Origin of the sequence: Paenibacillus sp. FSL H8-0332, from assembly GCF_037963835.1 — a bacterium.
GTDB lineage: Bacteria > Bacillota > Bacilli > Paenibacillales > Paenibacillaceae > Paenibacillus_AQ > Paenibacillus_AQ rhizoplanae.
In genome coordinates, this window is record NZ_CP150145.1 from 2,420,184 (window position 1) to 2,650,869 (window position 230,686).

Here is a 230,686-nt window from a genome sequence, read left to right on the forward strand (position 1 = left end):
AGCATTATTATTTCATGATGAGTCCCTATATGATCATCTTCTTCCTGTTCACGGTGATCCCGGTGGTCGTCTCCTTCGGGCTGAGCTTCTTCTATTTCAATATGCTGGAGACGCCGAGATTCATAGGCTGGGAGAACTATTCCAGGCTGCTGCTGGGCGATGATGTGTTCATGATCGCGCTGAAGAACACCTTTCTGTTCGCGGTCATCACAGGCCCGCTGAGCTATATTGCCTGCTTCCTGTTCGCCTGGCTGATCAATGAGCTGTCGCCCTTTGTCCGGTCGCTGATGACACTGGTCTTCTATGCCCCTTCCATCTCGGGCAATGTGTTCTTCATCTGGCTGATCGTCTTCTCGGGGGACAGCTATGGTTATCTCAACGGCTTCCTGATGAAGATCGGGGTGCTGCTGGAGCCGATTCAATGGCTGCAGAATGAGAAGTACATTCTCGCCATTGTCATTATTGTACAGCTCTGGCTGAGTCTCGGCACAAGCTTCCTGGCGTTCATCGCCGGACTTCAGACCGTGGACCAGACGCTGTTCGAAGCAGGAGCGATGGACGGGATCAGGAACCGCTGGCAGGAGCTGTGGTTCATTACGTTGCCGTCCATGCGTCCGCAGCTGATGTTCGGCGCGGTCATGCAGATTACCGCCTCCTTCGCGGTTGCCGAGGTCTCTATTGCGCTTGCGGGCTTCCCGAGCGTCAACTATGCGGGACATACGGTGGTCACGCATCTGATGGATTACGGGACACTGCGCTTTGAGATGGGCTATGCCTCTGCCATTGCAACCATTCTCTTCGCGATTATGCTCGGAACCAATATGATGACTCAGAAGCTGCTCCGAAAGGTGGGTGAATGACCCTGTATTCAAGAGTGATAGGGGCCTTTCGCCCTCAAAAAAGACTGAACCGTTCCTTTGCTGTCAGCTTTATGCTCTTCGGCCTGCTGCTGGGCTTCGGCGCGTTCATGGTTCTTCCGCTGATCTACACGGTGAACAATGCCTTCAAGCCGCTGGATGAGCTGTTCATCTTCCCGCCGAGATTTCTGGTGCGGAACCCGACGCTGGAGAACTTCACCGATCTGATGGTGATCATGGGCAATTCCTGGGTGCCGTTCACCAGATACATTGCGAACACACTGCTGATCACACTGGTAGGAACCGCAGGACATATCCTGCTGGCGTCGGCAGCGGCGTATCCGCTGGCCAAGTTCAAATTCCCGGGCTCAAGCGTTCTGTTCAAGATTGTAGTGCTGTCCCTGATGTTCTCGCCGCATGTTACGGCAATACCGAACTATCTGGTCATGTCACAGCTGGGGTGGATCAATACCCAAGCGGCGATTATCGTGCCGTCACTGGCCTTCTCGCTAGGCTTGTTCCTGATGAAGCAGTTCATGGAGCAGATCCCGGACGCGCTGATTGAGGCGGCCAAAATCGACGGTGCGAATGAGTACCGCGTGTTCTGGCAAATCGTAATGCCGAATGTGAAGCCGGCCTGGCTGACGCTGATGATTCTGCAATTTCCGGCACTGTGGGGCACAGATGGAGGAAGCTTCATCTACAGTGAGAACCTGAAGACGCTTCACTACGCGCTCAGCCAGGTCATCCAGGGAGGAATTGCGCGTGCCGGGGTCGGAGCGGCAGTCGCTCTGCTGCTGATGACCGTGCCGATTCTGTTGTTCATTATTTCACAGAGCAGTGTCATCCAGACGATGGCCACATCCGGTATGAAAGAGTAGAGAGGAGGAACGGTGACAATGGTCGCAAGGATAAAGAAACTGAGAACCGGTCTGCTGGCCTTGTGCTGCCTGGTCAGTCTGGGGCTTGGCGGAGAGCTGGCCCTGGCAGAGAGCGCAGCCCCTTCCTACAATTATTCATACTGGGAGAATGCGGTGGCGGCTCCGTCCGCCTACGAGGCTACTACGCTAATCACGGGTGCCAGCTCCGGTGCGGGCCCATTCAACAATCCGCAGGATATTCAGGTTACGGCGGATAAGCAGATCTATGTTCTGGATAGCGGCAATAACCGGTTTGTAATACTGGATCAGGACTACAAATCCGTCAAGACGGTAGACGCGTTCCAGTTCATGGGGAAGGCGGAGAAGTTCAACAATCCGCAGGGCATCTATGTGACGCAGCAGAAGGAAGTGTATGTCGCAGACACGGGCAATAAGCGTATCGTCCATCTCGATAGCAGCTTCAAGGCTGTGGGGATCATTGAAGCCCCGAAGTCCGAGTTATTGCAGGCGAATTTTGAATTTCAGCCTGTCCGTGTTGCTGTAGACAAGGCGGACCGCATCTATGTGATGTCGGCCGGCGTCTTCGACGGATTCATGGAATTCGGGGCGGATGGTGTGTTCAAATCGTTCATTGGCGCGAACCGGGTGCATGTCGATGCGGTGGAGTATTTCTGGAAATCAATCTCCACTAAGGCGCAGCGCGAGCAGATGGTCATGTATACGCCAACCGAGTTCACGAATCTGGACATTAATGACGAAGGCTTTCTGTACGCTACCAACGGTGACGATTACGGGGACCCGATTAAGAAGCTGAACGCGCAGGGAGCAGATATTCTGCGGAGAGAGGGCTATTACAAGCCCAGCGGTGATCTGCTCTACTCCACGCGCTCGGGCGGTGCCCCGCGGCTCGTGGATATTGATGTGAGCGACAGTGAAATATACGCGGTGCTGGATGCCAGCCGGGGCCGGGTGTTCACGTACAACGGGGACGGCTATCTGCTGTACATTTTCGGCGGAATCGGTAACCGTCTGGGCGAATTCAACACTCCGGTTGCCATTGAGCACAGCGGTGACGATATTCTGGTGCTGGATCAGGCACTGGGTGAAATCACGGTATTCCAGACCACAGAGTACGGAAGAACGCTGAACAGTGCTGTGCGCAGCTACTATAACGGTGATGAGGAGCTGGCCTCCCAGGAGTTCAGCAAGGTCGTCAACTTGAATGCGAATATGGAGTACGCCTATGCGGGCATTGGCAAGGCTTATCTGCGGCAAGGCGAGTACAAGGAGTCGGCGGAGTATTTCGAGCGCAGCATGGACCGGACCAACTACTCCAAAGCGTTCCTGCTCTACCGTAAGGAAGTGCTTCGCGAACATTTCTCCACTATTATGACGGGTCTGATCGTACTGTTAGCTCTATGGCTGGGCCTGAGGATGTACCGGAAAATGAAGGCCAGAAAGAAGGTGGAGCTCCATTGAACAGAGAAGCGCTGCAACATCCGCTGTATGTGATGGTTCATCCGTTCAACGGATACTGGGACCTCAAATATGAACGCAGTCAAAAAACCAGTCTGATCATCTCCTTCGGCATTCTGTTTATGCTGATTCTGACGAATGTTCTGGGCGATCAATACAGCGGGTTCCTGGTAAATATGAATAATCCGAGGTATCTCAACAGCCTGCTGGAAGCGGTCTATGTGCTGGTTCCTGTTCTGTTCTGGTGTGTGGCGAACTGGTCGCTGACCACGCTGATGGACGGGGAGGGGAAGTTCGTGGAGATTTTTATTACCACCTGCTTTGCACTGCTTCCGATAGTGCTGATTAATTTCCCCTGGATCTGGATCAGCAATTTCATCTCGGCCCAGGAGAGCTCTTTTTATTACTTTTTCAAAAACTTTGCCATCCTCTGGTCGGGACTGCTGCTGTATGTGGGCATTATGACCGTTCATCAGTTCTCCCCGTCCAAAACGATCGGGACGATTCTGCTGACGCTGCTCGCTATGGCCTTCATGGCTTTCCTGACCCTGCTGTTCTTCAGTCTGATTCAGCAGATGATTGCATTCGTCTCAACCATATACCAAGAAATTGTCTTGAGGAGATAGGAGGAGGACCGGGAATGAGGAAGCCGTTAATCATGCTGCTCTCGATTCTCTTCAGTATGAGTGTGCTGGCCGGCTGCTCGGCGTCAAGCTCAGGCAGCCAGGCCAGCGGGCATGAACCGAATCTTGAAGTGTCCTTTACGGCAGGGAGCGCGCTGAAATCTGCCTTCACCGATACTGGGGTGAGCGGTATGACAGGTGTGCTCGAGAACGCGCAGCTCCGGCTGTTCATGGATGAAGCTACCGGAGGGATCGCTGTCAAGAATCTGTCGGACGGGACGCTCTGGTACAGCAACCCGCTGGACCGTGAAGCGGATGCCAAGGCCAGCGGGGATAATAAAGACCTGCTGTCCGCGCAGCTCAAGCTGGATTTCTATAACAACCTGGGTCAAGTCAGCTCTGTCAATTCGTATACGGACAGCGTGGCCCATAAGCAAATGAAGATGGAACTGACGCCGGAGGGCGTCAAGGTCTTCTACCAGTTCGGCACGGCCGCTGCAACAGCGGAGGATCTGCCGATGAAGATGGGCAAGGAGCGGTTCGAGGAGAAGATCATGAGCAAGATGGATAAGACCGGGCAGCGGACGATGAAAATTGCCTACAATTTCGATGAGGAGAACGGAGTATATACACGAAACGATGAAGCGCTGAAGGGGCTTCAGCTGGAGCGGACCCTGAAGGGCTTCGAGAAGGCAGGGTACACAGAGGAGGATCTGCAGCAGGATATCGCTGAGAACAACCTCAGCCAGACCAAGCCTGCGCCGCGTATTTTCCAGCTCGCCATTGAATATGCCCTGGACGGGGACCAGCTGGTCGTCAAGGTTCCGGTAGCGGATATCCGTTATCCTGCGGATTATCCGGTGAATGACATCTCCCTGCTGAGCTTCCTGGGTGCCGGAGGGAGCAAGGACTCCGGGTCCATCCTGGTGCCGGACGGCTCAGGAGCGCTGATTCATTTCAATAACGGCAAGACCCGTTATCCCGCATACAAGCAGGCAGTGTATGGTGTGGACGGGACGATGGAGACCACGGATGCCTACGCACAGCAGCAGGAGGTCAAGCTGCCGGTGTTCGGCCTGATCCGGGAGGAAGGCGCCATGCTGGGCATTATTGAACAGGGCGCATCCTTGGCCACCATCAACGCGGATACCAGCGGCAGATTGAACGGCTACAACTATGTGTATCCGAGCTTCACCCTGATTGCCAAGGGGGATCTTACCCTGACGTCAAGCGATCAGAACCGCACCCTGCCGAAATTCCAGCAGGAGCCGCCTAAGACAGATTATATCGTCCGTTACGCGTTCCTGAGCGGAGCGGAAGCGTCCTATCCAGGCATGGCGCGTTATTACCAGAGCTATCTGGCGGAGCATGGCGGACTGCCTGAGGCGCAGCCGGCAGCTTCCGCAGAAGCCCCTGTGAATACGCCGTTCTATCTGGAGCTGGTGGGCGGAATCACGAAGACCAAGCATGTCCTGGGTATTCCGTATCAATCGCTGGAGGCACTGACCACCTTCGAGCAAGCTGAGAGCATTCTGGAGCAAATGAAGCAGCGCGGCATTGATAATATCAAGCTGAAATATGCCGGCTGGTTCAACCGGGGCCTGGATCATAAGGTGCCGGACCGGCTGTCGGTGGATAAGGCAATCGGCGGCAGTAACGGGCTGAACCGGCTGGCTGCATACGCTAAGGAGCAAGACATTCAGCTCTTCCCTGACGTAGCTCTGCTGCGGGCGAACCAGACCTCCGGCTTCCGGATTAACCAGAAGGCTTCCCGGATGCTCAGTGAGATTCCGGCAGCTGTCTATCCGTACAATATGGCCTTGAACCGGCGGGACCGTTCCTTCACCCCTGCCTACATTATTTCGCCAAGCAGGGTCGGCGGATATGTCGATGCCACGCTGAAGGAGATTGCGCCGTTTCAGACCGGCGGCATCTCGCTGCGGGATATGGCCGATCAATTGAACAGTGATTTCCGCAAGAACCAGGAGATCGACCGGTCTGCGTCCGAGCAGATATCGGTCCAGTCACTGGAGAAGATCACCGGACAGTCCTTGCGCATTCTCGCAGACGGCGGGAATGCCTACGCCCTCCCGTATCTCTCTGACATTACGGATGCTCCGGTGTCCAGCAGCCGGTTCAAGCTGGAGGATGAGGAGATTCCGTTCTATCCGATGGTGGTGCGGGGATATGTGAATTACACCGGTAAGCCTTTTAACCTGTCCACGTTCACGAATCCAAGGCAATATATCCTGAAGAGCCTGGAGTATGGCTCCGGCCTCTATTATGAATGGATGTATGCGCCTAATTACAAGGTGAAGGATACCGACTTCGATAACCTGTATGCGGTCCATTATGAGCAGTGGATCAACCAGGCGGCTGAGATGTACACCGAAGTGAACGGAGTGATGAAGAACGTTCAGCATCAACGGCTGACCGGTCATGAGAAGCTGGCAGACGGTGTGTATAAAAGCACTTACGGTAACGGGATGTCTGTCATCGTCAACTACAATAAGACCGCAGTCGTTGCCGGGGGCCGGACGGTTGAAGCCGAAAGCTATATTACGGGTGGTGAGCAATCTTGAAATCCATACTTAGACTGGACCGCAGATCCTACAAAGAGCAAAAGGCATTCATGGGCTTCTTCTATGTGCTGCCCTGGCTGCTCGGCTTCATCTTCTTCTTCCTGATTCCGTTGTTGTCTTCGCTGCGCTACAGCTTAAGCTCGGTGCAGGCCAATTCCGACGGACTGATTGTTCATTTCAGCGGCTTCCAGAATTATGTTGAAGCACTGACGGTCAATACCGAATTCAACCGCTCGCTGGCTGATGCCATGATGAATATGGTCATCAATGTGCCGCTGATCGTTATCTTCAGCCTGTTTCTGGCGGTGCTGCTGAATCAGAAATTCATCGGCCGATCGCTGGCCCGCTCGATCTTCTTCCTGCCTGTCATTCTGGCCTCCGGGGTCATTCTGAGCCTGGAGAGCAGCAGCCTGATACAGGCGGTCAACGATCAGAACGCCGGTGCGGGGGCGATTCAGGGACTGGGCACCTTCGAGCTGGAGGGGCTGATGCTGGACGCGGGCTTAAGCGAATGGGTAGTGAACTATCTGACCAGCGCCGTGAGCCGTATCTATAGTATTGTGAGCCAGTCCGGCGTACAGATTCTGATTTTCCTGGCCGGCATCCAGACCATCTCGCCGCAGCTGTATGAGGCGTCCAAGATGGAAGGGGCAACCGGCTATGAGGCCTTTTGGAAAATCACTTTTCCCATGGTCAGCCCGCTCATTCTGGTGAATTCCATCTATACGATTATCGATTCCTTCTCGAATAACGCCATGACTGACCTGATCCGGGAGACTGGCTTCACCCAGTTCAACTTCGGTCTAAGCTCTGCGATGGCCTGGCTGTATTTCGCCGCAGTAGCCTTAATTCTGGCCGTCAGCAGCTATCTGATCTCGAAGAAGGTCTTCTACTATGATTAAAGGGAGGATGGGACTATTGCATGCGACCCGCTTACTGTCGCTCGAACGCTGGAAGAAATGGATATGGTCCTTCGTGCGGCTGACGCTCATTGCAGGCCTGTCGTTCGTGATCCTCTATCCGGTGCTCCAGAAGATATCCACGGCCTTCAAGGCCAAGAGCGATCTGTATTCACCGATTGTCGTCTGGCTTCCCGAGAATTATACGCTCGACAACTTCGTCAAAGCGATTGGAATTATGGATTACTGGCAGGCCTTGCTGAATACCTTCACCCTGTCGGCGCTGACTACAATCTTGACCGCCATCTCCTGCGCGCTTGCAGGGTATGGCTTCGCCCGGCTGAAGTTCAAGGGAAGCCAGCTGTTATTCGCCGGGGTCATATTGACGATTCTGGTCCCGCCGATCACGATTCTGATTCCGGTCTACCTGAATTTGAAGGATTTCAGCCTGATGGGGCTGATTCCGCTCTTAACCGGCGGCAAATCATTGAATCTGCTCAACACCTACTGGCCGTTTATTCTAACCTCTGCTACGGCGAACTCGCTGAAGGCGGGGCTGTACATTTTCATCTTCCGGCAGTTCTTCCGGGGGATTCCCAAAGAGGTGGAGGAAGCAGCTTACATTGACGGGGCCGGGGTAGGCAAGACCTTCTACCGGATTATGCTGCCTAACGCGATACCCTCGATTGTTACGGTGCTGCTCTTCTCGTTTGTGTGGCAATGGAACGACAGCTTCTTCACCACAACCTATCTGACCTCCAGCAAGGTGATGGCGACCCAGCTCGGCTCGCTGCCGTATAATCTGGCGATTCTGCTGGAGGACGGGGCCAATTCCAAGGCTGATCCGTTCTACCTCAGCATGGTCCAGGATACAGGGATTCTGCTGGCGATTCTGCCGCTGATTATCATCTACCTGTTCGTGCAGCGGTATTTCGTGGAGAGTATCGAGCGTACCGGGATTGTGGGTTAACCGTAGAAGGAGGATGACTATGCGCCAAAATAACAGAACAAGCACTCCGGCCGGACTGGCCCGGAGTATAGTCTTCGCAGCCGCGCTTCTAGGGTTATCCGGCTGCTCCGCTCCGGGCGGGGATGCGGCTCCGGCTGCACCCTCGCCGGGGCCGCAGGAGAGCGCAGCGTCATCCCCGGCAGCCTCACCCGCCGGGACTCCGGCCGCGGCCGCTACAGCTTCGCCTGAAGCTGCGGCGGAAGCTCCGGTGCAGCAGGAGGCCGCGCCGCTGGCGGCAGCCTATGCGGATTACTTCCCCATAGGCGCTGCAGTGGAGCCGGACCAGACCGAAGGGGCCACGGCAGAACTGCTGAAGCGGCATGTGAACTGGCTCGTGGCCGAGAATGCCATGAAGCCGGATGCGATTGCACCCGCTGAAGGCACCTTCACCTGGGAAAGGGCCGACCGGATCGTCGCCTTCGCCAAGGCGAACGGTATAGGGCTGCGCTTCCACACCCTGGTGTGGCACAGCCAGACCCCGGAGTGGTTCTTCCGCGATGAAGCCGGTCAGGCGATGGCGGATGAGACCGATGCAGCAGGGCGCGAAGCGAACAAGAAGCTGCTGCTGAAGCGGCTCGACAGCTACATCACCGCTGTTGTCAGCCGTTACAAGGACGACATCTCCTCCTGGGATGTAGTGAATGAGGTGATTGAGCCGAATGACCCGGACGGCATGCGGGCCAGCGACTGGTACAAGCTTACCGGTACCGGATTCATCGAGACAGCCTTCCGGGCGGCCCGCAAGGCTGGAGGACCGGAGCTTAAGCTGTACATCAATGATTACGGCACAGACAACCCGGAGAAGCGGGACCGGCTCTACGAGCTGGTGAAGGACATGCTGGCGAAGGGAGTGCCGATTGACGGGGTTGGCCACCAGACCCATATTAATCTGGAGTATCCTTCGGTGGAGAGCATAATCGAGTCCATGGAGAAGTTCCATGCCCTGGGCCTGGATAATCAGATCACCGAGCTGGATATGAGCCTGTATGTCTATAATGATCTCAGCGATGTCGGTCCTGTGGTTCCCGAAGACATCCTGCAGCGGCAGGCCGCGCGGTACGGCGAGCTATTCGCTGCTTTAAGAGACCGGAAGGAGCTGTTAAGCGGGGTCATGTTCTGGGGCATTGCGGATGATCATACTTGGCTGAGCACATTCCCGGTCGAGCGGACCGAAGCGCCGATGCTGTTCGACAGGCAGCATCAGCCCAAACCGGCCTTCCAGACGGTCACAGATTTTTAAATGGTAAAGAACGGGTAAGCCAAACAAGAATTGCACCTTACAATTCCTTTATTTTTGCCGGGATAATATAATATTCTGGTAGTAATAATCTTGCAAAGTGAGGTTGCAACTGGTGCCCAAAACAATCAAGAATACAATGGCCTGGACTGTCGCTGCATGCATGGCCGTACAACTGTTGACCGCTTGTGAGAAGAGTGATAGCCTTGCGGAGCGTTCTCCGGTCCCAGAAGGACAGCCGGGGAGCGCTCCGCTCTATGAGGAGCCGGGTCTAAGCAAATATGATCCGCCGATTCAGCTGTCGTTCGTACGTGAGAACAACGATGCACTGGAAGAAATACTGAAGGAATTGCCGGGGGAAACGCTGGAGCATAACCGCTGGACCGAGCTGTATGAAGAGGTGCTCGGGATTAAGATTACCTATGATTGGACGGAGTGGAGCTCCATCTACTCCCGTAAGCTGGGGGTATCTCTGGCCTCCGGGGATATCCCCGATATTGTGCGGGTGAATGCTTCGCAGCTCAGGGTGCTGAGCAATGCAGGGCTGATCCAGGACCTGAGCGAAGTCTATGACCAGTATGCAACCCCGTTAACCCGCAAGGTGCTGAGCGAGGAAGGGACCGGTCCGTTCGAGACGGTTACCCTTGACGGCAAGCTTATGGCCATCCCGGAGACCAATTCGTCCATTGAGGGCGCAATGTTCCTGTGGATTCGGACGGACTGGCTGGAGCGGCTCGGCTTGCAGCCGCCGCAGACAATGGCAGAAGTGCTGGCTATTTCGAAAGCGTTTACGCAGCAAGATCCTGACGCTAACGGCAAGCATGATACTTACGGTCTTGCGGCAACCAAATACCTGTGGGACCCGGTCATGGGACTTACCGGCTTCATGGCCGGTTATGGTGCGTATCCCGGAATCTGGATGAAGGACAAGACCGGTAAGCTGGTCTATGGAGGTATCCAGCCGGAGGTCAAGCATGCTCTGCAGGTGCTTCAGGACTTGTACCGGACGGGACAGATTGACAGGGAATTCGCCTTCAAGGACGGGGTCAAGGCCAGCGGCTGGATTGAGCATGAGCAGGTCGGCATGATGTATGGGGAGCAGTGGGGCTCCTTCCTCGTACAGCTCAGCCGTGAGCATAATCCGCAGGCCGAGTGGCAAGCCTTCCCGCTGGTCTCGGAGTCCGGGGCACCGCCGAAGGTGCCGCTTCCGTTCAGCACGAACCAGTTCCTGGCGGTCAAGCAAGGTGTTCAGCATCCTGAAGCACTGATCAAGCTGATTAACCTGCATCTGGAGAAGAACTGGGGGACTACGAGTGAGGTGGAGCGGTATTATAACGCTCCGCAGGCGGTGTGGAAGCTGTCGCCGGTGACGCCGTTTCCGGTGCAGAAGAACCTGGAGGCCTTCCGGGAGCTGGAGACCTTCCGGCGCACCGGCGATGCCTCCGTGCTTCAGGATGAAGCGAAGACGATCCAGAAGCGGATTGCCGCTTACGAGGCGGGAGGTGCGGACAGCGAGACAGGCTGGGGCTGGGAGCGGACGTATGGGCCTTCGGGTGCTTTTTCCATCCTGGACGGGTATGAACGTAAATCTCAGCTGCTCTATGAGAGCTTCGTCGGCGCACCTACAGAGACTATGATCGAGAAGCAGAATATTCTAAATAATCTTCAGATTGATGCCTTCCTTGATATCATTCAGGGCAGACCAATCAGCCAGTTCGATAATTTCGTGGCCCAGTGGAACAAGCTGGGCGGCGAGCAGATTACGGCTGAGGTCAATGACTGGTATGCAGAGAAGGGCGGGAGCGGCAAATGATCGGGCCTGAGCAGAGCAATGGAGGCGGTACACATGCTTAAGTTTCCTGCGGTGTCGATGCGCCACACTATTTTTATCCGGATGGTTGTCACTTATCTCGCTATTATTCTGCCGATTCTGCTGCTTGGACTCTACCTCTACAACTGGAGCTACAGGAATGCAAGCCAGGACCTGTCCAGAGCGACCCTGTCGCAATTAACCTATTATCTGGAGGACCTGAACCGCGAGGTGGAGTGGATGGAGATCCAGCAGTATGATCTTGCCCAGGATACCGAGCTGAACAAGATTGCCGTTACCTGGAACTATATGGACGATGTTCAAAAGCGGGAGAGCCTGAACTACATCACGCAGCGGCTCACCTCCCTGAAGAACAGCAGCGCCTACATCGGCGATGTGTTCGTTCATATCCGTACCATTAACAAAACGCTGTCCGCGATGAACGGCATTGATCATTTTGACAGCAGCAAGTTCAATTTCTTCCGGTCGGTCGATCTGAGAAAAGAAGGCCGGCTGATCAACTGGAACAACTTCCTGGAGTTAAGCGTTACCCAATCCAGCGGCAGGAGGAATGAGCCACCGCTGTTCATCGTTCAGATTGAGCTGGATAACGAGAAGCTGAAGGATTCGCTCCGGGCGATCAACGCGTACGAGGAGAGCGGCTCGCTGCTGGTCTCGCGGCTGACGGACTTTGCACTCGGTACAGAGAACAGCTCCCCGGAGATGATTGAGAGCTATCACCAGGCGATCGATGAGGGGAATCTGTACAACTGGGAGCTGGATGGAATACGGTATCATATTGACAGCTTCACCTCGGACAAGCTGGGGATGGCTGTGGCTACCTACTTGCCGGAGAAGGCGGTCAAGCGCCCGCTGACCAAGTTCGTGGTCTGGGCCTGGCTGTTCGCGGCGGCGTCCTTCCTGGCGGTGCTGATCTATTCCTACGCCACCTATAAGTTCGTCCAGAAGCCGCTGCTTGTGCTGATCCGCAGCTTCAAACGGATGGAGAGCGGCTCACTTGATATTCAGATTGACCATGGCCGCAAGGATGAATTCGGCTATCTGTATCTCCGGTTCAACCAGATGCTCAGCCGGCTGCGGATGCTGATTGACCAGGATTACACCCAGAAGCTGATGATGCAGCGGGCGGAGCTGAAGCAGCTCCAGTCGCAGATCAACCCGCATTTCCTCTATAACAGCTTCTTCATTCTCAGCGCTCTGGCGAAGCAGGGGGACAGCTCCCGGATTGAGGAATTCGCTGGCATGCTGGGCGAATATTTCCGGTTCATCACCCGTAACGGGGAGGATAATGTCCGGCTTGCGGAGGAGACGCGCCATTCCCGGATGTATACGGAAATCCAGAAGATGCGCTTCTCCAGGCGCATTCAGGTTCAGTTCGACGAGCTGCCGGAAGCCATGAAGGAGCTGCGGGTTCCGCGCCTGATTCTCCAGCCGATTATCGAGAATGCCTATGAGCATTGTCTGGAGAAGCAGGCGGAGGATGGGGAGCTGCGGGTTTCTTTTGAACAGGAGGAACGGGAGATCCGCATTATTGTCGAGGATAACGGAAGCGGGCTGACCGATGAACGGATCGAGACCTTGAGAAGGCGGCTGAATCAGAACGGCGGAACACATGAAGTTACCGGTATGAGCAATATTCACCGGCGCATCCAATTAATCTACGGGGAAGGCAGCGGCCTGTTCCTGGACAGAAGCACATTAAGCGGCCTCCGGGTAGAGATCCGGATCAGGCTGACAGGAGGTGAAGGTCTTGTACAGACTATTGATCGTTGATGATGAAGAGATAATAACAGACGGCTTATACGAGGCGTTCAATCAACTGCTACCGGACAAGCTTGATGTCTACAAGGTCTATTCGGCAAAAGCGGCCCTGGAGTGGCTCGCACGCACACGAATCGATATTGTGCTGACGGATATCCGCATGCCCGGCATGAGCGGGCTGGAGATGTCTGAGCAGATCCGGGAGTTTTGGCCGCGGTCGAGGATTGTTTTTCTGACCGGCTACAGCGAATTCGATTACGCCTATAGTGCGCTGCAGATTCCCGGGGCCCGTTATTTGCTGAAGACGGAGGGCTTCGACAAGATTATTGAGACGGTGCAGGAGGTGCTGCAGGAGATTGAGCAGGGCAATATGCTGAGCGAGCTGCTGGAGCAGTCCAGGGAGCAGCGCGATTCCATGGAGACGGCGGCGCAGGGTGATTATCTCCGCCATCTGCTTCAGGACAGCCAGGTCTTGTGTGCGGATACGGATGCTTTAAGCGCAGATTTCAGCAAGCTGGGTATCAGTTTGGAAGCCCAATTCCCGGTCATGCTCGTGCTTGGACGGCTTACATACCCGGAGGGCATCTCTTACATGGACCGGCGTGAGCTTCTGACCTCTTCCCGGCTGATCTGGAATTCCCATCTGGTGGAGATGACCCGGCATGCCTGGGTGCTCGACAGGCACGGGGATCTCCTGTGGCTGCTGCAGCCTCTGCATAATGCCGAGGCTGTCTTCGGCGGGAATTTCGCGCGGTATCTGGAGGGGACGCTGGAGATGATCCAGGAATCCTGCCGGCAGACGCTGGGCCTGCCGGTTGCTTTTACGGTCAGCGGCTCGGCCTGTGCCTGGACAGAGACCGGCCGCCATTACGAGCGGCTTCACCGGCTGCAGCAGATGAAGATCGGGGACGGCATCTCTATGGTGCAGATTGACCGCAGCGGTCCGCCCGAGCCTGACGTAATCCGTGAGACGGGGGTCCGGCTTCACCAGCGGGTGGAGAATCTTGCAGCCCATCTGGATGCCGGACGGCGGGAGCGGTTCGCCGAGACGCTGGAGGAGATCCGGGAAGGCATTCATTCGGGCGTCTCCGTGGAAGAGGCGGCCGAGCTGTATTATACGGTTGCGCTTGTGCTGCTGTCCCATATGAACCGCTCGGAGCTCTACAGCCTAGTTAATGAATATGGCAAGCTGATGCGGCTGGACGAGCATTCGTCCCTGGGGGAGGGCATCTCTTATCTGGAGAGGCTGGCCGCAGATCTCTTCGAGCGGAGAAGCACAGCCGAGAAGGAGCGCTCCTCAGAGGTTATTGAACGGATCTGCGAATATATCCACAGCCATTTGGGCGAGGACCTGTCTCTGGTGCGGCTGGCCGAGCTGCATTATTTCAATCCGTCGTACCTGTCCCGCTTCTTCAAGCAGGAGCAGGGCATTAACCTGTCAGAGTACATCGATCAGTGCCGGGCGGTCAAGGCGAAGGAGCTGCTGGTAAGTGAAGCGCTCAAAATCCGCGATGTAGCAATGTATGTCGGTTATGAGGCCCACCATTCCTTCACCCGGTTCTTCAAAAAAATGACGGGAATGACCCCCCAGGAATACAGGGAGTCTATGCATGCAAATCTATAATATGTCAGTCTATCAACTATAATCTGTAAGTCTATCAACTATAATCACACAGGTTTCCGCCCGTCTCCGTGCAGAGTACAATTCAGATGTATTCGCTTTCATGAAGACGGCATCCGCCGATTCCACGAAATGAGAAGGAGATGGGTATCTGTGAGAAAAAGGAAGTTAAGCTGGTCCATGAAGCTGCTGGTGATGCTGGCCCTGCTGCTTACGCCGATGCAGTCCGGCGGTGGCACGGCAAACGCTTGGGAGGGTTCGCCTGTTCCCAAGCTGCATGTAAGCGGCAATCAGCTGGTGAACAGCAGCGGACAGCCTGTGCTGCTAAGCGGCTGGCATCAGCCTACCGGGGCTTACTGGACGTATCAGAACAGCAATTATTATCTGAACCGCAACGGCGGGAACCGGCATAAGGCCACTCTGGAGTACCTGAAGGAGATCACGGATACCTTCACCAGCACCTCCGGCAAATACGGCAATAGCCACGGCTGGTACTCGAATCAGGTCCGCCTGTTCATCGACCGGGAGGATATGGGCGATGTCGCAGCAGGAACGTATAACTTCGCGGGCCTTCAGGCAGCTACCCAGAATCTGATCATTCCTTATGTGGAGTATGCGAAGACGAAGGGGCTGTATGTCACGCTGGGGCTGGACTTCACCCTGCTGGACAACAAAGCGACCACCCAGGCCAATCTGGACAAGTTCAATCAGATCTGGGGTTATCTGGCCTCTCAGCCGGGACTCAAGAGCGCGGATAATGTTATGTTCGAGCTGGTGAACGAGCCTGTGCTGAGCGATGTGAACGGACAATGGGGCGGCAATCCCTCCCAGCCGAACTTCGCGGCGTTCTGGAATTCGCTGAAGAACTTCCAGAACTCGATGATCTCGACCATCCGCAGCAAGGGCGCGGACAATGTGATCTGGGCTTCCGGGCTCGGCTGGGATCAGCATTACCAGCTGACGGCATCCAGTCCGCTGACCGACCCGCTGAACAATTACGGCTATGCCGTACACTGGTATCCGGGCTACGGCGCTTATGACAATTTCAACTCGCTTCAGCAGATCTGGGATAGCAGCATCAAGCCTGCTGCCGATGCTTACCCGATCAATATTACTGAAACTACCTGGTTCAAGAACCAGCCGGGAGACTCCTCGTATTGGGATCTGTTCAACGGTACGAACGCAGGCTTCGGCAAGAATACCAAAGCGATCTTCACCGCCGCCGGCAATGTCAGCATTGCCGTCCATATGAACGGCTTCCTGCTCGATCCCGGTCCCAAAAGCTCCTTCGCCGATCCGGACGGCGGATTGCTCTATGACGGCAACGCCACCCGGGACGGCATGGCGCGCTTTATCTTCGAATGGTATTATGAGCGGGCACAGTTCAACCCTTGGAACGGGGTGTGGAACGGAGTCACCAACAATGCGAAGTATAAGCTGATCAACCGGGCGTCAGGCAAGGCGATTGATGTTCCGAACGGGCAGAATACGAACGCCCTTCAGCTCCAGCAGTGGCCGGAGAACACCGCGCTGGCTCAGCAATGGACGGTTACGGATATGGGTACGTACAATAATATTTACCGGCTGCGCAGCGTGAATTCTTCCGACAATAAGGTGATGGATGTGCGCAACGGGTCGAAAAATAACGGCGAAGCCATCCAGCTGATGCAGGATCTGAATAACACCGCCCAGCAGTTCCGGCTCATCAAGCTGAGCAACGGCTACTGGAGCATTCTTAATGTGAACAGTAACAAGGCAGTCGAAGTCACAGGAGCCTCCACCGCAGACGGCGCGAAGCTCCAGCAGAACCTCTACCGCGGCGATCTCCACCAGCAGTGGAAGCTGGTTCAGGTGAACTAGAGCTTTATGGTAAGAGCCCCCTTCTCGATCTGCAGGGCGGTCCGGGACAGTACCGGATTGCCGCGCGGGGTGAAGGGGGCTTTTTTGAGCGTGCGGGAGGTGCGAGTGCCGAATGTAATCGCAAAACCGATTACATCGGGCGTGTGTGGAGGGAAACAATTGCCTTTTATACACTTGCTGATGAACGGAAGGCTTCTCCTACAGCAACGGTTGGATAAACAACACTTAATTTTGCGCATTTGCTCTAAAGTGACGAAATTAAACAAATTAGATGCTCCTTTTCCACCTACTCCCGCCCAATCCTGAGAATCCAGCAAATTAAGATACCTTTGTCCACCTATTTCCGAGAGAGAAGATGACACAAGTAGTTTTGCTTGCGGCAGGGCCAGAGAAGGTGTGATTTTTCAACCCGCCTACCCGCCCACTCCCGTCGAAGTTGCTGCATATGCGCCCACAAGCATCACAATCCGCATAAAACAAACCAAGCTCTTTACACCTGCGACTCTCTCACTCCTTATATAAGAAAAGCAACATCCATCCATATAAAAGCAACGTTAAGCTATAGCTTGCAAGGTCCTGTTGTGATTAAATACATAAAGAATACAGTATTTATGCTGATGACTACTAGCTGGCAACTAATCATGGAATGATGGACTCGAAAGGATGAATACGAATCATGGACAAACAGCAACAGCTCGGCTTAACGCCGCCGATGGGATGGAATTCGTGGAACACTTTTACTTGGGATATCAACGAGCAATTGATCCGGGAAGCGGCCGATACGCTGGTGGCGGACGGTTATAAGGATGCGGGTTATGATTACATTGTGATCGACGACTGCTGGAGCCTGAAGGACCGGGACAAGGATGGCAAGCTGGTGGCTGATCCGGTCAAATTCCCGAACGGAATGAAGGCGGTTGCAGATTATATTCACTCCAAGGGACTGAAGTTCGGGATGTACTCTTGTGTGGGAACGCATACCTGCGCCGGGTATCCGGGCAGCTTCGAGCATGAATTCCAGGATGCGGAGTCGCTGGCGGAGTGGGGCGTAGATTTTCTTAAATATGACTACTGTTTCAAGCCCAGACATATGTCGGGGGAGCTGCTGTACAAACGGATGAGTCTTGCCCTCAAAAACTGCGGAAGGGACATCCTCTTCTCCGCATGTAACTGGGGTGAGGATAACGTCTACCAGTGGATTCGTGAATCCGGCGCACATATGTACCGGTCCACCGGCGACATTCAGGACAGCTGGGAATCGATCAAGACCCTCGCGCTGTCGCAGCTCGACAAAGCCGCCTACACCGGAGCCTACTGCCATAATGATCTGGATATGCTGGTAGTCGGCATGTACGGGGGCAGCAACAGTGACTTCATCGGCAGTCAGATCGGCGGCTGCACGGATGTGGAGTACAAGACCCACTTCTCGCTGTGGAGCCTGCTGGGCTCTCCGCTAATGATCGGCAGTGATATCCGCAAGGCGAATGAAGCTACCAAGAAGATTCTGCTGAACCCGGATCTGATTGCGATCAACCAGGATATCGAGGGCCGCGGAGCTTACCGCATTAAGCCTGAGCCGCAGTGGTTCCATACCAATGAAGTGTTCATGCTGGTAAAAGTATTAGCAGACGGTGACCTCGCCATCGGGTTCTTCAATCTGAGTGATGGTCAAAGAGAGATGTCGCTGCAATTCTGGGATTTCGGGCTTCCGTATGCCTCCGGCAAATCGCTGTCGCTGTATGACTGCTGGGAGCACAAGGAGCTTGGGGTGTTCAGAGAACGGTTCGCTCCGGTTGTGCCAGCTCATGATTGTCTGGTTGTACGGGCGAAACTGGTGTAAAGAAAGAAGAGAAGCGTATGAGCATGAACAGAACCTGCAGACAATGCGGCGTCCCCTTAATGACGGATGATGTGGCGATTTACCTGAAGCTGGTCACGCGCAATGCCCAGGATTTCCTGTGCATCGACTGCCTCGGCGTCCAGTTGAAATGCGGACGAGAGCCCATTGAGCGGCTGATCCAGTATTTCAGAGAATCGGGAAAATGCGTGCTGTTCCGTTAACGTTACTGACAAGCCAGAGCAGCGGTCTCCAAGGATGGAGAACCGCTGCTCTGTATATGTTTTGGGGTCCCCGCAAAGTACCTGAGTCATCATCGAAGCTAGAGCCCCACTTTGTGGGGTTATTTTGTGGGGACAGTGTTATCAAGACAGGGGGTATTACGTATATATACGGTTAACATTCGGGCTATATCTTCGGGCGGCATGGCACGGTCGCTCATAAACCAGTGATGGATAAGCCCAAATTGGGCGTTACCCAAATAAGCTATGGCATATTCAGTAAACAGGCGGCTTTCGTGATCCATCTCCGGTTGATGTTGTATAAGATTATCATATAAGCGTGTACCCGTCAGATACCGCAGGCGTTCTTGGATCTCTGCCGGAGCATCCGGATGGAATAATGCCTTGAAAAAACTGGCATGCTGCTGCATATATTCAAAGGCCTTAGTGATAGGTGGGAAAGCTCCTTGCGGATCAGGGTAGTCGATTAACTCCTTCATATGGATGGGCTCAAATACCTCTAATAACCCTTGAATAAATGATGTTTCCTCAATCAGATGAAAAATATCTTTATAGTGCAAATAGAAGGTACCCCGGTTAATCCCTGCTTTTTCACATAGATTCTTGACCTTCAGCCCTTTAATTCCTTCCTGCTCCAAAATAGAAAATAAGGCATTCTCCATTAGGGTACGGCTGCGGACGACTCTCATGTCTGTACTCTGTTCAATCATGGGCTGATCTCCTTTTTACTGATAACCATTAATTAATCAACACTATTGACATTGTATCTATTAATATACACTTTGCCTGTAATGTTCATTGATCTCCTTGGTATGCCTGATTATAATAGGTCCTAGCGCTGGAATCAACATGTGTTCATTATCTTCGCCATGGCAGGAACTTAACTAGGAGGTTTAACATGGAATATCGTTTTCTTGGAAAGACCGGTACTAAGGTCAGCAGCTTTGCGCTTGGCGGGTCTGGTTTTGGAACCAGGACAAGTGAAGCAGAGAGCCGGCTAATCATAGATAAGGCTTTGGATTACGGGATTAATCTAGTGGATACCTCTAATATTTACGGACAGGGAGAATCAGAACGTGTGATAGGCCAAGCTATTAAGCACAGACGGGAGAACGTATTGCTGGCTACTAAATTTGGTGCGGAGTCCCCTGAGAAAATTAATCAGAGCGGCGGGTCACGCCGCTCGATCAGGACGGCTGTCGAGCAAAGTCTGTTACGTCTGCAAACCGACTATATAGACATTTATCAGCTTCATCTTCCGCTGGAATGGATGGGCTATGAAGAAATTCTGCTCACGTTAAACGATTTGGTGAGGGAGGGGAAAATTCATCATATCGGCACCTCCAATCACCTCGGCGGACAGCTTGTACAAGCACAGGCGATTAGCGACCGTTATCATATTCAGCGTTTTGTAAGTGAACAGACACCCTATTCGTTGATTAACCGGCGCATGGAATTTGAACTTGCGGGAATCGCCAAGCAGTACAATTTGTCTCTATTTGTGTATAGTCCCCTATCCGGGGGCTTGCTGACTGGAAAATATAAACCGGGCCAGCCCGCACAAAGCGGCACACGCGCTTCCGATTTAAAAGGATATATGGATAATCTCGACCCGGAACTTGCCGAAAATGAATACAAGTTCAAGCTCATTGCCCAATTGCAGCAGTTGGCCAATGAATCGGGGATTTCGCTGGCGGATATGGCCACCGCTTTTACACAAAGCCATCCGGCTGTTACCTCTATAATATGGGGACCACGGACCTTGGAGCAATTGGGTGCCTATATCTCCGGTGCGGAGACCAGGCTCAGTACAGATGTGCTGGATGCGATTGATGTTATTGTTCCGCCAGGTAAACGGGTAGATGACAAAGAGCAAACCTGGACCCCGGAGTGGATGAAGCCGGAACAGCGCAGACGGCATATGTAGCTGCACGAACCGGGAATTTAAGTATAATAACAAAAGCGGCAGAACAAGACTGATAACAGTCCCGTTCTGCCGCTGTGTCATTTATTTCAATTCACGAAGCCCGCCTGCTCCAGCAATCTAAGAATCACTGTCGCCGCCTCTGCACGGGTGGCGGATTGCCCTGGATGGAATTGTCCGTCAGGCGTTCCGGTGATCAGGCCGGCCTGAACTGCCTTGGCTACATCCTGCTGCGCCCAGCCCGCAATCTTGCCTGCATCCTTGAAGGCTGCCGGCTGAAGCTCTGAAGCTGGGAGCGGCGAGCCTGCAAGGGCCATCGCTTTAACCAGAATAACGGTCATCTCCTGGCGGGTAATGATGTCGTTCGGCCGGAAATTATTGTCCGTTCCGCCCCGCACCAGACCCAGCTCAGCAGCTGTCCCGACGCTTCCGGTGTACCACGCGCCGGTGGGGATATCCTTAAACGCAACATCTGCCGAACTAGAGGAGGAGTAGCCCAGCGCACGAACCATCATCGCAGCGAATTCCGCGCGGGTAGTGGTAGCATTCGGTGCGAACCTGCTGTCTGTTAAGCCGGTGAGGATGTACTTGGAGGCCAGCTTTTCGACGGATGCCTGTGCCCAGTGCCCCTTGATATCCTCGAATGTCTTATTGCTTGAAATCACTGCAAACGTGCCGTTGCTCGGACTATAGAAGGTTACACCGGTGCCGTTGAAGACCGCCGGAACGAAGGTGAAGCTTCCGTCCTTCTCGATCCGCACCACGGTCGTATTACGGCTGTCTGCCGGACTGTCGAGCTGCAGGGTGCCCCGGGAATAGCTGCCCTTGAACCCTGGAATCTCCACTGTGCGTCCATTGGCTTCAGCCGTTACCGTGTATTCAATGGCAGGGCTGATTAATTTGCCCTGGGCTGCCAGGACAGCCTGAAGGATCTCTTGCTGCCGCTGTTCCGGCAGGACCGTCATACTGACCTTAAGCTTCCAGTCCCCGGTTCCCAATTGCTGTCCCCAAGCTGCGGTATCAACCGCTTTTACAGGGAAGTGGAAGGTGCCGAGCGTAGACGAGACGGTGATCTGGTCTGCCGCTTTTACTTTCTGGGCATCCAATATGGCTGTTGCAGTAGTTCCTGTAACCTCTGCTTCGACGGTCAAATGGCCGCTGCCGCTTGGTGCTTCTGGCTGAACAGGGGTGACCGAACCAACGGTAGTGCCACCGCCGTTGCCACTCCCGCCGTTGTTGCCGCCGCCAGTTTCGCCGCCGCCGTTGTTGCTACCGCCGGGATCGCCGCCGCCGTTGTTGCCGCCGCCAGGATCACCGCCGCCGTTATTGCCGCCGCCAGGATCACCGCCGCCGTTGTTACCGCCGCCGGGATCACCGCCGCCGTCAGTCACAAGCGTATGCCGCGGATAAATATCGAACCGGTCGAACGCAGGTGCGTATTGGTGCGGGACCGCTGTGTAAGGAGTGAAGCCTTGCGCCCCTGTTCCTCCATAAGGGTTGGAGCCGCCGTCATACGTATTATTATTGGAGAAGCGGATACTGTTGGGGCCTGCCTTCAGCTCAACATCAAAGGTCTGTGTGGCGAACTGCTGCCATGAGATGGTGTTCTTGAAAAAGACGGTCTGCGGCTCGCCGCCGTTGACGCTTACTTGCGCATACCGTTCAACAACGTCATTGTTGTAAGCATGTGTCCCCGCACTTTCACCGTTCGCGTAGGTAACGACCAGTTTATAAGTGCCTGCTTTGGACACTGTGATGTCCTTCAGCTCCAGATACCGCTCCGCTCCGTCGTAGGAGGTAATGCCGTTCACATATTTGCCGCCTGAAGCATATTTGGCAAAGGCATCCTCACGGATGAGCGGCAGCTCGGAGCCGGCCGGAGTACCTACGACCGTTGCCGCCTCTGCCTCAACGGAATATACAGAAGTCTGGCTGACGAAGGCTGCGTTAATATAATCCAGGCTAAGCGCAGCGCTGGAACGCACATCAACGAGGTTGATGCCTGTGCGTAAGAAGGTTGGTACTGTAGCAGTCTGCCATTGTCCGCCGGTATTGGTAACAGGCAGATCTACGAGCGGCTTGCGGTCATGTTGAATTTGCAATTTGCCCGCGCCAGATGTGGCATAGCGGATCTGCAGATCATACATGCCGTCTTGCAGCACACTTACCACAAAGCGGGTATTGGCATCCTGGCTGCTGCCGTAGCCGGTCACATATCCGGCACCCTCGAAGCCTTCCAGGCTGCTCTCTCTCGATAACCCCAGCGCAGGATCGTAGTCGGCGAATTCCGCCTGTACACGGTAATTGGGGTGTGCGCCTGGTAAGCCGCTATAAGTTAATTCCATCGCGTCAAGGGTGGATTCACCCTGGCCCGCTTCTCCCGTATCCGGGTTGTATTTGCTGATGCCGATGGAATGTGTCCCTTGCGTCAGATCGGCAAAGATCGTATTGCCTCCCAGCAGCTGCATGTTGTAATCCGCACGCAGAACCAGCTTCGTTGCCGGCTGATCATCAATCTTGATGAACCATTCGGAATTGATGCGCTGATTCGCATCTCCGGTATTGGATTGATTGCGCAGGGTGGAGGTTGCGCTGCTGCCGCCAATCAGATCCAGCCGGTAGCTCCCGTCTGCCGGAACCGTAACCTCCGTCCATTTCACCAGGCTGTCCGCAGCCTTGATGCCTTGGACGTACTGGCCGTTCGAGGCAGAGCGTCCGGTGCTCTTGCGCGGATAGTGATCCGTCAGGGTCACATTGGTCCGCACCTCGGCATTCTCAGCCTCGAAGCGCTGATAGAAAGTCTCCTTCGGGGCATGATCAACAGCCGGAGTAATGACTGCATAATACGCCGAGGTGTAATCGTTCAGGTTGACATCCAGGGTGACCGAGCCGTTCTTGACGGGATAATCACGGTCCAGAATCTGGGTAGGCTCTACGAGAAATCCGGTCAAGCCCGTATATCCAGCATGCCATACGGTGATATGCACGGCTTCTGCTTCTGTGAGGAAGGAGGGGCTGTTTCCATTGCCGGTCACGTTGTTGAACACGATCTGGCCGTCTCCCTGTGTGCCTCCGAACGCGATACTAACCTGCTTTTTGTTGTCCTGAATGGAGCTTAGCCCGTACAAGCCGGGGCCGAAGGCGTCATTCTCATGTCTGGCGTTGATGACCTCAATCTTGGCCATGTCGCCGCCCATCATATCGGCATACCATTTGTAGAGCCACCATGCCCCGTTAGGCTCGTTCTGCCCGGCGAGCAGCGACCCGTAGGAGTTGGCCGTGTTCCAATACGGCAGCATGCTGTTCATTTTCAGCTCATCATAACGTGCGATGTAATGAATCAGCGAGCCGCCTACGGCAATCTCCGAGGTTGCGGCATACTCATTGATGTCCACTTTGATCGGGAAGGGAACCGTCCGGTCCGGGTACAGCTCTTTATAGCGCTGCAAGGACCCTGCTTCCACCGTCCGGAAGGTGGCTACGTTCGAGGGAGCCTGGTTGAAGGCTTTGTCCCACAGCATATGCCAGCTGATAATGTCCGGCAGACAGTCATTTTCTACGCAGTAGGGAATGAAATCCTCGAATACTTTGGCTCCATATTGGGTTAGATTCACTCCCGAAATGACTGCGCCGGGGTCAATCTCTTTGATCTTTTTCGTTACCGCCAGCCAGTCGCTGTTGAATACGGCTCTTGAATTCTTGCCTGTCTGGTTATCCGCCAGCAGCTGGGGATAACGGGTATTGTTCTGCTCAGGCTCATTGAACGGGATATAGATGAATCTGGCATCCGCATCCCGCCCCGGATTCGCGGCCTCCCATTGCTGCTTATAGGCCTTGACAGCTGTTGTAATCGGAATGACGGCCTCCTGGATATATTCGTTAGCCGTTCTGGACGGATAGTACCAATGCTGATAATAATCCTGCATAACGATATTTACAGCTTCCCCGCCAGCCTCGAAGAAATAGTCCGACACCCGGAGCGCGTCACCAGTCGGGTGCTGGATGCCGTTCGGCGGCTTTTGGGAGATATGCGAGGGCTTGATCGGAATCAGTGTATTGATATCCGGCACATTCGGCTCGCTGATCGCATACAGTGCGCCGGAAGAGCCATGGAATACAGGTCCGAGCGAGCGGTCTGCCAGATCGACCGAGATTTTGGCCGGCTTGGCGGAGGTGTTCTCCTCATGCTTCGTCTCTGCATAGAGTGCGCTGACCTGATTGGCATTTAACTGGACATTGTAAATCCGCAGATCGTCGAATTTCCCCTTGATATCTCCATCCGAGGTATAGAGCGATCTGCCGAAATCATTGAATTTGAGGGCGTTCAGATAATCACGCGAGAAGAAATGCTCCAGAACGGAGGGCATGGTTGCTCCGGATGAGCTTTTGCCCTGATCCAGACCTTTGATGCCAACGGGAACACCGTCCAGGTATACCTCGTAGGCCCCGCTGCTGGTCATAGTGACGGTCACCTGCTGCCACTTGCCCTTGGCCGGGTTACGGTTCCAGACGATATCGCCTTTGTAGCTGGCAATCTGGCTTGGATTCGTGCCGGTATAGATCCGGTTGCTGAACGTGCCATCCCCGGCGATGATAATGAACTCGGAGTCCTGCCAGCCGCTTACTCCGGCATTCGTCAGCCCCTTCTCAGCAATCGTGGAGGACAGCAGACGGTTATATGCGTTAGCCGATGAGTCAATGTTGGCCCAAAAGGAGATGGACAGTTCATCCTTGATCCCGCTGTAGAGCTGATCGGGCAGCTTCAGCCAGGCAGTACCGTTCCCTCCGCCGGGTAAAGAGAGGACATCTCCGCGCTGGTCGTCATAGACAATGGCAGCGACTCCCTTAAGCTCGGCGCGTTCAGCGGCTGCATCGGGGTAGACGCTGTTCACCACCGAGGTGCGGTCAAGCACCTGTCCGGGGCGGAAGCTCCATTGGAACAGCGGGGCCGCTTCAGCGGCGGTCTTCATCTGGACTTGCTCAGGGGAAGTCTCCTGAACAGGAGCAGCCTCCGGCAGTGCAGCAGCGTCTGCCACCGCAGCAGCATCCGGCTCCGCCGGGGAAGCAGGGGCTTCATCGGAGTCAGGTGCCGTAACCGGACCGGTCACTAACTCCGAATCAGTCACCCATACAGAATCTGCCACAGGAACCGGGTCTGCGGTCGGAGCTGTGGAAGCGCTTGCCAAACTGGAGGGCAGGAGAGTCAGAATTGCCAGTATAGATATCAGTGAACGCTTAAGATATAGCCTCAATAGATACTCACCTCTTTTGTTTTTTGGGGATACCTGTCCTAATAGAACGGTCTGCGCACTTGAAACAATTCTCTATTCACTAACAATTATCTCCGCTATCTCCGCATAGGCACCGCAACCTCCCTGTCATTGCTGCTTCGCTTCACCGAGAATGTTAAGTGAATGACCCTTACTATAAAATCAAGCTTTTTTACTGTTTTTGTTCCTTTCTTTACGTCTCTGGGTTACAGCCTGGAGCGGGCAGACAGGGAAGCAGAAGCGGGAGCGGCAGAATCCTGCCAGCCCTTTCCCCGTAATCCCCCTACATGTAAAAAAGGGAACGAAAAGAGTAAAAAAAAGACATGCAGAGCAGGGTGGCGGGAAAGCAGCCGGGAGTCTATCATTAAAGGTATTCTACAAAGGTATTCCACAAAACTCTGCCGCCGGAGGTTATGACTTGAAAGCTCCCTTCACCTTGAAGCCCAGTCGCCGTTTTGTGAGCGTGAAGAACAAGATGCTGTTCTTTTTTCTGCTGGCCATTCTGATTCCGGTTGTGATTCTGTTCGTTAACTCCTACATCTCCTCCCAGCAGATGCTTGAACGTAAATATACGGACCTGCTGGCCGATGTGACGAGGCAGTCGAATATCCGCATCGAGGAATTCCTGGAGGACACGAAGCAGATTTCGCTCATCGCCAGCTACGGGATTAACAGCTACATCTCAGCCGTCTCGCAGGAGAACTACCCGGTACAGAACTATCTGCACGACAGCTCTGTGACGAACGAACTTCAGGCCACGCAATTGCTGATGAATTACATCACTATGAAGGACCGTGCCATCTCTATCTATGTCTACAATCTGGTGAATGGGAGCGATCTCTATGTGGCCCCGAACAAGCCTGTCGACTATACGTATAACCCCCGTGAGGAGGACTGGTTCACCGAATTCCTGCGTTCTGACGATATTACGCGCGATCTGCCGACCCGGCTGGACCTGCAGACCAAGGCGGACAGCAATTGGACGATTTACAATCTGCGTAAAATCTTCGATATGGAGAACGGCAAGCTGCTCGGCGTAATGGCGGTAAGTGTAGACATTGACTTCATCAACCGGCTGAACAAGCGGATGGAGGCAGGCAACCGCTCGGCCTTCACCGTTACCGATGACAGCGGCATGATTATATTCAACAACAATTATAACCTGATCGGCAAGCCGTTCAGGACACTTTTTCCGGTCCGTGAGGAAGAACTTGCCGCAGGTTCAGGCAGGCAGATTGTCCACGTAGCCGGGAAGGACTATATTCTGATCCAGTCGCCATTTGAGGAACATAACTGGAAGACTTATATGTACATGCCCGTGGAAGAGCTGGCGGTCGAAGGCTACATCCTGAAGCGGAATCTGTGGACGATTGCCGTCGTGCTGCTCTTGTTCGCCCTGGCCAGCTCGGTGTACATGTCGAATCTGATCACACGGCCGATCAAGCAGCTGATCCGCAATATGACGCTGGTGGAGCAAGGGAAATTCGATAATCTGCCGGCGGTCCGCTCGAATGACGAGATCGGTGTCATGGCCAGCCGGTTCGAGCAGATGTCCGCTGAACTCAAGCAGCTGGTGGAGCGGATCTACGTGGAGCAGGAGCAGAAGGTTGAGGCCGAGATCCGGGCCTTGCAGGCGCAGATCAGCCCCCATTTCCTGTACAATACGCTGAATTCGGTCAAGTGGATCGCCACCATGCAGCAGTCGGACAAAATTGTAGAGATGACCGGGGCGCTGATCTCCATGCTCCGCTATACCGCCAAGACGGACAACCGGCTGGTGCCGATCCGCGAGGAGCTGGAGCACATCGGGCATTATATCGTCATTCAAAAGGTGCGTTATTTCAACCGGATCGAATTCCATTCGGAAGTGGAGGAGACGCTTGCGGAGCAGGAGATTCCGAAGCTGAGCATCCAGCCGCTGGTCGAGAATGCGATCTTCCACGGAATTGCCGACCAGGAGGACGGGCTGCTGTTTATCGAGGTCCGGCGGGCCGGGAATGCTGAACTCACCATTACGGTCAGAGACAACGGTGCGGGCATAAGCGCTGAGGCGGCAGCGAAGCTGCGCAGCAGACTGGGCGGTGCAGAGGACAGCGGCGGCATCGGCGTTACCAATGTGCATCAGCGGGTACGCCGGTTATACGGTGAGCCGTATGGGGTATCGTTCGAGAGCAGTCCGGGGCAGGGTGCGGTATTCGTGATCACAATTCCCATTCGGGACAGGAAGGGGGGCTATTGAGTATGCTGGGTGTGATTATCGTGGATGACGAGCTGCTGATGCGTATCGGTCTGAAGTCGATCATTCAATGGGAAGATGAGGGCTTCACGATTCTGGGGGAGGCCGCCAACGGGCGCGAGGCGCTGGAGCTGGCCGGGACGCACCGGCCGGATCTGATTATTACGGATATCAAAATGCCGGTGATGGACGGTCTGGAGCTGATCCGGGAGGCCCGGCGGCTGGACATCGGCGGGCAATTCGTCATTCTTAGCTGTCTGGAGGAATTCCAGTATGCCCAGGAGGCGCTCCGGCTCGGGGCGGCGGACTATCTGATCAAGAGCGACATGAAGCCGCAGCAGCTGGTGCATGTGCTGGAGACGGTCAAGAAGCGGGCCGTCCGCCTCTCCGCAGGCAGTTCCGCCGGAATGCCGCCCGGCTCCTACAAGGAGAGCATCGAGCATTTGAAGGAGACGCTGTTCAAGGAAGTGCTGAGCGGCTTCAAGGGAGCCGAAGAGGTGCTCGCCCGTCGTGAAGCGCTGCACATCCGCTTGTCGGACGGGCCGATGGTGCTGATGAAGCTGCGGATCAACCGGTTCGACCAGCTCCGGCGCAAGTACGTGGAGCAGGACGAGAAGCTGCTGCGCTATTCGGTGGCGAATATTCTGGAAGAGATCCTGCCCCGCAAGCGGGCGAAGGAGATCATTGTCATGAATTCTGCTGAATATGTGCTGCTGCTCGATCTCGGGGAGGAAGGGCGGATTGTCCGCACGGAGATCGAGCGCGCCGCCGCCAAGATCCAGGCGGCGATGAAGGATTTCCTGAAGCTGACCCTGTCGATCGGCGTCAGCGCTCCGGCTCCCGGCTTTGGCGCCCTGAAGCGGGCCTATCAGGAGGCGGACATGGCGCTTGACGAGCTGTTCTTCGCCAGCGGGAGCGGCCTGTCCTTCTATGATAAGGCCAGGAGCCGTCAGAGAAGGGGGGAGCGGCTGTTCATCGACAAGCCTTGCATGCGGAAGTTCAGGCAGGATACCGAGAGCGGGAGCGAAGGGGCGCTTGCCTTCCTGAACAGCCTGAAGGATACTATGCTGCTGGAGGGCTGCACGAAACAGGCGGCGCGTTCGACCTACATACGGATGCTTGGCGCGATTCTGTCCTGCTTCCCGGCGCTTCCCGAGCCGAATGAAGCCGGGCTTACGGTGTACGAGAGCATTCTCCATGAAGAGAGTCTGGAGGGGCTGCACCAGACCGTCGCCGGTTATCTGGAGCAGTGCAGAGCGCAGATGTCGGAGGGACAATCCTCCCGGAGTTATGCAGAGCAGGCGAGTGAGCTGATGATGCAGCTCTACGCAGAGGATATCTCGCTGCAGTCGGTGGCGGAGCAGATTAACGTGAACGCCTCCTATCTCAGCAGGGTATTCAAGCAGGAGACCGGCGAGAATTTCGTCAGCTTCCTGACCCGGCTTCGTATGGAGAAGGCCAAGAGCCTGCTCAGGGACAGGAACATCAAGGTCTATGAGGTTGCTGAGCGTGTGGGTTATCCGAACACCGCGTATTTCAGCAAGCTGTTCAAGAAGCTGAACAGTATGAGTCCCGAGGAATACCGGGGCTAGAAAAGTGTCAGATTTAATTCAGTAAATAGGGTTAAATCCCGGAGGTTCCGAAAAACGGAACTACACTGGCCGGATGAGTTTGCTCCTAACGGACCTGATAGACCCTATTCCCAGCAAAACGCCACCTTTTGCGGATTAACGGACTAAGGAGCCCTTATCGTCTCTCTACGAGAGGTTTAGGAGTGGAGATTCCAAGAATAAGCTCCATGAGGTCCGTTACTTGCCCAAGTGGTGACGTTAAACCAGAATAAGCGCGCCTTAGTCCGTTACGCCGGGCTATACGCCTTTAATGAACAACGCCGTCTTCATCTGGGAATGGCAATTGTCAAAAAAAGAACAGAGTCTGTAAAAGAAGTGCATCCGCTGCGGGTGCACTTTTTGCCGCTTCCGGGGATTGGTCAAAAAAGGGAATGTTTCCGTAAAAAACAGCCATTTCGATACCGTCCGCCTTCACCTACTATTGGAGATGCAGCAGATGCAGCATATCCTAAATGGAAGTTGGGGGTAATTCTAGTGAAGAAAAAAAGCTTAGCGACCGTATTGTCCATCCTGCTTACAGCGGCCACCTTGACCGCATGCGGCAATGGTAGCAGCAACAGCAATAACGAGGCGGCTGCACCATCGGCAAGCGCGTCCGCAGAGGCAGCGGCTACACAGCAAGCAAGCGGAGAGAAGGTCCAACTGACCTACGCGATCTGGGATTCCAATCAGGAGAAGGGGCTGCGGACTATTGCCGATGAATTCGAGAGCAAGAACCCGGACATCAAGGTCGATATTGAGGTGACCGGCTGGTCCGATTATTGGACGATGCTGGAAGCGGGAGCGACCGGCGGCTCGCTGCCGGATGTCTTCTGGATGCATTCCAATGAGATCTACCGCTATGCGAACAACGGCATGCTGCTTGATCTGACAGACCGCATCGGTAAGAGCGAAGACGTCAAGCTGGAGAATTACCCGGAAGGCCTGAACCAGATCTATAATCTGGGGGGCAAGCAATATGCGGTTCCGAAGGATTTCGATACCATCGGGCTATGGTACAACAAGACGCTGTTTGACCAGGCGGGTGTGAAATACCCGGATGAGAACTGGACCTGGGATGATCTGCACAGCGCAGCGAAAGCGCTCACCAAGGACGGGGTATACGGCTTCCTCGCGCCGATGCACAACCAGGAGGGGTATTACAACTTCGTCTATCAAAATGGCGGCACCATTATTACAGCGGATAAGAAGTCAGGCTATGACGATCCGAAGACGATCGAAGCGCTGGATTTCTATGTAAGCTTTGTACGTGACGGGCTGTCGCCAGAGGTGTACGGGGATGCCGAGCGCGCCGATCTGCTGAAGAACGGTAAGGCGGCAATGGGCCTGTTCGGTTCATGGAACCTGAGCGGGTTCACAGAGAATGAGTTCATGGCGAAGAATTTCGATGTGGCCGTCCTGCCCAAGAAGGCTGCGCAGGCTTCCATCTATAACGGCCTCGGCAATGCGGTTGATGCCAAGACGAAGCATCCGGAGGAAGCGTGGAAGTTCGTGGAATACTTAAGCTCCAAGACAGGCCAGGAGCGCCAGGCGGAGCTGGGCGTTGCCATCTCGGCGTACAAAGGCGCGGCTGACAAGTGGGTGGATTCGAACAAGACCTTCAACATCAAGGCATTCGTTGACATGGTCAGCTATGGCGTAATCCGTCCATATTCCAATACTACGGCTGTCTGGGAAGACAAGGCTTATGAAGCGCTGAAGCCGGCATTCTCCGGCAAGGTGTCTGTAGAGGAAGCAGCCCGTAATGCAGCCAAAGTGATGAATGAGAGTCTGGCGGAAGAGAAATAAGCATGAGCCATATGCCTGCGGCAGCCTCAGGGCTGCCGCAAGTTTGATAGGAGAGGGAAGCAGATGAATCATACCGTCAAGAGAAAAATTGGAGCCAAAACCTGGAATGAATGGTCCTGGGGCTGGTTCCTGATCGCGCCAACGATGATCGGCCTTATCGTCCTCAACTTCATTCCAATAGTGCAGACCGCTTACCTTAGCTTCTTCAAGAGCGGAGATTTCGGCAGAGGCAATATCTACATCGGATGGGAGAACTACCGCAAGCTGATTCAGGACCCCCAGGTATGGCACGCTGTCGGCAATACCCTGCTCTATGCCTTGCTGGTCGTGCCTGCCAGCATTGCCATCGCCATGCTGGTGGCCGTCCTGTTGAACGGTAAGCTCGCGGGCCGCTCGCTGTACCGCACGATCTATTTCATCCCAATGGTCGCCGCTCCTGCGGCAGTTACCATGGTCTGGCGCTGGATGTATAACCAGCACTACGGCCTAATTAATTACGGGCTATCCAAGCTGGGCCTTCCGGCCGTCAACTGGACGACGGACCCGAGGGTAGCGATCTTATCCATCGCGGTGATCGGAATCTGGAGTGTCATCGGCTATAATATGGTGCTGCTGCTCGCCGGTCTGCAGGAGATTCCGAAGGACTTCTATGAAGCCTCGGATATCGACGGGGCCAGCCGGGTACGCCAATTTTTCGTGATCACCCTGCCGCTTGTAACGCCAACCCTGTTCTTTGTTGTGGTGACCACGATTATCCAGGCCATGCAAGTGTTCGATGTCATCTATATGATGATCGATGTGAGTAACCCGGCCTATGACCATACAGTATCGCTTGTGTATCTCTTCTATAATAACTCGTTCAAGTACTCGAATAAGGGCTATGGCTCAGCAGTTGTAATGGTATTGCTCGCGCTGATCATGATCATCACCTTCTTCCAGATGCGGGCGCAAAAAAAATGGGTCAACTACATGTAGGAGGCGGCACGATGGCCAAACATAAACAACTTAACCGTATCTTAGCCCACCTTGTGCTTCTCCTGGGAGCAGCCGCGATGATTCTGCCGTTCGTCTGGATGGTGCTGACCTCGTTCAAGTCGGTTACGGAGTCCACCTCGATGAATCCGTTTATCTTTTTCCCCAAGACCTGGCGGGTGGAGAATTATCTGGAGGTGTGGCGGCAGAATGATTTTTTGATCCTGTACTGGAACACCTTTGCGATGATGGCGCTTCGGGTGCTGTGCGCGGTGATGTTCAGCGCGATGGCGGCGTATGCTTTTGCCAGACTAAGATTTCCGGGACGTGACTTCTGCTTCAGTCTGGTGCTGTTCCAGATGATGGTGCCGACCCAGATTTTCATCATCCCGCAATATCTGATGGTCGATGCGCTGGGGATGCGCAATACGATCTTTGCGTTGCTGTTTCCAGGGCTGGTCAGTGCCTTCGGCACCTTCTTATTGAGACAATTCTTCATGGGCCTGCCTAAGGAGCTGGAGGAGGCGGCGAAGATCGACGGCTGCAATATCGGCCAGACCTTCGCCAGAATCATGCTCCCGCTGGTCCGCTCCGGTCTGGTGGCCCTCGGGATATTCACGGCCCTCTTCTCCTTCAAGGACCTGATGTGGCCGATGATCGTCAACACCAGCTCGGACGCGGCGACCCTCTCCTCGGCCCTGGCTAAGATTCAAAGCGCCTTCGCGGTGGACTACCCGGAGCTGATGGCGGCTTCCGTGCTGGCCATCTGGCCGATGCTGCTCATCTACATCCTGTTCCAGCGGCAATTTATCGAAGGGATTGCAACTTCGGGGGGCAAGCTCTGATTGTCCGTTGACTGCAATCTATTGGATCGTTCAGAATATAACGATAGGGCAAGAACGTTACAGAAGCGAACGGAGAATAGATTAAGGAAGGGGAAGCGTCATGAAGAAGTGGAGACCTGGTATCGGGGGCAGCATTGTTCTGCTGCTGTTCACGATTGGCGGCTGTGATACCCGGAGCAGTACAGACGCTTCCCTGCTGTCCGGCGGAGGAGGAGCGGCAGACACCCGCGAACCTCTCACCCTCCGCTATTCCAGCTATCTGCTGGATACGGCCCAGGCGGGCAAGGTGTATTTCGATGCGATTGCCGAATTCGAACGGCTGCATCCCGGTATTCAGATTGAGGCCGACTTTATCCAGAACAATAATTACACGGCAGGAATCAAGATTAGGCTGCTGGGCGGCGAGCCGATGGATGTATTCGATACGTGGTCGCCCAGCCTGTTCGAGGAATTCCGCGCTCTGCGGAGCGATATGTACCTGGACCTGACCGGAGCCGATTTCCTCAAGGAATTCTACCCCAATTCCCTGCTGCCGGTTACGGTTGGCGGCCGCGTGTATGGCGCTCCCGAGGTGATGCACAGTGACGGGCTGCTCTACAACAAAACCTTGTTCGACTCTCTAGGGCTGGAGGTTCCGCGCACCTGGGACGAGTTCCTTGCGCTCTGCGTGAAGCTGAAGCAGGAGGGGCTTATTCCGGTGGCAATGGATGCGGAGTGGTCCACGGCCCAGTTCTTCTGGGGGTCCATCATGTCGGATAACGGGGCGGATGCCGCCTGGACGAAGAAGCTGGAGAGCGGGGAGATCCGAACCTATGATCCGGTGTTCGTGGATGCCATCCAGAAGCACCGGGAGATTATCGACCGGGGGTTCGTGCCGCCGAACTGGAAGAGCCTGAAGCATGAGCAGGCCAAGGATTTGGTCGGCACAGGCCAGACGGCCATGATTATTACCGGAACCTGGGACATCCCCAGCATCAAGGAGCGGAATCCGGCTCAGGATATCCGCTTCATGATGGTGCCGGGCAGTGTGCGGACGGTGCCGAATATCAATGTCGGCACGTACCGGGTGATCAGCTCGCGGACGGAGCATCCCGAAGAGGCCAAGCAGTTCGTGGCGTTCATGAACGGCAGGGCTACGCAGGAGAAGCTGGCCGCAGGCGCTTTGGCAGTGCCTTCGGTCATCTCGGCCCCGACGGACCGGAGTGATTCGGTCTCGTCCATTGCCGCTGCGGTAACGCGTGAGGACGCCACGCTCTATTGGCCGCATACGGTCTCGACCGAGTCGCTCCAGGTGAAGATTCTGGAGGGCGTCAACCAGTATCTTGCCGGACAGCCCTTGGAGACTGCGCTGGCCAATATCCAGCAGGCGATTGATGAGGCTGCGGCTAAGCGGCGGAAATCAGAGTGACCTGAGCAGGAGATGGGAGATGCCTCTAGAATATAGTCAGGGAGGCAGTTGAATATATAGACTGAAAGGGTAGGACACAATGGTTAAATACAGAACGGCAGCTCCGCACGAACGCGAGGAATACATAGATTTGGCCAACCTTGCCTTCCGCTTTGATTTTGAGGTCCTGATGCCCAAGGCCTATGACACAAGTGTAGATTCTTCCGCCATGCATAAGGTTGCTGTGGACGAGCAGGGCAGGCTGCGTGCGCTGGTGGCTGTTTTTCCAGAGTCACTGACGGTATGTGATCATACGCTGCGCACCGGCTATCTGGGTACGGTATCTGTTCATCCGCGTGCGCGAGGCGAAGGACATATGAGAGCGCTTATGAACCTGTGGCTTGAAGAGCTGCGGGGTACCTGTGATATGGTTGTATTATATGGACAGCGCCAGCGTTACGAATATTTCGGCTTCACGCTTGGCGGTGTCAAGCTCAAGTATACCGTGACAGAGGCCAATGTGCGCCATGGCTTAAGAGGGGTGAATGACACCGGAATATCCTTCAGTCCGCTGTTTGAGATTGAAGGCGGTGCAGAATTTGCGCACAGCATGAACACCTCGCGGCTGGCTTATGTTGAACGCAGCTTAGAGCAATTGCCGCTAATTTTCGGCACCCTCTGTCAAAAGGCACTCGGCGTTCTGGATCAGGGCAAGCTGATCGGGTATCTGGTTGTCAACGAAGCGGGCGATGCAATAGCTGAATTCGCAGTGGAGAATCCGGACGATATTCTGCGGACGCTCAAGGCTTACATGGCGTACAGCAGAGCCGGGCGAATAACGATGCACGCGCCGGAATATGACATCGCGCTGAATACGGCTCTTGGCAGCATTGCCGAAGACTTCGTAATCGAGAATTCCGATATGTATCATATTCTGGATTTCGCCAATGTCCTGAAGGCTTACCTTACGCTGAAGTTCAAGACCACAGGAATTGTCCCGGGAGAATTCTCCGCAGTAATGGACGGACAGCCGGTGACGGCGCGGGTGGACGCGGAGGGGGTTACGGTTGAGCGGTCAGCCCGGCCGGATGCCGTGGTTCTTGACCGGCAGCAGGCCCAAGCCCTGCTGCTTACGCAGCACAGCCGTTATATGGCAGTGGATGCGCCTATAGGCTGGTTCCCGCTGCCCCTGTTCTGGTACAAGATTGATAAATACTGAGCCATCCGTTGCGCGATAATCCCTACCCGACGCGGGCAACGGACAAGCCGGAGACGGGCGCTTATGCGCCTGCCTCCGGCTTGTTGTTGTATACAAAACTAGTACAGCATCAGATTTAAACTGGTGGATGGGGCGCTATAATGCCTGAAGGACTACAGGAGTGGAGCCAACCCCTTCAGGTGCCATTCCCAGGCAAAGATGGTTGTCCCTTAGTGGCGTTTGGCCCGGCATAACGGACTGAGGCGCGCTTATTCTGGATGAAAGTCACCACTTGGGCAAAGTAACGGACCCCATAGACCTTATTCTTGGAATTTCTACTCTAAACATCTTGTAGAGAGACGATAAGGGCAACTCAGTCCGTTAACCCGCAAAAAGTGGCGTTTTCCTGGGAATAGGGTCTCTCAGGTCCGTTAGGAGCAAACTCGACCGGCCGGCGGCAGTTTCGTTTTACGTAACCTCCGGGATCTGACCTATTCACAGAATTAAATCTGATGCTGTACTAGAAGGACTTCCGGAATTCCGCCGGAGTTATGCCGGAGAAGTTACGGAACAGCTTGATGAAGTAGCTGACGTTGTCATAACCCAGCTGCTCGGCGATCTCCACGATGGTCAGGTTCGTCTGATTCAGGAGATCGCGGGCCTGTTCCATTTTCATTCTGGTCACATACTCAATGAAGGTCAGCCCGGTCTCCAGACGGAATAACCGGCTGAAATGGGTGGGGTTCAGGCCCAGACGCTTCGCCATCTCCTCCATGCCAACCTTCTCGCCTATATGATTCATCACATAACGTTTGGCTTCGGCTATTTCTTTACGGACATTCTGCTTCCACATGGAGCTTAGCATGAGTATTTTATCCTTCAGGAATTCCTCCAGCCATTCCATGAGCTGCTCCAGCGTTTCGAATTCCTGGATTGAGCGCTGGAGCCGCTCACTGTTGAAGTTGTTGACGAAGTTTTGCATGACGACATATTTCAATTCCAGCTCCATCACCATTTTGAGCAGCCAGCTCTTTACACTCTCCACCGGATATTTCTGGTCCCCGACATACTGCTTGATCTCCCTGACCTTGGCCGCAAGCTGCGAGCTGTCCTCCTGCTGAATGCAGTCCCTTAGCTGCTGGAGGATCTCCGAATAATGCACGAACAGGTCCTCGCCGCTGGTCTGGACAGGCGCATACTTCATAATCGCTCCCTCGGCGGTATAGAAGCGCAGGGCATGGGAATCCAGCAGCGCCTGAATCTGCTTCTTAATGTCGATCAGACTTGGAGTATCCTCCCCGTAAAAGAAGGAAATCCCCATCCGCAGATGCAGCTTCGCCATTCTCTGAACATGCCGGAATTTATTACGGAACTCCTCATAAAGATTGCGGACGAGGATATGCGGCAAAGGAATGAACAGGATGAACTGCCGTTCCGTCAGCGCGAACTGGATAATGCCGTCTATCTCCAGGAATTCCTGCAGCATATTATCCATCACGAACTGCAGGTTCACCACTCCGCCGAACCGCCTCTCCAGCTCATAGGAGCGCTCCGGGACCGCCAGTACAGGCAGATACGGGGTGCCTTTGTGCAGGCTGATGCCCATCGCTTCGGCTTGTCCGAACCACTCGGCTTCATCCCAGACCGGCTGCTCCACGAACATGCGGATGAACCTGGTCCGGATGGCGGCATGGTTCTGGCTGACCAGCTTCTCCATCTGGAGATAATGGTTACGGGATTTCAATTTCACCTCCAGCCGGGCCACCGCCTCCGTCAATACGGCAATCACCTGATCGATCTGCAGACTCTCCTTCAATATATATTCGGCCACATTCAGTTTCACAGCCTTCTGGGCATATTCGAATTCCCCGTGGCAGGACAGGATAATCGTCTGAAGCTGAGGGTTCACCTCCCGCGCCTTCTGGATTAGCTCCAGTCCATTCATCGCCGGCATGCCGATATCCGTAAGCAGAATATCCGGCTGATGCAGCTGGCAGGCTTCCCAGGCCTGTCTGCCGTCCGAGCAGCAAGCCGATAGTTCAAGGCCGAGGGTGTCCCAGGGAATCGAAGTGCTTAAATACTCCAACACCGGATAATGATCGTCTGCTAGTACTACTTTATAGGTCATGATTATCTGCTCCTATCCGCTTCACGGGCATGGTTAACTGTACGGTGGTGCGCCCCCCGTGAATGCTCTCAATGTTCATCTCGAAGAGCTCCCCGTAGATTAGCTTGAGCCGCTGGTAGACGTTGATTAATCCGATGCCGTGAGCGGACTCTGCCACTGGCGTCCCGTCAGCACTCAGGGCGCCTATCTCCGCATCCTTCTGCCTGATGTGCTGAAGCAGAGCTGCGAGCGTATGCTCCTCCATTCCCGTGCCGTTATCCTCGATGGTAATGGTTAGCCTGGACTGAACGAGTCCGATGGTGATGACGACCCGCCCTCCGCCCTGCAAGAACCCGTGCTTGTAAGCATTCTCAATAATGGGCTGCAGGATGAACCGCGGCACCGTCTCCAGGAGCAGCTCTTTGTCTACATGCACTGCATATTCCGTAGGATATCTCATCGTGAACCGCATTAACTCCATATACTGCTTCGTGAAATCAAGCTCACTGGCAATCGAGACGAATTCCTCCCGGCTGGAAAAGCTGGCCCGCAGCATAGCGGAGAGGGAGCCGACAATCGCAGCATTCTCCTCATCCTGCTTCATGAGCAGCTTCAGCCGGATCGAACTAAGCACATTGAATAGAAAATGCGGGTTAATCTGGGCCTGCAGCATCGCAATCTCCGCCTGGCGCTTCAATTCCTGCTCCGTCTCCACCTGCCTGAGCATTAGCTGCACCCGGTCCAGCATGTTATCGAAGGAGTGCCCCAGGCTGCCGATCTCATCGGTTCCCCGGATGCCCGAGCGCACCATGAGATCCCCGTCCTCCACCCGGCGGGCCGCCTTACCCAGGACAAGCACAGGCTTGGTGAATCTCCGCAGCAGAACCGTCAGCGCGAACAAGAAGCTGACCGCAAATATCGTCTGAATAATCAGGCCGGTCCGGTTAATCCCGTTCAACCTTTCCGTTAGCTGCTCATAGGGAGCGACACTGATGAGTCTCCATCTGGCAAACTTCAGCGGCAGCGAGAGGAGGAGCTGATTCTCCCCCTTGAACTTGACGATGTCAGGGAAGACCAGCTCATCTACAGGCAACAGATGGTCAAAGCTTGTGCCTACCAGCTCCTGGTTCCGGTTCGACAGAATGATCTCCTCTTCGTCCAGCAGATACACATCCTCTTCCAGTGAAGCAAACCGCTCACGGATCGAAGCCTCGCTGCGGCTGACAATCAGGTAAGCGTAGGGGGCGGCAGTCGTTTCTTCTCTTAAGGCACGCGCTGTCATGAAGATATACGGCTGCTCAGCCTGCAGGGAGGTCAGGTAATTGTCTTCTGCTCCCATAAACAAGGTGTCATACGGCGGGAGCTGCTCCAGAGTGGAGAACCAGCGCCGTTTCAGAAATTGCCGGGGATCATAATCATAGAAGGAATAATCGGAATAGGCATGTCCTTCCTTATCCAGCAGAGTGATCCGCAGATCGATGGTGTCTCCGGCCACCTGCTCCAGGCGGCTGGTCAGGGTCCGCGCAGCTACGGGATTGGTCTTGGCATCCTCCAGCAGGGTCTTGATCTCCGGATCGAAATGGACGAAGTTCGACACCGACACCATCTCTTCGAAGATGACATCAATTTGCGACTGGACAATTCTCAGGGACTGCGTGGATTTCTCCAAGGAATGCTCCCGGATAATCAGCTTGGAATAGACATTGGTAATATAGAGCATCCCCAGTGCCGGAATCACGAGGCAGGCGATGGAGGTAAGGATTAGCTTTTGCCGGAAGGAGAGCTGACTGAGCCTGTGCTTTTCTTTCATTAATATCCCTCCAGTAGTAGACCTTCACAGACTTATGGTACTTGATTCTGCGGTTCGGCTCATCCAATAATTTTTTCAATTTAGAAAAAATAATGCTATACAAAGTTTTCGCCACAGATAAATTCGTTGCATGTGCTATAAAATTTGCCCTTCTATAATAAAGCTACAAACATAAAAAGAGGTGGATAAAGTGGAGGTTATTACTGAAGAGGGGACGGCAAAACGGTCCGGCAGCCCCGGGATCAGCAAGATGCGCAAGCAATCCTTTTACGACAATATTGCAGGGTATTTATTCATTGCCCCCATGCTCATTCTGACCGTAACACTGGTAATTATTCCGATTCTCCTATCCGGTGTGATCAGCTTCTCGAACTGGAACTTTGTATCCGGTCTGGACGGGTTCGGGTTTGTCGGTCTGGATAACTACACCCGGCTGGTGCAGGACGAGTCCTTTCACCGCTCGCTCTACAACAACCTGATCATGATCGGCGTCGTTCCGGTAGCGATGTTCCTGGCGCTGGTGCTGGCGGTGTTGATCAACAAGGCAACGTATTTCAAAACCTTTTTCAAAGTGATCTACTTCATGCCCTTCATCTCGAGCTTCGTGGCGATTGCCTTGCTCTGGAGAGTGCTCTATCACCCGAACAACGGTCCGATCAACGGCTTCCTCAGATCTATCGGATTCGAGCATCCGCCCATGTGGCTGGCTGATCCCAAGTTCGCACTAGTCTCGGTCATGATTATTATGGTCTGGACTTCACTCGGCTTCAACATGGTCATCTATCTGGCGGGCCTTCAGAATATCTCACGGGATTTGTATGAAGCCGCCGATGTGGACGGGGCCTCACCCCTCAGACAATTCTTCAGAATTACACTGCCGCTGCTGTCGCCTACGTCCTTCTTCCTGCTCATCACAGGAGTTGTCGGGTCCTTCAAGGTCTTCGATCTGATTATGGTGTTAACCGGCGGCGGCCCGGCAGGCTCAACCTCCGTCATTGTCTACTATCTGTATGAGGTGGCGTTCGTGAATCTGGAGTCGGGTTATGCTTCGGCGATGGGCATTATTCTGCTGATACTCATCCTGCTGGTGACCTTGTTTCAATGGGTCGGACAAAAGAAATGGGTCAACTACTAGGAGGTTTACACATGCGATCGATCAAGCTTAACCGTGTTATTGTCACCATCTTCATGGGGGTTGCTGGAATCCTGTTCATTATGCCGTTCTTATGGATGCTCTCTGCCTCCTTCAAGCCCGAGCTGGATGTCATGAAATATCCGATAGAATGGATTCCGTCGAAATGGAATATGGTGGAGAACTACAAGCAGGTATGGGCGGGAGCCGTGCCGTTCACACTCTATTACTGGAACACCACGAAGGTGACCCTGATGTCTACAGCGCTGTCGCTGATTATTTCTGCGATGGCGGCTTACGGCTTCTCCAAAATCATTTTCAAAGGGCGGGATATTCTCTTCCTGGTTGTCCTGGCCACCTTCATGATTCCGACGCAGGCCATTCTGGTTCCGCAGTTCATCATGTACCGCTGGCTTGGACTGTTCGACAGCCATTTCGGGCTGGTGCTGCTTGCCGCCTCCGGCGTGCTTGGAACCTTCCTGCTGAGACAGTTCTTCCTGGGAATCCATGATGAAATTATTGAATCGGCGCGGATTGATGCAGCGGGCCACTGGACGATCTTCATGCGGATTGCCATGCCACTGGTGCAGCCAGCCCTTGCTACCTATATGATTCTCCGCTTTATCTGGACCTGGAATGATTACCAGAATCCGCTGATCTTCCTTCGTTCCGATTCATTGTTTACCCTGCAGCTGGGCATCCGGAAATTCGCTGATTTCAGCGGCGAGTTCTACTCCTTGATGATGGCAGGCGCTGTATCGGCCATTCTGCCGTTGTTAATTATTTTCATGATCGGCCAGAAGCAGGTGATTGAGGGAGTTGCGATGGGCAGTGTCAAAGGCTAGACTAATTACATTACAGGGGGCCAAATCATGTCAAAAGTAAAACGTAATCTATTCATCGCCTTACCGCTGTTATCCCTGCTGGTATCCGGTTGCGGAGGCGCTGGCAATGCAGAGAAGGAGCCGGCGGCAACGGGTGCCGGGAAGGATGGCAATACACCGGTAACGATCAAGCTGAGCAACTGGTATGCCAAAAAAATGGACAACTGGGATGTCGTAATTGCCGAGTTCGAGAAGCAGCATCCGAACATTAAGGTGGAATTCGCCTCTGCGGAGGACAATAACTCCAACGAGTATTATAAGAAGCTCGACCTGGCGGTGGCCGGCGGCGATGATCTGGATATTATCATGTTCAGTAACATGACCTTCCTGTCCCAGCGGGCAGGCCTGGGGATGATTGAGCCGCTGGATGATTATCTGGCCAAGGACAGCATTAATTTCAAGGACGAATATACATCCGATACCAGTATTGACGGCAAGGTCTATGGACTGCCCGGCAAGTCCTCCCAGGGTCTGGTTATTATCAATGAGAATCATCTGAAGGAGGCCGGACTTGAGCTGCCCAAGGACTGGACCTGGGATCAGTATATGGAATACGCCAAGGCGATGACGAAGAAAACGGGCGATAAAACCCGGTACGGCACCTACTTCCACAGCTGGATTCAATATGGCTATGTGGTGCAGAACTTCGGCCAGCCGGTGAATGCCAATCTGACTACCGATGACGGCAAGACCGCCAATATCGACAATCCGTTCATGCGCAAGTCCCTTGAAATGCGTCTTCAGGGCGAAGCGGAAGGCTCCGCAACCCCTTACTCTGAGGTGGTCAGCCAGAAGCTGAACTACAGACCGCAATATTTCAACCAGGACACCAGTATGCTTGTTACGGGGACCTTCCTGATCCCGGAGACTGGGGGAACGGATACCATTCCGGCTACCTTCAAGACCGTGTTCGCTCCGCTGCCGAAGATGAAGATGGAAGATCCGATGTCCTCGAATGTGAGCGGGGATGTTCTGAGCGTCTACAGCAAGTCCAAGCATAAAGACGAGGCCTACACCTTCATCCGCTGGTTCTCCACCGAAGGGATCGTGCTGCAAGGCAAGAATATCCCGTCCTGGAAAAAAGCGAATCTGAACGATGTGGTCGACCGGATCATTGCAGGCAGCAAAACCCCGGAGATGATCGATAAAGCTTCCCTGCTCTATGTTCTGGAGAATACCAAATCCACTACTGCGGCTACGGCAGTGCCTTATCACGCTGAGCTGGAGAAGGTGCTGCTGGAGGAGTTCGATAAAATGATGCTGTCCGGTCAAAGTATTGATGATACGATTCAGCATGCACAAACCAAGATTCAGAAGATTATTGATTCCAAATCCTGAATAAAAGAGAATAGAAAGTAGATAGGAGTGTTGTTCATGCTGTATCCAATGATGACGGAAACCCGGAGTCTGTATGATCTGGGCGGGGTATGGAATTTCAAGCTGGACGATGGCTCCGGCTGGGACGAGAGCTGGCAGGCATCGAAGCTCACAGATACGATTCCTATGGCGGTGCCCTCAGCTTACAATGATCTTGGCGTAAGCCCGGAGATTCGTAATCATGTCGGCTGGGTCTGGTATGAGCGGGAGCTGTCCCTTCCGCGTAACGTCATGAATGAGCGGCTTGTCCTGAGGTTCGGTTCGGCGACCCATAAGGCGAAGGTATTTATCAATGGAAGCTTGGTGATGGAGCATGCCGGCGGCTTCCTTCCCTTCGAGGGAGTGATTAATGACTATATCCGGCCTGGAACGAACCGGCTGACGGTAGCTGTTCATAACGTCGTGGATTACACCACATTGCCTGTTGGCCTGTACACGGAGAGCGAAGGACCGGACGGGAAGCTGAAGGTGAAGAACCAGCCGAACTTTGATTTCTTCAACTTTGCCGGATTGCAGCGGCCGGTGCGGATCTATTCCACGCCGCTCACCTTCGTTCAAGACGTCACTGTAGTGACCGATTACAAGGAGGAGCAGGGGGAGGAGAGGCAGGGGATAGTCCGCTATAGCGTGGACATTAGCGGAGAAGCTGAGGTCCGGGTTACGGTATTGGATGAAGAGGGGAACATGGTCTGCTCAGGCACGGAGCCGTCCGGTGTACTGGATATTCCATCTGTCAGACTATGGCAGCCGTTGAATGCCTATCTGTATACCCTAAAGATTGAGCTTCTGCAAGCGGAGCAGTTGGTTGATGTCTACGAGCTGCCATTCGGTGTGCGGAAGGTTGAAGTCAGGGACGGACAGTTCCTGATCAACAACCAGCCCTTCTACTTCAAGGGGTACGGCAGACATGAGGATACTCCGTTCCATGGACGGGGCCTGGATGAAGCCGCGAACATTATGGATTTCAATCTGATGAAATGGTCCGGGGCCAACTCCTTCCGCACGGCGCATTATCCGTATGCCGAGGAAGTGATGCGGCTGGCCGACCGTGAAGGCTTCGTCGTGATTAATGAGACTCCGGCGGTAGGCCTGGATCTTAATTTCCTGGTGATGTTCTCAGGAGGTTCGAAGAAGGATACCTGGGCAGAGGTCCAGACCTTCGAGCATCACCGGCAGGTGATCCGGGAGCTGATTAACCGGGATAAGAACCATGCCTGTGTAGTGATGTGGAATGTAGCGAACGAACCGGCCTCCTATGAGGATGGGGCATACGAATACTTCAAGCCGCTGATCGAGCAGCTGCGGGAAGAAGACCCGCAGCATCGTCCGGTGACCCTGGTGACGCATATTGAGGCATCCCCGGCGAACGACAGAATCTCTGAGCTGATCGATGTGCTGGCCTTCAACCGGTATTACGGCTGGTATGTGGACGGGGGCGACCTGGAGTCTGCGAAGGTCAAGCTGCGGCAGGAGCTGGAAGCGTGGAGCCAGCGGTGCCCCGGCAAGCCGATGATGATGACCGAATATGGAACCGATACTGTGGCCGGACTACATGATGTGGAGCCAATCATGTTCACGGAAGAATATCAGGTGGCGTTCTACAAGGCTAACCACGAGGTCTTCGACGAGTTTGCCGGTTTTGTGGGCGAACAGGTATGGAATTTCGCCGACTTTGCTACCAGCCAGGGTATTATCCGTGTGCAGGGGAACAAGAAGGGCATCTTCACCCGTGACCGCAAGCCCAAGGCGGCAGCCCACGAGCTGCGCCGGAGATGGACGGAGATCCCGGATTTTGGATATAAGAAGTAGATTGAGTTTAAGTTGCAACGTAAGTTTGCAAGCCTTCAAACCTGCAAGCCTCCCGTTTTGGGAGGCTTGTTTTTTTGGATGGCGTGCCCAGAGGCACGCATTATCTAGTTGGTGCAAGTCCAACCAAGAGAGGGGCCAAGCCACTCTTGTAGCTAGGATGCTTGCGCATGGCGAAATCTGTGTGTAAAAGCGCATCGACAAAAGTACCGGTCAGAGACTGGGCGAGCAACAACCCAGGCCGTAACATCAAGTGAATCCTGCCGCGTCGTCAAAAAGGCCCTGCGAAGGGGAAGAGAGGAAGCCGAGTCCCGCTTTCATGGACGAAGGCCAAGGAAGCTGTACAGAACTTGGAACAACAGTGAAGAATCCTCCGGGGTATAGGGATCGGCATGGGTTGAAAGATAATGCAGTGAACTGGGGAGACCCTCCCCCACACGGGGGTTTTTTTTTTTTTAGAAACCCGTAAATAGGCGCTCTATAAGTCCAAAAGACGAAATGAACCGTCTGTGGGAAGGGAGTCCGAGGGGCTCGTAGTACCGAAGAACCTAAGGACAACATAACCTTAGGGAGGGAAGGAGCCCTGCTTTGTTTACGCTTTTGGAGGAGGTACGAGTGAGTGAATGCCAACCGGCTAACGACACCCAAAGAAAAAGTTCAAGAACTCCAAGAAAAGCTAGGTCATGCGGCCAAGGAGAACAACAAGCGTAAATTCCATGCGCTGTACGACAAAGTCTATCGCTGGGATGTGCTGAGTGAAGCCTGGAGACGAGTTAAGGCAAACAAGGGAGCGGCTGGAGTAGATGCCGTGACGCTCGCAGATATTGAAGCACAAGGAGAAATACGGTTCCTGAAGGACTGTGAGCGAGAACTGAAAGAAGGCAGCTACCATCCGCAGCCCGTACGGCGGCACTATATCCCGAAGAAAGACGGGAAGCCAAGACCACTAGGCATCCCTACGGTACGAGACCGAGTCCTACAGATGGCAACCAAACTGGTGATTGAACCCATCTTTGAAGCCGATTTTAAAGAAGTCTCCTTCGGATTTCGCCCGAAGCGAGGTGCAAAAGGAGCACTGGAACGAATCCGGAAAGCCTGCAACCGCAAAGGAAATTGGGTAGTCGACGTCGATATCCAAGGTTACTTCGACAATATAAATCAAGAGAAACTCATGAAATTGGTACAGATGCGTATCAATGACAGACGGATTTTGAAGCTTATACGGAAGTGGCTTCATGCGGGAGTGATGGAAGAAGGAAAGGTACGGCGTTCCGATCTAGGGACACCCCAAGGTGGTGTCATCTCGCCACTGCTGGCGAATATCTATTTGAACTACTTTGACCGGTTATGGGAGAAACACGGAAGTGGGCTGGGAGAACTGACGAGGTATGCAGACGACTTCGTTGTGGTCTGTAAAACCAAAAAGGATGCAGAACATGCATATGAACTCATCCGCACCATTATGGAACGTCTAGAACTCACGCTGCATCCGACCAAAACCCGCATTGTAGGTCTGTGGACAGGAGACGAAGGCTTCGACTTCTTAGGAATGCACCACCGAAAAACGAAAGCAGAAACCTCTCAAGGGAAGGTGTACTATACCACTCAGCAGTGGCTAACGAAGAAGGCAGAGGAACGCATCCGAGGCGTGGTCAAAGACAGATTAGCACCGCCTGGCATGCGCTGGAAATCGTTTGAGGAACACGTGGAATGGCTCAACCCAAAGATTCAGGGATGGAGAAATTACTATTACACGAACTACAGCCAAAAGAGGTTAGCGAAGCTGGATTGGTATATTCTGCAGCGATTTACCCGGTGGTATGCAAAGAAGAGACAACGGAGGAGATGGATGAGCTCATTCCCGGAGGTCAAGTATATGGCCAATAAGTGTGGACTAAAAACGCTATTGTGATCTGCATGCTCATGAATGACAAACATCGGAAAGCCGTATGAGGGAAAACCTCACGTACGGTTTGATGAGGAGGGGCTGGTTAATCCAGCCCTTTACTCTAGAAAGCCTACCCAAGGAGGGGCCTGTATGAAATTTGTAATATCATTAGGCGAACATCAGAAGCATTTACTATACTATTTCTTGCTGATGATGGAATCATAATATTTTACTGAATTATGTTGAATATCGACAATATTTTTGGTTTGCTATATGGAAAAAATATCAAATAATTGGTATGATATAACCAAGTGATGAGCTCACACAAAAAAGCCAATTTCCTTGATCAAGAAATTGGTATAGTCATTCTCAATAATAACTATATACGTTTGCCCTAATTTCTAGAACAAGGAGTTGAATTTATTATGCGTAAGCCTAAAAAATTAGTATTTTCATTTCTCTTATCTCTTATATTAATTCTCGCAACGGGTTCATCTGTTTTTGCTCAAGTATCAACCTTTGGACCTTTCTATGTGCGTCCTACAAGTGCTGGACAGTTTGATGGTTTTACAGTAGATCTGGATTCTGGGCAAACGACTTTTGTGTTAAAAGATTATAAAGTCTACGGAGTACATTCTGGACAGAAGGCATCAATCAGATGGACTGTCACGGATGTTGATACTGGTGTTCCTGTTTTATCCTGGGTTGAAGGCGATGTTACCGTTGCTAAAGACATCGGAGTTACAAATCTTTCTCCTGGGAAAGTGTACAGTGTTTCATGGGTATCATTGAATAGTAATAGTGTTGTTGGTGGGACGTATGTTTCAGTTTATGGGTACGCTTATCAATAATATAAGTTTATATGTAGCGCTTCTCAATTTCCCTTTAGGAAATTGAGAAGCGCTTTTTTTGTATTGATACAAAATTTCAAATAGCCAATTACTTGCCAAACAGTCAGATGCATTTAGAGAATAAATTTAAATTTTTCTGGATATAATACACTTTATCAAATTCAAAGAAAGAGGTATTGTGAGATGTTGAAAACCTTATGTTTAAATCTCAGTTTTCTGATTGCTGCATCTTTTGGTACATCAATACAAGATAATTCGACAATTAAAAATTTAGGAAGCAAATTGAATTTTAATATTTATGCTCCATCAAATGTTGAATCGGCTACAAATTATGAAATCAAAGAACCCTCAGATCTTAATCAAACGAATATTCCTATCGTTCTGATTAACTACTTTAATGATAAAGGTTCATATGTATTTGGTGTCAGACAAATAAAGAACGGGGCAGATATAATTCAAGAAAATACTGAGTTTGATGTTAAAAATAAAACCCGTAAATCAGAGGTAGTCAAAAAGAAATTCTCTTTTGTACCGCGAGGAGAGCTTGTCTCAATTAATGGGACTAAGGCATGGTATGAAGGATATATTGGAAAAAATGCAACTGGTGGTACGCTCAAATGGCTAGAATCGGATACTTACGTTGAATTAGACACATCGGAACTTTCTAAGTCTTCACTGATAAATATTGCCAAATCAATGAAAAAAATTGATTGATTCTAAGTAGTAAAATAAAATTCAAAAAGCTGCCGGTTGTGCAGCTTTTTTTGTGTTTTTCGTTCATCTTTACCGCCAAGATGTGCAATTTCCACTTGAATAAGTCTCCCGCGCTCTCAACTGTATGCAACACTCCTCGCAATCTGTAAATCCCCAGCCCTAATGATCCAGTCCCGCCTTCCGCATACACCGCTCCTGCCCGCTCCACTTCCCGCGAGACATTCTACAGTTCCTGCCTGGCGTACCTTCCAGGGGATACTCCGGCCACCTTGGTGAAGCTGCGGATGAAGTTGGCGTAATCGCTGAAGCCGGATTGATAACAGGCCTCGGTAAGGCTAAGCCCTTCGCGGAGACAAGCCTTGGCTAACGAAATCCGGCGATCCAGTATGTAGGAACGTAGCGTCAGGCCTGTGTGCTGTTTGAACTGGCGGCTGATATAGGTGCTGTTCAAATGAAAGGTGCTGCTAAGCTGCTCAAGCGTGAGGGTCTGGCCCAGATGGGCATCAATATACTCCATGGTCCTGCGGACCAGCTCCGGCATGATATCCGCAGGAACGATGCTTGTTCTATGAAACACGCTGTTGGTCAGCACCAATAATTGAGCAAGCATGCTGTTGGCGAGGATATCTGCCCCATACGCATCCGATGAGAGGACCTCCTCCAGATCGCCGGTCAACCTGAGAACCTGCTGAAGCTCGGCTTCCTCCAGATGAACGATGTTGCCCTTACCCTTCGGGCGGTAGTCGAAGCACCAGGATAGAGGGGTAGCCGGAGTAGACAGGCGGTGCAGATAAGATTTTTGGAGATTGATCGTAATCCGTTCATATTCCGATTCATCCTGGCTGAAGGAACGATGCATTTCTTCCGGGTTCAGCACAAGCAGATCTCCTCGTTCCAGGTGGTAGCAGCTGTTCTCAATATAGAAGTTGACGTTGCCACGCAGAAATAAGTACAGCTCATAGGCTTCATGACGATGATAGAAGGTTCCCATATTATAGGTGGTTGTCCTGTGCAGGTAGAGGTAATCTTTATGGATAGGGTCATAGCGAAGCTCAAATGGCTCGTTCATGGGTAACCTCCGGATCATTTCGCGCAATAATAACAGCGGAACCTGCAATGATTCTTCTCTGGAACTACTTTAAAATGACATTATCCTAGCATGCAGGGATATGATTTGCAAGCGTTTTATTGTATACACCAGACTGGGGGACAGGATAGTGGAACTGATCGTAACAGCAAGAAGCAAGACTCAGGAAGATCCTGAATATACCGGACTTAACGGGCATGGACTACATGCATCCGTTGAGATAGCAGGCGGGACAGGCAGTGCACAGCATCCCTTTCAGACTCATGTACGGATCACGAATCTGAACAGCACGCCGTGGTCGGGTGTCATTCATGTAGAGTTGCCGTTTGCCAAGACTGATCCGCGCTTTTTTCTTCCCGCCTTTATGTATGGCCGCAACCGGGGAGAAGCTCCGCAGAATGTCCCGAACGAATTTCCGAGATTAAGGGAGGGCCAGCCCTCGCGTCCTTCCTCTCCCTGGTGGATGGTGCGCAGCGACCGGCTGTCACACCCCGCAGCACTTGTATATGACACTGGCAAAGTGTACGGATTATGCGCCAGCCCTTATTTTATATACAGGGAGGGAGAGAAGATCCAGTGGAAGCCAGGGCTAGAGGGGGAGTTCTTGCAGTATGGCGGCTTCACCTGCTCGCTTGCCAAGGGAACGGTCGGGTATACGCTGGGGTATGAGAATGCTCCGCTTCTGTTCATCAAATCCCGTCTTGTCAAGGAACGGGCACCTCTGGAGGAGAACTGCTTTGAACTGGGGGCCTCTGAGTCAGTAGCGTTCATGCTGGATTTGTATGACTACAAGGCTGAGTCTGAGCTGGGCATTAATGCTGCGCTGGAAGAGATCTATTCCCGCTTTCATCAGCCTCCAAGACCTGGCAGTGATCTACGGACCGCTGCGGCCGATCTGTCGAAGGCCATCTATCAATATGCGTGGCTGCCTGAGGACCGGAGCTACACAACTTTTGTCTATGAGGACAAGCAGACGGGCGGGTACCGGTACAACAAAATCATCTCCATCAGCTGGACAAATGGCCTGACTGTAGCCACTCCTATGCTGATGGCTGCGCTGCGGCTGGGAGATGAGCCTATGCGCGGGCAGGCACTCTCCTGCATTGAGAATATCATCGGGAACTCCCTGAACCCGGCTTCCGGTCTCCCTTACGAGGCCTATCAGGACGGGGAATGGAGCATTCACGGCTGGTGGTTTGACGGGATGCGCACGCCGGGACATTCCGCTTATCTGTGCGGACAGGCCTTGTTCTATATTATGAAGGCCTATGAATATGAGAAAAGGCTCAACCATGTCATCCACGAGGACTGGATGGACTTCGTGCGTAAGATTCTCCCTGTACTGGAGAGAAGCCGGAATTCGGACGGTGAATACCCTACGATTCTCTCTGAACGAACTGGTGCCGGGCTTGAATATGATTCCTTCAGCGGGACCTGGATCATGGCTGCCATAGCCTACTATAGCTGGCTAACCGGAAACCGGTCGCATCTGGACAGCCTGAAGCGCAGTGAGCGGCATTATTATGAGACCTATGTGAAACGAATGGAATGTTATGGAGCTCCGCTTGATGCAGATAAGGCGGTAGATTCTGAAGGGATTCTGGCGTATATCCGGGCGGTCAGATATCTGCACGCCCTTACAGGGGATGAGCTGTATCTGGATCATATGAGAGATGCGCTTGCTTACGAGTTCACCTTCAAATTCGCCTATAATTCACCGGTTAAGGTGCCGCCGCTCAGTACGGTGGGCTGGTCCAGCTCCGGGGGGAGCGTGACCTCAGTCGCCAATCCGCATATTCATCCCATGTCGAGCAGCGTGGTCGATGAGCTGTATTATTATGTGAAGCAGCGTGAAGATCCGTATGTGAAGCAGCGGATGCTGGATACCGTCGGCTGGGGCTGTCAGACCTACAACAGATATGACCGGGAATTCGATCACGGCCTGACGGGCTGGATGTCCGAGCGCTTCTGTCATTCCGAAGGGCTGGTAACAGAGACCTACAATGACGGCTCACCGGCCAGCACCTGGTTCTGCCTGATGCCTTGGGCCAGCGCCAGTATTATTGAAGGCCTGGTGGGTGATTACTGGGAGGCAGACAGCGAGTAGCGCCAGTACGGACGGAAGACATACACGAAGAGGATAACGATTCCCGGTTCAGCGGGAGGTTATCCTCTTTCTTTGTTTCAAAAGAATGCCCGGGCACTCAGGACAGCTTACTGGCCCGGTATCTGCCGGGGGACATGCCGGCCACCTTGGTGAAGCTGCGGATGAAGTTCGCATAATCGCTGAAGCCGGACAGCTCGCAGGCGGCCGCGACACTCTTGCCGGAGGTAAGGTGGCTCATGGCCAAAGAGACACGCTTGTTAACGATATAGGAGCGGACGGTAAGTCCCGTGTGCTCTTTAAATTGCTGGCTTATATATTTGCCGCTGTAATGAAATTTCTGCTCCAGCTGGGCAGAGTAGATCGGTTCGAGCAGATGCTCCTCGATGTAAGCCATCGTCTGGCGGACCAGCTCGGGCATAAGATTATGCGGCAGGGAGGCGGAAGACTGCTGCAGAGTGTTGATGAATACAAGCAACCGGGTGGCATAGGAATCGGCCAGCAGATCCTGGCCATACTCCTCGGAGTGAAGGCTATGGATTAATTGGTCCGCCAGTCTGGTATAGAAGGCGCACTGGTCGCGGGAGAGCCGGATCAGCGTGTTCAGCCCCGAGGGAAAGGCGTTGAAGCAGGCCAGCAGGTTCGTACGGCTGCTAGACAGCCGCCGCAGGGCGGATCTTCTCAGGTTCAGTCCGATCCGTTCATAGGTCTGGTTGTCGGCACAGACACACCGGTGCATCTCTCCGGGACGGATCAGGAGCAGATCGCCGGGGGAAAGCTTGTAGCAGGACTGCTCCACATACATATAGGTATTGCCTCTCAGGAACAGGTAAATTTCGTAGGCATCGTGCCGGTGGTAAGGCTGAGCCGGGTTGAGCTGCTCCGTGGTGGTTGATTTGTGGAAGCAGATCATTTCTTCGGGGATCGGGGTGAACACATACTGGGCAAGCTGCTCCATGGCATCCATTCCTTTAATTGGATATATAAGGATTATCAGTATCCGCGCAATATAGTATCGCTGATATGCAACGACGATATAACAACTATTTAATATAATACAGGAATAGGAAGCGCTTGCAAGTGTTGCAAGAGAAAAGGACAAGCCTGTACAGGGTACAGCTGCGGCTTCGATTAGACAGGAGGTGCGACCAGAGGCAGGATTCGGCAGGAATGTTGTGCAGAAATCATATAATAAGGAGATGAAGCAATGAGATCAACGTTTAAAAAATCACTATGTACTGTATTGGCATCTGTAACCCTACTATCGGCAATGTTGGTACCCGCACCGCCCAAAGTTGCAGCTGCCAGCGATGTGACTGTTAATCTGTCCGCCCAGAAGCAGGTCATTCGCGGGTTCGGAGGTATCAACCACCCGGTCTGGATCGGCGATCTGACGGCTGCGCAGCGGGAGACCGCCTTCGGCAACGGAGCGAACCAGCTGGGCTTATCCATTCTGAGAATCTCTGTGGACGATAACAAGAATAACTGGTCTAAGGAGCTGGACACGGCCAAGGCGGCCGTTGCCAAAGGAGCCATCGTCTTCGCATCACCCTGGAATCCTCCTGCAAGTATGACGGAGACCTTCAACCACAATGGGAATACCTCAGCCAAGCGGCTCAGATATGACAAGTACGGCGCGTACGCCCAGCATCTGAATGATTTCGTGACTTACATGAAGAATAATGGGGTTAACCTGTATGCGATCTCGATACAGAATGAACCGGACTATGCCGAGACCTGGACCTGGTGGACACCTGCCGAAGTCCTGAACTTTATGAAGAATTATGCCGGTTCCATTAACTGCCGGGTTATTGCTCCCGAGTCCTTTCAATATCTGAAAAATATGTCCGACCCGATTCTGAATGATTCCCAGGCGCTGGCCAATATGGATATTCTGGGGGCGCATTTGTATGGAACACAGGTGAACAACTTTGCCTATCCGCTATTCAAGCAGAAGGGCGCAGGCAAAGAGCTGTGGATGACCGAGGTCTATTACCCGAACAGCAATAACAACTCGGCCAACCTGTGGCCCGAAGCGCTGGAAGTAGCCTACCATATGCACAACGCGCTGGTGGAAGGGGATTTCCAGGCTTATGTATGGTGGTATATCCGCCGTCAATACAGCCCGATGAATGAAGACGGCAGTATCAGCAAGCGCGGGGACAGCATGGCCCAGTTCTCCAAGTTCGTCCGCCCGGGTTATGTAAGAGTAGACGCAACGAAGAACCCGAATACCAATGTCTATGTCTCGGCTTATAAGGGCAATAACAAGGCAGTCATTGTGGCTATTAATAAAAGCACTTCGGCTGTAAGCCAGAAGTTTGTCCTGCAGAATGGCGCAGCTTCAAGCGTGTCCACCTGGATCACGGACGCCAGCCGCAAGGTAGCCGCCGGATCATCCATTAATGTGTCGAATGGTGCCTTTACGGCCCAGCTCCCAGCTCTTAGTGTAACTACTTTCGTAGCGACACTTGGAAGCAGCAGAAGCTCGGTAACGGATGCAATCTATGACATTGAAGTAGATCCTGCCTTGGCTGAGGAAGTTCTTGCCCAGTAGATTACAGTCGCAGCATTTATGACTTAACCGCAGATAGACTCAGCATCCCGGCCTGTAAATCGTAGCTTGTATAGTGCGTTTACAGGCCGGGATTTTTGGTGTTAAGGGTTATCGTTTAAATTTGAAAGAGAATAGTGTTATTTTAAAATGAATCGTGCATCCTTCTTCTACAAATGTACAATCTGATTTGTTAGGATATTACCAGGCAAAACAATGTAAGCGCATACAAGAGGAGGAATCTCTAGGATGAGTAAAAAGATCAGGAGAAAGGCACTCTCAGTTTCAATGGCTGGTGTGCTGCTGCTATCCGTCATTACCCCTATGCCATTCTCTAACCCCCTTCAAGCTGCTCCGGCTGCTGCCATGCAGGCTGCTATTGCTCCGGCACAGGTAACCGCCGATTGGTACAAGAGCTATCAGACAATGGATGGTGTAGGAGCCGCCTATGCGTATACGGATTCCGTCCATATGCTGCAACTCGCTTCGGCCGGCCATCAGGATACGGTCCGGCATCTGCTGGATCTGACCTTCAGTGAACAGAAGGGTACAGGCCACGACATTGTCCGGGTGATCATCGGTGACAACGGCGGCCTGACGACTTCCGGGGCTACTGCGGCCAGCCCGGGGTTCAACCCGCTCACCAGCCTCCTGGCCGATGTGAATAATCCCGGCTTCGACATTGAGGGGAACGCTATTCCTCTGCGTGGAACAGCAGGCCAATACGGCTACAAGATCGAAGCGGAGAACCGCTATTACGACGGCAATACCGACAGCATCTGGCCGGTTGAACCGGAGCATGCTCCTGGAACGCTTGTACCTGTGCAAGACTTTGTATGGGATTATCCCTCCTGGAATCAGCCGATCGGCAATGACGACGGCGGACCGACCAATCTCCTCAGTAAGCCCGGTGAACAGCCTGTAGTCATCAAGAATTCCCCGCGTACACGCAAAGAGCTGTTCGATATCGATCAGGTCTGGACCATGCGCCAGGCGATGCAATATGGCGTCAAGCAATTCTACGCCTGCACCTGGACCGTACCCTACTGGATGAGCCAATCCAACACCAATTCTCCCAGCAAAATTGTCCGTGGCGACATCGCCACCATTGGCGGAAAACCGGTAAAAATATACTATCAGGCCTATGCAGATTATCTTGTCAATTATATCCGCGGCATGTGGGAGCAGTATGGGATTCCGGTTACCCACATCAATCCCTTCAACGAAGTCGATCTGGCGGGCGGCTCAGCTGCTTACGTTACGGAACTGATTAACGGTTACATCGGACCTGCCTTGAAAAAATCGATGCAGCCTGGCGGCGACCTCTATGATATTAAGAACCCCGAAGGCAAGCTGATTGACTTCATTCCCCAGCTTGCCGCAGTGGACGGCACCAATCTGGGCGCTTCCTTAAGCAGAGGCGGCGAGGTGTTCTCGCAGACGGACCCGGATAATGCGCTCGACAAGAATCCCTATCTCGATGTATTCACTACCCATCTCTACGGTACAGTTGGCATCGGCACGGATGAGAACAAGCTGTACCACACCGGGGATTTCTCCAAGAGTCCTCTGGATTACACCAAGGATGGAAGCAAGTATCCCGAATATCTGACTAAGTATAAGCTCTGGCAGGCAGAATTCATGAACCAGGACACCGGTGACGGATCGGCTGGTGCCTATACTCAGCGGCACGGCAATCAGAACATCAATGACGCCGTGCGCTGGTCCAATCTGCTGACCAATATGTTCAGCAGCAACCCCGGCTTTAACGGCTTTGTCTGGTGGAGTATGTGGGACAGCAACGGCGCGGACGGTTCCGACCTGATCCGCTTCGTTACGACCAACTCCCAGCAGGAGCCGGGACGGATCAGCACGCTGACGGGCGAATACCGGTTGTTCAAGCGCTTTTACGGCTATGGGCATTTCTCCCGGTTTATGAATCCGGGCGATGTCCGGTTTGATGTTACACGCGTACCCGCGCCCGATCTGAACGTGGTCGGCTTCAAGAATCCGGCTACGGGTGATTTCTCGATGACGGTATCGAATGCGAGCAATGATGACAGCGTTCAGCCGCTGGAATTCAATCTGAAGGACTTCCCGGCAGGAACAGATAGTGTGACGGTGTTCCGCACCTCGGGAAGCGAGAACCAGAAGAAGCTGGGTACGATTCCGGTATCGGGCGGCAAGTTCGTCATTGATATTCCGTCGGCCAGCGTTGTGACGGTTGTTCCGTCCAAGGGCACTTTTGCCACCTATCAGGGGCTGGACGGGGAACGCGACATCTTCTCCACGCTGGAAGCAGAGGGGAATGATAACCTTGTGCCCGGCGACAGTGCAGGCCAAGCAGGCCGTGCCAATGAGGCAGTGACGCTGGGGGCAGGCGGCTACCTTGCTTACAACAATGTAAACTTTGCAGACGGCTCGGCGAACGGCGGCGTTGTGCGCAGACACTTATTGTACCTGACCGCCCAGAGTAAATCAGCCCAAGGAGGCAAGCTTGCCGCTTATGTGCTTCCGGTGGGAAGCGCTGTGGGCAGCAGCGACGATATCCTGTCCCAAGGCACGCGTGTAGCAGAAATTCCGGTACCGGCCAATGACGTATACGGCAAATTCCAGGACATGGTCGATACAGGTGATCTTAGCGCTTACGGCCATAAGGATCTGTATATTGTGGCTGAGCCGAACGGAACTGCGGGTACCATCACCGTTGACCGCTTCCTGTTCGGAGCAGGCGATTCCGACTGGAGTGCTGCTGCGAATAATTCTACAGTATCCATTCCGGGGAACCTGCTGCTCAATGGAGATTTTGATACGGCGAACGCTTCCAATACAGACAACTGGTCTACGGGCCGTTACAACAAGGGAACCTTTGAGCCTGTTGCCTCAGGACCCGTGTTAACGGCGGATACCATACAGAGCTATTCGGGTCTGTCACGTTACCTGAAGAACAGCTCCACCTCGAAGGTAGCCGGTTCCGGCAAGCTTGCCGGCCGCATCGACGCTGCGGAGCAGTATGACGGGATGTGGCAGGATGTTACCGGTAAGCTGAGCAAGGGAGAGAGCTATAACTTCAAGGGTTATTTCCTCTCCATGATGAGCCGGCCGGAGAGCTATGATCTCGCTGCGGAGCATCCGGGGGATGTGGAAGCGGCGCTGGTGTACTACGACCAGAACGGGACCCAGCTCGGCATGACCCCAATCAATGGCCGAGATATGCCGGAACCTTATGCAGCCCGGGAGGCGGGTGATCCTGCATACTGGACCGGCGGCAAATTTTTCGGACGTATTCTGGAGGGCGGACCGCTCAGTTTAAGCTCCTTCCAGCCCGTGGATGTGAAGGTGGCGGACTGGCATGAGACGCCTAATGCTCCGTTTACCTATGATGAACCGGCAGGTACGGCCAAGGTGGTGGTGGCGGTGTATGCGAAGGATGCCAACATCCTGTATGCCGACCAGCTGTCACTGACGCCGGAGGCCGTGGCTTCGCGCAATATTTTCGTGGATGGCGTTCAGCCGTCTAACTTCGATGCCTCCACTTACGAGTATAAGTATACGGTTTCGGGGAACGCCATACCGAAGGTAACGGCGGTAACGAGTGACCCGGCTGAAATCGTAAGCATCTCGCAAGCGGACAGTGCGCAAGGAACGGCAGTGGTCCGGTTCGTCAAAGGCGAACAGAGCAGGACTTATAAAATCTTTTTCAGTACGAACGAAATTATCGACTTTGCGGCTGGCCTTCCGGCGGGCTGGGAGGTTGTGAATCCGGCTGATCCGCAGACCGCACTTAGCTATAGTGCTGAGGGTGCGGCCATCCAGACCTTGAAGAGCGGCACGGAATATCCGGGCAGCCATAATATGCTGCAGATGCCGGGTTCGGCCGAAGGCAACTGGACGCTTACAGCGAAGCTTACGGTAGACAAACCGCTGAATGATTCGACTATGGGTGAGAATTCCCAAGCAGGACTTGGCATCAGCCGCACTTCAAGCGGGGAGTTCTACAGAATCAATGCCAGGAAGGTAAGCAACAATATCAAAGTGAATAATTCAGGGTTGATAGGTACTCAGCCCTTCTCAAACAATACCAATCAGACTAATCTGAGCGGTACCAACTATTATCTGCGGATTGTAAAGGAAGGCAATGTGGTTCAAGGATATTTCTCAACGAATAGCGGCTCTTCCTGGCTGGCGATGGGGAATCCGTCAACGTATACCCCGGAATTCTTCAAGGATGCCAAGGTGCAGTTGTACGGGACCAATACCAGCGCAGTAACGGACTTCAAAGTCACCTTCTCGGGGGTTACCCTGGTGAAGACCCTGGGAGAGACTGGGGAAATTACTGCAGATCAGCAGGCGGTAGAGGAAGCTGCGGCCTTGATTGGCAACCGAATTACCGTTCCTAATGCAGTAGAGGGTGAAGACAACACTAAGCTGATGGCCAAAGCACAGGCTATTCTGGATGGCAATGAAGCGCTGAAGCAACTGGGAGTGAAGACCGCTATTACTCTCCAGGGAGGCGGATTCACGCTGACTGTAACTAAGGGAAGTGTCAGTGTAAAGGTCAGCCCGTTCACTATTGCAGCGGGGATGAAGGCGGTAAGAGATTTCGAGGATCAGACAGTTCAGGGCTTCCAGCCGAAGGGAAGCGCAGGCGTAACGGTTGCACCTACCCAGGAAGCCAATCATACCCCGGGCGGAGCTTATGCCCTGAAGGTTACAGGCAGAGCAGCCAATTCGGACGGACCGTCCGTGAATGTGAAGGACCTTGTCACGATTGGCAATGAGTACAAAACAACAGTATGGGTGAAGCTGATCAGTCCGGCAAGCGCACAGCTCAAGCTGACGGCACAGGTCAATGCAACTACGCCGTACTATGTCAGTCTGGCTACACAGACGGTCAGTGCAGGCGGAGATTGGGTGAAGCTGGAGGGGACGTACCGTTATCTGCATGATGATGTCACTTTATATGTAGAGAGCCCTAACAGTGCTGTTGCAGCCTACTATATTGACGACTTCAGCTTCGAGGATACGGGGCTCCAGACGATTGCTTCGCTTAAGGATGTCTATAAGAACGACTTCCTGCTGGGCAATGTGCCGGGCAATAATGACATTAACCCGGGCAACGGACAGAATGCGTTCTTCAATTATCATTTCAACAGCGTGACCTTCGAAAATGAGATGAAGCCGGATGCACTGCAGAAGACCAAGGGGACCTACACGTTCACGAGGTCTGACGACATGATTACCAAATCCCTGGCGATGGGAATGGAAGTGCACGGTCATGTACTGGTATGGCATAGCCAGACCCCGGCGTGGTTCACCCAGCAAGTAGATGCTTCGGGCAATGCACTGAAGGATCAGGCGGGGAATCCGCTCTATCTCAGCCGCAGTGAGGCGCTTGCGAATATGCGGACCCACATCAAGACCGTAATGGAACACTACGGGAATAAGGTGATCTCCTGGGATGTGGTCAATGAGGCGATGCAGGACGGACCTCCGGCAGTATCCGACTGGAAGGATGCACTGCGGAAGTCGCCTTGGTATTATTCCGTAGGTCCAGACTTCGTGGAGCAGGCCTTCCTGGCCGCACGGGAAGTGGTAGACAACAACCAGAATTTGAAAGGGATCAAGCTGTATTACAATGATTTCAATGATGAATTCCCGGAGAAGCGGGACGCTATCCACGACATGGTCAAAGAGATGAATGACCGTTATGCCGATGCCCATCCGGGCAAGCTGCTGGTTGACGGCATTGGGCTGCAGTCCCACTATGATATGAGAACCAAGCCGGCCAATGTGGAAGCGGCGATTGAGAAGTATGCTTCTCTGGGCGTGGAAATCTCTATCAGTGAACTGGATGTGCTGGCGGGAATGAATTCTTCCCTCTCCCCGGAGTGGGCGGAGAAGCAGGCTAGCCTGTATGCCCAATTGTTCCAGATCTATAAGAAGCATGCCGATAAAATCGCGCGTGTCACCCTCTGGGGTTACACGGACAGCTCAAGCTGGAGATCCAGCCAGAATCCGCTGCCATTCCTTAGTTCTCTGGTACCGAAGCCTGCCTATTACGCAATTATCGACCCGGAGAAGTATCTGGCAGAGCATCCGCTCTATATTACGCCCGAAACCAAGAGCTCTACGGCGCTCTACGGGACACCGGATATTGACGGAAGCATGGATGACATCTGGAAGAATGCGCCTGAAATTCAAATCGACAACCATCTGATGGCCACAGCAGAAACGGCCGGCATAGCCCGGACGCTGTGGGACGAGGAGAATCTGTATGTGCTGTTCCAGGTGAAGGATAAGCAGCTAAGCAAAAACAATACAGATAAGACAAAGCAGGATTCAGTAGAAGCCTACGTGGATGAAGACCGCGTCAACGCCTGGCCGTACCGTGAGGATGATGGACAATACCGGGTCAACTATGCCGGAGAGCAGTCCTTCAAGTTCCTCAGTAATTCGACTCCGGCGACCTTCCCGGGCTTCGAATCAGCAGCGGTAACGGCCGGAACGGATTATATGGTGGAAATGAAGATTCCGTTCCGCACCATCACACCGGAGAACGGGACACAGATCCGGTTCGATGCGCAGGTGAATAACGCAAACGGAGCCAATCTGATCGGCGTAGCCACCTGGAATGATCTGATCGGCAGAGCGTCGAAATCGACAGAGGTATTCGGCAGCCTGACCCTCAGCGGCAAGGGAGATCAGACTCCGCCAACCTGGGCGGAGGGAAGCAAGCTTGAAGCCACGGATATCACCAGCACCGGAGTTACCTTATCGTGGCCGGCGGCAGCGGATAATCTAGCTGTCACCAGCTACCGGATCTACAACGGAGTGGATGCTGAACCGGTGATCATCACCGGCAGTGAACCGGAAGAGAACGTAAGTGGAGCGGTATATCGCCATCAGGTGACCGGACTTATGCCGAATACGCAGTATACCTTCAAGGTGGAAGCCGGAGATGCTGCCGGGAACTGGAGCAAGGACGGACCTTCAGTACCGGTAACTACACTACCGACTTCAGATACTACACCACCGGTATGGGCAGAAGGAAGTATGCTTGAAGCCTCTGGCATTACAAGCAAGGGATTGACTCTGACATGGTCGGCTACGGCCACAGATGACAGCGGCATCTACGGGTACCGGATTACGAACGGAACCGGAGATAAGCCGATTACGGTTACAGATGCCGTGTATACGGAGACAGTAACCGGGGCTGTGTACAGTCATCAAGTTACAGGATTAAAGCCGGGTACACAGTATACGTTCAAAGTAGAAGCGGGAGACACGGGCGGCAATTGGAGCGAGGGTGGGCCTTCTGTGTCAGCAACCACGCTGCCTGCTACTGACACCACACCTCCGGTCTGGATGGAGGGAAGCAAGCTTGAAGCTTCACGGATCACAGCATCCGGTCTGACACTAACGTGGACGCGGTCTGCTGACGATAAGGGAGTGACCGGCTACAAAGTCTATAGGGGAGCAGAGGAAATCGCTGCGTTGTCTGGAACAGAGCTGCGGTACGAGGTAACCGGGCTCGTTGCGGGAACAGAGTATCATTTCTCGGTGCAGGCCGGGGATGAAGCCGGGAACTGGAGCAAGAATGGTCCTGCCCTCTCTGTAACTACGCTAAAAGACAGCGGCGGTCCGTCTGAGCCGACGCCAACACCAACAACAAGACCAACACCAGTACCGACGTCTGTACCAACGACAGTACCAACATCAACAGCTACGCCAACACCGACACCAACATCGACGCCGGCTGCAACAGGTACACCGGCTGCGTCACAGACACCAGCACCTACGCAGACACCAGTGCCAAGCAGCCCGTTCACAGATGTAGGTGCCAAATACAGCTGGGCTTCGGAGGCGATTGACACGCTGTACAGTCTGGGCATCATCCAAGGAACCTCCGCGGCCACCTTCAGCCCGGAGAAGAACATTACGAGAGCGGACTTTGTGCTGCTGGTAGTGAGAGCATTGGGTCTCGAAGCGGAATCCGGTTCCAGCTTTGCAGACGTAAGCCAGGGAGCCTACTATTATGAAGCGCTCAGTATTGCGAAGCAGCTGGGGATTATCAATGGAATGGACGGCAACCACTTCAATCCGAAGGGCGAAATTACGCGGCAGGATATGATGGTGATTGCAGCCAGAGCCTTGAAGGCGGTGAACAAATTATCTGCCGGCGGCAGTGCCGGAGACCTGGTCGGCTACACAGATAGAATGAAGGTGGCGAAGTATGCCATTGATAGTGTAGCGGCACTGGTCCAAGAGGGAATTGTCCGGGGAGACGGGAAATCCCTTCATCCCACCGGAACAGCCACGCGGGCGGAAGCTGCTGTCATGATCTTCCGGATATTGCAGAAGTAACACTCCATAGTTAGATACGTAGAAGCACAACCCTTATGGCAGTCAACGTCTACACCCACGAAAGAATGGGATAGACGTTGGCTGGCCGGAGGGTTTTTTGAGTAGTATGAACTTCCCGCATACCTCCACAGGGCGCCAACTCCCCGTCCTGCATATTCCGTCACACGCACATTCCGCGCATACTTCACATCCATCACAGACAGTAACCCCGATTTACACCGCACACAACCCGCACATCACTGACCAGTGTCATATTTCAGGGTACCTTCCCACCGAACGAACCCAGATACTAATGATTCCGGATGATCCCGGAAACAGGAGGCTAACAAGAACGGAATTAGTTGGATAATGTACACTTGCTGATGAACCAATAGACTCTATTAAGTTAGCAGTTGGAAAAAATACACTTAATTTATAAGATACACTTTTCCATTTGTTTACTGCTTGAATTACTCAACTATTAATCCTCTCTAATACATAGCATCGGGCATTCCGCCTATTCTGGGTCTTCCCGCCCAGCCCTGCCGCTACGCGTTTACCTTGCCGGTATACCGGAAGCACTAATATTTCCTCTTAATCTTCTTTTTTACAAATAATTAGTTTATTATTGCTTCATTCCAAAGATTAGGAGGATTTACTATGCATGGAGTAATAAAACATATAAGCCGATTGTCTGTAGGGCTTATGCTGCTGGGTGCTGTATCTTATGCGGGAGGGGAGCAGGTACTGGCTTCGCCTGTCCAGAGTGAACAGTTTATCGGGACAGAGGCTGCAGCTCCGGCTGCTGTGGACGTCAGTTCTTCCATGACGGTGCTGGGCAGCCCGTTCAAGAAAGCGCCTTACGCGCGTAATGTCTGGGACATGCAGCTTTTTGGCGGCAAAATCTATCTGGGCCACGGCAACAGCAGCAACAATGCGCCTTCGCCCAATGCGGGGCCGGTTCCAATCTATTACTGGGATCTTGCCCAGAATAAATTCTCTGTCCAGGACGTTACGTATACCAACCCGGCGACAGGTAAGGTGACCACCAATGTGTATGTTATGGATGAACAGATCGACACTTTCAAGGTGCTGAACGGGGAGCTGTATATTCCCGGGCATGACTCCAGGGTACCAGGGTGGGCCTATGGGAATTTTTATCGGCTGAACGGGGATCACTGGGACCAATACATGAACATTCCCGGAGGTATCCATGTGTACGATTTGGCCTACTACAAAGGCAAGCTATACGCAGCACTGGGCGCTAACGAAGGGCCTTTGATTTACGTGTCTTCGAACAGGGGAGCGACCTGGACCCGCTTCGGCTCTGTCTCCCAGTACGGTATTATGCGTGCGTACAATCTGTTCGAGCTGGGCGACACACTGTATGCTTCCTCGGCCACGGCAGGGAAGACCCAGGGAATTGCAAATGACAAGGGGTATATGACTTCCATCAAGCAGAACAGCAGCGGGGGGATTCAGACGTCCAAGTTGACTTTTACCAGTACCCAGTTGTTCCCGGGGCTCAGCTTCGTTATCAAAGCGGGTGAAGTGAATGTTCCCGGTGTCAGCGGCCAGCCTTGGCTGAAGCTCCTGCGTACGACTCCGGTGAACGACCGGCTGCTCTATATTGCAGGGGTGATCTATAACGATCATCAAGCTATCCCGCAGGGACTGTTCTCGGCCGGAGCTAACTTCCAGAATGTGCGCAAGGAGTTGTTGCCTGACTCTGCTGTAGTGCCTATGGATATTCTGGAGCGCGGGGAGACGGTATATGTGCTCGGTTACGTGAAGGAAGCCTCAGGACAATATACGAATGTTGTTTACCGCAAAAATACTGCCAGCTTCGCAGCCGGCGGGGAAGGCTGGAGCGAAGTCTTCCGCTTCAGCCGGGATACGTTCGCCCGTTCCTTCGAGGAACAGAACGGCGATTTCTATTTCGGACTTGGGAGCTATGCCGACGTCCTTCCGGCTTCCACCGGCACGATTCTGAAGCTGAGCGCCGGGGATTATTAAAGGCTACTCCCCAATAATCGCAATATCCGTGTTGATCCATTTGGCTGTGTCTACCCCCTTGGCCTGCAGAAGCAGCGTGTTGATGATATCCTCGCCCCAGTTCTGCTCGTTCTGTGAGATTACGCGGGTAATCTGGCCGTTATCCAGCGCCTGCTGCAAGGCAGGGGTGAGGCCGAGGGCGAGATTATAACGCTTCAGCCCCTTGGCCTTCCAGACCAGGACAGAGCTGGTACTGGAGACAAAATCCAGATTGACCAGCGCGCTGAAATGGGGATGGTCCGAGATCATCTGCTCCAGCTGCCCGGCAGCCCGCTCCTCACTGCCGTCATTGTGGCGGATCTCCAGTACATCAATGTCCGTATGCTGAGTCAGGTAGGCCTCAAGTCCAAGCAGGCGTTCCCGGGTGCTCTGCATCCGGGACATCCCGGACTCGACCAGAATCATTCCTTTGCCGCTTAGCAGACGTTCCACCGTCTGGCCCATCACTGCGCCGGTTGCCCGGTTATCCGCCCCGATATAGGCTGCTCTCCGGCTGGCAGGCGAATCCGATTCGAAGCAGACCACGGGTATCCCTTGGGCGGCCGCCTTGTTAATCATCGCGGTGAGCGCCTGCGAATCCACCGGAGCAATTGCAATGCCGTCTACCCCCCGCTTAATCATCATCTCCATGATGCGGATCTGCTGCTCCAGATTGGCTTCATCGGGAGCTTGCACCAGCAGCTCCACGTTATGCTTCCGGGCTACCGCTTCCGCTTTTCCGGTGATCATCTCATAAGTGGCATTCACCATAGGGTAGATAATGCCGAAGGTCAGCGGAGGTTCTTCGCTCGTGCTTGACGGGGAATCTCCCGCGCCCATCGGAGGATTATCCGCTGCTCCGGCAGCCTTAAGGCAGCCGCCAAGCAGGAAGCCTGCCGTCAGCAGCAGGAGAAGCACGGACCATCCCCGAACCCTGTATACGCTCACGCATTTCCCGCCCCTCTGCGGATCGCGTGCAGCGGCTCCTCAGTATTTCCCTGCTTGCGGAATTCCATGGGCGTCATCCCCGTTACTTTTTTGAACAGGTTGGAGAAATAATGCTGATCGTTGTAGCCGACCAGATAGGCGATTTCAAAGGTTTTGTGCCCCGTAGATTTCAGCAGCTCCTTGGCCCGGTCCATACGTGTAGCCGTCAGGAATTCGGTGATGGTCTGCCCGGTCGCCTGACTGAAGGTTTTGCTCAGATGGCTGGGACTGACCCTGACCACTTTGGAAATATCATTCAGGGAGAGCTGCTCCTTGTCATATTGCTCACGGATATACTGCTTCACCCGGTCGATCAGCTCACGGTGCTTGTCTGCTCCTTCGGACCGCCATTCCCATAGCCGCTCGTATAACTGCTTGAGATACTGAAGGCCGTCAACACTACTGGAGATTTGCTTCAGCGGTGTCTGCAATTCCTGGAGTATGCCGGCGTGGCCCGCGGCTGCGCGGAACCCGTTCTTCGCCGTCTGCACCAGCTCCAGAGTGATATCGTTCATCAGGTAACAGGCATATCCTGAGTTCCAGTTCATCTGCTCAAGCTCCTTGGACAGCTCCAGCAGGAAGCCGGGCATCTGCCTGTGGTCGCCTGACTTCAGGAACTGGACCAGCCGGCTTCTGTCGAGCAGAACCCCATGGGCGCTAGGGTCATAATACGCCTCAAGCATGGCGGCGGAATGCATTCTGGACATCTGCTTGAACATCCGGTCATTCTCGGCTTCCAGATAGGAGAGATGGATGCCCTGCAGACGTTCGCAGACCTTGCCCCGGCTGACGGACAGCTCCGGCCCGCAGCCTTCCCTCAGCCGCTGCTTCGCAGCCGCGCACAGCTCATCCAGGGTATGGCTCATCTGGACCGGATCACTGCCTTTATAGATGAGGACCATCTCCGTGCGGCTGCGCTTGTAAATGAAGCTGTCGGCCGCCTCCTTGAGCAGGCCTCCTAACAGCGCCTCTGCATCCGGTGCAGCGGGGGAAGGCTCCGGAGACTCCTCCATATTCTGCGGTTGCAGAGTGAATATAGCGGCGGCGTAGTAAGGAGCTGTTAACTGCAGCTCCAGCTGGGCCGCTGCTTCGTAGGCGGCAGCGGTGCTGATCAAGCCTCCACACAGATCCGCGAACAGATTCTCGGGGGTGTAGGCATATTTGTGCCTGATCCGTAATTCCTCATCAATCCGTGCGCTGACGCTGCGAAGGAGCTGCAGCAGGTCGGCAGCGCTGAACGGCTTCAGGCAGTAGTCCTCCACCCCCAGGCGCAGCGCCTTCTGGGCATACTGGAAGTCATCGTGGCCGCTGAGAATGATGATTTTGATCTGCGGGAATTTCTGGCGGACGACAGAGGTAAGCTCCAGGCCGTTCATGAACGGCATTTTGATATCAGTAATCAGAATGTCGGGCAGCTGCGCTTCAATAATAGGGAGCGCCAGCTCACCGTCGGGAGCGTCACCGCAATAGAGGAAGCCCTCCTTCTCCCAATCGATGCATTCCCGGATATTCTCGCGGATCAGGATCTCGTCATCCACCAGCATAATCTTCTTCATCACTAGACCCCCCTGTTCTTGGGTATGCGAACCGTAATCTGTGTGCCATAGCCTTCCGAGCTGTCCAGACGGATACCATATTCGGGTCCAAAATACAGCCGCAGCCGCTGATGCACATTTTGCAGTCCGAAGCCGCCCTGGCCGGTGTCCTCGGGTTCCTCCGACTGGATGGGATGCTCGACCGATTCCCGCAGCGTCTCCAGCCGCCCGGCGGGAATGCCGATGCCATTGTCTGAGACCGTAAGCATAATGGAGCCTCCGTCGGTGTACGCGCCGATGCGGATCAGTCCCATGCCCCGCTTATTCTTGATTCCGTGATACAGGGCGTTCTCGACCAGCGGCTGCAGGGTCATATTCAGAATCGGATACTCCTGCAGCTCCTCCGCCACTTCCAGCTTGAACTCCAGAATGTCGTGGTAGCGCATCTGCTGGATAATCAGATAACTCTGCACATGGGCCAGCTCGGAGCGGATCTGTATCCAGTCGCGTCCGTTGTTGAGGCTAAGCCGGAAGAACGCGGATAACGCCTTCACCAGCCGGATCACGCCATCGTGATTCCCCGCTTCCGCCATCCAGACAATAGAATCCAGCGTGTTATATAGAAAATGAGGGTTAATCTGCGCCTGAAGCGTCCGCAGCTCTGCCTTTTGGAGCTGCTGCTGCTTACGGATGCTTTGGGCCAGCAGCTCTTTGATCTGCTCCACCATAATGTTGAAGCTCTGCCCGAGATCGGCGATCTCATCGGTACCGTCCGGCTTGACTTTGGCTTCCAGATAGCCACTTGCGGTCAGGCGCATCTTGTGCTGGAGCAGCTGGATGGGCCGGGTTAGCCGCCGGGTCAGCAAATAATGGAGCGTGATCGCAAAAATAATGCTTAAGCCCACGCTGATAATAATCAGCTGCCTGATCCGGTTCGCCTCGGCCACGATCTCCTGCAGCGGGGCTATGCCGATAATCGTCCAGCCAGTCGCAAGCGACGAGGTATGGACGATGAACCGGGGCGGGCCGCCCGTCTGAAGCACGAAGCTGCCGCTTCTGCCCCGTTCCCCTGATGGGATCAGGTTGTCCTGAATAACGGCCAGCTCTCCTGCCCGTACAGGAGGAACATAGAGGGGATTGTTCTGCTCGTCCAGCAGGTAGAAGAATCCGGTAGTGCCGATCGTCACCTTGTCGCAGAACTCTTTAATGAAGGAATCGCTCAGATCCACAATGATATAACCGATGACCTCATGTGTAATCCGCTGTTTGACCGCCGTCATAATCGAGATCACACCCTCATCCCCGTAGGTGAAGCCGTCTACCCGGTCATAGCCGGTAATCAGCGGCGGGGGCACCCGGAGAATAAGCTCCGGCTGCTGGGATAACGCCTGAAAATGCGGATTACGCAGCGGGTTGCTGGCCGACTGGAAGATTCCCCGGCGCTCGCTGATGCCTTTGCCGTACAGATTAATCAGGCTAATGTTGAGCACATTCTCATACTTGTAGGTGTCCCGGTAGAGGATGAAGGTCTGCAGAATGTCCTTGGCCTCCTGATAGGTCTCCGACTGCGAGAACAGAAAGTGGATGACCTGAGGATTATTGCTAAGCTCCAGCAGACGCTCGGTATCCTTGAACAGGTTGTCCATATTCGTTCCCAGCATTTCGGCCTGAAGCATGCTTGAAGCCTTGCTGTGACTGGAGATGGATTGGTAGGATTTCTGGTAGGAAATGAGGCCGACGGCAATCAGCGGTATGGTGGACAGCACTATGAACAAAGCCAGCAGTTTGGCTCTAAGACTGGAGGAGATCCAGCGTGTAATCCGCATTATCGGGAATTCCCTTTCACAAGTGGAGTAGATGCCGTTCCTAACTCTATTTTATAACAAATATTGGAATACCGAAACAAAAAAGAAAGCGCAAACAAAATATCCACCTTTTGAATAAAAAAGTACACCAAAATACCTATTCGGAGGGAATAAACCCAAAATTAGAAAGTAAACGCCAAAGGCTGCCCGTATAATGCTCTTCTGTAAGCGTTCTATAATGGGCACAACACCGGAACAAGGTGAACGTCAAGGGGGAGGAATAACGAGATATGAAAAAGCTTGGAAAAGTGGGGGCTGCGCTTGCCCTGACCCTGTCCATGACCCTGTTAGGGGCATGCAGCAGCAATAACGGCGGGAACACGGCGGCGGATGCGGGCAAGACAGACAGTGCAGCAACGAAGGCGCCGGCGGCAAATGCCACCAAAGAGGCCAAGGACATCACGCTCGGCTTCTCGCAGGTCGGGGCGGAGAGCGGCTGGCGCAGCGCGAATACGAAGTCCATTCAGGATTCAGCCAAGGAAGCGGGCTACACGCTGAAATTCTCGGATGCCCAGCAGAAGCAGGAGAATCAGATCAAGGCGCTGCGTTCTTTTATCCAGCAAAAGGTCGATGTCATCTCCTTCTCTCCGGTAGTGGAATCCGGCTGGGATACAGTACTGAAGGAGGCGAAGGCGGCGGGCATCCCGGTCGTTCTGACAGACCGTGCGGTAGATTCCAAGGATACCTCGCTGTATGTTACCTTCCTGGGCTCCGATTTCGTGGAAGAAGGCCGCAAGGCAGGGAAGTGGCTGACCGAGCAGTATAAAGACGCTTCCGAGGACGTTAACATTGTAGAGCTGCAGGGAACTACAGGCTCTGCTCCGGCCAATGACCGGATGGCAGGCTTCGCCGAGACCATTAAGGACAATCCGCACCTCAAGGTCATTGCTTCACAGACCGGCGACTTCACCCGCGCCAAGGGCAAGGAGGTCATGCAGGCCTTCCTGAAGGCCAATAAGAAAATTGATGTACTGTATGCCCATAATGACGATATGGCGCTGGGGGCGATTCAAGCGATTGAAGCAGCAGGCCTGAAGCCGGGCCAGGATATCAAGATTATCTCTGTCGATGCCGTGAAGGACGGAATGCAGGCCGCCAGTGAAGGTAAAATCAACTTCATCGTCGAGTGCAACCCGCTGCTTGGACCTCAGCTGATGCAGGTAGTTAAAGATGTGGTCGACGGCAAGCCGGTAGAGGCCCGGATCGTGACCGAGGAATCGACATTCACTTCCGACCAGGCCAAGGAAGCTTTGCCTAGCCGCCAGTATTAATCAGCAAGTCGGGTAGGACCTTTGCTCCGGCGGTCCTTGAACCGCCGGAGTGGTTGTCTATGGAGAAGAAGGAGTGGATATAGCCTTGAGCACACAGCAGCCCATACTGCAAATGACCCGGATACATAAACGGTTTCCGGGGGTGAAAGCCCTGACAGATGTGAGTCTGCGCCTGTTCCCCGGCGAGGTGCATGCCTTGATGGGCGAGAACGGCGCCGGTAAATCCACCTTGATCAAGGTGTTGACCGGCGTCTATTCGATTGATGAAGGACTTGTGGAGATGGAGGGCACAGCCATCTCTATGCGCAGCCCGCAGGAATCACAGGCCGCTGGCATCAGCACCGTGTATCAGGAGGTGAATCTGTGCCCTAACCTGACCGTGGCCGAGAATATCTTCATCGGCCGGGAGCCGCGGCGGTTCGGCTGCATCCAGTGGAAGCAGATGAACCTGCGGGCAGCGGAGCTGCTCCGGGAACGGATGAATCTGCACATCGACGTCACCCTTCCCCTGCAGAGCTACTCTGTTGCGGTTCAGCAATTGGTTGCCATAGCCAGAGCGCTGAATATCTCGGCGAAGGTGCTGATTCTGGATGAGCCGACCTCAAGCCTCGATCAGAACGAAGTGGATCAGCTGTTCCGTATTATGAGGAAGCTTCAGCAGGAGGGGTTGTCGATCCTGTTTGTAACGCATTTTCTGGACCAGATGTATGAAATCTCCGACCGGGTTACCATTCTGCGCGGCGGTGAGCTGGTCGGTGAATACATGGCTAAGGAGCTAAGCCGCCTGGATCTCGTACTCAAAATGATTGGCAAGGAGCTTGATCTGCTGGATGAGCTCCCAACGCTTGCGGCACAGGACAAGAACAGCCTGGGCGATGAGCTGCTGAGGGCGGAAGGGCTGGGCCGCCGGGGCGGAATCGAGCCGTTCGACCTGACGATCCGCAAGGGAGAGGTCGTCGGACTGGCCGGGCTGCTGGGTTCCGGGCGGACGGAGGCGGCACGGCTGTTGTTCGGTGCCGATAAGCCGGACTTCGGACAAGTGATCCTGCCGTCAACTGGCGGCGGGGTGCACTCCCCCCGGGAAGCTATAGGGCGGCGGATCGCCTTTTGCTCGGAGAACCGCAAGACCGAGGGGATCATCGGCGATCTGACGGTAAGAGAGAACATTATTCTGGCGCTCCAGGCCAAGGACGGGATGTTCAAGACGATCCCGCGCAAGCGGCAGGAGGAGCTGGCCGGAGAATACATCCGCATGCTGAATATCAACCCTCCCAGCCCGGACCAGCTGATCAAGAACCTCAGCGGCGGCAATCAGCAGAAGGTGCTGCTGGCCCGCTGGCTGCTGACGGAGCCGGAGCTGTTCATCCTCGATGAGCCGACGCGGGGCATCGATATCGGAGCCAAGGCAGAGATTCAGAAGCTGGTGCTGACGCTCTCCCGGCAGGGGATGTCGTTCCTGTTCATCTCCTCGGAGCTGGAGGAGGTGCTGCGGGTCAGCGACCGGATCGCCATTCTGCGCGACCGCCGCAAGGTGAAGGAAATTTCAGAGAAGGACATGAGCCAGCAGCAGATTATGCAGGCGATTGCGGGAGGCTGAATCGATCATGAGCTCAATAATGAAGCATCATTTATTCTGGCCGCTGTGCGTTCTGGCTGCGCTGCTGCTGTTCAACCTGTGTTATTCGCCGGATTTCTTCTCCATCACTGTCCATGACGGGCATTTATACGGCAGCTTGATCGACATACTGAACTTCGGTGCCCCGCTGATCCTCGTAGCTATCGGAATGACGCTGGTAGTGGCTACCAAGGGGATCGACCTGTCAGTCGGTTCCATAGTAGCCATCTCGGGCGCTATCGCCTGCCTGAGTATCAGCAGAGGAGCGGATCAGAACAGTATGGGGCTGATCCTGACCTCGGTGCTGCTGGCCGCAGGCTTGTCCCTGATGCTGGGGGCCTGGAACGGACTGCTGGTCTCCGGGGCCGGGATTCAGCCGATTATTGCCACGCTGATTCTGATGGTTGCGGGAAGGGGCATCGCCCAGCTCATTACCGGCGGACAGATTATTACGGTAACCAGCACCAAGTATGCGTATATCGGGTCCGGTTCACTGGCTGCGCTGCCCTTTTCTATTTTTGTCGTAGCGCTGGTTCTGGTGATCGCTCTGCTGCTTACCCGGCGGACGGCCCTCGGCCTGTTCATCGAATCGGTGGGCTGTAATCCGTCCGCCAGCAAGATGTCCGGCATCCGTGCCCACTTAGTTATTCTGGCTGTCTATGTGTTCTGCGGCCTATGCGCCGGCATCGCAGGCCTGCTGCTCAGCTCGAATGTCTCCAGCGCTGACGGCAACAATGCCGGTCTCTGGTATGAGCTGGACGCTATTTTGGCCGTGGTCATCGGCGGGACGTCGCTGAACGGCGGCCGCTTCTATCTGACCGGCACCGTGATCGGAGCGCTGATTATCCAGACGCTGACCACCACCATCTATATGATTGGCGTGCCGCCGGAGATTACGCTGGTTGTTAAGGCCTGTGTCGTCCTGGCCGTCTGCCTGATCCAGTCGGACACCTTCCGCGCCGCGATTGCCGCCCGCTGGAAGTCGCGGCATTACCCTGCTGAGAAGGAGATGAGCCGTCATGCCTCTTAACCGCAAGTATATTCCGATCGTAGTCACCATTCTGCTGTTCATCGTCATGTTTACCGCCGGTTCCTTCCGGTACACTGGCTTCTTCTCCCTACAGGTGCTGATGAATCTGCTGGTGGACAATGCCTTTCTGCTAATCACGGCAGTGGGCATGTCATTTGTTATTCTGTCCGGCGGCATCGATCTGTCGGTCGGCTCGGTGATTGCGTTATCCACAATGGTCTCGGCGAGCCTTGTACAGCAGCAGGGCTGGCCGCCCGCCGTGGTCATCCCGCTTGTACTCCTGATGGGTGCCGTATTCGGTACGGTCATGGGAGCGATTATTCATTATTTCTCCATCCAGCCGTTCATCGTCACACTGGCCGGAATGTTCCTGGCCCGGGGCTTATGCTATGTCATCAGCATCGATACTATTACCATCGATAACACCTTCTACACCGCCATGGCCCAGACGCGAATTCCGCTGCCGGGCGGCAGCTTCCTCTCCATCAGCGCGGTTATCGCCATACTTGTCGTAGCCGCCGCTATCTTCACGGCCCACTATACCCGGTTCGGGCGCAATGTGTATGCACTTGGGGGCAACGAGCAATCGGCGCTGCTGATGGGGCTGCCCGTAGCGAGAACCAAGGTGCTGGTCTATACGCTTAGCGGACTATGCTCGGCGCTGGCAGGTGTGGTGTTCACCTTTTACATGCTGTCGGGGTACGGGCTGCATGCCGTCGGCTTCGAGCTGGACACGATTGCGGCTGTCGTTATTGGCGGCACGCTGCTGACCGGAGGGGTCGGATATGTGCTGGGCACCTTCTTCGGGGTACTGATTCAGGGCGTGATTCAGACGATTATCAGCTTCGAGGGTACACTCAGCTCCTGGTGGACCAAGATCGTCATCGGCCTGCTGCTGTTCGTCTTCATCCTGCTGCAGCGGGTGCTAAGCTCCAGGCGGCTGACCTTAAAAGAATAAGCACGGCGCATGGAGAGACAAATTACACTTGTCTCTCCATTTTTTTGGAATATAAGAATGTATATGTTTCACACTATAAATTATCCTTCTATTTCTCGCCGAAACGAATGCCGTCCTTTAAAAGGATGGCAAAGCCGTTTCCACTTGCTATATAATTGTAATCGCTATCATACGGAAGGGGGGATCTGCTTGCGATCGGTAAAAGAGTGCCTGGTGCTGCTGTTCTTCGTCCTAACACTTATGCTGCTGGGAGGCTGCACGGGTGGCGGGAATAACAGCGGGCCACAAGCGCTGCTTAAGCAGGGGCCTTCTCCTGCGGCCCTTACAGGCCTGCTGCCACCCGCAGCAGAGATTGCCGCAGACAAGCCGGCCCGGCTGGGCTTCTCCCAGCTCGGGTCGGAGAGCACCTGGCGGGAAGCGAACACCGCATCGATCCGCGAAGCCGCCGGGGAGGCGGGGATTACGCTGCTGCTGAAGAACGCTGAGCAGGATCAGCAGCAGCAGTTCGAGGCCATCCGCTCTTTTATCCGCAGCGGGGTCGATGTGATCGCCATTGCGCCTGTGGTGCAGACCGGCTGGGAGCCAATTCTGCTGGAGATTAAGCAGGCCGGAATTCCGGTGATTATCCTGGACCGTTCAGTGAATGTACCGGACAGCTCGCTCTATGTCACGTTCATCGGCTCTGACTTCTACGAAGAAGGGGTGAAGGCGGCCAAGTATGTGAGGGACAAGATGCGCCATCACAGCGAAGAGATCCGCATTGCCGAATTGCAGGGAACCGTAGGCTCAACGCCGTCCATCGACCGCGGGCGCGGGTTCCGCAAGCTGATCGCGGATCAGCCGAACCTGCGGATTACCCTGAGCGCCCCGGCGGATTTCACGCGCAGCGGTGGTCATGAGGTGATGAAGGCCTTCCTGCAGCAGCCGAAGGAGAAGTGGCCCCGCGTACTCTATTCCCACAATGACGATATGGCGATCGGCGCGGTAGAGGCCATTAAGGAGGCCGGGCTTGTGCCGGGGGAGGATATAATCATTGTGTCGGTGGACGGGACGCGGCGGGCATTCGAGCAGATGGTGGCGGGAAGCATCAACGCGGTGGTCGAATGTAATCCGCTGCTCGGGCCTCTGCTCATGCAGGCCGTGAAGGAGATTATGGCCGGCCGGACCCTGCCGAAGCGGATGGTGACCCCGGAGGATATATACACCCAGGAGCTGGCTGTAATAGAGATCAACAACCGCAAATATTAAGACAAAAAAACCAAAAAATTTCAACTTTTCAAACAAAAATCTACATTGTTCATTGGGCAGAAGTATATTAAGATGATCTCGAATAACAAATATTAGTAGATTCATTCAAGTAATTCAATAGGAGGGGAGGATTGTGAGCTTCCGGCATAAGTAACGCATCCGATTGAAAGGGTTTACAAAAAATTGTAATGGAGGAGAATGCCGATGTTCAAAAAGCTCTCGGTGCTTGCGATCACCTTTGTTCTGCTGCTGGGCTGTCTGCCTATGCTGTCTGCTCAGGCGGCAGGGAATGCCACAGCCAAACAGCCGGGAAATTCCAATCCGCTGATGGACCACAAGCTGGGTGCCGATCCCTTCGCATTGACGTATAACGGAAGAGTCTATATCTATATGTCGAGTGATGCCTATGTCTATAACAGCAACGGAACCGTGAAGGATAATGATTTCAGCGCACTGAACAAAATTAATGTCATCTCTTCGGCAGATATGGTGAACTGGACAGACCATGGCGCCATCCCGGTTGCCGGAGCCAATAATGTCAATGGTTCTGCGGGTATTGCCAAATGGGCCTCGCTCTCCTGGGCACCTTCAGCAGCCGTGAAGAAAATCAACGGACAGGACAAGTTCTTCCTGTACTTCGCCAACGGGGCGTCAGGCATCGGGGTACTGACAGCCAACTCTCCGATTGGCCCATGGTCCGATCCGCTCGGTAAAGCGCTGGTGACAGGAAGTACACCGGGAATGTCCGGGGTGACCTGGCTGTTTGACCCGGCGGTGCTGGTCGATGACGACGGTAGCGGCTACCTGTATGCAGGCGGGGGCATCCCCAACACTTCGGACCCGGCATCCATCGCGAGTCCCAAGACAGCCCGCGTGCTGAGACTGGGTGCGGATATGACCAGCATTGTTGGAAGCGCCTCCACTATTGATGCTCCTTATATGTTTGAGGATTCGGGCATCCACAAGTACGGCGGCAAATATTATTACTCGTATTGCTTCAACTTCTCCGGCACGCACCCGGCTGCCTATCCGGCAGGCGAAATCGGGTATATGGTCAGCAACAGTCCGATGGGACCTTTTACGTACACCGGACATTTCCTGAAGAATCCTTACACCTTCTTCGGGGTAGGCGGCAACAACCACCATGCGGTATTTAACTTCAACAACCAATGGTACGTAGTCTATCACGCCCAGACTGTGGCGAAGGCTGTCCTTGGTGACGGCAAAGGCTACCGTTCTCCGCATATCAACAAGCTGGTCCATAATTCGAACGGAACCATCCAGGAGGTTCAGGGAGACATGGCGGGCATTGCCCAGATTGCCAATCTCAATCCGTACACCCGGGTGGAAGCCGAGACGATCGGCTGGAATGCAGGCATTACAACGGAACGTACGCAGGCTGCGGGTGGTCCTGTCAGCAATATGAATGTGACCAATATTAACAATGGAGACTGGGTTGCTGTGGGCAATGCCGATTTCGGCTCCTCCGGCGCTTCCAGCTTCAAGGCGAATGTGGCTTCCGCCACAGGCGGCGGTAAAATCGAAATCCGGCTCGATAGTGCAACCGGCCCGCTGGTCGGCACGCTGAATGTTCCTTCTACAGGAGGAGCGCAGTCCTGGCAGGAAGTACAGACTACGGTCAGCAATGCGACAGGGGTACACAGACTCTATCTGGTCTTCACCGGATCAGGCTCCGGCAATCTGTTCAACTTCGATTACTGGCAGTTCTCTACGGGCGGCGATGGCGGCACGACACCTCCTCCGGTAAGCAAGGTGGAAGCGGAGGACATGACGCTCAGCGGGACCTATGCCGGCAAGATCACTTCCCCTTTCAGCGGAGTGGCGCTGTACGGGAATGATGACGCTGCTGCATTCAATCAATATTATGCCTACGGTACGCATAACTTCTCGGTCCGGGGTGCTTCTAACAATTCCTCTACGGCGCGGGTGGATCTGCTGATCGGCGGTGTGAACGTTGGCTCCTTCAATTTCAGCGGCACAACGCCCTCGGTACAGACGTTGACCAACGTGGCCCACGCCACCGGCAATCAGGAGGTCAAGCTGGTCGTAACCACGGACAATGGAAGCTGGGATGCCTATGTGGATTATATTGAATGGACTCAATGATCGGACAAGCAGGCGGGAGGAGAGATGCTATGGCAAGTAGAAACGGCTTTGGCGTCCTTTTTAAGGAGGGTACCGTTTCAGCGAGAAATAGAAGGATAGGTTATCGTGTGCAACATATAAATTCTTCTATTTTTAAAAAAACAGGGTTGTACCTGCTGGCAATATCGCTCATGCTCGGTATCCTGTTCAATCCTTCTACGGTTGCTGCTGCGACCTTTACCAATCCGTTTATTTATGCCGATGCCCCGGACAATGATGTCATCAGGGTAGGCAATGTGTATTACATGACCAGCACCACCATGCATATGACCCCCGGAGTCCCTATCATGAAGTCCTATGATCTGGTGAACTGGGAGATCGTGAATTATGTCTACGATACGTATGCGAACGGCGATGCACAGAATCTGAACAACGGACAGAATGAGTATGGCAAGGGCTCCTGGGCAAGCAGCATCCGGTACAATAACGGGATCTACTATGTGTCCTTCGGGTCCAACTCAACCGGCCGGACTTATATCTATCAGACGACGAATATTGAAAATGGCCCCTGGACCTCATCGGTCCTGGGCAGCTACTATCACGATGCTTCACTGCTGTTCGACAATGGCCGAGTCTTCCTGGTGTACGGAGTGGATAATATCAGCCTGATTGAGCTGACGGCAGATGCCAAGGCTATCAAGTCCGGCGGGATCAGTCAGGTCATCATCCCGAATTCCAGCAATATCGCCGGTTCGAACTTCATCGTGAAGGCCGAAGGCGCGCATATCCAGAAGATCAACGGCTACTATTATGTGTTCCTGATCTGCTGGCCTTCGGGAAGCGGACGCACCCAATTGACCTACCGCTCTACCAGTTTAACCGGAGGTTATACGGGGCAGGTGTCGCTTAACGACTCGGGCATTGCCCAGGGCGGCATCGTGGACACGCCATCCGGCTCCTGGTATGCGATGCTCTTCAGGGACAGCGGGGCGGTCGGCCGGATGCCGTATCTGGTGCCGGTAACCTGGTCCGGCAACTGGCCGGTTTTTGGAAGCGGGGGCAAGGCGCCGCGGACCCTGAACCTGCCTGCCGAAGGGTATCCGGTGAAGAAGGTATACGCTTCAGACGAGTTCACGGCGCCTTCGAGTGGAAACGGATTAGCCAAAGTCTGGCAGTGGAACCACAACCCCGATAACTCGAAGTGGTCCCTGACCCAGCGCCAAGGCTTCATGCGGCTGACCACCGGCAAGGTAAGCACAAGCCTGCTGGATGCCCGGAACACGCTGACCCAGCGGACGTTCGGACCGAAGAGCACAGGCGTCACGGCCCTGGAGACAGGCGGGATGAAGGACGGGGATGTTGCCGGGCTGGCTGCTTTTCAGGCTAAATACGGCTTCGTCGGCGTGAAAATGTCCGGCAATTCCAAGTCTATTGTGATGGTCAATGCCAGCTCCGGGTCCATGACTCAAGTGGCCAATGTGCCGCTCAGCCAGAACAGAGTCTATCTGAAGGTGGTCTGCGATTTCACTAATCAGACGGATAAGGCGTACTTCTCCTATAGTCTGGACGGCAACAACTGGACATCCATAGGGAATACGCTGCAGATGTCTTATACGCTGCCTCACTTTATGGGCTACCGGTTTGCACTGTTCAATTATGCGACGAAGTCAGCGGGCGGCTATGCTGATTTTGATTATCTGCGTTTGGAATAGCTTGTTTGAATTTCAATCCAATTAGAAGAAGGAGATGTATTCACTTGAAAAATAGAATTAAGAAGGTCGTGGGCGGGCTCGCCTTAGCGAGTGTCCTGCTCACCTCTGTGATGGCAGGCAATGCCAGCGCAGCAATTACCAATGGATCGAAGTTCCTGGGGAATATCATTGCAGGCAGTGCTCCGGGCAACTTCACTACCTACTGGAATCAGGTAACGCCTGAGAACGGCACCAAATGGGGCTCCATCGAAGGCAACCGCAACCAGATGAACTGGAGCAATGCGGACATGATCTATAACTATGCAATTAGCAAAAACATCCCGTTCAAGTTCCATACCCTGGTCTGGGGAAGTCAGGAGCCTAACTGGGTCGCCGGCTTACCGGCATCGGAGCAGAAAGCGGAGATCAGCTCATTCATTGCTCAGGCAGGCCAGCGTTATTCGGCGAAGACTGCTTTCGTGGATGTCGTCAATGAACCGCTTCATGCCAAGCCGTCCTACCGCAATGCCATCGGCGGCGACGGAAGCACCGGCTGGGATTGGGTCATCTGGTCCTTTCAGCAGGCCAGAGCCGCCTTCCCTAACGCCAAGCTGCACATTAATGAATATGGCATTATCGGTGACCCCAGTGCGGCCGACAAGTACGTGAACATTATCAATATCCTGAAATCCAGAGGACTGATCGACGGCATCGGCATTCAGTGCCATCACTTCAATATGGATAACGTCAGCGTCTCTACTATGAATACCGTGCTGAATAAGCTTGCTGCTACAGGCCTGCCTATCTATGTCTCCGAGCTGGATATTACCGGTGATGACAACACCCAGCTTGCCAGATACCAAACGAAATTCCCTGTGCTCTGGAACCATCCTTCCGTTAAGGGCGTAACCCTCTGGGGCTACATCCAGAATCAGACTTGGGCAGCCAATACCCATCTGGTGAATTCTAACGGCACAGAGCGCCCTGCCCTGAAGTGGCTGAAACAATACCTGGGCGGTTCATCAGCCCTGATGGAAACCACCGACGCCCAGGACATCACCGACAGTGTGATCCAGCCTGACAGTGTGGTCGAGCCAGAGCTTCAACTGGATCTCCAGCCGGTGCTGGAAACCGTTCCAGCTGAGTAAGCTGAAGCAGGCCTTCAGCTTAAGGGCTGTTGCCAAAGTGTGAACAAGGCTGTTACTGATACGTGAATATGGCTGCTCCCCATGCGCAGTAAGACGCGCCGGGAGCAGCCTTTTTTTGGTGGGATGCAGTGCGGAAGTGCGTGGGCTGAATGTAGTCGAAAAACCGAACACATTGGGCAGTGCGGAGGCGTGAGGGCCAAATGTGTGTGAAAAACAGAACACACATTGAGCAGGCGCGAGGCGTCCTGGCGGAATGTAAGCGAAAACCGAACAGCAATGAGCAGTGCGGAGGCGCGTGGGCCGAATGTAGACGAAAAACCGAACACATTGGGCAGTGCGGGGTAGCGTCAAGAAGTTTGTGTAAGAGAGTAGAAGTGCCTCCCCCGGGTTACGGGTTGGGATGTAGTGTTTCTGGGGGGAGGGGGAACCCCGACCCCCAGAAACTGGATTCCTCTGCTACGCCTCTTCCGGTGTGGGCAAAGAGGGGTAGCGTGTTTCGAATAGCTCTTTTAGCTTCTTTTTAACGGCATCCATGCCAAAGCCTTGGGCGACCCGCCCTGCATGACGTTCATTGTATTCAAGCATCTCCAGGTACACGATTTTCTCTGCTGCATCCATGTTCGTCAGACTGTTCATCGGTTTCAGGCGCTTGCGGATTTCCTTGTTCATCCGCTCGATGGGGTTCGACGTGTAGATCGCTTTGCGGATCGACTCCGGATACTTGTAGAACGTCAGTAGTGTGGATAACTGTTCCTCCCAGGACCTCATTTCCTTCGGATACAGCTTGTTCCACTTGGCTTTGACCGTATCAAAGTTAGCCCGGGCTACCACTTCATCCGGTGCTGTATATACGGTTTTCAACGCTTCAATGACATCGGTTTTGTGCTCCATCCGGATTTTAGGGAACGTGGCCCGCACTTTATGCACTACGCAATGCTGTACATCCGCCTGAGGATAGGTCTCTTTAAAAGCCGCATCCAGCCCCGGTAGTCCATCAAACACACCCAGCAGTACTTCCTGCGCTCCGCGGTTGTACAGGTCTTTGAGCACTTCTCGCCAGCCATTTGAACTCTCTTGGCCACCCACGTAGAACCCGAGAATTTGACGCTGTCCCTCCTCGTCAATCCCCATCGCAAAGTAGACCACTTCGCCACGAACCGTGCCCCGTTTCAGCTTCACGTAGAGCCCATCCAAGTAGATCACGGAGTACCGTTTGCTCAGTGGCCGTTTCTGCCACTGGTGGATATCGTCAAGCACCGTAGCTGTAATATTGCTGACCGTGGTGGGGGAGTAGTGGCTGCCAAACATACTTTCAATGAACCGGGCCACATCCCGCGTGCCCATGCCCGATTTGTACATTTGGATGACGGCTTCTTCTAACCATCCGTCCCGCCGCTGGTACGGCTCAAACATCTGCGTCTGGAAAAGGCTTTGGCGGTCCCGGGGCACCTGGAGGTCCTCGATATGGCCGTATTTCGTGTGTAAGTCTCGCGTATAGTAGCCGTTGCGACTATTGCTGGCACCTGCTTCTTCACTGTCCATAAACCCCTGGATCTCGGCGCGCAACAAGAGTTCCATGTTGTCTTTCACAAAATCTTTAACAAGTTTTTCAAATAGATTATTCAGAGAACTTTCGGGTAAAATATTCATTGGTAGGGTTCCTCCTTGGTGGTTTCGCAATCCCGAGGATACCCTACTTTTTTGGTGCTTGACTAGGCTCCAAATCTTGGTACACAACTTACTTTACGCCATCCAGTGCGGAGGCGCGTGGACCAAATGTAGGCGAAAAACCGAACACATTGGGCAGTGCGGAGGCGTGAGGGCCAAATGTGTGTGAAAAACAGAACACATTGAGCAGGCGCGAGGTGTGCGGGCGGAATGTAAGCGAAAAACCGAACACATTGGGTAGTGCGGAGGCGTGAGGGCCAATGTAGGCGAAAAACCGAACACATTGGGCAGGCGCGGGTAGCGTGGACCAAATGTAAGCGAAAAACCGCACACATTGGGCAGTGCGGAGGGGGAGGGCCAAATGTGTGTGAAAAACCGAACACAATGTGCGTGTGCAGTCGGACCGGAAGGCTCCTTGTGATCTTTATCTTGCGTTCGCTGACCAAAAGTGGCACACTAGTGATAGATACATCAAACGTGGCAAAGAATGCCCCGCTCCCTTCTCTTGTAGAAGGAGGCGGGGTTTTGTGCGTTTAGAGATTAATCTCATTGCAGAGCGGGGGAATTAGAGTGGGATTTACAGAAGAACATGACCAGTGGTTAAGCAAGCATTTGAAACGAAGAAAGGGGGAGCGGCTTGATGCACTTAAGCGGGGGCATAGCTACGGTAACCGCTTATTCGTTAAATGTGTGTGGTGGCCACTTATCGGACATTTTCACGGACTCCATCCGGAATATGAAGTTAAGGACTGGCGCGGTAGATCCTATTTTATCGATTTACTGTGGAAGGTTGGTTCCTCGCGTATTGCATTTGAGATTATGGATTACGGATCGCATGGTACAGACCGGAGCAAATACCGGATGGACTTGAATCGCGGTCTCTTCCTGCAATCACAGGATTACATGGTTCTCTATATCTCGTTGGATGAGATGAAAGAGAATCCGTCTTTTGTTCTCTCCACACTGCGGAACGTTCTGTCTCCTTATTTGTTGGCAGGAACTGCTAACAGAAGCACAGAGAAATCCTATTCCAGAATTGAACGGGATTTGATGAGGTTAGCTATCCGTAACTATCGTGTCCTTCGTCCCGTTGATGCTGCGAGAGAGCTTGAATTACATAAAACGACAGTTATTAAATACAGCCATATGCTGGTGGATAAAGGTAAATTCCGCCCAGTAGCGAGAGGGAAATCTCCAAGAGTTACATACTACGAATATATAGGTACCATTCAAAGCCCAGATTTGGTCTGAAGAATCATACGACCTAGAGTGTATACGAAAAACCGAATACAATGAGCTGGCGGCGAGCGTGCGTGTACCCAATGTAGTCGAAAAACCGAACACATTGGGCTCTGCGAGGGCGTCCGGTCCAAATGTAAGCGAAAAACCGAACACATTGGTTAGTGCGGAGGCGCGTGGATCAAATGTAGTCGAAAAACCGAACATATTGAGCAGGCGCGAGGCGCGTGGATCAAATGTAGTCGAAAAACCGAACACATTGGGCAGACGCGAGTTGTGCAATTGGCCAATTGTATACCAAATAACGAACGCCAGCACCAGGACCAGCATGGCTCACTCGCCCAGGCAAATTATCCGCGCGCCGCCCAGGCGTCCTCATGTCTCCCACCTCACCCCCCACCCTCACCCGCCGAAGGAAGAGACAGCGTCCCCTCCCTATACACCTTCCTGTACTGTGACGGCGTGTAAGAAGTAACCTTCTTGAAAATCTTCGAGAAGTACAGCGGGTCATGATAACCCACCGAGTAGGATAAGGACTTAATGGATAAGCGGGATTCCGCCAGCAGCTCGCAGGCCCGCCGGATGCGCACGGTGGTCAGGTAGCCGGAGATGGAGGTGCCTGTCTTTTTTTTGAACAGCCGGAACAGGTAACTGCGCTCAATAGTCACATATTCCACCACATCCAGCACCGACAAGGAAGACTTCCAATAGTTACTCTCAATATAGGCCTTCGCTGACCCTACATAGTCCTTCTTGAGACTGGCCTGCTCGCTCGGATAATACTCCATATAGTAGGACAGCAGCAGATGAAGCACCGCATCCGACCGCTCCCGTGCATACGGCTCCAGCTGATTACTCTTGACCTGATCGAACATAGCCCTGAAATCCTGCGGGGCGGCCGTTACAACGGGCTGGTCCGGTGAGATATGAATCATGGTAAGTAAGCGCAAGGCCTCCGCCCCGCTGAACTCAATCCAGCAATACGCCCACGGGTCCTGCGGATCAGGATAGTAATACACCTCCGTCTGCGGAAAAATCATAAAGCTCTCGCCCGTCTCCACAGGGTGCACCGTCTGGCCGGTCTTCAAGTAACCTCTGCCGCTTACGATATAATGCAGCGCATATACATCCCGGACGCCGGGTCCCCATCTATGCAGATTGGGGGGCTTGTACCCGTTCCCTTTTACCATTGGACCCTCGCCAAGTCCGTATTCCTTAGAGTTCATAGTTGGCACCTATATCCTTCATCTTAGAACTTCTGTTATAAGAAGCACTAATGAAATTAACGAAAAGCAAAAAGAAGCGTAGGGGAAATTTGGAACTGTAGGAGCGTTAGCGATCGCCTTTGTATTTGGATTTCTACCACTAGGAGAGGTTATAATCGGGAAATCCTAATACAACAGCGGCCGGAAGTCCAAATGTTCACCGCAGTGACGGCCAAGCTTCGAGTTCAAATCTTAAGTCTGTCTTCTATACTATATGACGAATACAACAAATAAACAAAGGAAGCGTATTCAAAAATGACAACGCTTTCTTAAGAATGTTGGCTTACGCCATCCCCGGGCTTGCAGGTAAACTAAAGGTACGAGGGAGGAGCGCATATGGAATTGGAAACACAGCCAAAAAGTCCCGGAACCGGCGGCGGCCGGCGGTCATTTTTATGGAAGCGGTTTAAAAAACAGAAAGTACTGCATTTGTTCGTCGGGCTAGGCATGATCTATCTGCTGATCTTCGCGTATACTCCGATGTTCGGCATTCTGATGGCGTTCAAGGATTACAGCATCTCCGGCGGCATCAAAGGGATCTTCACTAGCGATTGGGTCGGGCTAAGGTATTTCGATGAATTTGTCCATGACTATCAATTCGGCAAGCTGGTCCGCAACACGCTGGTCCTTAGTCTGCTGAAGGTCATCTTCGCCTTCCCGGCGCCGATTCTGCTGGCGATTATGCTGAATGAAGTGAAGCATATGGCCTTCAAGCGGTTTGTACAGACGATCAGCTATCTGCCGCATTTTATCTCCTGGGTGGTCGTGGTTGGCGTATCCTATGCCTTCCTGTCCGCCGATGTCGGTGTGGTCAATAAGGCGCTGATGGCGATGGGCTTCACGGATGAGCCGCTGGCCTTCCTGACCAGTCCGAATTACTTTTGGGGGCTGGCGGTAGGGAGTGCGGTGTGGAAGGAGATGGGCTGGTGGACGATTATTTTTCTGGCGGCGATATCGGGAATCAGTCCTTCCCTCTATGAGGCTGCTGAGATTGACGGTGCCGGAAGGCTGGCGCGTATCCGTTATATCACCCTGCCGGGGATGAAGGGAACCATCGTTGTTGTACTGGTGCTGACCATCGGAAGTATTCTCGGCGGCGGCCTGGTAGGCTCCAACTTCGAGCAGGCTTACCTGCTCGGCAACAGTATCAATAATCCAACCTCTGAGATTGTCCAGACCTACGCATTCAGGGTGGGATTAAGCGACGGGCGGTTCTCCTATGCAGCGGCGATAGATTTAATACAATCGGTGATTTCGGTAGCGCTGATATTCTCTAGTAACTTTATTGCCAAACGGGTGTCAGGCTCAAGTCTATTTTAGAGAGAGGAGGAAAGGCTGTGCTGAAGAGTCAGCGGCAGAAGGATTTTGTTTTTGACAGCGTGATCTATGTGGTATTGTTCATTATTATGCTCACGATGCTGTATCCGTTCTATTATGTGTTAATTGCTTCCTTCAATAAAGGCTCGGACTCGCTGCTGGGCGGTGTGTATCTGTGGCCCCGGAACTTTACCCTGGAGAATTACCGGGTGTTCATGGATGATCCCAAGTGGGTGAAGGCGTTCCTGATCTCCGTACTGCGGACGGTTTCCGGCACCCTACTTGGACTGCTGCTCACCAGCATCGTCGCTTACGGCCTGTCCCATCGTGATCTGTTATTCAGCAAGGTCTATTTCACAGTGATCGTATTCGCTATGTACTTCTCCGGCGGACTGATCCCTTATTATGTAGTCCTGCGTTCACTAGGCTTGTTAAATTCCTTTGCGGTGTACATCATCCCGTCCATGCTCAGCACGTTCTTCCTGCTCATTGCGATCTCATTCTTCCGTGAAATTCCCGCTGAGCTAAAAGAATCTGCGCATATAGACGGGGCCGGTGAGCTTACGATATTCTTCCGCATCATCCTGCCGGTCTCAACGCCGGTGCTGGCAACTATGGCCTTGTTCATGGGGGTCGGGCAATGGAATTCCTGGCTGGATTCGGCTTATTTCGTCCAGTCCGAGGAACTGCGTACGCTGGCCTTCCGCATGATGGAGGTCATCAACAAGAGCAACTCTCCAATGGATTCGCTGGCGGTAGCCAACAGTGCCTCGGCGGGTGTGACCAGCTTCTCCTTACAGGTCACTTCGATGGTCGTTTCTATTGTTCCCATTATCTGTGTGTACCCGTTCCTGCAGAAGTATTTCGTACATGGCATCATGCTGGGTTCGGTAAAAGGCTAGGCCAGTGCTTCAGTGTTCAAATGTTCCATTGCTCATACAGCTCATTAATTCAATCATGGAGGGATTAGCTTGAACAAAAGCAGAAGCTTCAAAATGGTTGCAGCCGCACTCTCAATGGCCGTAGTGTTATCCGCCTGCGGCAGCGGAGGAAATTCCGCCCAGGTCACTCCGTCCGCCAGTCCGGACGCCGCAGCAGGCGGGAATTCTCCGGCCAAACCTGCGGAAGTGAAGGAGTTAAGCCTCTTCATTGATGCGTCGTGGTACCCGGTTACGGAATGGAAGGGCCCGGTCGCCGACATGATTACCGAGAAGACAGGGGTGAAGCTGAAGGTTACGGTCGCTACCGATGATAAGCAGCTTCCGCTGATGATTGCCTCCGGTGACCTGCCGGACCTGGTATTCACCTCTTCCAACATAGACCGGTTATCCGACTCGAAGCTGTCCTATTCCTGGAATGAGCTGATTGAGAAATATGCGCCGGATTTCAAGATTGACAAGACCCGGATTGCCATCCATACCATGGATGACGGCAAGTTCTATACCGTGCGGAATTCCTTTGCGACCCAGGAGGAGATGAAGAATAGTAAATATTCGTTAGGCAGCGACGGCAACCCGGGCATCGCGGTACGGGAGGATATTCTGAAGGAGCTGGGGAATCCGCCGATCAAGACCCTGGATGATTTCGTCAAGGTGCTGGGCATGGTCAAGGAGAAATATCCCGAGATGGTCCCGCTGATCATGGACAAGGACTGGATCGAACAGTATTTCCTGGCCCAGTTCGGTACCGAGACCCTGCTCGACGGCTGGTATGAGCAGGACGGCAAGGTGGAATATGCAATCAGGCAGCCCAAGATGCTGGACTTCTTCAAGTTCATGAATAGCCTGTACCGTAACGGCTATATCCTGGCTGAGAATTTCGCACTGGCCAATGACCAGATTGATGATCAATATGCTACAGGCGGCAAAGCCTTCGCCCATAGCCACACCGTATCTACCGCAGATACCGATAACATCAAGATCAAGAGCAATCAGGGGAACTTCTCCTTCAAGATGCTGCCAAGCGTATTGTCGAAGGATGCCAAGGTAGTCAGCTCCGGACTCGGCTTCTCCGGAACCTTCATCACCAAGAAGAATAAGGACCCGGAGGCCTCCATCAAATTCATGCAGTATCTGGCCAGCGACGAGGGCAAGAAGCTGACGATGTTCGGGGTAGAGGGCGTGCACTGGACCTGGAATGAAGAAGGCCACCCCGATTTCAAATACAATCCGTCCGATGCCGATTTCGTGAACAGCAACGGGATTAAGTGGTGGTATCTCTATAACGATGGAGTTACGGAAGGCATGCTGTCCTATGTTCCTGAGCTGCAGAAAACTCAGGCGCTGATGGATCTGAAGTCGATCCGCATCTACAAGCCGGAGATCGGCCTGATCCAGACTCAGCCGGATTCACAGGAGAAGACCATTAAGACCAAGATCGATGAGATGGTCAAGAATGAGAAGGTCAAAATCTATCTGGCTGAATCGGAGGAAGCCGCAGTAGCAGCCTATGAGAATATGCTGAAGAACGCAGAGAACATCGGCCTGCAGAAGCTGACCGACTGGGCGAATATGACCTATCAGAAGAAAAAGGATTTATTTAAGTAAGCGGCTTCCTACCGGTAGAGACCTGTCTCTACCGGGTTTTACACATTCATGGTAGGATAAGAAAAAAAGAAATCGGGCACCGGGGGGACAGGCTGCCGTGAGCATTGTACGCAAAATGATATTAGGATATATCCTGCTGATTTTTATACCGGTCGTTACCTTCGGCTATTATTATTACAGCAAGCTCTATGACAGTGTAAGCAGACAGTTTGTGGAGAGCCGTCAGAAGATACTGGAGCAGGCCTATTCCAATATGAAGGCGGATCTGGCCCGGATCGATTCCACCCAGCGGATGCTCCAGTACAACCCGTATGTCACTGACTATCTGGACGGCAGCTATGAGACGGACTCAGAGAGCATATATGCCTATAACCGTTATATCAATCCGGTGATTCTGCAATCGCTTAATATCAGTCCGGAGATCGACACGTTCAGAATCTATATCACCAAGCAGGGCGTGCTGCCCATTACTGACCGGCTGCTCGAACTATCGGCGCTGGATGAACAGGGTGCCGAGGCTACCCGTATACTGCGGCCGGGACAGGGCAAGTGGATCATTCCCGATCCTGAGGTGGAAGCGCCCCCGCTGGTATTCTACCAGAAAATATATAACAATGACTTTACCGAGATTGTGGGACTGCTGGAGCTGCGGGTCGGCAGTGAGCTGATCCGCAAGTTCTACCGGGCGACAGGCGGAGGGGATTGGGCCGCGCTGCTTCTGCCGGCGGAGGGCAAGCCGCTGAAGCGGGAAGGCATTCCCGCAGCAGTGGACGATGCCACCTGGAGCAGACTGGCTTCAGGAGAAGCACAGACCTATTTTATCAACCGTGAGGTCATTGTTAATCAGCTATATATGAAGGAACTGGGTGTACGTGTCGCCGTGATCGGCAAGGTATCTGAGGTGTTCCGTTCGATCCGAAGCCAGGAGATCGTGATGATTACCACCTTCGCCGTTCTGCTGGCGTTACTGTCGTTTGCGTATTACACCCTGGCTTCGACGATTACCAAGCGCGTCCTCCGGCTGGCCCGGCATATGCGTAACTTGAATGATGATAACCTGAAGCAGTCCATCAGCAAGGAAGATAAGCCGGGCCGCAGGGATGAGATCAGCTTTCTGACCGAGACCTATAATTCGATGCTCCTGCGCATGGATGAGCTGATCAACAATGTCCACCGGGCCGAGCTGCGCAATAAGGAAGCTGCTTACAAAGTGCTCCAGGCCCAGATCAAGCCGCATTTTCTCTATAATACGCTGGAGACCATCCGGATGCTGGCGGAATCCAACAATGACAAGGAAGTGGCTGAAATCTCGTACTGGTTCGGCAAGCTGATGCGCTACAGCCTGTCCGCCCAGGAGGATCATACCGTTCTCTCCCAAGAGCTTGAGACCGTGGTTTTCTATCTCAATATTCACAAAATGCGGCTGCAAAAACGACTTACCTATGAGGTCGATATCGCTGTGGCTGCCGAGTCCCTGATCTGTCCAAGATTCATCCTCCAGCCACTGGTCGAGAATAGTATTATTCACGGAGCTGCCGTGACGCTGCGGCCGGTCCATATTCTGATTCAGGCGAAGAAGACGGCGGACGAGATCCGAATCAGCGTGTCGGACAGCGGCCTTGGCATTCCTGAAGAACAGGTGCAGCAGCTTCGTGCCCGGTTATCCCGCGGGGAAGAGGTGAGAACTCAGGAAGAGGCGGAGGGAGGCGTGGGGCTGTATAATGTCAGCGAGCGGATTAAATCATTCTATGGCGGGACTTCACGGCTGGAGCTTGAGAGTGAAGTGGGCAAGGGGACCTGCCTGACCATCATCCTATCGAAAGGGGCGGCAGAGCAAGCATGAGAATTCTGATCGTAGACGATGAGCCGATTATCCTTGGAGGGCTGGTGAAGGTGATTGGCGGAGCCGCGCCTGTCGGAGCTGAGATCCGCGAGGCTGGCGACGCCTTCGAGGCGCTTCAGATTATGAAGGAATATATGCCGGATGTGACAGTAACCGATCTGCATATGCCGGAGAAGAACGGGTTCGAGATGATGGAGGAGGCGAAGGAGAACGGTTTATGTGAGCGCTTCATTATTCTTACCGGACATGATGACTTCGAATATGCCCGCCGGGCGCTCCGCTGCGGGGTAGTGGACTACCTGCTGAAGCCGGTGGATAAGGAAGAGGTAGCCCGGCTGCTGATTCAGGTGAACCGGAATCTTCCCTCCCTGGACAGCACGGACTGTCCGCCTCATGCCAAACGGATTCTTGCCTATACCCGGCTGAATTATATGAATGACCTGTCCCTGGATCATCTGGCTGAGCTGATGCATCTTCATCCGAATTACATCAGCAGCCTGTTCAAGAAGGTCACCGGCGATACGTTCGTCAATTACCTGAATACCACCCGGATCAAGGAAGCGCAGAAGCTGCTGAGCCTCCACCGGGATCTGCCGGTAGGTGAGATCGGACGCCGGGTCGGGTATGAGAACAAACATTACTTCAACAAGGTGTTCAAAAAATATACCGGCAGCACCCCGGGGGCTTACCGGGAAGACCACTAAGGCTTGCGCTGGGCCGGGAGGCCGGGCGCAAGGATGGGGCATGCTGTACCTACACGCCTCTCTTGGCCTTCCGGCACTTCAGATTGTACGTACGCCCGTAGGCTTTGCCGTATCTTACGATCCGGTCCAGCATCCGGGTATCCTTCAGCTTGGTGAACGGGCAGGGATCGGGGGCGGTGTTCACTTCCAGAATCCAGGGAGTCAGCCGCCGGTCCAAGGCCAAATCCAGGCCAATTTCCTTAAGTCCGGGATAGGCAGAGCTTAACTGGATGGCGCACTTCACACCAAGTCTGTACATTTGGGCAAGCAGAGACTTGTGCTTCCCGGAACGGGTGTAAGCCTTCAGCAGCGTCTCCACCGGATAGATGGTTCCGCCCTGGCTGCCATTCGTAACCACCTTCTGCGGATGCGCCACGCGTCCCGCCGCTCCTGTAGCCTCCCACTCCCCCTGAGGATTACGCTGCACCATCACGCGGATATCAAAAGGCCGTCCGCCGTAAGTCAGCAGCCGGATGCCCTTTTGCACCAGATAGGATCGGCCCCGGGTCTCTGCCAGGAGGGCCTGATAGGCCTCGTTATAATTACCGAATGTGCTTATCCTTGTCCCTGCCTGATAGCGGTAGGACCGCCTGGTCCCCGAAGCAGCCTCGCTTCCGCCAGCGCCGCTACTGCTCCGCAGTATCTGCTGTTCAACTCTTATGACCCCTTCGCCTAACGAACCGCAGCAGGGCTTAATGTAGACCATCTGATGATTTTGCAGCATCGCCTGGAGTACTTTCCGGCTTAATTTTCGGGTCTCCGGTATATGTCTCTTTAATTCAATCTTCTTCGCCAGTACCCTTGTCTTCGTTAATTTATTGGATATTCTGCTGATTTGCTCCTTCATGCTACTCCCCCGTTCATAGACTCTAATAGGCTATAGTACGGTACAGAGCCGGATTTGGCTTGGGCGCATGCCCCGGGACTGAACACACAGGCAGATGATTACATAGATTATTGAAGGTATTCATCCGGGGGCTGCGTTCAGGCAACCGGAGCGGGAGGCGTCGAAGGGAATGGCGGAGCAGTGGCGGGATAAAGTAAACGAAGTAGTCAGGTACTTCCCCTGGTACAAGGATCTTATTGGCAATGAGCACATGAATTACAGTCTGGAGCATCTTCCCCTGATGACTTCGGATCTGCTGGATACTCATTATTATAACAACGAACCCGATGCTTCTCTTGCCGTCTACCGGACCTCGGGCACCAGCACAGGACGGCGTAAATCAATCGTCTATTCGGAAGAGGATGAACAGCATTATATCGATATCAAAACCAGGCTGTTCGGGGAAGTGCTACAGGGAAGCGGATGTGCCAGGGCGCTGGCGGATATGGGAACCGGACATGCTGCGAATACGGCGCTGGCTATTTTTGCACGGCTGGGACTGGTTAACAGCTCCATTCCCTTCGAGTTGCCGGTAGAACAGCATATTGAGCGTATTCAGGCATTCAAGCCCGACCTGCTATACACAATGCCCTCTATCTTGGATCATATCGTATATGCTGCAGACGACCCCCGGGCGCTTGGAATCCGCAAAATCATTCTGGTCGGCGAGATCGCTACACAGGAGTGGCAGCAGAATATGGCCCGCCTGTTCGGCCTGAAGCCGCAGGATATTACCGATACGTACGGGTCGATTGAAATCGGCACGATTGCTTATTATTCGCATGAGCTGGGCCGGTATCTGCTGGCTGAAGGCATCGTTGCCGAAGCCGTGGGGACGGAGATCGTAGGGGAAGGACTCGACCCGCTGGGTAACGGCGAAGGCATTCTGGTGTTGACTTCAACCGTACGTAAGCTGCTGCCAGCCCTCCGGTTTGTCACCTATGATGTGGTGAGGGATTTCAGGACTGTGCAGGTAGACGGGGCGGAGCGGCAGAGCTTCCAGTCCATCGTCAAACGGGTGGGCCGTGAGCTGAAGCATGGGGAGAAAATCAGCATCTACGATATTGAACAGGTGGTCTACCGTCATCTTCAGCAGGCCAGGGTCCGGGTCGGGGTCAGCCATAATGCATTATCTGTGTATATCCAGAGCAGGTCAGCGGCTCCATCCTGCGTTCCGGTCATCAGGGAAGAGATCAGGGCATGCATCCCGGAGATTGGTCTGATGATCGCAAGTCATCTGCTGGACGATATTGAGGTCATTCTGATGGAAGAGGACGAGGAGCTGGCGGGCGGGCAGGTGAAGAACAAGAAGCTGTATTACCGGAAAGATCAAACGGAGCAGCGGGTAGTGAAGCAGCAGGCAGTGGAACAGACGGCGGAGCCGCAGCTTACCAGGGGTATATTATCAGCTATCGGACATACACCGCTCCTGAAGCTGGATAATCTGTTTCCTACCAGCGGGTTCAGCGTTTACGCCAAGATGGAGCTGATGAACCCGGGAGGAAGCGCAAAGGACCGCCCAGCCTTGCGGATGATCCGGGAAGCATGGAAGGAAGGCCTTATCGGGCCGGGGACCGTTGTTATTGAATCCAGCTCCGGGAATATGGCCATCAGCCTAGCTATGATATGCAAGCAGCTCGGGATGACCTTCATCAGTGTGGTGGATGCCAGAACCACCGGGATGAATCTTCAGCTGCTGAAGGCACTGGGTGCGGCCATTGATTTCATTGACCGCCCTGATCCCGAAACCGGGGAATTCCTGCCGGCCCGGCTGAAGCGTGTGCAGCAGCTGCTCGCGGAGATACCGGGCAGCTATTGGCCGAATCAGTATGCCAATCCCAATAACTATCTATCCCATTATGATACGACCATGCCTGAGATCGTGAAGGAGCTGGGGCAGGTCGATTATCTGTTCTGTAGCGTCAGTACCTGCGGAACGATAAACGGGCTGGCAGAATACGTGAAGGACAAGGGGTTGCGAACAAGGATTGTGGCGGTGGATGCAGAGGGCAGCGTTATTTTTGGCGGCCATCCGAAGAAGAGGCGTTTCCCTGGACTGGGCGCAGGTATCGTGCCCTCGCTGCGCAGACCGGATCTGATCGACCGGATTGTGCATGTGACCGACGCTGATATGGTGAAGGGCTGCCGGGCGCTGGCCCGCAGGGAATCCATTCTGGCCGGAGCCTCCTCCGGGGCAGTGCTTGCTGCGATACAGCAACTGAAGCAGGAAATTCCTCCCGGCGCGGTCTGCGCCGCCATCCTGCATGATAAAGGAGAACGGTATCTCGATACGGTGTACTCGGACACCTGGGTGCAGAGCCAATTCGGAGCGGAGCTGCTGTCAGCTGCGGAGGAGTTCCTGGTGTGACCACCTTACCTGAGCTTGGCTTGATCGGCTAGGAGCCGTCGGGTCAAGCTCATAGTCGGATGGGGCGGCGTTCTTTGGCGGCCTGTACGAGCGGATTCAGATATAGTCATCACCTGGGAAGAAGGCCTATGGTATGATGGACATAATCGTAATAGCAGATCCGCCCGTGATTTTACACCCCATTAACATCCTTCATATGTTGGCGTGATATAACTGAAACAATCGGTTATAAGAGGAGAAGATGAGATGAAGCTAAGCAAAGAGGAGAGATCGTGGATTCTGTACGACTGCGGAAATTCCGCCTATTCCATGGCAGTAACTACGGCGCTGCTGCCGATTATCTTCGGGATGTTCGATAATGTGGGCAGCAGCATGGACCTGGGGTATTTCAATTCGATCGCCAGTATTCTGGTTGCGGTCCTCAGCCCGATTCTCGGTACGATTGCGGATTATAAGGACCGGAAGAAGCGGTTTTTTATTTTTTTCGCTGCGCTCGGTATCCTTGCCACCGCCTCCCTGGCCTTCGTGTCCCCGGACAGCGGGCAATGGCAGCTGCTCATCGCCTTTTACATTCTGTCAGCGGTCGGCTTCGCCGGGTCCAACATCTTCTACGATTCCTTCCTGGTGGATATTACGGAGGATGAACGGATGGACAAGGTGTCTACCCGAGGGTTCGCCTACGGCTACATCTTCAGTTGTATTCCGTTCGGCATCAGCCTGCTGCTGATCTTCCTGCTGGGGATGGACAAGGCTATCGGCTACCAGATCGGGTTCATCATTACGGCGCTCTGGTGGGGGCTGCTTACGGTGCCGATGATCCGCGATGTGAAGCAGAGATATTATATCGAGCCTGAGCCGAAGCCTGTGGCCCGGAGCTTCCAGCGCATCGCTGCCACCTTCAGAAATATCCGCCAGCACCGCATCGTCTTTGTGTTCCTGCTCGCGTATTTCTTCTATATTGACGGAGTAGATACGATTATCAAAATGGTCGTACCCTACGCCACCTCCGTCCTCGGCACAGATGCCCTGGATACCTTCACGCTGCTGGGAATTCTGCTCATCATCCAGATTATTGCCTTTCCCTGCGCGATTCTCTATGGCAATCTGGCCAAAACCTACTCCGCCCGGAATCTGATTATTGCGGGGATTTTCACCTACGTTATTTCTTGTATCGCAGCGTTCTTCATTACTTCGGTGTGGCATATCTTCCTGCTGGGTGCGCTGATCGGCTCGGCACAGGGCGGCATTCAAGCGCTTAGCCGGTCCTATTTCGCCAAAATCATCCCGAAGGAGAATTCCAACGAATTCTTCGGGTTCTATAATATTTTCGGCAAGTTCGCGGCGATTCTCGGCCCTGCATTAATGTCTCTAACCACCACATTGGTGGGGGATGCCCGCTATAGTATTTTGTCGATTATTCCGCTCTTTTTGATCGGCTTCTTCATCTTCATCACATTGCCAAAGGGGACATAGTATGGAATCTACTGGACTGAAACCGCAACCACCCTCTGCAGCCAAGCATCTGATCGTCATCTCCTATGATGCCTTTTCTGAAGATCACTGGGAGATGGCCAGCCGCTTGCCTAATCTGTCTAAGCTGATCACCAGCGGTGCCTACAGCAACCGTCTCAGAAGTGTCTATCCCACGCTCACTTATGTGGTGCATACGACCATCGCTACCGGCGTCTACCCGGATAAGCACGGCGTCTATCACAACAATCCGCTGCAGCCGTTCGTGCCGGAGGAGGAGCAGCGCTGGTTCTGGTTCCGCGAGGCGGTCCGGGTGCCAACGATCTATGATGCCGCGCGTAAGGCAGGGCTGAGTACGGCGGGACTGCTCTGGCCGGTAAGCGGCAAGTCCTCGATTCAGTATAATATTCCAGAGATCCGGGCGCTAAAAGGGGAGAATCAGGCGCTCAAGGTACTGCGAAGCGGCAGTCCCCTGTACTGCGCCCGGCTGGAGCTGAAATACGGACGGATCAGGCAGGGCATCGCCCAGCCGCAGCTCGATAACTTCACCACGAAATGTGCTGCCGATACGATTAAGCGGCATAAGCCGAACCTGCTGATGATGCATCTGATCGACCTGGATGACACCAAGCATATGTGCGGCACGGACAGCGGGGAAGTAGATGATGTCATCCTGCGGATGGACAACCGGCTGGGGGAGATCATGCAAGCGGTAGAGGATGCCGGAATCCGGGAGGAGACGGTGATTATGGTACTGGGCGACCATGGCCAGTTCAACGTGCGCTACAAGGTGCATTTGAACAATATTTTGCAGGCTAAGGGGCTGATCTATGAGAAGGACGGCGTGATGCAGTGGCGGGCCTACTTCCAGAGCGGCGGCGGTTCAGCTTATCTGCATGTGCAGCCCGGAGATGAGGAAGCGCAGCGGCTGGCCTTGGCGGCTGTGGATGAATATAGGCGTGACGGTGCACCAGGAATTGAGAGTGTATATACGGAAGAGACATTGAAGCAGTTCCACGCCAGCCCGGTGGCAAAAGTCATGCTTGAAGCCCAGCGGGGCTACAGCTTCGATGAGGCGCTGGCGGACACGCTGATCACCGATCTGCAGGCTGAAGGCATACGCTATGCTACGCATGGCTACTCCCCCGATGCAAGCGGGTACCGCTGCAATCTCGTCATCGCAGGTGCGGGGATCAAGCAGAGCTACCCCATCGGTGACTTGGAGATGGTCGACATCGCCCCGACGATGGGACGGATTCTGGGGATGGAGTTCGGGCCGGGGGACGGGCGGGTGCTGGAGGAGATTTTTGAGGCATAGCGGAATAGTAGAAGGATAGTATGACGGATAGTATAAATGACGGATAGTATGAATGATGAATAGTATACAACTATTTACAGGGGTCTGATCAGGATGTCCGCGCAAGCGGTCGCCGGGTTAGGCTTTTTTATTGTTTATTGCAGAGGCCAATATGATGATATCTAGCTTATGTGGAGTTGCGGTGCGGGTGAACGCAAGCTGGATGTAGGCGAAAAAGCGAACACAATTTACTTGTTGGTGGGTGTCAGGACCGAATGTATGAGGAAAACCGAACACAATTTACTTGCGGTAGGTGTGAGGGCTGAATGTGTGCGGAAAACCGAACACAATTTCCTTGGTGATAAGTGCTAGGCCGAATGTATGCGAAAAAGCGAACACAATTTACTTGTTGGTGGGTGCAAGGGCAGAATGAATGCGGAAAAGCGAACACAATGTGCGCGCCGAGGTAGAGTGGCGTTTACCTCAGGAATTAGGTGGATTTCCTCCACTTGCTGATGAACGAATGAGCGCTTCCCGGACAACAGTTGTATAAACAACACTTAATTTCAGCCCATTCAGCCGCAGAAGCCCAAACAAACTATTTTAGTTGCACTATTTCCACTTGTTTCCATGCACTTGCCTGAAGTGGGCTAATTAAGATACGTTTTTCCACCTGTTAGCCGCCAAGAGGGAGACGCCCTGCCCGTGGACATGCCTCCGGACCCTGGACATCCCCGTTGTCCGTAAACTCTTAGGCATCCACTAGAAATTCCCGTATCCAAGTACCTTCTTGTGACCCTGAGCATGCCCGCGCTCCCTCCAATCCCCGTAGTCCCTCGATATTCTGGGAGCCCCTGAACGTCCTCCGCCTTCCCTTAACCTATTCCTGTGCCCCTGAACTTTGCCCCAGCACTCCACGCCTACAAATTAAAATTTAAATTACCGTTGACAATTTGCCTATGATCAAATATATTATCCATAAGAATAAAAGTTTCCTCAGGGAAACATATGTGTATAAGAGAAACAATAGACACATTAATAGGCTATATAGTTTGAACTGAATAATTCAAGTTGCGGGAAAAGTGGCGGAGGGGAATTTTGGAACTGGAGGAGCGGTAGCGACCGCCTCCCTCCTTATGATTCAGTTTTCTTACGCTAGCTCGCTAATTCGCAGGATTTCATTCGTTATGAATACAAATGCAGTAACGAAGCAGAGCGGGTGGGGGTTAAGGTGGCGGTACGGGCATAACCAAATAAGGGGACACAAGACAATTCCCATTAAATCCCTTTATTTGCATGCTCCATCTTTAACCTTGTGGTTTACCCTCCCATGTCTCAACGGGTCGATGCCCTTACATTCCTTCGTTACACCTATCAAGGAGATGGAGTCCGTCAGTGCTTTGTCCACGGGTCTGAGCCCTTTAGGCGGTCGTAACGGTACTCATGCTTCATGATGAATCCTGCGAATGAGCCAGTTGGCAAGTGAATACTTTCGGTCTTAGGCTGCAGAGTTTACCTTGCACACATCATAGTCGGAACCCTTCTTGGACATCGCTACAAGCATGCGTGCGAGCTTCCCGCACAGCTTCATGATGGACTTCATGCCAGTCATGTGTTTCACTCGTTTGTTATGCTGATGAAGTGCCCGAAATTCCGGATTGACGGAGACCATCTGAAATACGGCGATAAAGAGAATTTTTCGCAGTCCAGGTCGCCCTCGCTTCGTAATTTTCACTTGGCCTTTGTAGATGCCTGAGCTGTTCTCCGACAGATGTAAACCAGCTAAACGAAGTAATTGGTTGCCGTGGGCAAAGCGGCTGAAGTCACCTGCTTCACTGTATAACGCCGCCAAGGTAATGTCATGGATCCCTTTAATCGATCGCAAGCTCTTCGTCGCGGGAATGGTTTGAAGGATGTGATGAATCTTCTCCTTCAGTAGCTCCATTTGGTCGTGAAATAACTGTAGTTGCTGTAAAAGCATCGATAGACTCAATTTAGCTTCTTCGACGGACTCTGGGCTGCCTACCGTTCGTTGTGCCGCGTGGAGGAGAGCGACGGCGACTTTGTGGCTACCGGCACGTTTTAAACGCTTCTTCCACCCTACAATGACCTCTTGAACCGACAAGGTGCAAAGATCGGAAGGGTGAGCAAATTCGGCTAACGTTGCCAGAGCGGTCTTCGAAGTGATGTCTTTAAAGACCTGCTGGAACTCAGGGAAGTAGATGTCAGTCCAGCGGTAGATTTGGTTGACTATACTGGAAGCTTGTTTGGAAATGTAGTCTCTGGTGTTGACCAGTTGCCGAAGCGCCTGAAACGGTCCCGTGTGCAGGTATAGGTCGCTGTAGTAGCCATTCTTGACCATGTCGGCAATCACTAAGGCATCCTTGACGTCATTTTTCGTTGGGGAGTTGTCCCGGTTTTCTTTATTGCGTTTCACCTGAAAAGGGTTGACGAGAACGAGTTCGAGCTGCTTCTCTTGAAGCCAGAGCGCCAGATTGAACCAGTAGTGACCGGTGGGCTCCACACCGAAAATGACATCGGTTTTGTGAAATTGGATCTGGAGCGCCTGCATCCACTGAAACAGCTTTTCAAACCCCTCCTGATCATTGGAAAAGGAAAGATAGGCTCCACGTTCGATGCCTCGGTAGTCGGTGGCACGAGCGACATGAGTGAATTTGGCGATGTCGATCCCCACAATAAGATGATGAGGGGTAATACGTTCAATGCGTTGATTTTGTTGGGCCGATTGTTTAAACTTCATAGTAAGAGCACCTTCCTTATAGATGATTGGCTGTCGTCGTGGACACCATTTATCATAAGGAGGTGCTCGTTAAATTTCAAAGCCCAAATTTAAGGGGATACAGGAATGCTTTGTATTTGGATTTCTACCGCGAAGAGCGGTTCTAATCAGGAAATCCAAATTGGGCAGCGGCCGGAAGTCCAAAACTTCTCTGGAGTCACGGCCAATCCCAAAACCTAAAAAGACTAGATAGACCAAACAAGAGACGGGGTGTTCATATGATTCAGATTAAAGGTTTAAACGTTGATTATTTCGGCAATTCGGCGCTGGAAGGTGTAACGCTGGATATCCCCTTCGGGCATTCCGTAGGCATTATCGGGCCCAATGGCGCCGGGAAGTCCACGTTCATTAAGGCGCTGCTGGATGTGATCAAGAAGAGAAGCGGAACGGTTAAGGCAGAGGGGAAGGACATCGCCCTGTATAGACGAAATATCGCCTACGTGCCGCAGAAGAACGATATTGACCTGACTTTTCCCATTACAGTTAAGGATACGGTGCTGACCGGAACTTATCCGAACCTGAAGCTGTTCCGGCGTCCGGGCAAGAAGGAGCGGGCGATTGCGGAGCGCAGCATGGCGATGGTGGAGATCGGTGACCTCGCGGATAAGCAGATTAGTAATTTGTCCGGCGGGCAGCTGCAGCGGGTGTTTATCGCACGGGCGCTGGCCCAGGAGGCCAGTGTGTTTTTCCTGGATGAGCCGTTTGTCGGCATTGATATGGTCAGTGAGCGCATCATCGTGAACCTGTTCAAGCAGCTCCGCGGGGAAGGCAAGACCATCCTGGTGGTGCACCATGATCTGCATGAGGTCGAAGAATATTTTGACAAAATCATTCTGCTCAACAAGCAGCTAATCGCCTTCGGAGATGTGCAGGATACCTTCACCACGGAGAATATCCGCAGAGCCTACGGTACGTCCTTGGGCAATGTGATCATCCAGGGAGCAGGAGGTGCCGCTCATGGTTGAGGCCCTGTCAGATCTGCTGAATATTCCGGTATACGCTCTGAACGCCGGGTTATCTGCGATGATCCTCGGGATTGTCTCAGGGGCGCTGGGCAGCTTCATCGTTCTGCGCAAAATGTCGCTGATGGGCGACGCCTTATCTCACGCGGTGCTTCCGGGCGTCGCCCTGTCTTATATTTTGGGCATCAACATCCTGCTGGGCGCTTCGTTGTTCGGCCTGTTAGCCGCTATTCTCATTCAATTCATCACCAGCCGCAGCAATATCAAGAGCGATACCTCCATCGGCATCATTCTTAGTTCCTTCTTTGCACTCGGTATTGTCCTGATTACGTTCGCCCGCAGCGGGCTGGATCTCACCCATATTCTGTTCGGCAACATTCTGGCCGTTCCGCAATCCGAGCTGCTGCAATCTTTTATCATCATGCTGGCTGTGCTTGCCATTATTACACTGCTGTACAAGGAACTGCTGATCAGCTCATTCGACCCGGTGGTAGCGAAGGCTTACGGGCTGAAGACCGGCTTTTATCATTATCTGCTGATGATGCTGCTCTCCGTAGTGACCGTCTCTTCCCTGTCCCAGGTTGGGATTGTGCTGGTCATCGCCATGCTGGTCATCCCGGCAGCCACCTCGTATCTGTGGTCTAATTCCTTACTGCATATGATCGTATTGGCCTCCGCAGTAGGGGCAGCCTCTGGGATCATCGGCGTATACGTGAGCTTCCGCTACAATCTGCCGACAAGTGCAACCATCGTGCTGGTGGGCGTCACCCTGTTCAGCATTTCATTCATCATATCGCCCAAGAATAATTTTCTGCGGAAAGGACTGAAGCAAGCATGAGACTGTTCAAAATACTATCGGCATCCGTACTCATTCTACTACTCGCAGCATGCTCCAACACCAGTAAGGGGGGAGCGGATGACGGCAAACTGCAGATCGTGGCCACGTATTCGATTATTGCAGACATGACCCGGAATATTACCGGAGATAAGGCGGAGGTATACAGTATGGTGCCTATTGGCACAGACCCGCATATGTATGACCCGCTGCCCGCAGATACAGGCAAGGTGTCGAGTGCGGACCTTATTTTCTATAACGGCTTGAATCTGGAGACCGGGAAGGGCTGGTTCCAGGATCTGCTCAAGGTGACGAAAAAGGAAGCTGCCGCGTTTGCCGTCTCCGAAGAGGTCACGCCGATGTACCTAACCGAGAAGGGAAAAGAATCCCAGGTTGACCCTCATGCCTGGCTGGATATACAGAACGCGGTCAAGTATGTGGATATCATTACCGCACGTGTGATCGAACGGGACCCGGACAACAAGCAGTATTATCTGGATAACCAGACTGCTTATGTGAAGGAGCTGACAGAGCTGGATCAGTATGCCAAGGAAGCTGTGAGCAAGGTCCCGCAGGAGAAGCGCGTCCTTGTGACCAGTGAGGGGGCCTTCAAATACTTTTCCAAGGCTTATGGCTTCGAATCCGCCTTCATCTGGGAGATTAACACCGACAGCCAGGGAACACCGGAGCAGATGAACCGGATCATCGGGGTCATCAAGGAGAAGCAGATTCCGGCGTTGTTCCTGGAGACGAGCGTCAACCCTAAGACGATGGAGACGATTTCCCGCGAGACCGGGGTGCCGGTCCACTCCAAGATTTTCACAGACTCTCTGGCTAAGGAAGGCGAAGACGGGGACACCTACCTGAAGATGATTAAGTGGAATATCGATCAGGTGATTGAGGGCTTATCGAAGGAATAGGCGGACGCCTGTGAGCGAAAAAGAGCCCGCAACAACAAATAACCCGCAGAGCCGGATAAGCATCGCTATCCTTCCCTGCGGGTTATTCGTTAAAAGCTATATGTTTTGTGCCCCCGCAAAGGACCTGAGTCATCACCTACGCTAAAGCCCCACTTTGTGGGGTTATTTTATGCGGTGACAATGCCGAGCACGAAGCCGTCATAGCCCTTGCTGCCGACCGTCTGTATTGCAGTAGCATCTATACGCGGCTCTGCGGAGAGCAGCTCCATGAACTGCCGGATGCCTTGAACCCGCTCATCCGCACTGCCCGGGTCAATAACCTCGCCGTCACGCACCACGTTATCGGCCACAATGACCGCGCCCGGCCGGGCCAGCTTCAGCGCCCACTTCAGGTAATGCGGATTATTAGGCTTGTCGGCATCAATGAAGATGAAGTCAAACGGCTCATAGCCCCGGGCTTCCAGCAGCGCCAGCGAATCCAGCGCCGGGCCTTCAATTACCTCTGTCTTGTCTGCCAGCCCCGCCATTCTCAGGTTATCCTCAGCTACTACAACATGCTTGTGCTCGAATTCCAGCGAGACCAGCCTGCCCGTCTCCGGCAATGCCCGAGCCAGCCAGATGGTACTATAACCGCCCAGGGTGCCGATCTCCAGAATGTTACACGCTCCCTTCATTTTGGCGAGCAGATACAGCAGCTTCCCCTGATTCGGAGCGACATCAATCGCCGGTAAGCCGGCCCCGGCATTCGCATCCAGCACAGCCTCCAGAACCGGATCTGCCGCCAGCAGCCTGTCACCGAAATAGGTATCGACCTTACTCCATTTGCTCTGTTCTTCCATGGGATTCCCTCCATTTGTATAAGTGATGTATTGGAACTGCTTTAAATATAAGGGATTATAATTCATAATACTAATATATGTTAATGGCATAATCATAATTTTTGGTTATGAATACAACCTATGAATAGGAGCGTATTTATGAACATTCATGCACTGAGGCTTTTTTATTATGTAGCCGAGACGGGAAGCGTCACGAAGACGGCTGCCCGGCTGAGGATCAGCCAGCCGGCGGTGACCAGCCAGATCAAGAGGCTGAAGAACGGATTGAGGAGTTCGTAGAGGATTACCGCCAGGGACGGAAGGGGAAGCTGCGCATTGCCGCTACCTATCTTCCGGCGAATTTCCTGGTCCCGGGCTGGGCCGCCCGGTTCAAGGCGGGGCAGCCTGAGATAGAGATTGAGATTACCACAACCAATTCCACGCAGGCCTTTGAACAATTGCAGCGTTATGAAGCAGATGTCGCCTTTTACGGGGGCGGAGCCAAGGAGAAGCCGGAGGATGTAGACTGGCTGGAGCTGTTTGAGGATGAACTGTGGTTCGTAGTGGCCCCTTCCCATCCTTTTGCCAATGGTACGGTATCGCTGCCGGAGATGATGCAGGAGCCGTTCGTGATGCGTGAGGAAGGCAGCTCCACCCGGGAACGTCTGGTCTCGCTCTGTACAACCTACGGCCTGAAGCCGCCGCGTGTGACCCTGCAATTCAGCGGGTTGGGCGAAGTCATTCGTTCGGTCATGGCAGGGTATGGCGCCAACTTCATCTCCTCACTGGCTGTGCGGGACTATGTGGAGTGGAAGCAGTTATGCCGTGTACAGGTGGAAGGCATTCAGCTTAGCAACCATATTGCTGTCTGTACACGCAAGAACGAGACCCTGTCAGCCGGGCTACAGCGGTTTATTGACATCTGCCGTCAATGATGAACAATAATAATATATTCCTTTTCAATTAAAATATATTGATAAACGATAAATCTTATGCTAAATTATACTCACCCTAACAAGTGAGGTGTTTGTGTAATGAACCGTAAGCCAGGCTCAACCACGTTTCTGAAGGCGGTACTTATTGTGTTTGCACTGGCTGCGCTGGCCTTGTGTATCTTCGCGGTCCCGGCCATCGCTGACTTCGCAGCGGAGCTGTATCCGGATTTTGGCTACATACAGGCTCTTCTCATGATTGATTTATACGGGGCTGCGGTGCCATTTTACATTGCGCTCTACCAGGCCTTCAAGCTGCTTAGCCACATCGACCGTAATCAAGCGTTCTCGGAGCATTCCGTACAGATCCTGAGGAACATCAAATATTGTGCAGTCGCCATCAGCGGAATGTTCACCTTAGGACTGCCGCTGTTCTATCTGCTGGCGGAGCGGGATGATGCCCCGGGCATTATTGTGATCGGGCTGATTCTTATTTTTGCATCCATGGTGATTGCAGTATTCGCGGCGGTACTCCAGAAGCTCCTGAATGAAGCGATTGAATTGAAATCTGAGAATGATCTGACAGTCTGAGGTGGCGACCATGGCGATTATCGTTAATATTGATGTGATGCTGGCTAAGCGGAAAATGAGTGTAACAGAGCTTACGGAGCGGGTGGGAATTACGATGGCGAACCTGTCCATTCTTAAGAACGGCAAGGCCAAGGCGATCCGCTTCTCAACGCTTGAGGCGATATGTAAGGCGCTGGACTGCCAGCCGGGAGATATTCTGGAATATACACCGGATGCTACAGAATAATGGGCGCCGGGAGCGGGGAGGGGACGTTATTGAGAGGCATGATACGGCTGCTGCACTTCGGGTATCATCAGGCGATGAGCTGTATCTTTCCTGTAGCGATCTTTGGAACGTTAATCCTGACACGGACAGCAGAGCTGCCGTTCATCCACCGCTATGATCTGATTCTGCTGATCCTCCTTACTGTGCAGTACCTGATGTACCGGAGCGGGCTGGAGACACTGGATGAGCTTAAGGTCATCTGTGTGTTTCATGTGATTGGGTTGGTGCTGGAGATGTATAAAATAAGAATGGGCTCCTGGGCCTACCCGGAACCCGGTTATGCGAAGCTGCTCGGTGTGCCGCTGTACAGCGGATTCATGTATGCCAGTGTGGCAAGCTACATGTGCCAGATCTGGCGCAGACTGAAGATGGAGTTGACCGGCTGGCCGGGTCTTGCCGCTGCGGGACTGCTGGGCGGAGCGATCTACCTGAACTTCTTCACCCACCACTATATTCCAGATTTCCGCTGGTGGCTGACAGCCCTGGTAGTAGTGGTATTCTGGAGAACCTGGATCATCTACCGGGTGCAGGGCAAGACGTACCGGATGCCGCTTGTGCTTACTTTTGCCATTGTGGGGTTCTTCATCTGGCTGGCCGAGAATATTGCGACCTTCCTGGGGGCGTGGCAATACCCGGACCAGCACGAGAGCTGGCAGCTGGTCGGCTTCGGCAAGATCAGCTCATGGTTCCTGCTGGTGATTATCAGCGTGATTATTGTCGCCCAGCTTAAGCATGTGAAGGCCGGTCGGAGCGGGTCCAGATAGCCAGTCCGTCCAGCGGATAACGGAAGGAGGGCCCGGTTCCGCCGGAAGCGGACGGAATTAGCGAACATTGTTCCCCGTTGGAATCAAGGGAGAATAGCTGCTCAATATGATAGACACCGGGAGACGGAGCTGACTCATAGAGTCTCAAGGCGACTCCGGCCGCCGCTTGAGCTGTGATGGATGCTTCATGCACGCCTGTAATTCCGTATTCTCTGGAGGCGGGTCTGCCGTCCTTCGTACCGTAGGCATCGACTTTGACAGCGTAGCGCTCCGAGCCGAAGCGGAAGCGGGTGAACACCTGGACCGCGAGGTTGCGGAGCCTCCGGTTACGCAGCAGACGGGACAGTCCGGTGCGGCGCAGCAGCGCTGCGGCTGAGGTCATGCTCCGTGAATCGAAGCAGAGCCGGGTCGAGACGGAAGGGACAGCAAGGGTCTGTGGCAGAGTCATCTGATCCGAAAAAGGAAAGCGGTAGGCTCTATGCGTCCGCAGAGCAAACCCGAAATCCGCCGCCTTAGCCTCCGTGAAGCTTGAGGCGGTGCGCGGGCTGCCGTGTTCGGTAATCTCGAAGTCGGCTCCGAGGTTGTCCACCGTCCACTCCATAGCCGCCTGTCCATGGCTGTCACCCAGTCCCAGCATGATCGAGATGTCGATCCGCTCCGTGTGGTCCAGCTCCTGGACGGCCCGTGCCGCAAGCAGGTTTGTCAGCCCCGGCGCGAGACCCACACTTAGCACTGCCGCTGCCTTGAGCTTATGCTTCACAGGGTCGAGTCTTTGCAGCATGGTCAGGAAGTCTCCGTTTGCCGAGACATCTACATATTGGGTGCCGCTCTGGAGGCAGGCTTCAGCCAGCCGGGTGTCCTGCTGATCCAGACACATGACGACCAGCTTGACCTTCTCCAGCAGCTCTGGAGGAAGCGGCATCTCTGCCGACAGGCGCAGCGGCTTCACGTATCCGCCGGTACTGCGGGAGAATTCCTCGGCCCGGTGCAGATTTCTTCCTGCCGCGTAGACCTTGCCGGGGTGCTGTGCCCCGAGCAGCCGGCATATCTGTGACCCGACATGCCCGTAACCGCCGATTACTACTATATCTGTTTTCATGAGTATTCCCGTCCTTCGTGGTGGATTGCAGGATCTGCGGTATAATTAACGTTACGTATCATTATCCTGCTTGGGCGGGCAGCAGACTATCCCACATTTGTGGGATTTCGGGGAGGACAGAAGATGAACAAGGGAATACATAGCCTATTACAGCTTGACCCTGCCCGGGGTGGTCCGGTGCTGGATTCACAGCAGTACCGCGAAGCGGTGATTGCCAGGCTCCGCCTGCTGGTTCCGTTCGCTGCTGCCTGCTGTACGACAGTAGACCCGCACACGCTTTTAACGACAGGGGCGGTCACGGAGCAGGGACTTGAAGAGGTTCATTCGGTATTATTCGAATATGAATATCTGCATGAGGATTATATGAAGTATGAGCAGTTAGCCGTGGCGGATATTCCGGCAGTCTGCTTAAGCGGAGTGACCGGGGGAAGCCTGGAGAAAAGCGCGCGTTACCGCAAGGTGCTGCAGCCCGCCGGATTCGGGGATGAGCTGCGCGTGGCGCTGCGTACAGGCGGGGTCTGCTGGGGATTCCTGACCCTATTCCGTCCGCTGGGCCAGCCGACGTTTCAGGAGCAGGAATGCACCTTGTTGGCTTCGGTAGCTCCGCTGATCGCTGAACGTCTGCGTGCGTATGCCTCTGTCCTGCCGGTATCCGGAGCGGACCGGACAGTGCCGGAGGATAACGGTATTCTGGTGCTGAGTGAGCGGCTGGTCCCGGTCAGTGCGAATGCAGCGGCCCGTTATTGGCTGAAGCAGATCTGGAACCTGGAGCAACTGGAAGAAGGACAGCTTCCCGGCCCGGTGCGTGCCGTCTGCCTGCGGGTGCTCGGCGCGAAGAAGCCCGCCGGAACCGGGATTTCTCAGGCAAGAATAAGTCTCCCGGCCGGAGACGGAGCGTATCTGACGGTTACCGCAAGCCTGCTTGGCGGCCCGCAGACACAGCTCGCCGTTTCCTTGGTGAGTGCCCGCTCCGGGGATGTCTTCCGGCTGCTGGCCGAAGCTTTCGCTCTGACCGCGCGGGAGAAGGAGCTGGCAGAGCTGCTGGCGCTGGGGTTATCGACTAAGGAGCTGGCAGAATCGCTGCATATCTCCGCCTACACCGTACAGGATCATTTGAAATCCATCTTCGCCAAGACAGGCGTGTCCAGCCGCAGAGAGCTGATCAGCCGGCTGCTTCCGCGATAAGGACCCGAGAACTACTAAGAACAAATAAGGGGAATCTCCACAGCCGCCTGGCTGGAGATTCCCCTTGCTTCATGTTCGGACTTTTACAGATCTGGAACTGCCAGAATGAACTCTTACTGGCGCAGTGTCTTCAGCGCGCCGCTCCAGGCCAGAACCTGATCAAGCATAGCATTAACGTTGGCAGCATGCAGGTCAGCAGGCTTGAACACCGAGCCGTTCTCGAAATCGGTGAACAGCGAGAGGAGCGGGTGGACACGAACATCGGCAACGGACAATTCGCCGAGAATTCCGCGCAGATGCTCAGCGGCACGGACACCGCCGCCTGAACCATAACTTACTATACCGGCTGCTTTGTTATGCCATTCATCGCGTGCGGAGTCCAGAGCGTTCTTAAGTACTCCAGTTAGACTGTGATTGTATTCTTGGACGATGAACACGAATCCGTCTAGTGTCGCCAGCTTGGCAGCCCAAGCCTGGGCTTCGGCGTAGCTGTCACTCTCTCCGAAGAACGGCAGTTTGTAGTCGGCAATATCTACGATTTCGTAATTAGCATCGCCGCGGGCATCAGCAATCCCTTTTACCCATTCGCCTACCTGCGGGCTAACGCGGCCCTGGCGTGTGCTTCCAAGAATAATTCCGATATTAAGTGTTGTCATTGTAATTCCTCCTCGAATTTGGTTTACAGTATTTTGCAAGTGGTGAGCATATTTTTATTATAGTTCATAACTTTAATAAAGCAAGTGAATTTTTGAAACTATTTTAACGGATGGTCTATTAAGGATAAAAGGATAAGTATGTTATTCTAATATGTTATATTGCATAACATTTAAATGTGTATTTTAGGCGGAGTCACAAATAAATTAGATTGAATATTGATTTCAAAGCTGTCATCAGCTTAAAATACACTCAACAAGTCAGTTATTCTGACATATAATTAAGCAATCTTATATATCTTTAATATAGGGAGAGGTGGGGCAGCCATGATAGAGGAAAAGAAACGGCAGGCAGAGCTTGAACTCCCGCGTGATTGCACCTTCTCGCCTGAAGACTGGCGTATTCTGGCCCAGTACTGGTATCCGGTGGCCACCGCAGCAGAGGTACAGGATCAGCCGGTGGCCGTGAAGCTGCTGGATATGAAGCTGGTATGCTACCGCAGCGGAGGCAAGGTGGTTATTGCCCGGGATCTGTGTTTTCACCGGGGAGCCCCGCTGAGTAAGGGATGGGTGGAGAACGGGGAGATTGTCTGCCCGTATCACGGGTTCCGCTATAATTGTGAGGGGAAATGTACTGCGGTACCGGCACATCCAAGCGCCAAAATCTCGCCCAAATTGAAATTGATCGTCTATCCGGCCATCGAACGCTACGGTCTGATCTGGACCTGCCTGGCAGATGCGCCGGAGCAGATTCCCGCCTTCCCGGCCTGGGATGATCCCGACTATCTTAATATTCTGATCCCGAGCTTCGATATTGCCGGCTCCTCCGGGCGGCAGATGGAGGGCTTCCTCGATGTGTCCCATTTCGCCTACGTGCATACGGCAACCTTCGGTGACCGCAATAATACAGAGGTCCCCCAGTACAAGGTGTGGCGTGAAGGAGAGACGGAGCTGGTGGCCGAATACTGGAGCACGGTCAGCAACTATGGCAAAGGGCAAGAGAATCCTGCGCCGGAAGGCTTCCAGTGGCTGCGGGAGTTCCGTGTATTCGCACCGTTCGCCGCTTCGTTGACGGTCTATTTTCCGGATGAGGGCAGGCTGAAGATTCTGAATTGTGCTTCTCCGGTGTCGGCCCGTTATACCCGGCTGTTCTGCCCGATCTCACGTAACTTTGACAAGAATGCCCCCTTGGAGGACACGGTGAAGTTCAATCTGCAGGTGTTCAAGGAGGACGCGGAGATGGTGGAATCGCAGACGCCGGAGGATCTGCCGCTGGATCTGCAGGCCGAAGCCCATATTCCGGCAGACCGGACCTCTATTGCCTATAGACAGCTGCTAAGCAGCCTGGGGCTGGGACAGAATTATACGTCCTGAGCATTATTAACAGCACACGCCCGGCAGCAGAGAGCAGAATCTCGGCAGCCGGGCGTGTGCTGTTGTGTTGATTGGGTGGAGGCTGCCTGCGAAACGCAAAGCTAGCGGCAGCAGCTACACCGTATAATTTTCCAGCGAAAGGCTCCATCTTCCGTCCACAAGCTCGATTCTGTGCAGGCTGGCATAGGAAGCAGGGAATTTACTGCCCCGGTTATTCCAGTCGATCCCTTTGATTATATGGTAAATGATATTTATGACACCGCCGTGTGTAACGATAATCAGGTTATCATCGGGGCCGCTGTCCGCACACTCTTCGCAGAACCGGGTGACGGTCTCCTGAATCCGTGTGAAGAATTCGAGCGGACTCTCTCCATCAGGGTAACGCTCGTCCATCCGCAGTCCTGAGAAGTATAGACCTGGATACCGTTCATTCACGATTTCGTTCGGCATACCGGCGATCACGCCATTGTTCATCTCCCGCCAATCCATACTGTGCTCTAAGGGTAACTCCAGCTCTCTTGCCAGCTCACCTGCTGTATCCAGCGCGCGTTGCAGATCGCTGCTGACTATACGCTTTATGTTGAATAAGGAATGCTTCTCTTTCAGGTAGCGGCCAAGTTTCTCGGCTTGTCTGTAACCCTGGGTATTCAGCCCCCGCTGGCTCCATCCGCCGCGATATCCTTCGTCGTCCTTGCCGTGTCTTACCAGATATATTGCCAACTGCTCCTCGGCCCCCTGTTCTATGATGCGTAAGTATGATTCCTTAAAAGGTTCCTACAAGAAGGATATCCTGCTAAGTCTATCACTTACTTTCCAGAATGTTCAAGAACAGAAGTTACAATCGGAGCAACGCAGCTTGACAATACCCGGACATAGCTTGCTTAGAGGGTTCGGGAATTACTTATTTTAAAATATAAGAATGTATAGTTTCACGCATTGCATTATCCTTCTATTTCTCGCTGAAACGTTACCGTCCTTTAAAAGGACGGCAAATCCGTTTCTGCTTGCGGCACGAAGACAATACGCTGCTGACTATCGGCTGAAGTCTTCCATACTTGTTCAATTTGCGATAGCGGATAAACGATGGGGTTCGCTGTAAGCTGCCCCTCTGCAATCGCTTGGATCAACGCCGGGAATTCCGCCAGATATCCGGCTGGAGTGACGGACCCCTGGCCGCTGCCGATGATCTGGAAGTTGGCAGAGCGGAGTGCAGCGGAAGGGATCGCGGCGTCTGCGCCGGCCATGGAACCGATCTGAATCCAGGTTAACAGCCGGCTGCGGTCGGACCGGCGGGTTAATATCGGGAGCATGGAGAGTGCAGCAGGCTCACCCCACAGATAATCGAGAACGATATCAACTTCGGCTGAGGCTTCACCAAGGCTCCGGGCCGCTGTCATGGGATCTCCGGCAAGCGATAAGACAACATCCGCCCCATGCTGTGTAAGCGAACGGAGACGTTCCGGGTTCCGCCCGGCCGCGATGATCTGACTGGCTCCCATAAGCTTGGCGATCTGCACGGCCATTTGTCCGGAGTTGCCGGTAGCGCCCAGAATAAGCACCTTGAACCCGGGCTTAGCCTGAATCCGGCGGCGGAGAGTTACCCAGGAGGACATGGCCGGATTCATCGCGGCGGCGATGAGCACGGGATCAGCATCTGCAGGTAGCGGGACAGCGCGGCGAAGATCGATGAGGGTCTGGTCTGCGAATGATCCCTGGGCATTATCGGTGGCTACAAAATAGACCAGGTTGCCGCCCGGGAGCCGTCCAACGCCGTCAATACCGGGGATTAGCGGCAGCTCGTCCGTACTTGTGTAGTGAGAACCATTGGCTTGTGCCCGGACCCGGAGATGTAATCCGGCAGCCAGCACATCCACCAGAGCTTCGTGTTCTCCTGAAGGTGCCGGAGCTGCAATCTTTTCGTATTTCGGACCTGAATCGAATGATCTTACAACAGCAGCGTACATAAATAGGCCTCCATTTACCCGGATATTTACCCGGGTGAGTGATTTTGGTTTGTGAAACAAACTAAAAAGTTTGTAATACAAACAATATAGTTTGTATTACGTACAAAGTCAACGGCTCCTGTGGTACAATAGGAGCAAACAGGTCTAAAATATATAAAAGTGCGGAGTGAAATTAATGAGCAGTTACGATAATTCTTTTGATAAGCTGGATGATCTGTCGATGGTAGACAGCCTTGTCCAGCTCTCCTTCCTGGTGCAGAATATCCTTGCCCGAATAGGAACGGAGCATGATCTGTCGATCATTCAGATCCGTCTGCTGGGGATACTGCGCGACCGGGAGCCGGGTATGTTGCAGTTAGCCAAGCATCTGGGACTCGACAAATCCAGTATTACAGGGCTTGTTGACCGGGCGCAGCGCCGCGGGCTGGTAGAGCGTACCGTATCACAGAGTGACCGGCGGGCATTCAATGTGAGGGCTACTCCGGCAGGCTGGAAGATCATTCACGAGGTCGGGGAGCAGATCGAACGTCAGATTACGGCGGTAACCGATGGTCTTACCGGGGAGGAGCGGGCACAGATGATTGCCCTGGCCAGCAAGATTCTGGTCACTGCTCCAGGGGTGAGCCGCTGAAAAACGATAGGGTTCGTGACGATGAAGCACATAGGAGGGATTTCCATGGATCAGGCACTTATGAATGAACTGGCTTCTCAATTCAAGAATTCGCTGAAGGTACTGAATGCGGTTGGTGCCGAGACCCGGCAAGCCATCCTGATGGCCTTGCTGCAAGGGCCGCAAGATCCCGGCATGCGTGTAGGCGAGATAAGAGGGATCACCCACTTTTCCCGTCCGGCCGTGTCCCATCATCTGAGAATACTGATAGAAGCGGAGATCGTTAGCGTCCGAAAAGAAGGCACCCGCAACTATTACCGGCTGGACTCCGGAAGCAAGCTGATGGTGCTAAAAAGCTTGGTGAACGGGCTGGAAAAGGTGCTGGCACAATGCGAGCGTGAAGCAGGGATTCTCTGATCATGGAGAATCCCTGCTTCACGGTATGCGAAAAATTTAAGCTACCTTGTTCCATTCAAGCATGCTATGCTATAATTACTTACCGACAGACAGTCGGTCGGTATGAAAGTAGTTAGAACCATCCCAGCTTCACCACAAGGAGACCTGACCATGAGAGTTGTAAAAGAAGCGGAAACCCGCAGAAATGAGATTCTGGATGCAGCCGAGGAGCTGTTCGGACAGAAGGGCTTCGACGGTACCAGCACGGGCGATATTCTGGGCAGGGTCGGCATTGCGCGCGGGACGCTGTATTATCACTTCAAGTCGAAGGAGGATATTATGGACGCGCTGATTGAGCGGACGAATGCCACTATCCTTCATGCCGCGCAGCAGATTGCTGAAGATAAGAGCATACCCGTCATTGAGCGGATTCTGCGTGCGGTCATGGCGCTGAACATCAGCAGCGGAGACGGCAGCAGCACGGAGATTATGGAGCATATCCACAAGCCGCAGAATGCGCTGATGCATCAGAAAATTCAGAAGGCGGTTATCCGCAGCGTTCCGCCGATTCTAGCCCCCATCATCAGCGAGGGGATCGAGCAGGGGATATTCAATACTCCTTATCCGTATGAATGCATGGAGATAGTCGTTGTCTATGCCACCACCATTTTTGATAATGACATGGTTGAAATGACGGAGGAGGAGCGGATGTCACGCATTCTGGCCTTCATCGCCAATGTGGAACGGCTGCTTGGTGCTGCGGGCGGAAGTCTAATGAGTGTGATGCAGATGTTCGGCAGCAGTAGTGGAGCGAAGGAAAACCATGGTGATGAGTAGATCCGGCACAGGGTTTGGCAGATTCCTGTTTCTCTGGTCAGGACAACTGATTTCAGCCATCGGCAGCGGGCTCACCGCATTCGGACTGGGGATTTATACCTTGCAGCAGACCGGGCAGGCATCGGCTATGGCGCTGGTGACCCTGCTGGCATTCATGCCATCGCTGCTGCTCAGTCCAGTCGCAGGCGTGCTTGCGGACCGCTATGACCGCAGGCTGCTGATGGTACTGGGGGATACGCTCTCTGCCTTAGGTCTGATTTATATTCTGGTCTGCCTGCTGAATGGAGACGCGCAGCTGTGGCAGATCTGCTTAGGGGTGACCGTCAGCTCGGTGTTCTCCTCCTTGCTTGATCCCGCTTATAAGGCTACGATAACGGATCTGCTTACCGAGGAGCAGTATACGAAGGCCAGCGGATTTGTGCAGATTGCCGGTTCCGCGAAATATCTGATTTCGCCGCTCATTGCCGGCCTGCTGCTTACGGTCTCTGATGTGAAGCTGCTGCTGATTATCGACATCTGTACATTTTTTCTAACCGTGCCTACTACGCTTGCGGTCCGCAGCGGGCTTACCTCCAAGAAGACGGAGCAGGCACCGGCCTTCCTCCGGGAGTTTCAAGAAGGCTGGCGGGCGGTCTCGGGGAACCGGGGGGTGCTGGTGCTGGTGATTATGACCTCGGTCATGACCTTCTTCATCGGGTTCATCGAGACCTTGTCCATGCCGATGATTCTGGCGTTCTCTAATAGTGCTGTCTTGGGAACGCTTGAGACGGTCATGGCATCGGGGATGCTGGTGTCGAGTGTCATTATAGGGATGCTGCATATACAAAAAAATTTCGTACGCATGCTGGCAGTGTCGCTTTTTTGCTCAGGAATCAGTATCGCCGTCTTCGGACTGCGTGAAAATATTGTGCTGATTGGCGCTGCCGGTTTTATGTTTTTTGCCATGTTGCCTTTTACGAACACTGCACTGGATTATCTGGTCCGCACCAACATCGACAATTCCGTTCAGGGGAGAGCCTGGTCATTGATCGGACTGCTCTCACAGCTCGGATTCGTGGTGGCCTATATGCTGGCAGGTGTGCTGGCAGACTATGTATTTACTCCCTTGCTGGTAAGCGGCGGAGTTCTGGCGGATAGTGTGGGGCGGATCATCGGCACCGGCAGCGGGCGGGGGATGGGACTTCTCATCATCATTGCCGGCCTGCTGTTAAGCGCCGCTTCGGTTATGATCTATCGGCTCAAATCCATTACAAGTCTTGAGAGCAGGGGGTAACTTATGTTTTACCGAATCATCCGCAGAGATATCCGCACAAGTAAGGGAATTACGCTCACGACTATGCTGTTCGTAGCAGCTGCAGCCATGCTCGTCTCTCTGTCAGCCATTCTGGTCGTCAATCTGAGCGGGGCCATCGATCATTTGATGACACAGGCGAAGACGCCGCATTTCCTGCAGATGCATTCCGGCGAGCTGAATCAAGCCCGGCTCGCGGCCTTTGCAGAGCAGAACAATAAGGTTGAAGAACACCAGGTGCTTGATTTCCTCAATGTTGAAGGCGCGAAGATTGTCATGGACGGCCATACGCTTGCGGACAGTGTTCAGGATAACGGCTTCAGCACACAGAGCGGGAAGTTTGATTATCTGCTTGATCTGGACGGGAAAGTGATTGATGTACGGGATGGCGAGGTGTATGTCCCGATCAGTTATATGAAGGATGGCTCCGTCAAGGCCGGAGGGACGGTTACCGTGGGAGCCACAAGCCTCACCGTAGCGGGGTTCCTGCGGGATTCACAGATGAACTCACTGCTCGCTTCGTCGAAGCGGTTCCTCGTCAGCCCGGCGGATTATGCGGAGCTGGCGCAGTACGGAACCACGGAATATCTGATTGAGTTCAGGCTGAAGGACCTGTCCATGCTAGGGGCCTTCGAGACAGACTATACCGCAGCAGGACTTGAGGGGAACGGCCCGGTGATTACATATCCCCTGTTCAGAGTGCTTAATGCGATCTCTGACGGGCTGATGATTGCGCTGATCCTGCTGGCGAGCGTGCTGGTCGTTATTATTGCTTTTCTATGTATACGGTTCACCCTCATGGCTACCATCGAGAGCGATTACCGGGAGATTGGTGTCATGAAGGCCATCGGTTTGCGTGTCTCGGATCTGAAAAGAATCTATCTAGCCAAATATGCAGCGATAGCGGCTCTCGGCAGTATCCTCGGCTTGGCATTATCGTTCAGCTTCAGAGGTCTGCTGCTTGAGAATATCAGGCTGTATATGGGCGAAAGTGCGCATCCGGCACTTGCTCTGGCCTGCGGCATCCTTGGCGTACTGCTCGTATTCCTCATTATTGTTGCCTATGTGAACAGGGTGCTGAAGCGTTTCCGGAAGATTTCAACTGTCGAAGCCATCCGGTTCGGTACATCCCAGCAGACCCGGACGGGCTCCAGACGCTTTACCTTGAGCGGCAACCGGCTGCTGAACACGAATGTTTATCTTGGAGTTAAGGATGTCTTGTCCAGAAAAAGTCTATACGCAACCATGCTTGCGGTGCTCGTCATCTCTTCCTTCCTTATGATTGTGCCCCAGAACCTCTATCATACGATCTCCTCTCCAAGCTTCATTACATACATGGGCATCGGTGACAGTGATCTGCGCATGGATATCCAGCAGACGGACCATATTGCAGAGAAGGCCGCAGATATTGCGCGGGTGATGGAGCAGGATGTGATGATCTTCCGTTTTGCCGTGCTGACCACTCAGGCGCTGAACGTGAAGCTGGACAATGGTGTCGTTGAGCGGATAAAGGTTGAGCTGGGCGACCATTCCATTTTTCCGGTTGCCTATGGTGAAGGACATGGCCCGGTTGCAGCGAATGAGATTGCCCTCTCCGCCGCGAATGCCAAGGAGCTGGGCAAGCAAGCCGGTGATTCCCTGACCCTGCTCGTAGACGGAGAAGCGAAGGAGCTTACGGTGTCCGGGATTTATTCGGATGTGACTAACGGCGGGAAAACAGCCAAGGCCACCTTCACCGCGACTTCTGATCAGGCCATGTGGGCCGTGATTTATGCGGAGCTTGCAGATTCCATGCTAATCAGCAGCAAGGTGAGCGAATATGCAGAGCGGTTCAGTTATGCGAAGGTGTCCGATATCGGGGAATATGTGACGCAGACCTTCGGCTCTACCATTAGCTCAGTCGGTAAGGCTGCATGGGCTGCTCTAGCCGTGATGCTGGTTCTGAATGTACTGATTACACTCTTGTTCATGCGGATGCTGGTAGCCAAGGACCGTTACTCTATTGCCGTCATGAAATCGATGGGCTTCCGGAATTCCGATCTGACTGTACAGTATTATGCGCGTTCTATATTTGTACTGGTGACCGGGATGGTTCTGGGCACCCTGCTGGCGAACACTCTGGGGCAGATTCTTGCCGGGGCTGTGATCTCCTCCTTCGGGGCTTCGTCGTTCAAGTTCGTTGTCAATCCGCTCTCGGCGTATCTGCTGTGTCCGCTAATCATGACCGGTTCTGTACTCATCGGGGCGGTTATCGGCACATCGGGCATCGGCCGAATTCAAATATCCGGCAATATTAAGGAGTAGATCAAGCAGATGAAGAAGATTATTTCGGGTGAAAATATAACCAAACAATACGGCACCGGCGAGGAGCGCCGCAAGGTGCTGGACGAAGTATCTGTCGATATTCACGAAGGTGAATTCGTCTCGGTGATGGGACCTTCAGGCTCAGGGAAATCCACGCTCCTGTTTGCGCTGAGCGGAATGGACCGGATCGACGGGGGCCTGGTTACTTTTGAGGGCAGGGATCTGGGGATACTTGAAGAGGATGAGCTTGCGGATCTCCGCAGAACGGAAATGGGCTTCGTGTTCCAGCAGCCGACGCTAATGAAGAATCTGAACATTCTGGATAATATCATTCTGCCGTCGATGCGCGGCAACCGGAGGAAGGTTGCGGCGATTACGGATACGGCGCAGCAGCTTATGCAGAAGGTGGGCATCGCGGAGCTGGCGAAGCGAGATATCACGGAGGCTTCGGGCGGACAGCTGCAGCGGGCCGGCATCTGCCGGGCGCTGATGGGCAATCCGCGCATTATTTTCGGGGATGAGCCGACCGGCGCGCTGAATCTGAAGGCTGCCGAGGAGATCATGGACCTGCTGTCCGGGATCAATGAGGAAGGGACGGCAATCATGCTGGTCACCCATGATGCCACTGTGGCGGCCAGGACGCAGCGGATTATGTTCATGTGCGACGGCCGGATTGTCGATGAGATACGTCTGCCGAGATACAGCGGAGGGACGCTTGAGCCCCGCATGAACTTAATCACGGCGAAAATGCGGGAGATTGGGATTTAATATTGAAATGAACCATTAGCCCGGGCTGTTCGTATTATAGTTATTTGCTAACACCAAGGAAGAGGTGAGAGGAAATGCTGACGATTAGACATTTTACGAAGAGCTATAAGGGCGGCAAAAAAGCAGTAGATGATCTCAGTCTGGTAGTCGAACGGGGCGACATCTATGGCTTCATCGGGCATAACGGCGCTGGCAAGACCACGACTATCCGCGCTGTGGTGGGCGTGCTTGATTTTGAACAAGGGGAGATTGAGATTGACGGCATTTCAATTAAAAAAGATCCGTTAGCCTGTAAGGCGAAAATTGCCTACATCCCGGATAACCCGGACCTGTACGATCACCTGACGGGGATTCAGTACCTGAACTTCATCGGTGACCTCTTTAACGTATCCAAGTCCAGCCGGGAGCGGCTGATCGGGCAGTACGGCGATGCCTTCCAGCTCACAGCGAGTCTGGGCGATCTGATCTCCTCGTATTCCCACGGCATGAAGCAGAAGCTGGCCATTATCTCGGCGCTGATTCATGAGCCGAAGCTGCTGGTGCTGGATGAGCCTTTTGTCGGCCTTGATCCCAAGGCAGCGCATACGCTGAAGACCATCATGACGGATCTGTGCAGCAGGGGCAGCGCCATCTTCTTTTCCACACATGTACTAGATACGGCGGAGAAGCTCTGCAACAAAATCGCGATCATTAAGGGCGGACGGCTGATTGCCCACGGCTTAACTGAAACGGTACGGGGCGAGAACAGCCTGGAGGACGTATTCATGGAGCTGATCGATAATGATTAATGTCTGGAGATTAACGAAGCTGCAGCTGTTGTCCTCCTTCGGCCTCAATCAGGCGCTCCATACGAAAGACCCTGCCCAGAGACGCAAGGCGCTTCTGATCAGCCTCTTGGTGATAACCGGGATACTCATGATCGGAGCCGTGTCATTCGGCTACAGCTTCATGATGGCGCAGTCGTTCGAGCAGCTTGGGCGGATGGACTTATTGCTGGCAGTGATGATGGCGGTCACTTCGCTGATTGGCTTCTTCACTACGGTCTATAAGGCAAGCGGGGTATTATTCAGCTATAAAGACTACGATATGATTATGTCCCTCCCGGTGAAGACCAGCCATGTTGTGGCGAGCCGGGTGCTTCAGCTCTATGTGATGAATTTGTTCTTCACCCTGCTGATCATGCTTCCGGCGGGGGCGGTGTATGCAATACATGTGAAGCCGGGCGTGCTGTTCTATCTGTTTTTCCTATTGACGCTCTTCTTCATTACTCTGCTGCCGATTATAGCGGCTACGCTGGTGGGCACCCTCATTAGCTGGGTCTCTTCCCGGTTCCGGGCGAGCAAAATCCTGAATATGATCCTCACGTTCGCCTTCATCATTGTACTGATGCTGGGCTCGTTCACGCTCAATCAAGGGCAGCAGGCGATTGCAGATGTTGGAGCCGCCTTGGGTGATATGATCTTCAAGGTGTATCCTCCGGCTTCCGTGTATGTTGACGCAGTCTGCTCGTACCGGGTAAGCGCCTTGCTCTTCTTCATCGCGGTGTCTGTGCTGGCCTTTATGCTGTTCTCAGTCCTGCTGGCGACCCGGTACAAGGCGATTCATACAGGGCTTATGACCAGCCGCGCAAGCCGCGGATATACGATGAAGCCGTTACAGGCTAATTCAGCCTTCAAGGCCCTGTATCTAAAGGAGCTTCGGCGTTATTTCAGCTCGGTCAATTATGTGCTGAACACAGGGATCGGGATGGTGCTGCTCTTGATGATGTCCATTTCCTTATTATTCGTCAGCTCAGAGCAGCTTGGAACTATACTTGACATCCCGCAGTTGTCGGACTCCCTAAGTACGCTGAGCCCGTTGGTGATCTCTCTGTTTGTTGTTCTGAGCTGCACCACGGCCTGCTCTATTTCGCTGGAAGGCAATCATCTGTGGATCTTGACCAGCTCGCCCGTGCCCAAACCGGCGATTGTATTCAGCAAAGTGGCGGTGAATCTCACGATTACGTTACCGGTCACAGCCGTAAGCTGGGGGCTGCTGGCCTATACCCTGCGTGCCGGATGGATGGAGAGTCTATTAATGCTGGCCGTTCCGGTGATCTATGCCTGTTATTCCGCTCTGCTGGGCGTTATGGTGAACCTGAAGCTGCCCAAGCTGGACTGGACCAGTGAAGTTGCGGCGATTAAGCAGAGTGCGTCGGTGCTGGTAACGATGATTATCGGTGTCCTCACGCTGGCTGTTCCCGCCGTACTGTTCATGCTGCTTCCTGGGGTGGGCGGAAATCTCATCCTGCTGGGCTTCGGTATTCTAATGGCGGCGGTCTGCACTGGCATGTACAGATATATACAGACAAGCGGGGAGCGGTTATTTGCGAAGCTGTAGGCCCGCTTGTTGTGTACGCATCAATCACACTCAAATAAGTTAGGAGATGAATCCGTGCAGAGCCTGCGTGAGAAGCTGGAGGATTATACGAATCAGTACCTGAAGCTGTGGGATTTTTACGGCATGATTCAGGTCATCAGGAAGGGCGAGGTGCTCTTCGAGCGGGCCTGCGGGTATGCAAGCATGGAGTTTGGAATTGAAAATACGCTGGCGTCACGCTTCTCGCTCGCTTTATGATTTCTTCGGCGGAGACTACCGGCTGGACTATTCCCGGACAAGGTTCTTCCGGCAATACATTAACAAGAAGCCAACCAAGCCGGCAGGAGCAGCGTACGATTATAATAACTCCAACTACAATCTGCTGGCCTGGATCATCGAGCATGTCTCGGGGGAGAGGTATGGGGAGTTTCTGCATCATCATATCTTCCTGCCTCTAGGGATGAGCAGCACGGTGGATGACGGCTGCGCCGTGATTGAGAACAGATCCAGCAACTATATCAAAGACTTCGCGGAAACCGTCAAATGCCCGTATTATAACGAGAAGTTCAGCATCGGAGCAGGTGGTATTGTATCGGACTGTGCAGATTTGTACAAGTGGTATGTCTGTCTGCGTGACCGGCAGCTCCTGTCGCCTGCGGCCTATGAACGATTCTTCCAAGAGAACGGGAACAACTACTGCTACGGCCTGGAGCATCACCTTCTATATGGGCAAGACCGGTATTCCCATGGGGGCGATCAGCTGGGGATCTGCACGTATATGCAGCATTTTTACGCTGAAGATCTTAGCATTATCATCCTCTCGAACAATGAGGGCATCAATCAGTACAGACTCGGCAATGCGTTCGCGGATATTCTGCATCAAGTGCAGGTAGAGCCGCCGGCCCGGCATCCTGAGCTTCAACTCAGTGAGGAATGTTTAAGGGCGTACTGCGGAACCTACCTCGCAGACAAAATTCAGATCGAGTTGATCGGCGGGAAGTTGTACTTCACAAGATTCACCGGCAACGTCCATATTGAGCTCTACCCGGTAGGCGAAGGAGAATTTGTTCAGCGCTATTATGACCAGCTCCACCCCTATAAGATCACTGAGAATACGCAGGGAGAGAAGGTTTTTCTTGGATATACACGAGTTGCCCCTTGAAGTTGCCGCGGCGTCAAGTGATAGGATAGGGATGTGATCACAGGAAGGAGGGAGAAATGAACAGGACGGTTGTTACCATACAGCAATTGTCGGAGCAACTGGGGCTGACAAGCCGCACCTTGCGGCACTGGGAAGCGGAAGGATTGTTTCAGAGCTATCGGGAGGTATCCTCAGGTTGGCGTACATACGATGAACAAGCGCTTAGGTGTATCAGGATCACGGCGCTGCTGCGGAGAATGGATATCCCGATCAAAGAAATACAGGCTGTTTTGGATAAAAGTTCTGTGCCTGTGCTTAAGCAGGTTATACAGAACAGGCTAATTGCTCTACAGGCGCACCAGGAAGAACTCGAACGGGTGGGACAGCAATTACAGAAATTGGTCGAGAAAGCCCACTCCTTTAGGGGTGGTATGAATCGTCTTTGTTTAAGGGACATCCTTATGCTGTCAAAATTGACAATCCTACAGAAATACCAAAACTACCTTATCATTAATTAACTATCATTTTGTTTTTGCCCAAGATACAGACGTAAAGTGCTAGTCGATCAAGTGGAGATTCATTTTAAGCAAATCGTTATGGAGATATGTGCTGAACATGATTGGCAGCTATTCGCAATGGAGGTCATGCCTGATCATGTGCATATTGTTCTAAACGCACTGCCCACCGATTCTCCCGCAGAACTTATGGCGAAACTCAAAGGAATCACTTCCCGGCGCCTCCGTGAACAACGTAAGCACTTGAACCACTTACCTTCCCACTGGACTCGCTCCTACTTTGTCAGTACGGCAGGGAACGTTTCAAGCGAAACGATCAAACGATATGTCGAGGAATAAAAAACAAGGGGGTGAAACCCTGCAAACCGTAACGATTTCAATACGCATTTTTCCACCCCGTCCGTCTGTATTGGTGGATATGGGGAACGAATACATTCGAACCGTCAACGAATTAACGGAGCAAGCCGAAAGGTCTGGAACGTTTCCGAAATTAACTTCAAAAACCGTCCATGCCAATCTACCCTCTGCCGTAAAAAATCAAGTGATTCGAGACGCCAAAAGCCTGTTTCAGCGGTTCAAGAAAACGAAGAAACGGCCTCTTCTCCAAAAGAGGGTGTACTACGTGAACAATCAAAATTATACGATTTGGGGCAACCACATTTCTTTCCCCGTGATCCTGGATGGAAAAGTACAACGTCTTGTGGTCCCTTCACTTCTTTCGGATCGGGAGCGGGACATGCTTTCAAATGGGAAGCTTGGACTTCTGCGCGTGGTTCAAAAATCAGCGAAATGGTTTGTTCAAATTTCAATCGAACGACCGACCAAACCAGCCGATGGTCATGAAGTAATGGGGATTGATTTAGGCTTGAAAGTGCCTGCTGTTGTCGTAACCTCTAGCGGGAAGACCAAATTTTGCGGAAACGGACGTAAAAACAAATTTGTTCGCCGTAAGTACAGCAGCTATCGCCGCAAATTAGGAAAGCTTAAAAAGTTATCCGCGATCCGTAAACAGAACGACAAGGAAAGTCGTTTTATGAAAGATCAGAATCACAAAATCAGCCGCCAGATCGTGAATATGGCGATTCAAGAAAAGGTGTCTGTCATCAAGCTAGAGAAACTGACGAATATTCGTAAGACGACAAGAACAAGTCGTAAAAACGCTAAAAATCTGCATCAATGGTCGTTCTATCAGTTGCAAATGTTCATCGCATATAAAGCGACACTTGCTGGAATCCAAGTGATTGAAGTGAATCCGGCATACACCTCGCAAGCCTGTCCCTCTTGTGGAGAGCGGAACAAAGCAAAGGATCGAACGTATCATTGCAACTGCGGTTATACAGCACATCGGGATCGGGTAGGTGCCATCAACATCATGCGTCAACCTGTGGCAGATGGTAACAGTCTGCCAGCCTAGGTAGCTATAAGCTCTGATCTAGGATGGGCGAATGAACTCGCCCTTAACTTAGCAGTAGGGCAAAGCGGAAACGTATGCGCCCGCTAACTAGCTAAGAATCCCACCCTTTTAAGGGTGTGGAGGTTCAAGTGTATAGGCCATGAAATTGGGGGGACTATGAAAAAGTCAGAGGTTACACTAAGTAAAGCTACAGGGGAGGATGCGGCGGATATTCATGCTATGCAGCTTCAGGCCTTTATGCCGCTCTTGGAGAAATATCAGGATTATGAGACAAATCCGGCTAATGAAACGTTGGAGAGACTCGTAGAACGGATGAATCAGGAATTTGTTGATTACTATCTCATCCGAAACGCCGGAAATGCAGTAGGCAGCATGAGAGTCAAGAAGACAGATGAGCATCAATACTGGCTCGGTCAAATATGCGTATTGCCGCAATGTCAAGGCGAAGGCATTGCCCAGCAAGCCTTCGCCCTGATTGAAGAAATCTATGCGGATGCGAAAACGTGGGGGCTGGCGACCGTCGTGCAGGAGGAGCGTAACTGCTACTTGTATGAGAAGCTGGGCTACAGAAGGACCAATGAAACCCGGGAAATCAATGATAAGATGACCTTGTGCTATTACGAGAAAACTCTTAAGTGAAGTTAACGCCTACAGATAGAAATGCTGCATAAATTGCAACTCCGATTCATTGATATATTAGTATTCGCGAGGATTGTTGTATAAAAAGCAGGAATAATCCGCTCAGTGGCTTGGTAGATGCGGGAAAACTGCCTTTTGTGCAACAATTTTGGATTGGGGACTATACAGTGCGGAGAATATTGCAATATGTGCAGCATTCTGAATGGTAATCTGATAAAAGCGTTCCAAGCCTGTTGTTTCAACAAGTACTTGACAACTGTAACTATAGAAAGTAAAGTGAGGATATAAAATATCTTAACTTAAAGATAATATTTAACTAAATATCTTAAAGTAAAGACATATCCGAATCAATAAATAAGGAGGCAATTCAAATGAACAAACAAACCATGGGCATTCATCATATCACCGCAATTGTCGGGCATCCGCAGGAGAATATGGACTTTTATGCAGGAGTACTGGGGCTGCGGCTGGTGAAGCAAACGGTCAATTTCGATGATCCGGGAACGTATCATTTCTACTTCGGCAATAACGGAGGCAAGCCGGGAACCATTATTACCTTCTTCCCTTGGGCGGATGCGTATCCGGGCAAGATTGGCGGAGGGCAGGTCGGTGTCACCTCGTATGTCATTCCGGTAGGCGCGATGGCTTTCTGGAGAGAAAGACTGACAAAGTTCAAGGTTGCTTTTACCGAAATGGAGCGGTTCGGAGAGCAGTATCTCGAGTTCGATGATCCGCACGGTCTGCATCTGGAGCTGGTGGAACGGGAGGCGGGTGAGCGTAATGAATGGACCTTCAGCGGGGTAACCCCCGAGGTGGCGATCAAGGGCTTCGGCGGCGCAACACTGCTGTCCACGCATCCTGAACAAACGGCTGAGCTGCTGGAGAAGGTGATGGGACTTACATTGGTGGGGCAGGAAGGCGATGTCGCCCGCTACCATTCCACTGCGGACCTCGGAAATGTGGTTGAACTCAAGGTAACTGCGGTGCAGCGCGGCGAAATGGGAGTCGGCACTGTCCATCATATCGCCTGGAGAGCGAAGGATGACCAGGATCAGCTTGAATGGCAGGAATATGTGCAGGATAATGGATATGGGGTAACGCCGGTGCAGGACCGGAATTATTTCAACGCCATCTACTTCAGAGAGCATGGGGAGATTCTGTTCGAGATCGCTACCGATCCTCCAGGCTTCGCCCATGATGAATCCCCGGAAACAATGGGCAGTCGCCTGATGTTGCCGGAACAATATGAGCCGCACAGAGAACAGCTTAAGCAGGTACTGCTGCCATTCACATTAAGAGAGCTTGTCTAATTCAGCTTATATACAAAAAGAGGAGGCACGATCATGATTTCAATTGATCCTATACACAATACCGAACGGGATAATTATAAGCTGCTGGTCGGGAGCATTATTCCGCGGCCGATCGCTTTTGTCACCACGCTGGGGGATGAGGGGGTATTGAACGGTGCGCCGTTCAGCTACTTCAATATCGTATCCTCCAACCCGCCGATGATCTCCGTCTCTATTCAGCATGCCGGGGGGCAGTCCAAGGATACAGCGCGGAATATTAAGCAAACGAAGGAATTCGTGGTTCATATTGTGGATCAGCAGAATGTCGGGCAGGTGAATATGACTGCGGCTCCTCTGCCGCCGGATCAGAGTGAGGTTTCTCTAGCCGGACTGACGCCTGTGGATAGCCTGCACATTGGCGTACCGGGGATTAAGGAATCGAAGGTGCGGATGGAATGTGTGCTGGAGCATTGCCTGGAGCTGCCTAATAATGATCTGATTATCGGCAGGGTAGTGCAGTTTCATATTGACGAAGAGATCTACGAACAGGGAAGAATTGATCCGGTACAATTAGGGGCGGTAAGCCGGTTGGCCGGGAATAACTATGCGGGGATCGGGGAGATTTTTGAGATTGAGAGACCGGTATAATAGGACAAGGTCATCATATGAACAACAAAGCCCTGGCGCAAGCGCCAGGGCTAATTATGTAGGAAAAATTATTGCATACAAAGAAATAATATGCTAATGTTATAAGACTGTTGACTACTTTTATTAAAACAGATCGGAGGTAACGCATCTTATTTATATCTTAATTATAGCAAATGGACATCCGGTTTGTCAACCCGCCTGTTTGGGACTATTTCAAGAAAGAGGAGTGATCCGGTGATGGAGAAGGTAAGCAGCTGGGAGCAGGAGCAGGAGTGGCTGGAGCAGGTCAAGGAGAAGCTGAAATCGGGGATCGCAAGCCTGGAGCCGGAGGTTGGCCAGCTGAAGGAGCAGGCTACGGACATCCGCCGGAGATTCTGGGAAGAAGTAACTGTCAATACGAGTACGGAGGAGGATTTCGAAGAGAGCTTCTTCACGATTACCCAGCAGGACGCAGTCCTGTCTGAACGGGAACGCAGTCATGCGCGGAAGCTGCGGCAATGGAAGAATATGCAGCGGCTGCTGCCGTCGCCTTATTTTGGGCGGATAGATTTTCATGAGGAGGGTCAGAAGGCTGTGGAACAGGTCTATATCGGAGTGTCCTCCTTCATCGAAGAGGATGGTCTGAGCTTCGTGGTCTATGACTGGCGGACCCCGATTGCGAGCCTGTACTACGACTATCCGCCAGGAAAAGCAGCCTTCGACACACCCGGAGGACGGATTAGCGGGACGTTGGAACTGAAGCGGCAGTACCAGATCCGTGACGGTCAGCTCCGGCATTTGTTCGATTCGAGCGTTACGATCGGAGATGAACTGCTCCAGCAGGTACTAGGCAAAGGCGCAGATTCACAAATGAAAAGCATTGTAGCCACGATTCAGGCGGAGCAGAACGCGATTATCCGTAACGATACCAGCCGGATGCTTATTGTGCAGGGGGCGGCGGGCAGTGGCAAAACCTCGGCAGCGCTCCAGCGCGTAGCCTATCTGCTGTACAAACACCGGGAGCGGCTTACGGCGGATCAGATCGTATTATTTTCCCCTAACCCGATGTTCAACAGCTATGTGTCTACCGTTCTTCCGGAGCTGGGTGAAGAGAATATGCAGCAGACGACCTTTCAGGAATATCTGGAAACGTGGCTGGGTCGGGATTACCGGATAGAAGATTCGTTCGATCAGATGGAATATGTGCTTACCGCTCAGCAGGAAGAGGGTTATGACGCCCGTCTTAAGGGAGTCGGATATAAGGCGTCGGAAGCCTTCCTCCGGGCACTTCAGGGTTATGCGCAGTGGCTGAAGCTGGAGGGGATGCTGTTCAAGGACATTTGCTTCCGGGACCGCGTGTTAATCTCGGGGCAGCAGATCAAGAGCAAGCTGTACAGCTATGATCCTTCAATTCGTCTGCCGAACCGGGTGGAGCTGGTACAGAAATGGCTGCTCACCGAGCTGGCGGGACTACAGAAGGAGGAGCAAGGGGCAGCCTGGGTAGAGGAAGAGATGAATTACCTCGACAATGACCAATATGCTGAAGTGCACGGTAAGCTGCACAGAGAGAAGGGCGTGTTCGACTTCGCGGAGAAATACCTTCGCCTGCAGGAGCTGCTGGTGCATAAGCGGGAGCAGGATGAAGGGGACTTCGATTACGCCGAGCGGGAGGAGGCGCTGCTGGGAGAGATGATCGTGAAGGAGCAGTTCAAACCGCTGAGACGGGGGATCAGGAAGTTCACCTTTATCGACATGGCCGGGCTCTACCGTCAATTGTTCAGTGATGAAACGGCCTACAGGGAAATGACAGGTGAAGCGGAGGTACCGGAGCTATGGCCGGAGATCTGTGCGCAGACCCGGGAGATGCTGGATAGCGGGACACTCTGGTATGAAGATGCGACCCCGTATTTGTATTTAAAAGAGCTGATCGAGGGTGTGCGGACGAATACGCAGGTGCGGCATATTTTCGTGGACGAAGGTCAGGATTATTCCATGTTCCAGTATGAGTTCCTCAAAAAGCTGTTTCCGCGTGCCCGCATGACGGTGCTGGGAGACTTCGGCCAGGCGATCTTCACGCAGGCGACGAATCTGTATGGAAGCAGCTCACCGCTGCTAAAGCTCTATGGAGAAGAAGAGACTAACCAGTTCCTGCTGGTCCGCAGCTACCGCTCGACCTTTGAGATTGTGGAGTTCACGAAGCGGCTGCTGCCCGGCGGCGAGGCGATTGTGGCTTTTGAGCGGAGGGGCCGGAAGCCCGTATTGGCTAAGCTGGACAATCATGAGTTGAGGGCGGAGCGTATCGTGAAAGATCTCGCGGAGCTTCAGGCTGAAGGTTACACTTCCATCGCTGTGATTACGAAGACGGCTGACGAGAGTAGAGAAGCTTATGAGATTTTGACTGCCGGAGGGGCTGCCGGGTTGCTTCATATTACCAAGGATACTCCTGCCTTTAAAAAGGGTGTACAGGTGATTCCAGCCTATCTCGCCAAAGGTGTCGAATTCGACGCCGTGTTGATCTACGACGCCTCCCCGCAGACGTACCATAGGGAGAGTGAGCGTAAGCTCTTTTATACGGCATGTACTCGGGCTATGCACCGGCTGCAGTTGTATACTGCGGGGGAGTGGACGCCGTTTGTGGGTGGGGTAGATGGGGAGTTGTATGAGCAGACAGTAGCTGCTCTATAGATCTAAGAAGGCCACTCCAATTTAATGGAGGGGTCTTTGCATGTTGAGCCTGGTTCAACTATGAGAACACAGTGAATGCTCTGTGATATTTTTTTCATATCAAAATACTCGTTAAAAGATATTTCACCTATTAATTGTGATTTGTTACGCTTAAATGGCTATTAAAAGGAGGTAAGAAAATGGAATATCGGAAATTGGGTGCAAGCGGCTTATCGGTCAGTGAGATTGCTTTTGGAAACTGGATTACGCATGGTGCGCAAGTGGATAATGACACCGCCAAAGCTTGTGTCCATGCTGCATTGGACGCGGGAATTACTACATTCGACACCGCAGATGTGTATTCGGACACGAAGGCGGAGACGGTGCTGGGGCAAGTCTTAGCAGGAGTGCGGCGGGAAAGCATCGAGTTATGTACCAAGGTCTATCAGCCTACAGGAACAGGCCCCAATGACCGGGGATTATCCCGGAAGCATATCATGGAAGCTTGTAACTCCTCGTTGAAAAGATTGCAGACGGATTATATAGATATTTATTATGCTCATAGATTTGACAAGAAGGTGCCCTTGGAGGAGACCTTCCTGGCATTCTCTGATCTGGTGCGTCAAGGGAAGGTTCTGTATGTGGGGATCAGCGAATGGACGGCGGAACAGATCACACAAGCTGCGGTTTTGGCCCGGGAGCTGAAGGTACCTCTGGTCGCTAGCCAGCCGCAATATTCGATGTTATGGCGGGTGATCGAAGCGGAGGTGGTCCAGGCTTCCGAGCGGGAAGGGATCGGGCAGGTCGTCTGGTCACCGCTGGCCCAAGGCATTCTTTCCGGGAAATATCTGCCGAATCAACCGGTCCCGCAGGGGTCCCGTGCCTCGACCTCGGCGGGTTCTCCGTTTTTTGAACGATTAGCTGGGCAGTGGCTGCATACAGAGGTTCTTACGGCGGTATCCCGGCTGTCCTCGCTTGCACACGAAGCGGGGCTGACGCTGCCGCAATTGGCCATCGCCTGGGTGCTGCAGAATCCGCAGGTGTCGTCTGCAATCATCGGGGCATCCAGACCAGAGCAAGTACAAGAGAATGTTAAGGCTTCAGGGGTGCGTCTTGGACCTGATTTGCTGGGTGAGATCGACAGAGTACTGGAGGGACTGGTTGAACGTGATCCTGCGAAGACCGGCTGAATCACTCTGTTCGCGCACCTTCACCTGAAATTATGATCTTGTAAAATCTCTACAAATGCAGAGATGACGGCCTGATTCGTATCCGTTCTCCAGGCAGCATAGAAGGGGACAGGCGGCACCTTGTCTTCAAAGGGTCTGAATACGACTCCGCTGCGCTGGAACACGGAAACCGAAGAAGGGACAATGGAAACCCCAAGGTTCGCTGCCACAAGGTTTACAATAGTATACATTTGTACGGCTTCCTGTACAATCTGAGGGTAAACATCATGCTCTGCGCAAAAACCCATAATAAGATCATGAAAAGGAAGCCCGTGCTTACGCGGAAAGAAGATAAAAGGCTCGGAACGCAAAGCGGAGACGGGCAATGCCGATAGTTCAGCCAAGGGATGTTGATCAGGCAATACGGCAACCAGAGTTTCGTTGATCAAGCTGCAATGGTTAATATTCTTGGCCGGCTCAATGAAGCGCATGAATCCAATATGGATGGTACCGTCATGCAACGCCTGCCATTGCTGGGCAGAAGTCATCTCCAGCAGGTTCAGCTGTATTTGAGGGAACCGTTGCCGGAAGATTTTGAGCACATCGACCATGATTCCGCCCTCTGCTGAACCGATGAATGCAATGTTCAAATGTCCAATGATGCCTTGGCTGGCCAATCGTACAGTTTGAATAGACCGCTCCAGTTGAGCTAAGATCCGGGTGGCTTCCTCCCAAAAAACAGATCCCGCTGGTGTGAGGCGGACTTGACGCTTGTTCCGTTCGAATAGCTTCACACCCAGCTCTTGTTCCAGAGCTTGAATCTGCTGGGTCAACGGAGGCTGTGTCATATTTAATTTCTCTGCGGCACGATGGAAATGCAGCTCTTCCGCAACCGCAATAAAGTATTGTAATTTTCGTATATCCATTGTTGTGGTCCTCTTTCCCGGCGAATAAAGAATTGAAGAGTCGTGAAAGCTGCTGTTACATGAATTTTTACAAGCAGTTCCCCTATTCCTCTTGGCATTATAACATATAAAGGAGAGCGGGGAGGGCGGCAGCCGGGGAGCAGAAATCCCATGAAAATGTGAGCGGTGTCTTATTGACATTGCGATTAAGTTACACTACACTGTAACCGATACAGTATAGTGTAACTTTTGTTTTTATAAGAAAGGTGAGTACTATGAATACGTACACTGCAAAGCAATTGGCTGAGGTGTTGCAGAATGAAGATCCGCAGATAAATCTGCGGACGGTCAGGTACTACACGCAGATCGGGATGCTTCCGCCGCTGGAGCTGGCCGGTAACAAGCGGGTCTACACGGATAATCATCTGCATGTTGTGCGTGCCATACTTGTTTTGTCCAAGAGTGGTGAGACGCTGGCCTCGGCGCAGGAGAAGTTGGCGGGCCTGCCGATGGAGGAAATAGTTAAGATTGGTGAGAATCTGCGGATGTACCAGTCGGATCAGCTGCTGCGGAACGAAACGCATGTTGTCAGTGAGGATGTGATTCTCTCGGTTAGTCCGCGCATCTCACCGGTGCTGAAAGAAAAGATGATTGAGACCGTCACCCGGTTACTTCAAGAGGAGGGACACATATGATCCAGGTCCGCTATGCCAAATCTGCAATGGAGAACGAAGAAGGGATGAATCATCTCTGGATTCAGATGGCTCCGCCGGGTCCAGTGCAGAATGCCCGCTTGCAACTCCTTCTTCCGCCAGGACTTCACCGGTCGCATAATCTGAGTGGTGTAGATGAAGACAGCAGCGGAGTGATAAGCATTGGGAACGCGCTGACTGTAACAGATGTATTCATTGAGATCTTCACGCTGGAGCCGATCCCTTGTGGAGACCATACTATTCAGGTTGAGCTGTCCTACACAGGTGCCGATGGAACGGTAACCCATGTGAAGCAGGAAACCCTGCTTAAGGTCGTATCCGAGGAAGAGTCGGCGGAGATTCGTACGGATGATGAAGTGGTGCGCAGAATCAAAGCGCTGCAAGGGGTAGGCAGCAGCAACAGTGAGCTGAGACAGTACAACGAGTACACCCCCGCCAAGCTGATCAGGCTGGACTCCAGCCAGGTGTCGGAATGGGAGAAGAAGTACCGCGTCGAAGGGGCCACCCGATAAGGAATGGAATCTACAGGCAGGGGAATCTATGAATTATGAGAACGCCGGGGATGTTGTGCCGGAGAAGGAGAGGATGATGGAATTGAAATTGCCATTGTTTATTATCACGGGAGCCAGCGGCGTAGGCAAGACAACGGTTATGCACGAGTTGAGGAAGCAGCTGCCTGAATTTGTGCTGTTCAGCACGGATGATGATCATTTCGGAACGACAGGGAAGAAGCTGGAGTATCAGGACCGCTACAACCTGCTGCTACATGCTGCCCAGGCTATTGCTTTGTCTGGACGAGGGACGGTGATCTGCGGGACTATGATGCCATGGGATGCGAAGAAATGTGATGCCTACAGCACATTCAGTGAACTGCACTTTATGAATCTGCACTGTGATGATGCTACCCGCAATTCCCGCCTGCGCAGCCGTGAGGATGCGGCGACCTGGACAGAGGATATGCTTAGGCAGCATGAAGTATTTGCCCAGTGGCTGCTGGATCATGCGGAGACGGATTATGAACCGCCGATGCCTACCTTCGACTCGGCTTCTACGCCGCCAGCCCAGTTAGCGGAGCAACTCAAGGAGTATATCACGTTGAAATGGCAGGAGAGTGTCGGGAAGTAGCAGACGGATCCGGTTGTGTGAACGTGAAGCTGGAGAAATGAAGAGCCAGCGGAGAAGAGCCGACGGACAAATGAAGGACAAAGGGTAAATGAAGAGCAAACGTTAAATAAAGAGCCAACGGACAAATGCCCGTTGGCTCTTAAAGTAACCGCACCTGATCGCACCTGGTCGCACCGATCGCCCCCGAACCTGATATCACACCTCGATGCGGTACCCCCGCCCGCCTTGCCAGTAGGAAATAAGATGATTGGAGTAATTGGATACGCTCAGTAGGAGGGGGGAGCTGAATTAGTTGGATTTTCTCCACTTGCTGATGGCCGATTAGGTAGCTGCTACAACAACAGTTGGAAAAATGGCACTTAAATCTGCCCAGTTCATCCACAGTAGCGAAAACCAACTTTATTAAATGCTGTTTCTCTTAAGCCCCCTAATCAAAGTGGAGACCTTGACATGTAAGAGGTACACTAAGAAGAGGGAGTGGAGCCGATGAGAAGCAACAAGTTGTACGACGAACAGCGGATCAAAGTAGCCCAAGAAGCGATCCATGGAACCAAGATTTCCTTCCTCGCCCGAAAGTACTCCGTCTCACCCAGCACGATTTCCAATTGGGTGAAGTTCTACAAGGAACGGTTTGGAGAAGAGGCTACCCCGTCCGTTCAGGAACGGATTGAAGATGCGGAGCGTGTCCAAGACCTGGAGACGAAGATGGAGACGGCCATTAAGCTACTGGGCGAAAAGGATTTGGAGATCGAACTGCTGCGTGAACTCCTAAAAAAAGCCAACCCCGCTTACAAGACAGACTCGAACTGGCCAACGAAACGATAAAGCGGGGGTATACGGTGACATTGGTGCTACGGATTATAGAGGTTCAACCCTCCACCTACTATGCCCATAAAAAACGTCTCTCGGGGCTTCTAGGCGGCCCTGCTGCAATAACGACGTCGGGCCGTCCGATCCCCTCCTATTCCCTCACCACTGGTGGTCTGCGGGTGAGTGACCTACAGATCGAGGAATGGCTGAGTGAGCTGGTGGAGGGAGAGGAGAACGGCTATGGCTACCGGAACCTCGCCTACGCCCTGTGGGTCCAGCAGGGCTTAATTCTCAACCACAAGAAGGCATATCGGCTGTGCAAGAAACTCGGGCTGCTTCAGAAAAAGCCGGTAAAGAACGTAAAATACCCTCGGCACCTGGCACGAAATCGAGTGGTCACCGGCCCCAACCAACTCTGGCAGATTGACATTAAATATGGATATGTTCATGGCTACGACCGCTTCTTTTTTATCTTTGATATGATTGATGTGTTTGACCGCTGCATTGTTGGCTACCACGTGGGAGCGAGTTGTACAGCCAAGCAAGTCTGTGCCACGTTAAGAGAGGCTCTAGACAGGCGTTTGCAGCCTGGAGACCCCTCTCCGGTCATCCGTTCGGATAACGGCCCGCAATTCTTAAGTGACGTCTTTGGCGAGTTGTGTGCGGAAACACAGCGTCCGCTGGAGCATGAACGAATTCCTCCAAAAACGCCGAATATGAACGCCTACATTGAGTCATTTCATAGCATTTTGGAGAGAGATTTGTATGCAAAAAGGTACTTTGAAACGTTTGAAGAAGCCTATGAAGCAGTCGCAGCCTATATTGAATTTTACAACGAGCGCCGTTTTCATGGCAGTTTGCAGCGTTTGAGCCCCAAGCAATACCAAGCCGCATGGAAAGCGGGCAAGCTAAAACCGATAGAAATAACGCTGTAAACGAGAAACTGCGAAAACACGAGTTTTTAGCAGAATGTCTCCACAATTAGGGGGCCGAACCGGTTTTTCCACTTGCTTCCGTATATTCCGGAGAAAGGGGAAAATTAAGATGCCTTTTTCCATTTGCTTGTTGCCGGGGTGGGGACGAGGACATGGTGGGGCTGGGAAAGCTGCTCGGGTTCTTCCCGGGTTCTCCCTGCCTGTAATTTGTGTCACCCGATTGGACCGTCACGGGGACCAAGAGATGTTAGTTTTCTGCTCTTAATCCTGCCACGTCCCGCTATCCTTCAGCCGCTTAGGGCTTCATGCTGTTCCACAGCGCCTGGAATGCCCCTGACTCAACTTCGAAGAATACGGGAGCCGTACCGTAACGCACGAGCCCCTGACCGAATAAGGTCAGCTCCACCCGGGCCTTGTTATCGAGCTCCAAGTAGATAATCTTGCGGTCTTCGCTGTCATAGATGCCTTGCTCTGTCAGCGGCTCCGCTGCCAGCGGCTTCGCAGTCATGAGTGCTGCAAGGAAGCCGTCCCGTGCTGCCCCTTCCGGCAGCGCCAGATATTGCTGCTGGCCGTTATTCCAGCTGCTGAAGCTCTCCCACTTGGCGGAGGCGATGTGGCCTTCCAGATTCAGCTTACCGAACAGATCGGTGCCGCTGTTAATCGTAATGCCATTCGTGTGTTCGTACAGCTCCGCGAACACCTGGCCGTCAGCCTCCGTATAGGACATTACCGTGAAGCCGGAATCATAACCCTTGACGGCATAGATATCTGTTTCACCGATGTTCGAGGCCAGCTCGGTATACTGATCCTTACTGCTCCATTCGTCGATTCCGCTGGTCGTGCGGCCCAGCTTCTCGCCGCGGAGTGCGGCGGCATCGGCCGCATCAATGCGGGTCGCGGCTTGCGTATAGATATTGCCTTTGTATACGACAAGTCCGACCATATCTACTGCAACGCCGGTACTCTTATCCGGCAGCTCGATCTTGGGAATGACTATCCCTGCGGAATTGCCCGTAGCAGGCGTGCCTGGATCTACCTGGGCCACCTGACCCGGGGCAGACGTTCCATTCAGCTTCTTCATAATGTCCGGTCCGGCCAGGCCGATTCCGGCAGCAACCAGCAAGCTTGCTGCGAGATAGGCCATTCTACGCGGACGGCGTTTCTGTTCCATTTTATTGACCAGTCCTTGCTTCATCGTTTCATTTGATTTCATAGTATCCACCGCTTTCTTGTATTGGTTTCGAAACTGATCTTCGTTCATTCCACTTCTGCTCCTTCCAGCTCCAGTTTTAACAGCTGCCGCCCCCGCTGTAGTCTCATCTTCACGGCAGACTCGCTGATTTGCAGTATTCTACTGATCTCCTGGATGGGGTAATCCTCGTAATAATATAGATGAATCACAGCCTTATACTTCACCGGCAGTGCCAGCACGAGCTGCAGAATGGCCAATTCTTCGGGGTTATCGGACGTAACCGGCTCTACCCCTTCGAGCTTGACCTCGCGCTTTCGCCAGCCTCTGCCCAGCAGATTCTTACAATGGTTGGTAATGACACGGATCAGCCATGCTTTCTGATGTTCGTCATCCTTGAATACTGGAGCTTTCTCTATCAGCTTGATGAAGGTATCCTGAGTAGCTTCTTCGGCATCCTGGCGGCTGCCCAGATGAACCAGGGCAATCCGGTAGAGCATTTCTGCATAGACTTCGTAACTTTGTATCACATGATTGCCCGGCCGGGTCATGGGTTGCTGCATGAGGTTATGCCCTCCTTTATCTATAACACCCTTTAGGACGGCATTCGGTCACATTTTGTTTCCGGTAAATTGTAATTGCTGGATTCCTGTTGCCTGGCGCACAAAAAAACAAGGGAGGAAGAAGTCCTGAGACTTCCTCCTCCCCTGTGACAGAGGTCATATGAAGCGACTGCACATCCGGTCACTTATCTGTTCAGGCCGTGCTGCGGTTATTCGGGGGTTCCCTGGGTCACCCCATGCACATAAGTCTTCCAAGGGGAATCCAGCGCCCCTTGCCCCGGATTATAGGTGAAGGAGTACTCCACGGTATCGCCTTGCTGTAGGTTATTTACCGCATAGGTATAATTACCGTTACCCGCAGAGGTCATAGCCACGTTCTGCTGGCCGCCGTTGTTGATTTTGTAATGCAGGTCGGCGAAGGTAGCGCCGTTCACGTAGAAGAGCAGGTTATTTCCAGTTTTTTTGAGGCCGCGCACCTGATCGCCGATCACAATGACCGCCGGAGACGGTGCGGTCACGGTAATGGTGCTGCTGGCTGTTTTGTTACCGTCCGCTGTTGTAGCCGTTACGGTTGTTGTCCCTGCGGCCAGCCCGGTGACAAGACCGCTCTGGCTTACAGAGGCGGTATTGCTGTTCGCAACGCTCCAGGTAACCTGCTTGTTGGTCGCACCGGACGGCGCCACATTGGCAGTCAGTTGGACGTTCTGTCCGGTCTGCACCTGGGCATTAGCAGGAGTGACGGAGACGCCGCTGACGGAGACGTTGCCCGGATTACCTGGGTTCCCGGGATTCCCGCCGCCGCTGCCTTCCTTGTACACCCGTACATAATCTACCAGCATCGTTGCCGGGATATCAGATGGAGCAGGGGAGAGCCCGCCGTCGAAATGTCCGCCGACCGCCAGATTCATAATCAGGTAGAAAGGCTGGTCGAACGGGGCGTTCGGATTGTTCGGTGCAGCGACAGAATACCATTGCTCTCTACTGACCTTGAAGAAGAACTTGCCGTCCACATACCACTTGACGTTGTCTTCCTCCCAGACCATAGAATACACATGATAGTCATTGGCAAAAGTCTGGCCCTGCGGGAAATGATATTCACCGGCAATATACTTATTCACAGGCCATTGTCCGCCGAAGTGTACGGCGCCGCTGGTCGTGCCGGGAAGCCGTCCCTTGGCTTCCATAATATCAATTTCACCAGAAGCCGCCCATGCCCCGTAAGCGGCATCCTTCGGCAGCATCCAGAGTGCGGGCCAGATCCCGTTGCCTGTCGGCAGCTTGGCACGGATATCTACTCTGCCGTACTGGAAGGACAGATGATCCTTGGTGTTGATTTTGCCGGAGGAATATTGTGCATACCGGTTCGGGTCCTGCGGGAAGGACTTCGGATCGTTCTTGGCCCGGATATTCAGTTGTCCGTTCTGGACAAATACATTCTCGGTACTATTCGTATAATGCTGCAGCTCGTTATTCCCCCAGCCCCAGCTATTGGGGTCATTCGTAATATAGTAGCCTTGTTCATAATTCCATTTGCCGGTATCAAGCGTGGTCCCGCTGAACTCATCCTGCCAGAGGAGGTTCATGCCTGCGACAGCCGGGTCTGACGGGGTTCCCAGCGTAATATCTTCCTGGTCGCTCTCATCCGGTCGAGGAGCATTCGGATTGCCGGTGAAGGTGTAATAGACATAATTGCTGCCGACATTTCCGCCTTGCTGCCCGTTCAGCGGATAGCCGATGCGGATCTCCATATTTACCTGGATCGGCTGGAACCACAGTCCGTAGACATGATCGGCCCAGTAGCCCCACTGGTTGGCGGCGGACATATTGTTGTAGCCGTTACCGGCGTAGACGAATCCGCTCTGGCCGGAATTGCTCAGATCCACCCACTGGCCGCCGGTTTTGATCTGATAGACGAATTTGCCAAGCTCGGTGCCAATCGGTGCGCCCCCGTCGATCTTAGGCAGGGGGAAGCCAATGGAGCCGCTGTTATCTGCGGTGTAAGCCGTACCGTCATAGGCTGTCAGGACATATGAATTACGGACCGGCTGGTTGAAGGTGATGGTATAGACGAGACTGGCGGAGGAGGTCTTCGATGCCAGCTTGACGTTGATGGATTCGGTAACGGTGAACCAGTACCCGCCGCCCCCCTCGGTGAACTGGCCGAAGTTGCTGTCATAGATCCAGCCGCTCTCTGCATTGTTGTCAATGTCAATCCAGGTGCTGCTGCCCACCGGTTTCACGAATACTTTGAGATCATCTGCCACGGCTTCATAAGTTAAGGCCGGATCATTGTTGAAGGTGGGGTAGGTGAAGCCTGCACCGCCCGTAAAGCCTGCTGTAATCTGCGGCCCTTGGGTAGGTGCCATTGCGGAGATCGTGGTTGTGTTCAAATTCTGAAAAGCAAGGGTGTAGTTCAGCGTAACTGCATTATTCGCTTTGGAGTAGAGCTGGATTTCGGTTGTCGCCGAGAGGGTGAACCAGTAGCCGTTCTTCCCGCCGTCGCTCCAGTGCCCCCAGTTCTGGTTGTAGACGTAACCGCCTGCGCTGTCGATGTCTACCCAGTTGCCATTTACTTTCACTTTGACGCCCACATCATCCGACACATCACTCCAGGTGGCCGAGCCACCGTTGAACACAGGCATAACGAAGCCATAGCTCGCTTGCCCGACGCCGGATTTGGAGATTACAGGACCGTCTGCCGCTGAGAAATAAGTCATGGAGCTAACCGTTACACCCGCTGCGTCCGCCTTCTGAATTCTCGATGCAGGCAACAGGCCGGTGCCGGCCAGCATCACCATAACCAGGAACACACTGAGTACCTTCTGCATAAATCCGTGATCCCTAAGCTGAAGTCGTTTCATACTTGCCCTCCTTTAATTAAATGGTAGTGAAGGTAACCGCTTACATATGAGAGAACATCTTTATTCTATCGAATCTTATATACCGCTAAAAGGGACAATCCTTTTTGTTATGACCCAATTTTTTGTGTTCTACCGTTTGCTCTGCTGAAAACCCTAGCCTGCGAAGCAAGGAACATCTTCTCGCAATAGGCTGGCGCAAGGCGGATGGGCCGAATGTACGCTCAATAGCGATTGGAACAACGTTCCGTTAGCGGAGCGTCCACCCAAGTGCTCACGTTGATCTTACCTCAAAATCGTGGTTGTCCCGGTAATCTTCTTCCCGTTCCAGCTTCCGGCGGGTCAGCAGACGGTATTCGGTGGGCTGCATATTCATGGCTTCGCGGAAGGCCCGGGTGAAGCTTTTGTAACTCTCATACCCGACCATGGAGGCAATCTCAAGAATTCTCTGGTCGGTCTCGGCCAGCAGGCGCCGGGCTTTGTCTAGCCGCACATCACGCAGGTATTCGGCGAACCCCTTGCCGATATTCTTCTTGAACTGGTTGGAGAAATACGCGTAATTCAGCGAGACATGGTTGGAGACCATCGCCAGATCCAGCGGCTTGTGGTAATTCTCGTGGATGAACCGGATGGCCTCGTTCAAGTCCTGGGAGCTGCGGTAGCTGCACTTGTAATCGTAGTAGAACTGGTTCAGCCGCAGGAGCTGCTGCTGCAACGCCTGAATGTAATCGCGGATGCCGGGATAATCGAACAGGTTGCGCAGGCACTGGAGGTCGAGTGCTTCTTCGCCCATATAAGGACGGATGACACGCTCATACTCCTCCATCATCTGAACGACGGCACGGCATAGCTGCTGGGTGTAGCGGATATGGTAACGCTGCAGCACATCCTTGTGGAAGAGACCGGAGATCCCTTGGGCAATGCTGCCGCTGTTCTTGGTGCCGGTCAACTGGAACAGGGTATACAGCTCCTCATAAGGAAGCTCCCATTGCTGCTCCAGCCGCTCGATGTGCCGGGGGAGCAGGCAGCGCTTCTCCGGAAAAAGGAAGCTGTGGCGGTATAGCTCAACTCCCTGCGTATAGCTGCCCGGCAGGCTTCTTAATCCCTGCTGCGGGCCGGTCATGGCGGTAATAACTTCAACCTGCTCAGCGGCGAGCGCAGCCGGGAAGACATCAGGATCAACAGCTGCATCCACCGCCAGAATGAGATAAGGACGGTGCTGGAGACAGATACAGCCCTGTCTGCCATATACCCGATAGGCAACGGATTCTATGCTATGGCTGCTGCTGGCCCCCGGCTGGTTAATCCACAGCTCCTCGCGCAGCAGGCAGAGGCGGTAGCTGCGCCACAGCTCCGTGTTCTGCTGCTCGGTCTCCGCAATCCAGGTCTCATCTCCCGCCGCACCCTGCATATACATACGCAGCTCCTTGCGGTCCGCCTCCCGGGCCAGACGGGAGAGCTGTTCGAGGCTGCTGGAGAGCGACCTTCGCGTCTCTATCTCCTGCCAGACATGCTCTACCGAGGCTTGCAGATCCTCGCGCTTCACGGGCTTAAGCAGATAACCTTTGGCCCCCAGCCCGATGGCCTTCTGGGCATAGGCGAAATCGCTGTAGCCGCTAATAATCAGGTAATCCACTGTAAGTCGTTCCTGACTGGTCTGCGTCATAAGCTCCAGGCCATCCATGTCCGGCATACGGATATCGGTAATTACGAGCTGGATGCTGTGCTGGCGCAGCAGCTCCAGTGCTTCGATTCCATTGGCAGCGCTGTAGATATGGCCGGGCTGCAGCGGGAATTGGCGCAGCATCGCCTGCAGCCCGTCGCGGATATGCTTTTGATCGTCCACAATCAGAATGTTGATCATGTCTACCAACCTCCAAGATTCACATTTTCCCAGGGCAGCCGGATGGTTACAGAGGTATAGGCTCCTTGTATGCTGTCGATCCAAAGACCAGAGTCGCTGCCGTAGTGCAATTGCAGGCGCTTATGTACATTCTCCAGCCCCAGGCCGCTATTGCTGCTGATAATCGGTGTGTCCGAATGGCCGAGTAGTACAGACTGCAGACTGTCCAGCATCAGCGGATCTACTCCGGTACCGTCATCACGGATCTCAATCAGCAGCAGGCTGTCCTTCTCTACACGTACCGAAATGCCGATATGAACACTGCCGCCCGAGGGGGCCGCATGGTGTACGGCGTTCTCGACGATGGGCTGCATGCACATTTTGGGAATATTATAGCGCTGCACCTCAGGGGGAAGATCCGCCGCGAGTTCAATGTTTCCGCCCTCCATGAAGTTGATGAACCGGATGTAGCTCTGAATGTTGGCCAGCTCTTCACCGAGGGTAACGGTGTCGCTGCGCCACATCATGCTGTAACGCAGCAGTGAACCCAGCGACACAAGGGCACCGGCAATCGCAGGCTGCCGCTCAACCTCCGCGCGCATTCGGATTGACTCCAGTGCGTTGTACAGGAAATGGGAATTAATCTGTGAGTGCAGGGAGTGGAGCTGGGCGTTCTTGGCGATTAGCTGCTTATCCACGACCTGGGTCATCAGGCGCTGGATTTCGTCCAGCATATTATTGTAGCTGACCGCCACGTAGTCGATCTCGTCACCGGTTTCGTTCTCCCGGAGTCCCGTATCAATCTTGGCATCGAGCTGGCCCCTGCGCACCTTGCGCATGGAGACCAGCACCTTCTCTAGCCGGCGGAAGATCCGCCGGGTCATCCGGGAGACGAGCAGCAGCATCAGCAGCAATACACAGGAGGTGACAGCGATTACGATCAGGTACCAGTTCCGCGGGCCCTGCATCATCACCTGGCGGGAGGCGATATCGACCACATAGGCGTTCAGCGGAGCAATGTAACGGTACAGCGCATAGTAGGTCTGATCCCCGGAATGAATCTTAATCGGGGTCTTCTGCTCCAGCACCTCCAGTTGCTCATGAACCCCGGTCAGGATGTCGTCCAGCTTCTCCCCGGCCTTCTGCGGGAACTCATGCCCCGGGAGGTATACATTGCGGGAAGCATCCGAGCCGTCCATGATCACCGTGAAGAAATCCCGCCCGCTGTCCTCCAGCAGATCGCTGAAAAAAACACTATGCCTGGCGCGGATCTCCATAATGGTCGGGAGCTTCTGCTGCTGGCCCTGAAGCCGCACCAGCCTGTAGTAAGACAGCGTATCACTGCCATCCCTGAAGGAGAAAAGCCTGAAGGCGGCGCCGCCTTCATCGCGGAGCGTCATCCAGTAATCCTGCGGCCGGAACTTGGAATAATGATAGATTTCCGGCCAGATCTCATATACCTTGGGGTTATCGACATAGAAGCTCAGCGAGCTGATCATCTCATGGCTTTGAATAATATTGTGCATTTGCTCATACTGGTTCTGCTTGAATTTCACGAGCCGCAGACCCTCTCCGCGCATATTGGAGTGAATGAAATCCACAAATGCCTTTTGCGTCAGGGCAGTCGCGGAAGCGTTCTCAAGAATGTCCATCCGGCTGCGCAGCCGTTCGTTCAGACGGGCGACATGATTGCTGCCTTCCGCCATGGCTTCCTTGTAGAGCTGACTCTCCTGGGTGCGGATGAACAGGAAGGAGACCACAATGGCAGGGATGGCAATCATCAGGCTGAAGGCCAGGAAGAGCTTTTGCGAGATGCGGGAATTGCGGTATAGCCGCCTTGCGGTTGTCAGCGTAGCCTTCATCTGGAATCCCTCCCATCCCAGTAATATAGCACAGATTACCAATCGGCTGGTAGGCCATAAGGCATTGCAGCCTGAGGCGGATTCCTTTCTAAGCAGGGAATACCGGCAGCCCTTCCGGCCGCCGGTACACAGTAGGTTATAGGGGGTATTCCTTTTCCTTATTCCGCCATTTTGGCCTTGCGGGCATCCAGCTCCGTCTGGCGGAACTCCATGACCTGCGCGAAGCCGTAGCTGTCGCGGCGGGAGAGGAAGCTCTCGAAGATTTTGTCAAAAGCCGCTTCGTCCTTGGCCGTAATCAGCTCAGGCAGCACTTCCTCCCAGTTCTGGGAGATCCGTGACCAGGCAACCGCCACCTCGGAATCGCCAAGCGGGTCCAGCCCTTTGTAGATCCCGCTGTCGATATCGGCCTGTGCATTGGCGAAATCCTCCATCTGCTTGATCACAGGCGCTTTCTCCGGTCTCCACTGGTTGACGATAACCGGATTGCGCATCATCCAGTACGTATCCAGAATGCCGTCTTCCTTCTCCAGCTTCTCGATATTGCTGCCCAGCATGTCTGCGAATTCGGCCTTCAGCTGCGGCTTGCCGTCCACGTTATCCCAGGTTTCGCCTTCCTTGCCGAGGAACAGGTCACGCTGGCCTTCTTCGCTGGCGAGGTAGGTCAGGAAGCGGATCGCCCGCTCCGGATTCCCGGTGGACTTGCTGATCATCGTCACCATCCAGCCGTCCATGTTGCCGGGGAACAGCTTGGCGCTGTCGCCCTTACTGTTCTGAGGCCCGTCAACGGCGATGTAGTTAGAGTCCGGGTTAGCCCCCGCAGCCAGCATCGGATTGACAGCGGTCATGCCGGTCCATTCGCGGATCATCATGAAGTAGCGGGCGTTGTTCGTTTTCTCTTCCACCTGAGTATCGGAATCGACCAGGAAGTCCACGTTAATCAATCCGCGCTCGTAAGCGGTGCGGAAGGTCTTGAGCCAGGCGATATAATCGGGATCGGTCATGCGGTCATAGACGCTGCCGTCCTTCTCATGCGGAACGGCCAGCAGATTCTGGAGATATTCCGTCATCCCGTAAGGGACATTCCCCTGCGCGAAAAAGGGGCTGATCGGCTGACCCTTATACTCGGCATATTTGTCCTTCAGCAATTGCAGCGCCCCCAGGAAGCCGTCCGGAGTACTGAGATCCGGTCTGCCCATCTCCTCATACAGATCCTTTCGAACGAGGAAGGTCTGGTTGGCTGCGGTCATACCGGTCTCATGCATCAGATTGGGGCTGTAGGAATCATTCGGAACCCCGTAGGTGTTGCCGTTCTCCTGCCGGTACCACTTCAGCGTACCGTCTCCGGCGACCTTGAAGAAGTAAGGATCGTACTGATCGGCCAGTTCGTTGAGGGCATAGACATGATCGCCTTCCCACAGCTTTTTGACAGCGGTCTCCCAGGAACCCATGGTGATGAGGTCCGGCAGCTTGCCCGAGGTCATCATCAGCGTGATTTGCTCATTCGCTTCACCGGAGGGAACCTCCAGCTTGACGTTGACGCCTGTTTTCTCCGTGACATATTTGGAGGCGTGGCTCTCGCCCCAGGTGTGGGCATACCAGTTCGCGCCAACGAACCAGGTTAGATCTACCGGGCTGGTATCGAGCTTCCAGGCAGGCTCATCACCGTTCAGCTTGGCTTCGGCCGACGGCGAGGGCGAGGCTTCAGCCTGCGGTGCAGCCGTTGGGGTATTCTCCTTGCTTGCGGAATTGCTGCTGCAGGCGGCCAGCGTTAACGTTAAGGTTACGGCCAGCAGAGCGGCTAAGACGGGCCTTACAGGTTTGCTTTTCACGTAAGAATCATCCTTTCGGTATGGTGTAGAATGCTTCATTGCCGCTACCCCTTAATCGCGCCGATCATCACGCCCTTGACCAGATAACGCTGAATGAAGGGGTAAAAGATCAGGATCGGCAGCGTAGCCACCATCATGGAGGCGAATTTGATCGAGTTGCCGGGCAGCCGGGCACCGAATTGGGCCATGGCCTGCTGCTGCATGAAGGACATGGAGTTCTCGGCGATGATTTTGTACAGCATGGTCTGCAGCGGCAGCAGCTCCTGGGAATGGATGTAGATGACACCCTGATAATAATCATTCCAGTGATAGACGGCGGAGAAAAGCGCAATGGTCGCAATGACCGCCATGCTGTTAGGCAGTACAATCCGGAACAGCACGCCGTAATCCGAAGCGCCGTCTACCTTGGCCGACTCCTCCAGGCTGTCAGGAATGGTGCGGAAGAAGCTCATAAATATAACCATATTGAAGAAAGTATACATCGACGGGATAATGAACACCCAGAAGCTATCATACAGGCCCAGCTTCGTCATGAGAATGAAGGAGGGAATCAGCCCGCCTGAGAACAGCATCGTAATCAATGAGATTTTGAGATACAGCTTGCGGCCCATTAAGTTGGCCTTGCTCATTCCGTAAGCAATGATTGCAGTGAACAGCACATGCACTACCGTTCCGATTACCGTACGCAGCGTTGTGATGTAGAAGCCGTTCATCAAGGTTCTGTCGTTAAAAGCAACACTGTAGCTGGCGAGCGACAGCTCTTTGGGAAACCAGTTGACGGTACCCAGCGAAGCCTGCGCCGGTGAATTCAGCGAGTTGACGAGCACGAACCACATCGGGTACAGCGTCAGGAAGCAGACTGCCAGCATCAGCAGGGTGTTGATAAGCTCAAAAGCGCCAATCCGCCGCAAACCTCCGCGTCTTGCCATGAATCTGTTGTCTCCTTTCCAGGTGGAGTCGGGTTAAAAAATACTGTCCCCGGTTAACTTCTTGGACGTCTGATTGGCTAACAGGAGCAGCCCCAGCGCGACAATCGAACGGGCAAACAGGACAGCGGTGGAGAAGGAGTGACGCCCGGAGACCAGCCCCATGTTATAGATGTAGAGGTCCAGACTCTCCGCCATCTTCATGTTCATGTTGTTCTTCAGCATGAAGATCTGCTCAAAGTTGCTGCCGAGTATTCCGCTGACGGCGAGGATGAACAGAATCGCAATCGTGGGGCGGATGCTCTGAACCGTGATATGCCACATCCGTTGCCAGCGGTTCGCTCCATCCAATTCGGCTGCCTCATACAGCCCCGGATCAATGCCGGCTATGGCTGCTATGTAGATGATGGCACTCCAGCCGGTCTCCTTCAGCGTATCGGTGAAAAAGGTAATCCACCAGAAGTACTTAGGGTCGCTGTTAAACAGGATCTCCCGGTCCTGAAGCCCCAGAGCCATCATCAGCTGGTTGATTACACCGCCCTCGCCCAGCCAGTTGAGTGCGATGCCGCCGAAGATCGTCCAGGCAATGAAATGGGGCAGGTAAGAGATGGTCTGCACCGTACGCTTGAACCGGAGACTGCGGATCTCATTCAGCAGCAAAGCGAAGAAAATAGGGATGGGAAAACCCAGCACGAGCTTGATCGTACTCATGCCGAGGGTGTTGCGGATCGAACGCCAAAACCGGTCATCTGTGACGAAATCCTGAAAATGCTTCAGACCGACAAATGGAGACTCCAGCATGGGCTTCGCGATGCTGAAGTCCATAAAGGCAATGATCAGCCACAGCATAGGGACGTAACAGAAGATGAACATCCAGAGGATGCCCGGGATCACCATGCTTTGCAGCTGCCATTGCCTGAGAAGCGCTTTCATTTGTTCCGTTCTCGTGTGGAACATATCTTGTGCCCCCTTCCTCTATCATCGTATGAGAAAAGAGCAGAGGAAAAAAGGCCATGATTATTGACCCTATCCCAATTTTTTGGATTCCGCCCACGGGGGCCGGAAATTCATTATGCTGTGATTAAACGGAAGGAGTGTGCAGTGGATGAACAAGCTTGTATGGGAGCAGGATTTCACAAGTGAAGCGGCGGATTTGAAGCTCTGGAACATTCGCCTGGGTAACGACCTGCTGGACAATGACGGGAATCCCGTATTTCCGGGCTGGGGCAACGGGGAGCAGCAGTTCTATACAGGGCATCCGGGGAATCTGTCTATCGGAGAGGAAGGATTGCAGCTATGTGCGCGCCGCGAAGTGACGGAGCAGGAGGGGCGGAGCTTCGCGTATACCTCGGCACGGCTGGATACGAAGGACCAGTTCTCTTATTGCTACGGCAGGCTGGTCGTGCGCGCCAAGCTGCCGGTAGGGCAGGGGCTCTGGCCTGCCATCTGGCTGCTTCCGCAGGATCAGGCTTACGGCCCTTGGCCTGCTTCCGGTGAGATCGATATCCTGGAGGCGAAGGGACGTCTGCCCAGGCACATAGCGGGAACGCTGCACTATGGGCCGGATCTGGAGCATAAGGTCGTCGAAGAATTCACCCATGAGCTGGAGCGCGGAACGATTGATGAATTCCGGGAGTATGCGCTGGAATGGGACGAAGGCTCCATAAGGTGGCTGGTAGACGAGCACTGCTTCGCAGAGCGGCGGCTGGAACCGGGTGTCATGCCGTTTGATCAGCCGTTCTATCTGCTGCTTAATCTTGCCGTTGGCGGGTGGTACGATCCGGTCGCGGTAGATGAAGCTGCGCTGCCTGCGGTAATGACGGTGTCGAGCATCCGGCTGTATCAGAGCTAAGGACAATCCCTCAGATCCCGGCAAAAATATCATTCAAGCGCTCCCAGTTGGCCGCGATCCAATGATTCTCCTGACGGAAGCGGACGAGCGGAGGGAATTCATCCTGCTGAGGCACAGCAATCCATTCGGCTTCCTTCCACCACGTTAATTTCAGTGACCGGATGAGTGTACTTGCAGGCAAGGGGGTATATTCACGGTAGCCCGTCACGAAGGCACGTACCCGGTCCAGCCCGATTCCGTCCTCAGATAACGCGCAGGAGAGGATCGGCCGGGCTATATCAAACTCCGGGTAGACGAAATGCAGCCGGTCGAAGTCAAGGATCGCCGCCACCTGATCTGCCCTGAACAGCATATTATCCACGAACAGGTCCCGGTGTCCCCAGCCCCGTTCGCAGTCCGCGAAGATGCCAGTGTCCATCCGGTCGATGATCCTCCGCTGAAGCTCAAGCGCCGATAGAGTATCCTCGCTCTGCCGGGCGGTGGCCTGGAGATAGCGTGCCTCCCAGTTTCTCACCATAGACGCCTGGCTGCGGACCTCCCAGTACAGTGGCAACGAAGCAGGCCGTGCGTTCAGCACCTTGTGCATCCGGCCCACTACCCTGCCTAGGGCATACATCTGCTGCTCGGTTGCCGAGCCTGGCGCAATGCTGTCACCGTCACACAGGTTCATCAGGACATACCGTTCCTGTGAAGGCGTTCTCAACACATAATTCCCCTGGTGCGAAAATAGCTTCGGAACAGGAAGGCCTTCCAGGTACAGATGATCCTGATGGCTTAAGGAGACCTCCAGTCCGCGGGTGAGGGGTTCAGGGTAACGGATCTTGCTGTACTGCTTCACGAACAGACGGCCATGATCACTGTCCAGTCTCCATTTCAGATTCAGGAAGCCCTGATCGATCTGGACCGCTTCAGTGACATGCACTTCGAATTGTTCTGCCATGGAGCCCAGGATTTCATCCCGGATTCTTGCGGCGGTGTCTGACATACAATATCTCCTCACCGGGGTAATATAGGGCTGGGTTAGCGAAGTCTTCACACTAGTGTAATCTCTGTAATGCTGAAAGAGACAGGGTTATAGGAATGAAAAAAAAGAGCGCAATAGACCTCGCTTCCTTGGTGGAGACGTCAGCCTGCCAGCGGCAACCGGATAAAGCTCTTCATGCGGGGAGAGGGATGGACTGCCGGGCTTCTGCATCGTTTCCAGCGACGCGGATAATTCCTTAATCATTACTCGCATATCCTCAAGCTCTGCACGCTGCTGGAGCAGCTGTACCGAAACGATCTCGCTCGCTTTTTGATCCAGTGCATGTTCAATATACTCGATCCGGGACCATATTTTATTCATAGGGTCACCGTCTGTATATAGGCTTGGATTCTCATACAGCGAGCCCTTTGGCAGCTTGTCGTTCGTGAGATCCGGATCTATGCCTTCCAGTGCTTCCCCCTGATTAATACGGTCTTTAATATGATTGAGCTGGCCGATTTGCTGCTCCGAGAAGGTATAATGTCCAAGACGGTCCTTTGGAAAGAAATTGGGGAACATGGCCGCCCAGCGTTTGATCGTAGTCTGGCTAACGGACAGCAGCTCCGCAGCTTCCTTTGTTTTCAGAATTTCCAATTCAATCCCTCCAGTGTAGTAGTCTTCTATGAGTAATTCGTTATTCTTCGGCGGCCCCCTGCACAGGTGACAAAGGAAGTGCTGATTCGCCAAGCAAAGTGGAATTACGACTATTCTTGCTCTCTAGAGAGCAGTGAAATACTTACATTACTGAGGTAGAATCTATAACAAAGAAAAAGCTTTCCATAACCCCTTCCGGGTAATTATGAAAAGCTTTCTTTAGCTCATTACAGACATTGTGCTGAGCTGCCTTAAGGGAGAAGGCAGTTTATAGCAGGGAGAGCTTGAACTTGAAGGTATACGGACGGTTGGCAGGCAAAGTGAATTGCTCATGGGTTGGCGCACCCCAGCTGTCGTCACCGCCCACGCCCATTTGCTTGTAATTGACACGCAGCACGGTTTTGTCAGAGGCTGGCAGCTTGTAGCCGTGGTCGCTGGCTTCAAGCTCGGCCGGAGACCAAGGAAGCGCATTGACTTCGAGTGGTACTGCACCTTCCACGGATAATCCGTGTCCTTCGCGTCCTGCAGTGACGGAAGCATACCGGACATCTGTCTTGTTGCCGCATTCCTGAGGGCGGAGGTAATCCGTGAACTGCTCACTGACCTTGCCTGTGTAGAGCCCCAGCGGAGCTCCGGCCTTACGGTCCCAATAGTTCTCATGCGGCCCGCGGCCATACCAGGAGATCGTGTCCAGGCTGCTGTCCAGCTCGAAGACCATTCCGAATTCCGGGATCTCCGGCAGGGTGCTGCTGCCCGGGTTAAGCTCCTGTACGATCTCGACCGAACCATCCGTACGAATCTCGTAATGAACACGCAAGGTGGACTGCGGCTGCGTACTGAGCAGATAGTCGGCGGTCACGAAGCCGAGGTTGCCTTCCACGCTGCAGCTGAACCGGGCCAGCTGACGCTCGTAGGACGCTTCCTTCCAGACCGCACAGCGCTCGGGATGCTTGTTGCCCAGATCATTGTCTGTTACAGCTCTCCAGAAGTTAGGTCTGGCCGGTGCGAGCAGAACCTCCTTCCCGGAGGACTTCAGCGAGGTCAGGGCTCCGGTTGCTGCCTCGAAGGCAATCGCGAATCCGCTGCCCTCGAAGGTCAGGAAGCCATCCTGCTCCTTCACTTGCAGGGTACCACCCGAAAGCTCCGGGCCCCGGGACGGAATATACGGGGTTAACACGAACTGTTCCCAGGCAACTTCATGCGTAGCCTCAGACCAGGCGGTTGCGCCCTCTTGAACGAACGACACCGTAAGTACAGCTTCCTTGTCCGATTCAAGCAAGGCTGAATCCAGCGGAACCGTGAAGCTGGCTGCTTCGCCAGGCGCTGTGGAGAGCGGCAATTGTCCTTCCTGGGCAGTCTCGCCATTCAGAGCCAGTGTCCATCTCAGCTGATAGTCTGCCAGATCCGTGAACAGGAAGTGGTTGCGGGCCTCGAAGCTTCCGCTCTTCAGATCCAGTGCGGTGATGGTGATATTCTGATAGCATTTCTTCACCTCGAGGAGCTTAGGCGTCACGCTGCGGTCCGCGAACAGCAGCCCGTTGCCGCTGAAGTTGCCGTCATGCGGCTTCTCCCCGAAATCTCCGCCGTAAGCCAGATAAGACACGCCTTCAGGAGTGGTTGTACGGATCGCCTGATCCACCCAGTCCCAGATGAATCCGCCCTGAATGCTGTCATATTTGTCGAACAGCTCGGTGTACAGATGCAGGCCGCCGCAGGAGTTGCCCATGGCATGGCTGTATTCGCACAGAATATACGGCTTCTTCGGATTGCTGAGAGCGTACTCCACAACTTCATCCGGCTTGATGTACATCGTCGATTCAATATCGCTGGCCGCGTCCGAAGGTCTGTAATGATAAGTGCCTTCATAATGCACCGGACGGGTCGGGTCAGCTTGCTTCAAGTGGTCATACATGGCCAGGAAGTTATCGCCGCCGAAGGATTCGTTGCCAAGCGACCAGATGATGACGGATGTGTGATTCTTGTCGCGCTGCATCATGGAGTTACAGCGGTCAATGACGTTCGCGCGCCATTCCGGGCGGCTGCCGGGAACGTTGCCCTCATGCAGCTCCTTCTGTCCGTATTGCCAGGAGCCATGTGTCTCCAGGTTCGTCTCGTCAATTACATAGAGACCATATTCGTCGCACAGCTCGTACCATACCGACTGGTTCGGATAGTGGGAAGTACGCACGGCATTGATATTATGCAGCTTCATCAGCTTGATGTCGGTGATCATATCTTCCTTGGAGAGCGCACGGCCGGTATCGCAGGAGAATTCATGGCGGTTCGTGCCCTTGAATACGATCCGTTTGCCGTTGATCTTCATCAGGCCGTCCTGGATCTCGAAGGTCCGGAAGCCCGTCTTGCAGCTGAGCGCTTCCAGCAGTTGTCCCTGATCGTCCTTCACAGTAATCAGCAGGGTATAGAGGTTAGGCTTCTCCGCGCTCCATTTCTGCGGGTTCTTCACGGCTGCGGACAGCTTAAGCAGCTGAGTTCCCTCTTGTTCAAAAGCAAATCCGGCTGACACCGGCGCTGCCCATACCGGCTGCTGCTTGCTGTCGTAGAGCTGTACTTCAACGGTGTGTGCCCCGATGACCCGGTTATAATAGTTCTCCAGAGTCAGGTCTACTTGCAGCTCCGCATCGGTGAAGCTCTTGTCCAGCTCGGTGCGGACGAAGAAGTCGGCTACCCGTACTGGAGGCGCAGTGTAGAGATAGACATCGCGGAAAATTCCGCTCAGACGCCAGAAGTCCTGGTCTTCCAGCCAACTCGCATCACACCAGCGGTAGACTTCAACGGCCAGCTTATTCTCGCCGGGAAGCAGGTAGGCGGTGATATCGAATTCTGACGGTGTGAAGGTATCCTCAGAGTATCCGGCAAGTTCGCCGTTCACCCATACATAGAAGGCGGATTCCACACCCTGGAAGCTGAGGAATACAGGTTGTCCGTCCCAATCCTGCGGAACGCTGAAAGAACGGATATAGGAGCCGACCGGATTGTATACCGTTGGAGCGAAGGGAGGCTTCAGATCCGGCTCGGATACTTCCCAAGGGTAGCGTACATTGGTGTATTGGGGATAATCATATCCCTGGAACTGCCAGTGGGCAGGAACGGCGATATCTGCCCAGGCGGCAGCGTCGTATCCGGTCTTATAGAAGTCCTTGATCCGTGCATCCGGTGTTTCGGCAAAAGCGAATTTCCACGTTCCGTTCAGCGTCTGGTAACGGGATGAGGATGCTTTATCCCCTTGCAGGGCGTCGGCCGCTGCCGGGAAGGACATCATGGAGGCATGGGCGTCTATACGGTTCAATTGAAAAATCTCAGGATTATTGTTCCATTCGGGATATCCGTTGGCAGGTTGCTGATATGAGAGTTTGTTGCGCAAGTTAACATCTCCTTATATTGTTATATTCATATTATAGGATGGGAAATGTTCTGGGTATATATAATGATTTTCTTCAGATATAATAAAATATGAAACAACAGATCAAAGCGAGATTGCATTTGGAAGGAGAATCTATGGATAGCACGATGATCTTTTGCGAGATGGAAGATATGCTTCTGCTGCCGCTGTATGCCACGACCATCGGGTATTGGGAGCATCAGGGGGAGATGGCACGGCCTGCGGGCTTCCCGGATTATCAGCTGCACCAGGTCCTCGGCGGGAAGGGTGAAGTGAATATCAGGGGCAAGTCCTATCTTGCGGAGACGGGCGACCTGTTCTGTCTCTACCCGGATGTTCCCCATTCCTATACCCCGCTTAGCCGGGAGTGGGAACTGGCCTGGATCTCGTTCAACGGAAGAGAAGCAGCCCAGATGCTGCTCTATGCCGGAATCCGCGAGTCCGGGGTCGGGCGTCTGCGGGCAGAGCCCATTCTTGCACCGCTGGAAGAGATGCTAACCCTCTCCTCCGGCAATGAGCTGCAAGACAATCTGGAGCGTTCCAAGCTGCTCTATGCACTGCTGCTGGATCTGAAGCGCAGCCTGCTTCCGGCCTCGAATGAGGACAATGAGCTTGCGCGGATGAAGCCGGTGCTGCAATATATTGAACTTCACCTGCATCGCCCGCTGCTGCTGAAGGAGCTGGCCGAGGTAGCGTCAGTCTCGCCGCAGTATCTGTGCCGGCTGTTCCAGCGGACCGTCCGAGAACGGCCGGTGGCCTACATTAACAAGCAGCGGGTCAACCGGAGCAAGCAGCTGATGTTCAGCAGCCGGGGGCAGCGGATCTATGAAATCGCCCAGCGGGCAGGCTTTGAGAATGTCAGCTATTTCTGCGCCGTCTTCAAACGGATTACCGGCATGCAGCCGGAAGAGTGGAGAGGACTGCACGGATTGGACTAGAGGCTAGCAGGCCCCGGCTTCCTGTTATAGACTTCCTCTAAGCTCAGCGAACAATTCGTCTGCTATAGTAATCGCGGATGAGTTCTGCGGCGGATTTGTAGTCGTTATTCTGCGAAGGCCGCCTTCAGCTCGCCGAGAATATCCCGACCGGGACCCATGTCGAAAGTGTTATAATGAGAGACAGCGCTTAAGGATATGGGCTATATTCCGGATTACAGAAATTTTTATTACATAATGGGTGGAGAGGGCTGGCTGAAGATCGGGGGCTTACGCCCACCGAATTCAGGAAACAAAAGAGTGGAGGGATGATGTAGTGATTCTGGAACAGGGCAGAGGTTATCAGATCCGGTTAATGGATGAGCCGGCGGCCAGAGAGATTGTTAACTGGAGATATGAGCCGCCATATACCTTGTACAATATGCTGGATGCGGCTGATGCCGCAGAGGATATCGAGGAGCTGCTGGATGGCTCTTATTTCAGTGTAGCTGCTGCGGAGGGAGCGTTGATCGGGTTCTTCTGTTACGGACAGAACGCGCAGGTGGGGGAAGGGATAGAGAGGGGACTCTACCTGGATGGAACGGCCCTCGATATCGGCTTGGGGCTAAGACCGGATCTGACCGGACAGGGCCATGGACTGGCCTTCCTGCTGGCGGGGATGAAGTTTGCAGAGCAGACGTATGACGCGAAGCGATTCAGATTGTCGGTGGCAGGCTTTAACCTGAGGGCAGTCAGCTTGTATAAGAAGGCAGGCTTCGTCCTCTTGCATAGCTTCGTGCATCAGCATGGGGAGAGCGAAATGGAGTTCCTGTTGATGGAGACCCCGGACATTGCTGCCCGCCTATAGCGCGAGTGGAGAATACAGGGTGAAGTCTGTTAATATAGAACTACGGCATCATCCATATCAAAGGAGAATTCAATGTGAACGAGAACCTGAAGCAAGCGTATGTGCAGTTAGAATTACCTGAAACCGTAACCAGAGAGGAACTGAACAAGCGGTTCGATCTGCATTTGAAGCGAAGACGCGCCCTGACCACAGAGGAAGAGATAGCAGGCTATGAAGCGGACTTCCGGGCGTACAAGCTGATTCTAGATACCTGGGATGAGCAGGAGATTCAGAAGGCCGAAGACGATCGGCTCGCCAAGTACGGACGCTTCTCCGGTACGGCAAGCAAGTGGGAGACCTTCATGCGGCTATACCGAACACATGTGATCCTCGGCATTATCGGGCTGCTGGTGGTGATTTTTGGCGGGAAGGCTCTCTATGACAATTACCAGCATAGACAATATCTAGCTTCCCTGCCGCCAGTGGATGCGAAGATTATGTTCATCGGCAGCTTCGGAGTCACGGATACCAGCGGCAAGACCGAGGAGCTGGAGAAGGCGATCATCGCGGCTTACCCGGAATGGAAGCGGGTGGAGACGGTGATGACGTATCTGCCCAGAACGGGCGACGGCTCCGACTCGCTGGATATGAATTATATGCAAAAGGCAGTTGTGGAGCTGGCGGCGAACCGGCCGGATATCCTCATTCTGGATGAGGCCACCGTCAAATGGATCGGCGGACAAACCGGATTCCAGAATATGGAGCCGATCACGGCGGACGGGAAGCTTGCCGCTGACGATACCCGCATGCAGTGGGGAGTCAATGAGGACACGGGCAAGAATGAGCTGTACGGTGTGGATATTCTGAAATCTCCGTTCATCTCGGAGCTGCCAATCAATTATAATGCGAAATCCATCATTATGGGTGTACTGAATGACAAGGACAAGGATAAGATGCTGGAGTTCGTGAAGCATATTGCGGAGGAACCGCCCGTCAAGTAAGCAGGATATACAGTACACCAAAAAACCTCTCTTCACCGATGAACTGGACAGTCATCAGGAAGAGAGGTTTTTGGTATGTCTATTGCTCAATTACATGCTTGTTAAGGGTCCAGCCTTACTGCTCCAGACGATAGCCCCCGTGGAAGACAGGGCCGACATATTCATTGAACGCATATCCGTTACGGATGGCGGCGGATACGAAATCCTTCGCCTTCACCACTGCATCCTTCACCGACAAGCCGTTAGCCAGCCCGCCGGTAATCGCTGCGGCGAAGGTGCAACCGGCTCCATGGTTATGGGCAGGCTCGATCTTCGCAGTCTCCAGGACGAGGTATTCGCTGCCGTCGAAGAAGATATCAATCGCCTTGTCGCCGCCCAGCGCCTTGCCGCCCTTGACGACAACATTCTGGGTGCCAAGCTGATGGATCAGGCGGGCAGCTTCCTTCATCTGATCAAGCGTAGTCAGCTTGCCGAGACCGGAGAGTACTCCGGCTTCGAACAGATTCGGAGTAGCCACGGTAGCCAGCGGCAGCAGCAGATCACGGATGGCATCTGCACTCTCCGGGTTCAGTACTTCATCCTCGCCTTTGCATACCATAACCGGATCGATCACGACATTGGTCTGCTTGTTGTTCTTCAGAGCTTGTTCAGTAACCTTAACAATGTCCACACTGCCGAGCATACCGGTCTTCATGGCATCCACTGGACCACCGGCGAAGATCGTCTTGAGCTGTTCGGCAACGATGGCAGCATCGATAGGGTATACATTGTGGTGCCAGCCCCGGTCAGGGTCCATCGTCACAATGGTAGTCAGGGCGCTGAAGCCGTAAGTGCCGTATTCCTCAAAGGTTTTGAGGTCTGCCTGAATGCCTGCGCCTCCGCTGGAGTCACTGCCGGCAATGGTTAATGTCTTAACGATTTTTGACAAAGCTAACGTCCCCTTCTTGTATATGAATAGTATGCTGCTTATTATAACAAAAATCATCGGCTTAGTCCGCAAAAAAAGTATAAGCTCCAAAAACGCACCGCAGCCCTTGGGTGAGAGCAAGGGTTTGCCGGTTGCTGCACTGCATATCATGGTAGTCTAGTGGATTATGTATTCAGGAGGCTGCCATGATTGAGATCAGTTTATGCATGATTGTCCGCGATGAGGAGAAGAGCCTGCCCCGCTGCCTGGCTTCTGTGGAAGGGCTGGCCGATGAGATCATTATTGTGGATACAGGATCGGCAGACCGCACCAAGGAGATTGCCGGTGCCTATGGAGCCGTAATTTATGATTTTACCTGGATTGATGATTTCTCCGCTGCCCGTAATTTCGCCTTCAGCAAGGCGACCCGGGATTATATCTTCTGGCTGGATGCAGACGACTATCTGCGAGAAGAAGATCAGGCGGTGTTCAGGGAGCTGAAGTCTTCGCTGCCGGAGCAGGTGGACAGCGTGAATATGCAGTATAATCTCGCTTTTGACGGGGAGGGGAGGGTGACGACCTCCTTGCGGCGCAACCGGCTGGTCCGCCGGTCATGCGGGTTCCGCTGGATCGGTCCGGTGCATGAATATCTGGAGGTGTACGGCCCGTCGCTGGCAAGTACCGTCTGCGTTACCCATGAGAAGGATAAGGCTTACACGGACCGCAATCTGCGGATCTACCGCAAACGGGCAGCGGAAGGCGAGAGCTTCTCTGCGCGTGATCAATATTATTATGCCAATGAGCTGCGCGACCACGGAATTCACCGGGAGGCCTGCCGGTATTACGAGCTGTTCCTCAGCGGCGGGCAGGGCTGGATTGAAGATAATATTCAGGCCTGCCTGCGGCTGGCCGAATGTCTGGAAGCGCTGGGGGACAAGGAAGCGGCCTTCACTGCGGTCACACGTACACTGCAATATGATGCTCCGCGTGCCGAAGGCTGCTGCCGGCTGGGGGGCTGGCATCTGGATAAGGGCCAGCTACACCCGGCAATCTACTGGTTTGAGCTTGCCCTTCAGCTGCCCGGACAGGCGGAGTCCATGGCGATGAAAAATGAGGCCTTCGCCACCTGGATTCCGAATCTGCAGCTCGCGCTCTGTTATGACCGGCTGGGCCAGCATGAGCGGGCCAACCGGTATAATGAGACTGCGCTGCTTCATTCTCCGGGTCATCCCAGCATGCTGTATAACCGCAATTACTTCCAGAAGCTTCTGGGCGACAACTACGTCTCCTTGCAGCAGCCCTGAACACAAATAAGCGCTCCCCCGCCAAGGCTGGGGAGCGCTTGCTATTGTCTAAGGATGTCCAGGCATGGCCGCAGGCTCCAGCAGCAGCTGAGGTTCACTCATGCGGATGAATTCCAGCACCTTATCGTAGATAATCCGGTGGCCCTCCCGGTTGGGGTGGATGCCATCCCGGCAGATGAACTTGGTGTAATCCGGCTGTTGCAGGAAGGCACCCCGGACATCGATAATCTTGGTCTTGGTGCTCTCGGCGACCTTGATGATAGCGGAGTTGTAACGCTCCTGCCACCAGTAGATCTTGGTGACGCTGCCGAGGAATTTCATAATGTTCACTTCGGAATCGGGATTGTTGCCGCTGACCCACTTGAAGTAGTTGTCCGCATTCAGCGGAGGCAGACTCATCAGGATAGGCGTGATCCCCTGGTTCTTCAGGAAATGAATCATATCCACCAGCATCCGCTCGAAGGCCGGAAAATCTGTCTTGGGACTATGCTCTGCCTCAGGATTGCTCGCAATCTCACTCCAGTGGTAGTCACAGTCATTGCCGCCGTATTCAATCAGCACCACATCCGGCTTCTCCTTCAGTACATCCCGCTTCAGATTGCTGAAGCCCTTCATCAGCGTATTGCCGAATCTGGCAGTATTGCGCATAGCTCCCTTGAGCTTGCCCTGAAGCATGGTTACATAATTATCCTCCAGAATAACATACTTGCTTCGGGTCTCGTCGTACACAACGCCCTTGGAGATAGAATCCCCGCTGACCATATATTTGAACTGAGACCCCATGGACTCTTGCTGCTCCTCATTCCTGTTCATGCTCCCGCCTCCGATAACCCTAGTGTGTATATAATTAGTTTAAACCATACGTGCAGCCGTGCCTATGTATAGATGTCATGGGTTCTTAGGCTTGCCGGCAGTATTCAGGCGGATCAGTGGAAAATACAAAAAAGGTTCAACCCATCCTCATAAGTTGGACCTTTTTCTGCATTCTCCGGAGCCTCTACCCATTCTCTGCAAAAGGTCGGCTGGAGCGCGATTTCCCCGCACCGTTCCCCTTTAAAAAAGCCGTTGCCGTCTGCTCCAGAATTTTGACACTGTTCTCCCAGGTCCATGATCTTGAATCGGTCTCACCGTGCGCGGCGATCCGGTTCCGGAGTACGGGATCTTGAATGAGCCGCATTACATCCGCCGCAAGCCGGTTCTCATACCGGTAGGACAACAAGGAGTTCTCCTCATGGCGGGCATACTCCAGATTTCCTCCCGCATAGACAGAGACCAACGCCGCCCCGCAGCGCATCGCCTCCAGCCCGGGCAGCGAGCCGGTGTCGAAAATGCTGGAGCTGACAAAAATATCAGCACCGTTATAGTGATAGCATAGCTCCTCGTCATTGAGCGGCGTGAAGAAGCGGTATTTACCGCTGTTCATCATCCTTCTTAGCGAATCGGAAGTGAAGCATTCATCCGGCGGACTGATGAAATTGATATTGATCCACGGGAAGTTCTGCTTCACAATATCCAGCTGATTCACCAGGTAATCCTGTTCGCGGTGCCAGGAGAAGCCGTGCTCCACCTTGCGCAGGATTGCTGTAATGTTCAGCGGCTCCTGAAGCTCCTTGCGGATATTCATGTTTCGGAATGAAGCGCTGATCCCTACCGGCACAATGCTTCCGCTGATTCCGTGTCCCAGCTTAATCAACTCCTGCTGCCATTTGGAGAGGACAATTAGTTTATCGGTAATGTGATAGGAAGGGAAGGAGACTTCATTCTGCGGCAGGAATAGCGGCTCATAACACAAGGAGAGGCGGATATGCATGCCCTTGCCGTTCAGGCTGGCTGCCTGTGATACCGGAACCGTAGTGTAGAAGTTGGAGACGATGATATCACTGACCGGGAAATCGGATTCACGGAGCAGCGTGTAGTCGGTAATCAGCAGAGTGGAATGGACGTCATAGGAAACATCCCCTCCCAGTGGCATGACGATCACAACCTGGTGGCCCCGGGCAGTAAGACCGTTCGTAAGCTCTACGAGCATGCGTTGTGCCCCGCCATGACATAAGGTAAGAATAGGGAAAGTGAACCGCATCTGTGATCCCTTCCTTTCTGCACAATCGCCCTGCAAAAATGCGATAGGTATACTATTTTATTCAGTGAAAAGCGAAAAGTACCGCTAAGCGGTACTTTTGGAGGAAATGGGGTTATGGCCGGATTATAACGATTTGCGCAGATTATGCAGCAGATTCACAGTGTCCCGGATCTCCAGGCTGGTGACATCCTCCAGCGAGACATCGATCATCGGCTTATGCGCCTCAAGCTTGTTCAGGAACTCAGCGGTGTGGAACAGTCCGGCTCCGGGAGCGCCGTGACGAATGCGTCCGCCTTCCTCATAGATTCCTTTAAGATGGGCGAGGATGATCCGGTCGCCGAACAGGCTGAAGGATTGATCGACGATCTCATCCTGGAGATGAACCTCTTCACCGATCAGGTTGCACGGGTCGAATACGACACCGATGGAGCTGGAGGGCACCTCATCGAGAATACGCCGCATTTTGGCCGGAGAGGATAGGGTATGCGTGCTGACGCCTTCGAGCCCTAAGAATACGCCCCATTTCTCTGCCTCCTCTGCCAGCTCCTCGATTGTTGCCTTAAGGGCATCCCAGCCAAGCTCCTCATAGCGGTAAGGGTCGAGTTCCTGGAAGGTCGTGAGCGCTCCCGTCTCCGTGGCGACCATAGGGGCACCGAACAGGCGGGCATAGCGCAGATGCTCCTTGAAGCGGTTAATCTCCGCCCGGCGGACCGCAGGATCGGGATGGATCGGATTGATATAGCAGCCAAGCACGCCGATGCGGATACCGGCCCTGTCGAATTGCTCGCCGATATAGGAGGCTAGTCCGGGACTCAGCTTGCCGGGGGAGAGGTCGATATCCTGTATGGCTTTGGACAGAGCGAGCTGTACGAAATCAATATTGTAGGTCTGAAGAGCGGCAGTCAATTCCTTAAGCGGCAGGCAGCCGGCTGTATGTGCTAACGTTCCGTAACGAATAATAAACAACTCCTTTGGAATTCTATGAATTTATATCTATAATATTAATGACGCTTACATAGACATGCAAGGTTAAAGAATGCAAGCGATACAGGAGGAATAGAGATGAACGCAATAGAAGTGCGTAAGCAAGAGCTTGAGAACTGCCGGCCGGAGCCGACACTGGACCGGGAGACGATTGATGAATTCTGGAATGATCTGCTCGCAGAAGATGAGGATCAGCCACTGGAGGTGATGATCACTCCTGAAGAGACCCCGTATCCGGGCATGAAGGTGAGCAAGGTCAGCTACATGAGCTATGGGGAGACTACGATCAATGCCTGGTATATCCAGCCTGCTGGTGATGCAGAGGGCACGGGAGACCGGCCGTGTATCGTCACCTTTCCAGGTTACACCGGAGACCGGGGATATCCTGAACGCTACGCACATTTCGTGCTGCTTGGATACACTGTTCTGGCCGTAGATGTACGGGGACAGCTTGGCGAGACCGGCAATCTGCTGCCGCAGGAGCATGGTATAGTGAGAGGCTGGATCAGCCAGGGGCTGCTGGAGAAGGAGCAATCCTATTATCTGGCATTAGCCATAGATACAGTCCGGGCCATTGAGACGGCAGCGCAGCTGCCGGGGGTTGATCCGGCGCGCATTGCGATTACAGGAGCCAGCCAGGGCGGGGGGATCGCGCTGTTGGCAGGGGCGCTCAGCCGCCGCGTGGCTGCGGTAGCCGCAGACATTCCTAATCTGTGCCGCTTGGATTTCGGAGTGCTGAATTCGACCAGCTCACTCACAGAGATTGCGGATTACCTGAAGCGCTACCCGGAGCATCTGGAGCGTACGCTTCAGAACCTGGCCTTTTTCGACATTGTTAATCTGGCTCACCGCTTCACTGTCCCTGTCCTGATGTCTGTAGGCTGGAAGGATACAGTATGTATGCCGGAGACGATCTATGCCGCGTATAACCGGATAGAGTCGCCTAAGGAGATTAAGGATTATCCGTTCTCCGGGCATGAGGTAAGCGAATTCCAGCACAGACAGACGGCACTGTTCTTCGAGGAGCATCTGGGCTCCTAAGTGAAGTAGTACAGGTCACAGTGATTAGCCGCAAGGGAATGGTGTGAAGATATAGTAAGAGTTGGCGCGAGGCCATAGGTAGGCAGTCTAATCACCGGGAGGGAACTACGGATGGACAATCAGACAGGCAAGCTGCCGGCGGGAGTGTTGGTGGAGAGCTTTGAGTATGACAAGAAGAATGAGGAGCTTGTGAAGAAGAGCTTCTGGAGCAAAACCAAGAAAGCCGCCGGTAAAATCCCCTTCACCAGAGAAGCGATAGCCATGTACTACTGTGCTATGGATGCCAAAACACCGCTATGGGCGAAAGGAATTGCCTTTGGAGCGCTGGCGTATTTCATTTCCCCGATCGATGCCATTCCCGATGCGCTGATCGGCCTGGGCTTCACAGACGATGCTGCCGTCATGGCGGCGGGCATCCGGGCCATTGCCGGACAGGTCAAGGAGGAGCATAAGCAGAAGGCGGAGGAATTTTTCGAAGATTCATAATAGGCTGGAAGATAGCGAAGGGATGCAGCGGGTTGCTGCATCCCTATTCTGTGCGCTCCGCTACACTCCGGTGTCGATAGCTGGACTCTCTGAAGTCTGCTGCTTCGCCTGGTACTCCAGACCCCAATCTCTCATCAGCTTGATGATCGGAATCAGAGACCGGCCGAATTCGGTCAAGGAATACTCAACCTTTGGCGGCACCTGATGATAGACCTCACGGTGTACGACGCCATCCTCCTCCAGCTCGCGGAGCTGCAGGGTCAGCATGCGCTGGGTAATGCTGGGGCAGATGCGGCGGAATTCATTGAACCGGACTGTGGAATCCATCATATGGTACAGCAGTACACCTTTCCATTTGCCGCCGATGACATCGAGGGTGAATTCTACAGGACAAGCAAAACCATTGCCATCAGGGCAGGTGCCGAAACCGCCTTTACGGTCGCGCATCACTGAACACGCTCCTTAGTATCATTTTGTATACTACATCACAAAAATGTGCGTACTTCTAAATATGTTGTATATCCATTACTATAGGCATGGGAACAGGAAAACGTCAATTCCTTATCATGAACGGTACACAGAAAGGGAGTATGGAGGATGGAGAACACAAGCACAGCAACTGAAATGACGAAACAACAGATTTTGGCGGCCTACGAGTACAGACATGCGACCAAAGAATTCGACAGCAGCAGAAAGATCAGCGGGGAGGATTTCGGCTTCATTCTGGAGACGGGACGCCTGTCACCGAGTTCGTTCGGCTTCGAGCCCTGGAAGTTTGTAATTGTCCAGAACCCGGAGCTCCGGCAGAAGCTGCTGCCATACGCCTGGGGGGCCCAGAAGCAGCTTCCGAGCGCAAGCCATTTCGTGCTTATTCTGGCCAGACAGCCGCGTGATCTGGCAGCTGGCTCAGAATATATTCAGAGTATCATGTCGGAGGTACAGAAGCTGCCGGTTGAGATCGCCCAAGGTAAGCAACAGGTCTACGACGCATTCCTGGAAAACGATTTTGGCCTGGCTGGCAATGAGCGGGCGATGTTCGAGTGGGGGGTGCGTCAGACGTACCTGGCCCTTGGCAATATGATGACCGCAGCCGCGCTGATCGGCATTGATTCCTGTCCGATTGAAGGCTTCGATAAGCAGAAGATGGAGCAGCTTCTGGCCGACGAGGGTATGATGGACCCTGAACATTTCGGGCTGGCCTGCATGGTAGCCTTCGGCTACCGTACCGGCGAGCCGCGTGCCAAGACCCGGCGGACCGCTGCTCAGGTGGTAGAGTGGATATAGAAATCTAAATAATCAGAATCTAATAAAAACGGATGCTGCCTCTCAGGGCGTCATCCGTTTCCGCTTGTTGCCGTTATGAAAGTACATAGAAGAGTCGAAAACTTATTGAAAATTTACTGAAAACTCTGCTACTCTTAGGAGGTCAACTTGCTGCCGGTAAGCGGCTGCTTAAGATCGTCATTTCAAGATTGAAGGGATTCCTGCATTATGAAAATCATCCGCATTATCGCAGAGGTCTGCCTGCTGTATGTGTTCTTCCTGGCCGGAGACTATCTGCAAGAGCTGCTGCATTTGCCGATTCCAGGCAGTATCGTGGGACTGCTGCTGCTCTTCGTGCTGCTTTTGCTAAAGATTGTGCCCGTGAAGCTGATCGAGAACGGCTCGTCCTTTATACTGGCGTATCTGCCCATGTTCTTCATCCCCGCCACCGCAGGCATTATGAACCACCTGGATATCTTCAGCGGAAGAGGCTTGCTCCTGATCGGCATTCTCATCATCAGCAGTGTGCTGACCATGGTTGTTACGGCACATTCCAGCCAGTGGATTGCCGCCCGCAGCGTCAAACGCTTAACACGCCGGACGTACCGTGCCCGTAATCTCCACGGGAAGGGGAAGGAAGCATGAGAATTCTGCTGGCCGTTGGTTTTGTGCTGATGAATGTTCTAATCTATCTGGTCATGTCCATGCTGTACAAACGCTACCGTCTTCCGGTTCTGCTGCCTGCACTGACGGCAACGTTCACGGTTGTTGTGCTGCTTATGGGCTTCCATATCTCTTATGAGACTTATATGATCGGCGGCGATTGGATTAACCGCCTGCTGGGACCAGCGGTAGTATCGCTGGCCTATCCCTTATACAAACAGCGGCATGTGCTGTGGAAGAACCTCCCTGCCATTCTCGGCGGAACGGTCACCGGACTTATGGTCGGCATGTTCAGCGGGCTGCTGATGGCGGCCGGACTCGGCTTCTCTAAGCTGTATGTGCTGTCTATTCTGCCCAAGTCGATTACCACCGCTGTAGCGATCCAGATCTCCAGCAATCTCGGCGGAGATTCATCGTTGACCTCCGTCTTCGTGATGGTTGCCGGCTTCACCGGAGCGATTGGCGGACCCTATATTATCAAGCTGTTCAGAATCCGCAGCGAGTCGGGGATCGGCATTGGCCTGGGCACTGCTTCCCATGCCCTCGGCACAGCCAAAGCGCTGGAATACGGCGAAGAGTCGGTGTCCATGAGTTCTGTAGCCATGACCGTATGTGCCATTGTCGGCTCCATCGCCGGACCGCTCGTCGCTTGGATCATGTACCATTAATTTTGCAGATTTTCAGTAATCAGCCGTTCACACGCAGCCGGATTACGTTCCAGGAAGCAGCCGGAAGCATTGCGCTCACCCGGCCGCCGTCTGCGGCTGCCGTTCCCCGGTTGTGCGGAAGCACATTCGACGGGTTGGAGCGAGTATTGGCCGCCTGAAGATCCTCATGCTCAAGAACCGTGTGCTGAATGACCTCTACAGCCCCGAAGCTCCGCAGATCAACCGCCAGCTCCATGCCTTCGCTCAGATGGCGGTTCACTGCAAATACAGTAACCTCGTTCAGCTCCTCATTATATACACTGACCGCTTCCAGATATGGAACGTCGGTGAAATCCTTGGAATCATATTTCGTACTTGTAATCAGCGGGTGAAGCACCGTTCCCCGGCCGTAGATGGAGGCATGCATGTAAGGATAATATGTGGTCTGCAGCCAGAGCGGTCCGCCGTCCTCCGTCATAATCGGTGCAATGACATTAATGAGCTGGGCGATACAGGCCATCTTAACCCGGTCTGCATGCTTGAGCAGGCTGATCAGGCAGCAGCCCACAACCAGCGCATCCTCCAGGGTATAGACATCCTCGAATTCAGGCGGTGCAATCTGCCAGTGCTGCTCGGCACGGCTTGAGCCCTGCGATTTCCACACATTCCATTCATCTAGGGACAGGTAAATCTTTTTCTTGCTTTTCTTCTTAGCCTTGATATAATCACATACTGCTGCTACGCTGTCGATGAACTGATCCATATCGAGCGATTGGGCCAGGAAGTTCGCTGTATCTCCATCATTGTTATTGTAGTACGTGTGCAGTGAGAGGAAATCGACATTATCGTAGGTGAGATCCAGGACTGTAGCTTCCCATTCGGCAAAAGTACTCATGTTGCTGCCCGAGCTGCCGCAAGCTACAAGCTCCAGGGAAGGATCCACCCAGCGCATCGCTTTGGCGGTCTCATTGGCGAGTCTTCCGTATTCGACTGCAGTCTTGGCTCCGATCTGCCATGGACCGTCCATTTCATTGCCCAGACACCAGGTGCGGAAATTGTGCGGAGCCTTGTAGCCATGGGAGATCCGCAGGTCACTCCAGTAAGAGCCGGAGGGATGGTTGCAGTACTCGACCAGATTCCTTGCAGCGTCAATTCCGCGTGTGCCGAGGTTCACTGCCATCATCACTTCGGAACCGGCCAGCTTGGCCCAATCGGCGAATTCATTCGTGCCTACCTGATTAGTTTCTGTAACCCACCAGGCCAGTTCAAGAGAGCGCTTCCGTTCCTCCTTGGGTCCAACGCCGTCTTCCCAGTTATAGCCGGATACGAAGTTACCTCCCGGATAACGGATGATCGGTACGCGGAGTGCCTTAATGGCCTGGAGGGCATCGCCGCGGAAACCGTTCGCGTCAGCGGTAGGATGTCCCGGCTCATAGATTCCGCCATACACGGCCCGGCCCAAATGTTCAATGAAGGAACCGTACAGCCTTGGATCTACCTCAGCCAGCTTGAAGTCTTTGTCGACAATCATCTTGGATTGAATGCTCATAGTTAGAAGCTCCTTTGTATTAGATTAATGAAATAGCTAATCGTTCAAGCCCGTTTATGATTACATGATACGAATTACGGGGTATACTAAGCAATAACTAATTTCAGGATTAACTTAATAACTAATTCAAAGAGCGCGGAGGGCCACCGATGTATTTAACCACAGATTCCGAATCGCTGAAGGTCTATGAAGCACTGGCCAGCGAAGTGCGGCTGCGGATCATCGATCTGCTTAGCAGCGAGGAGATGCATATTAAGGAGATTGCAGCGAGACTGTACCTCAGCAGTGCCATTGTCAGCTCGCATGTAGCGAAGCTGCAGAAGGCCGGCATCGTCAGCTCCCAGATGAAGCGGATCGACGGGGGGACTTATAAATTCTGCTCACTTTCTGCGAATTTCTTGCAGATTAAATTATCCGGGGCCAAAGGAATCGCCCGCAAGGTGGTCGAGGTCTCTGTCCCTGTCGGCCATTACACCGACCTTGCAGCTTCACCGACCTGCGGCATTGCCACCACCGAGAAGCTGATCGGCTATTATGACGATCCGCGTTATTTCCTGGACCCGCAGCGGGTGGATGCCGGCATTCTCTGGTTCGCCAAGGGATACGTGGAATATAAGGTTCCGAATTATCTGTTCATGGATCAGACGGTCCAGGAGATTGAGATTTCAATGGAGATCGGCTCGGAGGCGCCGAGTGTGAACGAGAAGTGGCCTTCGGATATCTCTTTTATGATGAACGGCATTTCGCTTGGCAAATGGACCAGCCCCGGTGACTTCGGCGTAATGAGAGGCCGGCTGACTCCAGCCTGGTGGAAATCGGATGTGAACCAGTACGGGCTGCTGAAGGTGCTCAGAATTAATGCAGGGGGCACTTATATCGACGGCCAGCAGATATCGGCAGTTACCATGGATCAGGTGGGCTGGCAGCAGGACCAGTGGAGCTTCAGGTTCACGGCAGAAGACACGACCCGAAGGCGGGGCGGCTTAACGTTATTCGGGCGCGGCTTCGGGAATTATGAGCAGGACATTGTGTTTCGTGTGTATTATGAGTAAGAAGGACCAGTCTGCCGAATGGCAAGTGAATGGATAAGACAAGGGAAAAGCAGCTTTGTTCAGACGGGATGTTTGCAAAAGGGGTTCGCGGGTAACTATAACTAAGTAATCCAAATCGCGCACAACTTGCATACAAGGAGGAATTCACATGTCGGATCAATCCCAAAATGAAGCAGACATCCGCAACAAGGAGAATAAAGACGGGGATTCACTCGCAGAACGCAAAAAGATGGAAAACGGTGTGGATATTGAACCGGAAGCCGATGATTGGGAAGCCAAACCGGCCGAAACCGCCCATCCTGACCCGCTTCCTAAGAATTAGGGGATGGAGTATTAGGGTATACGGCTAAGGCTGCTGCATACGGCTAGGTCATAAGGCAGCATAAGGTATAAGGCGAAGGCATATGCGCGTAGCAGACTGTTCCTCACGGGGCAGTCTTTTTTCTATTATAGGACGGACCCAGGCCAACGGAGTAAATAAGGAGTTTGGAATGTATGCGGAAAACCGACAGATATTCCCGTCATAACGTCCGGTTCTAGGAGGCATACTAGCTCCAATTGGAAAATAAATGGGACCGGAGGCGCGAATAACTACGATGACACCGTTACTTTTACAGAATAGTTACAGTGTAGTGGCTGCGGCTAGTCCCTATCTGTTCTATTTCACTGTGTATTCATTTCTGGGCTGGGTCCTTGAAGGTAGCTATAACCTCTACAGCACGGGTACCTTTCGCAAAGATGGCTTCCTCAAAGGGCCATTCAAGCCCATGTATGGCTGCGCACCGCTGCTGCTGCTGGCGGCACATGAAATTAAGCTTCCCTTTCCGTTATTCCTGCTGCTTGCGCTGATTGTCCCTTCGGCGGTTGAGTTTGTCAGCGGCTGGCTGCTTAAGGGGATCTTTCGTAGACAGTGGTGGGATTATTCAGGGATGCCGTTTCAGCTGCAAGGGCATATCTGCCTGAAATTCTCGCTGTATTGGTGGGGACTGTCAGTGGCTTGCATCTTCGGCTTGCAACCGCTGGTGCATTTCCTGTATCTGCATATGGAGCGGGTATGGATGCCCATACTTCCCGTCGTCCTGCTGTTATTCACAGCAGATCTGCTGTGGACCTTCCGCACCCGTCGCCGCGGGCTACAACTGCTGGATCATCTGCTGGAGCCACCGGAGCTTGGAGAAGGTTGAAGAGTTAGTGACGGGTGTGAACATAAAAAATGCATAGAACCCAAAGATATCTCCGCCTTATGGCTGGAGATGTTTTTGGGTTCTATAACCTTTTGTTATCACAATTGTACGCCTGACAAGGAATATCATACAACCATGTCAAATATACTGCTGAATTAAGAATGATATAGGAACTAATCTAAGTCAAGTCAGGAGGAAGCTTCATGTCAATGTCTGAGTACTACCGGGAGCTGCGCGGGAAGGCCGGCAACGGGCTGTTAATGATGCCGTCCGTAGCGGCTGTAGTGAGGGATGAACAGGATCGGATTCTGCTGATCCGCAAAAAGGATGAGACGTTATGGGGCCTGCCAGCCGGAGCGATTGAACCTGGAGAGACCCCGTCCAGAGCGCTGCGCAGAGAGGTATTCGAAGAGACCGGCTTGATGGTTACGCCTGAACAGATTATCGGCGTATTCGGCGGCGAGAAATACAGATACGAGTATAGTAATGGAGATCAGGTGGAGTACACGGCTATTGTATTTGAATGCGTTATTGTTAAAGGCCAGCTCAGAAGCATGGACGGGGAAGCGGAAGAGCTAAAGTTCTTCAAGGAAGACGAGCTGCCCGGGCTAACCATTCCGTATCCCCCGAAGCTGTTCGTACGGGATGCAGCTGCGCCCGGGAAAGTTATATTTGATTGAAGGTTGTATTTGATTGATGAAGGAGTAGTTTCGATTGCGGATTTTGAATTTACAATCCAGAATGATCTACTGCGGTGCAGTACTGCTAGCCGTCGTGCTAGGTCTTGCGACCAGGGCATACGGGAACTCGCTGCCGCACTTTGTCAGCGAACACTTTGGGGATGCGATCTGGGCAGGGATGATCTACCTTGCCTCCCGGGTGCTGCTGATCTGGCATCCGCTATGGATGTCGCTTGTCCTTAGCCTGTGCTTCAGCTTCGGAATTGAGTTCAGCCAGCTCTATCAGGCAGAGTGGATTCTGCATGTGCGTGCTACAACCCTTGGCAGCTTGATTCTCGGCCACGGCTTTCTCTGGATTGATCTGGTCCGGTATACAGCCGGAATTCTGTTCTGCTGGACGGTTGACCAAATCTTACAAAATTGATTCTGGATTCTATAGGAAGAAGAATATATATTAAGTGAGGCGATCCGGTCTGTAATAATCTGGAACAAGAATGCCGGTCATCTGCCGAATGCTGCCTGATTTGGAGATGAGTAACCGTAAATGACGAACAGCTTATTAGTGGTATGTCTGTTGACTCTGATTATTCATACGGCGGAGACCTTGTCGTATTCGGTGCGTTTTGCCGGAGTGAAGCTGAACAAGATCGCCATCGCCTTATCCCTGACCGGAATTATCGTGCTGGTCTCCAGAACCGCAAATATGGTACAAGGCCCCTTAACGGCGAAGTTCGTAGATTATGCCAAAGCTGACGGCAGCTTCCCGCTGCTCAACTATCTGCGGATTATTATGCTGGCATCTTCACTGGGGACATTGATCGCCATCGCCTTGTTTCCGACCTTCGTAGGACTGTTCGCAAGAGTGATTTCCAAGCTGGAGATCGAAGGCTCCATCCCCAAGCTGCTGACGAGTGTAACAGTCAGCCAACTTAAGAATACGCGCAAATATATCCGCAGACCGAAGGTCAGGCTAAGCAGCTTCCGCTATCTTGGAATTCCCAAGCGCTTCATTGTGATGAATGTCTTCGTGACGGCCTTCTACACGGTAGGCGTGTTATCCTCGATGTATGCGGCCAAGCTGTTGCCGGCGTTCAGCACCACTGCTTCCCAGGCATCGGGCCTGATTAACGGTATAGCAACGATACTGCTGACTGTGTTCATTGATCCGCAGCTGGGAATTATCACCCATAAGGCAACCGAGAATGCGGAATACCGTGACCAGCTCGGGAAGATCTATGTACTCCTGATGGGCTCGCGCTTCTTGGGATCTCTGCTGGGCCAAGCCTTGCTGGTACCGGGAGCTTTCATCATCACCTGGCTGGTGAAGCTACTCTGACCTTCATGAATATGCTGCTTCGGCTACTTCGGCAGCTTCAGCTCTGCGGCACGGAGCGCCGTGCTGATCTGTTGTTCCCAGCCGTACAACTGTCCGGCCATAGCACGGATCTCCTTCATCCGGTTATAAGACTGCTTCATTGCAGCCGCAGCCTGGGTGGCATCCCCCGCCTGGACAGCGGCTTTGTAGCGCTTGTCGGCCTCGGTTCTCTCTGATTGTGCGGCTGAGAATAGCTTGTTCTGGGCGGCTATCTGCTTCTTGAGCAGAGTGATCGGGGCAAGGGCATCCTTAGCCGGTTTGTTCTTCGCAGCAGTTAACGCTTTGGCTTCTGCCAAGGCTGAGGTGGCCTTCTTCACTTCAGCCCGTGCTGCGGTAGCAGCAGCCTTCAGCTTATTGCGCTTTAGCTCAAGCACAGTGACACTCTTCAGATTGCTTGCCTTGCGGGCAGCGGTAATCTGTTTGCTGAGAGCAGTATACTGGTCCAGGAGCGGAGCATGCTTCTTCTGCACCGCTTCCGAGGCAGATTTAAGCTTGGCAAGCTGGGCAGCATTAGTGGCTTGAAGCTGCTTGTTCACTGCGGCAAGTGAAGCGTTATTCTGCTTGCGTAATTCCTGATTCCGCTGGAGGTCAGACTTCAGCGATGCCTGTAGACCCGTATATTCTGTGTACAGATTATGAATCTCGTCCAGCGCAGCATCCCAACCGGAATCTGCAGAGACACCGGACAAGGGATATACCCACAGTGACAGGATGATCACCAGCACAGCCATCCTTCGTACAGCTCTCCCCGTGAAAGGTGTAACAACTCCCATACCTCTCCAATTCGTCAAGCCCGTGAATCTAAACATTGCATTCAGCTCCTCTGATTGTTCATTTGGCAATAGACACAAAGAAGCACCTCCAAGAAAGGCATGAACTGCCTGTCCTGCGAGGTGCTTCTCCCGCTTAACGTGTGCTATTGTGCATTTACTATAACCCCGTGAACCTGCGGGAGTCAAGTGTTTTTAAGAACGCCAGTTCGTGAAATGGGAATTTTATCTTCTTTTTGTATATGACTCTGCCGGAAAATCTAGTAGAATGTATTTGTAGTTTACAATATTATATAAAGTTCGACATCTTGGTACTCACAGGAATGGGAGATGCATTATGCAGCTTAGACATGTGAAAATAAAAGGAACAGGCAAATATTTGCCGGAGCGTGTAGTCAGTGATGCAGAGCTTGATAAAATCCTTGGCACAACACCGGGCTGGGTGAACAAAATCACCGGCGTAGGCACCCGCCATTATGCCAGCACCGATGAAACCGCCTCCTACATGGGCGCAAGAGCCGCTGAAGCAGCCCTCGCTGATGCAGGCATCAGCTTCAGTGAAGTCGATTGTCTGGTGTGTACAAGCGGAACCAAGGAGCAGCCGCTGCCGAGTACCGCCGTGTTCATTCAGCAGGCCATGGGTCAGGCGGATTCTGGTGTGCCGGCTTTTGATATTGATGCGACTTGTCTCAGCTTTCTTGTAGGGCTTGATGTGATGTCCTACATGGTGGAAGCGGGCAGATATAAAAATGTGCTGCTTGTGGCCACTGAGATTGCCTCGGTGGGGCTGAACTGGCAGGATAAGGAGAGCTCAGCCTTGTTCGGTGATGGAGCGGCAGCGGTGGTGATCGGGCCTGCGGAGACCGATGATTCCTCGCGGATACTTCATGCTTCGCTCAAAACCTATAGCAGCGGTGCGCGTTATTCGGAGATTGCCGGGGGCGGGACCAGACTGCATCCCCAGAATTATACAGCCGAGGATGCGCTGCCTTATCTGTTCCATATGGATGGACAGGCTATATTCCGCAAAGCGTCCAAGCTGCTTCCGGATTTCATTGCTGATATGCTGAGTGCCACAGGCAATAAGATGGACGACTTCACGCTGGTTATTCCCCATCAGGGCAGTGCAATGGCGATGCGTCTCCTGCGTAAAAAGCTGGGGATTGCCGAGGACCGCTTCCTCGACAACACTGCAGGCCATGGCAATACGATTGCCGCGTCCATCCCGATGGGGCTGCATGAAGCGATCCGTCAGGGCCGGATATCGCGCGGAGACCGGATCATGCTGATCGGTACAGCGGCAGGGCTGTCTCTGGGAGGCATGATTATTGATTACTGAGGCCCGGCGTATTCTGATTACCGGCGGACGCGCCCCGGTAGCACTGGAGCTGGCAAGGCTGTTCAAGGCTGCGGGCCACCGGGTATACGTGGCGGAAAGTGCTGAGTATCATCTGTGCCGGGTATCCTCTGCCGTTGAGGCTAACTTCCGGGTGCCTGCCCCAAGGCACCACCCGCAGGCTTATGTCCAGCGGCTGGCTGCGTTAACGGAAGAATTGGGCATCCACTGCCTGATTCCGACCTGTGAGGAGATATTCTATGTCTCTGCCGGTCTTGAGCATCTGACGGGGTGCCGCGTGCTTACGCCAGAACGAAGTATTCTGGCCGGGCTGCACCATAAAGGGGAGTTCATGGTCCTGCTCCGTTCGCTCGGATTCAAGGTCCCGGACACGGTGCTGATCAGCAGTACAGAAGAATGGCGGAGAGCTGTCAAGCAGGCAGCTGACAAGGGGGAGCAGCGGGTCTACAAGCCTGCATATTCCCGTTTTGCCTCTAAAGTCATTCTCCCGGATAAAAGATCCGCTTCAACCATCCCGCATAGTCGCGTTACGAAGGAAGTAGAGCCTCCAGCCGGACTATCGGCCGGGGCTCCCTGGGTATCCCAGGAGTACATTCAAGGCAGAGCTGTTTGTACGTACAGTATTATTCACGAAGGCACAGTTGTGGCGCATGCCGCTTATGACAGCAGGTACAGGACGGGGCGCAGCGGGGCCAGCGTGTATTTTGAATCCCTGGAGCATCCTGCGGCTCTGGAATGGGTACAGCGGTTCGCCGCAGCAACCGGCTTCAGCGGCCAGATCGGATTCGATTTTATCGAACCGGAGAATGGGACGCTGTATCCGATTGAATGCAATCCGCGCGCAACAAGCGGTATTCATCTGTTCTCGTCGGAGGACGGACTGACGGAGGCTCTGCTGAATCCCGGCCTGCTCGTGCAGAGCGGAACAATTATTGTTCCGCGTTCAGCCCGCACGGCCATGCTGACGCTGCCCATGCTGGGCTGCGGGCTGAAGCCGGGAACCGGGGGCCTCCGCAGCTGGCGGCAAGCGCTGCTTGGAGCAGCAGATGTGGTCTACCGCAAGGATGACCGCCGCCCTGCCCGCGAGCAGTTCCGCATAGTATACGCCGCCTGGAAGACATCCAGGCGGCACCGCATCTCGATTACAGAGGCATTAACTGAAGATATAGAATGGAATGGTGAGGCATGACCAAAGCGCTCGTAACAGGTGCAACCGGATTTCTTGGACGGCATACTGCCCGGAGGCTGGCCCGGATGGGCTGGGAGGTCTACGCGCAGGGACGCAACCCGGAGCAGGGAAAGCAGCTGGAGCAGGAAGGTGCAGTGTTCCTGTCCGGGGATCTGCGTGATCCGGAGACTGCCAATAGCTTTTGCCGGGGAATGGATGTGGTGTTCCATTGTGCAGCCTTGTCGTCACCCTGGGGGAAATACAAGGAGTTCTATACATGCAATGTGGAGGCTACAAGCCATATCGTAGAAGGGTGCAAAAGGCATGGCGTAGGAAGACTGGTTCATATCTCCACGCCCAGTGTGTATTCCAGCCAGCGGCCCCGCTTCGGCATCCGGGAGAGTGATCCGCTTCCCGGGCGGCCGGCCAATGCTTATGCCGCAACAAAGCTGATCGCCGAGCAGGTAGTCCGGCAGGCAGCGAGAGAAGGGCTTACCGCCTTCATGCTCCGGCCCAGAGCCATATTCGGCCCGATGGACAACGCTTTGTTCCCCCGGCTGCTGGCAGCGAATGAGAGCAAGGGGGTGCCGCTGATGAATGGCGGACAGGCCAAGCTTGATCTCACCTGCGTAGAGAATGTAGTCGATGCCATGCTGCTCTGCTGTGAAGCCCCGCTCTCTGCTTCCGGCAGCGTCTACAATATTACTAATGGTGAGCCGCTAAGGTTCGAAGAGCTGGTCACCCGGCTATTCTCACTGCTCGGGCTTCCGCTGCACACCCGGCGATTGCCCTACCCGGTAGCTTATACTGCAGCGGCCTTAATGGAGGGGATCTACAAGGTGCTGCCTATCCCGGGTGAGCCGCTGCTGACCCGTTATTCTGCAGCCGCACTCGGCATCTCCCAGACACTGGATATTACACTGGCCCGCGAGCAGCTGGGTTATCAACCGCGTATAACAACAGACGAGGGACTTCGTGCCTTTGCAGAATGGTGGAGGGAACAGCAATGATTACAGAAATTCCAGTTGAATTATCTATACTGTCTGCGGGCTATTGCCTGCATCCCGAGCGGCTGACGCTGCGTGGAGGTACACTGAAGCCGGTTGCCTTCCCGGCAGGTTATGCGCTGATCCGGCATCCGGAATACGGACCTATCCTGTTCGATACGGGCTACAGTGCGCGTTTCTTCCAGGAGACAGCAAGTCTGCCAGCCTCTCTATACCGCAAGATCACTCCGGTTGTCTATAGAGAGGAAGAGAGTGCAGTGCGGCGGCTGCAGGCAGGGGGGATCTCGCCGGAGGAGGTGCGGTATGTGGTGCTGTCGCATTTTCATGCTGATCATATCGGCGGGGTACGGGATTTCCCGCAGGCGCAGTATATTTATTTGCAGAAATCTTACGAGGCCGTTAGCGGGCTGGGTCCGGTGCGGGCGACGAAGGCGGGATTCCTGCCAGGGCTGCTGCCGGAGGATTTCAGACTCCGCTCCATCCCTGTGGATGAAGCCTCAGCGAAGCGTGCGCTGCCGCAAGGCCTTCCGTTCTCGGAAGCCTATGATCTGCTTGGAGACGGCAGCCTGCTGGCGGTGGAGCTGTCAGGCCATGCCGCCGGGATGATCGGCGTATTCGTCTCCACCGGCAAGCATGATTATCTGCTCTGCGCAGATACGGTCTGGTCGAGCCGGGCGTTCCGGGAGAACCGTAAGCCGCACCTGGCAGCAGGCTTAATCATGTCCAGCCGCACAGAATACCACCGCAATTTCGAGCGGCTGCGTCAGCTGCATGAACAATTTCCCAAGCTTCGGATTGTACCCAGCCATTGCCGCGAGGCGCTTGCGCACTGGGGAACGGGAAGTGTGACATGAAGCGGATCAGGCAGGTGCTCACCCATTATATTCTCACCAAGTGGGGCAGGCGCTGGAAGAACCGGGCAGCACTCGAGCAGTGGCAGGAGAAGCGTATCCGGCTTCATGTAGATAAGGTGAGGCAGCGCTCGAAGTTCTATAGGGAGCTGTGGGCAGGCATTCCGTCCAAGGATTGGCGGAGTTTCCCGGTGATCGGGAAGCCGGAGATGATGGGCAATTTCGATCAGCTCAATACAGCGGGCATTACGAAGGAGCAGGCTTTTGCAGAAGCCTATGAAGCGGAGAACAGCAGGAACTTCAAGCCTATGCTGCAAGGCGTCACCGTCGGGTTATCCTCAGGAACCTCCGGCAACCGGGGGATTTTTCTCGTTGGAGAAGAAGAGCAGGCTGCCTGGACTGGTACGGTGCTGGCGAAGCTTTTGCCGGGTGGACTGTGGAAGCGGGCGAGAATTGCATTTTTTCTGCGGGCGAATAGTAATTTGTATGAATCTGTGAAGCAGGGACGGCTGCAGTTCCGGTATTTCGATCTGCTGGAGCCGCTTCCCCAGCTCTTGACCCGTATGAAGGAGTACCAGCCGGATATCTGGATTGCACCGCCGTCCATGCTGCGTCTGCTGGCTGAGGCACAGCAATCAGGCGATATGAATCTGCATCCCCGCCGGATCATTGCGGTTGCGGAAGTGCTGGACCCGCTCGACCGGCAGCAGATTGAGCAGACTTTCAGGCAGAAGGTGCATCAGGCTTATCAGTGTACGGAAGGCTTCCTCGGTGCGACCTGCAGTCACGGGACGCTGCATCTCAATGAAGATATTGTACATATCGAAAAAGAAATGCTGGATGAAAAATCACGCCGGTTCGTGCCCATCGTGACCGATTTCTCCAGAAGTGTGCAGCCCATCGTCCGCTACCGGCTGAATGATATTCTGACCGAAGCGGCAGAGCCGTGTCCCTGCGGTTCGCTGTTCACGGCCATTGAGCAGATCGAAGGACGCTGCGATGATATTCTGTATCTGCCCCATGCGGCAGACAGCACGCACGTTACGGTATTCCCTGATTTCGTTACCCGGGCTGTGCTGACGGCTTCCGCAGATATTGAGCATTACAGGGTTATCCAGCACAGCCTGACTGAGCTGGAGATCTCCTATCGTACACGGAGCGGCACCGATCAAGGCACGGAGCAGCAGATTACAGCAGAACTGATGCGCTTGTTCGCCAGGCTGTCTTGTAACACTCCGCACCTGACTTTTACCGCTTACAGCTTCGTGCCCGGAACTGTGAAGCTGCGCCGTGTGGAGAGGGGCTGGAAGCCGTGAAGAAGCGGGTAACGCAGTATGACCGCGATTCTGTTGCGGGGCTGGACTGGCCGGATACGGAATATGGGCGGTATGCCCGGGAGTATCTTACACCGCTGCTGGAGCGGGGAGCGCAACCTTTTATCGATAATGTGAGTACAACTGTTAAGGTGCTGACCATCGATGGGCTGCCCGTTCCGATAACCGTCAACGAAGCAGACTATGACAATTCCTATGTATGCTCACCCTATACCCATTATGTCAGCTATGCGCGTGAGGAGTTAGCCTTGCTTAATAACCGGATGCTTGAGGGACTCCTGTCGCTAATGCTCTCAGGAATGGGCTGGATGCTGCGACAAGCACGGTTCAACCGGGTGGTTCAGGTGAATAACTGGCTGCTGTCCACCAATCTGTATCCCGACTTAAGTGCGGAACAGCTGACGGCGATATTCGATTACCTCCGGCAGACTTATCCGGGTTATACCTTAATGTATCGTTCGCTTAGCCGGGAGACATCGGGAGAACTCGTTGCCAGACTGCAGGGGTATGGCTGCAAGCTGGTTCCAAGCCGGCAGATCTACCTCCTGCACCCGAATACCTCCGGCTCGAAGGCCAGATGGCTGGTCAAACGCGACAGGAATCTGCTGGCAAAGCACGGCTATACTGAGGTTGGCCCGGAGGAGATCACGCAGGAAGACATTCCCCGGATCGTGGAGCTGTACAGACTGCTGTATATCGATAAATATTCAGCTTATAATCCGCAGTTCACCGAAGCCTATATTGCTCTTGCGTTGGAACGGAGAACCTTGCAGATCTACGGGCTGCGCAAGGAGGGAAGACTGGATGCGGTGCTTGGCTTCTATGAGCGGGAAGGCGCGATGACGGCGCCATTATTCGGTTATGACACAAGTCTGCCTCAGTCCTTAGGACTCTACCGTATGCTGTCCGCCGTACTGATCGGGCTTGCAGGCAGCAGGGAACTATTACTGCACGAGAGCTCCGGCGTCGGCCAGTTCAAGCGCAACCGGGGAGCGGGTGGAGCCACTGAATATTCAGCGGTGTATGACCGGGGGACCTCTCTGCTGAACCGCTGCGGCTGGTCCATCCTGGAGCTGCTGCTCCGGCGGATCGGTATGCCGCTTATTCAGAAGCTGAAGCTGTAGGCCGGACAATGAATGTGAGACAGGAGGCAGAGGATGAATTTAGCTAACCGTATTACCTTGTTCAGGATATTGCTGATTCCGCTGTTCATTGCGCTTTTTCCCATTTACCCGGAAGCATGGGTCAACCAATTCCCAATTCTGAAATATTTAGAGGTACATGGTGTTTTTTATGCAGCCCTAGTTTTTATTGTGGCTTCTATAACAGATAAGCTGGACGGGTATGTAGCACGAAAATATAACCAGACTACCAATTTAGGAAAACTGCTTGATCCGTTGGCAGATAAGCTGCTTGTTGCCGCCGCGCTGATTCTAATGGTGAGTCTGCACATGATCCCATCTTGGATTGCTTTTTTAATATTGGCGAGGGAAGTTATAATGATGGGTGTCCGTATCGCCGCTTCAGCGCAGAAGGTAGCTTTGGCAGCTGATAAATACGGCAAATGGAAAATGGTGCTGCAAGTTGCTGCTATCTCGGCAATTCTTTTGAATAATGCGCCCTTCAGCCTGTTCACTTCTTTCCCTGTTGACCTAACCCTGATGTATGGTGCGTTAGTCCTTACTGTATACTCGGGTTACAACTACATTAAGAACAATTATCAGCTGCTGCAATTGGAAGCTCATACATCACATCAATAATAAAAGGAGGTGCCCAATGAACACTAATTTAGGCCAGCCCCATGGGCATGAGCCGGTTGCGCTGATTACCGGGACCTCCAGCGGATTCGGGCTGCTCACCGCAATCACGCTGGCCCGCGGAGGGTACCGGGTCATTGCCACCATGCGTGATTTTGGCCGCAGCAAGGAGCTGGTTCAGCAGGCTGAGCAAGCGGGGGTGCGGGAGCGTATTCATCTGCTGGCACTGGATGTGACGGACGAAGTCTCGATTGCGTCTGCCGTTCAGGCTAGTCTTGAGCTCGCCGGCAGAATTGATGTGCTGGTGAACAACGCTGGCTTCGCCGTAGGCGGATTCGTGGAAGAGGTCAGCATGGAGGCATGGCGAGGGCAGATGGAGACTAACTTTTTCGGACTGGTTGCCGTAACGAAGGCGGTGCTTCCTCACATGCGGGTCCAGCGCAGCGGCCTGATTATTAATGTGAGCAGTGTCAGCGGCTTGAGCGGATTCCCGGGCTATGGTCCGTATGCCGCCTCCAAGTTTGCGGTGGAGGGGTTCAGCGAGAGTCTGCGTCAGGAGATGCTCTCTTTTGGCGTCCGCGTTGTACTGGTTGAACCGGGCTCCTTCCGTACCCCTATCTGGGACAAAGGGATTACGGGAATGCACACAAACGAAGGCTCCCCCTATCACACCAGGCTTGAGGAGGTACTGCGATACTCCCGGCGGGCATCCGAGACGGCTCCCGATCCACAGGAGGTGGCTGACCTGATTGGACGGATCACTGCCAAACGTGCGCCGAAGCTGCGGTATCCTGTAGGTAGAGGCTCGCGGATGCTGATGATCGGCAAGGCCCTGCTTCCCTGGAAGGTGCTCGAGGGCATCATCTCGAGGTCACTTCGGGCGATGAAATGATAGCATGACAGAATAGAATTGGGGGGGATGCTTTTGCCGGGAACGGTTGGATTACATATATGCTTTGATGAGCAAGGCCGGGAGATTGAGGTGCTGGATGTGACCCGGGTCGATAAGGATATTTACCGGATTGAGGAGACGCCGATTTTTAACCCGGGGATTGCGCTTGGCGACATTATCCGAGTGAGTGAGCGTGAGGGGATCGCGTATTACATCGAAACAGTGAAGAAGTCCGGGCTTGTCCGGTATGCCTGGCTGCTCAGCAAAGAGGCGGCGGCTTCCGGCGAGATCCGCAGCTTTACGGAGCGGGTTACAGAGCATGGGGGCAGGTGGGAGCAGATCTTCGGCGGACTGCTGGTGATTTATCTGCCGAAGCACTCTCTAGTAGACGCGGAGCTGGAAATGTCGCGGATTATTGAGCATTTTGAAGGCTAATTATATGAATCTGAGGTGAAGGAAGTTGAAAAAATTCTTGAAGCAGTGGGTGCCGAGTATTGCCATTGGCATTATTCTATCCTTATTTATTCGTACCTACGTAGCAGAAGCTATGCGTGTGCCTACCGGCTCGATGATTCCGACTATAGCGATTAACGACCGGCTTGTGGTGGACAAAATGCTCTGGAATACCTCGCTGAAGCATGGCGATATCGTGGTGTTCCATCCGCCGGTCGCCGAAGATGCGCATAAAAGATATGTAAAACGGCTGATTGGACTGCCGGGTGATGTGATTGAGATCAAGGAAGGCAAGCTGTACCGCAACCATGAGGCTATTGCCGAGCCGTATCTCCAGGAAGCGATGACCTATACCTTCGGGCCGGTCACCGTTCCCGCAGACCATTATTTTTTCCTGGGCGACAACCGTAACGTCAGCTATGACGCTCACTTATGGGAGACACCGTTCGTAGACAAGGATGCGCTGATCGGCAAAGTACTGTTCGATGTGAACCAGTTGTTCTAAATCGGGTAGTCGACCACCACAACGTTCTCGAGGATTCCCTCCAGCATGGACACGAACTTCTGATGGGCCGGATGCGGCCCATACTCACGCAGGGCTTCCTGATTCTGAAAGGTCACGCGGAGACCCAGCGTATAGCCGTGGACATTCTCCTGCTCCTCGGTTACATTAATGCCTGCTGTAAGGTCGATGATGCCGGGGATTTGTTTTTTCAGCGCCAGCAGTGCTTGTAACAGGGCTTGCTCCTGGCTTGGTTCGAATTGCTCATTGAAGCGGAAGACGACGAGATGCTCATACATAATGGATGGATCCCCCTTGGACAAAGTGTTGGACTGCATTAGTGATTATACTACAAATTGGACGGATGGAGGTTGAACAAGTTGACCAAAGATTCCCTAGCCATAACCGACCGAATCAAAGCGCCTAATCCTGTTAAAACCTTGATAGGACTGCTGATTCCCATAATTATTCTGACACTGCCCCCTAACTTCGACCCGGAGAGACATTTCTATTTATACTACATCATGCTGGTATGGATTGGACTCAGCATCGCGGCCTGCATCTTCATTCTTATCAACGCGCTGCGGAAGGAAGGGCAGCTTCAGTGGGGGACGGATTCGCTTATTATTCGCAAAGAGCGCATCTCCGCGTGAGGGATTAAGGTCATTTACATAGATGGTCCGCTAGTAGGAATATTGCCTGCAGGCAAACGGATTGTCCCGGTTAATCTCTGCTTCAGGTTCACAGAAGACACGGCAGCGGTGAGGAAGAGACTAATGTACTGGGCAGAAGAGAACGAAATTAGGCTAAAATACAAGAGATTTGTCAAATGGCTCTGAACAGAATATGGAAAGGCGTCTAAAGACAGGGATTCTATAGAACTAGATTGCTTGGAGTTTGTGACTTTCACCGGATTGTTACTTTACCGTCTGTTGACTATGATCAAGTGGAGCATAATGGAATATTCTTATAATACAAAAGGGGTGCTGGTACTTGAAAGTACATGTCACGGATCTGAAGCACGGTGATTGTCTAATGGCAGACACTTTCAATGGTGTAGGTCTGCATGTTCTCCCCAAGGGGACGCGTGTGGAGCGGGAAGAGATTAGTATCCTGATTCGGCACAAAATTGATTATGTCGATATCGAGCCGCGCAGCGGGCTGCATACGGATTCCGAACCTGCGCCCAGCCACGGGCTGCACGATGATTTTGATCTCGCTATTTTGAATTATGAAGCGATTTTTCTGGAAGCCTTGACGAAGGGCAGCTTCTCGCAGCCGGCAGTCGATGATACACTGAAGCCGCTATTGGAGACCTTGGAAGGGCAAAAGGATGTTGTCTCCCTGCTGCTCCTGCTGGACCGGGATGACATCGATACATATCACCACTCATTACAGGTGGGCTTATTATCCTATTACATTGCAGCGTGGATGGGTTACTCCAAGGAGGAGCGCTACCTGATCAGCCGTGCGGGCTATCTGCATGATATCGGCAAAAGCCAGGTGCCCCTGTCGATCCTGAACAAGCAGGGTCTGCTGACGGATTCCGAGAAGGATGAGCTGGCACGCCACACCTTCTATGGCTATGATCTGATCCGCGGCTCCAAAATGGACGAGGTTACCGCGCTGGTAGCCCTTCAGCATCATGAGTATGAGGATGGCTCAGGCTATCCGAAGCAGCTGCTCAAAAAAGAGATTCATCCGTACGCCCAGATTGTTTCGGTAGCCAACATCTATATGTCGCTCACCACTTCTACTGCGAACCGTCCCAAGCAGGGGCTGGTCACGGTGCTGCGCAAGGTGCATGAGATGGGCTTCGGCAAGCTGAACGAGACGGTGGTGCAGGCATTGACCGGACATTTACTGCCGAGCTTCGTGGGCAAGAATGTACAGCTTAGCAACGGCGAAGTGGGCATGATCGTCATGAATAACCCGCTGGACCTCTTTAAGCCGCTCGTAAAAGTGGGCGAGGGCTTCCGGGATTTGTCGCGTGAACGCAGCTTGTCCATTGATGAAGTAGTTAACTGAATAACTGGATGAAGAGGCACTGTCCGCAGCGTCCCCATCTAATGAATGGCCAGACTGTCCTTTTGGACGGTTTGGCTTTTTTTCGTGTGCAGAAAGAAGAAAGGAGGTTGCGCGCAGGAGTCCCTGTGACCGGAGGAAGGTTTGTGTTCAAGTCATAGATTGGCTATGATTAATGAGAGATGGAAGAGTTGCATAGAGATTCTAGTCATTCTGTGCAGCAGCATAAAGGAGAAATGAAGATGCATACCGACAACCAGTTAGAGAAATTGAAGCAGCTCAAATATGAGCTTACCCGCTTTATGATGATTTACAAGTTCGCTCTTGCCGAGATGGAGACCAAGATTGATATCCTCAAAGAGGAATTCCAGCTGCTTCACGACTATAGCCCGATTGAGCACACCAAGTCCCGGATCAAGTCCCCGGAGAGCATTATGAAGAAAATGCTGCGCAAGAACAGTGAGCTGTCCCTCGCACAGATCAGATCCAGTATCAAGGACATCGCCGGGCTGCGTATCACCTGTTCGTTCATTTCAGATATTTATCAGGTCAGCGCCATGCTCCAAAACCAGGACGATCTCAAGGTGCTTGAGGTGAAGGATTATATTAAAAACCCGAAGCCGAACGGTTATCAGAGTCTGCATCTGCTTATCGAGGTTCCCGTATTCATGTCGGACTGTCAGGAGCATGTTTGTGTTGAGGTACAGATCCGCACGATTGCTATGGATTTCTGGGCCAGCCTGGAGCATAAAATTTTCTATAAATACAGCCAGGCGGTTCCCGAGCATCTGACCCGTGAACTTAAGAATGCGGCTGACAAGGCGTACGAACTCGATCTGCAGATGGAGCGGCTGCACCGTGAAATTAAGGAAATCAAGGATTCGCAGGAGGACGAAGATCCATTCTCCGAGTTGCGGGATATGATTCTTAATAATCAGCAGTTCAGTCTGCCGGATAACTTTGTTAAGCTGTTGAAGGAATAGATGATGGTTTGACAGAAGGACATATACATACAGGAGTTAACAAGGGAGCGACTACAGGATGAGTGAAAAGCGTCTTCGTACCATTGCAGTGAACCAGGCAGGTTATTCAAGCGGAGGAGATAAGCTGGCTCTGTTCTCCTGGGACACCCCACGTTACCATATAATTGACATAGCAAGCGGAAATGTGGTATTCACCGGACAGACCGGGGCTTATATTGAGGATAAGCCCAGCGGCTGCCGTGTGCGCAGCGGAGATTTCTCGGCGCTTACCTCACCCGGGGAGTACCGGATCGAGGGGGCGGAGGGGGAGCAATCCGCTGCATTTTTTATTGCAGAGAAGCCGTATCAGAAACTGCAGCGGGGATTGCTGAAAGCCTTCTATTACTACCGCTGCGGCGTGGAGCTTGACGGAGAGTATGCGGGAGCCTGGGGGCATAAGGCCTGCCATCTGGCAGAAGGTACGGTCATCGGCCAGCCCGGGCTGAGACAAGGCAGCAGCGGAGGGTGGCACGATGCGGGAGACTACGGAAAATACTCCGGGCCTGGAGCGAAGGCCGTAGCGGATCTTCTTCTGGCCTGGGAGCTGTATCCTGCGGCGTTTGCCGGTGTACATACACTACCCGAGAGTGACGGCAGCCTGCCGGATGTCCTGCTGGAATGCACCGTGGAGCTGGACTGGCTATTCAAAATGCAGGAGTCCGGCAGCGGCGGAGTCTACCACAAGCTGACCACAGCGCATTTCCCCGGACTTGATGTGATGCCGGAGGAGGATACTGGGGAGCTGTATTTCTCGCCGGTCTCTGCAGCTGCTACCGGGGACTTCGCCGGTGTGATGGCTATGGCGGCACGGATCTACAAGCCGTTCGATGAGGCATATGCGGCGTGGTGTCTGGAAGCCGCGCGGGCTGCCTGGAGCTGGCTGACTGCGCATCCGCATGTGCCGGGCTTCACCAATCCGCGAGGGATTACCACAGGGGAATATGGCGATAAGGTAGACAGTGACGAGCGCTTTTGGGCAGCGGCGGAGCTATTCCGCACGACAGGAGATGAACAATTCCACAGTGCTGCTCTTGAGCTTGCCAAGCTGCCGTTCCCCAAATACAGCTTCGGCTGGGGGGATATGGGCGGCTATGGCACACTGGCTTACCTGCTCATAGGGGAAGCAGGCACGCTGCCATCCTTGTATGCGGAGCTAAGGGAGGGCTTGCTGGCAGAAGCAGACCGCCTGCTGCGGCAGAGCCGTCATGACGGCTACAGAATCTCGCTGCTGGAGCAGGATTATATCTGGGGCAGCAATATGCTGGTCATGAACCATGCCATGCTGCTGCTAGCAGCGGAACATTTCAGCGGGGAACAGGAATATGCTGCTTGTGCTCTGGATCATCTGCATTACCTGCTGGGCCGCAATGTGCTGGGAATCAGCTATGTGAGCGGGTTCGGCGAACATGCGGTCATGCATCCCCATCACCGCCCTTCTGTGGGCGATCATGTGCTTGAGCCGGTTCCGGGCCTGGTGGTTGGCGGCCCGGACCGGGGACTGCATGATGAATATGTGAAGAAGCATTTGCGGCGCAAACCCGCAGCCCAGTGTTACGCGGATCACGAGGACAGTTATTCCACGAACGAGGTAACGATCTACTGGAATTCACCGGCATTGTTCGTGACGGCGAGATTCAATTGCTAATCAGATAAGGAGACGGGCCATGCAGTCATTCAAAGTGATTAGTCTGGATATGTTCCAGACCCTGGTGAATATTGAGAGCAGGCGGGCAGAGGTCTGGAGGCCGATTCTCCAGCAGAAGTTCAGTGAAGCAAGGGCACTGCAGCTCGGCAAGCAATTGTTGAGCCGTTATTATGCTGCAGCCTGCGAAGCCCGGGAGGCGGGTACTTTTATCAGCAGCAGAGAGATCTATTACAGAGGGTTTCAGAGCGTATTCCAGGAGTCCGGCTTGGATTACGATTGTGAGCAGGCAGTGGATAACCTCTTTGCTCAGCACCGGCTGTCTGAAATGTACGCTGACACCGAGGCCTTCTTACAGCGCATATGCCGGAATTATCAGGTATGTATTGTAAGTGATACAGATGATCTTATGCTTCCTGAGTTCTACCGGAATTATCCCATCTTGCTGTTCACTTCGGAGACGTATCATTCGTATAAAAATGACACGCATAACCGTATGTTTACTGAGGTGATAGCCCATTATGGGGTGGAGCCGGAGCAAATTATCCACATTGGAGACTCTGCGTCAGATATTCTCGGAGCAGCCAGAGCCGGAATCAAATCCTGTTGGCTCAACCGGAACGGTCAGCCCTGGGAGCTTGAAGTCAAGCCGGATGTTACAGCGGGAACACTGGAAGAGGCCTATGAGCTGATATCCAGCGAACAATAACAAAGGAGCTGTGAGCGAAATGAACGACGATGTGGAAGAGCAGGAGCTGGAATTGTTAAAATATCCGATTGGGAGATTCGCCGCTAAGGGGAACCGGACAGCAGAAGTGCGGGCAGCATCGGTTGCGGTCTTTAAGCAGTTGGCAGAGGAGCTGCGGGCAGCAGTAGAGCCGCTAACGGCGGAACAGCAGCATACCCCTTACCGGCCGGGCGGTTGGACTGTGATTCAGGTCGTACATCATCTAGCCGACACCGGCATGTACGCGTACCTCCGTTTCAAGCGGGGGCTGACGGAGGAAGCACCGCTGGTTCCAAGCTACAGACAGGATCTGTGGGCGGAACTGGGCGATTCGTCCAACGAACCGGTGGAATCCTCACTTCAGCTCATCGGACTGCTTAACCGGAGATTCGCGACCTTGCTGGACTCCTTGCAGCCTGAGGATTATGACCGGACCTTCGTAAGCGGCGGTCTTGGTGAAATGACACTGGACACCGCAGTGGAAAGGTACATCTGGCACAGCCGCCATCACATTGCGCAGATTACAGCATTAATCCAGCGAAGCTGCTGGTGAATGATAACTTTGTTTTACCATGGACAGACGGAGAGGGTGTGTACCCGCCGTCTTTTTATTTTGTCTGGGATTGGAAAAGAGTGTGGAGGTCCGGCGAGTATACGAGGAGTCTGGAATGTATGTGGAAAACCACATACATTGGGGCAGATACGGGGCCTCCGGGCAAAATGTATGCGGAAAACAGCATACAATAGCATAGGCGGCTGCGGGGCACGTGAGACGTTATTCCTTTTATGGTTGCAGCTCCATCCAGCGACTGCCCATCCGCACAATCTATTGTAGAATGAACCTGTCACCTGGGCGTGGGCGGATACATATCTTATAACCAGAACGATAAAAACGGCCCCGAGGAAAGGACGGATATGTGTGACCTCTTATATGGACTATACGTCGCCGAATACACAGTTTACGTTTGATATGAATTGCAGCACCTTATTCAAGAAGGATGATTGCAATTATATCAACGTACTGGGCATCAAAAATCTGAACACCCTGGAGAATACCTCGCTGCTCGATATCTTTCTCAGCAGATCCAATGTAGTCGAGCCGCATTATCATCAAAATGCCGCTGAGCTGGTGTATTGCATCTCAGGCGCGGCTGTGGTGTCGCTGATCAACCCGTTTACGAATGAGCTGCTGCATTTTCCGATCACCCCGGGCCAGGTTGCCAATGTACCGCAGGGCTGGTGGCATTATGAAGTGGCCACGATGGATTGCACCCATCTGCTGGCGATCTTCGATGCTCCAACACCGGAAGTCATCCTCGGCTCGGATATTCTGAGTCTAACTCCGGCCAATGTGCTGGCACATACCTACTGCCTCAATGAAGCGCTGGTTAAGGAAGCACTCGCTCCGGTGAAGCCTCAGACCCTCATTGGTCCGCCTGCAGACTGCTGCCCCCCTGCGAAGGCTGCGGCCGAGAATATGAAGGGAACCTACCCAGCTCCTGCCAATATGGCGCCGATGATGGCTAATGCGAACATGCCGCCTTACATGCATCAGCAGCAGGCTCCGCAATCCTTCGGATACCAGCCGATGGCCGTACACGGTTATTATGCTCAGCCGTATGCCCAGCCCTACCGCCAGCAGCAATACGTCCCGGCTCCTCCGCAAGCTGTACATGAGGCGGGAACCGAATAACAGAAATCCACACAGCACAAACGGCAGCGTATTCTGTGAATGCAGAATGACGCCGCCGTTTTTTTTTGCAAATATAAGAAATTATATGTTTCACATGATAACTTATCCTTCTATTTCTCGCTGAAACGGGTGCCGTCCCTGAAAGGACGGCAAAGGCGTTTCTACTTGGATCCAAGAAGAGATAGCTTGTCTTCAATGATTCTTATCTGGAACCTGGAAAGAATGCAGATAATTCTGAATATCCTCCTGCGGGGTCTCGAGCAGACCTGCCAGCATGCGCTGAATAGCATACAGGGAGGCAACTTTTTCGTCGATTTCGGTGATTTTGTCACGGACGAGTTCCTTTAAGGTATCTTCATCCATCTTTGAGCCGAGCAGGGCGAGTGCCGCCTGGATTTCTTTCAGTGAGTAGCCCAGGGACTGGGCATCCTTGATGAACTTCAGCTTCACCAGATAATCGGCAGAGTAGATCCGGTATCCCTTTGCGGTCCGCTCCGGGGGAGGCAGGATGCCGCTGTCTTCATAGTAACGGATGGCTGCCGCACTCAGCCCTGCCTGCCGCGCCAGTTCCCCACGAGTCATACCTTCCATCTGGCATTCCCTCCTGTATTCTATATCTATCTACATCTATTGTCTCTTGTGCGTGTAGGCTGGGTCAAATATCACTTCCGGATATTCAGCCGAAGGACCGTTCAATAGAGCCTGCGGCTCGCCTTTCAGATATTGATCGAAGAATGACCGTACATAAGATCTGGTAATATCTACAGTATGCACCGGATCGAGACCATTTGCGAATAAGGAAGGCGACAACAATGCAATCTCGGTGAAGCTCTGATGGATGAAATGATCGACGGTCAGATAATAGGTATCCCCGGAGCTGCGGGTCATCACAGACTCCAGATCGGGAGCGAACTCCTCATAAAAGACCTTATCCTTCTTCGTTGCAGCCGGATCAAGACTCTGAGCGGTACCGCCTGTCATCATATACATAAACGGCTGCTTAAGCCCGGCATGCGCAACCTTCCCCCAGAAGCCGCCTTCCAGACTGATACCTGCCTTGAACCGCTTATCCTGGGCAAGTGACTCAGCAGTGGTTGCCCCGCCATAGGAATGACCGAAGATCCCAGTGCGGCTGAGATCCAGCTTACCCTGGAATAGTCCGTTCGGGTCCTGATTGTTCCATTCCGTCAATGTATCCAGCACAAAGCTGGCATCTGCTGCACGGATTGCGATCCCGTTCACATTGTGATTGTAGAGCTCAGCAGAAGTATCGAATTCGGGATCAGGCACGTAGTAGACTGAATCTCCGTCAGGGTAAGTGACTTTGGCTGAGGTATAAGGATGGTCCATCCCCACTACGATATACCCTTGGCTGACCAACTCTTCAATCACTGACATACTTTGAAACCGGGTGGAGCGGATTCCCGGCGAGAACAGCAGTACCGGATAGCTGGCTTCTTCAGCAGACAGCTGTACTCCATCGACGACATGAGTAGGGATAGCGGTGACATGACTGAACAACAGCTTCGGCAATCCGAATACAAGGCTCACCGCTTCTCCTAAGGCGGAAGGATAATGGCCTTTTGGCTTACCCTCAGCGAGTTCCGGAGCGACCGGGTACCAGACATTGATCATCAGCTTCCGCTTGTCGCCTTCCTGTGGGCTTAGTGTCTCGTCACGGTTCTCATCCGTCAGCTCTCTTGCTATCGTTCCGATGGCATAGTGTCCTGTTGGTTCGGGTAACGTGAACATGGGCAGCAGCCGGCTCGCATATACGGATACACCTGCCAGAAGGAGGATAACGATCAGCAGCAGGCTTTTCCATAGCTTCGTAGATCTCTTCGGCCGGTCCCGTGAGTCTTGCTTCAAGAGCCTGAAGCTCAGTATGATCAGTAGCCCTAGTGCTGCGGCGTAGGCCGGAGCCATCTGGATACGGTAATTCTCTATCACTCCATGCAGTCCCAAGGGTGTTATGACAGCCAGCAGCATCCCGGTATCCAGCCGCCGGCCCTTCTTCATAAATAAAATCCCCGCTGTGGCAGCCAGAATCACAACAATAATTACAATCTCTAATCCTCTCATTTGCAGTACCTCCACCTATAATTGTCTGATACAGGGATAGCATAAAGGTTGAAGTATACTTCAAGGTCAAGGCTTAATTAGCCGGTATAAGTGACAGACAACGGGAAGCCCTGAGATGGAAAGCAACAAAGACGGCAGAATGTTCTGTGAATTCAGAACATTCTGCCGTCTTTGTTATAATATAAAGCTAGGATAAGCGGACCAACACGCGCCCCCGGGTGCCCGACTGGAGAATATCCTGAAGCGCCGCAGGCAGCTCAGTCAGAGAAATCTCACGGTCCACCAGCGTATCCAGCACCGCAGGCTTCATGTCGCCTGCCATACGCTGCCAGAGCTTGGCCCGTATCTCCATAGGGCAAGCTACGGAATCGATGCCGAGCAGACTGACTCCGCGCAGGATAAACGGCAGGACGGTGGTTGGGACAGCCGTGCCTGCGGTTAAGCCGCTTGCGGCAACTGCGCCGCCGTAGGCGATTTTGCTCAGGACAGCAGCAAGCGGGGCGCCCCCCACTGAATCTACTGCGGCCTGCCAAAGCTGCTTGTCCAGCGGCTTCACCGCAGTGCCTGCGACCTCTTCGCGGGAGATCACCTCTGCAGCACCCAGCGCCTGCAGATATCCGGCTTCATCCGTTCTGCCGGTACTGGCGGTAACCTGGTAGCCTAGCTTCGCCAGTATGGCGGTTGCCGCACCTCCGACACCGCCGGTGGCACCAGTGACGAGTACTTTTCCCTGATCGGGAGTCATGCCTTGTGCTTCCAGCGCCTGCACAGACAGCGCCGCTGTGAATCCGGCTGTGCCATAGATCATAGCTTCCCGCAGGGTTAAGCCCTCCGGCAGGTCCACTACCCAGTCTGCAGGAATGCGGGCGTACTCGCTGAAGCCTCCGAAGTGGGAGACTCCGATCCCATAGCTGGTGGCAATGACCGACTGGCCTTCGCGGAAGCGGCTGTCCTTCGATGAGACTACCGTCCCTGACAGGTCAATCCCCGGAATGAACGGATAATTTCGTACAATATTCCCATTCGGGATGCTTGCCAGCCCGTCTTTATAGTTTACACTGGAATAATCTACCTTTATTAACACTTCACCGGCGGGCAGTTCTTCCAGGGATACCGGTCTGACCTCTACGGAGAATGGTTCTGTCTTGTCCACTACCAATGCTTGAAAAGGGTTCGTCATATCTTCTCTCTCCTAATCCTTGCTGTGTTTGTTCGAAAATAAGAATTCATAGTCTTCGCGCCATTACTATTGTGCCCTGTCAATCTTGGAAACACAATGATATCCTACACTAAATGGTTACTAAGGAGAGTCCATATGAGAGTGAAAATACGTAAAACCGTGCTTACCACAGCAATCTGCCTCGTTCTGGGCGGGGGAGCGCTATACGGGTTCGCAGCATCTGATTCCGCCCCGGCGGCACACCACCGGCTGCGTCTAAGTGAGGACGAGCCTGCGCGGTATTTGCAAGGGTTGGAGTCTGTGACTCAAGATCAGCTGGAGCTGACGCTTGGCGATCAGAGCCGTCCGGGCAATTATATCAGTATCCCTAATCATACAGAGCTGCTATGGAGGAAGCCAGTGCCTACACCGGCAGGTGAAGGGGAGCTAATCAAGTTCATACAGGAGGGAAGCGCGGTCTATCCTGCTCCTGAAGTTACTTATTATTGGCTGTGTTATCAGCGTCCCGGCAAGAGTGACAGCGATAATACGGTAACCTACTATATAGAAGCGAAAGTATTGGGGCAAGACGAAGAAGCTGCGGAAGCAGAGTTGCTAAAGCTGGCTGAGGAATGGGAAATTCCCGGTTAACCCGGAATAAATTATGAACATCGTGTGAACTGTAGTATATTGAGGATAGAATTCATCCGTCTGATGAGGGAGGCATACTCTATGTCCATTGCAACAACGATGATTATCCGGCTTGAAATCCGTAAGGCAGAAGCTACTTTTGGTGATGTGGCGTCCAGGCTGGCAGCGGCTGGCGGTGATATTGTAGCGATTGACGTGATCCGTGGCGGCAAGGATGTGACGACCCGTGACCTGACTGTCAATGTGCAGGATGCGGCGAATGAAGAGATTATAAGCGTGCTGAAGAATATGGCCGGGATCAAAGTCATCAATGTCTCCGACCGTACCTTCCTGGCCCATCTGGGCGGCAAAATCGAGGTCACCCCAAAGATGCCGATCAAGAACCGCGAGGATCTGTCGCTGGTGTATACCCCCGGTGTGGCCCGTGTCTGTACGGCAATTGCCGAAGATCCGTCCAAGGCATATTCCCTGACGATGAAAAGAAATACGGTAGCTGTCGTCACCGACGGTACCGCTGTGCTCGGCCTTGGCGATATCGGGCCGGAGGCGGCGATGCCGGTGATGGAAGGCAAGGCCATGCTGTTCAAGCAGCTGGCGGATATTGACGCGTTCCCGCTGTGTCTGGATACCAAAGTTCCGGAAGAAATCATTCAGATCGTGAAAGCGGTTGCTCCCGGCTTCGGTGGCATCAATCTGGAGGATATCAGCTCTCCGCGCTGCTTCGAGATTGAACGGCGGCTGTCGGCGGAGCTGGATATTCCGGTCTTTCACGATGACCAGCATGGAACGGCAGTAGTTGCTCTGGCTGGTCTGCTGAATGCGCTCCAAGTCGTAGACAAGACTATCGAGGATTCCAGAATCGTAGTCGTCGGCATCGGAGCGGCAGGGGTGTCGATCTGCCGTCTGCTGCTGGCTGCGGGTGCGAAGCAGATCTACGCGGTAGACCGGGCAGGGATACTGCACCGGAATGAAGCCTACTCGAACCCTGAGTGGAGCTGGCTGGCCGAAGCTACCAACCCTGAGAATCTGAGCGGAGGACTCGACGAAGCCATGCGCGGAGCGGATATATTCATCGGGGTCTCCGGGCCAGGCATTCTCAAGGTGGAGCATCTGAAGACGATGGCCCCGGACAGTATCGTGTTCGCCATGGCTAATCCGACCCCGGAGATTGAACCGGATCTGGCGGAGCCTTACGTCCGGGTGCTGGCAACCGGCAGAAGCGATTACCCTAACCAGATTAATAACGTGCTGTGTTTTCCGGGGATTTTCCGCGGGGCGCTGGACTGCCGGGCCAAGACGGTGAATCTGGAGATGAAGCTGGCAGCGGCGCAGGCCATTGCAGCTGTGGTCCACCCGGATGAGCGGAATGAGCAATATATTATTCCGAGCATTTTTAACGAGAAGGTCGTGGAGCAGGTACGTCTGGCTGTCATCCGGGCAGCTATCGCCACCGGCATCGCCCGGCGCATCCCGCCGGATGTGAGCTGAGGAGCGCGCTGAGCATCTGGAAGGTGAACAAGCTGTGGCCTGGGGCTGCGGCTTTGTTTGCGTCTGCTTAGCATGGTAAAATATACGAATGGATACAATGATTCTTACATTCAGGAGGGCCTATGTACCGCAGAATTCATATTATGGGAGCTTCCGGGGCGGGAACGACGACCCTGGGCAAGGCGCTTGCGGAGAGGCTTCCGCATGTTCAATTGGATAGTGACGATTACTTTTGGGAGCAGAAGTACACGAAGCAAAGTGTTGTAGCAGAGCGTTTGAACAAATTGCAGGCGGATCTGGCGCGGCATGAGCCATGGATTCTGTCCGGTGCGGTTTGCGGCTGGGGGGATTCGCTGCGTGACACGTTCGACTTGGTGGTTTTCCTGTGGATTCCTGAGCAGGTTCGTCTGGAGCGGTTGCGGGCGAGGGAGTATGAACGTTACGGGGATGAGGGTCTGCCGGGCGGAGATAAATATGAGGATGTACAGGATTTTATGGCATGGGCCGCGCTGTATGATACGGCAGGACCGGAGGTCCGCAGCCGGACGCTGCATGAGGAATGGATGGCCGGGCTAAGCAGCGATCTTTTGCGGCTGGAAGGGGATTTTACAGTAGAGGAACGGGTGGAGGCAGTACTGCAATACATGTCCCGCTAGCTCTAATTCAACCTATGGGAAAAGGGGCTGACCGTGATTGAAGAAGATGCTACGTGCGCTGCTGCTTCCCGCAGTTCTGCTACTGCTGCTGACGTCCTGCAATACGGAAACGACCCATTTCAACTATACCTTCAAGGGCGAGGGTGACACCTGGTCGGGCGTTTATAAGCAGGAGGCCAGCCAGAAGCTGATTACTAGAGGGGACAAAGTAAGCAGTGAAAGCTCCAAACAATATACCTTCGATCTGAAATACAAGGGTAAGCAGTCCGATCTGGGGGAAATCAAGCAGTTCAAATATGGCTACAAAGGCTTCAGCGGCGGCGGCACCCGCACGGAGGAAGGTCCAGTACGCTGGGATATGCTGCATATGGGTGGATATGGAGAAGGAGCGTTTGAATATGAGGACTCCGTCATTAAAGTAACTGTGGAGTGGGACGGGAAGAGTGAGGAGTTTGAGTTGAAGAATGCGAAGTAGGGGGCATAACAAGCCATGGTAACCATAGAACAAATTGAAATCGTATCACTGGAAGCATTGAACACACTCTACGATGAATTAATGGGCGGACGGGCGGACCCGCTGAAGCTGGAGAATGCTTTTCGGACCATCCGGGAGGACGAGCGGTATGTGCTGCTGGGTGCTTTTGTAGACGGGGAATTGTTAGGCTCGCTGATGGGGATCGTCTGCCAGGACTTGGTGGGCGATTGCCGCCCGTTCATGGTCATTGAGAATGTGGTGGTGTCTTCGCGCGCACGGCGGCAAGGTCTCGGCAAGAAGCTGATGACCGCCATTGAAGCGATTGCCCACGAACGGGACTGTTATTATATCATTTTCGTATCGGGGGAGAAGCGGAAGGAAGCGCATATTTTCTATGAGGCGATGGGGTATAGGGAAGAGAAGGTCGAGGGATACCGCAAGCATCTCAGCTCGCATTAGGGTGGGGAAAACATATGATTCAGGGGAAACTTACAAGTGTAGGAAATCATAAGTTGTATTACAGTATTATGGGTGAAGACAAAGGCTTGCCTCCAGTAGTGTTGGAGCATGGCTGTGGTTCTTCCGCGTTGTTCTGGTCACTTGTTGCTCCTGAGGTTGCTAAGGTCACCCAAGTTATCGTATATGATCGTGCGGGCTATGGCTGGAGTGAGCCAGGACCGTTACCGCGTACCAATGAACAGTGCATATCTGAGCTGTATGAGCTGTTGCAGCAATCTGGAACGGAAGGTCCTTATCTATTGGTCGGTCATTCCTATGGCGGATTAAATGTAAGGCTGTTTGCCGGACGATATCCAGGGCTAGTGGCGGGAGTAGTGCTGGTAGATTCGATGCATGAGGATGAAGTTACAGCACGGTTTCCGGAAGAGCATGTGAAGGGGCAGCTTTTGGCGGCCAGGTTCTATCGGGCCCTGAATTTGCTGTCCAGAACTGGGTTGTTAAAGGTCTTGTCCGCATTGAGAAGCTTCCCCGGATTCTCTGCTACCATTAAGCCTTTTTCGAAGCAGACGCAAGCGCTGTTATGGAGATTATCCTTTCAAAAAAAGACTATAGCGGCCATGCACAGCGAGTTCGCTAATGTTCAGCCCGGCTATGAGCAGGTTAGGGAACTGAAGCAAACCGATATTCCATTGACCGTTATCAAATCGGAAATAGTCAATGACTTCTATCCGGGGACTTCGGAAGATACGAAGCGGATCATAAGAGAGAAACTGCGGGAGGTGGCAAATGAGCTTAAGCATTCCTCCACTAACGGTCAACTGGTTGAAGCACAGGGCAGCGGGCATAACATACATATCGAGAAACCGCAGGTTATTATCAATGCAATAGTGCAGATGCTTGGAATGCTTACCTGATTCATTTGATGAAGCATGGCTGTATCCCAATCTTTAATTATTGAATATTCGCAGTAGCTGGGACATTTAAGTTCCAGCTCTAATTGTACTTTGTACAATCAAAAGCCAAGAAACCATCGTATTTTTACCTTCTGTTGTAGTTCATACATCAGAATTTTGGAATTCGGCCTGAAATGAGCACTTTTGAGAAAATCTGTTGCAGCAAATACAGCAGAATGCATTCTGGAGGACGTTTCATCCTTGTCTGTTGTACAAAATGCAATTAGCCAAGTGTACCTTGATTCCTGCTAAAATCAGGTTAGCATGCGCCTCTCTTATACACTGTGCAGATGCAGACTTTACATGGATAATGAACAAAGACAAGAGCTGGGAAAGCTTCCCTGCTCTTATTTTTAGTTTGACCATCTCCATGATAGCGCTTTATAATCCGTTCATAGTGGCTAGGGCCAGAGGTCAAGACTACAGAAGGCGGGGGAGAATCATGAATCCAATATGCAAGGTGCTGATTGTGGACGATGAAATCCTGGTCCGGCAAGGGATTAAATATGTGCTGGACTGGGAACAGGAAGGATTTCAGATTGTGGGTGAAGCGGCCAACGGGCGGGAAGCGCTGAATTCGCTGCAGACCCTGCAGCCGCATATCATCATTACGGATATTGTCATGCCGGTGATGGATGGCGAGGAGTTAACCCGGCTGGTGAAGCGCGATTATCCGGCTACCGAGGTGATTGTGTTAAGCAGCTTCAGCGAGTTCCATTATGTGCGCTCGACGTTCCAGCATGGGGTGGCGGACTATATTCTGAAGCCGAAGCTGGAAGCCGGAGCCTTATTGCAGGTGTTAAAAAAGACCCGGGAACGCATCCCGGAACTCAGCGGCGGGGGACCGCAGGCGGAGACGGCAGCGCAGCCGCTGGATACCCTGCTCGGCCGGATGCTGGCCGGTTACCGGCTGCCGCCGGAGAGCGAAGCGGATGTGAAGCGGCAGCTGCCGCATAAGGGCTTCGCGCTGCTGGGCTGGGAGACCCTACAGCCGGTACCGGGCGGCGAAGCCCTTAACCGTAGCTCCGGTAACGCTGCCATGAACAATAGCGCCCTTAGCCTTAGCGGCAATCATGCGGCCATAAGCAGCAACGCCCGCACTGCATATGAGACGGCATCTGTCACCGTCACCACCACAATTACCGGAGAACTGGACCGGAGAGTTCCGGGACTTAAGCAGTGCGTTATTCCAGTCGCAGAGCCTTCGGGCACTACGTTCATGCTGATCAATCTGGAGGAAGCCCATGGGCCGCAGCTGCTGGAGGCTGTACACCAGTTAGCCGATACACTTGCCGGGCAGGAGGTGGAGCTGCGGCTGACGCTGAGCCGGACATTCAGTTCGCTGGGCGAACTGGCGGCCGTCCAGCAGGAGAACAATGAGAGACTACAGCAGTGCCGGTTTTTCCGGCCGGAGCAGACCCTGTTAATCCAGCCGGAACGTCCAGATCAGGAGACTGCGCTGCCCAAGTTCAACCTGACGCCCTTCACAGAACAACTGAAACGGCAGCAGCTGACGGAAGCGTTCGGTGACCTGCACCAGCATGTGGATGCGCTCAGCCGCCAGAATGACGGGGATGTGTATCAGTTCAAGTCCTTCCTGGGCAATATTATCTTCAATATTACGAATCAGTTCAGCCATCTGCAGGAGCTGGAGGAGGGGAAATACGGCCTGTTCCGGGCCATTGATGAAGCGGATACTGCCGAGCAGGCCATACGGATTCTGGATGATTACTTGAGCCGGATCATGAAGCTGACTTCATCGGCAGCGCCTGCACCGGGCGGCAATGCCAGTATGACGAAGCTGCTTCAGTACATAGAGGAGCATTATGCAGAGCCGTTAACCCTTACGGAGCTGGCCCGTCATTTTCATTTCAACCCTTCGTATCTGTCGAGCCTGTTCACGACCTACAATCACGAGGGCTTCAAGGAGCATCTCAACACGGTCCGCACGGGTAAGGCGGCAGAGCTGCTGCGGGCCGGGGAGGCACCCATAGCGGAGATTAGCAGTATGGTCGGATACGGGGACCACAGTTATTTTTGCAAAGTGTTCAAGAAATACAACGGCTTGTCCCCGAGCGGCTACCGGCGTCAGCATTACGGGCAGGAGTAGAGCGTATGCGCAGATACTGGGAGCGGTTCAAATTTCACAGCCTGTTCATCAAAATCTTCATCGTCATGCTGATCAGCATCATCGCCGTGGCCATCGCTTCCTCCTGGACGACCGTCCGCATGTCGGAGAAGCTGTTCATGAATACCTTCAGCATTACGAATTCCAAGGTCATCAGCCAGATTAAGGCGAGCTTTGAAGCTTTTCATTATTCGATTGTTACGGCTACCAATAATACCCAGCTAAGCGGCACGATTCGTTCCTTCCTGTCTGAGGAGGACTCAGACTCCCTGCGGATGCTGCGGACCTATTACAATATGACCACGCAGATGAAGAAGATTCAGTCCACTCTCGATGCCTACCAGGTCGGGATCAAAATCATGGGCAAAAACGGCCGCAGCTACTCCACCAATACGAACAATCTGCTAATGAGTGACCGGGAGCTGCAGCAGCACGAGCTGACACGGAATACGCTGGCTGAACCGAAACGGCTGATGTACCAGTTCTATGAGGAGACGGTGCAGAATTCGCCGCAGAAGGAAGCGGTGATCGTAGGCAGCAAAGCACTGATGGACCGGACGACCGGCGATATTTACGGAACGCTGTTTTTTACCATTCATGAAAAGGATTTCCGCTCCTTCTACGGGAGCTTTGTCAGTACCGGGAACGATGTGGTGATCCTCAATAAGCAGGGGATGATTGTGTCCAGCAACCGCAGTGATCTGATGGGCCAGCAGGCGGGGGATCTATTGCAGGTGGCGAGTGAGATTGAGGAGCAGGAGCTTGCGTACCAGAACATTGATTTCCAAGGCACTGATTCGATTCTGATTGCGGATTACCTGCCGTCTTACGATTTCTATATTGTGAACCTGATCGATAAGCAGACGGCGCTCGGCCAGATGGTCAACGGTAAAATGGTCGTACTCTTCTGCTCAGCCATCGTGGCCGTGGCCCTGATCGTGGTGTTCCTGATTTTCAGAAGGCTAACCCGGTCGCTCACACTGCTTACCCGGCAGATGTCCAAGATCACCGAGCGTAACTTCCACAATTACATTACGGTTACGGGGAGCTTTGAATTTCAGGAGCTGGGGCATGCCTATAACTATATGCTGGACGAGCTGAATGAATATGTCGAGAAGCTGGTGGAGACGCAGAAGGAGCAGCGGAATGCCGAGCTTGCGGCCTTGCAGCATCAGATTAACCCGCATTTTCTGTACAATACGCTGGCTTCGGTCAACTTCCTGGTGCAGCAGGGCAGTCAGGAGAAGGCGGTGCATACGATTCATGCCCTGATCTCGATGCTGCAGAATGCGCTGAGCGATGTCAGTGAGAGTATCACGGTGACGCAGGAGCTGGAGAATCTGAAATCCTATGTGTTCATCAACCATGTGCGGTACGGCGAACGGATCAGGGTGAATTTCTTCGTCTCCCCGGATTGTATGGACTGTCATCTGCCGAAGCTGATTATTCAGCCGTTCATTGAGAATGCCTTCTTCCATGCGTTTACGCGCAAAAGCGGCGGATATATCCATATCCTCATCTCCCAGGATGCCGGATCTCTGCTCTGTGAAGTGGTGGATAACGGGGATGGAATGGATACCGGAGCGGCTGATCTGCCTATGTCGAGCCTTGCGGGGAAGCGCCAGCTGTTCACTGGAATCGGCATCAAAAATGTGCATGACCGGCTGGTGCTGATGTACGGCGAAGAATATGGAGTCACCATTAAGAGTGCGCCGGGGGAGGGGACTGCGATCCGAATCCGCCTGCCGCTGATGAAGAAGTGAGATTATTACCATTTTCTAAAAAAAGAACAAACGACAAATAAGGTAACGCTTACAATCAGGCGATAAAATGACCAATCCCCATAAAGTAAGTTCTAACGGGTCCCCCGGAGCGGGTGATAAGATTACTTATGTAATAAATAAGCGCTTACATTCAAGCGAGATACAGTAAAGCGCATCAAAGGGGAGGCTTACCAATGAAAAAAGGATTTGCGTTAGTCCTGATTTGCCTGTTACTGCTTACGGCCTGCAGCTCGAACTCCGGGTCCAAGAATTCCGGCAATACTGCTGCGGATACGGGAAAGACAGAGAATACAGCAGCTACAGAGCCTGCACAGGCGAAGGAAATTACGATTTGGGCTTGGGACCCTGCATTCAACATCGCCGCGCTGGAAGTGGCCAAAGCAGAATATGCCAAGACGAACCCTGACGTAAAAATTAATATTGTGGAATATGCACAGGCGGATATCATCCAGAAGCTGAACACGGGGCTGAACTCCGGAACCACCAAAGGTCTGCCGAATATCGTGCTGATTGAAGACTACCGTTCCCAGAGCTTCCTGCAATCGTACAAGGATTCCTTCTACGATCTGAGCAGCTCGATTAAGGGCACCGACTTCGCGGATTACAAAAGCGGTCCTACCAGCCTGGACGGCAAGCAGTACGGGATTCCTTTTGACTCCGGCGTTACCGGCCTCTATCTCAGAACCGACTATCTGGAGCAGGCAGGCTACAAGCTGGCCGATCTGCAGGATATCGACTGGAAGAAATATATTGAAATCGGCAAAGCCGTGAAGGACAAAACCGGCAAAGCGCTGATTACACTGGACCCGAACGACCTCGGACTGATCCGGGTGATGATTCAATCCGCGGGCGAGTGGTACCTGAAGGAAGACGGTAAGACGCCTAATATTGCGGGAAATGCACCGCTTAAGGAAGCTTTTGAAACCTATAAGGAGCTGACCGAATCAAACGTAGCCAAGGTGCATGCAGACTGGAGCCAGTTCGTAGCCGCCCTGAACAGCGGCGATGTAGCATCCGTGCCGACAGGCAACTGGATCACCCCTTCGATTACGGCTGAAGCGTCACAATCCGGCAAGTGGGGCATCGCACCGCTTCCCAAGCTGACTGTGAACAAATCCGTTCATGCCTCGAACCTGGGCGGAAGCTCCTGGTATGTCATGAATGTGGATGGTAAGGAGACGGCAGCAGACTTCATGGCCAAGACCTTCGGCTCGAATGTGGAAATGTACCAGAAGCTGCTCACGGATATCGGTGTCATTGGCACCTTCAAAGCGGCTGCGGGCGGAGAAGCTTACAGCCAGGCCAATGAATTCTTCAGCGGCCAGAAGATTGTATCGGATTTCGCCGCCTGGACGGAGCAGATCCCAAGCGTTAATTACGGAATTAACACTTATGCAATTGAAGACATCCTGATTGTAGAGATGCAGAATTATCTGAACGGCAAGGATATTGACAGCGTGCTGAGCGATGCCCAGGCCCAGGCCGAGTCACAGATTAAATAGTTAGCTCTCATACAGTGACCTTGGGCGTGGCCTGCAGCTTCCGGGAGTTCAGGAGGCGGGCGGCGCCCGGGGTTTATTTTAAATGATAAGGAAAGGACTGGGCAGCTGTGCATCAAACAAATTCCAAACTTAGGTTCCGCACTAAAAGCGTGTTGACCGGATGGTCCTTCGTCCTGCTTGCGGTCATTCTGATCTTCGTCTTCTATTTCTATCCGATGCTTCAGGCACTTATTCTGTCGTTCCAGACGGGAACGGGCAGCAATCTTACATTTACCGGCTTCGATAACTATTCACGGCTTCTGTCTGACAAAACATTTATTGTATCGGTTAAGAACACCTTCATCTATCTGCTGGTTCAAGTGCCGCTGATGATTATCCTCGCGCTGTTTATCTCGGTGCTGCTGAATGACAGCAAGCTGAGATTTAAGGGGTTTTTCCGGACGGCGATCTTCCTGCCCTGTGTCACTTCACTGGTTGCGTATTCAGTGGTATTCAAGTATTTGTTCTCCGGCAATGGCCTGGTGAATACGATGCTGCTGAAGCTCCACCTGGTCAGTGCCCCGATTGAATGGATCACCGATCCGTTCTGGGCCAAAATCACCATTATCATAGCGATCACTTGGCGCTGGACGGGTTACAATATGATTTTTTACCTGTCAGCCCTGCAAAATATCGATCACTCCATCTACGAGGCCGCCCGGATTGACGGAGCTTCGGCTTCCCGCCAGTTCTTCGGAATTACGGTCCCGCTGCTGAAGCCGATCATCCTGTTCACCTCGATTACCTCAACCATCGGGACGCTGCAATTGTTCGACGAGGTCATGAATATCACGAAGGGCGGCCCGGGCAACGCGACCCAGACGATCTCCCAGTACATCTACAATTTGTCGTTCAAATATGCAGCAGACTTCGGCTATGCAGCCACCGTATCGTATTCGATCGTCATTATGATCGCGCTGCTGTCGTTCATCCAGTTCAAAGTGGCAGGTGATAAGAATGGCTAAAAGTAAACGTTTCTTCATGTACCTATTCTTGAGCATCGCGGCCATCGTCTCGATCTTTCCATTCCTGTGGATGGTGGTCAGCTCCACGAATAAATCGGTGGATGTCACCCGCGGGCGGCTGCTGCCGGGTACCCATCTGCTGGAGAATCTGCGCAAGCTGCTGGACACCACGGACCTGCAGTTATCCCTGATGAATTCAGCGAAAATCTCCATAACCACCACGCTGCTGGCGCTGCTGATTGCCTCGCTGGCCGGCTACGGCTTCGAGGTTTTCCGCAGCCGCTCGAAGGATATCGTATTCAACATTCTGCTGCTGTCGATGATGATTCCGTTCGCCGCGCTGATGATCCCGCTGTACCGGATGTTCGGCCAGATCTCGAACGTCTTCCCCTGGATGGGCATCGATACGATGACCTCGGTCATTCTGCCTACCGTGACTACCGCGTTCCTGATCTTCTTTTTCCGCCAGAGTACGAAGATGTTCCCGAAGGAGCTGCTGGAGGCTGGCCGGATGGATGGGCTTAGCGAGCTGGGCATCTTCCTGCGCATCTACCTGCCGACCATGAAGACGACTTACGCCGCCGGAGCGATCATTACGTTCATGTCGAGCTGGAACAACTATCTCTGGCCGCTGATCGTATTGCAGACCCCGCAGACCAAGACCATGCCGCTGCTCATCTCCACCCTTGGCTCGGGCTACGCCCCGGACTACGGGATGATTATGATCGCGATTGTAATCGGCACGATTCCTACTGCGCTGGTGTTTTTCGTGATGCAGAAGCAGTTTGTGGCTGGGATGATTGGGTCGGTTAAATGAACAGGAGCTGCCGTGAGTTTGGGAGTAGTCGTGGCTCCGGGGATTGTTTGGACTTTCGGCCGCTGTTAGATTTGGATTTCCTGATTTAGGCCGCATAGTCTGCGGCAGAAATCCAAATCTAAAGGCGGTCGCTACCGCTCCTACAGTTCCGAACATCCCCTCCGCCACTCCTCCCAAATGGGGGGAAGCTCAAGTTCACTTATTGTGGGGGGAGGCAGGGGGGGAAGGCAAGAGCTCCCTTGCAGAAGTACTTCTAAAGACAAAAAGAGCGCGGTGACCGGACATTCCGGACACCGCGCTTTTCCATAACTATTCCCCGACTCTATACCATAGTTCACAATATTCATAGCCATCTGCGCTTGTACCATACATCTCGAAATTACCGCCATCTAGAATCGTATAAGTTGAGGTTGGCAGCCATTCCGAGAAGATCCGGTTCTTCAAAGACCGCAAATCATACTTGCCGCTGCCGTTCCCATCATGGAGTGTTGAGAAAACGGCCCACGTAGCTGCGGGAACATCAACCACCGTGTATCCGTTCACTTGGCTGCCTGGCGCTTTGTAGCACCCGATTAGATAAGGGAAGGTCGAGTTGCTTGTGAATGTATAGGCATCGAATGCAAAGACCGCTCCAAGTTCCTTGCTGAAATTGCCTTCGTCTCTCCAAGCCCCGCTTACTGACTGGGCTAAACGTTCCAACTCTCCATTCTTGCAGATATTTTGCCAAACCTCCGGGATCGTTACGCCCGTTTCATTCGCAATAGTGTCGTAGTGGTAGATATCCTCCAGCCCATACACTTGAAAAGCATCCCGGTGCTCCATCCGGTAGTTCATTCCGGTCACTCCCTTTAAGATGATTTGAAAGGAGATGCGGGGATAGGCTCTTAACTCACTTCCGGCATTGCGCGCTAATGTAGGCGTCATTCCATGCAGATTGTGAAATGCCCGGGAGAAGGCTTCCGGTGATTCATATCTGTACTTCAAGGCTATGTTCATCACAGTGTTCTGTCTGTTCTTCAAATCGAATGCAGCCAGCGTCAGCCTTCTGCGCCTGATATATTCTGATAAGGGAACATTAAGTACAAATGAGAACATGCGTTGAAACTGGTAAACCGAACATAAGGCAATTTTAGCGATTTGATCGTAATCAATATCTTGTTCTAAGTTATCTTCAATATAACCGATCGCCCGATTCATTCGCTCCAGCCACTCCACCGCAATCCCTCCTTTCGTAAGAAGCATATCACCCGGTAGTTACCGTAGCCTGATTATCCGTGCAGCATATTGTCAGGTGGCGATCATAGCAGCAGACTCATAATTTGCAAGCATGGCACAAATATCTTGGGCGAACTTCCAGTTCGAATGGTACTCACCGACAGAAAGAGGGAGCATCAGAAGTTCAGCGGCGTCATTTCTTTTTAGACGGTCCTTTATCTTCTCGCTGGAGAGATTATTGAGAGGTGATTGCATTAACTTCACTCTAATTATAAATATATCAAGGAAGTATTCAAACTGCTTCTACATGTTCAACCAGAGAAAGGTCATGTCACGAAATGACACTGCATCCCTGTGCAGTTTGTTAGATTTTAGTAGAGAGGCGCAACTGATACAGAGATTTGGAGTAATAAGAAAGATGGTAAAAATATATGAAATAGAGGAAAAGAGAGGATGTTCGAAATGAATACAGGTAAAAAGGTGTTGACAGCCTTACTGGCTGCGGGATTGAGCTTCGCCATGTTGACGGGTGTGAATCCGGGGAAGGTAGAGGCGGCGGCGAAGAAATACCCTGCACTTCTGAAAATCAACGATTATTATGTGCTCTATACAGCACCAAAGGCGCCATATGTGGATGCCAACTACCGGACGATGATCCCGCTTCGCTCCATTAGCGAGCTGATGGGGGCGAAGGTCAGCTATGATGCCAAGGCTAGAACGGCTGCCATCGAAAAGGATAGTGTAACGGTTAAGTTCACCATTGGTTCCAAATCGGTTTCGGTTAACGGGGTTGCCGGGTCGATGGACACGGTTCCGGTGATGGAGCAGAATTCGATGTTCATTCCCGTCAGTGTGCTCGCCGGACGTCTGGGCATTGTGAGCAAATGGGATCAGGCGAATCAGCTCTACACGCTGACGGGTGAAACCCTGATGCAGACGGATATGATTAAATATACATTGGAGGATATGGAAGGAGGACCATTTACAGCTCCCCCGGGAAAGATTATCAGTAACGATGCCTTCCGGCCAGTCTCGTACACCTATGATCCCGGGAAAGGCAGCTTTACAGTGAAGGCGAAGAATATAACCGGAAAGGATATTCCGGCTGGGGCAGCGGATGTAGCAGCTTATATCCTATATGATGATACGCTTCAGTTCCCGCCGCAGGAGCGTGTAAGACCAGCTGTCCGCAAGGAGGGTACTCTTGAGGTTACCGTTAAGACCGAAACGCCGAGTACCCCTGCTTATTTACTTGTAAAAGGTCGGCTGCTCGACCGCTCCGAGAATTAATTTCAATTTTGAATCAGAGGTGAATCCGGTTGAGGGACATGCTAGCGATCAAAAAGGCTGTAAGTACGCTCAGGGATGAGGAAGTGAAGCTGCATCTGATGCAGCTTCTGGCGGGAATTGGCGAGTTGAAGGAGCAGAGCGAACTGCTGGAGAGTGCGCTGGAGGAGCATATGGCGGAGCCGGTTGCCAGATTGATTGACCAGTACTCATCGCTGATGAGTCTTCCGGCAGAGCGGGCATTCTGGGACCCTGCTCCTGACAGCACTCATGTTCACATCCTCTGCGGCGACTCCTTCGGGGGCAGCATGAAGCAGGCAATGAAAGGACTAGGCTGGACAGATACCCATAAGCTGATTATCCTGCGGGAGAATTATGCTATAGGTCCGCTGAATCAGTTGGATACGTCAGTGGGGAGGAAGCTCCGTAGCGACTGGTTCCGCCAGCATATCCATGAATACTTTACGGTCTCTGATGAATGTGAAAGAGAGTATACTGAGTTGCTGGACAACCTGGAGCAGATTCCTGAACAGGGCAAAATTGTAATATGGACCGGGAGTAATGCATCCGAGCAGGCGGGGCTGCGTCTTGCGGTCCATCTGCTAGGGAACAGACAGAATGAGCTCATAGTGATGGATGCCGGGGCTATCTGTGAGGAGCTGTTCAACCGACCGGATGCCTTCATTAACTACTGTCATTCCGGTGAGATTCCGTCAGACAAGCTCCGGGAAGCACTTCTGCGAATTGATGAGGGCAGCAGGCTGGGTGCTGCGGATATCGCGCGGCTATCTCAGGAATGGAAGGAGATATCCAGGCAGTCCGGCGCTCTGCGGATTTGGCAGGAGGATACCCTGCTGGAGGTGCCCGCTGAGTATTATGACAGCTATCTGCTGGAGAAGCTGGACTCGCTTCAGCCGCCGCCAGGGGATGATGGATTCCTGAAATCAGCCCGGCTGGTCGGTGAGGCGCTCGGATACTGTGAGCAATATGTCGGTGATGCTTATTTTGAGCACAGGGTGAGAGAACTGATCTATAGCGGGGTGCTGGAGATTAAGGGCGTTCCCACAGCGATGAGATTCTATAGCATCCGGCGCAGAAAAGGGTAAGGTATATAGAAGCACTAAAGAATTTAACAAAAAGCAAAAAGAAGCGGAGGGGAAATTTGGAACTGTAGGAGCGATAGCGTCCGCCTTTGTGTTTGGATTTCCACCGCTAATAGCGGTTTAAATCAAGAAATCCAAACACAACAGCGGCCGGAGGGCCAAATGTTCACCGCAGTGACGGTCAAGCTTGGAGTTCTAGTTTTAGTGTACGAGACAAAAGGAGGCCAATCATGCAAACCTTATTTCGTTATAACTGGCAGGTCCGCGAGGAATGGTATCAATGGTGCGGGGAACTGCCGGAAGAAGAACTGGTGAAGACACGCATTGGCGGGGTGGGCGGAATCCTGCAGACGCTGGTGCATATAGTGGATGTGGAATTAAGCTGGGTGCGGGATATGGAAGGTAAGCCGGATATCCGTTTAGACTTCACGGAGTACAATACTTTGCAGAAAATCAGAGAGGTAGATGCGCGCTTCCGGCCGGAGGTGGAGTCCTTCGTAGTGGCCTGGAATGAGGGATTGGAACGGAGGATTCTAAGGGAGGATGGGCCGGATGGGCAGGTTATCCAGCATAGGTGGGGCGAAGTGATGCGCCATGTTGCCGCGCATGAGATCCATCACATCGGCCAGCTCTCCATCTGGTCAAGGGAACTCGGCCGTAAGCCGGTCTCCCCTAATCTGGTCCGCAAAGGTCTGGCTACGTATTTACCCGGTACAGAATAAAGGAGGCTGTGTGTCCTAATATAGTCTGCGGTGTAGCAAGCCTCCCCCGACCTTCTAATTCATATCTACAGCTCCGGCGGAAACCACAGATGGCGCAGATCGACCCAGCCCTGGCTGTTGAAGGTCACTCCGCGCACTGAGGGCAGATAGGCGGTCTCGGCAGGCCGTTCGTACAGAATATGCAGCTGGTGGTCACGGGTTAGAGTATCCTCGATCACCCGGAAGCCTTCCGCCCGAACGGCGGCGTCAGGCTCCCGCGAGATCTGGCGCAGCCTGCCCTCAATGCCCGCACGGGTGCGTGGTTCGATATGCTGCGAGAGGGTCAGGTACAGGTCGTACAGCCGGAGCTGTTCGTCCTGGTCGCGGAGCAGCGAGAAGACGATCAGGTCGGACTTCAGGCGGATCGGGCCTTTGAATTCCTCCGGCGACACGGAAAATACCTTGCAGGAATATCCATGCTGCGTTAGTCTTGCGGCGATGTATTCGGCATCCCCGGCATACTGCGGGATCGTGGCAATCTGCAAGACTTCAGCCGGAGACGCTGCGAAGTGCCGGAAGGGCACTCTCGGAGCTTCATGCAGACAGGACAGCAGTTCAGCACGGAGAAGGGGATCGCTTAGCGGTCCCTTTTTCTTCGTGTTGCAGGTTACGAATTTGCGGACATAGGACTCAGAGTGGATTCTGCTTAGAGAGTCTGCGCCCGCTGTAGACGGATTCGGGATGACATGGAAGGCAGAGCCGGTCTCTGAGGACTCCCGGTCCAGGCTCCACGGGACATAGATAATCTCCACACGGTCCAGATGGGCCCGGCCCTGGAAGTAATAAGGGAACACCTCCAGCACACAGGTATCCTCATTCATCTCCACAACCTTGAACGGACCGGTGCCCGCCGGCCTGCGTCCAAACAGATTCTCTCCAATGGACTCCAGATCGCGGGGCACAATCGCCGCCCGGCTGGTGCAGAGGAAGGGAAGGAAGAGTTCGTTCGGCTTTTTCAGCAGAATGCGGACAGTCGAGGCGTTCAAGGCCTGGACCTCCTGAATCTCCTTGACAATATAGCTGTACAACATGCGCTGTGAGGTAGACATCATCCGTTCAAACGAGTAAACGACGTCCTCGGCGGTCAGTACCTTACCATGATGGAACAAGACCTCCTTCCGCAGGTGAAAAGTCCAGGCTGTCCGGCTCCCGTCTGTCTCCCAGGCATGGGCCAGGCCGGGGATCACCTTGCCGCGTTCACCGCTGCGGCCGACCAGCCCGTCAAAAACATGGCTCGAGACAAACGACTCCGCCAGCAAATTCATATAGAGCGGATCGAAGGTATGGAGCTGCTGGGTGACCGGCAGCCGCAGCGTATCGATCCGCTTGTCGCTGTGCACCTCGGCATGATGCCCGAAGTAAGCGAGCAGCCAGCCTTGCAGTGTGTCCTGCAGCGATGAGGTGCGGGCATGTCCGCGGATGCCCTCCAGCGCACTGCTGATATCCTTGCTGCTTATCGCCTGCTTCATGGATTCCAGGGCAATGTCCTCGGCCGCCGCGAGGAACACGAGCTTGGAGCGCCGCCCCCGCCCCCGGCTGGGGGTCCAGGTGATCCAGCCGAGATCGGCCATTTTGCGGATTACATGCAGTGCATTGCGGTGGGTACAGCCAAGGGTCAAGGCCAGCTCGTCCAGGGTGACAGAGATCTCGGCCGGACCTCCATGCTGCGAATGCAGCTTCAGGAATTGACTGTGCAGCTTCATTTGGGACTTTCTCCTCCTGCCTAATTTATAAAATAGGAAATTAATAATAATATATTTCTCTTTTTCTTCTTATTTTATCAGCTAGAATTAGGATATGACAGTAAAAAGATGGGGGAATCTACCATGGATGAACAAACGGTATCCAAACCGGGGCTTGGGCGTATAGCCTTATTGGCCGCATTTCTGCTTGCGGTTGTGCATCAGTACCTGTTCTACGGCAAAATGCCGGGGATCTCATACCCGATTTTTGTGGTCTTATTTTATGCTTTTATGCTCTATTTCGCCAAGGAGCAGCTGCGCAAGCAGACCTGGTTCAGCTATGTTTGGATGGTGTCCATATTTCTGTTGTCCCTGACCTATATGCTGTTTGGCAACTGGTTTTTCTTTGCGCTTAATATCGTTGTTATTCCGGTGCTTATTTTACTACATATGACGTATATGCTTAGTTACCGCAAGCCCGCCTGGAGCGGATTCGCACTGATCGGCGCGGCGCTTGAGCATCTGTTCCCGCAAAGTCTGCGCAACTGGTCGACGGCACTGAGGCTGCTGCGCCGGGGCAAGGGCGGGATGGCGAATGAACGCAAACAGGTATTGATGCGGGTGCTGATCGGCCTGCTGATTTCCGTACCGCTGCTGCTGATTGTGATCTCGCTGCTCTCTACGGCGGACGGAGTGTTCGGTCAGCTGCTGGAAGCACTCCCGGGGATTTTTGACAATATTTCACTGGGGGACTGGATCTTCCGGGGCTTGTGGGTTCTGCTGCTCGGGCTGGGCATGTTCGGCTTCGTCTGGGGGTTCGTACAGAGTAAATCCTATATCCGCACTCCTCTGGTCAGTGAGTTTGATGCGATGGGACAGAAGCTGGAGGCAGCTGAAGCAGGGGAGGAGGGTATCGGTCTTGATGATCCGGTCATTATCACTACCGTGCTGACTGCAATTAATGCGGTGTACATGCTATTTGTGAGTGTCCAGTTCTCGTATCTGTTCGGGGCCTGGGACGGAATTCTGCCGGAGAACAGCACGTATGCGGACTATGCGCGGAGCGGTTTTCTGGAGCTGATTCTGGTCACATCCATTAACTTCGCAATCTTGCTGCTGTCCTTATTGGCAGTGCGCAAAGCGGGCGGTATCCTGAAGCGGGTGATCCAGCTCCTGCTGTACATTCTGGTTCTTTGCTCCATGGTCATGCTGTATTCTGCATACTCGCGGCTGACTCTATATGAAGAAGCGTACGGTTACACCTACATCCGGTTCCTGGTTCATGCCTTCATGATCTTCCTTGGATTGCTGCTGGTGCTGGCGGCCGTGCGGATTAGCCGTGAACCCTTCCCGCTTCTAAAATGTTACATTGTGCTCGGACTGCTCTCCTATGTGCTGATGAACTATATAGGGATGGATCATATTATTGCGAAGCAGAATATCCAGCGTTATGAAGCAAGCGGCACACTGGATGCCGGTTACTTGGCCGGGCTCTCCGCAGATGTGGTTCCAGAGCTGATCGGGTTCAGCAAGCAGGAGAAGGGGATTCTGGACGAGGCGCTGCGCAGCAGACTGTCTGAACGCGCTCAGCCTAAGCAGAGCTGGCCGTCTTTCAATCTGGCGAATCACCGGGAGCGTAGAGCGCTTGCGGAATATTTTGCAGGAGGCACGTTAGACTAAGATGAGTATAAAACGGATTGTAATCCTCGTGATAACCTTGGTTCTGGCCGGGTTCTCTGCGGTTCATCTCTCGGCCTATTCCGCGAAGCTGACCCCATCCACCAGCCTGGCCCGTGAGACCCTCGGCGGCGTGAGCTTACAGGACAATATCAATGACAGCCAATTGCTTAAGCTATATGGCAGCCCGTTAAGTGAAGAGGACAATGAGCATTTCGACTACCGCCACTGGAAAGACGGTCTGGTTACCGCCTCAGTTCATTCCGGGCCGAAGCAAGGTTCCATTAAGCGGATTATGATCACAGCTGCGGACATGGACCACTCGGCGGACCCGCTCCATACAGTGATGGGTATTGGGCTTGGAGACAGCAAACAGAGCGTGCTTGATCTCTATGGAGAGAAGTACTACAAGAGCAATGAGCAGACAGCCGATATCATCGGGTACATCGATCACAAACGCGGGGTAACCTTGGAATTCTGGTGCTCACCGGACGGAACTGTAGCGGAGATCCGCCTGGATGATGCAGAGATGAGGTAGCGCAGAAATAGCTTCCGGGCTTTGACTTGTGATACAGTAATTTCAGCAGAAATGACACAAGGAGAGAAGAAACTCATGCAATCAATTATAAATCCGGAGGCGGTTCGGAGCCTTACCGAGCAGAATGGCCTCACAGCCATGTTCAGCAGCAGCGCCATTGCCCAGATGGAGCTTCGGCGTTACGGCGGCGGGGAGGCCGTCTGCTCGGTGGGCGACCGGCTGGAGCATATGTTTTTCCTGATGCAGGGCAAGCTGAAGATTCATACACTGCTGCCTAACGGCAAGTCAATGCTGGTCCGGTTCGCCCGGCCGATGTCGGTGATCGGGGATGTGGAGCTGCTGCGCCAGTATCCGGTCAAGAATGAGGTGGTCTCTGTAGGGGACAGCCTGCTGCTTGTCGCCGGAAGGAAGCTGCTGCTCCGTGAGATTGAAGATAATACAGCGCTGTTGCGTTTCCTGGTAGGAGAGCTGAGCCACAAAATGTACACACTCGGCCAGACCTCAGCCATGAATGTGCTCTATCCGGTGGAGAACCGGTTCGCCAGCTACCTGATGTCGCTGTTCGCGGACAACACTGGTGCCCAGCGCGTAGAAGAGATTCGCACCTCCACACTGACAGAGACAGCCGATCTGCTTGGCACCTCTTACCGGCATCTGAACCGGGTGGTGCGCCGCCTCATTGAAGACGGGATTATTGAACGCAGGAACGGCCGCCTGATTGTGCGGGATGAGGAGCGGCTGGCTCTGCTGGCGAACGGGAACTTGTACGATTGAACCGGATTATAGGAAGTAATTCAGAGAACCTCTATTTCTGCCTTGGCAGGGATGGCGGTTTTTTTTGTGTTCAGCGAATTTCAGTTTCATTTAAGAATGATGAAGTAAGATACACGCATGAGGACAACATTAGTACCGCGCAGAAGGAGGACTGACCAGCGGGCAACACAGTAGAGCTTACATATCGAGTGGAGGTAGTTATAATGTTCAACAGACTTAGAGGAATCCGGGCCAAAATCATGTTTGGCTTCGCCGCTGTCATTATCGTGTTCATTCTCGCTATATTCGGCAGTACTATATTTCAGGCTAAGGTGACTATGCTTACAGATCAGATCAACCGCAATTACAGCAAGCTGTCGATGGTACAGAAATTAACCGATGATATCCGTACGGCGGACGGTCTGGCCGCAAGGTATGTGATGAGTAATACCACTGAGGAGAGAACAGCCAATCTGACCGCCTATGAAGCCAAGATACCGGAGATTACAGCCTCAGTCGAAGAGCTTAAGGGAGCCGGTCTGAATGAAGCTGAGCTTGCGGGAATTCAGAATCTGGAGGGGGAATGGGACAATTATCTGACGGTGCTGGAGCAGGCTTTTGCCTTGGCCAAGGAAGGGGATTTCCCGCAAGCGCAGAAGTCGTTCACGAGTCTCTCCCTGGAGACTATCATCAATTCACAGCTAGTGTTTGAGACGATGCTGCATGATGAAATTATGAAAGAACAGAGTCAGGCGGCAACCCACCGCAGCTCCTCTATGATTACCAGCATGGGGGTTACGGGATTATCGGTGGTACTGGCCCTGCTGATCGCATTTGTATTGTCTGCACGGATTCTGAAGCCGCTGAGTGATGTGAATAGGCAGCTCCAGGAGATTGCCGACGGCGATGCCGATCTGACCCGCAAGCTTAGTGTACAGACGAAGGATGAGATCGGTGAGCTGGCCCGGAATTTCAATAAAATGACCGATAATCTGGCAACGATGATCACCCAGGTGAAGCTATCGGCGAACGGTCTGGCAGCTTCTTCAGTGAAGCTGACCTCGGATAGCGGAATGACCGCCAAAGCTACCGAGAAGATCGCCGGGATTATGGGTGAGGTCGCAAGTGGTGCGGGCATGCAGATGAATGACCTGCAGACTAACATGAACACGATTATTGAAATGTCAGACGGCATTCAGCTGATTGCTGCCAGTGTGCAGGATATCTCGGAAGCTTCCCTGCGTTCTGCAGAGTATGCGGTGGCCGGGGATCTATCCCTGCAATCTGCTGTCCGGCAGATGGATTCCATCAATGCATCCATTCAGTCGTTATCGCAGAAGGTTATGGGCTTCGTGAAGCGTTCACAGGACATAAGCAGCATTGTCGGGGTGATCAAGGGAATCGCCTCGGAGACGAATATGCTGGCACTGAATGCAACCATTGAAGCGGCGCGGGCTGGAGAGCATGGCAGAGGGTTTGCTGTGGTAGCCGATCAAGTACGCAGGCTGGCCGAAGAGTCCGCAGATTCCGCCAATCAGATTGCAGAAATGGCAACTGGAATCCAGGCGGATGCTGACCATGCAGTGAAGGTGATGAAGAATAGTATGAACGAAGTGCTGGGCGGAACCCATATCATTGAAGAGGCCGGGCAGTCTTTCAATGCCATCCGCCTCTCGATTGATTCACTGGCGGGACAGGTTCAGGAGGTATCCGGTGCGGTAGAGGAAATCACGGCAGCGACGGAGGAAATTGTAGACTCCATCCGCACAGTTACGCATATCTCGGAGACCACAGCGGCAAGTACACAGCAAGTATCTGCTGCATCGCAAGAGCAGATGGCTTCAGTGGAACAGATCACCTCTTCTGCCAGTGCACTCAGCATGCTGGCGCAAGGGCTGCAAGGTTTGGTGGCACGTTTTAATGTATAAATAAGCAAGCCCCCGACCTGAACGAAAGGGAGGGGGCTTGCTTATCCGCTACTGCTTCATATATTGCCGGTACAGCTCTTCAATAGTATCGTACTGCTCTACCTGTCGGCCGACCCTGTGATATTCCTCCAGATAGTCATCCATCGCCTGCAGGAACCGTTCCTTGAACAGATCCAGATTACTTGCATCAAAATACTGCATGAGTTCGAACTTCCGGGTTCCCCGCGACTCAGTCATTTCATCCAGCAGACCCTGCGCCCCCATGGCGGCGTAGAAGGCGTAAGAAGCATCCTTACTTTCAGCGCTGGCGATGATCTTGTTTCGGTAGTTGCACCATAATTCCTCATAGGTGCCCGCCAGATTATCATAGGTAGGAACAGGCTGTTCTACATATTTCTGATACAGGGTGCTGTACAGATCGAGGATACTTTTGAGCAGAATGCCAGAGGTACTTCGGATCTCATCCGCCGTCTTCGCGCAGACCACATTCATATAATTCGTTTCATAATTCTCGGGGATATGGCGGTAAGCTGCGGTATCCTCCAGGTATCTTTTCAGCCCTCTTTTCAAATAAGTATTGTTCATATGCGTCAACGCGTTCACCAGATTGTAGACCAACTCGGCTGAAGCCAGCCTTACGGCTCCCTTATCCTCTGTAAGACAAATATTCGCATATTCCTGCTTGGCCAGATCGATCCACTTCTTCGCCCGTTCCAGGGCATCGCTTCCCATGGGCTTCGCCAGAGCATCCAGCGCCCGTTGCTGATAGACCCTAAGCTTCTCCAGATCCTCAGGCTTGGCATAGTAGAGCACCTGCAAATCTATTAGAGAGGAGATCATCGGACTTTCAAGCGCGGCCTGTTCTTCGATCCGGGTCTCCCATGGAGTGCAGTAGATATCATAACCGACCTCCCCCAGAATGAAGCATGACGAGATGCCCCAGCCTTGGTTGTTGTTATTGATGATGATCAGATCCAGGTCGCTTTTCTCATGATAATCCCCGGTACGGCAAGAGCCCGTAAGCCCGATCACCGCAATCTCCTCTGGAAAATCCCGTTTGGCCCGCTCGATCACCATGTTGATCAGTTTTTCGTTTTTGGATAATAGCTCCTGCCTGGTACTTTCATTCATAGCTGTTTCCTCCTGCGCTGTGGCTTGTTGTTGTATTCATTGTAAAAGGATCTGGCGTCCACGGGTATGCCGACTTCAGTTAGGTTCATTCTCTCCCTGAGCGCTCCGTATGTACGCACATACTTTTCATAGAATACGCCATCGACCTGAGCCAGGCTCTATCTTATATTATTACCATAATTTGTTTTATGAAAGCGCATACTCGAAGGTAGAACCATAATCTATGGGAGGTGGTTGTCAAATGATCAGCAGAACCAGGTCTTCGGTAGCAAGGAAGTTCCTGATGTACGGTCTGATGCTTGCATTATGTGTGGGACAGCTCGCATTATTTCCGGCAGTGGGGGCAGCGGCAGGCAATCTGGCACAAGGTAAGACGATTAGCGCAAGCTCAGTTGGTGATGTGTATGTAGCAGCGCACGCCAATGACGGTAACCAGGGGACGTACTGGGAGAGTGCCAGCAATGCTTTTCCGCAATGGATCAAGGTGGATCTGGGTGCCAGCAGCAGTGTGAATCAGGTTGTACTGAAGCTGCCTGCGGGCTGGGAAGCCAGAACACAGACGCTGTCTGTGCAAGGCAGTACGGATGATGCCTCATACAGTAATCTGGCTGCTTCTGCGGGGTATGTGTTCAATCCTTCCAGCGGCTCCAACACCGTCACAATTCCATTTACTGCAGCAACCGCCCGTTATATCAAAATAAACTTCACGGCCAACACCGGCTGGCCTGCTGCGCAGCTGTCGGAGATTGAGGTGTACGGCACCACGGCCTCTCCACCCGGAACCTACGAAGCGGAGGCTGCCGCCTTATCCGGCGGGGCCAAGACGAATACCGATCACAGCGGCTATACCGGTGCAGCCTTCGTTGACGGCTACCTGACGCAGGGGGCAGCCACAACCTTCACGGTAACGGCTCCGTCGGCAGGGAATTACAGCGCAGCCCTGCGGTATGCCAATGCCTCCGGCAGTACGAAGACGCTGAGTATCTACGTGAACGGCACGAAGATCAGGCAGACGCCGCTTGCCAATCTGCCAAGCTGGGATAACTGGTCCACGCAGGCAGAGGTGGTGGCCTTAGCTGCTGGAACCAACACGATTGCCTACAAATATGATGCGTCCGACTCCGGGAATGTGAATCTGGATCAGCTTGTACTGACAGCTTCAACTACACCAACGGCAACCATTGCGCCTACGCCCGTTCCAACGATAGCGCCAACAGTTGCGCCAACGGTTATGCCAACCGCAACGCCGGCTGCCACACCAACCGTAGCTCCAACGCCGACATCTACACCTATATCTACACCAGTACCAACACCAACTAGTACACCTGGTCCTACAGCAACCCCAACCACAGGTCCCGGCGTGAACCTGGCGATCGGCAAAGCCGTGAATGCCTCATCCTCCGTCTTTACCTTTGTTGCGGCCAATGCCAATGATGGAGATGTCACTACCTACTGGGAAGGAGCAGGGGGAGATTATCCGAACACGCTGACTGTTAACCTTGGCGCGAACGCCAACATAACTTCGGTAGTAGTGAAGCTCAATCCGGCAGCAGCCTGGTCAACCCGTACCCAGACAATCCAGGTGCTGGGACATAACCAGTCCACAGGAACGTTCACCAGTCTGGTACCTGCGGCGGAGTATACATTTAATCCGGCCAGCATCAATGCAGTGACCATTCCGGTCACAGCAACCGTCAGTGAGCTACAGCTGAAATTCACAGCGAACTCGGGTTCAAGCGCCGGACAGGTGGCGGAGCTCCAGATTATCGGCACACCGGGGGCGAATCCTGACCTGACGGTAACCGGAATGTCATGGAGTCCGTCTGCACCGGTAGAGACAGATTCTCTTACTCTGAACGCAACAGTGAAAAATAGCGGTTCTGCTTCATCCGCAGCTACCAATGTGGGCTTTTATCTCGGTAATGTTCTTGCCGGAAATGCCCCCGTGGGTGCCCTGGCTGCTGGGGCTTCAGCTAATGTCTCCTTCAGCCCTGGTGCCAAGGATGCCGGAACCTATACGGTAAGCGCCAAGGTAGATGAGAGCAACAATGTTGTAGAGCTGAATGAAGGCAATAACAGTTATACGCATCCTTCAGCCCTTACGGTGAATCCGGTATCCAGCTCAGATCTGATCGCCTCGCCGGTCAGTTGGTCTCCTGGCAATCCGGCAGGGGGTAACGTGGTAAGCTTCGCGTTAGCCATCAAGAATCAGGGATCAGCTTCCTCGGCAAGCGGCGCTCATAACATCACGCTGACCTTGACCGATGCTACAACAGGCGCGGTCCTCAGAACGTTGACCGGAGCTTATAACGGTGTTATTGCCGCCGGAAGTACTGCAGCTCCTGTGGCTCTTGGAACCTGGACGGCTGTGAACGGAAAATATAATGTAAAAACAGAAATTGCCGTGGACGGCAACGAAGTGGCGGTAAAGCGGGCCAACAACATCCATAACCAGCCGCTCTATATCGGACGCGGGGCCAATATGCCTTACGATATGTATGAGGCGGAAGATGGAGTGATCGGCGGCGGAGCAGTCAAGCTGGCACCGAACCGGAATATCGGTGACCTGGCCGGGGAAGCTTCAGGCAGACGGGCAGTTACACTGAACACCACAGGCAGCTATGTCGAATTCACCACCAAAGCCAGCACGAATACTCTGGTCACCCGGTTCTCTATTCCCGACTCGGCCAGCGGTGACGGCACAACGGCGACCCTGAATATTTATGTCAATGGTATCTTTAACAAAGCCATCACCTTGGATTCCAAGTATGCCTGGCTCTATGGTTCAGAGACCAGTCCGGGCAATTCGCCAAGCGCCGGTTCCCCGCGCCATATTTATGATGAAGCGAATATCATGTTCGATAACACCATTCCGGCAGGCAGCACGATCCGGCTGCAAAAGGATGCAGGCAACACCTCGCAATATGCGATAGACTTCGTGAGCCTGGAGCAGGTATCGCCAATTGCCAATCCTGACCCGTCCAAGTATACCGTGCCGCTTGGATTCACACATCAGGATGTGCAGAATGCGCTGGATAAGGTCCGTATGGATACAACGGGTAATCTTGTAGGTGTCTATCTTCCTGCCGGAAACTATGAGACCTCGAATAAATTCCAGGTCTACGGCAAGGCAGTGAAAATCATCGGAGCGGGACCGTGGTATACCCGGTTCTACGCTCCGCTCAACCAGTCGAATACAGACATCGGCTTCCGGGCGACAGATTCAGCGAATGGCTCAACCTTCTCGGGGTTTGCCTACTTCGGCAACTATACTTCACGGATTGACGGTCCCGGCAAGGTGTTCGACTTCTCCAATGTGGCGAACATAACGATCGACAACATCTGGACCGAACATCAGGTATGTATGTACTGGGGGGCCAATACTGACTACATGGTGATCAGGAACTCCCGTATCCGCAACACCTTCGCCGACGGAATCAACATGACGAACGGCAGCACGAATAATCTCGTGTCCAATAATGAAGCCCGGGCTACCGGGGATGACAGCTTCGCGCTGTTCTCGGCGATTGATTCCGGCGGCTCGGACATGAAGGATAACGTCTATGAGAATCTGACCTCGATCCTGACCTGGCGGGCAGCCGGTGTTGCGGTATACGGCGGTTATGCCAATACCTTCCGCAACATCTACATCGCGGATACGCTCTGCTACTCAGGAATTACGATCAGTTCGCTTGATTTTGGCTATGCGATGAATGGCTTCGGCGCTTCGCCGACGACGAACTTCCAGAATATCTCGGTCGTCCGGGCAGGCGGACATTTCTGGGGCTCGCAGACCTTCCCGGCCATCTGGGTGTTCTCCGCCTCCAAGGTGTTCCAGGGTATCCGGGTGAGTGATGTGGATATTGTAGACCCGACCTATCACGGGATTATGTTCCAGACCAATTATGCCGGCTCTACGCCGCAGTTCCCCGTGGCTGATACGATCTTCTCAAACATTACGATTTCCGGTGCCCTCAAGAGCGGAGATGCCTTCGATGCCAAGTCCGGTGTCGGTATCTGGGCCAATGAGTCGGCAGAGCCCGGCCAAGGCCCTGCGGTGGGCAATGTGGTCTTCAACAACCTGAAGATCCTGAACACGGTAACGCCGATCAAAAACACGACCTCTACGTTCACGATAACGGTGAATCCGTAGGGGGAACGAAGCAACGCCTTCTATGAAGCAGCGCACACAAAAAACCGCCGCCCGTGTGTCCGGGAGGCGATTTTTTGCTTTCTCATCCCGCTGGACATAGGAAATCCTGCATTTTTTTCAACAAATTAGTCTCTTCATAGCACGCAAAAAGGAAAACCTGCACAAATTACAACAATGTGGACTCAGACTTCCCGATCTGCTGATTATTCCTGCAAAATGTGCAACAATCGGGGACCAGAGCTACTCGGCGGCTGGAAATCCTGCATAATGTACAACATTGCCGGTGTTGCAGCCGCAATTCCTTAAAATCGACAAATGCTATCCCGTAACTATACAATGGGTGTTATATTGTGCATAGGATAAGGACAGAAACAAAGGAGGCACACCCATGACGAATCGGGTAGTAAGTAATATTACGGAGCTGATCGGCGGCACGCCGGTTGTGCGCTTGAACCGGGTAACCGGACCGGAGGATGCGGAGCTGTATGTAAAGCTGGAGATGTTCAATCCCAGCGGCAGCGTCAAGGACCGGGCGGCCTATAATCTGATCCTCCAGGCGGAGCTGGACGGACGGCTGCAGCCGGGCGGGACCATCATTGAGCCGACCAGCGGGAATACCGGGATTGGACTGGCGATGAATGCGGCAGCGAAGGGATATAAGGCGATCCTGATCATGCCGGATAATATGACGAAGGAACGGATCAATATCCTGAAGGCCTACGGGGCGGAAGTGGTGCTGACTCCGGCGGCGGAGCGGATGCCCGGCGCGATTGCCAAGGCGGTGGAGCTGGGACGGGATATCCCCGGCAGCTTCATCCCGCAGCAGTTCGAGAATCAGGCGAACCCGGACATTCACCGCACGACCACAGCAAAGGAAATCCTTGAGCAGATGGAGGGGCGCCTGGAGGTGTTCGTTGCCACTTCCGGGACAGGCGGCACCATCACCGGAACCGGCGAGGCGTTGCGCGCGCGACTGCCAGAGCTGCGTGTGGTTGTCGTGGAGCCGCAGGGTTCGCCGGTGCTGTCCGGCGGCCAGCCCGGGCCGCATAAGCTGGTGGGGACCAGCCCGGGCTTCGTGCCGGCGATTCTGAATACCGGCATTTACGATGAGATCGTGCAGGTATCCGATGAGGATGCCTTGGAGATGGTAAGAGAACTGGCCCGTACCGAGGGAATTCTGCTCGGACCTTCCGGTGGAGCCGCAGTCTGGACGGCCTTGCAGGAGGCACGGCGCCTGGGTCGGGGCAAGCGGGTGTTATGTATCGCGCCCGATACCGGAGAACGTTACCTCAGCATGGGGATTTTCGACTAAATTATACTGGAGGCCCGCTATGAATCAAGCGAATCACAGTTTCCGGCACCGGGTAAGAGCGGCCGGAAGTCTTATTCTTGCAGCAGTCATAGTCTTTAGCCTGACCGGGTGTGCCCGGACGAATAGCAATGACGCTGCCAGCAGTGCAGCAGCTACGGCTGGGCCGTCTTTCGCCAGTCCATCGCCAGCCGTAATGCAGACGGATAGCCCGCCAAGTGCGGTCCCGACTGCTTCGGCGTCAGCTACGGCTTCTCCGGCCCCGGATGCCTTGCTCGACCCTGCCAAGCTCCAGCCGGTCTTCGGATTCGCCAGTGAGACCGGGAGTCATATTATCGTCTCCAGGGAAGAGGAGGGAGCCGGGGAGCAGTTGAAGTCCCTGAACACTGCCATCGGGAACGGGGGCCAGGTGCTGGCTGTGAAGCTGGAGAAATGGCAGACGGGTAACGAGAACAACAACGGCCGGGAGCTGGCGAATAATATACCGAATATGTCCGGTTATCTATTCAAGGTAGAGGGTGACGCAGCGATGCGGGATGAGACCTATTATTTGGTTGATTCTACGGTCTTTCCGCAGGCAGCCTTGCTGGAGCTTCAGCCCGCCGACCCGGCAGGCCCGCAGCTTGCAGCCGGTGACCCGCTTCGCAAGAGTGTAGCAGCTGCCAAAGGCCGGAAGATCCAGTCCGCCTGGAAGCTGGCCGGGCTGGGCCCGGCCAGACAGCTCTATCTGGTGCAGTTCGTAAGACAAGATAAGGAGATGCTGTTTAGCCTTGTACTGGAGGAAGACGGGAAGCTCAGCTTCAAGGACTATCCTGCTGAGATTACAGATAATGAATATTCAATCTGGCGTGTCGATGACGGCGGTGAGGTGAACCCGCAGATGTTCTCCCTGCTGTTCGCGGCACATACAGCAGACGGATTGCTGCTGGGGCTGAACTGGTGGGGAGCGGAGGGTGTGAACAGCTTTTTCCTGAAGCAGGAAGGCAATGGCTTTACAGAGCTTGCGATCGAATATGGCCGCTATACCTCTCCCTTGTGAGCAGGGCGAACGGAAAGCAAGGCTCCCCGTCACTTCTGGGTGACGGAGGAGCCTTGTCTGCCTGTCATATACATCATCATGATGGGGTGAATCAGCAGATATCCCAACATCCCGCCGAAGGTGTTCAGCAGAAGATCATCCACATCAAACGTTCCGATATAGAAGACGGCTTGTGAGCATTCCAGCACCGCGCTTAACGCGAAGGACCACAGCAGTACACCGGTGAAGGAGCCGCTGCCTTTTCCATTCGGAGATAACAGCACCAGGAAGATGCCATAAGGAATGAATAAGGCGATATTCCCCAGGAAATTAACGACAGTGCTTGTGCTGAGATGATGATAGGTATTGGATAAGGTGGCCAGCGGGACCAGATTTCCGCTTCTCAGACTGGCGGCAACATGGTCCGGGCTGTGTTGAAGCTGCTGCCATAGAAATGGGAGATCCATCGAACCGAATTTGAACAAAATAATTTTGAACAGAATATATACGTAGACGATAAACAGTACCTGCAAACCGTATTTTGTCCGCTTGTGTGCCTGATTCATTTCAGATCACCGCTTTCTGTAGATTGTAATGTTATATGGCTTAGTCATTAAGGATATACCGTCATAATCACACCGTTCATATTGTCGCCAGAGAACTCAATGTGCTGGGCGTCAGGGGTGGGAACTGGAGTGTTCCCGTTAACTTCGATATAGGAAATCTGATATTCGACGCCGTTAACGGTAGTGGCAATCGACTTCTGCTCCTTAAGGAATTCAAGGTATTCTTCCAGCGTGAAGTTCTTGTCGCGCATAATCACACTGTGCGGAAGTCCTACATACCGGAAATGCCAGGGCTCATACTTGATGCCGGTGATATCTGTTTTATCCTCAGGATAGCGTAGAATGAAGCCGTAATCCCATGCATTGTCCCGCAGCCATTGCCCTTCAGGGGCATGGCTCATGGCCATTTGGGAGGAGCCGATGTCAAGCGACAAGCCCAGGTTATGCTCGCTGTATCCGGGCGGAAGAGCGTAATCTGCTCCTTTTTCCTCATATAACTGCTTCTGCTTCTCATTGTCCCGGTAGCCGCTGCTGATCAGGAAGCTGTTGATGTCCTCCCCGGCTGCAGCGTGTACCATCTTTGTGAATTTCTCTGCCACTTGCCTGGAGAGCAGCGTTTTGTGATCCAGCAGCCCGTAGCCGGAAGTCAGCTCTTCATAATCGGTTAGCCTTACAATATCCGCGCTGACACCCGAGGGCTGAACGGGATAATCCTTGTTGACCAGGAGCAGGTTCCCCTGATAGATCTGGCCCTTCGGGATCACTGTCAGATTCTTCGAACCTTTATCTGTAGAGACTTGTACCGTCTTAATATTCAGGTCTGCCTTAGCATCCTCTTGATCCCTGGACATCCACTCATAACCGATCAGCACAGCAATCACAATTACGAATAACCATTTCTTCATGTTCTCGTCCTCCTTGTTTCAATGACTTAAGCATAGAGGAGTGTGTTTAAATAGAAGTGGGGGAAAGATAAAGTTTTTCTTAAAACGTCTCCGCTTAAAGTGTTCCAGCTTGAAATGTACATGCAAAAAAACCGTCCTTCTAAAAGGACGGCAACACTTCGGCTATAGCTGGAGCAGACTAGTGGATCAGACCCGGCAGACGGACCTCGAAGAGCGTGCGGATCGTGTCACTCTGTACGGAGATCGTCCCCTGATGCTGCTCGACGATATTTTTGGCAATGAACAATCCCAGCCCGGTACTGCCTTCCTGATGGGTCCGCGCCCGGTCGCCCGTATAGAACATATCGAACAGAAAAGGCAGGTCCGCCGCCGGGATCATATCCCCGTAATTCATAACCTGGACAACGATGGTCCCGCCCTCCGGATAGCAGCGGATATCGACATAACGGCCGTCTTTGCCGTAACGCACCGCATTGGTCAGCAGGTTTTCGAACACCCGGGCCAGCAGTTCCCCGTCCCCGGTAATTTTGAGCTGCGGAGTGACCTCAATCCGGGCTGTCAGCCCGTTGTTCTCCAGCAGAGGATACAATTCCTCGTTCAGCTGGACCAGCAGCTCGCTCAGATCAAGGGGGCGCTGCTCCACGGTAAGCATGCCGTAATTCATCCGGGTAATCTCGAATAGCTCGTCGATCAGCTTTTCCAGCCGCTGTGATTTGGTGTAGGCAATCGTGGTGTAATGTTTAACTTGTTCGGCGGTTAACTCCCCGTCCTTCAGTACCAGATCCAGGTAGCCGAGTACAGAGGTCAGCGGAGTCCGCAGGTCATGAGCCAGATTCAGCACCAGCTTGTCCTTGCTGTTCTCCGCGAAGTCCCCGCGTTCCACCGCTTCCTCCAGCTTATCCTTGGCCTGATTAAGGTCAGCGGCGATATCCTCGAACTCATCGTTAGAATGGATTTGAATCCGGCTTTTGAAATCGCCGTTAGCCAGCAGCCGGATATGATGCGAGATTTCTTTGAAATAGCGGGCATACGGCTTGGTGAACAGGAAGAAGAACAGCAGCGCCAGCGGGATGAAGAAGATCAGGAAGAAATTCAGGTCGCCGAAATCGGCAATCAGATAACGGAAGCGGGTAAGCTTGTCTTCATACTTCACCTGAGAGGTATAATACATTTGCAGGCTTTTGTAGAGTACAAAGGTAATAGCGCCGGAGCAAATCATGCTGAGTACCAGCAGTGATATCATTTTGAAGCGGAAGCTGCGGACAAGGTTAGCCATTGAACGTGTACCCCACACCCCAGATCGTTTTGATCCATGTATTTTTACTCTGGTCATCGCCCAGCTTTTTGCGCAAGGTGCGGATATGGACCATCACAGTGTTCCCGCCTTCATAATAAGCCTCACCCCAGATTTGCTGAAAAAGCTGCTCGGCGCTGAATACTTTCTTAGGGTAGCTGGCGAGCAAATACAGGATATCGAATTCCTTCGGCGTCAGCTCCACAGCATTTCCATACAAGGTCACGGAACGGCGGTCCGGATCAACGATCAGCCCCCCGGCTTCCACCACGGCCTTCTGCTCGGTAACCGGCTGGTTAAGCTTCATGGAACGTCTGAGCTGCGCGTTCACTCTGGCGACCAGTTCCATGGGATTGAAGGGCTTGGTCATATAATCGTCAGCACCGATGACAAGACCGGTGATTTTATCCAGATCCGAAGTCTTCGCGCTCACAAAAATAATCGGCAGCCCATGCTGCTCCCGGATCTGCCGGGTTACCTCATACCCGTCCAGCCCGGGCATCATAATATCCAGAATCGCCAGGTCGATGTGCCTGGACTGGATGACCTGCACCGCCGCCGGGCCGTTTGTAACCTTTATGGGGTGGTAGCCTTCTTTTTCCAAATGCAGTCCGATCAGATCGGCAATTTCCGCATCGTCGTCGGCGACAAGAATCGTAATTCGTTTCATTTCATTATCTCTCCTGTAGTGTCAGCATGAAATTATCCTTGATTGTGCTTCAATCCTAGTGTAACCTATCGGATATTGTTTCGCTAACTGCTATGATAGTAAGACTATATAAGAAGCACTTAAGATTTTTGAACTTGAAGCTTCATCGTCACTGCGGTGAACATTTGGACTTCCGGCCGCTGTTGTCCCCAGATTTCTTCATCCAATCCGCTGTTCGCGGTTGAAATCCGGTGACAAAGGCGGTCGCTACCGCTCGTACAGTTCCAAATTTCCCCTCCGTTTCTTTTGCTTTGTGTTAATTTCTTTAGCGCTTCTTATTTAACATTTTAAATACTTAATTTCGTAACAATTATCTGTGGGTATAGCCCGAAAGAGTCATGCCGGGAAATGCCCGGGAATGATAAAGTAATCCATAGTAATTAGGGAGGGAACCGTGACGTATACCCGAATTAAAGTGCTAATCCTGCTGATTCCAACGGTCATGGTGGGTATCTGGGAGTGGGTGAGACATCAGTTCCTGATGCAGTACATTTCCATGGACACGGGAAACTACTTAACACCTGTATTGGTTTTTATGTTCAGTATTATTCTGCTGCTGCCGCTCTTTCGGATCATGGAGCGGAACCAGCGGGAGCTGGAGCAGGAGCGGGCGGCAACAGGGGCGATGGAAGCGCGGGAGGCTCTGGCCAAGGAGCTGCATGACGGAATGGCCCAGTCCCTGTTCCTGCTCTCCGTGCGGATTGACCGTCTGGAGCAGAGCCGTAAGGACGGCAGCGTCAGCGCGGACAGTGTGGATCAGATTAAGAAGACCGTCCATGAGGTCAACCGTTATGTTCGTCAGGCAATTGCCAATCTGAAGGTGCCGGTCAGCGGTGAAGAGAGCTTTTCGCTGGAGCGGTCCATTAAGGAGCAACTGGCCGGAATTGCCGGAGAAGTCATGATTGAGGTGTCGCTGGACTGGCATCTGGAGGAGCAGGCGCTCACACCGGCGGAACAGGCAGAGCTGTTGTCCTGTATTCGTGAAGCGATTATCAATGTGCGCAAGCATACACGTGCAGGCAGGGTGTCCGTGTCCGGACAGGGCAATGAACTCCATTGGACCGTGACCATTGCCGACAACGGTGCCGGGATTCAGCATGACGATCCTTTTGCGGTGAACGGCAGCTATGGCCTGCAGATTATGAGGGAACGGTCCCGTAGTATGGGCTGGGCGCTTCAAATTCACTCAGGAGCGGACGGAACCACTGTAGAAATTGCCAAAGGAGGTGCGCAGAATGGAACGCTGCCGGGTACTGATCGTCGATGACCATGCGCATGCACGTGAAGCGATGATCGAGATTGTGGGACTGGATGAACGGTTTGAAGTGATTGGCGCGGTAGCTAGCGGAGCTGAGGCGATCGTCTGGACCGGGCAATGGATGCCTGACCTGATCCTGATCGATATCGAAATGCCGGGAATGGACGGTCTGGAGACCACGCGGCGCATTAAGCTGGAATATCCGTATGTGAAGATCGTCATCGTTACTGTATCGGATGAGATCTCCTATCTGTTTGAAGCGCTCAAGCAGGGGGCACAGGGGTATCTCCTGAAGAACCTGGCCCCCTCTACCTGGATCGAATATCTGCTGGCAATTGTAAGTGAAGAGGTGCCATTGAGCCGGGAGCTGGCATTTCAGATTCTGAAGGAGTTCGCGGTCACCTCCGTCAAGGAGGAGAGGGAGGCATTAACCGCGCGGGAGAAGGAGATACTGGGCTGTGTATCCTCCGGGTCCACCAATAAGGAGATTGCCGTCACCCTCGGGATCTCCGAGCATACGGTCAAGAATCACCTGAAGAACATTCTGCAGAAGCTTCAGCTTCAGAATCGTACGCAGCTCACAAGGTACGCCTTGGAGCAGGGACTGGCTTCGCGGGAGCGGGATTTTCCGGGGAAGAGATAGAGCTTAAGATAGCGTAGACAGTCCCAATATCCATTATTAGAGAATAGGGGAGATTTCATTGAATAGAATGTTTCGCAAAATAGCAGCACTGGCCGCACCGGCAGCCGCCGCACTACTGTTGTTCGCAGCCGTGGCGAGCGCCCACGTAACCGTTAGTCCAGCCCAGTCCAGCACGGGTGCCTGGGAGACGTATACCCTGAAAGTACCGTCTGAAAAAGAAAGCGCCACCGTCCAGGTGGATCTGCGGATTCCGGCAGGCGCGGAATTTAAGCAATACGAAGCCACTCCCGGCTGGGAGGTAACAGTGGACGGGAATAAAGTAAGCTGGATTGCCAAGGATGGCGGCATTCAGGCCGGACAGTTCCAGCGCTTCTACTTCACAGCCAAGAACCCGGACTCCGCAGGCGATATCGCCTGGGATGCCTATCAGCACTATGCCGATGGCAGCCTCGTGCAATGGTCCGGCGAACCCGGCTCGGAATCCCCGCATTCCATCACCGCCATCGCTGAAGCCTCCGGCAGCGCCGATGGCGGTCACGGCCACGGTGCCGCAGACATGTCCGGCTCCGGCACCATGACCATGGACGAGCATCAGGCCATTGTGGACAATGAAGGCGCCAGCACCGGCACCTCGCCGATGCTCTACATTACCCTCGGCATCTCGCTGGTCTCCTTCCTGCTGGCAGCGATAGCCTTGCTTCGGGGTCGCACGGAGTAGGCTGGAGGATTAGGATGGATTGACTTGTATGGAGAGAACCCCGCAACAGATGTGATTTCACCATCTGCTGCGGGGTTCTTTGTTTTTCGTATGAGTTCTGCCCCGGCTCGGACTATTGTCTGTTGTACAGTATGTTGTTTATCTAATGGCTATTGGTGATAGCGCGGAGAGTGAGGGAATAAGTATTGGATTCCAAGTCGGTTGATTTCCTAAAAAAGGTAGCAAAAAGGCGGCAGATTCGTTAAAGTGTTTGTACCTGAAAGGAGATGCTTAATGTTTGATTTTGAAGAATTAAAAAAATGGATTATAGAACACGATATTGAACAAAAAGCATATAAGGGATTTTGGATGAATCTAGAGAAATATAAAATTGAAGAGCCTAATGAATTTATGTGTTATTTTTCTGCATACATAGGAGAAGAGGATAGAGGGGATTTTGAAGTTGAAATTAAATCAGTATCAATAAATTATAGTAACAGCTATCCTAATTGTGACTATAATCATGTTATTGTTACAATCCCTATTAGATATAAAGGGAAAGAAGTTGGATACTATCAACTGCTTTTAAATTTTGATGGTACACCTGACGATGATTTTTTTGTAATACACTAATATAGGTAGATTTATCAGTAGCCGTTTTACTGCTTTCATGATAAATGAAACTAATTTAAGAATATTTAATGGCTCTTGGCTATATTTCGAAATTGAACAGTAGATGGAGTGTGCAGTTTATGCATCATTATCTTATAAAGAAAATATGGGTTAGGATATTTTTTCTTGTTTTTATAACGTTGATAATATTAATATGTCAAAATGATAAATCTTTAAGTAGTCAAATTAAGCTCATCATAGAGGACAAATGTAACTCTAGTGATATTTGTGATATTTCCCTTGAAGAAATCACTTCATTTAAGTGGAATAAGGTGCTTGTTTTTCAGGTGGGAAGTTCAAGCAAGGATATTAGCAATGCGTTAGGTGCTAAGTACGAGGGTTCAACTGATTTAATGAGCGGACTTATTTTTGAGTTAGATAACAAAATTGTTTATGAAGAACTGATTCCATATCAAGCAGAGCAACCTATCAATCTACAAATCTTTATAGACAAAAAAGTTAATAAGACCAACAACGTAGTCCTGAGCTTTGATGATGCTATATTAAAAGGGAGTAAAGAACGGGTTGACCATGCAACTTATTATTCTATTAGTATTAATAACTAACAAGCGAGAAAAGCCACATATGACTGAATCCTTTTTGTGAGACAGGGATCAAAAAAACTTGCAATTATAAGCAGCCAGTCGCCTTGAAATTTACGGGGACTGGTTAATGAGAATTTGAATGTAAAGTGGTGGTATAAACAATGCTGGATAGATACAATTTAAGCGAGCTTAAACAAAATGCATTAAACGATGATATAGAAGCATTTAGACAATTGTTATTTGCTTTTAAAGAATTATATCATCTCCATGATGACGAACATGAAGAATTGGGCTCATTTTTACTACAGCATGTAACACAGTTAATTCTAGTTATAGTTGAAGAGTTAACAAATTGGTTTTCAATTGATGATAATTTTAACTGTTATGATTATTTATTTAGCAGTTTTTCGGACGAGTCCATAAGAATTCTTGAGAAAGAATTCTTCTCAAAGTTTGAGGAGAATGATTTTGAGATCTTGAATTATGAGATATTAGTTCATCTTTTTGAAAGAGGTGTTAGTAATGATGTAGGTTGGAACAATACTATTAATTTAACTATAAAGCGTGTAGAAGAAAGACTTGATTCCATCTTAATGAACAAGCAAATTAGTCTCACGGAATTTTCTTTATACTGCAAAATATCTATGATGTGGTTTGATTACTATTTAAAACAAGAAGAATTATCAAATGAAGATCAATTTGTTAAATGGGCAAAATCAAGCAATCAATATGAGAACCAACTTAAGAAAGTCTTTGAGATTTATATTGCAGCTTTGAAAAAATTGAAAACAGACTAAAATGCATATCAACTCCTTTATATCATTAGTATCGAAAGTTACTAGTGGAGCACTCCAATTATTATTAATCTTGATTCACGTCATTTTGCAAGTCATCTATTATGGGGACTGATTGTTTTCTACAACGAGAAGGTGACGAAGATGGGGACTTGTTTCTGTTAGTAAAAAATTGATGAGACTATGAGGTCGATTCCATGAGAGAATCCGAGGAAATACAGCGCGACGTATCCGCTATTGTTCGTAGTATTGTTGTGAAAATGAGAAAAGATAGAGAACTACCGCTGGAGCAAATAGAAATTTTAATAGGTTTTCTTAATGAATATAAGGCATATTCTAGAGAACTGGACGTTATATCTAAAAAAATGGCATATGAGTTGTTTTATTTGTATACCAGCATATCTAGTCAAATAGAAAACAATACAGGAAAAGAAGAGGAAGTTATGGATAACCCTATTATGAGTAAACTGTATATGACGATTACTTCGATTTTTAATGATGGTTTGTACCAATAAGTGGATTTAAGTAATATTGTTTGAACTAAAATATCCCTTCAGCATCAAGAAGCTCCGAATAGGTATTAGGAGGGTAATCGGCATTGATACTCACAGACTATCAATGCTGACTTTAGAAAGGAAATAAATGAAAATAAAAAAGAGAACTATAGTAAGAGTATTATTTATCATTATGTTTAATATACTTATCGCTACAATAGCCATAAAGTATAGTTCATTTGAGCGAAGGATATTATTGTTTGAAATGGTTCGTGGAATAGCATCTTTGTATGCTGTAGTTGTTGAGTTCCCCTTGGCAATCGCTCGAAATCTTAGTGAGTTAAATAATTGCTGGAAAAGATTTTTGTTATTTTTGGTGTGCACATTTGCAGTTTTTTCAATATATGTTGTTGGGGTGGACATCTACCATCTATCAAACGACGTTTTTATAGGATATCACGAAAAGAATGTAACAATCATAAAGCGTGAAAAGGAGTATAAAGCGAGCGATAGAGTTTGGGTTGATGATGATTCCAAAGTTATGAGGTTTTATCTTGCTCCAGGCTACGTTAATGTGAATGTGGGAGAAACATATAGTATGCGAATTTTTGAGAAATCTCAAATAGCAATCCCTCTTAATAAGATAGAGTAGTATATATATCAAATGATCATAAATGATGCACCTGGAGGTGTGGTTGTGGTTACCCCAGTACTTAAAGGTATAGATTTGATTGAAAATCAATATGGAATAAAAGGTACGGCTTATATTGCGGAAGAAAACGATATAGGTTCGGATTGCTTTCACTTTCAAGTCTTGACTCCAGAATTTGTGTTAAACAGTCTGTGTGAA

At 53.0% G+C, this 230,686-nt stretch carries 193 protein-coding genes and 2 pseudogenes (2 of these 195 only partly in view); 145 read left to right on the plus strand and 50 right to left on the minus strand.

The genetic code is table 11. The annotated features are described in order from the left end of the window. From NST43_RS10310 to NST43_RS10375, 14 genes are all read left to right on the plus strand, one after another. On the plus strand, positions 1 to 860 hold the 3' portion of the coding sequence (locus tag NST43_RS10310; RefSeq protein ID WP_209992410.1) for a sugar ABC transporter permease. 106 nt of this gene lie to the left of the window's left edge; 860 of the gene's 966 nt are visible here — the last part of the coding sequence; the start codon falls outside the window, past its left edge; its stop codon occupies positions 858 to 860. Beyond that, complete coding sequence (locus NST43_RS10315) at positions 857 to 1,738, plus strand: carbohydrate ABC transporter permease (RefSeq protein ID WP_209992409.1); 882 nt, start codon at positions 857 to 859, stop codon at positions 1,736 to 1,738. Before NST43_RS10310 ends, NST43_RS10315 begins: the two co-directional genes overlap by 4 nt. 18 nt (positions 1,739 to 1,756) lie before the next feature. Beyond that, the gene (locus NST43_RS10320) at positions 1,757 to 3,217 is read left to right on the plus strand and encodes a hypothetical protein (RefSeq protein ID WP_209992408.1); all 1,461 of its coding nucleotides are present in this window, start codon (positions 1,757 to 1,759) and stop codon (positions 3,215 to 3,217) included. Further along, positions 3,214 to 3,840 carry a YIP1 family protein gene (locus NST43_RS10325; protein ID WP_209992407.1) on the plus strand — a complete coding sequence of 209 codons (627 nt, stop codon included), beginning with the start codon at positions 3,214 to 3,216 and terminating at the stop codon, positions 3,838 to 3,840. The genes NST43_RS10320 and NST43_RS10325 overlap by 4 nt, the downstream gene beginning before the upstream one ends. A gap of 14 nt (positions 3,841 to 3,854) precedes the next feature. Continuing rightward, the gene (locus NST43_RS10330) at positions 3,855 to 6,419 is read left to right on the plus strand and encodes a DUF5696 domain-containing protein (RefSeq protein WP_339224226.1); all 2,565 of its coding nucleotides are present in this window, start codon (positions 3,855 to 3,857) and stop codon (positions 6,417 to 6,419) included. Beyond that, a complete protein-coding gene (locus tag NST43_RS10335) occupies positions 6,416 to 7,321 on the plus strand; it encodes a sugar ABC transporter permease (protein WP_339224228.1) in 906 nt (301 codons plus the stop codon). Before NST43_RS10330 ends, NST43_RS10335 begins: the two co-directional genes overlap by 4 nt. Before the next feature lie 16 nt (positions 7,322 to 7,337). After that, positions 7,338 to 8,288 (plus strand): carbohydrate ABC transporter permease, encoded by a 951-nt coding sequence (locus tag NST43_RS10340; RefSeq protein WP_209992501.1) that lies wholly within the window; start codon positions 7,338 to 7,340, stop codon positions 8,286 to 8,288. A gap of 19 nt (positions 8,289 to 8,307) precedes the next feature. After that, entirely contained in the window at positions 8,308 to 9,567 is a 1,260-nt protein-coding gene (locus tag NST43_RS10345; protein WP_339224230.1) for an endo-1,4-beta-xylanase, read from the plus strand. 160 nt (positions 9,568 to 9,727) lie between these two features. Beyond that, entirely contained in the window at positions 9,728 to 11,377 is a 1,650-nt protein-coding gene (locus NST43_RS10350; protein WP_339224232.1) for an extracellular solute-binding protein, read from the plus strand. A gap of 33 nt (positions 11,378 to 11,410) precedes the next feature. Next, complete coding sequence (locus NST43_RS10355; RefSeq protein ID WP_209992404.1) at positions 11,411 to 13,168, plus strand: histidine kinase; 1,758 nt, start codon at positions 11,411 to 11,413, stop codon at positions 13,166 to 13,168. Then, on the plus strand, positions 13,146 to 14,780 hold the full coding sequence (locus NST43_RS10360; protein ID WP_209992403.1) for a response regulator: 1,635 nt from the start codon (positions 13,146 to 13,148) through the stop codon (positions 14,778 to 14,780). The genes NST43_RS10355 and NST43_RS10360 overlap by 23 nt, the downstream gene beginning before the upstream one ends. A gap of 150 nt (positions 14,781 to 14,930) precedes the next feature. After that, positions 14,931 to 16,637 carry an RICIN domain-containing protein gene (locus NST43_RS10365; protein WP_339224235.1) on the plus strand — a complete coding sequence of 569 codons (1,707 nt, stop codon included), beginning with the start codon at positions 14,931 to 14,933 and terminating at the stop codon, positions 16,635 to 16,637. 676 nt (positions 16,638 to 17,313) lie between these two features. After that, complete coding sequence (locus NST43_RS10370) at positions 17,314 to 18,477, plus strand: glycoside hydrolase family 27 protein (protein ID WP_209992402.1); 1,164 nt, start codon at positions 17,314 to 17,316, stop codon at positions 18,475 to 18,477. A 17-nt stretch (positions 18,478 to 18,494) separates the two neighbouring features. Further along, the gene (locus NST43_RS10375; protein ID WP_209992510.1) at positions 18,495 to 18,698 is read left to right on the plus strand and encodes a hypothetical protein; all 204 of its coding nucleotides are present in this window, start codon (positions 18,495 to 18,497) and stop codon (positions 18,696 to 18,698) included. 119 nt (positions 18,699 to 18,817) lie between these two features. Here NST43_RS10375 and NST43_RS10380 read toward each other — a convergent pair whose 3' ends face one another. After that, positions 18,818 to 19,426 (minus strand): TetR/AcrR family transcriptional regulator C-terminal domain-containing protein, encoded by a 609-nt coding sequence (locus NST43_RS10380; protein WP_339224238.1) that lies wholly within the window; start codon positions 19,424 to 19,426, stop codon positions 18,818 to 18,820. Between the two features lie 188 nt (positions 19,427 to 19,614). Here NST43_RS10380 and NST43_RS10385 point away from each other — a divergent pair, with 188 nt between their 5' ends. After that, positions 19,615 to 20,643 (plus strand): aldo/keto reductase, encoded by a 1,029-nt coding sequence (locus NST43_RS10385; RefSeq protein WP_339224239.1) that lies wholly within the window; start codon positions 19,615 to 19,617, stop codon positions 20,641 to 20,643. An 86-nt stretch (positions 20,644 to 20,729) separates the two neighbouring features. Here NST43_RS10385 and NST43_RS10390 read toward each other — a convergent pair whose 3' ends face one another. Then, positions 20,730 to 25,826, minus strand: coding sequence for an S-layer homology domain-containing protein (locus NST43_RS10390; RefSeq protein WP_339224241.1), 5,097 nt, complete (start codon positions 25,824 to 25,826; stop codon positions 20,730 to 20,732). A 520-nt stretch (positions 25,827 to 26,346) separates the two neighbouring features. On the opposite strand from NST43_RS10390, the gene NST43_RS10395 reads away from it, so the two are divergent. Together NST43_RS10395 and NST43_RS10400 are read left to right on the plus strand one after the other, a co-directional pair. Next, positions 26,347 to 28,149: a sensor histidine kinase gene (locus tag NST43_RS10395; protein WP_339224243.1), complete on the plus strand. Its 1,803-nt coding sequence runs from the start codon at positions 26,347 to 26,349 to the stop codon at positions 28,147 to 28,149. Positions 28,150 to 28,151: 2 nt separating this feature from the next. Then, positions 28,152 to 29,738 carry a response regulator gene (locus NST43_RS10400; RefSeq protein WP_339225389.1) on the plus strand — a complete coding sequence of 529 codons (1,587 nt, stop codon included), beginning with the start codon at positions 28,152 to 28,154 and terminating at the stop codon, positions 29,736 to 29,738. A gap of 325 nt (positions 29,739 to 30,063) precedes the next feature. Here the strand turns inward: NST43_RS10400 and NST43_RS10405 are convergent, their stop codons facing one another. Then, complete coding sequence (locus tag NST43_RS10405) at positions 30,064 to 30,192, minus strand: hypothetical protein (RefSeq protein ID WP_339224245.1); 129 nt, start codon at positions 30,190 to 30,192, stop codon at positions 30,064 to 30,066. A 59-nt stretch (positions 30,193 to 30,251) separates the two neighbouring features. On the opposite strand from NST43_RS10405, the gene NST43_RS10410 reads away from it, so the two are divergent. The 5 genes from NST43_RS10410 to NST43_RS10430 all read left to right on the plus strand — a co-directional run bounded on the left by NST43_RS10410 (position 30,252) and on the right by NST43_RS10430 (position 35,988). Then, positions 30,252 to 31,565, plus strand: a complete 1,314-nt coding sequence (locus NST43_RS10410) for a sugar ABC transporter substrate-binding protein (RefSeq protein ID WP_339224247.1) — start codon at positions 30,252 to 30,254, stop codon at positions 31,563 to 31,565. Positions 31,566 to 31,628: 63 nt separating this feature from the next. Beyond that, positions 31,629 to 32,540: a sugar ABC transporter permease gene (locus tag NST43_RS10415; protein WP_209992382.1), complete on the plus strand. Its 912-nt coding sequence runs from the start codon at positions 31,629 to 31,631 to the stop codon at positions 32,538 to 32,540. An 11-nt stretch (positions 32,541 to 32,551) separates the two neighbouring features. Beyond that, positions 32,552 to 33,382: a carbohydrate ABC transporter permease gene (locus NST43_RS10420; RefSeq protein WP_339224249.1), complete on the plus strand. Its 831-nt coding sequence runs from the start codon at positions 32,552 to 32,554 to the stop codon at positions 33,380 to 33,382. Between the two features lie 100 nt (positions 33,383 to 33,482). Next, positions 33,483 to 34,790, plus strand: coding sequence for an extracellular solute-binding protein (locus NST43_RS10425; RefSeq protein WP_339224251.1), 1,308 nt, complete (start codon positions 33,483 to 33,485; stop codon positions 34,788 to 34,790). Positions 34,791 to 34,869: 79 nt separating this feature from the next. Further along, positions 34,870 to 35,988: a GNAT family N-acetyltransferase gene (locus NST43_RS10430; RefSeq protein ID WP_339224253.1), complete on the plus strand. Its 1,119-nt coding sequence runs from the start codon at positions 34,870 to 34,872 to the stop codon at positions 35,986 to 35,988. 499 nt (positions 35,989 to 36,487) lie between these two features. Here NST43_RS10430 and NST43_RS10435 read toward each other — a convergent pair whose 3' ends face one another. After that, positions 36,488 to 38,095, minus strand: coding sequence for a helix-turn-helix domain-containing protein (locus NST43_RS10435; RefSeq protein WP_339224254.1), 1,608 nt, complete (start codon positions 38,093 to 38,095; stop codon positions 36,488 to 36,490). Continuing rightward, on the minus strand, positions 38,085 to 39,884 hold the full coding sequence (locus NST43_RS10440) for a histidine kinase (RefSeq protein WP_339224255.1): 1,800 nt from the start codon (positions 39,882 to 39,884) through the stop codon (positions 38,085 to 38,087). The genes NST43_RS10435 and NST43_RS10440 overlap by 11 nt, the downstream gene beginning before the upstream one ends. 190 nt (positions 39,885 to 40,074) lie before the next feature. Here NST43_RS10440 and NST43_RS10445 point away from each other — a divergent pair, with 190 nt between their 5' ends. The 7 genes from NST43_RS10445 to NST43_RS10475 all read left to right on the plus strand — a co-directional run bounded on the left by NST43_RS10445 (position 40,075) and on the right by NST43_RS10475 (position 48,536). After that, positions 40,075 to 41,019: a sugar ABC transporter permease gene (locus NST43_RS10445; protein WP_339224256.1), complete on the plus strand. Its 945-nt coding sequence runs from the start codon at positions 40,075 to 40,077 to the stop codon at positions 41,017 to 41,019. An 11-nt stretch (positions 41,020 to 41,030) separates the two neighbouring features. After that, positions 41,031 to 41,861 carry a carbohydrate ABC transporter permease gene (locus NST43_RS10450; RefSeq protein WP_209992376.1) on the plus strand — a complete coding sequence of 277 codons (831 nt, stop codon included), beginning with the start codon at positions 41,031 to 41,033 and terminating at the stop codon, positions 41,859 to 41,861. Between the two features lie 27 nt (positions 41,862 to 41,888). After that, complete coding sequence (locus tag NST43_RS10455; RefSeq protein ID WP_209992375.1) at positions 41,889 to 43,238, plus strand: sugar ABC transporter substrate-binding protein; 1,350 nt, start codon at positions 41,889 to 41,891, stop codon at positions 43,236 to 43,238. Between the two features lie 36 nt (positions 43,239 to 43,274). Beyond that, the gene (gene uidA / locus NST43_RS10460; protein ID WP_339224258.1) at positions 43,275 to 45,086 is read left to right on the plus strand and encodes a beta-glucuronidase; all 1,812 of its coding nucleotides are present in this window, start codon (positions 43,275 to 43,277) and stop codon (positions 45,084 to 45,086) included. 616 nt (positions 45,087 to 45,702) lie between these two features. Further along, positions 45,703 to 46,995 carry a group II intron reverse transcriptase/maturase gene (gene ltrA / locus NST43_RS10465; protein ID WP_339224259.1) on the plus strand — a complete coding sequence of 431 codons (1,293 nt, stop codon included), beginning with the start codon at positions 45,703 to 45,705 and terminating at the stop codon, positions 46,993 to 46,995. A 401-nt stretch (positions 46,996 to 47,396) separates the two neighbouring features. Further along, entirely contained in the window at positions 47,397 to 47,822 is a 426-nt protein-coding gene (locus NST43_RS10470) for a hypothetical protein (protein ID WP_339224260.1), read from the plus strand. 183 nt (positions 47,823 to 48,005) lie between these two features. After that, positions 48,006 to 48,536, plus strand: coding sequence for a hypothetical protein (locus tag NST43_RS10475; protein WP_339224261.1), 531 nt, complete (start codon positions 48,006 to 48,008; stop codon positions 48,534 to 48,536). Positions 48,537 to 48,759: 223 nt separating this feature from the next. On the opposite strand, the gene NST43_RS10480 is transcribed toward NST43_RS10475, so the two are convergent. Beyond that, the gene (locus tag NST43_RS10480; protein ID WP_339224263.1) at positions 48,760 to 49,605 is read right to left on the minus strand and encodes an AraC family transcriptional regulator; all 846 of its coding nucleotides are present in this window, start codon (positions 49,603 to 49,605) and stop codon (positions 48,760 to 48,762) included. 148 nt (positions 49,606 to 49,753) lie between these two features. Here NST43_RS10480 and NST43_RS10485 point away from each other — a divergent pair, with 148 nt between their 5' ends. Beyond that, on the plus strand, positions 49,754 to 51,730 hold the full coding sequence (locus NST43_RS10485; protein ID WP_339224265.1) for a hypothetical protein: 1,977 nt from the start codon (positions 49,754 to 49,756) through the stop codon (positions 51,728 to 51,730). 97 nt (positions 51,731 to 51,827) lie between these two features. Here NST43_RS10485 and NST43_RS10490 read toward each other — a convergent pair whose 3' ends face one another. Then, positions 51,828 to 52,694: an AraC family transcriptional regulator gene (locus NST43_RS10490; protein ID WP_339224266.1), complete on the minus strand. Its 867-nt coding sequence runs from the start codon at positions 52,692 to 52,694 to the stop codon at positions 51,828 to 51,830. 240 nt (positions 52,695 to 52,934) lie between these two features. Here NST43_RS10490 and NST43_RS10495 point away from each other — a divergent pair, with 240 nt between their 5' ends. From NST43_RS10495 to NST43_RS10505, 3 genes are all read left to right on the plus strand, one after another. Further along, on the plus strand, positions 52,935 to 54,284 hold the full coding sequence (locus NST43_RS10495) for a glucuronoxylanase (protein ID WP_339224268.1): 1,350 nt from the start codon (positions 52,935 to 52,937) through the stop codon (positions 54,282 to 54,284). A gap of 246 nt (positions 54,285 to 54,530) precedes the next feature. Continuing rightward, positions 54,531 to 62,648, plus strand: coding sequence for an endo-1,4-beta-xylanase (locus tag NST43_RS10500; protein ID WP_339224270.1), 8,118 nt, complete (start codon positions 54,531 to 54,533; stop codon positions 62,646 to 62,648). Between the two features lie 639 nt (positions 62,649 to 63,287). Beyond that, positions 63,288 to 64,643 (plus strand): hypothetical protein, encoded by a 1,356-nt coding sequence (locus NST43_RS10505; protein WP_339224271.1) that lies wholly within the window; start codon positions 63,288 to 63,290, stop codon positions 64,641 to 64,643. Positions 64,644 to 64,646: 3 nt separating this feature from the next. Here the strand turns inward: NST43_RS10505 and NST43_RS10510 are convergent, their stop codons facing one another. The 3 genes from NST43_RS10510 to NST43_RS10520 are packed head-to-tail and all read right to left on the minus strand — an operon-like array spanning position 64,647 to position 69,009. Further along, positions 64,647 to 65,609 carry a substrate-binding domain-containing protein gene (locus NST43_RS10510; protein ID WP_339224273.1) on the minus strand — a complete coding sequence of 321 codons (963 nt, stop codon included), beginning with the start codon at positions 65,607 to 65,609 and terminating at the stop codon, positions 64,647 to 64,649. Continuing rightward, on the minus strand, positions 65,606 to 67,204 hold the full coding sequence (locus NST43_RS10515) for a response regulator (RefSeq protein WP_339224274.1): 1,599 nt from the start codon (positions 67,202 to 67,204) through the stop codon (positions 65,606 to 65,608). Before NST43_RS10515 ends, NST43_RS10510 begins: the two co-directional genes overlap by 4 nt. A gap of 2 nt (positions 67,205 to 67,206) precedes the next feature. Further along, the gene (locus NST43_RS10520) at positions 67,207 to 69,009 is read right to left on the minus strand and encodes a sensor histidine kinase (RefSeq protein WP_339224276.1); all 1,803 of its coding nucleotides are present in this window, start codon (positions 69,007 to 69,009) and stop codon (positions 67,207 to 67,209) included. A gap of 269 nt (positions 69,010 to 69,278) precedes the next feature. Between NST43_RS10520 and NST43_RS10525 the strand changes: the two genes are divergently transcribed. From NST43_RS10525 to NST43_RS10560, 8 genes are all read left to right on the plus strand, one after another. Continuing rightward, the gene (locus NST43_RS10525; protein WP_339224278.1) at positions 69,279 to 70,319 is read left to right on the plus strand and encodes an ABC transporter substrate-binding protein; all 1,041 of its coding nucleotides are present in this window, start codon (positions 69,279 to 69,281) and stop codon (positions 70,317 to 70,319) included. A 73-nt stretch (positions 70,320 to 70,392) separates the two neighbouring features. Further along, positions 70,393 to 71,916: a sugar ABC transporter ATP-binding protein gene (locus NST43_RS10530; protein ID WP_339224279.1), complete on the plus strand. Its 1,524-nt coding sequence runs from the start codon at positions 70,393 to 70,395 to the stop codon at positions 71,914 to 71,916. Between the two features lie 7 nt (positions 71,917 to 71,923). After that, positions 71,924 to 72,964, plus strand: coding sequence for an ABC transporter permease (locus tag NST43_RS10535; RefSeq protein ID WP_339224281.1), 1,041 nt, complete (start codon positions 71,924 to 71,926; stop codon positions 72,962 to 72,964). Further along, positions 72,954 to 73,922 (plus strand): galactofuranose ABC transporter, permease protein YjfF, encoded by a 969-nt coding sequence (yjfF, locus tag NST43_RS10540; protein ID WP_339224283.1) that lies wholly within the window; start codon positions 72,954 to 72,956, stop codon positions 73,920 to 73,922. Before NST43_RS10535 ends, yjfF begins: the two co-directional genes overlap by 11 nt. Positions 73,923 to 74,111: 189 nt before the next feature. Beyond that, positions 74,112 to 75,170, plus strand: coding sequence for an ABC transporter substrate-binding protein (locus NST43_RS10545; protein WP_339224285.1), 1,059 nt, complete (start codon positions 74,112 to 74,114; stop codon positions 75,168 to 75,170). Between the two features lie 204 nt (positions 75,171 to 75,374). Continuing rightward, positions 75,375 to 77,297, plus strand: a complete 1,923-nt coding sequence (locus NST43_RS10550) for a carbohydrate-binding protein (protein WP_339224287.1) — start codon at positions 75,375 to 75,377, stop codon at positions 77,295 to 77,297. 170 nt (positions 77,298 to 77,467) lie between these two features. After that, the gene (locus NST43_RS10555) at positions 77,468 to 78,988 is read left to right on the plus strand and encodes a glycoside hydrolase 43 family protein (protein ID WP_339225390.1); all 1,521 of its coding nucleotides are present in this window, start codon (positions 77,468 to 77,470) and stop codon (positions 78,986 to 78,988) included. A gap of 44 nt (positions 78,989 to 79,032) precedes the next feature. After that, positions 79,033 to 80,115 carry an endo-1,4-beta-xylanase gene (locus tag NST43_RS10560; RefSeq protein ID WP_339224289.1) on the plus strand — a complete coding sequence of 361 codons (1,083 nt, stop codon included), beginning with the start codon at positions 79,033 to 79,035 and terminating at the stop codon, positions 80,113 to 80,115. A gap of 456 nt (positions 80,116 to 80,571) precedes the next feature. Here the strand turns inward: NST43_RS10560 and NST43_RS10565 are convergent, their stop codons facing one another. After that, the gene (locus tag NST43_RS10565) at positions 80,572 to 81,765 is read right to left on the minus strand and encodes an IS256 family transposase (RefSeq protein WP_339220167.1); all 1,194 of its coding nucleotides are present in this window, start codon (positions 81,763 to 81,765) and stop codon (positions 80,572 to 80,574) included. Positions 81,766 to 82,353: 588 nt separating this feature from the next. Here NST43_RS10565 and NST43_RS10570 point away from each other — a divergent pair. Beyond that, positions 82,354 to 83,034, plus strand: a complete 681-nt coding sequence (locus NST43_RS10570) for a hypothetical protein (protein ID WP_339224290.1) — start codon at positions 82,354 to 82,356, stop codon at positions 83,032 to 83,034. A 377-nt stretch (positions 83,035 to 83,411) separates the two neighbouring features. Here NST43_RS10570 and NST43_RS10575 read toward each other — a convergent pair whose 3' ends face one another. Then, positions 83,412 to 84,248: an AraC family transcriptional regulator gene (locus tag NST43_RS10575; RefSeq protein WP_339224291.1), complete on the minus strand. Its 837-nt coding sequence runs from the start codon at positions 84,246 to 84,248 to the stop codon at positions 83,412 to 83,414. A gap of 375 nt (positions 84,249 to 84,623) precedes the next feature. Here NST43_RS10575 and NST43_RS10580 point away from each other — a divergent pair, with 375 nt between their 5' ends. The 5 genes from NST43_RS10580 to NST43_RS10600 all read left to right on the plus strand — a co-directional run bounded on the left by NST43_RS10580 (position 84,624) and on the right by NST43_RS10600 (position 90,697). After that, entirely contained in the window at positions 84,624 to 85,607 is a 984-nt protein-coding gene (locus tag NST43_RS10580; protein WP_339224292.1) for an ABC transporter permease subunit, read from the plus strand. Positions 85,608 to 85,624: 17 nt separating this feature from the next. Next, entirely contained in the window at positions 85,625 to 86,506 is an 882-nt protein-coding gene (locus NST43_RS10585; protein WP_209992353.1) for a carbohydrate ABC transporter permease, read from the plus strand. Positions 86,507 to 86,575: 69 nt separating this feature from the next. Next, complete coding sequence (locus NST43_RS10590; protein ID WP_339224293.1) at positions 86,576 to 88,150, plus strand: extracellular solute-binding protein; 1,575 nt, start codon at positions 86,576 to 86,578, stop codon at positions 88,148 to 88,150. Between the two features lie 97 nt (positions 88,151 to 88,247). Then, complete coding sequence (locus NST43_RS10595; RefSeq protein ID WP_339224294.1) at positions 88,248 to 89,993, plus strand: sensor histidine kinase; 1,746 nt, start codon at positions 88,248 to 88,250, stop codon at positions 89,991 to 89,993. Further along, the gene (locus NST43_RS10600; RefSeq protein WP_339224295.1) at positions 89,990 to 90,697 is read left to right on the plus strand and encodes a response regulator; all 708 of its coding nucleotides are present in this window, start codon (positions 89,990 to 89,992) and stop codon (positions 90,695 to 90,697) included. The genes NST43_RS10595 and NST43_RS10600 overlap by 4 nt, the downstream gene beginning before the upstream one ends. 49 nt (positions 90,698 to 90,746) lie before the next feature. Here the strand turns inward: NST43_RS10600 and NST43_RS10605 are convergent, their stop codons facing one another. Then, entirely contained in the window at positions 90,747 to 91,583 is an 837-nt protein-coding gene (locus NST43_RS10605; protein WP_339224296.1) for a YheC/YheD family protein, read from the minus strand. Between the two features lie 169 nt (positions 91,584 to 91,752). On the opposite strand from NST43_RS10605, the gene sbnA reads away from it, so the two are divergent. From sbnA to NST43_RS10620, 3 genes are all read left to right on the plus strand, one after another. Beyond that, a complete protein-coding gene (gene sbnA, locus NST43_RS10610) occupies positions 91,753 to 93,990 on the plus strand; it encodes a 2,3-diaminopropionate biosynthesis protein SbnA (protein ID WP_339224297.1) in 2,238 nt (745 codons plus the stop codon). Positions 93,991 to 94,236: 246 nt separating this feature from the next. Beyond that, entirely contained in the window at positions 94,237 to 95,463 is a 1,227-nt protein-coding gene (locus tag NST43_RS10615; protein WP_339224299.1) for an MFS transporter, read from the plus strand. 1 nt (position 95,464) lies between these two features. Continuing rightward, a complete protein-coding gene (locus NST43_RS10620; protein ID WP_339224301.1) occupies positions 95,465 to 96,778 on the plus strand; it encodes an alkaline phosphatase family protein in 1,314 nt (437 codons plus the stop codon). 1,477 nt (positions 96,779 to 98,255) lie between these two features. Here NST43_RS10620 and NST43_RS10625 read toward each other — a convergent pair. Further along, positions 98,256 to 99,518 (minus strand): IS110 family transposase, encoded by a 1,263-nt coding sequence (locus NST43_RS10625; RefSeq protein ID WP_339220483.1) that lies wholly within the window; start codon positions 99,516 to 99,518, stop codon positions 98,256 to 98,258. 260 nt (positions 99,519 to 99,778) lie between these two features. On the opposite strand from NST43_RS10625, the gene NST43_RS10630 reads away from it, so the two are divergent. Genes NST43_RS10630 through NST43_RS10640 form a run of 3 tightly spaced genes read left to right on the plus strand, consistent with a single transcriptional unit; the run spans position 99,779 to position 102,274 of the window. After that, entirely contained in the window at positions 99,779 to 100,522 is a 744-nt protein-coding gene (locus tag NST43_RS10630; RefSeq protein WP_339225391.1) for a metal ABC transporter ATP-binding protein, read from the plus strand. Continuing rightward, positions 100,515 to 101,357, plus strand: coding sequence for a metal ABC transporter permease (locus tag NST43_RS10635; protein WP_339224303.1), 843 nt, complete (start codon positions 100,515 to 100,517; stop codon positions 101,355 to 101,357). Before NST43_RS10630 ends, NST43_RS10635 begins: the two co-directional genes overlap by 8 nt. Continuing rightward, entirely contained in the window at positions 101,354 to 102,274 is a 921-nt protein-coding gene (locus NST43_RS10640; protein ID WP_339224304.1) for a metal ABC transporter substrate-binding protein, read from the plus strand. Before NST43_RS10635 ends, NST43_RS10640 begins: the two co-directional genes overlap by 4 nt. 167 nt (positions 102,275 to 102,441) lie before the next feature. On the opposite strand, the gene NST43_RS10645 is transcribed toward NST43_RS10640, so the two are convergent. Further along, positions 102,442 to 103,113 carry an O-methyltransferase gene (locus tag NST43_RS10645; protein ID WP_339224305.1) on the minus strand — a complete coding sequence of 224 codons (672 nt, stop codon included), beginning with the start codon at positions 103,111 to 103,113 and terminating at the stop codon, positions 102,442 to 102,444. 138 nt (positions 103,114 to 103,251) lie between these two features. Between NST43_RS10645 and NST43_RS10650 the strand changes: the two are divergent. From NST43_RS10650 to NST43_RS10665, 4 genes and pseudogenes are all read left to right on the plus strand, one after another. Further along, positions 103,252 to 104,027 (plus strand): annotated as a pseudogene (locus NST43_RS10650) (LysR family transcriptional regulator). Positions 104,028 to 104,126: 99 nt separating this feature from the next. Beyond that, positions 104,127 to 104,615, plus strand: a complete 489-nt coding sequence (locus NST43_RS10655) for a DUF2975 domain-containing protein (RefSeq protein ID WP_339224307.1) — start codon at positions 104,127 to 104,129, stop codon at positions 104,613 to 104,615. Between the two features lie 10 nt (positions 104,616 to 104,625). Further along, positions 104,626 to 104,841, plus strand: coding sequence for a helix-turn-helix transcriptional regulator (locus tag NST43_RS10660; RefSeq protein WP_209992343.1), 216 nt, complete (start codon positions 104,626 to 104,628; stop codon positions 104,839 to 104,841). Positions 104,842 to 104,870: 29 nt separating this feature from the next. Continuing rightward, on the plus strand, positions 104,871 to 105,644 hold the full coding sequence (locus tag NST43_RS10665; protein ID WP_339224309.1) for a DUF817 domain-containing protein: 774 nt from the start codon (positions 104,871 to 104,873) through the stop codon (positions 105,642 to 105,644). Here the strand turns inward: NST43_RS10665 and NST43_RS10670 are convergent. Continuing rightward, positions 105,607 to 106,743, minus strand: a complete 1,137-nt coding sequence (locus tag NST43_RS10670) for a saccharopine dehydrogenase NADP-binding domain-containing protein (protein WP_339224310.1) — start codon at positions 106,741 to 106,743, stop codon at positions 105,607 to 105,609. The genes NST43_RS10665 and NST43_RS10670 overlap by 38 nt on opposite strands. Positions 106,744 to 106,866: 123 nt before the next feature. Here NST43_RS10670 and NST43_RS10675 point away from each other — a divergent pair, with 123 nt between their 5' ends. Further along, the gene (locus tag NST43_RS10675; protein ID WP_339224312.1) at positions 106,867 to 107,928 is read left to right on the plus strand and encodes a LuxR C-terminal-related transcriptional regulator; all 1,062 of its coding nucleotides are present in this window, start codon (positions 106,867 to 106,869) and stop codon (positions 107,926 to 107,928) included. Between the two features lie 113 nt (positions 107,929 to 108,041). Here NST43_RS10675 and NST43_RS10680 read toward each other — a convergent pair whose 3' ends face one another. Next, positions 108,042 to 108,584: an NAD(P)H-dependent oxidoreductase gene (locus tag NST43_RS10680; RefSeq protein ID WP_339224314.1), complete on the minus strand. Its 543-nt coding sequence runs from the start codon at positions 108,582 to 108,584 to the stop codon at positions 108,042 to 108,044. A gap of 324 nt (positions 108,585 to 108,908) precedes the next feature. Between NST43_RS10680 and NST43_RS10685 the strand changes: the two genes are divergently transcribed. Continuing rightward, entirely contained in the window at positions 108,909 to 109,955 is a 1,047-nt protein-coding gene (locus NST43_RS10685; protein WP_339224315.1) for an aromatic ring-hydroxylating dioxygenase subunit alpha, read from the plus strand. 114 nt (positions 109,956 to 110,069) lie between these two features. Here the strand turns inward: NST43_RS10685 and NST43_RS10690 are convergent, their stop codons facing one another. Both NST43_RS10690 and NST43_RS10695 read right to left on the minus strand, forming a co-directional pair. After that, positions 110,070 to 110,675, minus strand: a complete 606-nt coding sequence (locus tag NST43_RS10690; RefSeq protein WP_339224317.1) for a histidine phosphatase family protein — start codon at positions 110,673 to 110,675, stop codon at positions 110,070 to 110,072. Positions 110,676 to 110,932: 257 nt separating this feature from the next. After that, positions 110,933 to 111,919: a zinc-binding alcohol dehydrogenase family protein gene (locus tag NST43_RS10695; protein WP_339224318.1), complete on the minus strand. Its 987-nt coding sequence runs from the start codon at positions 111,917 to 111,919 to the stop codon at positions 110,933 to 110,935. 175 nt (positions 111,920 to 112,094) lie between these two features. Here NST43_RS10695 and NST43_RS10700 point away from each other — a divergent pair, with 175 nt between their 5' ends. The 18 genes and pseudogenes from NST43_RS10700 to NST43_RS10785 all read left to right on the plus strand — a co-directional run bounded on the left by NST43_RS10700 (position 112,095) and on the right by NST43_RS10785 (position 129,962). Then, positions 112,095 to 112,550 carry a MarR family transcriptional regulator gene (locus tag NST43_RS10700; RefSeq protein ID WP_339224320.1) on the plus strand — a complete coding sequence of 152 codons (456 nt, stop codon included), beginning with the start codon at positions 112,095 to 112,097 and terminating at the stop codon, positions 112,548 to 112,550. A gap of 45 nt (positions 112,551 to 112,595) precedes the next feature. Beyond that, positions 112,596 to 112,946 (plus strand): metalloregulator ArsR/SmtB family transcription factor, encoded by a 351-nt coding sequence (locus NST43_RS10705; protein WP_339224322.1) that lies wholly within the window; start codon positions 112,596 to 112,598, stop codon positions 112,944 to 112,946. A 150-nt stretch (positions 112,947 to 113,096) separates the two neighbouring features. Next, on the plus strand, positions 113,097 to 113,762 hold the full coding sequence (locus tag NST43_RS10710) for a TetR/AcrR family transcriptional regulator (protein ID WP_339224324.1): 666 nt from the start codon (positions 113,097 to 113,099) through the stop codon (positions 113,760 to 113,762). After that, positions 113,755 to 115,035, plus strand: coding sequence for an MFS transporter (locus tag NST43_RS10715; protein ID WP_339224326.1), 1,281 nt, complete (start codon positions 113,755 to 113,757; stop codon positions 115,033 to 115,035). Before NST43_RS10710 ends, NST43_RS10715 begins: the two co-directional genes overlap by 8 nt. Positions 115,036 to 115,038: 3 nt before the next feature. Then, positions 115,039 to 117,357, plus strand: a complete 2,319-nt coding sequence (locus NST43_RS10720; RefSeq protein WP_339224328.1) for an ABC transporter permease — start codon at positions 115,039 to 115,041, stop codon at positions 117,355 to 117,357. Between the two features lie 9 nt (positions 117,358 to 117,366). Then, the gene (locus NST43_RS10725; RefSeq protein ID WP_339224330.1) at positions 117,367 to 118,125 is read left to right on the plus strand and encodes an ABC transporter ATP-binding protein; all 759 of its coding nucleotides are present in this window, start codon (positions 117,367 to 117,369) and stop codon (positions 118,123 to 118,125) included. A 74-nt stretch (positions 118,126 to 118,199) separates the two neighbouring features. Further along, positions 118,200 to 118,913, plus strand: a complete 714-nt coding sequence (locus tag NST43_RS10730; protein ID WP_339224332.1) for an ABC transporter ATP-binding protein — start codon at positions 118,200 to 118,202, stop codon at positions 118,911 to 118,913. Next, entirely contained in the window at positions 118,906 to 120,504 is a 1,599-nt protein-coding gene (locus NST43_RS10735; RefSeq protein WP_339224334.1) for a hypothetical protein, read from the plus strand. Before NST43_RS10730 ends, NST43_RS10735 begins: the two co-directional genes overlap by 8 nt. Before the next feature lie 54 nt (positions 120,505 to 120,558). Beyond that, on the plus strand, positions 120,559 to 120,741 hold the full coding sequence (locus NST43_RS10740) for a hypothetical protein (RefSeq protein WP_339224336.1): 183 nt from the start codon (positions 120,559 to 120,561) through the stop codon (positions 120,739 to 120,741). Beyond that, positions 120,701 to 121,645: a serine hydrolase domain-containing protein gene (locus NST43_RS10745; RefSeq protein WP_339224338.1), complete on the plus strand. Its 945-nt coding sequence runs from the start codon at positions 120,701 to 120,703 to the stop codon at positions 121,643 to 121,645. The genes NST43_RS10740 and NST43_RS10745 overlap by 41 nt, the downstream gene beginning before the upstream one ends. Positions 121,646 to 121,701: 56 nt before the next feature. Continuing rightward, the gene (locus NST43_RS10750; RefSeq protein ID WP_339224339.1) at positions 121,702 to 122,142 is read left to right on the plus strand and encodes a MerR family transcriptional regulator; all 441 of its coding nucleotides are present in this window, start codon (positions 121,702 to 121,704) and stop codon (positions 122,140 to 122,142) included. Beyond that, positions 122,138 to 122,478: pseudogene (gene tnpA / locus NST43_RS10755) on the plus strand (IS200/IS605 family transposase). Before NST43_RS10750 ends, tnpA begins: the two are co-directional and overlap by 5 nt. Beyond that, complete coding sequence (locus NST43_RS10760; protein ID WP_339224340.1) at positions 122,465 to 123,553, plus strand: transposase; 1,089 nt, start codon at positions 122,465 to 122,467, stop codon at positions 123,551 to 123,553. The pseudogene tnpA and the gene NST43_RS10760 overlap by 14 nt, the downstream one beginning before the upstream one ends. 156 nt (positions 123,554 to 123,709) lie before the next feature. Beyond that, a complete protein-coding gene (locus NST43_RS10765; protein ID WP_339224342.1) occupies positions 123,710 to 124,192 on the plus strand; it encodes a GNAT family N-acetyltransferase in 483 nt (160 codons plus the stop codon). Between the two features lie 371 nt (positions 124,193 to 124,563). Then, complete coding sequence (locus tag NST43_RS10770) at positions 124,564 to 125,502, plus strand: ring-cleaving dioxygenase (RefSeq protein ID WP_339224344.1); 939 nt, start codon at positions 124,564 to 124,566, stop codon at positions 125,500 to 125,502. 33 nt (positions 125,503 to 125,535) lie between these two features. Further along, the gene (locus tag NST43_RS10775; protein ID WP_339224346.1) at positions 125,536 to 126,129 is read left to right on the plus strand and encodes a flavin reductase family protein; all 594 of its coding nucleotides are present in this window, start codon (positions 125,536 to 125,538) and stop codon (positions 126,127 to 126,129) included. A gap of 237 nt (positions 126,130 to 126,366) precedes the next feature. Beyond that, on the plus strand, positions 126,367 to 128,793 hold the full coding sequence (helD, locus tag NST43_RS10780) for an RNA polymerase recycling motor HelD (RefSeq protein WP_339224348.1): 2,427 nt from the start codon (positions 126,367 to 126,369) through the stop codon (positions 128,791 to 128,793). Between the two features lie 179 nt (positions 128,794 to 128,972). Continuing rightward, complete coding sequence (locus tag NST43_RS10785; protein ID WP_339224350.1) at positions 128,973 to 129,962, plus strand: aldo/keto reductase family protein; 990 nt, start codon at positions 128,973 to 128,975, stop codon at positions 129,960 to 129,962. Between the two features lie 20 nt (positions 129,963 to 129,982). Here NST43_RS10785 and NST43_RS10790 read toward each other — a convergent pair whose 3' ends face one another. Further along, the gene (locus tag NST43_RS10790; RefSeq protein WP_339224351.1) at positions 129,983 to 130,867 is read right to left on the minus strand and encodes a LysR substrate-binding domain-containing protein; all 885 of its coding nucleotides are present in this window, start codon (positions 130,865 to 130,867) and stop codon (positions 129,983 to 129,985) included. Positions 130,868 to 131,154: 287 nt separating this feature from the next. Between NST43_RS10790 and NST43_RS10795 the strand changes: the two genes are divergently transcribed. The 5 genes from NST43_RS10795 (at position 131,155) to NST43_RS10815 (ending at position 134,429) form a co-directional block, all read left to right on the plus strand. Next, positions 131,155 to 131,541, plus strand: a complete 387-nt coding sequence (locus tag NST43_RS10795) for a MerR family transcriptional regulator (protein ID WP_339225392.1) — start codon at positions 131,155 to 131,157, stop codon at positions 131,539 to 131,541. Then, positions 131,538 to 132,071 (plus strand): hypothetical protein, encoded by a 534-nt coding sequence (locus NST43_RS10800; protein ID WP_339224352.1) that lies wholly within the window; start codon positions 131,538 to 131,540, stop codon positions 132,069 to 132,071. Before NST43_RS10795 ends, NST43_RS10800 begins: the two co-directional genes overlap by 4 nt. A 28-nt stretch (positions 132,072 to 132,099) precedes the next feature. Next, on the plus strand, positions 132,100 to 132,684 hold the full coding sequence (locus tag NST43_RS10805) for an AAA family ATPase (protein ID WP_339224354.1): 585 nt from the start codon (positions 132,100 to 132,102) through the stop codon (positions 132,682 to 132,684). A gap of 486 nt (positions 132,685 to 133,170) precedes the next feature. After that, on the plus strand, positions 133,171 to 133,509 hold the full coding sequence (locus NST43_RS10810) for a transposase (RefSeq protein ID WP_209994905.1): 339 nt from the start codon (positions 133,171 to 133,173) through the stop codon (positions 133,507 to 133,509). Positions 133,510 to 133,523: 14 nt separating this feature from the next. Continuing rightward, positions 133,524 to 134,429 carry an IS3 family transposase gene (locus NST43_RS10815; RefSeq protein WP_209994904.1) on the plus strand — a complete coding sequence of 302 codons (906 nt, stop codon included), beginning with the start codon at positions 133,524 to 133,526 and terminating at the stop codon, positions 134,427 to 134,429. Positions 134,430 to 134,724: 295 nt separating this feature from the next. On the opposite strand, the gene NST43_RS10820 is transcribed toward NST43_RS10815, so the two are convergent. From NST43_RS10820 to NST43_RS10855, 8 genes are all read right to left on the minus strand, one after another. Then, positions 134,725 to 135,690 carry a hypothetical protein gene (locus NST43_RS10820; RefSeq protein ID WP_339224355.1) on the minus strand — a complete coding sequence of 322 codons (966 nt, stop codon included), beginning with the start codon at positions 135,688 to 135,690 and terminating at the stop codon, positions 134,725 to 134,727. Further along, positions 135,687 to 136,181, minus strand: coding sequence for an RNA polymerase sigma factor (locus tag NST43_RS10825; protein ID WP_339224356.1), 495 nt, complete (start codon positions 136,179 to 136,181; stop codon positions 135,687 to 135,689). Before NST43_RS10825 ends, NST43_RS10820 begins: the two co-directional genes overlap by 4 nt. Positions 136,182 to 136,390: 209 nt before the next feature. Beyond that, on the minus strand, positions 136,391 to 139,042 hold the full coding sequence (locus NST43_RS10830) for a family 16 glycosylhydrolase (RefSeq protein ID WP_339224358.1): 2,652 nt from the start codon (positions 139,040 to 139,042) through the stop codon (positions 136,391 to 136,393). A 271-nt stretch (positions 139,043 to 139,313) separates the two neighbouring features. Then, a complete protein-coding gene (locus NST43_RS10835) occupies positions 139,314 to 140,903 on the minus strand; it encodes a response regulator (protein ID WP_339224360.1) in 1,590 nt (529 codons plus the stop codon). A 2-nt stretch (positions 140,904 to 140,905) separates the two neighbouring features. Further along, positions 140,906 to 142,744 carry a histidine kinase gene (locus NST43_RS10840; protein ID WP_339224362.1) on the minus strand — a complete coding sequence of 613 codons (1,839 nt, stop codon included), beginning with the start codon at positions 142,742 to 142,744 and terminating at the stop codon, positions 140,906 to 140,908. Positions 142,745 to 142,902: 158 nt separating this feature from the next. Next, complete coding sequence (locus NST43_RS10845) at positions 142,903 to 144,573, minus strand: extracellular solute-binding protein (protein WP_339224364.1); 1,671 nt, start codon at positions 144,571 to 144,573, stop codon at positions 142,903 to 142,905. A gap of 44 nt (positions 144,574 to 144,617) precedes the next feature. Beyond that, positions 144,618 to 145,502: a carbohydrate ABC transporter permease gene (locus NST43_RS10850; RefSeq protein ID WP_339224365.1), complete on the minus strand. Its 885-nt coding sequence runs from the start codon at positions 145,500 to 145,502 to the stop codon at positions 144,618 to 144,620. A 33-nt stretch (positions 145,503 to 145,535) separates the two neighbouring features. Next, complete coding sequence (locus tag NST43_RS10855) at positions 145,536 to 146,456, minus strand: ABC transporter permease subunit (RefSeq protein WP_209992311.1); 921 nt, start codon at positions 146,454 to 146,456, stop codon at positions 145,536 to 145,538. Between the two features lie 148 nt (positions 146,457 to 146,604). Here NST43_RS10855 and NST43_RS10860 point away from each other — a divergent pair, with 148 nt between their 5' ends. Continuing rightward, positions 146,605 to 147,351: a glycoside hydrolase family 16 protein gene (locus NST43_RS10860; protein ID WP_339224368.1), complete on the plus strand. Its 747-nt coding sequence runs from the start codon at positions 146,605 to 146,607 to the stop codon at positions 147,349 to 147,351. 10 nt (positions 147,352 to 147,361) lie between these two features. On the opposite strand, the gene NST43_RS10865 is transcribed toward NST43_RS10860, so the two are convergent. The 3 genes from NST43_RS10865 to NST43_RS10875 form a co-directional block, all read right to left on the minus strand. Beyond that, positions 147,362 to 148,336 carry a phosphotransferase gene (locus NST43_RS10865; RefSeq protein ID WP_339224370.1) on the minus strand — a complete coding sequence of 325 codons (975 nt, stop codon included), beginning with the start codon at positions 148,334 to 148,336 and terminating at the stop codon, positions 147,362 to 147,364. Positions 148,337 to 148,423: 87 nt separating this feature from the next. Beyond that, positions 148,424 to 148,969, minus strand: coding sequence for a MerR family transcriptional regulator (locus NST43_RS10870; protein ID WP_339224371.1), 546 nt, complete (start codon positions 148,967 to 148,969; stop codon positions 148,424 to 148,426). Between the two features lie 268 nt (positions 148,970 to 149,237). Further along, positions 149,238 to 152,351: a glycoside hydrolase family 2 TIM barrel-domain containing protein gene (locus NST43_RS10875; protein ID WP_339224373.1), complete on the minus strand. Its 3,114-nt coding sequence runs from the start codon at positions 152,349 to 152,351 to the stop codon at positions 149,238 to 149,240. A 134-nt stretch (positions 152,352 to 152,485) separates the two neighbouring features. On the opposite strand from NST43_RS10875, the gene NST43_RS10880 reads away from it, so the two are divergent. The 3 genes from NST43_RS10880 (at position 152,486) to NST43_RS10890 (ending at position 155,131) form a co-directional block, all read left to right on the plus strand. Beyond that, entirely contained in the window at positions 152,486 to 153,307 is an 822-nt protein-coding gene (locus NST43_RS10880) for an AraC family transcriptional regulator (RefSeq protein ID WP_339224374.1), read from the plus strand. A 313-nt stretch (positions 153,308 to 153,620) separates the two neighbouring features. After that, on the plus strand, positions 153,621 to 154,151 hold the full coding sequence (locus NST43_RS10885; protein ID WP_339224376.1) for a GNAT family protein: 531 nt from the start codon (positions 153,621 to 153,623) through the stop codon (positions 154,149 to 154,151). Positions 154,152 to 154,225: 74 nt separating this feature from the next. Then, entirely contained in the window at positions 154,226 to 155,131 is a 906-nt protein-coding gene (locus NST43_RS10890; RefSeq protein WP_339224378.1) for a hypothetical protein, read from the plus strand. 115 nt (positions 155,132 to 155,246) lie between these two features. Here NST43_RS10890 and thiD read toward each other — a convergent pair whose 3' ends face one another. Then, the gene (thiD, locus tag NST43_RS10895) at positions 155,247 to 156,059 is read right to left on the minus strand and encodes a bifunctional hydroxymethylpyrimidine kinase/phosphomethylpyrimidine kinase (protein WP_339224379.1); all 813 of its coding nucleotides are present in this window, start codon (positions 156,057 to 156,059) and stop codon (positions 155,247 to 155,249) included. A gap of 185 nt (positions 156,060 to 156,244) precedes the next feature. Between thiD and NST43_RS10900 the strand changes: the two genes are divergently transcribed. Beyond that, positions 156,245 to 157,342 carry a glycosyltransferase family 2 protein gene (locus NST43_RS10900; RefSeq protein ID WP_339224381.1) on the plus strand — a complete coding sequence of 366 codons (1,098 nt, stop codon included), beginning with the start codon at positions 156,245 to 156,247 and terminating at the stop codon, positions 157,340 to 157,342. Between the two features lie 48 nt (positions 157,343 to 157,390). On the opposite strand, the gene NST43_RS10905 is transcribed toward NST43_RS10900, so the two are convergent. From NST43_RS10905 to NST43_RS10915, 3 genes are all read right to left on the minus strand, one after another. Next, on the minus strand, positions 157,391 to 158,155 hold the full coding sequence (locus NST43_RS10905; protein WP_209992302.1) for an SGNH/GDSL hydrolase family protein: 765 nt from the start codon (positions 158,153 to 158,155) through the stop codon (positions 157,391 to 157,393). A 184-nt stretch (positions 158,156 to 158,339) separates the two neighbouring features. Further along, on the minus strand, positions 158,340 to 159,422 hold the full coding sequence (locus tag NST43_RS10910) for a glycosyltransferase family 4 protein (protein ID WP_339224383.1): 1,083 nt from the start codon (positions 159,420 to 159,422) through the stop codon (positions 158,340 to 158,342). 123 nt (positions 159,423 to 159,545) lie between these two features. Continuing rightward, positions 159,546 to 160,388 (minus strand): sugar phosphate isomerase/epimerase family protein, encoded by an 843-nt coding sequence (locus NST43_RS10915; RefSeq protein ID WP_339224384.1) that lies wholly within the window; start codon positions 160,386 to 160,388, stop codon positions 159,546 to 159,548. A gap of 96 nt (positions 160,389 to 160,484) precedes the next feature. Here NST43_RS10915 and NST43_RS10920 point away from each other — a divergent pair, with 96 nt between their 5' ends. Beyond that, on the plus strand, positions 160,485 to 161,447 hold the full coding sequence (locus tag NST43_RS10920) for an acetylxylan esterase (RefSeq protein ID WP_339224385.1): 963 nt from the start codon (positions 160,485 to 160,487) through the stop codon (positions 161,445 to 161,447). Positions 161,448 to 161,558: 111 nt separating this feature from the next. Further along, positions 161,559 to 161,933: a YkvA family protein gene (locus tag NST43_RS10925; RefSeq protein WP_209992298.1), complete on the plus strand. Its 375-nt coding sequence runs from the start codon at positions 161,559 to 161,561 to the stop codon at positions 161,931 to 161,933. 60 nt (positions 161,934 to 161,993) lie between these two features. Here NST43_RS10925 and NST43_RS10930 read toward each other — a convergent pair whose 3' ends face one another. Then, complete coding sequence (locus tag NST43_RS10930) at positions 161,994 to 162,380, minus strand: helix-turn-helix domain-containing protein (RefSeq protein WP_209992297.1); 387 nt, start codon at positions 162,378 to 162,380, stop codon at positions 161,994 to 161,996. A 150-nt stretch (positions 162,381 to 162,530) separates the two neighbouring features. Here NST43_RS10930 and NST43_RS10935 point away from each other — a divergent pair, with 150 nt between their 5' ends. From NST43_RS10935 to NST43_RS10945, 3 genes are all read left to right on the plus strand, one after another. Then, positions 162,531 to 163,217, plus strand: a complete 687-nt coding sequence (locus NST43_RS10935) for an NAD(P)H-dependent oxidoreductase (RefSeq protein ID WP_339224388.1) — start codon at positions 162,531 to 162,533, stop codon at positions 163,215 to 163,217. A 207-nt stretch (positions 163,218 to 163,424) separates the two neighbouring features. After that, on the plus strand, positions 163,425 to 163,841 hold the full coding sequence (locus NST43_RS10940; protein ID WP_339224389.1) for a CidA/LrgA family holin-like protein: 417 nt from the start codon (positions 163,425 to 163,427) through the stop codon (positions 163,839 to 163,841). Then, positions 163,838 to 164,527 (plus strand): LrgB family protein, encoded by a 690-nt coding sequence (locus NST43_RS10945; RefSeq protein WP_209992295.1) that lies wholly within the window; start codon positions 163,838 to 163,840, stop codon positions 164,525 to 164,527. Before NST43_RS10940 ends, NST43_RS10945 begins: the two co-directional genes overlap by 4 nt. 19 nt (positions 164,528 to 164,546) lie before the next feature. Here the strand turns inward: NST43_RS10945 and NST43_RS10950 are convergent, their stop codons facing one another. After that, positions 164,547 to 166,055 carry an alpha-N-arabinofuranosidase gene (locus tag NST43_RS10950; RefSeq protein WP_339224390.1) on the minus strand — a complete coding sequence of 503 codons (1,509 nt, stop codon included), beginning with the start codon at positions 166,053 to 166,055 and terminating at the stop codon, positions 164,547 to 164,549. A gap of 149 nt (positions 166,056 to 166,204) precedes the next feature. Here NST43_RS10950 and NST43_RS10955 point away from each other — a divergent pair, with 149 nt between their 5' ends. The 6 genes from NST43_RS10955 to NST43_RS10980 all read left to right on the plus strand — a co-directional run bounded on the left by NST43_RS10955 (position 166,205) and on the right by NST43_RS10980 (position 170,307). Beyond that, a complete protein-coding gene (locus NST43_RS10955; protein WP_339224391.1) occupies positions 166,205 to 167,107 on the plus strand; it encodes an ArsR family transcriptional regulator in 903 nt (300 codons plus the stop codon). Between the two features lie 148 nt (positions 167,108 to 167,255). Beyond that, the gene (locus tag NST43_RS10960) at positions 167,256 to 167,429 is read left to right on the plus strand and encodes a hypothetical protein (protein WP_209992293.1); all 174 of its coding nucleotides are present in this window, start codon (positions 167,256 to 167,258) and stop codon (positions 167,427 to 167,429) included. A gap of 274 nt (positions 167,430 to 167,703) precedes the next feature. After that, positions 167,704 to 168,291 (plus strand): putative ABC transporter permease, encoded by a 588-nt coding sequence (locus tag NST43_RS10965; protein WP_339224393.1) that lies wholly within the window; start codon positions 167,704 to 167,706, stop codon positions 168,289 to 168,291. A 203-nt stretch (positions 168,292 to 168,494) separates the two neighbouring features. After that, entirely contained in the window at positions 168,495 to 168,971 is a 477-nt protein-coding gene (locus tag NST43_RS10970; RefSeq protein WP_339224395.1) for an NUDIX domain-containing protein, read from the plus strand. A gap of 43 nt (positions 168,972 to 169,014) precedes the next feature. Next, a complete protein-coding gene (locus NST43_RS10975; RefSeq protein ID WP_339224397.1) occupies positions 169,015 to 169,395 on the plus strand; it encodes a DUF2809 domain-containing protein in 381 nt (126 codons plus the stop codon). Positions 169,396 to 169,515: 120 nt separating this feature from the next. Continuing rightward, the gene (locus NST43_RS10980) at positions 169,516 to 170,307 is read left to right on the plus strand and encodes a DUF2837 family protein (protein ID WP_209992290.1); all 792 of its coding nucleotides are present in this window, start codon (positions 169,516 to 169,518) and stop codon (positions 170,305 to 170,307) included. A 23-nt stretch (positions 170,308 to 170,330) separates the two neighbouring features. Here NST43_RS10980 and NST43_RS10985 read toward each other — a convergent pair whose 3' ends face one another. Further along, entirely contained in the window at positions 170,331 to 171,077 is a 747-nt protein-coding gene (locus tag NST43_RS10985) for a hypothetical protein (RefSeq protein WP_339224399.1), read from the minus strand. A 376-nt stretch (positions 171,078 to 171,453) separates the two neighbouring features. Here NST43_RS10985 and NST43_RS10990 point away from each other — a divergent pair, with 376 nt between their 5' ends. The 10 genes from NST43_RS10990 to lepB are packed head-to-tail and all read left to right on the plus strand — an operon-like array spanning position 171,454 to position 180,440. Beyond that, entirely contained in the window at positions 171,454 to 172,455 is a 1,002-nt protein-coding gene (locus NST43_RS10990; RefSeq protein WP_339224400.1) for a beta-ketoacyl-ACP synthase III, read from the plus strand. Further along, positions 172,445 to 173,662 carry an ATP-grasp domain-containing protein gene (locus NST43_RS10995; RefSeq protein ID WP_339224401.1) on the plus strand — a complete coding sequence of 406 codons (1,218 nt, stop codon included), beginning with the start codon at positions 172,445 to 172,447 and terminating at the stop codon, positions 173,660 to 173,662. The genes NST43_RS10990 and NST43_RS10995 overlap by 11 nt, the downstream gene beginning before the upstream one ends. Continuing rightward, positions 173,659 to 174,651 carry an SDR family NAD(P)-dependent oxidoreductase gene (locus tag NST43_RS11000; RefSeq protein WP_339224403.1) on the plus strand — a complete coding sequence of 331 codons (993 nt, stop codon included), beginning with the start codon at positions 173,659 to 173,661 and terminating at the stop codon, positions 174,649 to 174,651. The genes NST43_RS10995 and NST43_RS11000 overlap by 4 nt, the downstream gene beginning before the upstream one ends. Continuing rightward, complete coding sequence (locus NST43_RS11005) at positions 174,648 to 175,502, plus strand: MBL fold metallo-hydrolase (protein ID WP_339224404.1); 855 nt, start codon at positions 174,648 to 174,650, stop codon at positions 175,500 to 175,502. Before NST43_RS11000 ends, NST43_RS11005 begins: the two co-directional genes overlap by 4 nt. Further along, a complete protein-coding gene (locus NST43_RS11010; RefSeq protein WP_339224405.1) occupies positions 175,499 to 176,815 on the plus strand; it encodes a F390 synthetase-related protein in 1,317 nt (438 codons plus the stop codon). The genes NST43_RS11005 and NST43_RS11010 overlap by 4 nt, the downstream gene beginning before the upstream one ends. After that, positions 176,812 to 177,957 (plus strand): GNAT family N-acetyltransferase, encoded by a 1,146-nt coding sequence (locus NST43_RS11015; protein ID WP_339224406.1) that lies wholly within the window; start codon positions 176,812 to 176,814, stop codon positions 177,955 to 177,957. Before NST43_RS11010 ends, NST43_RS11015 begins: the two co-directional genes overlap by 4 nt. 33 nt (positions 177,958 to 177,990) lie before the next feature. Beyond that, the gene (gene pgsA / locus NST43_RS11020; protein ID WP_339224408.1) at positions 177,991 to 178,593 is read left to right on the plus strand and encodes a CDP-diacylglycerol--glycerol-3-phosphate 3-phosphatidyltransferase; all 603 of its coding nucleotides are present in this window, start codon (positions 177,991 to 177,993) and stop codon (positions 178,591 to 178,593) included. Between the two features lie 16 nt (positions 178,594 to 178,609). Further along, positions 178,610 to 179,482 carry an SDR family oxidoreductase gene (locus NST43_RS11025; RefSeq protein WP_339224409.1) on the plus strand — a complete coding sequence of 291 codons (873 nt, stop codon included), beginning with the start codon at positions 178,610 to 178,612 and terminating at the stop codon, positions 179,480 to 179,482. Positions 179,483 to 179,515: 33 nt separating this feature from the next. Further along, positions 179,516 to 179,917, plus strand: a complete 402-nt coding sequence (locus tag NST43_RS11030; protein WP_076074015.1) for a DUF4265 domain-containing protein — start codon at positions 179,516 to 179,518, stop codon at positions 179,915 to 179,917. A gap of 25 nt (positions 179,918 to 179,942) precedes the next feature. After that, positions 179,943 to 180,440: a signal peptidase I gene (gene lepB / locus NST43_RS11035; protein WP_076074017.1), complete on the plus strand. Its 498-nt coding sequence runs from the start codon at positions 179,943 to 179,945 to the stop codon at positions 180,438 to 180,440. Here the strand turns inward: lepB and NST43_RS11040 are convergent. Next, positions 180,437 to 180,736, minus strand: coding sequence for a Dabb family protein (locus NST43_RS11040; protein ID WP_339224411.1), 300 nt, complete (start codon positions 180,734 to 180,736; stop codon positions 180,437 to 180,439). The genes lepB and NST43_RS11040 overlap by 4 nt on opposite strands. A gap of 81 nt (positions 180,737 to 180,817) precedes the next feature. Between NST43_RS11040 and NST43_RS11045 the strand changes: the two genes are divergently transcribed. The 7 genes from NST43_RS11045 to NST43_RS11075 all read left to right on the plus strand — a co-directional run bounded on the left by NST43_RS11045 (position 180,818) and on the right by NST43_RS11075 (position 187,546). Continuing rightward, a complete protein-coding gene (locus NST43_RS11045) occupies positions 180,818 to 181,090 on the plus strand; it encodes a hypothetical protein (RefSeq protein ID WP_339224413.1) in 273 nt (90 codons plus the stop codon). A 340-nt stretch (positions 181,091 to 181,430) separates the two neighbouring features. After that, on the plus strand, positions 181,431 to 182,465 hold the full coding sequence (locus NST43_RS11050) for an HD domain-containing phosphohydrolase (protein ID WP_339224415.1): 1,035 nt from the start codon (positions 181,431 to 181,433) through the stop codon (positions 182,463 to 182,465). A 239-nt stretch (positions 182,466 to 182,704) separates the two neighbouring features. Beyond that, positions 182,705 to 183,445, plus strand: a complete 741-nt coding sequence (locus tag NST43_RS11055) for a GTP pyrophosphokinase family protein (protein WP_339224417.1) — start codon at positions 182,705 to 182,707, stop codon at positions 183,443 to 183,445. Between the two features lie 58 nt (positions 183,446 to 183,503). Next, entirely contained in the window at positions 183,504 to 185,129 is a 1,626-nt protein-coding gene (locus NST43_RS11060; RefSeq protein WP_339224419.1) for a glycoside hydrolase family 9 protein, read from the plus strand. Between the two features lie 19 nt (positions 185,130 to 185,148). Continuing rightward, positions 185,149 to 185,835: an HAD family hydrolase gene (locus NST43_RS11065; RefSeq protein ID WP_339224420.1), complete on the plus strand. Its 687-nt coding sequence runs from the start codon at positions 185,149 to 185,151 to the stop codon at positions 185,833 to 185,835. A 19-nt stretch (positions 185,836 to 185,854) separates the two neighbouring features. Further along, positions 185,855 to 186,406, plus strand: coding sequence for a YfiT family bacillithiol transferase (locus NST43_RS11070; RefSeq protein WP_339224421.1), 552 nt, complete (start codon positions 185,855 to 185,857; stop codon positions 186,404 to 186,406). A gap of 366 nt (positions 186,407 to 186,772) precedes the next feature. Continuing rightward, positions 186,773 to 187,546 (plus strand): cupin domain-containing protein, encoded by a 774-nt coding sequence (locus NST43_RS11075; RefSeq protein WP_339224423.1) that lies wholly within the window; start codon positions 186,773 to 186,775, stop codon positions 187,544 to 187,546. A gap of 192 nt (positions 187,547 to 187,738) precedes the next feature. Here NST43_RS11075 and NST43_RS11080 read toward each other — a convergent pair whose 3' ends face one another. The 3 genes from NST43_RS11080 to NST43_RS11090 form a co-directional block, all read right to left on the minus strand. Then, on the minus strand, positions 187,739 to 188,137 hold the full coding sequence (locus NST43_RS11080; RefSeq protein WP_339224425.1) for a MerR family transcriptional regulator: 399 nt from the start codon (positions 188,135 to 188,137) through the stop codon (positions 187,739 to 187,741). 36 nt (positions 188,138 to 188,173) lie between these two features. Further along, positions 188,174 to 189,628: a lipase gene (locus NST43_RS11085; protein WP_339224426.1), complete on the minus strand. Its 1,455-nt coding sequence runs from the start codon at positions 189,626 to 189,628 to the stop codon at positions 188,174 to 188,176. A 187-nt stretch (positions 189,629 to 189,815) separates the two neighbouring features. Then, positions 189,816 to 190,808, minus strand: a complete 993-nt coding sequence (locus NST43_RS11090; RefSeq protein WP_339224428.1) for an acryloyl-CoA reductase — start codon at positions 190,806 to 190,808, stop codon at positions 189,816 to 189,818. Between the two features lie 135 nt (positions 190,809 to 190,943). On the opposite strand from NST43_RS11090, the gene NST43_RS11095 reads away from it, so the two are divergent. The 11 genes from NST43_RS11095 (at position 190,944) to NST43_RS11145 (ending at position 202,704) form a co-directional block, all read left to right on the plus strand. Beyond that, positions 190,944 to 191,438, plus strand: a complete 495-nt coding sequence (locus NST43_RS11095; RefSeq protein WP_339224430.1) for a hypothetical protein — start codon at positions 190,944 to 190,946, stop codon at positions 191,436 to 191,438. 81 nt (positions 191,439 to 191,519) lie between these two features. Further along, a complete protein-coding gene (locus tag NST43_RS11100; protein WP_209992268.1) occupies positions 191,520 to 192,926 on the plus strand; it encodes an NAD-dependent malic enzyme in 1,407 nt (468 codons plus the stop codon). A 122-nt stretch (positions 192,927 to 193,048) separates the two neighbouring features. Further along, positions 193,049 to 193,582 carry an AAA family ATPase gene (locus NST43_RS11105; protein WP_339224432.1) on the plus strand — a complete coding sequence of 178 codons (534 nt, stop codon included), beginning with the start codon at positions 193,049 to 193,051 and terminating at the stop codon, positions 193,580 to 193,582. Positions 193,583 to 193,619: 37 nt separating this feature from the next. After that, positions 193,620 to 194,057 (plus strand): hypothetical protein, encoded by a 438-nt coding sequence (locus NST43_RS11110; protein WP_339224434.1) that lies wholly within the window; start codon positions 193,620 to 193,622, stop codon positions 194,055 to 194,057. 15 nt (positions 194,058 to 194,072) lie between these two features. Next, positions 194,073 to 194,516 (plus strand): GNAT family N-acetyltransferase, encoded by a 444-nt coding sequence (locus NST43_RS11115; protein ID WP_209992265.1) that lies wholly within the window; start codon positions 194,073 to 194,075, stop codon positions 194,514 to 194,516. Between the two features lie 53 nt (positions 194,517 to 194,569). After that, positions 194,570 to 195,430, plus strand: a complete 861-nt coding sequence (locus tag NST43_RS11120) for an alpha/beta hydrolase (RefSeq protein WP_339224436.1) — start codon at positions 194,570 to 194,572, stop codon at positions 195,428 to 195,430. 481 nt (positions 195,431 to 195,911) lie between these two features. Then, the gene (locus tag NST43_RS11125; protein ID WP_339224437.1) at positions 195,912 to 197,579 is read left to right on the plus strand and encodes a response regulator transcription factor; all 1,668 of its coding nucleotides are present in this window, start codon (positions 195,912 to 195,914) and stop codon (positions 197,577 to 197,579) included. Positions 197,580 to 197,584: 5 nt separating this feature from the next. After that, positions 197,585 to 199,360 (plus strand): sensor histidine kinase, encoded by a 1,776-nt coding sequence (locus NST43_RS11130; protein ID WP_339224439.1) that lies wholly within the window; start codon positions 197,585 to 197,587, stop codon positions 199,358 to 199,360. Positions 199,361 to 199,554: 194 nt separating this feature from the next. Beyond that, positions 199,555 to 200,883: an extracellular solute-binding protein gene (locus NST43_RS11135; RefSeq protein WP_339224441.1), complete on the plus strand. Its 1,329-nt coding sequence runs from the start codon at positions 199,555 to 199,557 to the stop codon at positions 200,881 to 200,883. A gap of 107 nt (positions 200,884 to 200,990) precedes the next feature. Continuing rightward, positions 200,991 to 201,887, plus strand: coding sequence for a sugar ABC transporter permease (locus NST43_RS11140; RefSeq protein ID WP_209992261.1), 897 nt, complete (start codon positions 200,991 to 200,993; stop codon positions 201,885 to 201,887). Next, entirely contained in the window at positions 201,880 to 202,704 is an 825-nt protein-coding gene (locus NST43_RS11145) for a carbohydrate ABC transporter permease (protein WP_339224443.1), read from the plus strand. Before NST43_RS11140 ends, NST43_RS11145 begins: the two co-directional genes overlap by 8 nt. Before the next feature lie 309 nt (positions 202,705 to 203,013). On the opposite strand, the gene NST43_RS11150 is transcribed toward NST43_RS11145, so the two are convergent. Together NST43_RS11150 and NST43_RS11155 are read right to left on the minus strand one after the other, a co-directional pair. Next, positions 203,014 to 203,946, minus strand: a complete 933-nt coding sequence (locus NST43_RS11150) for a helix-turn-helix domain-containing protein (RefSeq protein ID WP_339224446.1) — start codon at positions 203,944 to 203,946, stop codon at positions 203,014 to 203,016. 45 nt (positions 203,947 to 203,991) lie between these two features. After that, positions 203,992 to 204,183: a hypothetical protein gene (locus NST43_RS11155; RefSeq protein WP_339224447.1), complete on the minus strand. Its 192-nt coding sequence runs from the start codon at positions 204,181 to 204,183 to the stop codon at positions 203,992 to 203,994. A 198-nt stretch (positions 204,184 to 204,381) separates the two neighbouring features. On the opposite strand from NST43_RS11155, the gene NST43_RS11160 reads away from it, so the two are divergent. The 3 genes from NST43_RS11160 (at position 204,382) to NST43_RS11170 (ending at position 207,031) form a co-directional block, all read left to right on the plus strand. After that, complete coding sequence (locus tag NST43_RS11160) at positions 204,382 to 205,209, plus strand: copper amine oxidase N-terminal domain-containing protein (protein WP_339224448.1); 828 nt, start codon at positions 204,382 to 204,384, stop codon at positions 205,207 to 205,209. Positions 205,210 to 205,247: 38 nt separating this feature from the next. Next, positions 205,248 to 206,312, plus strand: coding sequence for a DUF1835 domain-containing protein (locus NST43_RS11165; RefSeq protein ID WP_339225393.1), 1,065 nt, complete (start codon positions 205,248 to 205,250; stop codon positions 206,310 to 206,312). A 227-nt stretch (positions 206,313 to 206,539) separates the two neighbouring features. After that, the gene (locus NST43_RS11170) at positions 206,540 to 207,031 is read left to right on the plus strand and encodes a DinB family protein (protein WP_339224450.1); all 492 of its coding nucleotides are present in this window, start codon (positions 206,540 to 206,542) and stop codon (positions 207,029 to 207,031) included. Between the two features lie 65 nt (positions 207,032 to 207,096). On the opposite strand, the gene NST43_RS11175 is transcribed toward NST43_RS11170, so the two are convergent. Further along, on the minus strand, positions 207,097 to 208,773 hold the full coding sequence (locus NST43_RS11175; protein ID WP_339224452.1) for an ABC transporter substrate-binding protein: 1,677 nt from the start codon (positions 208,771 to 208,773) through the stop codon (positions 207,097 to 207,099). Positions 208,774 to 208,896: 123 nt separating this feature from the next. On the opposite strand from NST43_RS11175, the gene NST43_RS11180 reads away from it, so the two are divergent. The 4 genes from NST43_RS11180 (at position 208,897) to NST43_RS11195 (ending at position 213,648) form a co-directional block, all read left to right on the plus strand. After that, positions 208,897 to 210,432: a DUF4173 domain-containing protein gene (locus NST43_RS11180; protein WP_339224454.1), complete on the plus strand. Its 1,536-nt coding sequence runs from the start codon at positions 208,897 to 208,899 to the stop codon at positions 210,430 to 210,432. Position 210,433: 1 nt separating this feature from the next. Further along, positions 210,434 to 210,967 (plus strand): hypothetical protein, encoded by a 534-nt coding sequence (locus NST43_RS11185; RefSeq protein WP_339224456.1) that lies wholly within the window; start codon positions 210,434 to 210,436, stop codon positions 210,965 to 210,967. 75 nt (positions 210,968 to 211,042) lie between these two features. Next, entirely contained in the window at positions 211,043 to 211,741 is a 699-nt protein-coding gene (locus tag NST43_RS11190; RefSeq protein WP_339224458.1) for a cyclic nucleotide-binding domain-containing protein, read from the plus strand. 203 nt (positions 211,742 to 211,944) lie between these two features. Beyond that, the gene (locus tag NST43_RS11195) at positions 211,945 to 213,648 is read left to right on the plus strand and encodes a methyl-accepting chemotaxis protein (RefSeq protein WP_339224459.1); all 1,704 of its coding nucleotides are present in this window, start codon (positions 211,945 to 211,947) and stop codon (positions 213,646 to 213,648) included. A gap of 48 nt (positions 213,649 to 213,696) precedes the next feature. On the opposite strand, the gene NST43_RS11200 is transcribed toward NST43_RS11195, so the two are convergent. Further along, positions 213,697 to 214,779 carry a nucleotidyltransferase domain-containing protein gene (locus NST43_RS11200; RefSeq protein ID WP_339224461.1) on the minus strand — a complete coding sequence of 361 codons (1,083 nt, stop codon included), beginning with the start codon at positions 214,777 to 214,779 and terminating at the stop codon, positions 213,697 to 213,699. 241 nt (positions 214,780 to 215,020) lie between these two features. Between NST43_RS11200 and NST43_RS11205 the strand changes: the two genes are divergently transcribed. The 3 genes from NST43_RS11205 (at position 215,021) to NST43_RS11215 (ending at position 221,280) form a co-directional block, all read left to right on the plus strand. Next, entirely contained in the window at positions 215,021 to 218,932 is a 3,912-nt protein-coding gene (locus tag NST43_RS11205) for a discoidin domain-containing protein (RefSeq protein ID WP_339224462.1), read from the plus strand. A gap of 388 nt (positions 218,933 to 219,320) precedes the next feature. Continuing rightward, entirely contained in the window at positions 219,321 to 220,244 is a 924-nt protein-coding gene (gene cysK, locus NST43_RS11210) for a cysteine synthase A (protein ID WP_339224464.1), read from the plus strand. 19 nt (positions 220,245 to 220,263) lie between these two features. After that, positions 220,264 to 221,280 (plus strand): hypothetical protein, encoded by a 1,017-nt coding sequence (locus NST43_RS11215; RefSeq protein WP_339224466.1) that lies wholly within the window; start codon positions 220,264 to 220,266, stop codon positions 221,278 to 221,280. A gap of 29 nt (positions 221,281 to 221,309) precedes the next feature. Here NST43_RS11215 and NST43_RS11220 read toward each other — a convergent pair whose 3' ends face one another. The 4 genes from NST43_RS11220 to NST43_RS11235 form a co-directional block, all read right to left on the minus strand. Further along, entirely contained in the window at positions 221,310 to 221,792 is a 483-nt protein-coding gene (locus tag NST43_RS11220; RefSeq protein ID WP_339224467.1) for a VanZ family protein, read from the minus strand. Between the two features lie 80 nt (positions 221,793 to 221,872). After that, positions 221,873 to 222,730 carry a M15 family metallopeptidase gene (locus NST43_RS11225; protein ID WP_339224468.1) on the minus strand — a complete coding sequence of 286 codons (858 nt, stop codon included), beginning with the start codon at positions 222,728 to 222,730 and terminating at the stop codon, positions 221,873 to 221,875. A gap of 178 nt (positions 222,731 to 222,908) precedes the next feature. Beyond that, positions 222,909 to 224,006, minus strand: a complete 1,098-nt coding sequence (locus tag NST43_RS11230; RefSeq protein ID WP_339224469.1) for a HAMP domain-containing sensor histidine kinase — start codon at positions 224,004 to 224,006, stop codon at positions 222,909 to 222,911. Then, a complete protein-coding gene (locus tag NST43_RS11235) occupies positions 223,999 to 224,694 on the minus strand; it encodes a response regulator transcription factor (protein ID WP_339224471.1) in 696 nt (231 codons plus the stop codon). Before NST43_RS11235 ends, NST43_RS11230 begins: the two co-directional genes overlap by 8 nt. 433 nt (positions 224,695 to 225,127) lie before the next feature. Here NST43_RS11235 and NST43_RS11240 point away from each other — a divergent pair, with 433 nt between their 5' ends. The 9 genes from NST43_RS11240 to NST43_RS11280 all read left to right on the plus strand — a co-directional run. Continuing rightward, the gene (locus NST43_RS11240) at positions 225,128 to 226,000 is read left to right on the plus strand and encodes a histidine kinase (protein ID WP_339224473.1); all 873 of its coding nucleotides are present in this window, start codon (positions 225,128 to 225,130) and stop codon (positions 225,998 to 226,000) included. After that, positions 225,969 to 226,634 (plus strand): response regulator transcription factor, encoded by a 666-nt coding sequence (locus NST43_RS11245; RefSeq protein ID WP_339224475.1) that lies wholly within the window; start codon positions 225,969 to 225,971, stop codon positions 226,632 to 226,634. Before NST43_RS11240 ends, NST43_RS11245 begins: the two co-directional genes overlap by 32 nt. Before the next feature lie 67 nt (positions 226,635 to 226,701). Next, a complete protein-coding gene (locus NST43_RS11250; RefSeq protein WP_339225394.1) occupies positions 226,702 to 227,352 on the plus strand; it encodes a DUF1775 domain-containing protein in 651 nt (216 codons plus the stop codon). A gap of 273 nt (positions 227,353 to 227,625) precedes the next feature. Continuing rightward, positions 227,626 to 227,964: a hypothetical protein gene (locus tag NST43_RS11255; protein ID WP_339224477.1), complete on the plus strand. Its 339-nt coding sequence runs from the start codon at positions 227,626 to 227,628 to the stop codon at positions 227,962 to 227,964. 179 nt (positions 227,965 to 228,143) lie between these two features. Then, a complete protein-coding gene (locus NST43_RS11260; protein WP_339224479.1) occupies positions 228,144 to 228,569 on the plus strand; it encodes a hypothetical protein in 426 nt (141 codons plus the stop codon). A 140-nt stretch (positions 228,570 to 228,709) separates the two neighbouring features. After that, positions 228,710 to 229,345, plus strand: a complete 636-nt coding sequence (locus NST43_RS11265) for a hypothetical protein (protein ID WP_339224481.1) — start codon at positions 228,710 to 228,712, stop codon at positions 229,343 to 229,345. A gap of 194 nt (positions 229,346 to 229,539) precedes the next feature. Beyond that, positions 229,540 to 229,857: a hypothetical protein gene (locus NST43_RS11270; RefSeq protein WP_209992239.1), complete on the plus strand. Its 318-nt coding sequence runs from the start codon at positions 229,540 to 229,542 to the stop codon at positions 229,855 to 229,857. Between the two features lie 127 nt (positions 229,858 to 229,984). After that, entirely contained in the window at positions 229,985 to 230,488 is a 504-nt protein-coding gene (locus NST43_RS11275) for a hypothetical protein (protein WP_339224483.1), read from the plus strand. A 12-nt stretch (positions 230,489 to 230,500) separates the two neighbouring features. Further along, positions 230,501 to 230,686: the start of an Imm8 family immunity protein gene (locus tag NST43_RS11280; RefSeq protein ID WP_339224485.1), read on the plus strand. It continues 207 nt past the right edge of the window; 186 of the gene's 393 nt are visible here — the first part of the coding sequence; it begins with the start codon at positions 230,501 to 230,503; the stop codon falls past the right edge of the window.

Coding starts and splice junctions, on each gene's coding strand:
- NST43_RS10315 (WP_209992409.1), top strand. CDS start 857: ATGACCCTGTATTCAAGAGTGATAGGGGCCTTTCGCCCTCAAAAAAGA.
- NST43_RS10320 (WP_209992408.1), top strand. CDS start 1,757: ATGGTCGCAAGGATAAAGAAACTGAGAACCGGTCTGCTGGCCTTGTGC.
- NST43_RS10330 (WP_339224226.1), top strand. CDS start 3,855: ATGAGGAAGCCGTTAATCATGCTGCTCTCGATTCTCTTCAGTATGAGT.
- NST43_RS10345 (WP_339224230.1), top strand. CDS start 8,308: ATGCGCCAAAATAACAGAACAAGCACTCCGGCCGGACTGGCCCGGAGT.
- NST43_RS10350 (WP_339224232.1), top strand. CDS start 9,728: ATGGCCGTACAACTGTTGACCGCTTGTGAGAAGAGTGATAGCCTTGCG.
- NST43_RS10355 (WP_209992404.1), top strand. CDS start 11,411: ATGCTTAAGTTTCCTGCGGTGTCGATGCGCCACACTATTTTTATCCGG.
- NST43_RS10370 (WP_209992402.1), top strand. CDS start 17,314: ATGGACAAACAGCAACAGCTCGGCTTAACGCCGCCGATGGGATGGAAT.
- NST43_RS10375 (WP_209992510.1), top strand. CDS start 18,495: ATGAGCATGAACAGAACCTGCAGACAATGCGGCGTCCCCTTAATGACG.
- NST43_RS10380 (WP_339224238.1), bottom strand. CDS start 19,426: ATGATTGAACAGAGTACAGACATGAGAGTCGTCCGCAGCCGTACCCTA.
- NST43_RS10385 (WP_339224239.1), top strand. CDS start 19,615: ATGGAATATCGTTTTCTTGGAAAGACCGGTACTAAGGTCAGCAGCTTT.
- NST43_RS10400 (WP_339225389.1), top strand. CDS start 28,152: ATGCTGGGTGTGATTATCGTGGATGACGAGCTGCTGATGCGTATCGGT.
- NST43_RS10415 (WP_209992382.1), top strand. CDS start 31,629: ATGAATCATACCGTCAAGAGAAAAATTGGAGCCAAAACCTGGAATGAA.
- NST43_RS10420 (WP_339224249.1), top strand. CDS start 32,552: ATGGCCAAACATAAACAACTTAACCGTATCTTAGCCCACCTTGTGCTT.
- NST43_RS10425 (WP_339224251.1), top strand. CDS start 33,483: ATGAAGAAGTGGAGACCTGGTATCGGGGGCAGCATTGTTCTGCTGCTG.
- NST43_RS10430 (WP_339224253.1), top strand. CDS start 34,870: ATGGTTAAATACAGAACGGCAGCTCCGCACGAACGCGAGGAATACATA.
- NST43_RS10435 (WP_339224254.1), bottom strand. CDS start 38,095: ATGACCTATAAAGTAGTACTAGCAGACGATCATTATCCGGTGTTGGAG.
- NST43_RS10440 (WP_339224255.1), bottom strand. CDS start 39,884: ATGAAAGAAAAGCACAGGCTCAGTCAGCTCTCCTTCCGGCAAAAGCTA.
- NST43_RS10450 (WP_209992376.1), top strand. CDS start 41,031: ATGCGATCGATCAAGCTTAACCGTGTTATTGTCACCATCTTCATGGGG.
- NST43_RS10455 (WP_209992375.1), top strand. CDS start 41,889: ATGTCAAAAGTAAAACGTAATCTATTCATCGCCTTACCGCTGTTATCC.
- uidA (WP_339224258.1), top strand. CDS start 43,275: ATGCTGTATCCAATGATGACGGAAACCCGGAGTCTGTATGATCTGGGC.
- NST43_RS10470 (WP_339224260.1), top strand. CDS start 47,397: ATGCGTAAGCCTAAAAAATTAGTATTTTCATTTCTCTTATCTCTTATA.
- NST43_RS10475 (WP_339224261.1), top strand. CDS start 48,006: ATGTTGAAAACCTTATGTTTAAATCTCAGTTTTCTGATTGCTGCATCT.
- NST43_RS10480 (WP_339224263.1), bottom strand. CDS start 49,605: ATGAACGAGCCATTTGAGCTTCGCTATGACCCTATCCATAAAGATTAC.
- NST43_RS10490 (WP_339224266.1), bottom strand. CDS start 52,694: ATGGATGCCATGGAGCAGCTTGCCCAGTATGTGTTCACCCCGATCCCC.
- NST43_RS10495 (WP_339224268.1), top strand. CDS start 52,935: ATGAGATCAACGTTTAAAAAATCACTATGTACTGTATTGGCATCTGTA.
- NST43_RS10500 (WP_339224270.1), top strand. CDS start 54,531: ATGAGTAAAAAGATCAGGAGAAAGGCACTCTCAGTTTCAATGGCTGGT.
- NST43_RS10505 (WP_339224271.1), top strand. CDS start 63,288: ATGCATGGAGTAATAAAACATATAAGCCGATTGTCTGTAGGGCTTATG.
- NST43_RS10515 (WP_339224274.1), bottom strand. CDS start 67,204: ATGAAGAAGATTATGCTGGTGGATGACGAGATCCTGATCCGCGAGAAT.
- NST43_RS10520 (WP_339224276.1), bottom strand. CDS start 69,009: ATGCGGATTACACGCTGGATCTCCTCCAGTCTTAGAGCCAAACTGCTG.
- NST43_RS10525 (WP_339224278.1), top strand. CDS start 69,279: ATGAAAAAGCTTGGAAAAGTGGGGGCTGCGCTTGCCCTGACCCTGTCC.
- NST43_RS10535 (WP_339224281.1), top strand. CDS start 71,924: ATGAGCTCAATAATGAAGCATCATTTATTCTGGCCGCTGTGCGTTCTG.
- yjfF (WP_339224283.1), top strand. CDS start 72,954: ATGCCTCTTAACCGCAAGTATATTCCGATCGTAGTCACCATTCTGCTG.
- NST43_RS10550 (WP_339224287.1), top strand. CDS start 75,375: ATGTTCAAAAAGCTCTCGGTGCTTGCGATCACCTTTGTTCTGCTGCTG.
- NST43_RS10555 (WP_339225390.1), top strand. CDS start 77,468: ATGCTCGGTATCCTGTTCAATCCTTCTACGGTTGCTGCTGCGACCTTT.
- NST43_RS10565 (WP_339220167.1), bottom strand. CDS start 81,765: ATGAATATTTTACCCGAAAGTTCTCTGAATAATCTATTTGAAAAACTT.
- NST43_RS10575 (WP_339224291.1), bottom strand. CDS start 84,248: ATGAACTCTAAGGAATACGGACTTGGCGAGGGTCCAATGGTAAAAGGG.
- NST43_RS10580 (WP_339224292.1), top strand. CDS start 84,624: ATGGAATTGGAAACACAGCCAAAAAGTCCCGGAACCGGCGGCGGCCGG.
- NST43_RS10600 (WP_339224295.1), top strand. CDS start 89,990: ATGAGAATTCTGATCGTAGACGATGAGCCGATTATCCTTGGAGGGCTG.
- NST43_RS10605 (WP_339224296.1), bottom strand. CDS start 91,583: ATGAAGGAGCAAATCAGCAGAATATCCAATAAATTAACGAAGACAAGG.
- sbnA (WP_339224297.1), top strand. CDS start 91,753: ATGGCGGAGCAGTGGCGGGATAAAGTAAACGAAGTAGTCAGGTACTTC.
- NST43_RS10615 (WP_339224299.1), top strand. CDS start 94,237: ATGAAGCTAAGCAAAGAGGAGAGATCGTGGATTCTGTACGACTGCGGA.
- NST43_RS10620 (WP_339224301.1), top strand. CDS start 95,465: ATGGAATCTACTGGACTGAAACCGCAACCACCCTCTGCAGCCAAGCAT.
- NST43_RS10625 (WP_339220483.1), bottom strand. CDS start 99,518: ATGAAGTTTAAACAATCGGCCCAACAAAATCAACGCATTGAACGTATT.
- NST43_RS10635 (WP_339224303.1), top strand. CDS start 100,515: ATGGTTGAGGCCCTGTCAGATCTGCTGAATATTCCGGTATACGCTCTG.
- NST43_RS10640 (WP_339224304.1), top strand. CDS start 101,354: ATGAGACTGTTCAAAATACTATCGGCATCCGTACTCATTCTACTACTC.
- NST43_RS10645 (WP_339224305.1), bottom strand. CDS start 103,113: ATGGAAGAACAGAGCAAATGGAGTAAGGTCGATACCTATTTCGGTGAC.
- NST43_RS10655 (WP_339224307.1), top strand. CDS start 104,127: ATGAACCGTAAGCCAGGCTCAACCACGTTTCTGAAGGCGGTACTTATT.
- NST43_RS10660 (WP_209992343.1), top strand. CDS start 104,626: ATGGCGATTATCGTTAATATTGATGTGATGCTGGCTAAGCGGAAAATG.
- NST43_RS10670 (WP_339224310.1), bottom strand. CDS start 106,743: ATGAAAACAGATATAGTAGTAATCGGCGGTTACGGGCATGTCGGGTCA.
- NST43_RS10675 (WP_339224312.1), top strand. CDS start 106,867: ATGAACAAGGGAATACATAGCCTATTACAGCTTGACCCTGCCCGGGGT.
- NST43_RS10680 (WP_339224314.1), bottom strand. CDS start 108,584: ATGACAACACTTAATATCGGAATTATTCTTGGAAGCACACGCCAGGGC.
- NST43_RS10685 (WP_339224315.1), top strand. CDS start 108,909: ATGATAGAGGAAAAGAAACGGCAGGCAGAGCTTGAACTCCCGCGTGAT.
- NST43_RS10695 (WP_339224318.1), bottom strand. CDS start 111,919: ATGTACGCTGCTGTTGTAAGATCATTCGATTCAGGTCCGAAATACGAA.
- NST43_RS10700 (WP_339224320.1), top strand. CDS start 112,095: ATGAGCAGTTACGATAATTCTTTTGATAAGCTGGATGATCTGTCGATG.
- NST43_RS10705 (WP_339224322.1), top strand. CDS start 112,596: ATGGATCAGGCACTTATGAATGAACTGGCTTCTCAATTCAAGAATTCG.
- NST43_RS10710 (WP_339224324.1), top strand. CDS start 113,097: ATGAGAGTTGTAAAAGAAGCGGAAACCCGCAGAAATGAGATTCTGGAT.
- NST43_RS10715 (WP_339224326.1), top strand. CDS start 113,755: ATGAGTAGATCCGGCACAGGGTTTGGCAGATTCCTGTTTCTCTGGTCA.
- NST43_RS10720 (WP_339224328.1), top strand. CDS start 115,039: ATGTTTTACCGAATCATCCGCAGAGATATCCGCACAAGTAAGGGAATT.
- NST43_RS10725 (WP_339224330.1), top strand. CDS start 117,367: ATGAAGAAGATTATTTCGGGTGAAAATATAACCAAACAATACGGCACC.
- NST43_RS10730 (WP_339224332.1), top strand. CDS start 118,200: ATGCTGACGATTAGACATTTTACGAAGAGCTATAAGGGCGGCAAAAAA.
- NST43_RS10735 (WP_339224334.1), top strand. CDS start 118,906: ATGATTAATGTCTGGAGATTAACGAAGCTGCAGCTGTTGTCCTCCTTC.
- NST43_RS10750 (WP_339224339.1), top strand. CDS start 121,702: ATGAACAGGACGGTTGTTACCATACAGCAATTGTCGGAGCAACTGGGG.
- NST43_RS10760 (WP_339224340.1), top strand. CDS start 122,465: ATGTCGAGGAATAAAAAACAAGGGGGTGAAACCCTGCAAACCGTAACG.
- NST43_RS10765 (WP_339224342.1), top strand. CDS start 123,710: ATGAAAAAGTCAGAGGTTACACTAAGTAAAGCTACAGGGGAGGATGCG.
- NST43_RS10770 (WP_339224344.1), top strand. CDS start 124,564: ATGAACAAACAAACCATGGGCATTCATCATATCACCGCAATTGTCGGG.
- NST43_RS10775 (WP_339224346.1), top strand. CDS start 125,536: ATGATTTCAATTGATCCTATACACAATACCGAACGGGATAATTATAAG.
- helD (WP_339224348.1), top strand. CDS start 126,367: ATGGAGAAGGTAAGCAGCTGGGAGCAGGAGCAGGAGTGGCTGGAGCAG.
- NST43_RS10785 (WP_339224350.1), top strand. CDS start 128,973: ATGGAATATCGGAAATTGGGTGCAAGCGGCTTATCGGTCAGTGAGATT.
- NST43_RS10790 (WP_339224351.1), bottom strand. CDS start 130,867: ATGGATATACGAAAATTACAATACTTTATTGCGGTTGCGGAAGAGCTG.
- NST43_RS10800 (WP_339224352.1), top strand. CDS start 131,538: ATGATCCAGGTCCGCTATGCCAAATCTGCAATGGAGAACGAAGAAGGG.
- NST43_RS10805 (WP_339224354.1), top strand. CDS start 132,100: ATGAATTATGAGAACGCCGGGGATGTTGTGCCGGAGAAGGAGAGGATG.
- NST43_RS10810 (WP_209994905.1), top strand. CDS start 133,171: ATGAGAAGCAACAAGTTGTACGACGAACAGCGGATCAAAGTAGCCCAA.
- NST43_RS10820 (WP_339224355.1), bottom strand. CDS start 135,690: ATGAACGAAGATCAGTTTCGAAACCAATACAAGAAAGCGGTGGATACT.
- NST43_RS10825 (WP_339224356.1), bottom strand. CDS start 136,181: ATGCAGCAACCCATGACCCGGCCGGGCAATCATGTGATACAAAGTTAC.
- NST43_RS10830 (WP_339224358.1), bottom strand. CDS start 139,042: ATGAAACGACTTCAGCTTAGGGATCACGGATTTATGCAGAAGGTACTC.
- NST43_RS10835 (WP_339224360.1), bottom strand. CDS start 140,903: ATGATCAACATTCTGATTGTGGACGATCAAAAGCATATCCGCGACGGG.
- NST43_RS10840 (WP_339224362.1), bottom strand. CDS start 142,744: ATGAAGGCTACGCTGACAACCGCAAGGCGGCTATACCGCAATTCCCGC.
- NST43_RS10850 (WP_339224365.1), bottom strand. CDS start 145,502: ATGGCAAGACGCGGAGGTTTGCGGCGGATTGGCGCTTTTGAGCTTATC.
- NST43_RS10855 (WP_209992311.1), bottom strand. CDS start 146,456: ATGTTCCACACGAGAACGGAACAAATGAAAGCGCTTCTCAGGCAATGG.
- NST43_RS10860 (WP_339224368.1), top strand. CDS start 146,605: ATGAACAAGCTTGTATGGGAGCAGGATTTCACAAGTGAAGCGGCGGAT.
- NST43_RS10865 (WP_339224370.1), bottom strand. CDS start 148,336: ATGTCAGACACCGCCGCAAGAATCCGGGATGAAATCCTGGGCTCCATG.
- NST43_RS10880 (WP_339224374.1), top strand. CDS start 152,486: ATGGATAGCACGATGATCTTTTGCGAGATGGAAGATATGCTTCTGCTG.
- NST43_RS10900 (WP_339224381.1), top strand. CDS start 156,245: ATGATTGAGATCAGTTTATGCATGATTGTCCGCGATGAGGAGAAGAGC.
- NST43_RS10905 (WP_209992302.1), bottom strand. CDS start 158,155: ATGAACAGGAATGAGGAGCAGCAAGAGTCCATGGGGTCTCAGTTCAAA.
- NST43_RS10910 (WP_339224383.1), bottom strand. CDS start 159,422: ATGCGGTTCACTTTCCCTATTCTTACCTTATGTCATGGCGGGGCACAA.
- NST43_RS10920 (WP_339224385.1), top strand. CDS start 160,485: ATGAACGCAATAGAAGTGCGTAAGCAAGAGCTTGAGAACTGCCGGCCG.
- NST43_RS10925 (WP_209992298.1), top strand. CDS start 161,559: ATGGACAATCAGACAGGCAAGCTGCCGGCGGGAGTGTTGGTGGAGAGC.
- NST43_RS10930 (WP_209992297.1), bottom strand. CDS start 162,380: ATGCGCGACCGTAAAGGCGGTTTCGGCACCTGCCCTGATGGCAATGGT.
- NST43_RS10935 (WP_339224388.1), top strand. CDS start 162,531: ATGGAGAACACAAGCACAGCAACTGAAATGACGAAACAACAGATTTTG.
- NST43_RS10940 (WP_339224389.1), top strand. CDS start 163,425: ATGAAAATCATCCGCATTATCGCAGAGGTCTGCCTGCTGTATGTGTTC.
- NST43_RS10945 (WP_209992295.1), top strand. CDS start 163,838: ATGAGAATTCTGCTGGCCGTTGGTTTTGTGCTGATGAATGTTCTAATC.
- NST43_RS10950 (WP_339224390.1), bottom strand. CDS start 166,055: ATGAGCATTCAATCCAAGATGATTGTCGACAAAGACTTCAAGCTGGCT.
- NST43_RS10955 (WP_339224391.1), top strand. CDS start 166,205: ATGTATTTAACCACAGATTCCGAATCGCTGAAGGTCTATGAAGCACTG.
- NST43_RS10960 (WP_209992293.1), top strand. CDS start 167,256: ATGTCGGATCAATCCCAAAATGAAGCAGACATCCGCAACAAGGAGAAT.
- NST43_RS10965 (WP_339224393.1), top strand. CDS start 167,704: ATGACACCGTTACTTTTACAGAATAGTTACAGTGTAGTGGCTGCGGCT.
- NST43_RS10970 (WP_339224395.1), top strand. CDS start 168,495: ATGTCAATGTCTGAGTACTACCGGGAGCTGCGCGGGAAGGCCGGCAAC.
- NST43_RS10980 (WP_209992290.1), top strand. CDS start 169,516: ATGACGAACAGCTTATTAGTGGTATGTCTGTTGACTCTGATTATTCAT.
- NST43_RS10985 (WP_339224399.1), bottom strand. CDS start 171,077: ATGGCTGTGCTGGTGATCATCCTGTCACTGTGGGTATATCCCTTGTCC.
- NST43_RS10990 (WP_339224400.1), top strand. CDS start 171,454: ATGCAGCTTAGACATGTGAAAATAAAAGGAACAGGCAAATATTTGCCG.
- NST43_RS11000 (WP_339224403.1), top strand. CDS start 173,659: ATGACCAAAGCGCTCGTAACAGGTGCAACCGGATTTCTTGGACGGCAT.
- NST43_RS11005 (WP_339224404.1), top strand. CDS start 174,648: ATGATTACAGAAATTCCAGTTGAATTATCTATACTGTCTGCGGGCTAT.
- NST43_RS11010 (WP_339224405.1), top strand. CDS start 175,499: ATGAAGCGGATCAGGCAGGTGCTCACCCATTATATTCTCACCAAGTGG.
- pgsA (WP_339224408.1), top strand. CDS start 177,991: ATGAATTTAGCTAACCGTATTACCTTGTTCAGGATATTGCTGATTCCG.
- NST43_RS11025 (WP_339224409.1), top strand. CDS start 178,610: ATGAACACTAATTTAGGCCAGCCCCATGGGCATGAGCCGGTTGCGCTG.
- NST43_RS11040 (WP_339224411.1), bottom strand. CDS start 180,736: ATGTATGAGCATCTCGTCGTCTTCCGCTTCAATGAGCAATTCGAACCA.
- NST43_RS11055 (WP_339224417.1), top strand. CDS start 182,705: ATGCATACCGACAACCAGTTAGAGAAATTGAAGCAGCTCAAATATGAG.
- NST43_RS11060 (WP_339224419.1), top strand. CDS start 183,504: ATGAGTGAAAAGCGTCTTCGTACCATTGCAGTGAACCAGGCAGGTTAT.
- NST43_RS11065 (WP_339224420.1), top strand. CDS start 185,149: ATGCAGTCATTCAAAGTGATTAGTCTGGATATGTTCCAGACCCTGGTG.
- NST43_RS11070 (WP_339224421.1), top strand. CDS start 185,855: ATGAACGACGATGTGGAAGAGCAGGAGCTGGAATTGTTAAAATATCCG.
- NST43_RS11080 (WP_339224425.1), bottom strand. CDS start 188,137: ATGGAAGGTATGACTCGTGGGGAACTGGCGCGGCAGGCAGGGCTGAGT.
- NST43_RS11085 (WP_339224426.1), bottom strand. CDS start 189,628: ATGAGAGGATTAGAGATTGTAATTATTGTTGTGATTCTGGCTGCCACA.
- NST43_RS11090 (WP_339224428.1), bottom strand. CDS start 190,808: ATGACGAACCCTTTTCAAGCATTGGTAGTGGACAAGACAGAACCATTC.
- NST43_RS11095 (WP_339224430.1), top strand. CDS start 190,944: ATGAGAGTGAAAATACGTAAAACCGTGCTTACCACAGCAATCTGCCTC.
- NST43_RS11100 (WP_209992268.1), top strand. CDS start 191,520: ATGTCCATTGCAACAACGATGATTATCCGGCTTGAAATCCGTAAGGCA.
- NST43_RS11105 (WP_339224432.1), top strand. CDS start 193,049: ATGTACCGCAGAATTCATATTATGGGAGCTTCCGGGGCGGGAACGACG.
- NST43_RS11115 (WP_209992265.1), top strand. CDS start 194,073: ATGGTAACCATAGAACAAATTGAAATCGTATCACTGGAAGCATTGAAC.
- NST43_RS11125 (WP_339224437.1), top strand. CDS start 195,912: ATGAATCCAATATGCAAGGTGCTGATTGTGGACGATGAAATCCTGGTC.
- NST43_RS11130 (WP_339224439.1), top strand. CDS start 197,585: ATGCGCAGATACTGGGAGCGGTTCAAATTTCACAGCCTGTTCATCAAA.
- NST43_RS11135 (WP_339224441.1), top strand. CDS start 199,555: ATGAAAAAAGGATTTGCGTTAGTCCTGATTTGCCTGTTACTGCTTACG.
- NST43_RS11145 (WP_339224443.1), top strand. CDS start 201,880: ATGGCTAAAAGTAAACGTTTCTTCATGTACCTATTCTTGAGCATCGCG.
- NST43_RS11150 (WP_339224446.1), bottom strand. CDS start 203,946: ATGCTTCTTACGAAAGGAGGGATTGCGGTGGAGTGGCTGGAGCGAATG.
- NST43_RS11160 (WP_339224448.1), top strand. CDS start 204,382: ATGAATACAGGTAAAAAGGTGTTGACAGCCTTACTGGCTGCGGGATTG.
- NST43_RS11165 (WP_339225393.1), top strand. CDS start 205,248: ATGCTAGCGATCAAAAAGGCTGTAAGTACGCTCAGGGATGAGGAAGTG.
- NST43_RS11170 (WP_339224450.1), top strand. CDS start 206,540: ATGCAAACCTTATTTCGTTATAACTGGCAGGTCCGCGAGGAATGGTAT.
- NST43_RS11175 (WP_339224452.1), bottom strand. CDS start 208,773: ATGAAGCTGCACAGTCAATTCCTGAAGCTGCATTCGCAGCATGGAGGT.
- NST43_RS11180 (WP_339224454.1), top strand. CDS start 208,897: ATGGATGAACAAACGGTATCCAAACCGGGGCTTGGGCGTATAGCCTTA.
- NST43_RS11185 (WP_339224456.1), top strand. CDS start 210,434: ATGAGTATAAAACGGATTGTAATCCTCGTGATAACCTTGGTTCTGGCC.
- NST43_RS11190 (WP_339224458.1), top strand. CDS start 211,043: ATGCAATCAATTATAAATCCGGAGGCGGTTCGGAGCCTTACCGAGCAG.
- NST43_RS11195 (WP_339224459.1), top strand. CDS start 211,945: ATGTTCAACAGACTTAGAGGAATCCGGGCCAAAATCATGTTTGGCTTC.
- NST43_RS11200 (WP_339224461.1), bottom strand. CDS start 214,779: ATGAATGAAAGTACCAGGCAGGAGCTATTATCCAAAAACGAAAAACTG.
- NST43_RS11205 (WP_339224462.1), top strand. CDS start 215,021: ATGATCAGCAGAACCAGGTCTTCGGTAGCAAGGAAGTTCCTGATGTAC.
- cysK (WP_339224464.1), top strand. CDS start 219,321: ATGACGAATCGGGTAGTAAGTAATATTACGGAGCTGATCGGCGGCACG.
- NST43_RS11215 (WP_339224466.1), top strand. CDS start 220,264: ATGAATCAAGCGAATCACAGTTTCCGGCACCGGGTAAGAGCGGCCGGA.
- NST43_RS11225 (WP_339224468.1), bottom strand. CDS start 222,730: ATGAAGAAATGGTTATTCGTAATTGTGATTGCTGTGCTGATCGGTTAT.
- NST43_RS11230 (WP_339224469.1), bottom strand. CDS start 224,006: ATGGCTAACCTTGTCCGCAGCTTCCGCTTCAAAATGATATCACTGCTG.
- NST43_RS11235 (WP_339224471.1), bottom strand. CDS start 224,694: ATGAAACGAATTACGATTCTTGTCGCCGACGACGATGCGGAAATTGCC.
- NST43_RS11245 (WP_339224475.1), top strand. CDS start 225,969: ATGGAACGCTGCCGGGTACTGATCGTCGATGACCATGCGCATGCACGT.
- NST43_RS11250 (WP_339225394.1), top strand. CDS start 226,702: ATGTTTCGCAAAATAGCAGCACTGGCCGCACCGGCAGCCGCCGCACTA.
- NST43_RS11255 (WP_339224477.1), top strand. CDS start 227,626: ATGTTTGATTTTGAAGAATTAAAAAAATGGATTATAGAACACGATATT.
- NST43_RS11265 (WP_339224481.1), top strand. CDS start 228,710: ATGCTGGATAGATACAATTTAAGCGAGCTTAAACAAAATGCATTAAAC.
- NST43_RS11270 (WP_209992239.1), top strand. CDS start 229,540: ATGAGAGAATCCGAGGAAATACAGCGCGACGTATCCGCTATTGTTCGT.
- NST43_RS11275 (WP_339224483.1), top strand. CDS start 229,985: ATGAAAATAAAAAAGAGAACTATAGTAAGAGTATTATTTATCATTATG.